The following is a 230,686-nucleotide window of genomic DNA, read 5'->3' on the forward strand; positions in this document are numbered from 1 at the left end:
AAAGTATCTTCATGCAGTATTATTTCTTATCTATGGCTCATCAATGACATTACTATATACAATGAGTACTCTTTATCATATGTTTACAAGGGGAAGTAAAATAAAACAACTTTTTAGAAAATTTGATCATATCTCAATATTCATATTGATAGCAGGAACATACACTCCACCATGTCTAATTCTTATGCCGAATGTTTATGGAAAAATAATCCTTATAGCCGTTTGGGGATTTGCTATTCTAGGAATTATTTTTAAGTCAATATACATAAACAGTCCCGGATGGATTAACGGATGCATATTCATACTTATGGGATGGAGTATTATATTTGGAATTAAACTCATTTATGAAATCCTTCCTATAAAAGGATTTGTATGGCTAGGCCTAGGGGGTATTCTTTATACACTAGGAGGAATAGTATACTCAACAAGTAAAAAACTTAATCCAATAGCAAACATGAGAATGCATGATCTTTTTCACATTTTAATCTTACTTGCATCTTTTGCTCACTTTTGGTTTATGTTAAAATATGTGCTTCCTATTAATTAAAGAGCAAACGGCTTCTGCTTGAACAAACTAAATCTTGAACAAACTAAATAATTAGATTAAATTACGTAAGTCATTTAAAAACCCTAATACAAAAAGACTTAACATCAACAAAATACCAATAATATAAAAATAATAAATGTATTTTGCATGAAATCGCTTTCCACGCAAGAGCTCAATCAAACTAATAAGAATTTGACCTCCATCAAGCATCGGAATTACAACAAAAAATAAATTCATGCCAGCAATAAGTAAACTAAAAATAGCAATAGTATTAAGCCAATATAAGATTCCAAAAGAAAAAGAACCAATAACAATGCTCATCATACCAACAGGCCCTACAATATTTTTAGAATTATTCTTAAAATTAGTAAATAACGAAATAATAGACTTAAGAATATTCCCTAAAATATTTAAGACTTTATTAAAAGAATTTTTCAAAGCAATTCCCAAATTATCTGCTTTAACCACCCGATCTAAACCGGGCAATAAATGAATTCCTAGACTTTTATTAGTATCTTGAAACACCAACTTTGAAGTTAAAATTTCTCCATTCCTCTCATACCTAATGTCTACTACATTAACATCAAGCTTAGCCGTTAAATTATTTAAATCCTCATTATTATTCAAAGCCACATCATTAATACCAATTATCTTATCATTAGGCTTAAGACCGGCAACTTCAGCTGAAGAATTTGTTTTAACTTTAGCAATAATCAGATCTACCCAAGGGCCAATTTCTTTTATAAGCTTATCCAAACTTGTATGCTCTTCAAAGCTAATACGATCACCATTTCTTAAAACCGTGAACGTCATTCTGGAATCTTTTAAGGAAACAAATTTATTTAAATCAGAATAATATTTTATATTATTATTATTAACGCTTAAAATAACATCCCCATCTTTAAATTTACTTGAAGCGCTATTATTAATAACGACTATTTTACTAGGATAATCAGGATAAACTATACCTATCATTTCTATTGCGACAAAAATAATGAATGCAAAAATTAAATTAAAAAGAGGGCCTGCAAAATATATTAATATTTTTTTAAAATGAGAAATACCAAAAATAGAATCTTTATCAGCTTCAAGCTGTCTATTTAATTTAAGCTCGTTTTCTAAGTGCTCAGATCCTTTAAGCTTACAATATCCCCCCAAAAAAATAGGAGAAAATCTATACTCCGTTTCTTTTATTTTAATTTTAAAAAGACTAGGTCCTATCCCTATAGAAAAAACTTCAACCTTAACTTTAAAAAGTTTTGCAAATAACAAATGACCTAATTCATGAATGAATATTATAAAAGTAAAAGCCAAAATACTAAGAAAAATATACATTAATTACTCCCAAAAATTAAGACAAATATAAATAAAATATAGGACCTGTTAAAAGATATGAATCAATTGAATCAAGAGCACCACCTCTACCAGGAATAATATTGCCGGAATCTTTAACTCCTGCGCTACGCTTAAGTCCAGATTCAAATAAATCACCAATAATAGTAAAGAATCCTATTAAAATGCCAAAAATCATAGCTTCTCCATAAGTTAAATTGATCAACCCTAAAAATACTACAACCATTGCAACAATAACAGAGAATAATATACCACCTAAGAATCCCATTATCGTTTTATTGGGGCTAATAATTGTAGGCCTATAACTATTTTTCCCCAAGAAATATCCAACAAGATAGGCAAAAGTATCATTACCACTTACCATAGAGAAAAGTATTAATAAAAGAATAGGTGCTCTTGGCAAAGTAGTAATAGCAACAACAAATGACATTAAAAATCCCGGATATACAAGTATAAAAATTATTGAAGTTGCTTGTGATAAAAAATTAACAATTTCATTTTCTTTAATGAAAACTAAATTAACAATCCAATTACTAAAAACTAAAGTTATACCCAAATAAAATATTATATTTATACCCAAATCAAAAATATTGTAATGTAGATATGTTAAGATTGGGGGAGATACTCCTAAAAAGAAAGATAAAATACTAGAAATAGAAGAAGACTTAACCTTAAGTAAATCATTAACTTCCTTTGCAGCAATTCCACTAAACATAAAAATTAAAATATTAATTAATAAATAATTCTCATACTCTAAAAATATTAAAAATAAAACTAAAGGAACAAAAAATAAAAATGTCCCAAGTCGTGCAATAAATGTTAATTTTCTAGACTTAAGATTAAATAAACTTTTATCTCCCAAAATTTCTCTTCCTATTCTTAAAACATTCCAAGTCTCTATCATAATGAGAAATGGAATATTCTGGCCACAAGGCACTTGAAAAAACAAATTCACAATAAGCAATTTTCCATAAAAGAAAATTACTTATTCTCATATCTCCACCAGTACGGATTAAAAGCTCAAGATCACAAAGTTCCGGATTATCCAAAAACTTAGAAAATACAACCTCATCTAAAGTCCCAAACTGTAAACCACTTCCCAAAATTTTCTTAGTAGCTCTAACTATTTCATTTCGACCGCCATAATTAATTGCTAAATTCAACATAAGTCCATCAAAATTTCTCGTAAACTCAATAGCATCAATGATTGACTTTCTTACTTTCTCGCTTAAAGCTTCAATATCTCCTGATACTAGTATTTTTATATTGTTTGCACTATAAAACTCAAACTCAGAACTTAGATAATCGGCAATCAAAAACATCAAATATTCTATTTCTGATTTTGTCCTATTCCAATTTTCTGTAGAGAAAACATAGAGAGATAAATATTTTATGCCTAATTTAAGAGAATGTTTAACTATCTCCTTGGCTCTCTTTAAACCTTCTTTGTGTCCTTCAAAAAATGACAAACCTTTTTTTAAAGCCCATCTTCTATTTCCATCCATGATGATCCCAACATGCATTGGAAGAGAATTACTACTCATAAACTTAAAATTCCATTATCTCTTTTGTTTTTAAATCAAAAATCTCATCTATTTTCTTGATATAAGAATTGGTATCTCTTTGAATATCATCTAAAATCCGTCGCAAATCATCTTCAGTAATCTGAGAATCTTTCTCTTGCTTCTTGGCCTTATTATTTAACTCCTGCCTTACATTTCTAGCCGCAACCTTATATTCCTCGGCGATCTTTTTTGCCTGTTTTACTATTTCCTTACGTCTCTCAACAGTCAATACAGGAACTTTAATCCTAAGGACTGACCCATCACTTGAAGGATTCATAGACAGATCTGAACTTAGTATAGCTTGCTCTATTTTAGATAACAAACTTTTATCCCAAGGTTGAATTACAATAAGTCTTGCCTCGGGAATACTAATATTGGCAACCCTAGTTAAGGGAGTTTTTTCTCCATAATAATCAACTAATACCTTATCAAAAAGAGCACTACTTATCCTACCCGTTCTTAAAGATTTATATTCACTATCAAGAGATAAAAGAACTCTATCCATCTTTTCGTCCAATAAAGCCTTATATTCCTCCATTCAAGCCTCCTTAAAAATTAAAAGGAATAAATTATTATCCAACACTAAAATATTTAAAATCTATTATTTCTATCTTGGTTAAAATTGATTTGGAAACCTCTTCAATCTTTTCTTTAACAGTAAGTTTATCATCCTTTACAAATCCTTGTTCTAAGAGGGTAATCTCTCCCAAATGTTTTTTAAGTTTTCCAGATACTATCCCTTTAATTACATTCTCAGGCTTTCCACTAGCTTCCATCTGCTTCATAAACACTTCTTCTTGCTCTTTAATATAATTAGGACAAACATCACCAACACTTAAATAGAGAGGAGCAAAAGCTGCTACATGCAAAGCCAGATCCATTGTAAGACTATTTAAACTCCCATCTTCAATTTTTAAAACATCATCTACCCTTAATTTAATAAACACGCCTATCTTAGATTGCTCTCCATGAAGATAATTTTTTACAAGTTCATTAGATGCAATATTTGAAATATAAATCTTGCTTACATGAATATTTTCTTTGATTGTAGCTGCTAAATTTTTAATTTCAAGTTCTTGCTGCTCGTCTAAAGAATCTTTGCCACTCTCAACTAACTGTTTTATCAAAGAATTCCCAAAAGTCACAAAATCACCATTCATAGCAACAAAATCTGTCTCACATGAAATAAGCAAAAGGCCTACTCTCTCTTTATTTACATAAGAGAATACTCGCCCTTCCTTAGCATCTCTACCACTCCTTTTATCAGCGGATGCAATACCCATCTCTCTAAGTTTTTTCTTAGCTAATTCAAAATCACCACCAACGGCATCTAATGCCTTCTTACAATCACCAAATCCAGCTCCAGTTGCGTCTCTGAGCTTTTTTACCTCTTGAGGACTAATACTCACATTACTCTCCTTATATCCTATAATTCTTTTTTCTCGTTCTTAACTTCAATTTCACTCATTAAGTCTTCTTCATTCAAATTTTCAACTATTTGAATTCCAACTTCTTTATCGCTCTCCAAGATAGCATCAGATATTATCTTAGTAAATAAAGCAACAGAACGAATTGCATCATCATTACCAGGAATTGGACAGTCAATTACATCTGGATTGCAATTTGTATCAACGACTGAAATAATAGGAATACCAAGCTTTCTAGCCTCATTAATCACTATTTGCTCTCTTTTAGGATCAATAATGAAAACGGCACCTGGAAGTTCTTCCATGTCCTTAATTCCCGTCAAATTTTTTGATAATTTCAACTTCTCACGGTTGAGTTGAGAAACTTCCTTTTTGCTAATCATTTCAAAAGTTCCATCAATTTCCATTTTTTCTAATTTTTTTAATTTTTGAACTGATTTCTTAATAGTATTAAAGTTTGAAAGCATTCCACCAAGCCACCTATTGTTAACATAAGGCATATCACTTCTTTTAGCTTCCTGTTCAATTATTTCGCTTGCCTGCTTTTTAGTGCCAACAAATAAGACTTTCTTACCACTCTTTATAACGCTTTGAACAAGCTCATAAGAATCTTTAATACCTTGCAAAGTTTTTTGCAAATCCAAAATATGTATTTCATTTCTCTCTGAAAAGATAAACCTTTTCATTCTTGGATCAAGCCTTTTTACCTGATGTCCAAAATGAACTCCAGCCTCTAAAAGGCTTTTCATAGTAATAACTGCCAAAATAACCTCCTAAATCCCTCGCTTTTACTCACTAATTACATAGCGGAAATTACATTTTCTCTAATAAGGATATCATAAAATAAACCGATTGGTAAGCCTATTATATTTGAATAACTACCATTAATATATTCAATCAAGATATCTGCAACACCATTTTTAAGACTTATACCCCCAGCCTTATTTTTCCAATGTCCAAGTTCAATATAATGATAAACAATATCTGGAGTTAATTCTCGAAATTTAATAAATGATATTTCACAAGCTTTAACTATTTTTTCTTTTGTTGGAATAAATATACAAAAACTAGTCTCAACTTCAATAAGCTTATTACTATATCCCATTATCTTGCTAAAAGCTTCCTTTTCATCTCTTATTTTGCCAACATAAACCGAATCATTCTTTAACAGAGTATCAACAGTAATTAAACATTTATCCTTACCATATTTCTCAATAGCACTAGTAAGTTTAAGAACCGCTATCCTCTCCGTAACACCAGTCTCACCTGTTTTCATTATTAAGTTCTCATCAATATCAACACTAAGAGATAAAAAATTAATTTTTAAAGCCTCTAAAAACTCAGCCCTAACAAGAGAACTTGATACGAGTGCAATCTCAAAATTCTCCTTATAAATCATTCTTACTCCTCTCAGAAAATCTTAATAAAGATATTAAAACTATTGAACCAATAACTGGAAACAAATAAAATAAAATATCTACTTGTCTATTATAATAATCGGAATAAAAAAGAGGTATAAAAAATAAAAATAAAACACTTCCTAAAAAACTTATAAAATAAACTAGCAAAAACCCAAATCTTAATATACCAAAAAAGACAATAATAAAACTTATCACAAAAGAGACAATAATATTAGTTAAAATTAAATGAAAAAAAAATGTTACCATGCCTCACCTTCAATTAATTCGACAACTCAAAACTATTTAAACTCCCTATATTCACAATAACACTATACAACTCATCTTCAATAGCATTACCTGCTGCCATAACAAAAATCACCAAATTATACTTAGGGGAAACATCTTTTGTAAAAAAATTATCACTAATGTGCTTGAGATCAAATGGTCTCTTATCACTATCTGCGACTTTAGATTTTTTAAGAGCTTCAGAAAATTCACTATACAAACCATTAACAACATAGGATCTATATATAGTTTTAATATGTTTAATCAGAGGCGCTGAAGAATCACTACCATTCCTTATACTAATAAAAACTGATCCAGGAGTACTCTTCCTCAAGTTTTCAAAATTAAATTCAATATATAAAGGAAATTTTCCTTGAATCCAACTTTTGTCCAATTTCAAAGTCGGTCTCCCTGAAGAACGATCACCGTCCAAATTAATTTTATAAAATCCTCTCCTATTAAACTCATTAACATTATTAAAAACACTCTTTAAAGCATCAAAATCTCTTTGAACACTCTTTGTAAAACTCCCAAAATGGTAATTTGAACCCTCTGGGTAGAATTTATAATATATATCAAAACCCCTAATTTTAGAATTATTGTGATTATTAAAATAACCTGAAGGCAATTTAAAAGCAAGAGTATCTCTGGAAGCTCTACTATCAACTACCAAAGGAGAATCGATTATAGCGATATCTTCAATACCACAACCAAATATTAATAAAGAAATAACTACAAATGTAGTATTAGAAAACTTTTTCATACCAAAACAAAAAATAAACCAAATTACCTAAGCTGCAAAAGCTTATTTTTGGCAACATTAACATATAAGTTATTTTCATAAGAAAAATTAGCAATTTTAGAGTATATTTCAATAGCCAATTTTTTATCTTTAGCTTCAATTAATACCGCTTTACCAAGCAAGGCTCTAATTTTAATAAAATCTAATTTGGTCTGCTTAATCACATTATCATATATCAATAAAGCATCCTCAACTTGTCCCATTTTTTCGTAAACCACAGCTTTATTAATATAGGCAAGTTCCCTTTCAATCCACTTTGAACCAATAACAATATCTAAATCCTTAAGAGCTTCTTTATATAAACCCTTAATTTGGAAATAAGTAGACCTTGCAAGATAAAACCGTGGGAGAAATTCATGTGCAACATCGTCTCTCTTATTTACAGCTTCCTCTATTTTAGGCTCTAATTTAAGTTTTTCTTCAGCATTCTTTGCTCTTAAATAAAGATTTAAATCTCTCTCAAGATTTTCTACTACTTCCCCCCCTGCCTTAACATGATCTATATCCATAGAATCATAAAAACAAAGGATAATTCCTACAAAAACAATAACTGCAAGAATACCTACAAAAAATTTATTTTTAAACATCAGCATTCCTCTTTAACAGATTCGCAAAGGGCTTATAAGACTCTTCATCATCCTCCTTAAACAAATAAGAAGAAATTTCTTCGCTTGATTTTTGTTCCTTATACGCCCTATAAGAAAGCAAAACCAACTTATTTTTAAAATCAATATTGGTAATCATAACTTTAAGTTTGTCCCCAACATTCAAATTTTCAAAAGTATCCAAGCTGGATTCTTTTGTATCTCCAAGTTGAATTTTACTAATAAATCCCATTATTTTACCATAAACTCTTACCTGAACTCCCTTTGATTTCTTCTCTAAAACTTCAACTTCAAGGGTATCACCTTTCTTATAGCTCTTAGAGAAATCATCCCAAGGATTTTCTTCCAACTGTTTAATTCCCAACCTAATGTTTTGCTTCTTTGCATCAAATTCAATTACTTTTCCACTAATTGAACTTCCCAATTTAAAGTATTCCTCAGGATTAATCTCATCAACCCAAGAAATATCAAATTTACTAATATATGCATCTATGCCTTCTTCAATGCTCACAAAGGCACCTGTCTTTGTGATATTCTTAACAACACCCTGAACAACCTTACCAACATCACACCTTTGAGATAAACTATTCCATGGATTCTCATTAACTTGCTTAATACCTAGAGATATTTTTTGATTTTCCTTGTCTATCTCCAAAATCTTAACTTCTACGATTTGCCCAACCTTAACTAATTCTTGGGGACTTTTTATCACCCTTACCCAAGAAAAATTGCTTATATGAAGAAATCCTGATATCTCACTATCAAGTTCAACCACAGCACCAAAGGGTAATATTTTCACAACTTTGCCCTTTACAATACTTTCAATCTTATACCTAGATTCAACAGAATCCCAAGGATTTGCCTTTAAAGCTTTAAGGGATAATTCCATCTTTCCTGTATTTACACTTAATTTGATGATTTGCAATCTTAATTTATCACCAACACGAATAAAATCTTCAATATTTTCAACACGACTAAATGCAATATTTCTTTTATGCAATACTCCCAAAACAAGATTCTTAACCTTTATAATAGCACCATAATCTGTAATTCTCTCAACAACACCATCAACTATATCTCCCTCGCTATAAGAATTAACAAGCTCTTTTCTTTTCAAAAGCTCTCGCTCTCTCTCCAAAGTCCGTCTATCAAGAATAAGCCTAAGACCATCAGTTTTATCTGCCTGAATAACATAAAACTCAACTACCAAGCCTCTTTTTAATTTTTCATCTCTAATTTTAGAACTCAAATAAGATGGCATAAATCCGGTAACATTTTCATTAATTTGGACTTTATAGCCACTTGAAAGTTCAACTAAAATCTTGCCTTTAAGCACCTTTCTATTTGCAATATACTCATCAATCTTATCTTGCAAATTAAGAGAATCAAGCTTTGCAACACTAAGAACTAATCCCAATTCTCCCCCTACCCTCGTAACTATTGCATCAAGTTTATCTCCAACATTTGGAATGGTTTCAAATTCATCGATTTTAATAAAACCTTCAGACTTATACCCAATATCTACAAGCACATAATCTTTCATGATATTTATAACAACACCAGAAACGCTACTACCAAGTTCTACTTTTTCAAGAACCTTCAGATAATTTTCTTGTAAATCTTCTTGCTTTTCCATCCTCACCTCTCTATCACTTTTTTTTCAAATTAAACGTCTTTATGATAATATCACATACATCATCTAGGCATTTATAGCTTGTATCAATATAAAAAACTTCTTTAGCCAATTTCAATTTACCATACTCTTTATTTTGATCAATTTCATCTCGCCTCTCTAGTGCTTGCTCTAACTCATTTAAAGTGATATCATCATCCCTTTGATTATACCGTCTTAAAGCTCGCACTTTAACAGAAGCATCAAGATATATCTTAACCTTAGCTTCTGGAAATACTACGGTAGTAATATCTCTACCCTCTATTATATAATTATCATCCTTTAATTTAACTATTTCTCTTAATTTTTTATTTACAATATTCCTAACACCTATATAAGAAGAATAAAGAGAAACTTGAAGATCTATTCTTTCATTTAAAATATGACTCGTAACATTTACACCATTAAGCAAAAAATCAACACCATTAAATTTGATATCATTTTGTAATACAAGTTCTAAAATTTTACTCTCACTAAGCAGATCATATTCGTTTAGAGTAAACTTTTGAGCAATCAAAGTTATTATTCTATAAAAATAACCAGAACTAATAAACTTAAAACCTAATCTGCTCCCTAGCGCTTTCGCAATCGAGCTTTTCCCCGAAGCTGAAGGACCATCAATTGCTATTATCATTTAATATTCCCCCCAAAAGCTGTGTCTTGAATCTATTAATCTTAGCTAAAGACAAAACTTTAATTTGTCCTTCTTTTAAATTATCCAACTTAATATTACCTATTCTAATTCTGTGAACTTTCTTTAAAAAGATATTCTTACTTAAAAAGACTTTTCGAATCTCCCTATTTTTACCTTCCGTTAAAACCAACTTAACAGAATTATTGCCAAGCATTTCATAAGATTTTAACTTAAATATTTCTCTTTCAATCTTTATTCCATGTTTAAAATTAATAAGCAAATCCTCATTAACATCCTTTTTTGACTCAACAATATACTCCTTTTCAACCTCACTCCTTGGATGAACAATACTATTTGCAAACTGACCATCATTAGTAAAAAGCAAAAGTCCAGAACTTTTAAAATCAAGTCTACCAATTGAGAACAAACGTTCTTTAAACAAAGGCTGAACTAAAGATATTGCCAATTTTCTCCCCTCTGGGTCAAAATTGGAACATAAATAATTTTTAGGTTTATGAAGGGCTATATAAATCTTACTTTCAATTTTCAAGTCTCTCAAGACAAATACTTGTCTTCTATACTCCACTCTATCACCTAAGAACACTTTATCTCCAAGCTTTGCAAGAGTACCATTTATTTTGACAAGATTTTTTCTTATAAGCTCTTCACAAAATCTCCTAGATCCCATACCTTTCTCTGCCAAAAAAACATGGGCTCTAAGCCCTCTGCTGTTTATATTCGTCAATACTTTTTCCTTTTCTTAAAACCAGCTTATCATTTGTATAAACTAAATCTATAATATTTGACATTTTATATTCAAGAGCGATTAAAAAATAACAAAATCTCTCAAAAAAGTAAAATTTATCATCAAAATCCAATAAAAATTCAAAAATTAAATTATCTTCCTTAGTTAAAAGGGCAATAATTCTTGTTTTTTTATCCAAAAACTTAGCATCATATGTGCCTAAAATAACATTAGACCTTAATTTAATATTACGAGGAATATCATCATGCTTTCTCTCTACCCTTGCCACCCTGACTGTGCTCTTAACCTTATTAATCTCGATCTTGCAATCCTGAATATTATCCACACTTTCTAAAAAGGTACCATTTTCTCTAAAAAAAGAAGATTTAAATACATTTAGGCATACACCGTCTTTTAAATTATGAGTTGCGCTCCTGATCTCTGCAGATTTTTCACTGTAATTTATTAATTTCTGCACTATCTCCCTTTCAACTAATTTTTTATCCTTTAATTTTACTGGATAAAGAATTTGTGTCTTTAAATAAAGCAAACTGGTTGAAAAAGAATAAAACTTAATTAAGTCTTTAACATCTATTTCAATGCTCTCAGAAAATGTCAAAAAATCTTCTATTATTTTATTTAAATTAAAAGTCTTTAAAATCTCTCTTTTATTTCTTACGTAATCAAAAAAAATTTCTATTCCACCTTTAAAATCATTACAAACAATCAAATAATCATCTAAACCTACCATTTTATTTTTTATCTTTCTTAGCATCAGGTGGTACCAACTTCAAGAAAATCTTGATTGGGATCCTCAAAAATTATTTTTCTAAGCTTACTCTCAAGTTCATCAGTCACCTCTTTTTCTTTAACTAAATAACTAACAGCATGCTCTCTGCCTTGTCCTAACTTATCGTCTCCCATAGAATACCAAGAACCTGTTTTTTGTATCAAATTATACTTAACTGAAGCATCTAGTATACTAGCTTCACGCGAAATGCCTTTTCCAAAATAAATCACAAGTTCTACTTTACGAAAAGGAGGTGCTACTTTATTTTTTACAACCTTAATTCTTATTTTATTACCAACAATATCATCCGCAGAACTCCCCGTTACCTGATCAATCTTCCTAACTTCAAGACGAAGAGAAGAATAAAATTTTAAAGCATTTCCTCCAGTAGTAGTCTCTGGATTGCCAAACATTACACCGATTTTCATTCTTAGTTGATTAATAAACATAATACAAGTATTAGATTTTGAGAGTATGCCTGTAATCTTTCTTAAAGCCTTACTCATTAATCTTGCTTGAAGCCCAATCTGAGAATCGCCCATCTCTCCATCAATCTCTGCCTGTGGTGTCAAAGCTGCAACAGAATCAACAACAATTAAATCAACTCCACCACTTCTAATTAAATATTCAGCAATCTCAAGAGCTTGTTCTCCTGTGTCAGGCTGACTAATCCAAAGTTCATCAATATTAACACCCAAAGCTTTTGCATAAGCAGGATCAAGAGCATGTTCAGCATCAATAAAAGCTGCTATTCCACCATTTTTTTGAACCTCAGCAATTGCTTGAAGAGTCAAAGTAGTCTTACCGGAAGATTCAGGACCAAAAATTTCTATTATTCTTCCCCTTGGATATCCCCCAACACCAATTGCCTCATCAAGCAAAATAGAACCACTAGATATGCTCTCTATGCCTTTACCAACAGGAGACTCTCCCATCTTAATAAGACTGCCTTTACCAAAATCTTTCTCTATTTGAACTCTAGCAAGCTCAATGGCCTTTTCTCTATTTAATCTGTCATTTAAAGAATTATCTGGGTTATCTTTTAATTTTGACATCTTACCTCTTTAATTAATTCTGGCAGGTTCTATCTTTTTAACATAATATTGGAAACGAGTATCATTTATTACAAAATCAAGATTGTCGCCTTCTTTTGCATCTAACAAATTTTCTCCAAAAGGAGATTTATAAGATATAATGCCTTCATCAGGATTTGACTCCCAAGGTCCAAATATCAAATAAAACTCTTCCCTTCCTGTATCTTTATTAATCATAGTAACTTTTGTTCCAAACCCAACAACAGAGCTTTGAAGTTCTTTAGTATCAACAACTTTTGCAACATCTATTTCTAACATAAGAGAATTTAATCTCTTTGTTAAAAACTGCTGCCTTTCCTTTGCAGAATGATATTCTGCATTTTCTTTTAAATCACCAAGCTCACGGGCCTTACCAATTTCTTTAGAATTCTCCGGTATCTCTACATCTTTTAAGTACTGTAATTCCTTCTGCTTCTTGCTAAGAGAACTTAAAATAGTTAAAAATCCTATTTCGACCTTATCACCTGAGAATTGCAGTTTTTCATCTTCAAATTCAATAGCACTAAATACAGTTCTTATTGCGGTTTTAATATGTAAGAGATCCTTTGGGGGAAAATCTCTTATATAAAAACAAGTCATATATATCCTTTTGGCAAGCTCCTCATCCATGACCTTATTTAAAACAATACTTAGATATTTATCTTTAATTAAAAGATTAATTACCATTTTATAAATTCTCTTGTTAGCAACAGAATTATTTTTATTATTAATCTTAACAACACTGTCTGTTAAAATCTTGATCAAATTTACCAATAACTCTGAATCGGAATAATCCAAATTAAGCGAATAAGAAACATAATGCTTTAAAATCCAAATATAAGCATCTTTATAAACTTTATAATTCTTTATGACATAATTAAAAAGCTGTGATGTTTCTTTTATATCTTCCTTATAAAGAGAATCTATCAATTTCTTATTAACATAATAAGGAAAAAGCTGCTTATAATAAGCAACCCAATCAACTAACTCTTCCTTGATTAAGGATACCAACTCCTTTTTAATCTCTGCATTCAAGATTGAATCAAAAAGATCAACTATATTCTTGGAATATTCCCTCAAGAGAACTTCTAAATTAATATCTTTTTCAATATTAATCTTAAAAGCAACCCCACTCTCAGAGTTTTTTAAAGATTTAAGTATTACATAAGAACTTATAACATAATGATCAACCTTTGTAAAATTATTAACATAAATCAAAAAATAATTAAGCATTTCCTCTTCAACATGTAAATCCTTTACAACGCCACCAGAAGTACCACAATAGTGCATAAAAATTTCATATCTTTTATAAAAATCCTTTTCTATTTTAAATTTATCATAAACTTTTTCATTAAAGTTAGAAGCCCTCTCATTATATATATAACAATCGGCTTTTCCAGAGGCCATAACAAAATGGGGATTATCTTTTAGAATTTGCTTAGCTTTTACACTCCACGCATTCCACGCACTCTGAGTCATTAAACTTGGAACAAGTTCCCTTTTTATCCCCTTAAGATCAATTGACTTATAGCTTTTAATAATGATCCTCAAGGCCCATTCAATATCTCTCTTCAGATTCTCTACAAGCTCCTCTTTTGGCTTAATTGCCTTCAAAACTCGAATATCTTCTTTCTCAAGAGGAGATAGAGCAGATATAGCCATATCAAAACTAATAAAATGTCCTCGTTTAGAGACAAAATCAACTACAATGCCTTGTTCATTTACATCCTTAACTATTCCTACAAACCAGGTTTGATGATATACAAAATTACCCTTAGCAAAAAATAAATATTTTTCAAAATCAGAATAAACATCAACAAAATTTTTATCCAAGTTTTCAATATCAGACTTCTCAAGATATTCTTCAATATTTTTAATATCCTTATATTTTTCCCTTAAAAAGATAACCAAATTCTCTCTTGCTTTCTGATTTTTATTGTCAAGCTTTAAAATTCCCTTCAAAATTTCTATTGTCTCATCAATATTTCCACTTACAGAATAATGCCCATATAGATCTTCATAAAGAACCACAACTTTTTTAAACCCAAGTTCTTTCTCAACTTTTTGAAGTATAAGAAGAAAAGAATCAAAATCATCAGATACATACTTAATCAACTTAGACCATATTTCTCTAATGCCTGACATTTGTTTTTTATCGATAAAACGGTAAATGGCTTTTCTAAAAAAATATATTGATTTTTGCAAATCAATATTCTCATAATGAGTAGCAAGCTGTCTTACAAATACAGTATCATCAACATCAGATTCAACAATGCGCATCCAAATATCTGGTAATTTATCATTCTCATTATTCTGTGCATATATCTTTGCAAGTGTATAGAGCGCATGCTTATTTTCAGAGGTTAAAAGCATCTTGTTGCATATATGTTCAACAAGAGACCACTTCAAATTTTGGGAAAATAAGTCTACAACTGTAAGCAAGCTCATATCATTAAGCGGCCTTCTACTATATATAAGCATGCCTGAAATATAAAGACCAGCAATACTCTTCTTGACGTCCTTTAAATGCTTACCACAAATATCTAAAGCTTCTTCTGTTAAATTTTCAGAAATTATACTATCTATTAACTCATCCAATTCCTTTATCTTGGCAAGAGAATAATTATTAACAACTATCCTTGTCCATTTATCCTCTTGCAAGATATTATCTAATCTTTCTATAGTAATATTAGACATTCAACTCTCCTAATATCAATTTTATTAAAACCAACCTAATTGACATATTGCTGATATATTCCTATATCTATTTCTTTAATATAAGATAAAATTTCATCAATTCGCACACGATCTTCTTTTATCCTTACATAATGATCAATAAGCCAAAAATATTTATTAATAAGCCTTGGAAGCAATATGCTTTCATTTATTGATCTATAAGACTTTTCCTTAAGCTCATTACGCAAACTATAAACAGACTGCTTTAAATGACCAAGCTCAATAGGTCTTAATTCTCTTTTAATATTAAAAACACCGTTTAGCGCCCCATAAACAGGTATCCATTCTTTAATAAGAGTATCGGAAATATTCCTATCACTCTTAATAGCTTCTATTAATTTAAGTATCATCTCAGATTCAAGCGCATCTATATCTATCTTTTGGGGATTAATAAAGAAAGCCTCCCTAAATAATACCTTAGCCTCCTTGATTTCATCAATAAGGGCATAAGAATCAGCAAGTTCAGCAACTACATCTGCATTGTCTTTCGCATCTCCTAATATCTGCAAAAAAACAGCTATGGCTCTCTCATAATTACCCATTCCCTTGTAAGACTTAGCAATCTTTATTAAAAGATCTAAATTTTCTGGTTGTAATTTATATATATTTTTATATATGTCTAAGCATAACTGAAATATAAAATACTTAATTGAGTTACGACCTTGAATAAAATCAGAATTCATCTTTTTTAAATATCTTCTAGCAAAATTATTCCATTCTCTTATTAAAAATTCAGCCTTCTCATAGTCTTTATCTATCCGATCAAGACTTTCGACCTGACCATTCCAATATACAGAACTTTTTAAAGCCGTTAAAATCTCAATATTGTCAAAATCAAGAGAATGTGCTTCTTCTGATTTCATCAAAGCTGTCTTAAAATCACCTTTTCTGAAGCTTAAGTAAATATCCTTGATTAATTCCGCGATTTTTTCTGATGACACATTCCTACCACTTTAAAATATGTATAAATCCCAAACGAGCTTATATAATTATAACATTAATAAATTTTTAGTCAAACCAACTTTTTTAAAACAAAAAACGATATTCTATTTATTATTTTTTTAAGATAAAATTTATATATCAAACATTAAAACTAATATCATGAGGGTAACTTCAACTTATGAAAATGGAACCTAATAAACTTATTAATAAATCTATTCGCTATTATAACTCTCACAAATATTCAGATGTAATAAAACTTTTAGAAAAAGAAATTTTCTTTTATAAAAATTATTATTTTTATCATTATATCCTAGGAATGTCTTATCTTAGAATGGGAAATCTAGGAAATGCTCAAACATATCTAAAGAAAGCTTACACTTTAAATCCAACAGAACCAGATGTCAAGCAATCAATCGCAATACTATTAGCAGCTCAAGGCAAAGAGGACAAGGCCATACAGATATGGCTTAAAATGATAGAAGAAAATCAAGAAATCAAACGATCAGAACTTTCTTTAGAAACTATTCGAAAAAATCCTATTCAAGGAACACTATTTATGAATAAAAACAAAATATATGCCAAACTATTTCCAGAAATCAAAATAGAAACAGGACAAAATTTATCTAAGTTAATAAGAATATTATTAACAGTAGCAGGCCTTGTATTCTCATTGATATCAATATTTTTATTTATACGTTCCAAAGAAACAACTACACTGACATCAAATGATTCTAAGGTAAAAGAAAAAAAAGCTATTAATAATATTGCAGCATACATTGACGATATTAAAATAAATGAGAAAGAAAAAATTGAAAACCATGAGGGGCAATTTGTATTCATACTCACTGAAACTGAAATCAAAAATTCATTTCAAAAAATAAAAACTCATCTAAAAAAAGGCAAAAATAATTTTGCAAGAATCGAAATAAATAAGATATTAAATTCAAACGCATCGGAATCAATTAAACTTAAAGCTAAAAATCTTGCAAGTTTTATCTCAAGACCAGATTTTATTACATTTGACGATTATTTAGTTTTAAAAGAAATTAAAAAAAACCCATTAATTTACTCAAATATATATGTCAAATGGGAAGGAATTGCAAACAATATCGAAAAGAAAGATAATATAACTTACTTTGACTTTTATGTAGGATATAACAAGAACGCTCTTGAAGGCATAATAACAACAAAAACAACTTTTGATATTGATATCAATTTTAAAGATTGTGTTGAAATACTTGGACAAATAAACTATGACTACAACACAAACACATTGACTCTAAATGCAATCACAATCCGCAAAATAGAAAAACAAAAGGGTTAATATGCCTACTAATGCTTTTAAGAACGCAAAATCACTAAAACTTAAATACCTTCAAATTAAAAATATCTTTTTAAAATTATCATTTAATTAAAAAGGCGTACATAAAAATTTGTCATTGCCCTTAATAAATTTTATAGCCTCATCAAAAGACAATAACAACTCTTCCTTTTTAGTCAAGTCTCTCACCTTCAACTTATTTTCTCTATATTCCTCTTGCCCTACAAAAATTAAAAATCTTATAGCCTTACCAAGAGCATATTCTATTTGCACCTTAATATTTTTACCATCTTTACTCTTTGGATATACCTCACAAGCAATATTATTTATCTTGGAATAATCATGCCTTCTAAACTTATCTGCAAGCTTATAATAATAATCTTGTAAACTATCATCTATATTAACAATTAATACTCTCGAGCTGGCTTTAACCACAAATAACTTAATATAATTAAATTTTTCAATTTCAATTATATCTTGAATCCTATCGATACCAAAAGATCCTCCAACTCCTGAAACCTTTTGCAAAGAGTTAGAAAATAAGGACAATAAATTATCATATCTCCCACCACTACAAATACTTCCCATATTAATACCCATCATCTCAGCCTCAAATACAAGCCCGGTATAATAATCAAGTCCACGGACTATCTTAAGATTAAAATTAAAAGCATCTTGAATCCCTAATGCACTCAGATGTACAAAAATATCTTCAACTCTCTTAACAGCATCATTATCTTCTAAAATACTTTTTAAAACCTTAAGTTTATCCCAAAAAGTTCCTTCTAAACTTATAAACCCCAATATTAAATCAACATGTTCTTCGCTTAGTTGTGAAAGCAAATTTTCTCTCACACTCTCAATCCCCATTTTATCTAATTTATCTATATTCCTTAAAATAAAAGTAGCTTTATTTTCTAATCCCAACTTATCAATATAAGCATTAAGTATCCCAATATGAGAGAAATGAATAACAAACTTTCTATTAATACCTTCTATGAAATTTAAAAAAATCTCTTCAAGACCACAATAAACAATAGATAAAATTTCAGCATCACTACGAAAAGTATCCTCACCAACTATATCAAAATCAAATTGGATAAATTCTCTATATCTACCTCTCTGTGTGTTCTCACCCCTAAATACCTTTCCTATCTGAGATCTCCTAAAAGGAAATTGAATCTTAGATCTATTAGTAGCCATAAATCTTGCAAAAGGAACCGTTAAATCAAAACGCATAGAAACATCTCTATCTCCGTTATCCTTAAACCGATAAATTTGTTTTTCTACCTCATGCCCACCTTTTCTTAAAAGAAATTCAGAATACTCAAGAATAGGAGTATCTATTAAATCAAAATTATATGAAACAAGAACACTATATATTTGTTTTATAATATGAGTACGAATTAACGCTTCCTTTGGCAAATAATCTCTAAAACCTTTTAAAGTTCTAATATCCACTATATTTAAACCCCTATTAATTTCAAATTTAATCTTTTCATAATATAATATTATAAATATGAGAAAAAATTAATCAAACATTAATACTAAAATCCTTAACTGTTAAATACTAATTATAATATAAGGAGCATCTAAAATACTTAATGCATAAAAATTTTGCTAGCAGCTTAAGACTAAATATTGTTCTCATAATTTTCCTCACAATAACACTACTAACCATTTATAAATATTTTATGCTAATGTCCTCAAAAGACATACAATATTTTTCTCAAAATATAAATCACATTTCAAAAAGAGGCAACATTTATGATAGAAATGGTAAAATAATAGCCTTCTCATCAAAATCACATTCTATAGGAACGGATCCAAATAAAATAAAAAATATTGTAAATACATCAGAAACTCTTGGTGCAATACTGAAAATTGAGCCTCAAATACTTAAAAAAAAACTGTCTTCAAAAAAAGGATTCATATATATAAAAAGAAAAGTAACAAGAGAAGAATCTGAACTAATTAAAAGAATTCAATCAGAAGGAAGATTAAAAGACATCATACTTTATCCAGACTACACAAGGATCTATCCATTTAAAGAACTGACAAGCAATATTACGGGATTTGTAGGAACTGACAACATTGGGCTTGCAGGGATTGAACTTTCGCTAAACACCATATTAAATGAAGATCTTACAAAACAAAAATCTATAAATGAAAAATTAAGTACAAACAACATATACTTAACAATAGACATAGATCTTCAAAAAAGCATAAATCAAATAGCTAAAAAATACTTTAACGAAAATAAGCCTGAAAACATGCTAGCTATAGTAATGGATGCTAAGAATGGAGAAATTTTATCAATGCTTCAACTCCCACAATATGATGCCAATTACTATTCAAAATATCCTAAAGAAATATGGAACAATTTTGCAACTTCCCTAACATATGAACCTGGAAGTATTAATAAAATTTTTACAGTAGCTATTCTATTAGACAGTGGATTATTAAAATTAAATGAAAAATTTTTAGATAATGGTATATACCAAAAAAAATTCAAATCGGGTGAAGTAGTTACAATTAAAACCTTAAATCCTCCTTATGACTATATCGATCCTAGTGGGATTCTAATCTATTCATCAAATGTAGGAATAGCTCACATTACAGACAAAGTAAGTAATGAATATTTCTACAATAAACTAATAGCCTTTGGGTTTGGAAAAAGAGTCGGATTTCCTTTCCCCGGAGAGACAAAAGGGATACTAACCCACCATTCAAAATGGTCGGGACGGAGTAAAGCCACAATCGGATTTGGACAAGAAATAGGAGTATCTGCCATTCAAATATTACAGGCTGCTAGCGTCTTAAGTAATGATGGGGTTATGTTAAAACCCAAAATCATAAAAAGAATAAGCAATGAAATGGAAAATACAATTCAAGAATTTCAAAAAGAAGAAATTAAAAAAGTAATATCTAAGCATACAGCAAAAGAGGTTTTAAAAATGATGCGAGAAGTTGTAAATAAAGGAGGAATACCAAAACTTAAAATGAAAAATTTAAACATTTCAGCAAAAAGTGGAACTTCCCAAGTGATTGATAAAAACACAGGCAAATATTCAGACGAAGATTACACGTCCTCAATACTAGTAATATATCCCACAGAAAATCCAAAATACATTATATATGTTATATACAGATATCCTAAAAAGATAATATATGGAACAAGAATTGCTGCACCAATGGCAAAAGAAATAATAGAATTGATTGAAAGTCAAAATAACAAAGATGAATACAATGAAATTAAAATTTCCTCAAAAATTAGCATACCAAAACCCACAATAAAATACGACACAACAGAAACTCTACCAAACCTTACAGGGCTTTCAAAAAGGGATTTAATGAAAATTTTAAACAAATATACAAACACAAAAATAAAGATAAAAGGAAATGGTTTTGTATATAAACAATCCCAACCACCCAATACAAAATTAAAAGATATAAACGAACTTGAAATAACCTTAAAATAATTTAGGAAAATAAATTCTTTATCTCATTTTTATAAAGATTTAAAATATAATTACGCTTAACATCCATCTTAATAGACATCTCCTTGCCTACTTCAAATGGTTTTTCTAAAAGAACAAATCTTAATATCTGTTCAAAAGGCTTAAATCCATTGGCTTTATTAATAAGCTTTCTTATCTCATCATTAATAGCTTTAAGAACAATATTATTTGCAATAATCTGCTGCCTATTGTGAGCATCAAAAATTTTTTGCCCCATGCTTTCTAAATATTTATTTATCTCTTCAAAATTAGGAAGAATCAATGCACCCAAAAACTTTTGATCCTGACCCACAACAACAGCTTTTTCAATTAATAAAGATTCTTCAAGCTTAATTTCAATTGGAGCAGGCTCAATATTCTCCCCATTATTTAAAACAATAGTATCTTTTTCACGTCCTATGATCCGAACAACATTATCCTTTGACAACTTAACAATATCACCCGTATTCAAAAACCCATCATCTCCAATAACTTGCCTTGTAGCATCTTCATCTTGATAATATCCAAGCATAACTTGAGGACCTTTAATAAATAAAACTCCCTTGCCTGGTTTTTTAAGCTTATTGCCATTCTCATCCCTAATCTCAGCAACAGTTCCAGGCAATATTTTACCGCAAGTACCAAGCATTATCTTCCCATGCTCATCAGACGCAACACCAGGGGATGCTTCTGTTAATCCATAAGCATTAGCAAGCTCAATTCCAATTGAATTGAAAAACCTAACAACAAATAAAGACATGCTACCCCCACCAGTAATTCCAACAACAAAATTATCACCTAAAACCTTCTTTATCTTTTTAAAAACAATTAAATCTCCCAAAATTTTAAGGGGAAATAAAATCACTAAACCTAAAATGCCTAAAATTTTCTTCATAGGCATTAATAAATCAAATCCATTATCAGGATACAATCCTGAAATTATCCTATAGCAAATATCATTAAGACATGCTGCTTTAACGAAAACCTTAAATAGCAATCTTGCTAAGAACGGTTTCTTGGCAACTTCTTTAAAAATATTTTGCTTTATTGCAATCCAAAGCCTAGGAACGGCTGCAATATAATGAGGATTAATATTTTTAATATCATCAAGCATGTTTCTTGGAACAATACTTGAAAATAAACAAGTCATACCTTTAAGAAAAATATTATAAGAAAATGATCTCTGAAATGAATGCCAAATTGGCAAAATACACATAAATATTTGCCCCTCACTAGTACTAATCATGCGACTAAAACTAGACACCTGGTAAAGAAAATTAGCATGAGAAAGCATCACTCCTTTAGGATTCCCTGTAGTACCAGAAGTATATATTATTGTTGCCATATCATCAGGATTAATATTATTGAAAGTTTCAATAATCTCCTCGTCTCGTCTTGACTTATCCCCAATTGAAATACACTCTTTATAAGTATAAACTTGAAAATTACTAAACCGTATTTTATCCCTTTCATCTAAATCATCAATAATAACAACTACAGGCTTAATTTCAAAGTTAACTTGAACGACTAAATCAAGAAGATTTAAATTTTCCACTATTATTATATTAGGAAAAATATTATTAATAATTACTTCAGCTTCAAAAAGAGTAACATCAGATCCCTTTGGAACATCTACAGCACCTAAAGCCAAAATAGCAAAATCTATAACACTCCATTCAATTCTATTTTCAGAACAAATAAACACCTTATCCTGATATCCCAAGCCCATCTTTTTTAAAAATGCTGCAAATTTTAAAACATTATTCTTTAAATCTTCATAAGTAACCCTAATATAATCCTTATTGCCCCCACTATATATTTGTGCAACCCCATCACCACGCTTTTCAGCAATCTCAAAAAAGGTTTTTACTATTGACATATGATCCTACTATACACTTATAAAATAACGATACTCCACATAAAGTATAACATTTTAAAGAATAAAATCATAATTCAATTTTAACTAACCTTCAATTAGTCAATGGGTAATACCTGAATTTGTACCTAATGCCATGAACCTAAGGATTCTCTAACTATTTAGATTGACAATAATCATCACTTATAAAGATAAAGTTTTATAAAAGCAAAATACAAATCACTAAAAATCAATAAAGATCTAGTTCCCTATAACAAAAAATCTAATTCCTTCAGTAGGATATTCTTGTTCTAAAATCTCAACAACATTTCTTAACTTTTCTATAACAACTAACTTATTAGTATAAACCACAAGAATAAAATTCTCTTCAGGCCAAACTTCATTACCTTGCTTCTCACCCTTTCTTCCTTTTCCTTTAACATTATGTATCTTAGAGTAATATATATATTCACCCAAATCTTCCTCTATTCTACTTATATGTTCATGAAGATCAAACTCCAAGGATATATTAGAAATTATTTCTGCTCTATACATATATCCTCCTCATTAACCTTAATCCTCATCAATAAAAACATCATCCGAATTAGCATCAGCTTTAGAATTCCCCTTAGCATTACTCTTAAGAATATCGGTATTATTTGCATTTCTATTTGCAAAACCTTCACTTCCTCCCTTAACATCAATCTTATCAACAGAACCCCATGACTTAAAAAGTATAAAATCTTTTATAGAAAGCTTATAAAAAATTTCAAAAATTATAGGAATAAAAAGCAAAGTCAGAAATGTGCTAGCAACCATTCCACCAATAAAGGTAAAAGCAATTGGCTTTATAAGACTATTGCCACTTGAACCTGAGAATGCAAGGGGAAAGAGCCCAATTATTGATGTTAAAGCAGACATTAAAATTGGCCTAAACCTAGAGCGACCTGCCTCAAGTACTGCATCTTCAAGATTAAATCCCCTCTTAAGCAATAAATTAATATAATCTACTAGTACAATACCCGTATTAACAACAACACCAACAAGCATAAGCATGCCAATGGCAGTAAAAACAGAAATCTTTTCTCCCGATATAAAATAAAATGGCACAACGCCTATTAAGGTTAATGGTATTGTAAAGAGAATAATAAATGGCTTTAAGAGAGATTCAAATTGTGCTGCCATTACTCCAAATACAAGCAAGATAGCCATACAAATTATCACCATAAATTGCTGCATACTGCTTGTAAATTCACTGTATTCTCCTTCAAACTTAACCAATACGCCATCCTTCCGGGGAACCTTATTAGTTACAAAATCCACTACATTTGCTGTAACTAAAGCTAAATTTTCACCCGGAGCAATACCTGCTGTAAGCTTAACTACTAAGGACTGATCTTCTCTGGAAATCTCGCTAATCCCTTTTGTTTTTTTAAGCTTAGCTATTACAGAGAGGGGAATTTTCACACCAAATGCATTTACAATAAATATTTTATCTAAATCTTTAAGGCTAGCAATATTACTTCTATTAATCCTAAGCAAGATATCATAACTTACCCCATTTTCAATGTATTTTCCTGCCGAAATTCCATCAATATTAGCCCTAATCTCTCTTGAGAGAGTTTCCATATTAATCCCATAAGAATAGGCCTTTTCCCTATCTATCTCTATATCAATTTGCAGCTCCTCTTGTATATTAAGTCTAGGACTAACAAGATTGGGAAATTTTTTCTTTAAAAGACTAATTAACAATTCTCCATATTCTCTTGCATACTCAAAATCAGAAGCAGTAATTTTAATCTCAATAGGAGCACCAAAAGAATTTCCTTCTGAGAAAGCATTAGAATTAAAATTAGGATAAAGACTCTCAACACGCTTATAAACTCTATACCGAATATCTTCTTCATCCCCGACAAATTCTCCACTAGCTTCCTCCTTGAAAGGCAATGTAACTTCAAACGCAAAACCACTTGAATTTATTTTAGAAACAATACTCTTATAAACCTTAATTTCACTTTTTAAAATTTCTAAAATTTTATCTGAGTAGAACTTTGAATTCTCCAAACTTGTTTTATGGGGAAAATTAAAATCAAAATGCATTAAGGAAGAATGATCATAGGGAAATAAAGATACATTTAAAAAAGGAAATAAAATTAAACTTAAAATAAAACTAAACATAACAACAAGCAAAAAAGCTAGCTTACGAATTAAAACATAATTTAGCAATTTAACATAAAAATGCTCTCCAACAGAATAAATTCCATATAAAAAATTATCAATTCTTTTAATGAGTTTATTTTTGATGGGTTTTTGAAAAGTAGTATAAAGCCCAACATAATAACTTGAAAGCACAGGCACTAAAAAAACTGCAACAAACAAAGAAGCTGTTAAAGATATAACAATAGTAAAAGCAAAATCTCTAACATAATCACCAATAATGTCTAATTCAGCCTTAAAAATAAGCATAGGAGCAAATACACAAATCGATGTCAATGTCGCAGCCATAATTGGCATCAGCATTTCCTGTGTTCCAAGAATGGCAGATGATATAAGTTTGGCACCCTTTTGCCTATACTTATATATATTCTCTATTACAACAATAGAACAATCCACAAGCATACCAACGCTCAAAGCAAGTCCTGAGAGACTCATAATATTTAGCGAAATATCTGCAAAATACATTAAACAGAAGGTAAGAACTATAGCTAATGGTATTGTAATGCCAATAATAACTGTAGCTCTAAAACTTCTTAAAAAGAATAGAATAATACATAATGCAAGAATTGCTCCAGAATAAGCTGAATCAGCAACAGAAGAAATAGCCTTTTTAATATGTTTAGCATTATCATAAGCAATATCTAAAGATATATCTTTTGGAAGGGCAAGCTTAATTTTTTCAATCTCTGCACTTACTGCATCTGCAACAATAACGGAATTTGCACCACTCTGTTTTTGCACAGATATCACAATGGAAGGCTTATCATTATAATATGCATAATCTTGTAAATCTTGAAAAGCACTCCTAACGCTTGCAATATCTCTCAGTCTGACCTGAACCATCGAATTATTACCTAAAGAATAAGTACTTGGTTTCTTGTAAGCAATAACCACATCTTCTAAATCTTTAATTGAATGAAATTCTCCTGATACTTGTATCTGGTATTCCAAATCGCTATCTAACATGTTGCCAACCGAAAATTCAACATTTTGAGAAGAAATAAATGGTACTATCTCTGACAGAGTAAGCCCATATGCCTCCAACCTATTTTGAGATACTTCAATTAAAATATGCTTATCTCCACCCCCAATGACCTGCACACGTCCAACCCCATTAAGTCTTTCTAACTTGGGCTTAAGAATATTATCTGCATACCTCTTAAGTTCTAAAACAGGTCTATCTGCATACATAACAAACGATAATACTGACGCATTGCCTGACCTTCCTCTATAAATCCTATACAAGCTTACTTCTTGTGGTAAAAGGTTTTTTGAAAGCTCAAGTGCATCTCTTATTTCATTTAAAGCCAAATCTAAATTAGTTCCATGATAAAACCGAAGATCAACAATGCTATTCCCCTTAAAAGACTTACTAGTTATTGTCTTTATGTTCTTTACTAAGGATAAACTGCCTTCTAGAATACTTGTTACTTTTTCTTCCACTTCTTTTGCGGAACGTCCTGCATACTGCGTAGAAACAGTAATATCATTCTCTTCAATTCTGGGCATCAACTCTATCTTCAATCTTGAAAAAGTATAAATACTAAGCATAATCAATAGTGAAAACAATATTAACATTGTTATTGGTTTGCCAATAATCTTTTTTACTAACATATTTAACCTCAAAAATTAAACATTGTTTTCAACATCAAGCCCATCCCGAATATCCACTATATCTACATAAGCTCCATCAGAAAGAGAAGAAATACCTTCAATCACAATTAAATCACCTTCATTAATACCATCTCGAATAGACATAATATTATCTATCTCAAAATCTATTAAAGGAAAAACCCTTTCAACTGTTTTTGTATCTGCATTTAATCTAAATACGCAAAGCTTGCCTTCTCTTTCAATAAAAGCATGACTCGGGATTTTGACCACATTTTCTAAATGCTTAGTAATAAGTTTGATCTTAGCAAACATGCCAACAACCATTTTTCTTGAGTTATCCCCTACAGGTTCAAGATATACTGCAACGGCACGGCTCTTAAAATCTAAAACGGGTGATACTTCTGAAATCTTAGCTTTAAACCTTTCATTAGGATAAGACTCAAGCTCGATAATTGCATCATTGCCAGCCTTAACATCTAAGATATATTTCTCAGAAACATAAGTTTTAATCTGCATTACATCCATTTTGCCGATTAAAGCAATACTTGTTTGAGGTCCAACTGTGTCTCCAATTTTGCAACTAACAGCTAAAACATATCCAGAAATTGGAGCTCTTACTGGACTTTTTAAATAAGTAAAACCTGGTTTTGAAGGATCAAGTGTTGCAATGATTTGTCCCTTTTTTACATAAGTTCCAAGCTTTATATTAAGAGATATTATTTTACCTGCGATATCTGGAAATACTTCGGCTTTTATTTTGATATCTATATCACCATTTAAAGGAATGTAATTACTCAAAGCTCCCTTTTGAACTTTCATAGCAATAACTGGAAATCTATAAGGCTCATTAATAGTATCATTGGAAATATCATTAGTATTAATATCTCCCTGAACTTCACTATCAGTCTCTTCATTACATGAGAAGGCAAATAATAAAACTATAAGCAATAAATAATATTTAAAATTACCTCTCACATTAAGAATCAAATTCATAAAATATCCTTATTAATCCAACTCATTTATTAAATCTTTATATTCAAGTATTACATTAGCATAATTTAGTTTATCTTTTATAAATTGCAAATCACTCTGCTTATAGGAAACTTCAATGTCATTTAATTTTACAAGATCTATGGTACCTGCATTAAAGGCATCGAAAGCCACCTGATAATTCCTCTTAGACATCTCCAAATTCATCTTGGAATTATCTAAAATGGATTTATATAGTCTTACACCTTTACGTTTCTGAATAATATTAGATTTAAATTCACGAATCTTATTTTCAATTTGATGTTTTAACATTTTTAATTGATAATCTTGATCCCATATCCCTGTAAAACTTTTTGAAAATGGTAAAATCTCAGTCAAACTATAAGTTAATCCCAAAGAAACCCCCAACCCTTGCTTAAATGAACCACCTGGACCATTACTAAAAGCAATACTTCCAGGGTTATAAGAAACTGAAAACGAAAATTTTGGCAAGAAAGCATCTAGCCAAAGACTATCAAGAGTAGCTTGCATAACTTTAGCAGCATTATTTAACCCTTTTACCTCTAGATGTTCGTTAATATCTATGACTTCATCAAACAATGAAACATCTAATATTTCATCTGACAATTCCCCTATAGTCTCAAAATCTTGCAAGACATCCAGTCCTAATAACAATTTAAATCTTTCTTCTGTCTCTTCAAACTTAATGATTTGTTCATCTAAATCAGGTTGAAGTTTACTATACCTAAGTTTAGCATCAATATAATCTATTTCAGAAATAAGACCATTGCGATAAGCAACACTCACTTGCTCAAATTTAAGTTTGCTATTCTCAAGCTGACTTCTCAAAACTTCTAAAATACTTTTAAAAGCTAAAAGCTCGTTATACATTTTAAGAACATTTAACCTAATACTTTTAATGGTCTTTTCTCTGGCTATTTTAGCATCCTCATAATTAAAAACAGTAAGTCTAATTTTATTAACAACAGATGGGGATATTGAGAAATCAGCAGAAACTCCAAAATCTAAGTTCCAATGCTCCCTTCCTTCTACACTAGACATAAAAAAGTTTTGCCTTGAAAAATTTGAAGCAAACCCTACATTTGGCATAAAAACATTCCAAGAATTATCTTTATATAATTTTTTTATCTTTTCTCTATACTCTGCATTCTTAGCATCCAAACTGTTTTTTAAAGCCATGCAAACAGCATCCTCAGCGGATATCTTAATAATTTCTGCATAAGAAGAAAACGATAAAAGAAAAATTAATACTAAGCGTTTGATATTCACTCCTATGAATAATAGTATAACTATTATTCATATATAATAACTTAACAACAATGATAATAACATAATATTATTGTATACATGTGGATCTTAAAAAAGCTTTTTATAATGTTCAATTTGATATTTATCTTACTCACCAAAATATACCAAAAAACTTTTTCTAAAATCATTGGGTTCAGCTGCATATATGAACCTAGCTGTTCAAATTACGCACTAAAATGTCTAAGAAAATATAATATCATAACAGCTCTTATTTTAATTGCGTTAAGACTACTCAGATGCAATGCACTATTTAAAGGAGGTTCTGAATCACTGCCAACCAAAAAGCCTATACTAAACTCATTAAAAGAATTTAGACAAAGATTAATTAAATAAATCTTTGTATCTATCTGGAACCCAATTTTTGACATACTCTTTATGAGTATCAACAAATTCAACAGCATTTCTATATTCCTGTCCCGGCTCCTTATAATTTTTTTCTATTAAAGGTAATAACAAGTCATCACCCCAATAAAAATTATCAAATAAATAATAAGCATCAGGATCAGCCTCTTTAAGCCCAATCCTAACAAGAGAATGAATATTCTCAGGCCCTCCCATTGACAACAAGGGATCATCTAAAAATTTAATATCATATTTGGTAAATGCCCAATGGGGCTTCCATAAAGGAACTAAGATCCACTCATGCCTCTTAATGGCAGATTCTAAACTTGCAAGCATTACGCTCTCACTTGAAGATATGAGTTCATATTCTTTATCTAATCCATAATGCTTTAGGGTTTCTTCTACAGAAAGTTGCGTACCCGCTCCAGCATCTATTCCTACCATTCTATTTTTAAACTTAGCTCCTCTACCCTTAAGTTCAGCAATGCTTGAAATTTTAACATAACTTGGCACCACAAATCCTTGTAATGTTCCCTCATAATTAGCACCAAGATCAACAAACTTATCTTTAAATTTTTCATAATAAAATTTATCAGCCGTAGGAATCCATGCAGATACCATACCATCTACCTGTCCTGATGCCAAATACTGATACATTATAGATGCTGTTACAGGCAATATTTCTACATTATATCCTATTCTCTCAAAAACAACTTTCATAATATTAGTAGCAACCGTTTCTCCTATCCAATTAACATATGCAATCTTGACTGATCTTAGTCTTTGTAAGTCACCACTATCTTTAAAATTATCATCCTTATCACAAGAAAACAAAGTTAAAATAAAACTTATAAAAACAGATATCAATAAACCTTTCATAAATCAATTCTCCTACTACCACACAAAAATAAAATATTATTTATTATACATTTCCAAAAATCTTTTGAACTTATTTTCTTTTTTCCCTCCATAATTATCAGTATTTAAATAGCTAAATTTAATAAAAATAGCTTGCATGATTCTATCTAAAATAATAGCTATTACCACAACAGCTAACCCAGATATTAAACCCTCGCCAAAATGTAATCTTTCAACAGAATATATTACAGTCCTGCCAAGCCCTGACGAGCCAACCATTGCCGCTATCACTATCATAGATATTGCCATCATTATTGACTGATTAATTCCCTCTATTATGCTTTGAAGAGCTAATGGCAACTGGATCTGGAAAAGAATACGAATATTACTACTTCCAAAAGACTTAGCAGCCTCAATTACCTCACCTGGAACTTGAATAATTCCGAGTCTTGTATATCTAATAACCGGAGGCATCGCAAAAATTATTGTAGCAAAAATAGCTGAAGATGTGCCCATACCAAAAAAAGGTATAGCTGGTATTAAATAAATAAAAGGGGGCATTGCTTGCATCAAATCAAGCAATGGTTTTAAAAATACATAAAATTTTAAATAATATCCACCTAGAATACCTATTAAAATTCCCCAAATTACCGAAAAGAATACAGACACAAAAATAATTGATATCGTATCCATTGAAACTTCCCAAAGATTAAAATACAAAATAAAGCAAAATCCTAACATAATCAAAAGTGCCAATCTTTTCTTTAAAAATAAAAAGCTTAAAACACAAATTATGATAATAAAAAGAACAGGATTAATTAAAAGAAACAATTTTTTCAAATTATCGTAAAAAAAAATTACAATTTTTGCAAACCCTATACCATTAGAATTTGAAAAATTATCAACTAAAAAATCAAAAGCCTTATCTATATTAGCAACTATAAAATCTCTACTCATAAATCACTATCTCGCCAATAAGCCAGCAATCTCTCCTAAATCAATGTATCCAATAACATTGCCTTGTTCTCCTTTCACAAGCAAATAATCCAATTTATTTAAATACTTAACAACACTTTTAATCTCATCATCTAAACCTAAATTTAAAGAAACAAGATTACTATACCTTTTATTAATAGATACATCATACAAACTAAAACTATCATTCTCTTTTTCAATAATAACATTAAATTTATCAGCAGCAGCACCAAGAGCAAAATCCATTTTAACAATATCCTTAATTTTTAAAATATTTAAAACAGGAAGATTCTTAATAAAATTAGCTATAAAATCTGTTCTAGGATCCCTTAATATTTCTAAGGGCCTACCCACCTGCACAATCTCACCATCTTTCATAAAAGCAATTCTATTGCCCAATTTAAAAGCTTCAATTAAATCATGAGTAATAAATACAACTGTCTTTTTTAATTTATCTACCAACCTTAAAAGCTCACCTTGCATTTCTCCTCTAATTAAAGGATCAAGAGCTGAAAAAGCCTCATCCATTAAAAGGATATCGGGATTCACTACCAAAGCTCGCGCTATACCTACTCTCTGTTTCATTCCACCTGAAAGCTCATTTATATATTTATATTTATAATCTTCAAGACCCACAAGTTTTAAAATATCAATAGCTTTTTGAATCCTAATTTTTTTAGGGACATTCTTAACCTCAAGTCCATAAGTCACATTCCTTAAAACATTCATATGTGGGAAAAGTCCAAAATTCTGAAAAACCATGGCAAATTTATCTTTCCTTAAAGCAGAGAGATCCTTTTGATTAATATCATTCATTTCAATATTATCCACCAAAATAGACCCAGAATCGATTTTGTGTATACCATTCAAACATCTAACAAAAGTAGATTTGCCACAACCTGACATACCCATAATAACTAAAATTTCATTTTCATAAACATCAAGACTGATATTTGCATTTGCAATAAAAACAGAAGATTCCTTGTAAATGTCAGCCCTATCTTTACCATTCTCATAACTCTTTATAGCCTTAACTATTTGTTTTTTATTTTTATTATAAGAAAATGTTTTATAAAGGTTCCTGACTTTAACACTAACCTTGTACAAAGTAAACTCCAATGCGAAAACATTACAATCCTACATAGACCAATATTAATTATACTAAAATATCAGAATTTTGATTGACACAAATAAAAATAAGGGTCTATTAAAAGACCCTTATTGAAAAATTCAATTTATCTAAGCAATGATAATACATATTGAGGTACTTGATTTGCTTGTGCAATCATAGCCATTGCAGATTGTGTCAAAATACTGTGAGTTGTTGATGCTACAACTTCATCTGTCATTGTTGCATCTTTAATTTGAGCATATGATGCTTTCAAGTTTTCAATAGCATATTCTGTACTATCCTTAATAGACTCAAGTCTGTTTTGGAAAGCACCAAGATTTGCTCTTTGATCACTTACCATCCTAATAGCACCCTCTATCTTTGCAAGTGACATATTAGCATCAACAGCGGTTGTAACATTAATTGGGGAATTAACTCCACCTTGAGCTGGAGCTGCTGCTGGAGCTGGAGCTGCTTGACCTTCCTCTTGCTGTCCTATCTCTTGCACTGGAGCAGCCTGAGCGCCTTCACCTGCAAAAAGATTTGCAACATTAGATGCATAAATATTAACAGCAATTGCCTCATCCTGATTTGCGCCCACATGTACTCTCAATGTCCATGAAGCTTGTGATCCAGCTAGTGATGCTGGTGTGTTAATTTTTGCGGGTTGCATTCCAAGCTCTTCAGCTGTTTTTACATTTTGAGCAGCTGACTTGTTGGACAACATATGCATTTGGTTGTATTGAGCCTGATCAGCAATTCTGTTGATTTCATCTGTAAGTTGCTCAATTTCAATTTGAATAGAACCTCTGTCTGCATCTGAATATGTACCATTACCAGATTGAACAGCAAGTTCTTTCATTCTTACTAATACTCTCTCTACTTCATTTAAATTTCCTTCTGTTGTTTGAATAAAATTTATAGCCTTTGAAGTATTTCTAGAAGCCTGAGACAACCCTCTAATTTGAGCATTAATTTTTCCAGCAACGCCCATACCAGCAGCATCATCAGATGCACGATTAATTCTATGCCCACTAGAAAGTTTTTCTTGAGTTTTGCTAAGATTAGTAGCATTAATGCTATTATTTCTTGAAGCATTTATAGCTGACGTATTATGATTTATGATCATATATCATTTCCTCCGTGATAAATTAATATAATTTTAATATTTAGACAAATCCATTTGTCTTTTTAAAAGGATATCACAAAAACAAGAAAAAAATAAATACAATATTAATTTAAATTAAATTTGTTACCTGTTTTGTCGCTGTAAATTCAAAGATTTAAGGATTTCCTCTTGTTCCTTCATCCGCTTTACAGTGAAATCCAAAGTATTAAGTTCTCCTTCAACCTTATTCTCCCTTTCCTCATACTTCTTTCTATAATCTTCAACCACATTTTTCTGATTAGGAATTCTTAGATCATAACTTCTAATCTTATTATAAACAAATCCTCCAGCACTTATCAAAAGAGATAGATAATCGCCAATCATCTTAGCAAGTCCATCATCATAAATCCGGTCATCATTAAAATCAACTGCAAAAAGTTCCTTAACTGAACTAATATTGCTTTGTATTATTTCATTAAATTTCTTCTCATCAAGCTTCAAATAACGCGAAAGCCCTCCTGATGACGAGATAGAATTAGTAAATACCCCTATTTGATTAATAATTGAAAAATTAGGATCATTCGTCCTATAAGAATTAAACATGATTGATTCTAATCTTGATTTAAGATTTTGTAATGCAAGCTCAGATCTAAGGATTCCTAAATTTTTATAAGCTTCTTCTTTTTCTTCCTCACTTAAATAGGACCATTCTTCCAGGAGATCTGATTTTTGACCTTCCAAACTACTCTCATTTAAACTTACAATATTAATCTCAGCAAGAACCTCATTATAAGCTATCAAAAAATCTAATAAAAGTTTTTTAATCCCCTCATAATCAGGCTCAACTCGAACAACAACAGTATCATCTGATGCTTGTTTTAAATTCAATGTAACATTAGGAATTAAATCATTAATAATATTCGAATCACGCTCAACATCAACTCCATCAAACTTCACCTTTGCATTTTCTGCAAAGCTCTTGGCATTTATTGGCAAGTAACCATCTCTATTCTTTGGATCAAAAATCTCAATATTGCGAACAACAAAAACTTTATTATTAACTTTATTTTCGATATTGATCTCTTTTAAATCCAAAAGTGAACCAATTTCAACCTCAACTTTCTCAAAATCACTCGTAACATTTATTGGTGGCAATTCCAAGGAATCCGTACCACTCTGAATTTTAATCATATTCATCTGAATATACTTCTTTTCTTTCAAAGGAAGCTTATGATCAGGCTCAAGATTAATTATGCTATCCTCACCTTCAACCTTAGCACCCTCAAATGTAGCCTCTCCAGGATTAAAAACAATTTCGTTTAAAATACCCTTATCATCCGTATCATAATATTTAATTTCAAATTTAATTTTACTTCTATTACTAATCTCAATATTATCTGGAATACTTATTGCAATCTCTGAGAGAGGTTCTAACACAAGATCATTCTTATCAAGAGAAATCCTATTACCACTATTTTGCTGACTATCAATAATTTCTGTTAAATTCGGACTAAAATTTGTTGTAAGTTCACTTAAAATACCTATCTGTTTAGCAAGCTTTAAAGCATTATCTTTCATAATAAGTTTATTATCCGCTCCCTCCTTTAAAGACCTCAAAATCAATCTACTATTTCCTGCACTATCACTCTTTACAATTTTAGCAGACAAAAACCCCTTGCCTCTATTATTAATATCCTTTACAAGAGACTCAATATCTCCATTATTCCTAATCTTAATTTCTTTATTCCCAACTAAAAATACATAATCGCCTGTAGGAATATTAATTTCCTTTTGTTTAAAATTCGCAGACAAAAAAACATCGGAACCCGCTACTTGATTAATATCAATTTTATAAGTTTCATTTTTAGCTCCATAACGAGCAGATACAGAGATAACATCATCATTGCTAGAATTACCTGACATATGATTAAAAGGACTATTAATAGATGTAATTTGCCTTGCAAGTGAATTTAGAGTAGAGATTTTTTTATTAATCATTTGCCAAGCACGTTTCTCTTGCTCTAAGCCTTCAAGCTTTTTGACAGATGAATCTATTTTGGCCTTATCAGGCTTTAGCATCGACTCACGGATTTCTTTAGTATTATATTTACTATCCACACCTGGAACAAAAAATCCAGAAGACATTACAACACCTCTTAACTAAAAAGTTTAACATAAAAACATAAAAATATATAAATTATTACACACAAAACCATACCTACTACAAAATTAACAACAAAAATCCCATTAAAATACATAAAAAACAAGCTTTTTTAAAAAAAGATATTTACTTATAGTAAAATTTAAATTTATAGGAGAGTAAATATGCCAAATTTTTGCTTGTTTAATGCAAAATCTGTACTGACAGGAAATGATAAAATAGATAATTCAGCTGTCCTTATTAAGGATAGTAAAATTTTTGATATCGTAACAGCCGATAGGCTTGAAAAAATTGACTTACAAAACTATGAAATGATTGATGTTAAGGGCAACTATATAACACCTGGTCTTTATGATAATCACATACATGGATTTCACGGCTATGGAACTGATCAATGCTCAACAAACTCAATAATTAAAATGTCACAACATTTAGCAGAGTACGGAGTAGTAGGTTTTCTACCAACACTTTACCCACGTCCAACCGAAGAAATGATCGCAACAATCAAAGCATGCACCGAAGCAATAGGCAAAGAAAAGGGCGCAAAAATTTTAGGACTTCATCTTGAAGGCCCATTTTTCTCTCCTGAAAAAAAAGGTGCACATCCTATCTCTTATCTTCAAAAACCAAGCATTGAAATCATGAAAAAATTCATAGATGCAGCAGGGGGTACTTTTACAGATTCTTTTGGAAGAAAAAGAACAAACATTGCAACAATGACAGTTGCACCTGAGCTTAAAGGTATGAGAGAGCTTGCAATGTTTTGCATGGAAAATAATATCACACTTCAAGCAGGTCATACCAATGCAAAATATGAAAATATGATTGAAGGTTTCCAAGTAGGCATACTTCACACAACTCATTTTTTCAATGCAATGTCAAAACTTGATCACAGAAATCCAAATGCAATAGGAGCGGTTTTAATTCATGGGGATGTATCTTGTGAACTTATTGCTGATGGGCATCATATTCATCCAAAACTTGTCTTAATGCTTAGAAAACTTAAAGACATAAGCAAATTAGTGCTTGTAACTGATGGATTAACCCCAACACTACAACCCTCTGGAAAATTAATAGCTAACGGAGAAGAGGTATATCTTAAAAATGACGGATTATTTCACATTGTAGAAAACGATACAATAGCAGGCTCAGCTAGCACAATGATACAAGGCATTAAAAATCTAGTAGAATTTGGATATAGTTTAAGCGATGCCATTCAAGCAAGTTCGTACAATCCAGTAAGAATAATTAATCTTGAAAAAAAAGGATCCATATGTCATGGTTATGATGCAAATATAAATGTCCTTGATAAGGATTTAAATTTAAAATTAACAATGATAGAATCAAAAATAATTTTTAACAGACTTTGATTTTATTTATAAATATAAGGAGAGAATAAATGAGATTAATCATTAGAACTAACTATAATGACATTTCAAAATGGGCTGCTAATCATGTTGCCATGAGAATAAAAGAATTCTCACCAACAAAAGAAAAACCATTTATCTTAGGACTTCCAACAGGTAGCTCACCAATTGGGATGTATAAAAATTTAATCGAAATGAATAAAATTGGAAAAATCTCATTTGAAAATGTAGTCACATTTAATATGGATGAATACGTAGGATTAGATAAAAATCATCCTGAAAGCTATAACTCATTTATGTGGAACAATTTTTTCTCACATATAGATATCAAAAAAGAAAATGTACATATGTTAAATGGCAATGCTATTAATCTTACAAATGAATGCACAGAATACGAGAATAAAATTAAATCTTACGGTGGCATCATGCTCTTTGTGGGGGGAATTGGACCTGATGGTCATATTGCCTTTAATGAACCTGGGTCATCACTGAAATCAAGAACAAGACTTAAAACTCTAACTCAAGATACAATTATTGCAAATTCAAGATTTTTTGAAAATGATATTAATAAAGTTCCCAAAAGTGCCCTAACAGTAGGAGTAGGAACAATTATGGATTCAAAAGAAGTGATGATTATAGTAAATGGACACAATAAAGCAAGAGCACTAAGACACGCTATTGAAAAAGGAGTGAATCATATGTGGACAATTAGCACGCTGCAGTTACATAAAAATGCAATTATAGTATCAGATGAAGCTGCAACATATGAACTAAAAGTCGGAACAGTAAAGTATTTCAATGATATTGAAAAAGATAATTTTAATAACGATATATAAACATATATTATAATTTCCTAAGGCAGTAAATACAATATAAACTAAACACAAGAAAAATATCTTTAAGTTTAGTTCATGCAATGATTAAAAATAATATTATTCTATGATTTCATTATAAACTCTCGAAACCTCTTCCCAATTTAAAGCCTTAAAGAACGCATCAATATATTCAGTCCTTCTATTTTGATATTTAAGATAATAAGCATGTTCCCAAACATCAATACCCAAAATGGGTTTATAGTCCTCCATTAAAGGACTGTCCTGATTTGGCCTTGATATTACTTGCAATTCTCTATTTGCATGAAGAACTAGCCAAGCCCAACCACTTCCAAAAATACTCATAGCTGAATCCTTTAATACCATCTTAAGATTACCAAGACTACCAAAAGTAGAATTCACATGCTCTTCAAAATTTTCTAAAATATTATCTTTATTCCCGGGCTTTAAAATCCTAAAATACAAAATATGATTAGAATATCCGCCAGCATTATTTCTAATAGCTGTCTGAAACTCCTTGGGAAACCTTTGAATATTTTTTAATATACTCTCAATATCTTTAGAATAATTTATTTCTGTCTTCTCAAGAACAGAATTTAAATTCACAGTATATGCATTATGATGTTTATTATGGTGAATTTCCATTGTCTTAGCATCAATATACGGCTCTAAAGCATCATAAGCATAACCAAGTTCTGGCAACTTAAACACAAACTCCTCCTATCTAAATTTTTCCATGACAATTTTTATATTTCTTTTCACTGCCACAATAACAAGGCTCATTCCTCCCAATCTTGGGAATACTTCTAACTATTTGAATTCCTGATGCATTCCCTCTCTCCCCAGAAGCAATTCCTGAAAACTCCTTATGCGTAGCGCGAACATTTTTAGGCTTTTTATCTTTATAACCACTAGAATCAATACCTACCCTCATCTGCAAAGTTCGCCTTAAAGTTTCAACTTTAATATCTTTAACAAGCTCACTAAAAATTGCAAAACCTTCTTCCTTATATTCAGTAATTGGATTTTTATTAGCATAAGATCTGAGATAAACTGATTCTCTTAAAGAATCAAGATTTGCAAGATGGTCTTGAAACTTAAAGTCAATATTTCTTAAATACTCATGTTTTAAAAATTCATTTAAAAGTTCAGCTCCAATTAATTCTTCCTTTGCATCAAGATTAGACTTTGCAATTTCCATTAACTTATCTTTCAAATCCAAAATACTCATGGTCTCAACAGAACCAATATTATCCATCATATAAGCAAAAACTGAATTTATCTCACTTAGTATAGAACTTGTAACTACTTCTCCCTTAGTTTGGTCAAATAAAAAATCAAGATATTCTCTTAAAGAAAGAAGAATACGTTCCTTAATATTACTATCAGCAAGAATTGAATTCCTTTGGGAATAAATAAACTCCCTATGCTTTGTTATAACATCATCATATTCTAGGAGATGCTTCCTAATCTCAAAATTTCTATCCTCAACACGCTTTTGTGCATTAACTAAGGATTTTGTTAATAAAGAATGCACAATGGGCTCACCTGTTGCCATCCCAAGCTTTCCCATCAAAGCTCTCAAGTTATCACTTGCAAAAAGACGCATTAAATCATCTTCAAGAGATACATAAAACCTTGATCGGCCAGGATCTCCCTGTCTTCCGCCCCGCCCTCTAAGTTGATTATCTATTCTTCTTGACTCATGACGTTCACTGCCAATAACATAAAGTCCCCCAAGAGCCTTTACTTCCTCATAATCTTTAAGATACTGTTCTCTCTCAGTTTGCATAGCTTTTTGAAAATCTTCAAGACTCATACCCGTTCCAAACTTTTTACGAACCCGGTGCTCAAGATTACCCCCAAGTTTAATGTCAGTACCACGTCCAGCCATATTAGTTGCAATTGTAACAGAATGTTTTGCTCCTGCTTCAGCAATAATTAACGCTTCACGAAAATGATTCTTTGCATTTAGAACTTCATGTCTAATACCTTTATTTCTAAACATATTTGACAATACTTCAGATTTTTCAATAGAAACAGTCCCAACAAGAACAGGTTGTCCTCTCTTATAGGCCTCATAAACCTCATCTGTAATTGCTTTAAACTTAAATTCTTCGGTGTAATAAATAATATCATCCTCATCTACTCGTGCTACCAATTTATTAGTCGGAACAACTACAACATCAAGATTATATATCCTATGAAATTCTTTTGCTTCTGTATCAGCCGTACCAGTCATGCCGGAAATTTTCTTAAACATTCTAAATAAATTCTGAAATGTAATTGTTGCCATAGTTTTATTCTCACTTGCAACTCTAACACCTTCCTTAGCCTCAATAGCCTGATGCAATCCATCAGAATATCTGCGTCCTTTTAAAATACGCCCTGTAAACTCATCAACAATTTCAACCCCAGAATCCCCAACAATATATTCTCTGTCCTTTAAAAAAAGTAAATGCGCTTTCAATGCTTGAGTCATATAATGAACATAATTAAAATTAGTATCAACATACATAGAACCCTTAATTATGCCTTTTGCAACCAAAATTTGCTCAAGATTATTTAAACCATTTGCCGTAAAAGATACTCTCTTGCTCTTCTCATCAATCGTATAATCCCCATCAAGCTCATCAATCTCTAAAGGATAATCTCCGGTTTTTGGGTCCTTAGAACATTCCTTTAAAAGTGAAACAAGGGAATTAACTTCAAGATAAGCACTAGTATCTCCTTCGGTAGAACCTGAAATAATTAAAGGGGTTCTAGCCTCATCAATCAAAATCGAATCAATCTCATCGATAATACAATAATTAAAATTACTCAAAGATTTTTGAGATAAATCAAAACACATGTTATCTCTTAAATAATCAAATCCAAGCTCATTATTTGTAACATAAGTAATATCCTTATCGTATTCCATCTTCCTTTTAGCAGAATCCATATTAGATAGTACAACACCAACACTAACTCCTAAAAGCTCAAAAACCGGCTTCATCCAATTTGAATCACGCTCTGCAAGATAATCATTAACCGTAACGATAATAACACCATCGCCTGTTAAACTATTAAGGTAAGCAGCCTGCACTGAAGATAAAGTTTTACCTTCCCCGGTCTTCATCTCTATTATTTTACCCTGATGGAGCGCAAGCCCAGCAATAAGTTGAACATCATAAGGTCGCTCTTTAAGTCGTCTTCTAGCAGCTTCTCGTGAGAGTGCAAATGCTCTCTCTAAAATATCTTCTAAAGTTTTACCTTCCTTAAGTTCATCTTTAAACTTTTCTGTTTCCCTAGCAAAATCTTCGTCTGACAAAGACAATGCCCAAGATTCAAGCTTATTAATATTCCTCAGAATAGGAAGATAATTTTTTAGATCCCTCTTACTTTTTGAACCAATAGTTGCTTCAAATATCGATCTTAACATATCAGGTCTCAATTCTCCTAAAATAATTGACTTTCAACCATTTAAAATAATAACATCTAAAACATGAAAAAGTTTTATAAAATTCATTTAACTTTATTTTTTATGATTATATCATGTAATATCAAAACTTTAAATGAAATTGGGGAGCAACAATTCAAAATACCATTTGGAACGTTACCTGGAGAAATAACACCACTTATAAACAAATTTACCAATTCAAGCTTTGACATTAAAACATACAACGGACTTGTATATATTGTAGAGGCAAAAGCAAATAAGCTAATGATTTTTAATTCTTATGGAAAATTAATTCAAACTTACCAAAATGGCATATTCAAAACAAATTTTGACCTTAAAATTAAAAAAATAGATTTTGAAAATATTCAGGCAATTTATCCATCAAAAGACTTTATTGTAGTATCAGATAAGATAGATAATAAGAAATCTAAATTCGATGAGAAAGAAAACATAGCATACTCTACACGAATACTTATTTTAAATAAAGATTCATCTGTAGAAGTACTAGGTCAAGAAGGACAAAATGGAACGCCATTCCCACAAGTTTACGATATCAATATTGACGACGGAAATAACATAGCAATAATAACTATATATCATGAAGGATACATAATATATTCTTACGATAAAGATCTCTCACCCCTCTATAAGATATATGTTAATACAAACATATTACAAATACCAGAAGAAGAGAGAAAAAAATATAACATATCAATAGACAAAGTATTTTTTGAAGTAAACAAAAAAATCATCTATGCAAAGACAACCTACTATGAAAACATCAGAACCAATGAAAACATTAATGACCTTGGGGTCAAGATCAAAAATCAATATTTCTATACAATGAGCTTAAACAAAAATAAAGAATTTGAAATAAAAAATAAAATTACACTACCTCAAAATCTATTAGATGATCAACAAGAAAGTTTTATCAATATCATTGGAATTCAAAAAGATAAAATAATAGCATCTACTAACATGAAAAACCTGTCTAATACTTTAATATGGAAACTGGATAATAAGGGCAAGATAAAAGAACAAATGGTTTTAATTGAACCACCAAACCTTAAATTTCTTGCTGAAAGCCTATCTAAGGATGGAATACTTAGCATACTTTATGGAGAAAAAAGTGGGGTCAGCGTTTATTGGTGGAATTTAAATAATTTACTTAAATTATGAAATAGCTCAAAAGTTAGCATTTATGAAAAATAAGAATTGCAAAGAAAAAATACAAAATAAGCATAAACAACGACTCAAAAAAAATCTAATCCTTGGAATAATCTTTGTCATAATTCTAATTATTATTAAAGTTATATTAATTCCCAAATTACAAGAATTAGAAAGCAAATACAATCCTACCATCACAATAGAACATAAAATAAAGAATGAAAACTTATATATCAAAATCAATATTAAAAGTCATGACATAAAAGACTTAGGAAAAGCCAATATAGAAGTATACTTAGATAATAAACTTATTGAAAATAATATGATTTACATAGACAAGATTCACTATACATTATATACTAATGTTGCATATAGGAATGAGGGTTTATTAAATATAATGCTAATAAATCAGAAAGGCGATAAGGCATATTTTAGTAAAAGATTAAATTTTGGAGGGTAAAAAATGTTACAAATATATTTTATGTCTGTTTTACTTAATATCTTGGGGGGGATAGTACTAGCGTTTCCAATTTTGGGAGAACGATTTAAATGCTTAATCATCTTTGAAGAATTTGTAAATCTAGTTAACAATAACAAAAATGCAAGGAGCATTTTCGGCACAATATTTTTAGTAACTAGTATCTTTGAAATAATCATGCCTTATGATCTGCCAATAATTGGGAATTTGCTTCCTACTATCAGTTTATTTTTTATTGGTTTTATCTTTTTCTTAAGCCAAAAAATGCCCATAAACCTTCAAAACAACAAAGAATATGGGAAATTTAAATCTTTCATTGAAAGCAATAAAAAATTAATAGGAATTTTAGCATTAATTATTGGAACAATTCATTTTCTCGTGCCAAAGGTACCTTTTCTTTAAAATCTAACTTACAGCATGCAATTCCAACTACAGTTCCAAAATTGAACAGAACAAAAATTTTTTAATGTCAATCTCACTAATGCATAATATACTATAATATACAAAATGACCAAACATAAAGAAATCATCATAAACCTTCAAAATCTAAACCATAATTTAACCTCAATAAAAAACCATATTCAAAAAAGAGAATTAGTAGCCACACTCAAAAGCGATGCTTATGGACACGGACTTATTCAAACATTCAAATTCTTAAAAGAAAAAGGGGTAAATTATTTTGGCCTCTTTTGGATAGATGATGCTTTAAAGCTTAAAAAAATAGATAAAAATGTAAACATACTGCTCTACATTAACACAGACAAAAATGCAATAAAAAATTTAGTTAAGTTCAATATCACACCTTTTGTTGCTGACTCTCAATACTTATCACTAATAGAACAAGAATGTAGGAAACAAAATAAAAAAATTAAGGCTCACTTAAAAGTTGATGTCGGAATGAACAGATATGGCATTAAAATAGAAGATGCTCTTAATCTAGCAATTCAAATTCAAAATTCAAAATCAATAGAATTTGAAGGAATTTGTACACATTTACCAACAACAGAAAATACAAAAATTACCCAAACACAAATCGAAAAATTTGTTTATTTCATAAATAAACTTAAAAGCAAAAATATAAATCCAAAATTTATTCATGCTTCCAACTCAGAACATATAGCAAACTACAAAATAAGCGAAAAATTTAACATGGTAAGACCAGGACTTATTTTATATGGATATCATCCAAATCCAAACATCTCAAACAACAATTTACAACTTAAACCTGTACTAAACTTATATTCAAAAATCATATTTCTTAAAAATATAAAAAAGGGAGAACAAATATCATACTCGGGGCTTTTTACCGCAAAAGAAGATATGCAAATCGGACTTATACCAGTTGGATATTTTGACGGAATTCCACAAAATACATCTAACAATTTTTATTGCATAATAAGAGATAGAAAATGCTTCATTAAAGGAAAAATCTGTATGAATATTTCAATCATAGAAATACCCAAAGATCTAAAAATCAACATAGGAGAAAAGGTAGAAATCATTTCTGAAAGATTAAGCTTAGATATACTTAGCAAGGAATCTGGCATAAGCAAATACGAAATACTTTGTTCCATTGGAAAACACGAGAAGAAAAAATATTTATATTAAATTACCTAAAGAATTAAATTTTTGAAAATCAACTAAATTACCTTTACTATCATAAATCCATTTATAAACCGAAATACCCCCAATATTATCCCTCAGTCTTAAATCTGGACCATGATGTGTCTTTTTTGAAATCTTGCCAAACTTATTATACTCATATTTATACATACTAACGCCATGAATATCATCTTGTAACTGTCCTAGACTACCAAAATTTTTCTGACTAATAAGTCTATTTTGTTTATCATATTCATAAGCATACTCAAAAATAGCACTCCGATCTGCAACCAAAACCCCACTCTTAGAATAATTACTCTTTAAGATCACATTGCCATTAACATCATATGCAAACTTATATCTAAAAACACCCGCAGCATCATCTATAGGATTATCAAAATCTCCATAATGCTCTTGGGACTTAAGAAGGCCATCTTCATTATAAGTATATTTATAAATCATCACTCCATTAGAATCACTAATTAAATTAAAATTTTTATCAAAGAAAAGACTTTCAATTAAATAAAATTTATTATCATACTTATAACTATAAACCGCAATACCTTTAAAATCATCCATTATTTCACATTTTTCTTCATAACTAGCAGGAATATCACTATTATATTTTTGATTTATTTTGTTACTATAGTTTATTACCCTTTTCTCATTATTTTGCAGATAAAAAATGGCTTTTCTCATGGCATAACCATTCTGACTAACAGTTAAATTATTATTAGTATCATAATTATACTCCTTATAAAAATAATCCTTTTCTTTTAAATTATACTCATATCTATATATTGCTACATTATTCTCATCGGGGGTCAAGTTATTTTTAATATCATAATTTAAAACTTCAATGAGCTTGCCATCAAAATCATAACGATATGTCTTTGTTGCAACAGAAAAAGGGTTTGCATACAAATAAGATACCTGATCTAAATACTCTTCTTTTACAATATTATGTGCACTATCGTAAGTCAACCTAAAACCATATATTCCATTTTTAGCCTTTATATTATAATTGTTATCATCGTAATATAAAACTGTTTTTGTACGATCAGAATCATTATAAATAACTTTAGTATAATAAACATCATTTAAATCCTTAATTTGAAAACCAACCTCACTAAACCTATAAACATAAAAACTCCTATCATCATTATAAATAAAATGGTAATAAGCAACTCCATACTTATCCCTTATAATCTCATTAGATTTATTATAATTAAAAATACTCTTAGGACTGCCATTTGGAAAGTATTCTATTTGTTCAACATAAACATCTTTTGAATTCTTAGCAGAAAAACCTCCATTTAAAAATAATCTTCTCTCTATATCCTCAGAATGTTTTATTTTGATCTGACTTACACCGAAAAAAGAAGGCATTAAAATACTAAGTTTGCCAATATAATCAACAAATACAAGCTTACCACCATCATAAGTAAATTTATATCCACATTCTTCCTCCGCATCTTCCTTACTGATCTCATATTTCCCAATTATTCTATAATTAATATCATAATCAACAAACCTGTAGTAAATTTCTTCTGAAAAAAGAGAATAAGCCACAAAAAACATCACCAAAAACATAATCATTCCTTGATCAATCAACCTTATTTTGATAAATTTATTATACAATAAATTAGTACAGGAGTTTAAGATGGCAAAAATCTCGAAAAATGCTCAAAGAAGTGGTTCTAAAGAGTTACTAAGCAAGTGGGGCGGAAAAATTATAATGAAATCTAAATTTGAAAATGGCAAAATAAAACACTATGCTGAATGCCAAGCCTCAAAAAATACAGCAAGAAGACCTAAAGATTTATTTTAAAATTTATTTTTTATTGAGTTTATCTTCAAATTTCATCCAAGCCTCATCTTGCTCGCTTTTAGTATAGGTTCGGCTTAAGGCCTGTCCCTTAGAGGCTCCCTTGCCCTTTTTAGCATAGGAATTCCTAATTTGTTCTCTTAACTCTTCCCTTTGCTTTCGTCTTTTATCCAGCTGTCTTTTCACTCTCTCACCTGGATCAAAAAGCCCAGCATGATCTTTAGCCATAGGCTTAGAATTCAACCTAGATAAAGCCTCTTTATAGCTCTGCTGCTTCCCTGTTAAGAATAACAAAAGCCTCTTTAACAAAGGCAGATCCCTATAAGCAGAATTTAAAATCTTAGACAAGTCCACTTTATAAATCCTATAAAGTGGTAAAAATGTATTACTATTCTTAAAATACTTTGCAGCTTCAGTTTTTATTATATCCTTAAGATGAGTCTGAATATTTTGTGTCTTAGAAACTCGTCTATAATGCGAAACAATAAAATCAAGAAATACAGCCTTATTTTTTAAGCAATAATTATTTATATCATAATTAGCAATGAATTCAATCAACGTTTTCTCAAGACCTTCCTCCGTCAGAATAGTAGAAGAATTCTTTCCGTTACTCAGCATTCTTGTAAATTCATTTTTCAACCTATCCCTAATATCAACTAAAATTTGATCGAATTCTTTTAAAAACATAGAATAAGCACAAGGCTTATATAAATACATACCATGTTTAATGCTAAATATTTTGGGTAATGAAGTATTAATATTGGATTCAAAAAAATATTCATTAGCTATCTTTAAAAAATGCTCAGGATCAGATAATCCTCCAGAATGCTCTTGAAGAATATTTTTAAATTCTTCTATGTTAATAAATCCCGGTTTAAACTCTATTGCTTTTTCAATTGATTTCAAAGTTTCATCAATTTTAATACTTTCTAAATTTCTAGATTCTTCTAAGCTCTTCTCATTAACAATATAAATATTTAATATTTCTAGAAAAGTAAAATAATGTTTAGAAATATTAACGCCCTTCTTATTTAAGATCTCGTCTTTATTTTCTAAAATCCCTAAAAGAAGATTATAAGCAACTCCAACACCATTGATACCCTCATCCAAAATTCGATCATACTCACTAAGCTTTAAATTTTTAGCTCTCATAAAAACATCTTTAACTATTCTATTAGAAGCAATTCCAAATAAAATTCTCTTCATAAATTCAACAAAATATAAGGCTTGTCCTGAAGGAATTATTAAAGAATTTAGCACAAATATCTTCTTCAATGAAGCATTATCTTGAAAATATTTAAGATTAACATCTGAATTTGAAAGAATGACGAATTCTTTCTCAAAAGCCAATAAATTCTTATCTATATTTCTAACTGTAAGCAAAGTACTAAACAGCTCTATTCCCGCATAATGCTTTAAAAACAAATCCTCGATAGCATAATAATAAAAATCATAACTATTCTCATCTGTTATTATGATCTTATAAGGCATCAATTCTCCATTCGATGTCGCCTGATTAACAATAATCCCTCTCTTAACCTCATAAAGCTTGCGAAATAAAAAATCTAGTTCTCCTTTAAGAGCACGAATTTTAACAGAATAATCTTCGATAAAATTAGCATAATTTATGACATTTTGATTATGCTCCAAAATAATTCTTAAAATCATTTTCTGAGCATCTGAAGAAATCCCTATCTGAGAAATCAAAATATCCAATTCCTTATCGTTTAGATAGAAAATTTCGGGTAACTTTTTCATCTTATACTTCTAATCTCCTCATATGCAAAACAATGATAACATAACATAATAATAGCATATTGACAAATTTAATGAAATTAAAAAACACCAAACAAAAATGAATTATATAAAATATACAAAAATAAAAAAAGAATAGAAGGCCCTCTGCTAAAAACTCCTCTAAACCTCACTATTAACAACAAGATTAAAGATACAGCAAACATAATACTAAAGTCAGCAAAATAAATATCACTCATAAGTACTGGATTTACAAAACTATTACTAGACAAAATAAATCCAATATTAAATATATTGCTTCCAATGATATTACCAAGAGCGATTTCTGACTCCTTTTTAATTACTGCGAAAAGAGAAACAACAATCTCTGGAATGCTGGTTCCAAAGGCTACAAAAACAATTCCAATAACTTTTTCACTAATATTAAAAATATTGTGTGCAATGTATATTGAACTATCTATTAATAACTTTGAGCCTAAATATAAAAAACATATACTTAACAATAAAAGTAAGGTATTTAAAAATAAAAACTTAAACCCATAATCACAATTAAGATTCTCTAAATCTTTTGCAATAGAATTATATTTTTTCTCTTCTCTGTAAAATAAAAATAAATAAGATAAAAATACAATTAAAATCAGCAATGCACTGGTTCTATAATAAGGCACCTTAAAAAAAGACAAAGTACCAAAATCAAAAGAAAGCAATAAAAGAAGAAACATCAATAAAAATAAAATTATAAAAGAAAATTTGAGTCTCTTAAAATCAGTTTCAATCTTTAAAAAAAGCCCTGTTAAAGGAAGTGCAAGTAACATATTAATGATATTACTACCAATGATATTAGAAACAATAATTTCATTCTTACCCTTAAGAGATGCTATTAAACTTGTAAAAAGATCTGGGGCACTTGTTGATAAGGATACTATTACAACACCGATTAAAAGATTAGGAACTTGAAAATAAGCAGCAATGTTAACAGAACTCTTTAAAAGATAATTCCCACCAAGATACAATAAAAATATGCCTAGTATTACATAAAAAAATTGGATATATTCCAAAAAAATCTCCTTTCATAAAAATTAAGAAAAACCTAAAAACTCGCTTAAATTACCCTTAACCATATAGTAAATATTAGATGCATTCCACAAACTAAAGCCATTGCCTAAAGACTCCTTAACCCCTCTTAATTGATGGGAAAAATATTCTAAATAAACTTTTTCACTTACACGACGTTCCGACCCAAGCAAAAAAGCTTGAACATAGGGTCTAATTATAACATTACCTGAAGAAAATACAGAAGCTCTGTTACTCCCTTCCCGATAAATTTTATAAGCCCTGGTAGTATAGTATAACTCATGCTTCAAAAAATCATTAGTATAATGAGAAGGATAAAACATTGGAGAGATAACATCAACATAATCTGCAATCATAGAAATATTTTGACCAATACTATTTGTAATAAACCATCCATTATTTCCGTAAATATCAATAGAAATAGGAATAGAAATACTTTTCCTAGCCATAATTAAAAAAGATTCAAGAGCATCAATTGCTCGCATATTATATTTATTAAATCTTGAGGTTATAAGAGATACAGGCCCATCCGTTGGAAATCTAATATAATCAAACTGAATCTCATTAACTCCAAGAGATTGAATTTCCTTTGCAATAGATAAATTATAATCCCACGTGTCTTGAGAAAAGAGATCTACCCAATGTTCCTTTTGAAGGGATTTAAAAAAATCGCCATGCTTAACTTTCACAATGTTTGCCCAAGGCTGATTGGTCTTTTTATTCCAAAGAGCATATTCACAATTATTATAAAAATAAAGCTTCGAATCTTTAAACACAACAACCCTAGCAATAACATATATTCCAAGTTCCTTTGCTTTATTTAAGATATAAGGCACATCTATCAAATTTTTAACAGCCTTCATCTTGTTAGGCAAAGCCAATTTACTTAAATAGGTTAAAATACCGCTATCATCTTTAAAATCAATAATAACAGCATTCATGCCTAATCTCTTTATAAACTCAAATCTCTCATCAATAGCTGTTTTGTTCCGAAGAGTGTAAGCCGTTAAATAAATTGAACCCTTATTAGAAGCAAGATTCATCCTTTTTAACTTTTCAAGAGTATCTTCCCCATAAACAGAAAAATGACCATCAAAAGTCCATTTACCATTAACATAGGAATAAAAATGATTATCATAAGTTCTAACTAAAAGTTTTTCCATCTTTGCATCCGACAAATCAATAATACGCACTATCTGTTTTTTAAAGGGAAAAGTTAACTGCTTCACAACCCCTAAAGCTGTATTAATTAAAATAATATCTCCATAAATTCCATAGGAACAATACAACTCATTTGTATTGTTCCTTGAAAACTCTATTGCACTAATCATATCATAATAACCAGCACCCAGATATATTTTAGCAATTAAAGAATTTAGACTTTTAAAAGTTAAATTATCATTAACGCTTAAATAAAGTCCACTATTAGAAGTACCAATAGCAATATGCTTATATTCTCCTCGAGATAATGCGCTTGATGTAATGTAAGAATTTTTATTAAATTTTTCATTGCTAACTAATTTTATGAAACTTTTAAAATAATTATGAGAAACATAAACAGAATCACCAGTCGTTAAAAGGGAATTTGGGGAATAAAACTCCTCATAAACAGAAGTTATTCTCTTAGGCACAGGCTTTACAAAAGGATATACCCACCTAGTCTCTAACCCCTTAGGTTCAACCTTAAATATCGTATTATTATGCTTCTTATATAAAGCACCTTTATGGATAAAAAATAAATCACCCTTTTTAAAATACCTAGTCTCGTCTAATGAATACAAATGAAAACACAAAAAAAAATAAGAAAATAACAAGCAAATTATATACAAAAACATTATACATGCATTAAGCTTCATATAAATAACATCCAACCTTTTTAAAATAAATTAAAACCAAATATTATTTTAACAAATTATTGAAGTTACTATTAAGTTCTTCCATAAAGTTTTGTAATGTTACTTATCTTTTTGCTTAAATCAACACTCAAATCACTACTCAGTATCCTAAAATTGTCAAGCATTGTATCAGGCATATTCATCCTAAAATCAGCTATCAAATCAAGATAATCTTTCATTGGAATTATTACACTATTTGCAACACTAGCCATTGCACCTCTTATCATATCCCAAACAACAGCATCCTCACTAGTATTGAAATAATCAAAAATATATTTTTTATGCTTATTATCAATAGAACTAACAAATTCACGAATAGTATTATTCTCATGACTACCTGTATAGACAACACAATTTCTTATATAATTATGGGGAAGATATAGATTATTAGAATCAAAATCAAATGCAAATTGCATTACCCTAGTTCCAGGAAAACTAAAATAATCTCTTAACCTAAATGTATCTCCACGATCTTTTACAAGGTCTTCGACCCAAATTTCTAAATTATTAATCTCATTTAGAACATGTTTAAAAAAATCTTTCCCGGGACATTTCACCCATCGTCCACTCAATGCCGGAGATTCTTCTACAGCAACCTCCCAAGTTGATACAAATCCTCTAAAATAGTCGATTCTAATAATATCTACATATTTACGTAGAAAATCAATACGATTAACCCACCATACATAATCATCTTTTCTTAAAGCCTTCCAATTATAAGCTGCATTGTCCCAAAGATATTCTTTCCTAGACAAGCAACCAGGAGGTACGCCCGTTACCTTATCTTTACTTGCATCAAACTTTAACTTAAAATATTTTTGATGTGCCCAAACATCAGCAGAATCATAAGACACAAAAATGGGAATATCGCTTATTATTTTAATCCCAGCACTATTAGCATATCTTTTTAAAGCTTTAAATTGTGAAAAAAAGAAATATTGTAAAACTTGTTGAATCTCTATCTCAACCTCAAGAGTTTCTCTAAGCTTAGTTAAAGCCTTAGCATCTCTTTTTAAGATTTCTTTACTAAATAAAAGATTAAAAGTTTGTGGAAATTGAAGCTTAGAGTAATACTCTTTAAAAGCAATAAAACTTGCAAAATCTAAAAGCCAGTAAGCAGCGGATTTTTTAAATTTCTCAAATGCATGCATCTCATCAACTGTTGCTCTATGCAAAAAATTCAAAGCAGCATTTCTTAAAACAACTTCCTTAGCTTTTAACTTATCATAATCAATAGATCTATCTTCCAAGCACTCAAGAGTGCTTAAGCTTACATCAATAAACCTATCAATAGCACTTAAATCAATATAATTGATATTACCAGCAAATGCAGAATAACTTGAATAAGGAAATTCTATAAAATTAGAAGGTGAATAAGGCAATATTTGCCAATAACTTTGTGATGAAGCTACAAGAAAATCTATAAATTTATATGCCCCCTTTCCTAAATCACCAATACCATACTTAGATGGCAGGGAACTAATATTTAGCAAAATTCCACTTTTTCTTTTCATTTTTTATACCTCAAAACAATTGACTATTTAATTAATTTCGTAAAATAACTATACATATACAATCATTATAACTAAAATGTAAAACTCACAAAGCATTATTAAAAAGATTTAACGAAATATTTCATAAAAAATATTATCTCAATTATGATATAATTCGTTAAATGAATGTTAAAGCTGTCATATTATTATTTTTAACAAACACTCTAGCATTTTCAGCTGAAATATTAGAATTTAAATACACTAAAGGATCTAAATTCAGAATAGAAACTACAGATAATCAAGAAATCTATCTCAATGGAATACTTAATTCAAAAACCAAGACTAATATCCAAGTCTCAAGCGAAGTAAAAGATGTCAAATATGACTTTGCAGATATTAAATCTTACTTTAGAGTGTTAAAAAGAGATAATGAGAGCGACGTTTACTTACTTAAAGAAGAATTTGAAGGGAATTTCAGTATAAATAAACAAGGCGAATATAAGATTAATAATGATCAAAAAAGACCTTCTGTTAGAGGCATTCCAAGATTCCCAAAAACACCCATAAAAGTAAACGAAACTTGGACATATCCAGCCGAAGAATATATCCAAGCATCTGAGATTTCAAAAGAAATAAAAGATTTTGTTACAAAATTTGATGTAAATTATGTGTATAAAGGCAAAGAAAAAATAGACGATAAATATTACGACATAATTCACTCAAATTATGAGTCTAAATATAGTGTAAAAAACATATTATTCTCTCAAAAGGTCAATCAAATAATCTATTTTGATTCAAAATCAGGAAACACATATAAATATAACGATACATATGTATTTCAAATGAAAAACGGCAACAATAATATCAAAATGATTGGAAACTCATCTGGAAAAATAATCTCTATTGAGCTGCCAAATGACAACACAATAGAGAATGAAGTGAAAGAATATATTAGCACAAAACAAATAGACTCTATTAAAATAGAGAAAAATGAAAATGGCATCAAATTAAGCTTAGATATTGAATTCTACCCTGATTCTTTTCAAATCATTCAAAAAGAATATAGCAAGCTAAAACACATAGCCAATTTATTAGAAAAGTTTAAAAATAACAATATTCTAATAGAAGGACATACAGCAAAGTTTGAAACAGAACAAGCAATGCAAGAACTATCTGAAAAAAGAGCTCATTCAATTGGAAACTACTTATTAAAAATGAAAGTAAAGAACAAAAACCAAATATTTTTTAAAGGATGGGGTGCTAAAAAACCTAAGTATGCAAGCTCATCTCCTCTAGCATCAAAAAATCGAAGAGTAGAAATTACAATTCTAAACAATTAAATATTAAACTGATCGTCTGCTCTTCTTTTCCTTTTTGGTTTGACAACTTATACACAAAAACGCATAAGGAATAGCTTCAAGTCTCTCTCTTGCAATATTCTTATCACAAGCCAAACAATTACCATAAGTATTTTGGGAAATTCGATAAAGTGCCTGATTTATTAAATGAAGCTTCTTTTTCTCGACTGAACTTAAAGCTTCAAGATTATTGCCATCCATATTGTCAAATGCAATATCAATTATATCCTTTAGATGCATATCATTATTAATGATCTCTCTTTTACTATCCTCAACAGATCTTATAGAATTTAGAATTTCTTTTTTTGATTCTAAAAGAAAATTGTGCATCTTTTCAATAAATTCATGCTCAAAATTACTTTTCTGCATGATATTACCTCCTATAATAAATTACAATTTTTAAAAAACTCCGTGTAATTATATAAACAATCCCATGCAATGTAAACTAGTACATTAATTTTTGGCAAAAAATAATTGCAATGATGGTCTTAATTGTGTACAATTTATTCTGTTACACAATTAACAAGGAGGCATTTTGAACACTAAAGAAGAAGCCATTGAAACTGAAGGTATTGTTAAAGAATCTCTTCCTAACACAATGTTTAGGGTAGAACTTAAAAATGGGCATGTAGTTCTAGCACACCTATCTGGAAAAATGAGAAAACATTTTATAAAAATAGTTCCTGGAGATAAAGTGAAAGTTGAGTTATCGCCTTATGATCTTACAAAAGGAAGAATAGTATATAGAGAGAAATAAATACTTATATAAAGATAATTTAAATAAATTAAGAGATTAACTCTGCCTTATATCAAATTATCTTTAACAGAAACAATAAAGTTTTTATGAACCCATCCCTGAAGTCCATGATTTGTTTGAATAAGAACAAAGTCATCTTTTCTATTAAGTACGTAAACACTTATATTTCCTTTTAAAAATCGCCAGCTTCTTGAAAAATTATCAGGAACTTTATAAAGAGAAACTAGATCCCCTCTAATAATTCCAATTTCAGATTGCTGATCAACATAAAAGTAATATGTTTGAAACAATGTAAAACACGTTACAGATAAAAGCAAGAATAAAATAATTTTCTTTAAGTTTTTTGCATAAAATTTATAAGAAATAATCACTACTAAAACATTTATTAAAATTAAACTAATAATAAAGAAAATATTAGACAAAGTGAAACTATTGTTTCGAATATTCTCATTAATTCCATTCTTAGTCTCAATAAAATCAATCACCTTGTAAAAGGTATCATTACTTGGTGATGCAAAAAACGATTTATAAGCCGAATAAATTGCATCAAAATATCTATCCATTTTACTTAAAATAAGAGCTCTATTTAACCACAGTCCTGAGTAACTTGGATTCTTTTTAAGAATATTATCAACTTTATTAAGAGCATCATCATAATTTTTTGATTTATAATCCTCAATCAAATCATTTATATTGTCCTCTGACAAAGAACCATCGTTTATAGCATTAAGACTAACAGCAAGGGTTAATATTAAAATAACAAGCCCACAACCTGATGCAATAAAGAATTTTTTATATTTAATAAAAATAGCTAAAGAGAATAAAATTCCTGGTATCAAAATTAAGTAATAAGCAGGCACAAAGAATAAAAAAGTTTTATTCTTATACTTTAAAATATCATGGTACGAAAGCAAACTCAAATCTGAGAATAACTCTTGACGAGAATCATTACTCTTTTTAAATTCTCCAGAATATTCATATTTAAGTCGTTTACCCTCAAGTTTATAAACCTTTCCATCATCAGGATCTAAATAAGTAAAATCACCAATATTTAAGAATAAACTACCCTTATGATCTGGCTTAAGAGTATATATCTTAGATATGCTACCCTTATACCCATATTTTGAAGGTTCAAAATTATAATTTTTTTTATTATAAATAACTTTAGAGTTATAAGTCTCAATTTCTGGGAAACGGATATGTGGCAGATTTCCTTGTCCTGTAATTTTTATTAAAATAGTAAAAGTATCTTGATTAATTAAAGTTGAATTGGGAAATTCATAGTCAATTTTAAAAGTCCCAACGGCTAAAGACTTAACCTCATCAGGTATTGGTTTAACTTTCAAAGAAATACCAGGACTCATACGGGCAATATTTTCACCTATATTAAAAGAAACACTGGGAATAACAACTCCTTTTGAGCCTCTAAGAGGAGTTAAAATAAAATTATAAAGAGGTACATCCAAGATCTCTTTACTATTAAAAGTCCTATACTTAATATTTTCAAATATAGGGGTCCTATCAATCATTGCATCTTTAACAGCGCTAAAAGAACTAGCAATAGACTTCAAACTGTTATTCACAAGCCAATTGGAACGCAAAACAAATCCAACACTCTGATACTCATAAATTTCTTCTCTATCAAAATCCCAATATAATTTGACTGGCAAACCAAAGGACTGAAACTCATCTTTTCTTAAAATAACCACTTCAAACTCTGAACTTAAATAAACTTCATCATGATAAGTCACTTTTAATGGAGGAATCTTAACAAATCCCGGTTTATCAAAATCATATTCAATCTTTATTTCTGTAACTAAATTATCTCCATCTGGCACCTTAGATATTGAGGCAATCTCAGTGTTTTCATTTATATCTTTACTTATTTTAAACTTTAATGACTCTTCATCAATATCTTGAGGTAGATTTAATCTAATAACGTGAACAACCTTAGAACCTTGAAGCACCTTAGTTGATACCAAATAATCGGTACCAGACAAAGAATAAATTTTAAAATTTATAAAAAACAAAACTAAAAATATTACCAATCTTCTCGTGAAGATACAGTTTTTTCTTCTACGCTCGTTACCCATAAAACCCTCTCAAGACCTTCAATATACCTTAAAAAATTTTCATTATTCTCAATAAAATTTTGACTTCTATTAACACTTAAATTATTTAAATCATCTGGAATCGTTCTTTTCTTAATTATTGCAAGTTCAAGATTATATTTAGCATTATAACTTGCAGGATTGATCCTTAAAGCTTCTTTAAATGCCATTTCTGCTTTCCGATAAAGTCCTTGATTATAGTATATTATTCCCTCATTATAGTTTATATTAAAATTCAAAAAAAAATCATTATCTCTTTTTGCATACGAAAACATCCGAAGAGAACTTTCATACTCTCCTAAAGAATAATACACAATTCCAAGATTATAATAACCCCACGCAGCACCATGCTTATCATCTACAAGATTATAATAAGTAGAAATCGCGCCCTGATAATCACCTCTAATGTACTCATAATTGCCAATGGCCATAAGAGACATAGCCCTAATATTAGAACAAGATAAAAAAAACGTAAACATCAAACTCATTAACAAACAAATTAAAAAGTTTCGTCCCATTTGATAACCTTAACAAATACATACAATACTATAAATAAAAAAGAAATGGCTAAGAAAATCTTATATCTTAGAATACCAATAAGCAAGATATCACTTGAACTTTTTTTCATCATATCATTCCTTATCTCATTAATAACATAATTAGTTCCTTTCAAATATAAATTATAATAAGAACCCTTAAGAGAAGACGTTAGAAGATACAAATTATCCTCATTAAGCATGGATTTTACTATATTGCCGTCTTTATCTTTAACGCTTAAATTATTATCAATCAAAGGAGATGGCTTATTACTTCCAATCCCAACTACAAAGCTTGTAACATTAAATGCATCAACTAAATTAGGAAAACTATAATAATTATTCTCGCCCCATTCATCTCCATCTGTCAAAATTATCAAAAAATTATAATAAGAATTATCTTTTATCCCCCGTATGGCACTAAAAACTCCCTCACCTAAAAAGCTGCCAGGAGAACTTATTAACCCAGGCTCAATATAATTTAATATCTTATGCAAGCTAGCTTTATCCTTAGAAAATGGCAACACTAACAAAGACTTACCTTTAAAAATAGTAAGCGAACACTCAGCATTCTCAAAATTATTTAAAACCAAACTAATAAAATTCTTAGCACTCTCAAGTCTGTTAATCGATTTGCCCTCATCAAAGGTTAACATACTACGAGAAATATCAAAAACAAAAGATATCCTTAGATTTGCTCTCTCATCCTCAGTAGCTTTTTGCCCCCAAGAAATATCCAAGATAGAAACAATTAAAGAAACTAAACTCAATATAAAAAAGAAAATCATAAGAATTTTCTTTATATAATAATTTTTAATATAAGCATTATTAACATACATAAGACTTAAAGTTTTAAAAAATGGAAGTGATTTTCTAAAATTATAAACATATACAAAAAGAACTAAAAATAAAATTATAAACAAGTAAAAAGCATAATAATTGCCTATGCTCATAACACCTCTTTTAAAAAGACTTTAGAAAAAATAAAATAAAGAATTAATAAACAAAATATTATCAATAGAAATTCATTATAAACATCATCATTATCTACCGTAATTCTAACCTTTCTCTCCACATTTTCCTTTTTCGAAAAATCCTGGATTGCAAGTTTAAATGAAAAATCATCACTTACAGAATAAAAAAGCCCTCCTGTCTTACTTGCAATCTCAAGAAGCATACTAGGATCATAAACCTCTCTTAAGGTACCTTGATAAAACTTGCCAGATCTCAATTTAAACCCAACACTAAGCTCTTCACCGCTACCAATTCCAATAGAATAAATTTTAACATTTAATCCTTGAGCAAGATTTATTACCTGATCCTTATAAACTTCATCTGAATTCACTACACCATCTGTTAAAACAATCACTGATCTCTTAGGTGCTTCAGAATGCTTTAAATGAGAGAGAGCAATGGAAACCCCAAGTCCCAAAGCAGAACCATTTCCAAGATCCATAATATAAATATCATCTAACTTCCTAGAAAAAAAATCTCTATCAATTGTAAGTGGAACTATTAAGGAAGCCTCTTTTGCAAAAGCTACTAAACCAATATTGTCATTTTCTCTTTGATAAGCAAAATATTTAATCAATTCTTTTGCAAATTCAAATCTATTTTTAGATGAAAATTCAATAGCGCCCATGCTGGGAGATATATCCAGCACAATAACAATATCAGCTCCATTACTAAGATAAGTCATTTTTTTCTTCGAAATAGAAGGGCCTGCTAAGGTTAAGATCATAACTACTATCGCCAAATAAAAGAAAGTGTAAGTTAGGAAATATAACAAATTCAATCCATAATCCCTTAATTTTATAGAACCAAAATTTCCATAAACAGATATTGGAAATTTAACTTTTCCTCCTCTACGCTTAAAAAAATGGCTAAAATAAATTATTACTGGAAGAATTACAAGTAAAAATAAATATAAAGGCTCATTGAATGTTAACATTATCACCTCTATTAAATTCTTCAAAATTAAAAGCCGCTTCCCTTAAATCATCTAAAACAAACGACAGATTTCCACCTGATAAATTAATCCCACTAAACTTGCTAAAATCAGAGAGTCTAAGCATATTAACAAAAGTTGAACGAATTTCATAAGGAACATTAAGATTTTGCAAAATTTCAGAAATTTCTGTCGTAGTAATTGCATTAAAATCAAAACCTGTTTTTTTAGATAAATAAACTCTTAAAGACGAATTTAATAAATTATAAAAGACAACCTGTTCTTCATCACTCTTAATATAATTAGATAAAATAATCAATTGTTTCTGAAAAATTCTATAAGGCTTTCTCAAATTATGCTTCATTATTAAAAACACTAATAATTGCTTTATAAGCCTTAAAAATTTAATAAAAAAATAAGGAACTAATATAAGAGCTAAAATAAAAATAACAAAATACGTACTTGTTCCTGGAAGAAAAAGCACCCCCTCTATATCTTGAATCTTAAGAGAATCATCATCTGCAATTAACTTGCTAGTATTTATTCTTATGTTATTAAGAATTAATTTAAAAGATTTATCATTACTTATAATATCTCCAACATAAATGTGTGGAAGAGTATTGCTTCCAACATAAAATGAAACAAAATATATTATTATCTCCCCACTCTCAGGTCTGTAGAGAAGTGAATTAACCTCAACAAACTCATTCTTAATTTCCTCAAACTTGACAGGAACAAATTTTTCATCTTCACCAAGAATTAACAAAAATTTAAGCTCAACAGTATCTCCCACGTAATAACGAGTTGGAATAAAGATCTCATTTTTTATCTCATAAGAGAATAAATCAAAAGACAAAAAAAGCGCAACAAAGACAATTGTATTCTTCAAATACTATTCTCCTTTTTTAAAAGAGCTTTTAATTTCCTAAAAACATCATCTTTCGTACTAATTTCTATAAAATTAATACCTCTCTTTATGCATTCTTTTCTCCATTTGATTTTATCTAGTGTCCAATAATTTTTATAACTATTCAATATCGTTTTACTAAATCCTGAAGCCAAAAAATCCTCACAAGTTTCAATATCTTCATAGGTTAAAACTCCATATTGAGGAAGATTTTCATCAAAAAAATCTGTAAGTCTTATTGCAATAATATTATGACGTTTACTAAGAACGGTTAAAGATTTAAAATAATCATTGGCCTTAAAATCCGAAATAATAATAATTAAAGATCTTTTCTTATAATATTCGGCTGTATTTTTAAACACATAAGTTAAATTACTCCCCCTTTTAAGCTGCCTATTTATTGTCTCATTTAAAATTCGTCCTAAATGCGAATGTCCCTTTCTAGATGAAATAAACTTATCCGTCTCACTTGAAAAAAAAGTTATACCTATCTTATCATTATTAAAAAATGCCATATGAGCAAAAATAGAAACTAACAAATCCTGAATTTCTTTTTTATTAACCAAGCTTCCCAGACTCATTGAAAGAGAATTATCAACGAGCAGATGAAGATTCATTCCCTTATCTTCCTTAAAAACCTTTGAAAATATGCTATCCGTCTTTGAGCTAACGTTCCAATCAATTAATCTAGCATCATCCGTCTCCTCATACGGTCTAAACTCATGAAATTCAAGGCCAAGCCCCTTAAAAATAGAACGATATCCACCAAAATTAAGCTCCAAGAGCATTTTTCTGGAGAAAAATTTTAAAGCTTTTATTTTAGTTTTAGTGCTAGCATTTGATTCATTACTATATTGCATATTAAATTTAAACCCTTAAGGAAGTGCGACAGCTGAGAGAAGTATCTTAATAATATCATCGGTATTCATCTCTTCAACCTCTGCCTCATAAGATGGAGTAATTCTATGCCTTAACACATTATAAGCCACAGCCTTAACATCTTCAGGAAGAACAAACAACCGTCCCTCATAAAGAGCATTAACACGAGCACATTTAAGCAAACTAAGTGATGCCCTAGGAGATGCGCCAAATTCAATATATTTAGCAAATGGATAAGTTTTTTTGTCATTTTCACGAGAAGCTGCTATTAAAGTAACAATATAAAGCATTATCTTATCATCTACCTTAACCTTACCAACTATACGCTTGAGATCTGCTAAAGAATAAGCATTCATTACCTTTGCAACCTTAATATTCTCAAGCCCGCCATCAACTGAAAATATTTTAAGAAGCTTAATTTCATCTTGAATAGAAGGATATTTCACATTCACTTTCAACAAAAACCTATCAAGTTGAGCTTCTGGCAAATTATAAGTTCCCTCTTGTTCAATTGGATTTTGTGTTGCAAGAACAAAGAATGGATCGGGCAGCTTATGTGTTTCATCACCAAGAGTTACCTGACGCTCACTCATTGCCTCAAGAAGTGCTGATTGAACCTTTGCAGGCGCTCTATTAATTTCATCTGCTAAAATAATATTTGAAAATACAGGCCCCTTCCTAACCTTAAAAGTTCCTGTCGTACTCTTATATACCATGTTACCCGTAAGATCAGAAGGCAAAAGATCTGGGGTAAATTGCACTCTCTTAAATCCAAGATCAAGAACATCTGAAACTGTTTGAATCGTCAATGTTTTGGCAAGTCCTGGTACACCTTCAAGCAAGACATGTCCTTCAGTTAAAATTCCCATCAAAATAGCATCTATCATTTCTCTTTGACCAAGAATCCTACTTGCAACTTCTCTTCTAAACTTATTTATTAAACTTAATGCATTCTCTACTTCAGAATCTATTTGAAAACTACTTTTCATACCACTCCTATCGTACTAAATTTTTCATCAAAAATATAATATAAAAGATAAAACGCAAAAATAAAATCACTATTTATAAAGCAAAAGAAAATTCCTCTCTTTAGCGTCACTAATTGCTGATTCTTTTATTTCTATTTTGCTAAACAAGCTTTCAATATGACTAATTTCAAACTTAATCTTATCAAATCTTCCCTTATAAGCCATAATCAAACCCCCATTCTTTAAAATCAATCTCAAAATACTTGCATATTCTCTTATATCCCTAAAAGCCCTGATTGTAATAAATTCATATTTATCTTTCTCATCAGCAACATCACGTTCTAAAACCTTTACATTATCTAACCCAAGTTCTAAACTCATCATCCTTAAAAAAGTAACCTTTTTATTGCTACGTTCCAGAAGAACATATTTCCTAGAATTATCAAAAATAGCCAAGATAATCCCTGGAAATCCTGCTCCACTACCCACATCAAGTACTTGATGTGGATTATTATCTTTAATAATAGGAAATCCAACCACAGAATCTAGAGCATGTAAAAGTACTGCATCAAAGCGCAAATCATTCTTTGATACCAAATTAAACCTACTACCAAATAATAAAACCCTCTTTATATAAAATTTTAACTTATCAATACTTTCTGAAGTAAAGGACACTCCCAAATTTTTCAAAGAAAGTTCAAAATAATTTATCATAAAGCCAAATCAAGCACTACCTTATTTTTAGGATTTGAAAAATGTATAAGTAAAACTTGAATATCCGTATTTCTAACACCAGAAATCCTACTTGCCTGAGCAAGATTAGCTGGCTGAATTCTAGCAAATTTTTCCTTAGCCTCTCTAGATAAACCTTCAATTTCATAATTGAAATCAAGGGGCAATTTAATAAGCTCAAGATTATTCATTTTCCTAATCAAATCTCTTTGTCTATTAATATAACCTTCATACTTAATATCTAACTCAACCTGTTCAAGAATCACTTTTGAAGCATTCAACTTAGGATCTATATTAAGAAGATCACTTAAATTAACATACGGATCCTTTATAATATGATAAAAATCTTTATTTATATGTTTCTTTAACTGCAAAGTGCTAGCTTCCTTTTCCTTAAGACGCCTCTGCCGTAAAAGTTCCTTAATTTCTTCTACTTGCTTCTCCTTGCAAAAATATCTAGAATATTTTTCCTCACTAACAAGTCCAACCTCATATCCCCACCTAATCAACCTCTTATCACTAGTATCGTGTCGCAAATTAAGCCTATGTTCAGCCCTTGAGGTAAACATTCTATAAGGCTCCTTAGTTCCCTTAGTAACAAGGTCGTCAATTAGAACTCCAATATAAGAGCTAGTTCTTGGAAGTATCATTGGATCTTTCCCCTGTAGCCTAAGTGCTGCATTAATTCCAGCCATTATCCCTTGAGCTGCGGCTTCCTCATATCCTGATGATCCATTAGTTTGTCCTGCAACAAAAAGTCCCTTAATCCTTTTAGTTTCAAGACTTGCATATAACTCAATAGGATTAATATAATCATACTCAACAGCATATCCAGGTCTTGTAATAACTGCATTCTCAAGTCCATCAATACTATTGATCAATCTTTTTTGAATATCCTCAGGTAAAGATGAACTTAGCCCATTAAGATACATCTCTTCAGTACTTAATCCTTCAGGTTCAATAAATATTTGATGTTTATCTTTATCTTTGAATTTCACTATCTTATCTTCAATTGAAGGGCAATATCTTGGGCCATTTCCAACAATTTCACCAGAATAAAGCGGAGAGAGATGCATATTATCACTAATTATCTCATGGGTTTTTTTATTAGTATACGTGATATAACAAGAGAGTTGGGCTTTATCTATCTTAGTATTTGAAAAGGAAAAAGGAATAATATCAGAATCTCCAAATTGAATTTCTGTTTTTGCAAAATTTATACTCTTCCTGTGAACCCTCGCAGGAGTACCTGTCTTAAGTCTGCCCATATCAAATCCAAGCTCAAGCAAAATCTTTTCAAGACCACAAGCAGCAGGCTCAGAAATTCTCCCCATACAAGCTCTATATTCACCAATAAATATTTTACCTCTAAGAAAAGTTCCAGTTGTAAGAACTACAACACGAGACGTAAATTTATTACCTCTCTCCGTAATAACACCTTCGATTTTATTTCTCATAGAATTAAGCAAAAAGTCACTAACGGTATCTTGAAAAAGATCAAGATTATCCTGTCTCTCCAATGTTTCTTTTGCCTTAACTTGATATACTAACTTATCAGCCTGCGCACGCGGTGCCTGAACAGCAGGTCCTCGGCTTTTATTTAAAATCCTAAATTGAATCATACTAAAGTCAATAAGGCATCCCATTTCTCCCCCAAGAGCATCAATTTCACGCACCATATTTCCCTTAGCAAGTCCACCAATAGCAGGATTACAAGAAAGTTTACCAATTGTATCTAAATTCTGAGTAATCAAAAGCGTCTTAAAATTTAATCTTGCAAGAGCTAGAGAAGCCTCAATACCAGCATGTCCTCCTCCAATCACAATAGCATCAAAATCCATATCTATTTTCCTAAACAAAAATTCTTAAACATATTGTTAAGTACATCCTCACTAGTAACCTCACCTGTTATTTCTCCTAAAAGATTAATCACCTCATAAACGTCAAATGCCAACATATCATAGCTTATATCTTGTTCTATTTTATTTAACAACTCAATAATTAAAGTATAAGCCTTCTTTAAAAGTTCTACCTGACGACTTGATGATACGATAACATCATAAGCATTAATATCAATATAATCAAAACATGTCAATGACCTTATCTTATCATAAAGAGAATCTATGCCAAATAAAGTCTTGGTACTAATCTTAACTAAATTTGATGAATTGATATTACCTGAATTAAAAAAATCAACTGTCTGGCTATCTTGTTCTAAATCCATCTTATTTAAAACAAAAAGCACTTTAGAATGTCCCATATAAGAATCAATAAATTTTAAATCGTCATTTGTTAATCTTGCACTTAAGTCAATAACATAAAGAACTAAAGATGCTTCCTTGATTAAAGAATTACTCCTAACTATACCCAACTGCTCAACAAAATCACTAGTCTCCCTAAGTCCTGCTGTATCAAAAACGTTAAATAAAATACCATCAAGTTCAAAACTTGCTTGAATGTAATCTCTTGTAGTACCAGCATAAGAAGAAACTATAGCCCTATCTTCTTTCAGTAACAAATTAAAAAGAGAAGATTTCCCAACATTAACAGAACCTGCCAACACCAATGTAATTCCGTGATCTAACTTCCTTGCAGTATCATAAGAATCAATCAACCTCTTAAGTTCATCTCTGCTTTTTGAAATAACATCAAAAGGAATAACAACCTCATATTCATCGGTTTCATAATCAAGATGAACACTAAGTGCTGAGAGAAAATTTAAAATATCTTTTTTGATCAAATCAATCTTAGTAAACAAAGAACCTGAAAGGTTATTAACAGCAAGAGCATGAGTTTTATTGGTTTTAGCAGAAATTAACTCATTTACTGCCTCTGCTTTAGTTAGATCAAGTTTTCCAGCCAAAAAAGAACGAAGAGTAAACTCACCAGGCTCAGCCATTCTAAATCCCACTTTTAAAAAGAAATCTATAATCCTCTTTATACCAATAAGAGAGCCATGAGCCATAACCTCTATTGAATCTTGACCTGTAAAACTTTTGGGGGCTCTATAAAGGCAAACAACAACTTCATCTAATTTTTCACAAGTTTCTTTATCTATTATATATCCATAATGAATCGTATGACCAGGTGCCTCAAGCAGTCGCTTAGGATCTGAGAATATCTTAGAAAATTTATCAATTGAAGAAACTCCACTACTACGAATCACACACAAAGCACTACTAAGAAAAGGTGTAGCAAGTGCAACAATATCATCTTCTCTTTGAAAAAGCTTGCTCATAGACTATAAAAATTATAACATAGCATAAATGGCAAAGACTAACAATAAAAGGAAAAATTCAAAAACACAATACACAACACAATATATAAGATAAACAACTAATTTGTAAATATTATAAATTTCACTTATAATTTGTTCTATAAAGATGAAAATTAAATTAGAAACTGAATTGAAAAATACGCTACAAGAAGAAGTTTTTTTAGTAGAAAAAATATATGATATGTACCTCAATATAAAAAAATATCTTGATGAAAAAAATGAAATGATGTTTAAAGAAACAATAAATAAAACGAACATCTATCTTCACAAATTTAAAGATATAGAGAAAAAGAGAGATGAAATTTGGAAAGAATTTACAGATCATGAAAAATTTAAATCAACTTACATGGCTATAGAAAAACTGTGTTCGGTCTATAAAAAAGAAATATATAATTATTTTCATCGATTAAGAATAGGGGTATTGAATATTCAAAACCTAAATTACTTAATATCAAGCTACGCAGAAACATCACTTGACATTTTAGATCTAATTTTTAAAGATGCTCAAGAAAGTGTAGAAAATATCACCTATAAAAACCCTTATGGGCCAAAAAGCGGAAACTTAAATGAAGCATCCGTTTTAATAAACAAAAAACTTTAATTACTCAAGGAGTTTAAAATGGATTCAACATTCTCAGGAATAGAAATTGGAAAGAAAAGTTTATTTGCACACAAAGATGCTATGAACACAATTGGTCACAACCTAACTAACACCTCAAAACCCGGGTATTCAAGACAGAGAGTTATAATGAAAACTGAAATGCCAATTTATGCTCCTCAATTAAATAGAGCAAACAAAGCCGGTCAACTGGGTCAAGGAATGATGGTGCAATCCATAGAGCGAATAAGAGATGATTTACTTGACATAAGAATAGCTGAAGAATCGCATCGTCTTGGCTATTGGAATTCGAAAGATAAATTTATTTCTCTGCTTGAAAACATATATAATGAACCTGAAGACCAATCAATCAGAAAAAGATTAAATGATTTCTGGGATAGCTGGCAAGATTTATCAAGACAGCCTCAAGGATTGGCTGAAAGAAATATTACCTTAGAACGCGGACAAGCTTTCGCAGAAATAGTAAGAAGTAGATTCCACTCTCTTAATCGAATATACACAATGGCAAATGATGAGGTAAAAATTACAATTGAAGAGATAAATAACTATCTTAGAAATATCAGTGATCTCAATAGGCAAATTGCAAAAGCAATCGCCATGAAAGATCAGCCAAATGATTTAATGGATGAACGAGATTTAATAGTTGATAAACTAAGCAATTTAATTAGTATCTCCATAGAAAATAAGCGCGATCCCAATGAATTTTTAATTCACACAGAAGGTAAACATCTCATTCAAGGTGCAATCGCAAATGAATTCATATTGGAAGCAGCCAATGGGCCCACAAGAACCAAATGGAATATTTTATGGAATAATAGAGAACCTGCCAATATTAATACGGGAAAACTAGGAGCTCTTATTAATGTAAGAGATAACGAAATTAAAAACGAGATTAATGAAATAGATAACATGGCAATTAATATCACAGAGCTTGTAAATGAAGTTCATATCTCAGGACACGGTCTTGATCAAAAAAGTGGGAGAATTTTCTTCGATCAAGAATACAAGCTAACCGATGAGAGTGGACGATATGACAGCAATGGAGATGGTAAGTTTGATTCTGTTCATATATTCAAAATAAACAGTACAAATGAAATTTTCCCAGAAGAAAAGCTAGGATTTTCAGGAATACTAAGATTTCAAGCAATCAATAAAAATGATTTCATAGAAATACCCTACCTTACAACAGACACAGTTCAAGATATAATAAATAAAATAAATAACTCCAACTCACAAGTCACTGCAAGAATCAATGCAGAAGGAAAACTTGAAATTAAGGCAATTAAAGAAGAAGAGAGAGATAGTGCTATCTTTAGAATTAGATACATTGAAGATTCTGGACTATTTTTAACAACTTACACAGGCATTTTAAATGCATCGGGAGCTGAGGGTGCTTATAACTATCAAGACGTTAATACTACTAACCAACTAATAAACACAGCTAGCTACTCAATATCTCCTCTAAAAAATCCAGCCGCATGGCTTAAAGTATCTAAAGAAATTTCAGAAGATCCATCAAAGATTGCATCAGGAATTAGAACTCCAACAAACAATATGCCTATTGGAAACAATGAAACAGCATTACGTATTGCATCTTTTGTAAACTCACAAATCATGATTGGAAAGAACGTAACACTAAACGACTACTTCGCAAACACAACTTCCAATATTGCAATAAAAGGACAAATCGCAGAAATTACAAAAAATAGCCAAGAACAAATACTTAGAAGTCTAACTGATTTAAGATTATCAATATCTGGTGTAAATAAAGATGAAGAACTAGCAAACATGATAGAATTTCAACAATCATTTATTGCCGCAAGTAAATTCATCACCGTTTCTGCAGAATTAATAGATACAATCATAAATAAAATGGGAGTATAATATATGATAAACAGAGTAAGTCATCCTTTGACATATGATAATTTAAAAGCATCTTCAACAGATAAGGAAGTAAAAATAACAAGGCTTTTGGAAAGTCTATACCAAGGTGGCAAAAGAATTACAAGCTTGCGAGATGACCCAACAGGTGTCACTCATGCAATAAGATTAGACAGTGATATATTTAAGCTTAACACCTATGTTAAGAATATCAACAGTGCAAAAGGAAAATTAAGATATATGGAAGGATATTTGCAATCCCTGGCAAATATTTTAACTCGCGCAAAAGAAATAACTGTCCAAGGTGCAAACGGTACATACGAAGCTGATAATAAAAAAATGATAGCAAAAGAAATAAATGCAATACTTGAAGATGTCCTTGCAATAGCAAATGTAAAAGGGGCAGACGGATACAGCATATTTGCAGGAACTAAAATCAATGCTGAAGCATTCAAAATAACTAGAGCAAACAGAATAAACAGACTAACTCAAGATAGATCAGAAACTCAAATAATAAGAGTAGACTACAATGGAAATCAAGCAGAACGAACAACTGAAATATATAATGGAATTTATATCCCAACCAACTATCCTGGAAGCGAAATATTTTTTTCACAAAATCACTACATAACATCATCAAAAAATGTTAATGAATTTATTGTCAAAGAAAACACAAAAATCTATATTGATAACATTGAAATAACATTAACAGCAGGAGATACCGCCGCTGACATTATTGCTAAGATCAATGAATCAGATGCTCCTGTTGAAGCTACTCTTGATCGTGTTTTAAATTCAATAGCCATAAAAACAACGACACCTCATCAAATATGGATAACAGAAGAGGGTTCAACAGTACTACAAGATCTAGGCATTCTTACTCAAAATAATGATACCAAAGAACCTCCTTACAATATTGCAAACAATACTGAAGTTAGAAGTAGAACAATTTTTGATAGTTTAATTGATCTAAGAGATAATCTAGAGGAAAATAGAGAAGAGCTTATTGGGAGCAGAAGTTTAGCAGAAATTGATGAAAGTTTAAATAAAATTTTTGCAACATTAGCTGATCTTGGCACTAAAGAGAACAGACTTGATCTAAGTTATGAGAGGATTAGTAAAGAAATAATGGATATGAAAGATGATATGGTTAAATATACCAATCTTGATGTAACAAAAGCAATAACGGATCTTAACATGACAAGTTTAGCTTATCAGGTATCTTTAGGGGTTTCTGCAAGAATAATGCAAACAACATTATTAGATTTTCTAAAATAAAATGAAAAATGAATTTAGTATAAAATTTAATTTTCCTGATGGAATACTGGGATTTGAAGAGATTAAAGAATTTATAATTAAAGACTCTGAATACAAACCCTTCTCTATCATGCAATCAATAAACGGAGAAATAAATTTTTTAGTAACATCACCCTTTAACTTTTTAGAAAAATATTTGCCAAATATAGAGGAAAAAGATTGGTTAGATGTTCAAGCAGAAAATGAAGATGAAAAAGTCATACTATGTATAATCAACATGCATGTAAAAACCTATAAAGAAATAACGGCCAATTTAAAAGCTCCAATCATATTAAACAAAAAGAAACTAATTGGGAAACAAGCCATATCTACAAATGAAGAGCATTACCTTAGATATAGGGTCTTTAAGGAATAAATATGCTAGTATTATCAAGAAAAGCAAACGAAAGCATCAAAATAGACTCTAACATTGAAATTTCAATATTAGAAATAAAAAAAGACAGTGTTAAAATAGCTATAAAAGCTCCTGAAAATATTAAAATACTTAGATCTGAAATTTATGATATCATCAAAGAAGAAAATAAAAAATCAATCTTACAAGACAAAAATAACATACATAAAATTAAAAATTTATTTGATTATTTTAATAAATAAGAATTAATCTCGGCATCACTAAGTCTTACATAAAAGGGTCCTGATAAAATATCATCGCCCTGCCTGCTTTTTAAATACTTAAACTTACCAAGCTCTGTTAAAACAGTACCAAAAGAACCCATATCGCTGATAATCTTGAATTTATTTTTAAGTTTTTCATAAATAAATTCAATACCATTACCCACAATAACAAATTTTAAGTCAAGGTTATCTAAATACTTAAATAATTCGGACTTGGAAAAACAAAAAATTTTACTGCATAATTTATAATCCCTATAACATCCAAGAAAATACTTACCCGCTGTAAAGCCTAAAGTTAATGCATTTGATCTTGGATTCACTAGTCTTGCAAAAACATCAAAAGTAGGTATATTGACAAAAGGAACTGAAAGGCCTAAAGAGAGTCCCTTAATAAAACTTAAACTAATTCTCAAACCTGTAAAAGAACCAGGACCAGAAGAATTAATAAGTAAATCAAGATTATTAAGATCAATGCCACTTTCTAATACGAAATCATTAAATAATTTTGGAACACTAAGAGCGTAATTAATTTCATCTTTACTCTTAACTATAGAAAAAACCTCACCATTAATTTCGAAATGAATCAACAAAGTTTTATATGAATATTCAATTGCAAGAGTATTCATCGCTAAATTCTAAAATCCTACTAGTATCTTTTATTTTAAATTTTAAAAACATCAATCTATTCTTTGGCAAAACATCAATAATAATCTCTGGCCACTCAATAGCTATTACGGATGACATATCTAAAAGCAGCTCCATTCCACCAATAAGTTCAAATTCATCTAAAATATTTAAACGATACAAATCAATATGATAAAATTTAAAATCCACAAACTCATAGACATTAATAATGTTATAAGTTGGACTTGTAAAATAAGAAATGCCAAGATTTAAAGCCAAACCTTTTAAAAAAGTTGTTTTCCCAGCACCCATATCACCACAAAGACTAAATATCTTACCAATAGGCAAAGGATTAAAAAAAGATTTAGAAAAATCGATCATTTCATCTTCTGTTTTAAAAGATAATATCAAGGAAGCTCACCTTTTATATCAAGATCAATGACATGTCTCTTGATTGCAATCATTAAACTAAGAACAGGATAATTTAGAGAGTCTAAAAAATCAATAGTAATATGTTTTTCACCCAAAGGAGTTGCTTCTATCGTAAATTTCACTTGCTTAGTCTCGCTAGAACCCTCATACTCATAAAAAGCATCAGCAAAATATACGCTCCTATAATATATATGACTATCTTGCTTTCTAATATTATTAAGAGAAATAAATTTCACAACAGTATTCCTTTAAATAAATCCCAAGAAGCCAACATAGGAATATTTTCATTTAGCGCTATTTTCAAAGATGGGACTTTCATTCTTAACTTCTAGTTCGCCTATGCAACTATCCGTTAAAAAAATATTTAAATCCCCAAATTTAATGAGATGTCGCAAAAAATAACTCTAATCCCTATAATTAAACCTCTCAGGAAGTTTTTAATTTTTTATTTCATAAACAATTTTTTTAAAAGTTTCAATATCTTCAATTGCTAAATTAGATAAAATTTTTCTATTAAGTTTAATATTAGACTTTTTCAAACCTTCAAAAAATCTTGAATAAGTAATTCCCATACCCGTTAAAGCAGCAGAAATCCTTACAATCCATAAACTTCTAAAATCTCTCTTACGAGCCTTTCTATCTCTTGTAGCATACATCATGCCTTTACGAAGAGTATCTTTAGCTTTTTTATAGTTACTTTTCTTAGTACCCCAAAAACCCTTAGTTTTCTTTAAGAGCCTCTTTCGCCTTGCAACGTGAACTATCCCGTTCTTAACTCTAGCCATATAATCTCCTTAAATCAAATTTAAGCATAAGGCAATAAGGTCTTGATTCTCTTAGTTTCAGAACTTGAAACCAAACCTGACTTACCCAACTTCCTTCTTCTTTTTGAAGACTTTTTTGTTAAAATATGTCTCAAATTTTGCTTCTTATATTTAACTTTACCTTTTGAAGTAAAAGCATATCTTTTTCTTGCACTTTTACATGTTTTCATTTTTGACATTCACATCTCCTTATTACTTACTTCTTAGACTTAGGTGCAATAACTAAAAACATTGTCTTGCCTTCCATCTTAGCTGGCGACTCTAAAATATAATTAGCATCACCTATCCTTTCAAGAATACCCTCTAAAATTCCATAGCCCAAATGAGTATGAGCAAGTTCACGTCCCCTAAATCTTATAGTAACTTTTACCTTATTGCCTTCTTTAAGGAACCCTAAAATATTTCTATACTTAAAATCAAGATCATGAGTATCTATTTTGGGCTGCATCCTAACTTCTTTAAGTTTAATTATTTTTTGATTTTTTCGTTGCTCTTTTTGACGCTTCCCCTGATGAAATTTATATTTTCCATAATCAATTATCTTGCAAACAGGGGGCAATACATTTGGAGAAACTTCAACCAAATCAAGCTCAGCATCCCTAGCGCATCTCATAGCATCTTCAATTGGCAAAACAGATTGAGTCCCATCATCAAAAATAACCCTCACCTCACGAGCCTTAATCTTATGATTAATTCGCAACTCTTTATCGCCTGATCTTGACCTATCCCTATCCTTACCGGCACTTCTATTTATCATCTAAAAATACTCACTCCTCAAACAGCATTAATCAATAACTAATTTTAATATACCTTCTCTAAAAAGTAAATTCAAAGACATATCTCTTAAACACAATAAGAAAAAGAATTCTTCAAAACTCTAAAAAGTAAAAATTTCATTGATTAATGAATAATTTAAAAGTAAAATTTATTTATTATGAATATATTTTTACTAACAAGCCTACCTTTAGTTTTTAAAATATACATGCTAATAAAACATCCTCAACTAAAGCCAATCAGACAAAGTTATATCAATTCAACATCAATATTACTTGCAATGACCATTTTTTCCTTACTATATCTAACAGAAGAATTCATATTATATAAGAACCTGCTCATAAACTATCAAACAAAATTCAGTCTAGCATATTCAATATTCGTTAAAGAACAAATCTATTACTATGTCTTCCCATTATTTATATTCACATTTTTTTTTACATTCAATCCAAACTCATTGCTTAAAAAAAATCCAATATTTTTAATATACTTTGCATTTGGATTACTACTTTCTAAAAATTTAGCACTCATCATAACAAATAGTAAAGTTTTTGGCACATATGAATATATCAAAATACCGCTTCTACATATATTAGAATTAATATTTACAGCAATGATATGCGAAAAAGGAATACGCCTTCATATAACACAAAACATAAATGGGTATCAATTGATTTTTGTTCCTATCTTAATCTTAGAAGCAATCATCACACTTTTAAAAGTATTAATTTTAATTAACGCACAAATCTATGCTCTAATGATATCAATAATATTGCTAGGAATCATAATCTTGAATAAGAAAACCATTGGAAATGTAAAATAATGCCACATACAATAAAGACTTTTATTATTGCAATGATTTTTACCTTATGTTTCAGTTGTAAAAACAGTAAAATCACAGATAAAAATTTTAGTTATATCATAATTTTTTCCGACGTAACGGAATATTTTTTCAAAATTGAAAATACTCCATTCATACAAGAGGAAACACTCTTTATCAATGAAAAAGATATTGAAATTATTAAAGACAAACTAAATAATGTAAAAAAAATACTCTTAACACATAAATCAAGTAATGACATATTTAATGACATAATTAATGTCAATACAATTAAAAAAAAAACCTTCTATCTCTCTGAAGTAAAGTTTTCATTAAAAAAAGCAATAGATTTTATATTCAATGACCCCTCAATAGACTTAACAACCTCATTAATAATGAAAGACAACACACTAAATCAAGAAGATTCAGAACACTTGGAAAAAAGTGCAAAAGAGCAGAATATAAACATTACCATAATAGATGACAAAAACATTCAGTACTTAAAAAATTTGATTACTCCCAAGATAACAAGTGTACTTCTATTTTCAATGAAGAATAATCGCGTATTTTTAAAAAAATTAGCAGAATCAGCCTTTTTCAAAAAAATAGAATTTATATTGATTGGAAATACTAAAAAAGATTTCAAAGAAGTTAATGCAAAATACATAATCAGCATTAATGAACTTGATTTAATCGAAATAACACAAAACATTAATAAAAATTTTCAATACGAATTCAACATTTATAACAAAACAACATAAATCTGATCATAAACCAACATATACTTACGTAAATTAACAAGTAACAATTGATAAAAAACATTAATTACTGATAAAAAATTATCAAATCAAATCTTTAAATAAATCCTTAAAGTTATCATAAAGCGCAGTTACAACACTATCTACATCACAATTTTTAATTTTTGCTATCTCAAGACATGTATATCCTAAAAAAAGTGGAGCATTAATCTTACCCCTCAAAGGAACTGGAGCTAAAAATGGACTGTCTGTTTCAATTAAGATATCTTTAATATTTAATTTTTTTAAAACTTCCCTTAAAGGCTCTGAATTTTTAAAAGTTAAATTACCTGCAAAAGATATCTTAAATCCAAAATCAATAAATTTTTTAGCATACTCATAAGTACCAGAATAACAATGTAATATTCCCCTACTTATGAAATTGGAAGATTTAATAATATTGTAAATATCATCATAAGCTTCTCTGACATGCAAAATGACAGGTTTTTTATATTTACTAGCCAAATCTAATTGAATACTTAAAGCTTCAATCTGACATCTCTTATTTCCTGCCTTAAGGTAATCAAGACCAATCTCACCAACAGCAACAACGTCTTCCTTTGCTAAAATCCTCTCAATCAATTCAAAATCATCGCTTAAAGCCTTATTTAAAGGATGAATTCCAACTGTTAGTGAAATATTAGGATAAGTATCTAAGAGATGCTTTCTCTCATAAAAATCACTAGGATGCAATCCAACATCAAGAAAATAAGAAAATCCATTTCTAAAACATTCATTAATCAGATAATGAATATCGATAGAATTCTTATTAAGTTCATTAAAATGAACATGAGTGTCTATTAACTTTTTCAAAAAAATAGATCTTTCAAAATCAAGCTTCATGTATCCAGCTTCTTTTTAAGGTTATTAATATAGTCAATAATGGTAACATTCTTCATTCCAAGTTGCAAGAAACTTGACAAAATATCTACAGCATCTCCAATCTGCCCTAATGCCTCATAACACTCAGCAGCATTTACATACAGTATTGAGTTTTTGGGATTGGTTTTTATCAGATTTTTAATAGCTGATAATGCCTCTTCATACTGCCCCTGTTCTTTTTGAAGGAGTGCAAGGCCAAGTATAGCAAACATATCGAAATCAACATCAAGAGCTTTTTTATAATAAATTTGTGCATTATCATACTCTTTCAAGTACCGATACGTATCCCCTACTCTTGTTAAAACTAAATTATTCTTTGAATCCCGCTCTATTATCGTAAGCCAATATTTTAAGGCTTCATGATACTCTTTATTTCCTCTATAGCAATCAGCAAGTCCAAAAATAGCATAAAAATTATTAGGTGAGATTTCCAAAGCTCTTTTAAAAAAATAAATTCCCTTACTAAATTCCTTTAATTTTCTATAACAATTCCCAATCGAAGTTAAAACACGAACATCGATCTTAACCTGATTTATTTCATACATCTTAAGCCAATATTTCAACGCCTCTTTATATTCCTTAAAGTCATAATACAAATGTCCAATACCAACAAGAGCATAATCATTATCAGGCACAAGCTCTAATACTCTTAAGTACGATTGCCTAGATTTTTGAAAATTTTTTAATTTTCTATAAGAAGAAGCAACTCTTGTAAGAACCGTAATATTTTCAGAATCATATTTTAAATATTCTTCCCATACATCTGTAGCCTTCTTATAATCACCTAAACTCCTATAACAATCTCCCAAACCAAAAAGCGCATAATTATTATTTGAATGTTTAGCAAGGCATCTTTGATAATAAATTATAGCTTTATCAAAATTTCTCTTCTTCCTTTCAATGTCTCCAAGTCCAACAAGAGCATAATTATTATCATCATCCTTTTGTAAGATATCATCAAACAATTCTTCTGCTTCAGAAAGTCTCTCTTCTTTTATTAACTGATATCCCCTTTTGGATTTTTCAGTAACATCAAGAAGCTCATTATCAGAAATTTGCGAGATATCCCCAAAATCACATAAAAGTTTCTTGTCTAACATAAATACCCCTTCTTAACTGGTTTATTAAAGACATAACATTCACTTCATATATGCTATTTAAAAAAAACATATAAGTCATATTCATATATAAACATATCAAGATATTAATAAATCTTTAACATCCAATCTCAATAAACATATTATATAAAAAATTAAAAAAATATACTTAATTTTGCATACTTAAACTTATTTATTTGTATTGCAAATAAAGCCTAGTAGATAAAATTCATGGGCAATTATAACAAAAAAAATCAAAAGTAGGATAAAATATTACTACTTTACTAGGAGAAAATTAAGATGTTTTTAGAAAAATTAAGTCCCATTGAAAGCAAAATAAAAATACTTGAAGAAAAATTACAAGACATAAATTTAGTGAAAAACCAAAAAGAATATGCAAAAACAGTAAAAGAATATAACTATCTAGAAAAAATTAAAGCAAAAAAAGATGAATATGAAAACATATTAAGCCAAATCAATGAGAATCAAAAAATTTTGTCCGAAGAAGAAAACTTAGAAATGAAAGAACTCGTAAAACAGGAATTAGCACATTTAAACCTCAAAAAAGATGAAGTTGAACATATGATCAAAATATTACTCTTACACCAAGATGAAAATGACAGTAAAAATATCATTATTGAAATTAGAGCTGGAACAGGAGGAGAAGAAGCTGCACTTTTTGCACATAATCTTTATGAAATGTATACAAAATATTCTGAGAAAAAAAAATGGAAAACAGAGCTTATTAACTTTAATGAAACGGAACTTGGTGGATTTAAAGAAGTAAGTTTTGAAATAAAGGGTAAAGATGTATTTAAAAAATTAAAACATGAAAGCGGGGTACATAGAGTCCAAAGAGTTCCTATAACAGAATCCAATGGAAGACTTCAAACCTCAGCAGCAACTGTTGCTGTGCTGCCTGAAGTTGAAGATACTGACATTGAAATTAATGAAAAAGATTTAAGAATAGATGTTTACAGATCCTCTGGTGCTGGGGGCCAACATGTAAACACAACAGACTCTGCTGTTAGAATTACACATCTACCCACAGGAATCGTGGTACAATGTCAAAATGAAAGAAGTCAGCACAAAAATAAAGATCAGGCTATGAAAATATTAAGAGCCAGACTTTATGAATTTGAAAACCTCAAAAAACAAGAACAACGCTCAAATGACAGAAAGCAACAAGTAGGTTCAGGTGATAGGTCTGAAAGAATTAGAACATACAATTTCCCACAAAATAGAGTAACAGACCATAGGGCAAATATTAGTCTTTATAAACTAGAAGAAATTATGCAAGGAGAACTTGATTTTCTTCTCGACACACTAGCTCTAAAATTTCAAGAACAATCACTAAAAGATAATTCAATTTAATTTCTTCTAATGACAATAAACGAAGCAATAAAGAGTTCAAAACAACATAACTTAAATACTCTTGAGATTTTATTACTACTTGAAAAAATCTTAAAGAATCGAAAAGAATTAATTCTGGCAAATACAAATAAGACTTTAACAAAACAAGAAGAACATAAATTACTGAGTCAAATAAAAAACATAAAATCAGGCACACCCATAAACTACATACTTGGAACAAAGGAATTCATGGGAATCAAGTTTTACATAAACAAACATGTGCTAATTCCTAGAGCAGATACAGAATGCCTAGTAGAAGAAGCTTTAATTCAAATTAAAAAGCACAACTTAAATAGAATCTTAGATTTATGTTGCGGGAGTGGGTGCATTGGATTAACAATTGCATATTATCTTAAGCGCAAAGTAACACTATCAGATATTTCGACTAAAGCCTTAAGGGTATCATTAAGAAACACACAAAGACTAAAATTAGAAAATTATATAGAAATACAACATTCGGATCTGTTAAAATACATAGATAAAGAGTTTGAGCTAATAATCACTAATCCTCCTTATTTAAATAAAGATGAACTAAAAATAAAGGAAAAATTAGCAAAAGAACCAAGAATAGCTCTTTTAGGATTTGGAAGAGATGGGCTTAAGATTCCAAAAAAAATAATAATACAGGCAAAACATAAGCTCACCAAAAATGGCCTCTTAATAGTAGAAATGGCTCCATGGCAAACAAACTCTCTAAAAAAATTTGCAATCCAGGAAGGTTTTGAATATTTGAAAACCATATATGACATTGAAAACAGAGAAAGGGCATTGGTCCTAAGGATAAAGCATGATACAAGTCTATGAAATTGCATACCTACTTAAAATAAATGATATTGATAAACTAAAAAACATTTTTAGAAAAATTGTCAATAATACTTATCAAGATGAGATTCAAAAAAAATTAATATTTAAAGCTCTTGAAATATCAGAACAATTACATTACGGACAATATAGAGAAAGTAAAGAGCCCTACATAATCCATCCAATAATGGTTGCATTATTTCTCATAAAATTTCAACTAGACTTTAAAACAATAATAGCTGGCCTATTGCACGACGTTCTTGAAGATACGAGTGTGAAAAAGGAAGAAATAATTAAAGAATTTGATCAAGAAGTTTTAAGTCTAATTGATGGTGTAACCAAAATTCATGACTTACACAATAAAACAAGAGCAATCAAAGAAGCAAATACCATTTCAAAAATGTTTTTTGCAATGACCCATGATATTAGAATAATAATCATAAAACTTGCAGATAAATTACATAATATGGCAACCCTTTCGCACTTACCTAAAAACAGAAGGGAAAGAATTGCAAGAGACTGTCTTGCCACTTACGTACCAATTGCAGAAAGACTTGGTATTTCATCTCTTAAAATATATCTTGAAGATTTATCATTAAAATATCTTTATCCAAAAGAATATAAAGAAATCAAAAATTTTCTATCCGCAACAAAAATAGAGAGAGAAAAAAAATTATATAAGGGAAAATTGATCATAGAGAAAGAACTTAAAAAAATTGGAATCGATGTCGTAATCACAGTACGCTCTAAACATTTCTACTCAATATTTAGAAAAATGAAAACAAGAAATAATAATATTGCTCAAATATTTGATACCCTGGGAATAAGAATAATTTGTAAAAAACAAAAAGAATGCTACGAAATACTAGAAATCGTACATAAGGTTTGGAAACCAATACCTGGTAGATTAAAAGACTACATAGCAATCCCTAAAGAGAATAAATATCAATCCCTACATACTACCGTCAGAATACCTGAAGACAACCAATTAATTGAAATACAAATTAGAACAGAAGAAATGGACAGAATTGCTAAATATGGTGTTGCTGCTCACTGGCTTTACAAAGAACAAGTTGAATTAAAAGCAGATGATATATCATTTATCAACCGAATCAAAAAATGGCAACAAGAATCAGTTAACAAAAATCAATATTCAATGTACGACATACACAAAGAACTCTTAAACACATTTATATATGTATATACACCGGAAGGAGAAATAGTAGAACTCCCATTTGGCTCAAACTCAATTGACTTTGCGTACACAATACATACAGATATTGGGGATCAAGCACTTTACGCAAAAATCAATGGCAAAATTAGCTCACTAACTAAACCATTGAAAAATGAACAAATTGTTGAAATATTTACCTCTCCAGAAGCAAAACCTGATGTAATTTGGCTAAATAGCGTTAGAACAAAAAAAGCACGCTCAAAAATTCGATCTTGGCTTAATAAAAATGATAATACAATATTTGTAGATAATAATATAATTGCATACCTTATTGGGGAGAATAAGGAACAAAAAAGACTCTTCAGTCTGTTTAAATCTTTAACAAAAGACAAACTAAAAAGTATTACAATAGCCTCTGACTGTAATCCATTAACAGATGAAGACATCATCGGAATAATACAAAAAGACACAATAGTAGTTCACAAAGAACATTGTAAAGAAATAATACATCAGAAAAAAAGCCATCTTGTAGAAGTAGAATGGGAAGCAACACCAACAAGGAAAGTATATCATATTATAATATTTTTAAAGAATTTAAAAGGTCTTTTTAATTATTTAGATAACCTTTTTACAATCTTTGACGTAAGACTTATTAGTGAAAAAATAGAAGATTGCGGGAATGGACATGGAATAATCAACATAATCATATCATCAAATGCCAAAAACGTATCAATGATTCTTACTTCCCTTAAAGAAAATCCCAATGTACTCCAAATAATGCAAGTAGAAGAAGATATAAAAAATTATGATAATTAAGATATTACTCTTAATCTTAATACACGCATTAATTCCACATAAAATAATAAAAGCTGACGAGAGAGAACAATGTAGCAAACAAATAAGAAAACATATTACAAAAATCAATGAATTAAATGGTTCCTTAGAACAAACAAAACGAATAGGCAACATTTATAATTACATAAAGCAATACTTTCTAGAAAATAATATTCAATACAAAGAACACTCACTTCAAGAAATTGGATTTATTGGATACTCACAAAAAACAATTCACGCAAAGATAAAAGGCATAGCAAAAACTAATTATAATATTATTATCCCAATCGAAATACAATACAACTTAAAAAATAACCTAGCAATTGCCATTGCAATCACACTAATAGATAACTTCAAGAATAAAAAGCTCAAAAACAGCCTAAACATTTATTTTATAGAAGACGATTCGCATAAACAAATATCAACAATAAGCAGTAGGTTATTATTAAATAATAATGCTCTCGAGAAAAATACAAATACAATATATTTAATGTTAAATGAAGAGAAAGAAAATAATTTAATAGACTTTAAAAATCAATCAAACATAATAAACTCAAAAACAAATCTAAGCTTTTTAGAAAATTTTATCAAAGCATTTGAAAACAATAAAGTAAACTTTAATGTATCAAAAATAAATGATAAAAATATCAATGAAATATATAACTTGTATTTAAAGGAAGAAATTCCAATTTTAATAATAAGCAACAATAAAGAACAACCATTCTTAACATATGTAAATCATAATAATCTTTGTGGCATTTACAAATCAATTGAAGAGGCAATCAAAGCTCAAAAAAATATCCAAAACGAAAATGCACTGCACTATATTATTATAAATACTCTATTTAAAAAGTGGATAATAAATGAAAATACACTTATAATAATAATATATGCTATTTACAATTTCACTATCTTAATATTCATCACAAGGTTTAAAAAAACTAGTATTATATTTAGAAAAACGAAAGAAAACTACCATAAAATCATAAAACTATTTTTCATATTATTCCTAAGTACATATATTTCTACTCTACTTACAAATAAAATGCTAAAAGCATATGAAAATTTCATAGACTATAACATTATAAATCCAATATATCTAGTAAATTTTTTTCTAACATTATTTAACTTCAATCTTATATCTTACTTCACATATAACTTTAAAATACATTTAACCCTTAAAGAACTCAAATATTTAGCAATATCAATCTCCATAATTGAACTTATTATAGTGTTATATATCAAAATAGAATTTATTTTAACCATAATCTTAAAAAACATATTAATATTCATTATTCCTAATAAAGGAAAAATTTTAAAAAAGATAGTAATAATGTTTATGTGGATAACAAATCTCATGCTAATAACGTCAATACAAACAACCTTAATGATGTCAAAACCGATCGCACTAAGTTATTTCATATCAATCTCACTCTTCTCAGCAATACTTACCAACATTGTAGAACATTTAAAACACAAAACTGCAACAATAAGACAAGAACTTAACAAATCTGAAAAGATTGAATCTATCATTCTTTTTTTAATAATTGCCATTACCATAATATCACACGACATAGAAAAAATTTCAACAATAAAAATAGATCAAATAATAAGCTTTCCAGAAAAAACTAACAAAATTAGCGTAGAATACCTACAAGACAATAGAAATACAATTGAAATCTCAACAAAAGATTTCAATTTAAACTTAGATAAAAATAAAAAACATGCAAAAAAGGAAATTAAAATACAAAAAGACTTAATAGATTTATCTTTTCAAAAAATAGATGTTGCTGAGAGAACTATCTATGAAGTTAAAATTGCCACGAATAAGATTGCAAAGCAAATTCATCTATTCCTAAAAAATGCATCCGAACTTATCATATATCAAAGCAACACACCATACAAAATAGCATCCAACAATATAATATTTACAGTAAATAATATTAAATCAAATACAATAAACATAACTTTTACGATTAAATCTCAAGAAAAAATTCAATATGATGCTTTTGCTTACTTTCATATTGATGAACACCACGTAAAAATATATGATCAGAAAACCAAAAAAGAAGTTAAGAATATTAACATAGATTATTCATACGCAATAAAGTATTCCGGAATACTTCCAAAATCTGCAAAATATGATCAAGATCCCTTTTTTAAACTCCAAAATGATAAGGAAATTGAAAATTTAAAAAATTTTAAGCTAAATTAGTTCTCCAGCCGTTTAAAATCAATTCTCTCCTTTCTCTTTGCATAACTTTGAAAAGCTAAACTTACCAAGTTATCAACCAAAGACTCATAATCAAGTCCATCATGTTCACACATCTTAGAAAACATAGAAATATCTGTAAATCCTGGGATTGTATTTATTTCATTAACATAAATCAAATTAGTATCTTTTTCGATCAAAAAATCAATCCTTGCCATGCCCCTAAGCTCCAAACATTTATAAGTTAAGAATGCATATTCTTTAATGTCTAATAAATGCTTCATGTCAAGACGAGCAGGAATATTAAAGACAACTGAATTTCCAGGAATAGTAGAATACTTAGCATCATAGTCATAAAATACAAAATCCTGTACAACAATTTCACCAGGAGTAAATATTTTAATCTGCTCATTTCCAATAACAGAACATTCAATCTCCCTTACCTTCATAAACTTCTCTACAACAACTGTTAAATCATACTCAAAAGCCTCTTCAATACATTTTTCAATCTGAGTATCATTATATGCAATACTTATCCCAATTGAAGAACCCAGCATAGCCGGCTTAACAATTACAGGATAATTTAAACTTTGTTTTATATCTTTTTTGATTCCTTCTTTATCTAAAAAATAATCATATTTTCTAAACCCAATAAAGGGCACTAATGGAATATTAAAACTCTTAAGCAAAAGCTTACAGAAGTACTTATTAATAGAAATAGCACTCCCCAAAATGCCAGCACCAACACAAGGAATATCCATCATTTTTAAAAATCCCTGAATAGCACCATCCTCACCTGTTCTCCCATGAACAATGGGAAACACAACATCAATTTCAAGATCCTCATCATTTACAAATATCCCACAACCAGGAATTAAACTAATAATGGCAGAACTATCTCTTTTAATTAATTCAGGAGCATCAGGAACGGAATCTAATAAATACCAAATCCCAGTAATTTTATCAATAAAACTTGGATACAAATTATATTTATCAAGCTTCATAAGAGCTGAATAAATCCCATAAGCAGACCTAAGAGAAATTTCATGCTCAAAAGAAACTCCTCCAAATATTAACATAAGATTTTTTTTCATCAAATCAACCCCTATCTCTCAGATTTAAAATAATATCTTTAATGACAGCTTGCTCATCCCAAAAAATACTTCGATCCTCATATATTATTGAGCTTTCATGACCCTTTCCAAGAGTAACTACCAAATCACCAGCATATGCAATATCTACTGCCTTTTCAATTGCGCTTCTCCGATCAGGAATGAAAAATAAATCTTTATTTAAAGTTTTTCCTGAAATTCCTTCTGCAATGTCTCTAATTATTTGCATACTATCCTCACTTCTTGGATCTTCATCACAAAGTATTATTATATCTGAATACCTATCAGCAATTTCTCCTTGCAACTTTCTCTTAAAAGTATCCCTCTCCCCAGCAGAACCAAAAACCGAAATTAATCTATTCTTTGCAAGTCTCTTAAACATAGGAAAAATTTTAAGAAAAGCTCCGGGTGTGTGTGCATAATCAATGATTAAAGAAAAATCCTGCCCAAAATCAACACCTTGCATTCGTCCGCAAAGACCCTCAACATTTACAAGCTTCTCAATAAGTTCTGAAATATGAATATTCATAACTTGACTAACAACAATTAAAGCTGCCATAACATTTTCGACATTGAAACTACCAGTCAAATTAACTCTAGCATCATATTTAACATCTTTATGATAAAATTCAAACTCAATAAAACCCATTTGTTCGTTAATCTTACTTACAAAAAAATCAGCATTTTTGTTCTCTAAACTATACGTATAAACCCTATTAATAGCATTTAAAAAGACAGAAAAATTATTATCATCCATATTGACAATACCAAAACCACCATTAGCATCTGCAGAAGAGAAAAGATTAAGTTTAGCATTCAAATAATGCTGCATCGTACCATGAAATTCAAGATGTTCATGGCTAATATTAGTTAAAACAGCAACAGAGTACGAAATATCAATAAGTCTTGATGTCCTAGCATCAAGACCATGCGAAGTCGATTCAACAATAGCATATTCAACATTATTCTCTACCATTTTACTTAAAACTAAATGAATTTCTGTTGACTCTGGGGTTGACTGTCTATAAGGATTTTTAACTAGAGTTCCACTTCCATCTTCAAAGAATACCGTTGAGATAAAACCAACCTTAACGCCCATAGATTTTAATAGAGTATAGATATAAAAACAAACAGAACTCTTGCCATCAGTTCCTGTAACGCCAATAATTTTCAGCTTTTTTGAAGGCTCATCATAAAAAATATGAGAGAAATTCGACATAAATCTTTTTATATTACAAGCATCAATTTTAATGTATGTTACATTGGGATCATAGGAATCAATATCATTAGTATGAACAATAACATTGCTACCCTGTTGAATTGCTGACTCAATAAATTTTTGACCATCAAAATGAAGTCCTGGAAGAGCAAAAAATACAAAACGAGATAAAACACATCTTGAATCATATGTAAGCCCCAATATTTCTACCTCACAAGACCCTCTAACTTCTTTTATCATATTCTTATCTAACTTAGATAAAATATTATTAAGCATTTTTCTATTCATACTCATAAATTCTACAAAAAACAAACTTATTTTTATAGAAAAATAAAAAAAGAGAATACCTAAACCACAAAAGATTAAAAGAGACTGTTTACAATTTAAATATTTTTTAATAAACTAACTAATGTTTAACGTGGCGCTGTACCCAAGTGGCTAAGGGAAAAGTCTGCAAAACTTTGATTCGCCGGTTCGATTCCGGTCGGCGCCTTGTAAGCCTTAAGTAAAAGCCAGCATAATTTTTTTTCCAAAGACAAACAAAATTAAAGAAAATGATTTAAAGATAAACTAAAATAATAATTATGTTAGAATTAATAATCATATTAACATTTATAATACTATCGGCAATTTTTTCAGCATCAGAAACAGCCTACACATCATTAAGCCTAATCCAACTTCAAGACATAAAGAAAAAAGGCAAGCTAGGAACAGTAGTATACAACTTAGCCCAAGATCCATCAAAACTCGTAACAACAATTCTCATTGGGAATAATATTGCAAATATAGCAGCAAGTGCCCTTACAACAAAATTTGTTCTAGATAAATATGGAAACAATGCACTAGCATTATCAACTGGAATCATAACAATAATAGTGCTTATATTCTCAGAAATATTTCCTAAACAGGTTGCGATTTTAAATAACGAGAGCATAGTTTTATCAACCTCGATCTTACTCAAGATATTAACAATCATATTCACACCAGCAATATACGTAATTAATGGAATAGTCAAAATTTTACTAAGCCTATGCAAAATAAAATCAAGTCAAAAAATGACTAAAGATAGCATAAAAAACATGTTATTTTTAGCCGAAAAATTAGGAATATTAGAAAATGACGACAGAATATTCATGCAAAAAATGTTAAACATAGGAGAAGTCAGAGCCTCTGAAGTTATGACACACCGAACAGAAGTATTCTCACTATCAAGCGCATCAAAATTAAAAGATAAAATTAAATTAATTAAAAAAGAAGGATATTCCAGAATTCCCGTATACAAAGGTCAAAATAGAGAACAAATAATAGGAATTTTAATAACCAAAGACCTAATTGAAATAAGTAAAAAAAAACTTGAAAAAAACATTATTAAATTTGTAAAACCTGCTGTTTTTGTACAGCAAAACAAGAGGATAAAAGATATACTAGATATCATGAGACAAAAACAAAAAATAATGGCAATTGTTATTGACGAATATGGAGGATTTTCAGGAATACTTACAATAGAAGATATAGTAGAGAAGATCTTTGGTGCAATATTTGATGAATATGATTTCGAAGAAAAAAAACAACTTATTACTAAAAAAGATGAAAACATTTACCTAATATCAGGCGAGACCACATTTGATGAGATTGAGGAAACAGTTGGAATAAAAATTCAACATAAAGATTACATAAACACAATTGGAGGATACATCATGGATTTACTTGATAAAATACCCACGAGCGGAGAACAGGTTAATACAGAACATGGGGAATATTTAATAGAGGAAATACAGAACCACAAAATCAAAAAAATAACATTTAAAAAATTTGAAAAGGAATAAAAATGAATAAAAATACTTGGGACATGATCTTGTATTACTTAAAGTCCAACTTAAACACAAAATACGCCCTAAGAAAAATTAAAACATAAAGGACTTAAAAATAAAAATATATGATTTTTTGGAAATAAATAATAAAAAGGAGGAAAAATGTTAAATAACATCTTAAAATTTTTCAATAAAACATATGAATACATGATAATTTTAATTATACTAGTAATTATATTAATAATAACAATTGCAAATATTTTTGTGGTTGGTCCATCTGAGGAAGCCATTGTCCTGCGTCTTGGCAAGTTAAATAGAATACTTGAACCGGGAATACATATAAAAATTCCATTAATTGAAGAAAAAGCAATTGTACCGGTAAAGATCGTACAAGAAGTTAAATTTGGTTTTAATGCAAACAATAATATAGAAGCTAATTTGGATGAAAATGAAGGAATAATTATTACTGGTGACTTGAATATAATTAAAGTTGAATGGCTAGTACAATATAAAATCAGCGATCCATATGCTTTCATGTTTAAAGTAGAAGATCCAGAAAAAACCATAATAGATATTGCAAAATCATCAATGAACAGATTAATTGGGGACAATACTATTTTTGAGATAATTAATGATAATAGGGTTGGTGTTACAGAAGGAGTAAAAGCCTCTATGAATGAAATTATAAAAACATATGATTTAGGAATTGATATTGTGCAAGTACAAATCAGAAATGCTATGCCGCCAAAGGGAAAAGTTTATGAGGCATTTGAAGATGTTAATATTGCAATCCAAGATAAAAATAAATTTGTTAATGAGGGAAGGAAAGAATTTAATCAAATTATCCCAAAAATTAGAGGAGAAGCACTTAAAGTGCTAGAAGAAGCTAAGGGATATAAAGAAAGCAGAATAAATAATGCACTAGCTGATACTGCTATCTTTAATGCAATTCTAAATGCATACATCCAAGATCCAGAAATTACAATAGAGAGAATCTATAACGAAACAATGAGGGAAATTCTTGAAAGCAGAGACAACATTGAAATAATTGACAAAAACTTAAATAATTTCCTTCCATTTAAGGAGGTTAAGTAAGATGAAATACATACTAAGATTTTTATTCTCTATAGCTAAGATTTTAGCTTTTACATTAACATTTGGATTAGTATCGTTAGCCATAATGCAACCACTCTATATTTTAAGAGAAAATGAAATTTCAATTACTACAAGACTTGGTAAAATTGAAAGAACTGAAAACACGGCAGGACTTAAATATAAAATCCCATTTATTGAAAATGTACAAATATTTCCCAAAAATATACTTAGATGGGATGGAGAACCTCAAAGAATTCCAACAGGAGGAGAAGAAAAACAATTAATCTGGATAGATACAACTGCTAGGTGGAAAATTGTAGATGTTAATCAATTCTATACAGCAATCAAAACAATGAACCGAGCTTCCACAATAATCAATGCAGCTATTGAGCCTGCGGTTAGAGGTGTTATTGCCAAGTATCCTTTACTTGAAATTATTAGAAGTTCAAATGATCCAATTCAACGTCTATCTGATGGAATTTTAACACCACAAGACGCTACAGATAATACAACTTACAAGATCACAAAGGGTCGTAAAATAATTGAAAATGAAATAATCGAAGTTTCCAATCAAAATACAAAAGACAATGGAATTGAAATTGTCGATGTTCTGATTAGAAAAATAGGTTATGATCCAAGTTTAATTGACTCTGTACATAATAGAATGATTTCAGAAAGGCAACAAGTTGCAGAAGAACAAAGAAGTACAGGAATTGCCGAGAAAACAGAAATTCTTGGTAGCATTGAGAAAGAAAAGTTAAAGTTATTAAGTGAAGCAAAAGCTGAAGCAGCCAAAATTAAAGCTGAAGGAGACCATGAGGCTGCAAAAATTTATGCAAATGCCTATAGCAAAAATGTTGAATTTTACAAATTTTGGCAAGCACTAGAGAGTTACAAAGCAACTCTTAAAGACAAACGAAAAATATTCTCAACAGATATGGATTTCTTTAAATACTTACATAATAAAAAATAAAAAAATTAATATGAAAAATTCATTTAAAACAGAATCTTAAATGAATAAATATTTAAAGAACAACGCATTAAAATGAGCAAAAAGTAAATTACAAAGAATGGGCCAATATTTAATTATATTGTTGAGCCCATTCTAATAAATACTTAAAATAATGATAATTTCATCAATACTAAACTCTAGTGAAAAATTGTAAAAGATTGAAATAATTATTACTATAAAAAATCATTCTTTATGCACTTCATTATAATATTCTAAAAACTAAAAACAATAGTCACTATGCTTAATAAAAGAAAAAACCAATAAAAAATGATTAATGCAAAAAATTACAAATAATTTTTATTGACAAAAAACCTTGTTTATGAAAGAATTACTTTTGTTAATAAAAATTACGATCTTAAAAAGAAAACCTAGCCACTGTAGCTCAGTTGGTAGAGCATAGGACTGAAAATCCTTGTGTCAGGAGTTCGATTCTCCTCGGTGGCAATATAAGTTAAAAAATTTTGTCTATAACAATGCAGCCAAAATTAAAAAGAGAAAAGATAAACTTTAAGTCTCAACTGTTAAGAGGCTATATAAAAATTATATAATAAGTATAGCTGCATCTCAATTGGTAAAGCATGGGATAAAATCTTTGTCTCACAAATCCAATTATCTTAGACAACAATACTTAAAGCGTTAAGAGGACTCCTAATGATTCTCAAAGAAATAAAAAAAGTAGAAGATTTAACAGAAAAGGATATCATTTTTTCAAAGATTGGAAATTTAGCTAAGCTCAGTACAAGAGTAAATGAAAAAATAATCGAGCTCTTAAATAAAGGCAATGTTTCACATATCCCAGTAATAAATAATCACGAAAATATTCCACATGAAAAGCTAATAAATACAGTTAATGAAGAGCTTCTAAACAATGAAATAAATTTTTTAAAAGAAGAACTAATAGAAGCTTTAAAAGATATCTATAAACCATTTTCAGAAAAAGATAAAATGTTTATAATAGCTGGAAGGAAAACATTAATTAATTTAAATACGCTAATGGAAAGAGAACCTGATCTTATTTACTTCAAGGAAATAATTGAGGGCAGTTTCAAGATTTTACCAAAACATAAAATAATATCTATTCAAAAAATATTACTCAAAATATATGATTATTTTAATTTCCAAAAAATTATAGACAAAGACAATATTAATAACATAAAAACAATACAAAAACTATATCTACACTCAATCAGAAGAGATTATGAATTTTTCAGGGAGCAAGTCAAAACAGAAGGCGACTCTATATTACTACATGCAATTGATACTACGATTTACTTTTTAATAACTATTGCCCAGTTAAATAAAGAAAGGGCAGCAAAAGATGCTCCACGATCAACATTAAAATTTTTCATTGACAAATCGAACTACACAGAATTCACAGAATTCTTCTACGATAATGACATAATACTACAAGCTGCACTTGGAGTATTATTACACCCAATTGGACTCATGCATACCACAATATTACAAAAATTAAGAGAAAAGATTAGTCTTAAAAACAAAGACACAAAAGAACAATATATGTCTAAAATAGAGATTTTAGAGAAAAGTATTAATGTTTCTAAAAATCTATTCAGATTAAGAGAGGATATTTCTGCTATTACAAAAATGATAATAAATGGACAAAAAAGCTATCTTAACATCAAAAATCGTGCAGAGACAACAACAAAAAAATTTACCCATGAACTCATTAGGATTTTTTGCATAATAGATATTTATGATGAAATGGTTAATCCAATAATAATCAAAGAACCCGTTAATCCCCTAGAGGCCATTGAATTTTTAATTAAAAACAGTGAAAAATACTATTGGGCAAAAGACAAACCAGAAGAATATTTAAAAAACAAAAAATTTGACATAGAAATGCTAAAAAATTTTTTAAAAATACTTGCACCATTTGATTGTGGAACAATAGTAGATGCATATACAAAGGATTACGAGGGACCTCTATTTAAAGCAGTCGTTATGAAGTACACAACAGGTATTTTGCCTATTGTGTCCATCATAAAACAAAAGGACAGATCCTATAAAATTGGAGATATACTACTAAACCTTGAATCTAGAGAAATCATCATAAAGGGGCAAAATGGAGACATTAAGAAGAGTCCATTTAAAAACACTGATAAATTTGAATTAAGACACAACATTGAAGAACTTAAAAGTGATGAATTTCAACTCTTAACTTCTATGCAAGATTAATAATCCTACACATAGGGACTAACTTTAAAAAAATCAAGCCTTGAGCCTCCATATTTTCTAGAATCATATTTAGAAAGTCTTAAAATATTGCTGTCCAGATTTTCCCTTGAAGGATAATGAATAATAATTTTTGCATCTTTATTTAAACTTTCATTTTCTGAGATTATCTTAAGCAAATTTTCTTTAAAAGAATAACCAAAAGGCGGATCAAGATAAATAAGGTCATAATACAGATCCCTTTTTTTAAGAAACAATTCAGCCTTTTTGAAACAAAACTTATAAGGTTCACTTACCACCTCAAAATTCTTAATCAAAACACTTTTAGAAGACTTATTATAATCAACAAGATGGGCAAGACTAGCTCCCCTACTTAGAGCCTCAAGGGACATTATTCCCGTACCTGCAAACACATCTAGAAAACTTGATCCTACAATCTGATTAAAAATAATAGAAAAGAATGCTTCCCTAACAATAGCCATCACAGGACGCACACCACCTATTTTAGGAAAAGCAACCTTCCATCCCTTATACTTACCTGCACTTACATGCATAAGGACAAATTCTAAATCATTTTTCAAAAAAATTAAATATTTATGATTTAAATTTTGATATAATTTTATTTAAGAGAGACAAAAAATGAAAGGTATTATCTTAGCAGCAGGGTATGGAACAAGATTCTTACCCATTACAAAAACTATTCCAAAGGAAATGCTACCAATTTTAAACAAACCGTCAATCGATTACATTATTGAAGAATTTACTAGTTCTGGAATCAAAGAAATACTAATAATAACCTCAAGAAGAAAGGGAGCTTTGGATAATTATTTTGATAGAGAAATTGAACTTGAGACTGAATTTGCTAAAAAATATAGAGAAGATTTGCTAAAAAAAATTAAACTTAAAGACATTAATATTAGCTTTATAAGGCAAAATGAAATGATGGGCACAGGTCATGCTTTACTGCAGGTAAAACCCTGGATAGGAACTGAAAGTGTAATAGTTGCATACCCTGATGATTTACATGTTGGATCCCCACCCTTAACAGCACAACTAATAGAATTGCATAAAAAAACTGGAAAAAACATATTATCTGTCATTGAAAATCCCAAAGATATCAACAGATACGGAGTAATAGAATTAAATAAAGACAATATTCATGTCAAAGACATAGTAGAAAAACCAGAAATTGGAAAAGAACCAAGCAATAAAGCATCTATTGGAAGATTCTTATATACCCATGAATTTTTCAAATTTTTAGAAGAAGGGTTTAAACTTCATCAAAAAGGAGAATATCATCATATTTATGCTTTAAAAAAACTCATGTCTGAGAACAAAGTATTATACAAAGAAATAGAAGGAGAAAGACTTGATATAGGTGATATTGGGGGTTATTTAGAAGCAATAATCAAAATTGCAAAACGCAATGATCAATTGCTACAAATCATCAAAGACTCACTAAGGACTAAATGAATATATCAACAAAATGCCAAGAGTTTTATGATGCTCTTAGCATATTAAAAAAATACATACATATAAACATAGAAGAAAAAATTTTAAGATACAGCATTTTATCAAAACTATACAAACTCAACGAAGAAGCAATTAAAGATCTTATCAAAATAAGTCAAGATTATGAACTTAAAAAAAATAAAATAAATATCACACTTGAAGAATATTATTATGAGGAAACACAGGATCAAAAAATAAAGAACTGGATCCTAGCAATAATTAGGGAAAAAAATTTATTACAAATAAAGAAAGAAACAAATCTTATTAGCAAAAGACCTGGAATAACATATAAATTAAACTCTACCAACTTTCTAAAAATAATTGAAATGCAAAATAACAGCAAATACACACAAGAAAAAAAAGAATTATATAAACAATTAATATTAAATTTCTCTAGTAACTTAAAAATAGCAAATCTAGAACCAACAATAGATATACTAATAGCCGTAAAACATAGGAACAAGGAAAAAATTAGATACATAATAAAATACAATCAATCATTTCAAAGATTATTTAAATCAAGCTTAAGAAAAAAACAAAGTAGAGTAATCAAGCTAAAAAAATTACTTATTTTAATCTACTGGCCAGTAGGGTGTCTATCCAAATCACTTTTCAATAAAATTTTAACAAAAAACTATAGATACATAATAGACGAAGTTTTAACCTTAAAGTACGACGAGATTTTAAAATACTTACAAACAATCAAAACTTTAAGTCTTAATGAAATCTTTTACAAAGGATCAAATAAAAATTCTAATTTTAATTACTTTTTCAGTGAATTTACAAAATATACCCCAAACGATTTTCAAAATACTTTAAAAACTTATTTATTTTCACTTGAAAAAACCGCAATAAAACAATACCTAGAATGGTTTTTTAAAGACAAAGTACCAAATAAATGGAAAGATTTTATATTTGCAATTGAATATATTAAAACACATAAACTGCTAAACCTAAATGCAAATATAGAAAATATGATCATAGCAAAATTTAAAGCAGAAGATTTCTTTGTATCTTTTGAAAAGATGAATTTCAACCCATATGAAAGTTCAAAAATATTTCAAAATAAATACATAAAAAAAATATTTCTACAAAATGTAATAAATTACATAAAAAACAATACGACAAAAATAGATACATACGGATGGATTGCATTTTACATCTATGCGGACAAAGATACTAAAACAAAATTCTCAAAAGATATAAAAAACTTTTTTAAGAGCAAAAATTTTGAAATTCAAAATCAAATATTTGTATATTTCCTATCCTTTTATCCAAATATTGATAAAAAACATTTTGAATTCATATCAGAAATAATGATACACCTTGATGAAGATAAAATCACAATACCTCAAGAAATAATAAAAATGCAAAAAACAAGTTCTAACAGGTTAAATTATCGTAAATCATACATTTTCATCCAATCATTAATTTTAAGAACAAGGGTATTTAAGATATTACATAAAAATATTAAACTAGAACTGCTATTTAAATTAGAAGAATTTAAAACTGAAAAACTACTACCTGCCATATGTTATATTATTTGTTATTACAAACCAGATGCACTCAAAGAAGAACAAACAATCTCACCCAAACAAAAAGAAGAAATAATAAAATTCATTACACTTTTCACTAAAGAACAAAATAAATTTGATTTTAAAACACTATGAAATATAGAAATATTTGCTTGAAAGTAATAAAATAGTACTTATAAAAGATATGAAGAAATGTTTATTATCGCTTAAAAATTTGATCATCTTGCTTATTTTACTACTTAATGCAAATTTGGCATACTCTCAAAGATTAATTAAAATTGGACAAGAAGAGATAAAAAATAAAAATTATCTACAAGCAATAAAAATCCTCAGTGAAGCTATTCAAAAATACCCAAAAGTACAAAACGGATATTATTTTTTAGCAATAGCTTATAGAGAAAATAATCAACTAACAGAAGCAGAGGGGGCTCTGCTTGATGGAATTGCAATAGGAGGGGATATTGATTACAAGTTATATTTTGAACTGGGAAACATAATGTTTAAACGAGGTGAAGGTTATTATAATCTAGCAATCAAATATTATTCCAATTCAGTTAAAAATATGCCCAATTATGACAAAGCACTTCTTAACAGAGCAAATTCTTATGTTGAACAAGGAAAAATTAATTTTAAGGAAAAAGATTATAAAAATGCATGGGATTCATACAGTATGGCAATCCATGATTATTCGCAATTTATTACACTAAGATATGAAAGTGAAAAAAAAAATTCTATTCTCCACATGATTGATCTTTTAAGAAATAAAAAAGCCGCTCTTGAAAAACTTGACAAAAGTCTCAAAAACAGAAGTGAACACATTGCCATAGGACAGCAACAAGATCATGGAAACAAAGAACCGCAAATAAATAAAAAAGAGCCTACGGGTAAAGACAAGCCTGCAGATAAAGAACCGCAAATAAATAAAAAAGAGCCTACGGGTAAAGACAAGCCTGCAGATAAAGAACCGCAAATAAATAAAAAAGAGCCTACGGGTAAAGACAAGCCTGCAGATAAAGAACCGCAAATAAATAAAAAAGAGCCTACGGGTAAAGACAAGCCTGCAGATAAAGAACCGCAAATAAATAAAAAAGAGTCTACGGGTAAAGACAAGCCTGCAGATAAAGAACCGCAAATAAATAAAAAAAGAGCCTACGGGTAAAGACAAGCCTGCAGATAAAGAACCGCAAATAAATAAAAAAGAGCCTACGGGTAAAGACAAGCCTGCAGATAAAGAACCGCAAATAAATAAAAAAGAGCCTACGGGTAAAGACAAGCCTGCAGATAAAGAACCGCAAATAAATAAAAAAGAGCCTACGGGTAAAGACAAGCCTGCAGATAAAGAACCGCAAATAAATAAAAAAGAGTCTACGGGTAAAGACAAGCCTGCAGATAAAGAACCGCAAATAAATAAAAAAAGAGCCTACGGGTAAAGACAAGCCTGCAGATAAAGAACCGCAAATAAATAAAAAAGAGCCTACGGGTAAAGACAAGCCTGCAGATAAAGAACCGCAAATAAATAAAAAAGAGTCTACGGGTAAAGACAAGCCTGCAGATAAAGAACCGCAAATAAATAAAAAAGAGCCTACGGGTAAAGACAAGCCTGCAGATAAAGAACCGCAAATAAATAAAAAAGAGCCTACGGGTAAAGACAAGCCTGCAGATAAAGAACCGCAAATAAATAAAAAAGAGCCTACGGGTAAAGACAAGCCTGCAGATAAAGAACCGCAAATAAATAAAAAAGAGCCTACGGGTAAAGACAAGCCTGCAGATAAAGAATCACAAATAAATAAAAAAGAGCCTACGGGTAAAGACAAGCCCGCAGATAAAGAACCGCAAATAAATAAAAAAGAGCCTACGGGTAAAAACAAGCCTGCAGATAAAGAACCGCAAATAAATAAAAAAGAGCCTACGGGTAAAAACAAGCCCGCAGATAAAGAACCGCAAATAAATAAAAAAGAGCCTACGGGTAAAAACAAGCCTGCAGATAAAGAACCGCAAATAAATAAAAAAGAGCCTACGGGTAAAGACAAGCCTGCAGATAAAGAACCGCAAATAAATAAAAAAGAGCCTACGGGTAAAAACAAGCCTGCAGATAAAGAACCGCAAATAAATAAAAAAGAGCCTACGGGTAAAAACAAGCCTGCAGATAAAGAACCGCAAATAAATAAAAAAGAGCCTACGGGTAAAGACAAGCCTGCAGATAAAGAACCGCAAATAAATAAAAAAGAGCCTACGGGTAAAGACAAGCCTGCAGATAAAGAACCGCAAATAAATAAAAAAGAGCCTACGGGTAAAGACAAGCCTGCAGATAAAGAACCGCAAATAAATAAAAAAGAGCCTACGGGTAAAGACAAGCCTGCAGATAAAGAACCGCAAATAAATAAAAAAGAGCCTACGGGTAAAAACAAGCCTGCAGATAAAGACAAATTTAAAGATAATTTAAAAACAGATTCTTTAATTGAATTAGACAAAATTAATTGGCAAGAGGAGTTAAATATAGATGAATAAAAGAAAAAATTTACCCATACTAATAATTTTGATCATATTACTTATTGCTTCATTTGGGGGCCTTGGTTATTACGTATATAAAGAACGACTCAATAAAAACAATCAAGAAATAATGCTAAACGAAGTAAAAAATAGTATTATGGATAGAAATTACAAAAAAGCACACTCAATAACAAAAATTCTAAAAGACAAATATCCACAAAACACAGATATTGCAATGCTTGAGAATACTCTCTCAGAACTTGCAAATAACAGTCCTTTTGAATCAAAAAATTTACAAAGAGATACTGCCAATCAAATACTAGACAAAATACAAGGAAAAGAACAATTAATACCTATTAACAATGAAAATTCCGAAATTGCTTTTAATAATCGATATATCAAAGACACTACAAAAATAGAAAATTATGCTGATAGAAAAGATGATATTGGAATTAAAAATGAAGACATTCTAGAATTCAACCAAAATACAGTACCTGAAAACCTAAGCAACAACACAAGTAAAATAGTAAAACAACAAGAATCAAACCTAAACAGCAATAAATCTATTGAAAATCAAAAAAATCTATTTAACTTAAAAAAACTAAAAGAAAATCTCAATAAAGAATTAAATCAAACCAAAACCATTCAGTTAAACACTCCGAACAAAATCATCAAAAAACACAAACAAAACGAAGATAAACTTATAGAAAAGAATACAGACTTTAAAGAAAATAAAACAAAACAAATTGACAAAGTTAACAAAATCCCTCCTACTTTAAAACCAAAAACTAAAATAGAAAGCACAAACACAAAAAATGCTACCAAAAATCAAATAATCGAAAAAATAGAGAGACCTTATAGCTATGTAATAAAAAAAGTACTCTACGAAATATTAGATAACATTAATACTGGCAATCCCTCTCTTGCGAAAGAAAGACTTAATGAGCTTATTAAAAAAGGGTTGAGTCATAAATTCAATAAAGTTAATGACTTAATTGACAAACTAAAAAACCAAGAAGCGGCCAATCTCTTAATTAAATTAATAAAACAAGATATCGAACCAAATTCAACTGGCACAGAAAAAGCTCCTTTCAACAAGGAGCTTTTAAAACAAGAACACCCCAAAGAAAAAATTTCTCCCATAAAAGACCAGTCAATAGATAATCAAATAAAGATGGAAGAAGAACCTAAAACATATGCAAACCATCTTAGGCAAGCCTCAACAGATTTACAATCTCTTAAAATGCTAGCATCAACAAATGAGGAACAGAAAGACTTCAAAAAGGCTGAAGAAATTTATGAAAAAATTGTAAGTATTACAAATAACGCAGAAGATCACTACAAAGTTGGAATAATAAAATTTAAACTTAAAAAATATGAAGAAGCAATAAAAGCATTTGGTAAAACAATATCACTAAATCCAAAGCACAAAAAAGCATATACAAATAAAGGAACAAGCTTAATATTATCAAATAAACCAAAACAAGCAATTGAGGCTTTCAAAAAGGCAATTACAATTGACAAAAATTATGATAATGCCTACTACAAAAAAGGAATAGCAGAAGAACAAAACGATGATAAACAAAACGCTTTCTTAAGTTTCAAAAAAGCTTATGGGATTACAAAAAATCCTCATTACGCTTTAAAAGCAGGAATTATTGCAAATCATATTGGGGATTTTAAAAACAGTGAGAAATACCTAGACAAGGCAAGAGCTTCAATAAAAGAAAAAAACGATATTATGCTTTATAATCTAGCAATAGCAAAATTTGAAAATAATAATCTTAATGAATCACTAAAAACCATCAATCAAGCTCTTGTCATAAATCCAAAAAAACCCGAATATTTATATTTAAAAGCATCCATTTACCTAACTAAAGAAAATTATAATGAAGCAATACCACTCTACAACGCTGTAATTTTAAAAAACCCTGATAATATTACGGCACATATCAATTTAGCAAGAGCATATGAAAAATCAGGCAATGAACTAAAAGCAATTGAAATCCTTGAAAAAATTAGCAATAAAAATCATTTACTAGCATTAAACAATCTTGGCATACTTTATAAAAACCAAAAAAACTATCAAAAAGCAATAAAAATTTTTCAAAAAGCAGAAGCTCTCTCAAGTCTTGAAGCAAAATATAATCTTGCAACTACCTTTCTTGCTCTTAAAGATAATAAAAGGGCCATGGAAAAATTAAAAGAATATATCAAAATAAATCCAAACAACCCAGAAGCTCTACATGCATTAGGTACAATAGAATATAATGATAATGGAAGTGACAAAATACTTAAAGAAGTGATTAACAAATTTCCTAATTACAAACAAAATAAAACAATAATGAAAATAATAGGCAAATGAACAAAATAAAATTTTTAGACAAAAGTCTAGTACAAAAAATAGCAGCAGGAGAAGCCATAGACAGGCCTTGTTCTATTTTAAGAGAATTACTTGACAATGCAATAGATTCTGGAGCGGATAAAATCGAAGTTTTTATTGAAGAAGGTGGTATTCGAAGAATACTAATAACAGATAATGGTAGCGGAATAAGCAGAGAAGACTTAAAAATATGTTACCTACCCCACACTACTTCAAAAATAAATGAAGAACAAGACCTTGAAAAAATCCAAACACTAGGATTTAGAGGAGAAGCTCTCTCAAGCATTGCCATTTGTTCAAATCTCACAATAACAAGTTCAACTACAGGAGAAGACAGCTACCAAATTGAAGTTGAAAATGGAACTGAAAAGTATTTTAAAAAACAATCCGCAATAAATGGAACAATAGTAGATGTTACAAATTTATTTCACAATTTTCCAGCAAGAAAAAGATTCTTAAAAAAAGACTCTATCGAGACAAAAATGTGTTTAAAAGTTTTTGAAGAAAAGGCTGTCACTCATCCTGGTATTGACTTTAAATTAAATATAAACAATGAATTGAGAAAAGTTTACTTTAAAGAAAGCTTAATAGATAGGGTTCAAAGTGTATATGGAGAAATAATAGATAACAATAAATTTGGAAAAATAGAAGCAGAATATGAAAATATACAAATGAAGATCTTTTTTGCTCCACCCAACTTCTCAAGGAAAGACAAACGAAACATAAAAATCTTCGTCAATAGAAGACCTGTTGAAGAGAAAAACCTATCTGAAGCAATAATTGATGGACATAGCAGAATACTAACTAATAGAAATTTTCCAGTATGTTACCTATTCTTAGAAATAGATCCCAGATACATCGATTTCAATATACACCCTCAAAAAAAAGAAGTAAGATTTTTTAACTTGCCATTTCTTCCTAAACAAATTGCAAGCAATATTAATGAATTCTTTGACAGAGGGCAAAAAGAAATTTTACAAGACTACCATAACATAATAATCAAAAGGCAACTAACAAATGATGATCATCTATTACACACTGAGGATGATCCAACAAACTCAGATTTTCAAGCTTATAAAATCACACAAAACGAAGCATTAACTTTAGACAAGCCTCAAAACAATAAAATAACAAACATAATAGAAGACAAGGTAAAATTTGAAAGTCAACCCCCAACTCAAAAAGATAAACCATCATTCAAAAACTACATACAAAATATTTTTCTAAAAACTTCCACAATGCTAAATGATTTACAAAAACCAATAGAAAAACATGAATTTAAATACATAGGACAACTATTTTCGGAATTTTTAATAGTAGAAAGCGATAATGAAGTTTACTTCATAGATCAACACGCACTTCATGAAAAAATTATATATCAAATCCTAATAAAATCAGAAAAAATTATTCAAAAACTTCTAGTACCAATTGAGTTTCAAGTAGACTGTGAAGATAAAGATAAAATACTAGCAAGCGAATTGGAAGAATATAAAAAAATAGATATTACAGTTAACAAAATAAAGGAGCAAACTTATCAACTCGAATCAATTCCCAATATCTGTAACAAGTATGAAAGTGTTATCATTCAATTTCTAAAGACAAGAAAAAGCAAAACAATTGATTCTCTAGAAGCCGACTTATATGCAACTATTGCATGTAGACAAGCCATTAAACGCAATGATACAATAAGTTCTGAATTTAGTCAATTTTTAATAAACGAATTTTTCAATCTCAAGCTAAAACATTGTCCACATGGAAGAAAAATTTACCATAAAATCTCTAAATTTGAGCTTGAAAAAAATGTTAACAGAAAATAAAATAAACATGGAAGCCGGTAATGATAAAAACTCTTAAATCGAAAATTAAAAAACTAATACCACAAAGAGATAAAAAATTAGTTGAACTTGGGAAGGCGCTTAAAAACAGCAACGTAATAGAGCTTAAAAAATTAGAATCTTATACATCTTTAAAGCTAATTGAAAAAGAAATATCTCAACTTAAAGCAAATTTAAACAAAGCAGAAGATGATGAGAGTAAACTAAAAGAACTATATAAAAAGGAAAAAGACTACAAAGAAAGCAAAAAACATATCCTAAAAGGATACGAAATAAAACTTAAAAAAATTACTGAAATAATAATAAACAAATATCCAAATAATCTCTCAGCAATTTTAGAATACAAAATGAATTTTGCCAAATCGGCACTTCAAAAACATAAATACAAAATTACAGAAATAACAAAATTCAATGAAAAAATCAATTTCTTCAAAAAGCTTATTATAAACACCAAACTAATACTAAAAAACATCATAAATAAAATAAACATAAAAAAAATAGCAAAAGAATTCGAGAAAAAAATATTAAAAGAACATTTATTCTCAGAAAATTTAGAAAATTTAGTTGATGAATTTGTAGGAAACAAAGAGTTAAGCAAAGAAATTATTGAAAAATACAAGTTAATGAATGAAATTCAATCAGAAATTGTAAAAATAAATAATGCAATAAAACATAAAAATATAAAAGACAACATTAATATTAGGAATAAAGTAGAACGCGCTATTAATGTTGCTCAAATAAATAAAGAATTGATTTTAAAAAAAATTGCCGAAGAATTTTTTGAAATGTCAAAGACAGAAAAGGGATTAAATAAAAACGGAACAATTAATTCATTATTAGAAACAATCAAAAATATAAATCAACAAATATCCAAATTGAACGACGCTCTAATAAAAGCAATAAAAATAGAGGAAATCGCAAAAGTGCGAACAAAAATGCAACAACTCATAAAAAATAAAGAATCAATTGAGACCAAATTAAACGAACTAAATTCAAAAATAGAAACCATACAAAACGAAATCGATGAACTTGACAATCAATAAAAAATCAATATAATGATTTAAGGTATTTCAAGCTTTAATTGGCATAAAAGGTATTTAATCACTCTTAAAGACCTTTTAAGCTTGTCTTTACTTATGGGGCCTATAGCTCAGTTGGTTAGAGCACCCGACTCATAATCGGGCGGTCCCAGGTTCAAGTCCTGGTGGGCCCAAACTATTTTAATTTAAAAAATAAATTAGAATTTTTGCCCATATAATAGAATCCTATATAAACATCCAAATTATCATCATCCAGATCAATATTCGTTAAGTCATCAATCTTAACAATTGAATATAAAAAACCAATTTCATCTTTAGGGGTTTTAATTAAATAAAAATTATTACCACCAATCTCATTTAACTTAACCATGTCTTTAGACTTATACATATAATCATGAATTAAGGTCAATTCCTCTTCTGACAAACTTAAATTTATGACAATATCCTTACTATATACCCTCATTCCAGAATCAACAAGATGAACTTGTGCCACAAAATCGTTAAAAGTCTTATCAGCAATATTAAACCTTAAATCCTTACAATAAAGAACATCTCCCCCAAGCACAGAACCTATGAAAGAAGAAGTATGTTTATCCCTAACTACTTCAATAAACTCCTTACTATCCATATTCTCAATAACAAATTTGATCACATCACTAGGATTTAAAACTTTAACTGCAAAATCAAAAGTCATAAAATAATCAAGCTTATTCTTAGTAAAATAATAATTAATTACATAATCAATTTCCCTTATATCAGGATAGTTCATCTCACAAGAACAGAAAACAATAAAAAATAATAACAATATGTTATTCTTTAACTCTCTCAGCATATTCTTTAGTTTCAGAATTAACTAAAATTTTATCTCCAACATTAATAAAAAGAGGTGCTTTTACGACCAAGCCCGTATGAAGTGTAACATTCTTCATCGCATTAGTTACAGTATCACCTTTAACAGCAGCCTCAGCAGCTACAACTTCAAATGCGACTTTTGGGGGCAATTTAAGGTCAATAACTTCATTATCCCATTTAACAAGGGAATAAACCTCAGCTTCTTGAAAAAATAGAACCTTATCCTCAATGTTTGGGACCTCTCTTAAGTTAACATTAAATTGATCATAAGTTTCTAAATCCATAAAAATAAGATTCTCACTATCTCTATAAAGATACTGAGAACTAACTTCTAACACTTCAATTTCCTCTACTGTATCAGCACCCTTTAAAGTCTCCTTAACAACAGACTTATTTTTAAGATTTTTAAGCTTTAATCTTACAATGGCACCTCCTCTACCCATTTTTGAAAATTCCCGCTCAAGAACAATATGCGGCATGCCTTTAAAAAGCAAAAAAGAACCTTTTTCAATCTCTCCCGATTTAATTGTACCCATCTAATACCTCAAATTTTTAATGTGCATAATAACTTATATCAAAAAATCAAAATATTTACTATTCATTGACTTATCTAGGATTAATGATATTATATATAGTTGTAAAAGGAGTTAATTTAATGCAAGCTATCAAAATACTCTTTGCTATTTCACTAGCTTTTCTATTTATCAACTGTACAAACAAAGGCAAAGAAAATGTCATTGCAATTGGCGGATCTACTTCAACAACCTCTATTATGGACGAGATGATCCTACGATATCAAAAAATAAATGATCAAATTAAAGTAACTTATGATGCCCAAGGCAGCAGTGTTGGTATTAAAGGATTATTTGATGGTATTTATAAAATGGCAATTTCTTCAAGAAACGCAACTGAGGAAGAAATAGCTCAGGGAGCAAAAATCACGGTCATTGCTTATGACGCTTTAATATTCATTACAAGTCCTGACGTCAAGATCACAAATATTGCAGAAGAAGATTTAGTAAAAATACTTAACGGAAGTATTAGAAATTGGAAACAAGTCGGTGGACCTGATGCTAAAATTAACTTCATAAACCGAGATTCATCATCAGGCTCTTACTCATCTATTACAGAACTAGTTCTTGAAAAAATATTAAAAAATCCCGAAGAAGCTCAATTTAGAAAGGATAGTATTGTGGTAAAATCCAATGGTGAATCAATTGAAAAGATAAGCCTCACGCCCCACTCGATTGGTTACATTAGTTTTGGATATGCAAGAGGTGCAATAGAAAAAGGTCTACATACACTCTCAATAAACAGCATATATCCTACAAAAGAAACAATAATAAAGGATAAATATAATATAAAGAGAAGACTAATAGCAATCACAAGCAGTATTTCTGAGAATCAGAACACACTTGATTTTATCAACTTTATGCTAAGTCCAAATGGACAAGACATTGTTGAAGAACAAGGGTTCATAAAAGTTCATACAACTGAAAATAACTAAAATTGTGACAAACTTGACTAATAAGTTAATTTAAATATAAACTTAGCAAAGTTCGATTTCTATAGGGGAACTCTTTTAAAGAATGAAATTAACTTTAAATACAAAAAGAAATACTGTTAGATTGGCTTTCAACTGTTTTATTTTTATATCCACAACAATTAGTACTTTGACAATATTATTATTAATCTTATTTATAATTAAAAATGGACTAGCACCTTTTCTTCATAATAGAATTAAAATTTTAAATTTCCTATTTAGTACAAACTGGGATCCTACTAGTAAGTTACAAAAATCTTACGGAATTTTATCTTTCATTATCAATTCAGCTTTAACCACATTTTTCTCTGTCCTCATTGCATTACCAATTGGACTTGGATTTGCAATCTACCTGTCTGAGAGAACCAAAGGAATTTACCAAAAAACATTACAAACCATAATAGAACTCCTAGCAGGAATCCCAAGCGTAGTATATGGATTTTTTGGAAGTACATTTATAGCCACACTTGTAAAGAACACTTTTAGAAGAGAAGATAATTTAGGACATAATCTAATAACCTCAGTCATAGTTTTAAGCATAATGATACTTCCAACAATAATTAGTGTCTCATACACATCTCTTAAAGCTGTTCCAAAATCATATAAACTAGCATCTCTTGCACTAGCTGCAACAGACTGGCAAACAATATATAAAGTAATGATTCCTTCAGCTGGGAAAGGTATTTTAGCAGGAGTAATACTAGCAATTGGAAGAGCTATTGGCGAGACAATAGCGGTTTTAATGGTTGGTGGGGGTTCACCTCTATTTATAAAGAATATATTCTCACCTATTAGAACACTAACAGTAAACATCGCAATAGACATGGGATACGCATCTGGAACCCACAAAGAAGCTTTATTCTCTACAGCCTTGGTCTTGCTATTATTAGTAATAATAATAAATTCAATTAAACATTTCATTTTATCCTCATCTAAAAGGCTAAAAATCAAGTGAATACAATTCAAATAAATAAATTGTTCAATAAAATTTCATTCTGCATAATCAAGTTCATTGCTTATTCTTTAATAACATTATTATTTTTTCTAATATCTTACATAGTATACAATTCACTATTCTTTACCAGTAAAAAACAAACACTATTTTTAGATGAAACAAAACATTTCCTACCATTCACATTAAAGAATAAAATAATTAAGATTGCCTTTATTATTAATAAGAGCATAAAAGCAGAAGAAATTACTACTCAAGATATCTATAATATATACAACAACAAAATTTCACATTGGGGAAGCATATCAGATCAAAGTATTGACATAATCCCACTTGCAAATTCACAATCAAATCTGGCAAGTAAAGTCATATTGCAAACTTTTACTAATGACAATAAATTTAACAACAGGTATATAAAGATTATAGAATCTAATGAAGAGACGATAGAAACTGTCAACAAAACAACAGGTGCTATTGGTTACTTAACAAAAGAAGATCTTGAAAAATTAGATTTTAAAAAATATCCAAACATTAAATCCCTAAAAATTAAATCCATGTCTATTTTAATAGGGAAAAAAACACTACAAAAAAGTGAAAATGAAATTATTAACATACTAAGCCTTAATCAGATTCAAAAGTTACTCATAGGAAAGATGGATTGGAATGACTTAATATATAAAAATATTAAACCAAATATCATAAAATACTCAAGTTATGATCAAAATGCAATAAAAGCAGTAGAAGAAAATGAAGGCACAATTGCAGTCGTACCTTGGCATTCTTTCTATAAAAGTGATGCACCCTTTCTCAAATTATATTATATGAAAAAAAGCATGCCTTTAAACTTAAACTTCATATTATCTACTCCAAGAAATTCTGGCAAATATGGAGGTATTTCTTATTTAATCTTAAACACATTCTATGTCATACTATTAACAGCAATAATCTCAATTTCAACAGGAATTGGTACAGGAATAATGCTTGCAGAATACACTTCAAATAAAGTACTCTATAAAACAGTATCTATGAGTGTTGATATCTTATCATCAATTCCTGCTATTATTTTTGGACTCTTTGGACTTATCTTTTTTGTTCCAATTTTTGGCATGGGAATACTCTCAGGAGCAATAACAAGTTCTTTAATGATATTACCAATGATTGTTAAAACAACCGAAGAATCACTAAAGTCAATTCCTAAATCATACAAATACGCTTCATTTGCTCTTGGTGCCAATAAAACAGAAACTATAATTAAAATCCTACTACCCGCTTCTAGCCCAGGTATATTGACAGGAATAGTGCTTGCAATAGGACGTGCCCTTGGAGAAACCGCAGTACTCCTTTTTACAATGGGAACAAATTTAGGTCTTGCAAGTGCTTTAAATGAGCCTTCAAGAAGTTTAACTGTACATCTACTATTATTATTTCAAGAAGGATATTTAGACAAAGGTTTTGCAACAGCATCAATACTTATAATGATGATACTTTTAATAAATTTAACATCAAAATTTCTAATCAACAGACTATATAGGATCAAGTAAATGAGTCAAGACAAAGCAATTATTAAAACAGAAAATCTAAACTTATTTTATACAGATTTTAAAGCATTAAATAATATTAATATATCAATACTAAGAAATAGCATCACAGCTTTAATAGGTCCATCAGGTTGTGGAAAATCAACATTCCTTAGAACACTTAACAGAATGAATGATCTTGTTGAAGGCGTTAAAATAGAAGGAAAAGTTATATATGAAGGCAAAAGCATTTACTCAAATAACTTTGATGTTCTGGAACTTAGAAGAAAAATTGGAATGGTTTTTCAAACTCCTAACCCATTCTTAATGTCAGTTTATGACAATATAAGTTACGGACCTAAAATCCACGGAATTAAAGATAAAAAAAAGCTTGATGAGATAGTTGAAAAATCCCTAATAAAATCTGCACTATGGAATGAAGTAAAAGATAAACTTAACAGAAATGCCTTAAGTCTTTCAGGGGGACAACAACAAAGACTTTGTATTGCAAGAACTCTTGCGATTGAACCAAATGTAATATTAATGGATGAACCTACTTCTGCTCTTGATCCAATCTCAACAGGCAAAATTGAAGAATTAATAATAAATTTAAAAGAAAGTTATACAATCATAATTGTAACTCATAATATGCAACAAGCCGGCCGAATATCTGACAGGACTGCATTCTTTCTAAACGGCCAAATTGAAGAAGAAAGCCAAACAGATGAGTTATTCTTCAATCCTAAGAACACTAAGACCGAAGAATACATCACTGGTAAATTTGGATAATTAACCCAAAGAAACATCAAGGAACATCATTAAAGCAAACCCAATAACTCCAAATATGGTTGGGATCTTATTGTCAATATCTTTCCTTTTAGCTTCAGGTATTAATTGCTCAATTGAAACATAAATCATTGCTCCTGCAGAAAAAGATAAAGCAAAGGGTAAAATTCTAGTAAAAGTATAAACTGCATAAGCTCCTAACAATCCTCCAACAATTTCTACTAAACCTGACATCTGACCATAATTAAAACACTTCCATAAAGGAACATTACCTCGTCTTAAAGGCAAAGAAATAGCTGCACCTTCTGGCATATTTTGAATACCAATTCCTAATGTAAGAATCATAGCTCCAACTAAAGTATGAAGGTCAGGAGAAGAAGCCATAGCACCAAAAGCAACACCAACAGCAAGTCCTTCCGGAAAATTATGCAACGTAACAGCTGTAAAAAGCAAAAAGTCCTTCTTTCCATGCCTTGTTAAATCTTCATCAATAAATGCTAGTTTATCAAGATCTGGCACAAAGACATCTACTATATATATAAAAAATGCTCCTACAAGAAAACCAAAAACTGCCGGTATCCATGCAATATAACCAAGTCCTTCTGCCATCTCTATTGCTGGTTTAATAAGTGAAAAAAAACTAGCAGCAATCATAATTCCTGCTGAAAATCCAAGCATAGCATCCATTATTTTATTGTTTACCCTTCTGAAACAAAAAACGGCAGCCGCCCCAAAGGCTGTAGTAAACCAAGTAAAAGTAGAACCTAAAAATCCTAAAAAAATAGGATGTAGAGTCAATAAATAATCGCATAAATGTTTAAACATAAAGTATCCTCCAATACTCTTAAAAATATCCTTAAGTATTAATCAATCAAAATGGCCCTTATTCTTCTTACACCTGAGGATGAGGCTTGTTCCTTTTGTATCTTAAAAGTACCAAGCTCACCAGTATTCTTAACATGAGGACCACCACAAACTTCAATTGAAAAACCATCTATTTCATACACACTTACAATATCTTCATATTTCTCGCCAAATAAAGCCATTGCACCCTTAGCCAAAGCATCATCCAGATTCATTACAGATCGTTTTACAGATAACTTATTTTTTATCTGTAAATTAACCATATCTTCAACTTGTTTGATCTCATCATCCGTCATTTTATAAGGATGATTAAAATCAAATCTTAGTCTCTCAGCAGTAATATTGCTACCCTTCTGTCTTACATGCTCACCTAGGACTAATTGAAGTGCCTTATGAAGCAAATGAGTGGCTGTATGCAACTTAGTAGTCTCATACGTACAATCTGCAAGACCTCCTTTAAAGACCTTATCACCTCCCTTCTTAGAAACCTCTTGATGCTTTTTAAAATGCTCCTCAAAGCCGGCTTTATCTATGCTAAATCCATATTCAGTTGCAAGTTCTTCTGTTATCTCATAAGGAAAACCATAAGTATCATAAAGCTTAAAAGAAATATCACCAGGAATTGATTTTGATGATAATTGCTGAATTAATTTAATAAATTCTTGCTCACCATGCCGCAAAGTTTTAAAAAATTTCTCTTCCTCTACATTTAACTCGGCCTTAATAAAATCTTTCTTTTCTGTTAATTCCTTATAAAAGGATTTATAAATCTCTTCAACAGAATCAACAAGATCTGCTAAAACATAAGATTCCATCCCAAGTTTTTTGGCATATCTAATAGCTCTCCTAATTATTCTTCTTAAAACATATCCTTGCCCTATATTAGAAGGAAGGACTGCAAAATTATCAGCTAAAATAAAACAACTGGCTTTAATATGGTCAGCAATTATTCGAATAGATCTATCATCCTCTAAATTCTGTCCATAAATCTTGCCAGAAATTTTTTCGATCTTATCAATTATTGGTTTAAATGCATCCGTGTCATAAACTGAAGATTTTCCTTGCAAAAATGTAATTGTTCTCTCAATCCCCATGCCTGTATCCACACATTTTCGCTTTAGTTCTTCATAATTTCCATTCTCATCCCTTTTATATTGCATAAAAACATTATTCCAAATCTCAAAATATTTACCACAAGAACAGGTAATATCACATCTAACTGAACATTTCTCCTTACCTGTATCTACAAATATTTCAGTATCTGGCCCACAAGGGCCTGTATTCCCAACAGGCCCCCAAAAATTATGCTCTCTTGAGAGATAAAATATTCTATCTTTAGGAATTCCAAGACTTTCCCAAACATTAGCAGTCTCTGTATCCCTCGGAATACTCTCATCACCTTCAAAAACACTAACATAAAGTTTATCTTTCGAAATATTTAAGTAATTAGGTGAAGTTAAAAACTCAAAACTATACTTTACAGAAAGTTCTTTAAAATAAGCACCAAGGGACCAATTTCCAAGCATCTCAAAAAAAGTTAAATGACTAAGATCCCCCACTTCATCAATATCTCCTGTTCTTAAACATTTCTGAACATCAACTAACATATCTCCAGATGGATGCATTTCTCCAAGAAGATAAGGTACAAGAGGTTGCATGCCAGCTGTATTAAAAAGGACTGTAGAATCATTATCAGGAATTAAAGATTTGCCTGCAATTTCACAGTGTCCCTTACTTTTAAAAAAGTCTATATACTTTTTACGTAGTTCATCAAGTTTCACTAAACAAACTCCTCATTCTTTCTATATATCACTAACTCACCCTTTAGAGTCAACTCCTTAATATAATTAACAAAAGATGTAGTTATTGCCTTTATATCTCTCTTTCTTAACTTTTTCAAAAAAGATTCTTCTTCCAAGATAAGTTCTTTACGTCTTCTTGAAACATTGAAAAGAATCTTATCTCTAATTTCATCATTTTTATCTTTAATAATACTCGCAATATCTTTATCTGTAAATTCTCTTAAAATATTATGCATGTCATTATCTGTAATCCTAAGTATTACATTAATATCAAATATTTTTTCTTTAATCTCACTATCTTTAACGGGATTTAAAGCTTTCATGTCAATATTACTCAAAAGATTTTTTTCATCCTCAGAATCCATGTAGCTTAAAATATCAACCAGTATTTTAGAACCATCAAGTTTTTCTGTCTTAAGTTTACCCTGCATTTCAAATCTGCTCTTAAGTCTATCAGAAATAACCTCAACCATATCCATATTTATCTGTCTTGGCTTAGCAAGCTCTTTAATAAACTGCTTCTTAATATCCTTTTCAAACATAGAAAAAACATATTTTTTCTGGATTTTTGTTAAATAATTATATATTACCAAAAGTGTTTGAACATTTTCATCTCGAATTAAAGCCCAAAGTTGTTCATTCTCAATACCAGACAAATAATCAAAAGGCAAAAATGGATCATTTCCTGTAACTTTTTTATAAATCTCTTTCGCCTTTGCCTTACTTAAAGATTTATTCAATAACTCATAAGCAAACTTATCATCAATTTTTAAATATTTTTTTTCATTTCTTACTAATTCTTCAAATTCTTGAATAATTCGTTTTTTATCATCAGGAGTAATATACTTAATATTAGTAATTTCTCTAGTAATCGCAATTATATCAGCATCATCAAGCTCAGCCATAATTTCTGCTGATTTTTCAAGACCAATAGCTAAGAAATACTTTGCTATCTTTGATACCTTACTCTCTTTACGAATAAATCCTGGCTTCTCAACTCCTCTGTTAGTAGAACTTGATTTACTAGAAATCTCCCTACCCCCCCTCTTAACCAGATTGACCCAAGACTTAAGCAGAGAACCTTGTATCTCAGAATCTGACAACTCATCATGTAACTTGTCTTTTTCAATACTTTTAAAGGTCTTTACTCCCAAATTTTTTGCACTCTGATACTTGGAAAGCCTAGGATCCTGCATAAACCCCCTCAATATTTGTAAGAACTAATAAACGCGAGTGATCTTTAAAAATTTTAGCTGGACATTCCCTTAAAGAAATTCCTGAATTTAAAAAATTTTCTAAAGCACCTTTTTTTTCATCACCAATAAAGAGCAAAACAGCAGCCTTAGAAGCAAGTAAAGATTTAGGGGTTAAGCTAATTCGCTTACTTGGTAGCTTTGGTGAATCATACTCATATTGATATCCTTCCATTTCAGAAAACAAAAGTTTTTTCGAAGGAAAAAGAGAAGCAACATGCCCATCCTCACCAACAGACAAAATAATTAGATCTAATCTTGTGAACCTAGAATTGAATTCAACATTATAATTATAAATAGACGATGCCTCATCAAACTCACTGTAAATAAATGGATGCAAATTAGAACCACAAATTAAATTCTTTTCCACCATTTTAGAAAAAAATCCTTCACTTAAAAATCTAAAATTACTATAACTAGTATTTAGCTCAACACAACGCTCATCTACCAAAAAAAAATGAGACTTCTTAAGAGAATAATTTTGCTCATCAAAAACATTGAGAAAAGAAATAATATTGCGGCCACCGCAAACTCCAATACTAGTAAAATCATCTTGACTAATATTGTTTAAAAAAAAATCAAAAAACTTTTCCTTCAAATCACTCTCTTTATTAGAACACAAAAATTCCATCACTATTCCTTTCAATAAATTTAATCTAAATAATAAGAAACTGTTGTAACTACCCTTAATATCTTCTTTGAATAACGCTCATGTCTTGCTGAACTTCTATCAGATGGAAGAAACTCAAAGTATCCTTGATTTGCAGTCTTAATTTTTCCCAAAACAGCACCTGAATTTTGTGCAAACTCCAAAGCTGCCCACAATGCATTTTTAACAGAATCTGCTAGCATTTCAGGTTTAACCTCATTGATCTTGTCAAAATAATAACTTGGTCCATCATTACCACTAAAGAGTACCCCTTTATTGTAAAGTTCAATAATGTTTTTGCTTGCCTGCTCCATTTTATCAACATCTTTAGTATAAACACCTAAGGATACATACGCATTATACTTATAAAGAGCATTACGATGATTTGAAATATTAAAATCCATACCTCTCATAGTTATATCATCTTCATGAAACCCATAGCTAACAAAAAAATTCTTTATCGTCAAAAAATTTGCATTATTTAACTTATTAATCTCATCTACAGTATTCCCACCCAACTCATACTGCAAATTCCAACTTGCAGAAGTTGAGAGCACCTCTTTTTCACTCAAGCCCTTAACAGTAACATAATTTCCATTTTTAATTCCAATATTCTTTATGCCACTAGATATGATAACTGATGCTACCACAAAAACTAAAGACGATAATAAAATTAATAACCTTTTTACCAAAATAAATCCTTACCTCCCGGTTTTTATAAATTTTTTTTAAAAAATTATAATATTGTCAAATTAAACAATTTATTTTAGCATATTATGCTATGTTAATAAACCGAAAAATATCGGTAGCACCAATGGTAGCAATTACCGATGAACACTTTAGATATATGATAAGATTATTATCAAAAAAAGTCACTTTATACACTCCAATGATTTCTGCAAAATCAATTATCATGGGCAATTTAAATAAAGTTGTAAAACAAACTCCCACTGATTCTCCAATTGCAATTCAAATAGCAACAAGCTGTGAGAATGATGCTGCAAAAGCTATAGAAATTCTTGAAAATAAATTTAATTTTGATGAATATAATCTTAACGTTGGCTGCCCATCATCTAAGGTCCAAAACGCAAACTATGGGGCCTGTCTAATGCAAACCCCAACCCAAGTAGGCAAAATCTTGAAAGCCATGAAAAAAAATACAAATAAACCTGTCTCAATCAAACACAGAATAGGTATAAGAAATAATAAAAGAGAATATCATGAAGAAAACTACACAGAACTGCAACAATTCGTAGAAAAAATTATGGAATATGAAATAAAAAATTTTACTGTTCATGCACGAATAGCCATATTAAATGGATACTCTCCTAAAGATAATCAAAATATCCCAAAACTTAGACATGACTTTGTATATCGATTGAAACAAGAACATAAAAATATATTTATTGAAGTAAATGGAGGAATTAAGAGTAGCGATCACATAAAAACACATCTATCTTATGTAGATTCCGTCATGATTGGAAGAGCTGTAGCAAAGGATCCATATTTAATTGCAAAAATTTCAAGAGAATTCCTAGAAGAAAAGGAAAAAATTCCAACAAGAGAAGAAATATTATTAAAAATGGTAGAATATATCAAAGAGTACGATGAATGCCTTTCAATTAGCACTATACTAAAACACATAATGAGCATAGTATTTGCCAAAGAAAATGCTTGTAAATTTAGACAAACTTTAAGTGCACCTTTTCCTAAAAATCTTAAAAATCACGAAATACTCTTAAGTGCAATTGAACACTTAAGAGAAGATACTTTAAAATCTAATTCTTAGGGGATATATAATCAAAACCTGTATATTTAACCAAATTCTTAGGTATTCTAACTCCGCCTCTTTCATCCTGAAAGTTCTCAAGTATAGCAATAATAGTTCTTGTTGAAGCTATTGCTGTTCCATTTATCATATGTACAAATTTACTCTGGCCATCATCCTTATATCTAATCTTAAGGCGCCTTGACTGATAATCTGTACAATTTGAGGTTGAAGTAACCTCCCCATACTCGCCATTATCTCCCCTACCCGGCATCCAAGCTTCAATATCATATTTCTTATAAGCTGGTGCTCCAAGATCAAAAGAGCACACATTTAAAACTCTATATGGAATCTCAAGTTCGGTAAAAATCTCTTCCTCTAATGCTAAAAACTCATTGTGAATACGATCAGAGTCTTCACTTTTGCAAAGACAAAACATTTCAACCTTACTAAACTGATGCACTCTATAAAGTCCCTTAGAAAATTGCCCAGCTGCTCCAGCCTCTTTGCGGAAGCAATGAGAAAGTCCTGCCATTCTTAGCGGGGACTTAAGATCCAATATAGTATTATAATAATATCCGCCAAGAGTAATCTCAGCTGTACCAACAAGATATTTATCTGTATCTTCAATTTTATAAATATTACTCTCAGTGCCACGGGGATTAAATCCAATCCCATCAACTATAAATTCCCTTGCAACATCAGGTGTGATAAATAAATCAAAACCCTTGAGTTTAAGTTTATTTAAAGCAAAATTAATCAATGCAAGCTCTAAGAAAACGGCTTCATTTTTAAGATAATAAAACTTATTACCGCTAACCTCACCTGCCCTTTCAAAATCAAAAAGATCCAAATCAATTCCAATGGCTAAGTGATCCTTTGGTTTAAAATCAAATTTTGGAATATTTCCTGATAACTTTAACACAACATTCCCATCTTCACCCTCACCAACAGGAACATCAGGAGCAGCAATATTTGGAATTTGCTTATGCTCAATTAAAAGTCTAGATGCTATATAATTCAATTTCTCTTCCAAAACTGCTATTTCGGACTTTAAAGCCTTGCCAGTCTCTATTAAATAATTCCTACGAGAATCATCCATTTTTTCTTTCATAGCATTAGCGTTTTCATTCCTTGCCGCATTCAACTCGCCTATCTTAGTAACAAGTTTTCTGCGCTCATCATCAAAAGAAATTAACAGATCAAGATTTAACTTTAACCCTCTATCTTTAATATTTTTCTGAATAAGCTCTAAATTATCTCTTATAAACTTCAAATCAAGCATCACAGAACTCCCAAAAATCGATTTAACTAAAAATAAATTAAAGTCAAACAAAATGAAAAATAAATTATATTAATTAGTATAAGAAATATTATATAATATTTGATACTAATAATAGTATAAACTTAATATACGGAGAAAAATTGTCTTTATGGTAAAATCATCAACGGCTCAAAAAATATTTATTTTAATATCATTACTGGTAATCTTTATAGGATGTACAAAAAAAACAAAAAAGATAAGCTTTAATGACATTGACACACTATATAACGAAAAAGATGAAATAATAATTCAATCAATTTTAGCAGAAGAAGAAAACGAATTCTTCAAATACAAAATTAGAATACCTAAAGTAACAGATGGTAGAACAGAAAACAATAGCATAAAAACATTCAATGATGAAATTGAAAGTTATGCAAATGAAATAGTCACAAACCTAGAAAGTGCAACTCAAAACACTAAACAAGATTCTAAAAAACCAACTTTAAACATAGACTATGAAATCTACCATGGATATGATATTTATACAATCATAGTAAGTGCCACTCAAGTAATCAATGATACATCTATCACAAACCATAGAAGCTATTATATTAGCAATCATGGGGATTATATTTACAACATAGACGAAATCATTAACACAGAAGAAGCATTTCCATACTTTACTCAAAGAATCAAAGAACAAATTGAAAAAACATATCCAAATAAATTATTATTTGATTTGCAGCAAGCAGTGATTTATTTCGAAAATAAAAAAATCATAATAAAATTCCCACTTTATGTATTTAATTTAGACGATACAAAGAATACCGAAAACATGTTTGAATTTAATGAAGAGGAAGTAAAAAAATACATAAAACAAGGATAAAATAAAGCATAAATGAAGAAAAAAAAATTTTTCAGTTTAATTTCAAAAACTTACTTAGAAGAATATGATGCTGAAGGATGCTATTTTCAACATGAGAGCGGATTAGAAATATTTGAATTAAAAAGCAGCTCATTTAAAGAAAATGCCTTTGGAATAGCATTCAAGACTATTCCCCTAAATAATACTGGAGTCGCTCATATTTTAGAGCACACGATTTTTTGCGGTTCAAACAAATACAGAATAAAAGATCCTTTTCTTTATTTGATGAAAGGAAGCCTAAACACCTTTTTAAATGCAATGACATTTCCAGATAAAACTCTCTATCCAGCAGCATCTACAATCCAAAAAGATTATTTTAACTTATTCAAAATATATGCCGATGCTGTTTTTAATCCATTGCTTAAAAAAGAAGCTTTCATGCAGGAAGGTTATAATATAAACCCAAATAACTTTAAACTATCTGGCATTGTTCTAAATGAAATGAAGGGTAATTATTCCAACAAAAATTCTTTAATTAATGAAATTGCCACCAATTCTCTCTTTTGTGAGGGCACTTATAAGTACGACTCCGGGGGCAATCCTATCAATATCATTGACCTTACATACGAAGAATTTATTGAATTTTATAACAAACACTATACACTAGAAAACTGTAAAATATTTTTATTTGGCAATATTGAAACTAATAAAAATCTCAATTTTATTGAAAAATATATAATTAGACCTTACACAAAGGAAAAATTAAATATTAATTATAACATAGATAAAACTGCAAGATGGAAGCAGGGTAAGACATTAAGTTTTGATATCCCAAAAGAAACTGAAAATACACTCGGAGTATACGTAATAAATTGGTTATGTACTGATATTGAAAATATTAAAGAAAATATCGGACTCGAAATTTTATCAGAAATTCTCCTAGACAGCTCATGTCAATTCACTATAAACATGCTAAAGAGTGAAATTGGTGATGTAATAGCTGATGTTAGTGGTATCAACACTGACATAAAAGAATGCGTATTTTCATTCGGATTGCAAAACGTACTTCCAGGAAAAATAGAAAAATTTAAAAATATGGTTTTTAATGAACTTAAAAATCTTGTTAAAGTAAAAATTCCAAAAGAACTCATACAAGGTATTCTCTTTGGTTATGAATTTGCATTAAGAGAAGAAAAAGGACAAGGTTGGCCTATTTCCTTAATGATCAAAAGTTTTAAAGGTTGGATACATGGCATGCATCCAACTGAAACTTTAAAAATTAATTATCATCTGGATGAGATTAAAAATAAACTAGAAAGAGGGGAACCTTACTTTGAAAATCTAATAGAAAAATATCTACTCAATAATAATCATTATACCCTAATCCATTTCAATCCATCAGATAAAATCCTTAAGGAGATGGAAGAAAAAATAGAAAAAAAATTAATGGATAGAGAAATTGATATTAAGAAAAATCCAAAAAAACTTGCCGAATTTACTAAAGATTATAATCAATTTAAAGACTATCAAAAAAAGAGCGATCTCAAATCCGGCATTGCTAAACTTCCCATGCTAAAAATAGAGGATTTGCCAAAAGAAGTTGAAAAAAGTTTAAATCTTAATGAAACTCCTGAACTTAAAGCACATACATTCGAACTTAAGAAAAATAATAACATCTTCAGTGTGCATTTATTTTTTAAATTAGATTTGTTGCAAAAAGAAGATTTTATGCATCTCTCTTTGTTAAAAAGAGCGATTCAAGATCTCTCTAGCCAAAATTACTCCTATGTAGACTTAAATAATAAAATCCAAAATATTTTGGGGCAACTAAACATATATGAAAGTTATGAAGAAGATATTCAAGGAAACATGATAAATTTGTTTAACATAACTTTTAAATCATTTAACAATAAAATTCAAGAATCATTTATATTAATTAAAGAAATTTTAACCAACATAAATTTTCATGATTACGACAGATTAAAAGAGGTAGTCTTAAGTCTAAAAAATGATTTCAAATCAATATTAATTCCCAAAGGACATATCTTCGCAACAACAAGATCAGAATCAAAATTAAGTCAAAGCAAATATCTACGGGAACTTCAATTTGGCATTACAGGAAGAGAATACTGGCAGAAAATCAAAATAGACATAGAATCTTTAAAAGAACTTGCATGTAATTTAGAAAATCTAAAAAACAAAATAATTTTTAAAGATAATCTCTCATCACTGCTCATAGGTAATACCAACGATGTCATTAAAAGATTAGAAAGCGAATTATTTACATTAAGAGAAAGTTTAAGTGAAAAGACTGACATAAATAACCCGCTTACAATACAACCATCAAGTAATACCTTAAAAGAAATAATCATTATCCCATCAAAAATATCTTTTAACTCAATGAGCTTTGTAAGCTATGCAATAACAGATGAAAATTATCCAAAAATAAATTTCCTAACACATATATTAAAAAGTGGAATCTTGTGGGAAAAAATAAGAGTCTTGGGTGGAGCATATGGCGCATTTGCATCCATTACAAACGGAATATTTTCTTTTACATCATATAGAGATCCGAACTTTGTAAAGACATATCAAGCTTTTGAAGCATCATTAGAAGAATTGGCTAATAATGAAATCAAAAATGAAGAGCTTTATACATACTTAGTAGGAGTCATTGGTCTTAGTACAAATGTGAAAACCAAATCCATAGAAATATTAGAAAGTTATAAGAGAAAAATGCTAAACATTAGTGATCAGCTAAGACAAGACATAAGAAATGCTTACTTTAAAATAACAAGCACAGATATTAAAAATATATCCGAACAAGTATTACACCAATTAAAACAAAAGAGTAGCCTCACATCTCTTGTAAGCAATGCAACTTACGAAGATGAGAAAGAAAAATTAGAAGCATTAATTGGAAAAAAATACAGACTAAAAAAAATATATTAACAATATAAGAAAACAAAGCATAAAAAAACTATTTAAGTTTTTTATACTTTTTGTTAAATTTATCAATTCTACCTGCTGCATCCACAAATTTTTGTTGGCCTGTATAGAAGGGATGTGATTTACTTGTAATCTCAACAGTGATTAATGGATACTCTTTATTATCACTATACTTAATTGTCTCTCTTGAAGTTAAAGTAGATCTAGTTAAAAACATCGTGCCATTAGCACCATCTTTAAATACCACTAAATTACTAACAGGATGTATATCTTTTTTCATAAAGCCTCTCTTAATTTAATCAAAGTTTAGTCTAAATTTTACACAAAGTCAATTTCACTAATCCCCATTACTCATGGTCTTTAGGAAGATTTCATTGTTTTTACTCTTTTTCATCTTTTCAACCAAAGCTTCAACGCCCTCATAATCATCAACACTGCTTAAAATTTTCCTAATAAGCAAAATTTTAGAACGTTCCTCTTCACTCAAGAGTAATTCTTCTTTTCTTGTTCCTGATTTTTTAATATTAATAGCAGGGAAAAGTCTTCTATCTGCCAAACTTCTATCAAGAATTAACTCCATGTTACCAGTACTCTTAAATTCCTCAAATATAACTTCATCCATCTTGCTCCCAGTATCAACTAAAGCTGTAGCTATAATAGTAAGACTTCCGCCTTCCTCGATATTTCTAGCAGAACCAAAAAATCTTTTTGGTTTATGTAAAGCATTAGAATCAACTCCTCCTGAGAGTATCTTGCCAGAAGTTGGCATAGTCTGATTATAAGCTCTTGCAAGTCTTGTAATAGAATCTAAAAGAATAACGACATCTTTTTTATTCTCAACAAGTCTTTTTGCCTTTTCAATAACCATCTCTGCAACCTGAACGTGTCTACTAGCTTGCTCATCAAAATTTGATGCAATTACTTCACCCTTAACACCCCGAATCATATCAGTAACCTCTTCAGGTCTCTCATCAATGAGCAAAATCATTAAAACGATGTCTGGATAATTAGTAGTAATTGCATTGGCTATCTTTTGAAGTAAAGTAGTCTTCCCGGCTTTTGGAGGTGATACTATTAATGCTCTTTGTCCTTTTCCAATAGGCGAGAAAAGATTAATAAGCCTCGTAGAAATATTACAATTTTCATATTCAAGATTCAACTTTGAACTAGGATATAAAGGTGTTAAATTATCAAAAGGTATTCTATTTTGTGCAAATGTAGGATCCTGGTCATTAATACTTTTAATCTTAATCATTGCAAAAAATCTCTCGCCATCTCTTGGAGACCTAATCTGCCCATATAAAATATCTCCTGTCCTTAAATTAAAAAGTCTAATCTGAGACGGCGAAACATAAACATCATTACCTCCTGAAAGATAAGAATTAGATGCTGTACGTAAAAAGCCATATCCATCACTTAAAACATCAAGAACACCAGTAAATAAAACATTAATATTATGCTCAGTTAATATCTTAACAAGCAAAAATATTAATTCTGTCTTCTTCATTGTTACCGCAATAGTGTGATTAGTGCCAAGCCCCTCAACAACTTTTCTGATCTCGGTAATTGGTTTATCATAAAGACTATCAATAACTATAAAGTCCTTACCACCTAAAAAATTAATAATGTTGCTCTGCTCAAGAGTCTTAATGCTGCTCTCTAAATCTGGATCAGATATATCATAATCAAAATCTGATGAGGCTCCATTAGATTCCCTTGATCTATCAATATCAGGGTTTTTAAATCCACTAGAAACAGATTCTTTTTTAGTTACAACTTTAACTATTTTTTTCTTAGCATTATCATCAATTTTTAATTCCTTAGAAGAATTTAAACGCTTCATTTCATCCTCTAAATCAAATTCCTCATATTTTTTATCCATAATCTCCTCTATGAGATAAATTTTTAAGAAGGGCATTTTATTAAAAACAATATTTAACCATTAAATAATAAATAAACATATACACTAATTCATTGAAAAGTATCTTTTAGTTGTGAAACTGTAAAAGAAAATAAATCTATGCTTTCATTAGATTTAATCATTTCACACTTACCATCAAAGACTATATTATCATTAATAAATATCTTTTTTGTCTTAACATCGCCATATATCTTACAACCACTATTTAAATAAACCTTATTGCTAGCATTAACATTTCCCTTTAAAATCCCCTCAATTACTAAAGTATCACAAATTACCACATCTGTAATAACTTTACTATTTTTACCTATAAAAAGTATTCCACTTTTTGAAAAAATATCACCCTCAAAAGAAGAATCAAGATATAAAGCACCCTCAAACCTTAACTTTCCTCTGAAAATTAAGCTTGCATCCAACTTACAATCCCATTTGTAAGAATCTTTAACATTAACAGGCATTAACTATCCCTTAATGCTCCATACTCGTTCTTTTAAATCTTTTCCTGGACGAAAATAAGCAACATGATGATCATCAACGTTAACATACTCGCCTGTTTGAGGATTACGAGCATTTTGGCGACCTTTTCTTTTCCTAAGTTCAAATGTGCCAAAAGATCTAAACTCTATAATATTATTAAGACAAAGACTATTCTTAAGTTCTTCAAAAAAAGCATCAACTACAAGTCTTATATATTTTTTCTCTAATCTTTCATTACTATTTTTAATATTTAAAGATATTTGGTCAACAATATCTGATTTAGTAACTTTGGGTCTTCTTGAAAAAGACATAAACTAGTTCCTTATCGTAATAACAAAATACTCAAATTTGATTTTTTACGCGCAGCTTTATTCCTATGAATTATTCTTTTCCTAGCAGCGGTATCTAACTTTTTTGAAACAAATTTAAAAAATTCCAAAGCTTCCTCTTTCTTCCCTTCTCTTATAAGACTCATACAACGCTTTTCTATTGTTTTTAATTCACTCTTAACGCTTACATTTCTCAGATTTCGCTTCAAATTTTGTCGAGCCCGCTTTAATGCTGATGGATTATTGCCCAAATTAAACTCCTTAATGCAGCAAACATGATAAGTAAATATACCAACTAATTACAATATAGTCAATCATACATCAAGCACACTTATTATAATATTTATCAATATAAGAAAACACTTTTTGCATCGAATAAGACATTCCCTCATTATTAATATATACCTTTTTAAGAGCCTCTTCATGTTTATAAAAAAAAGACAAATAATCATCCCTACCAAGCTCAGAATAATGAACAAATACATTATCAAAGAATTTATAAAAGTATTCTTTATGCGAAAAGATTTTTCTCTCATAAACAGAATCCTTTCTAAATTCATAAAAAATAACTAAATCTTTAATCACTAAAATATCATCTATTAAAACCTTAACACCTATAAGTAAAATAAGCAAAAATATTACTATACTACTAAATGAAATATAAAAAACAAAAATACTAATCAAGACTCGAAATAAAAACATCAACAAATAAACACCTGAAATATAATACCTTATTGGAAACTCCTGGGTCTTTGCAATAAATAAATCACTCCTAATGCTTTTAAGTTTCCTAAAGAAATCACTTAAATATTTTTTTCTTAAATAACAAATTTTTATTTTAACTCCACTATTTAAACTTAAAATTAACATACTATCTAACAATCTCTTTTCAATCCATACGATATCATTGAAATCAAAATTAATCCCGGAATAAAATTTTTTATAAAAAATTTTATTCTCTTTGCAATCAATCTCATAAAAATATCTTAAACAAGAAACCATTACAAAAAGACTTACCAACATTAAAAAAAGAATAAAAGTCCCAAAGATATTTCTATATAACAACACATACAATATAGAAAAGCTTATATTAAGAAAAAAAATAAAAATTAATCTGATTTTATAAAAAAATAACCCATTCATATTAATGTTGTATTTAAACATTAAATTTAAAGAAAATTATATCACCATCTCTTACCAAGTAATCTCTCCCCTCAAGCCTAAGGCGCCCTTTCTCCTTTACGCCCTGAACGCCCTGAAATTCAACCAAGTCATCAAATGAATACACTTCCGCCTTAATAAAACCTCTCTGAAAATCACTGTGAATAATACCTGCGGCTTCTGGGGCTTTCATTCCATCAATAAAAGTCCAAGCTCTAACTTCCTGCTCTCCCGCTGTAAAATAGGTTCTCAAGCCCAAAGCATAATAAGTTGTTCGTATTAAATTACTAAGACCGCTATCCTTTATTCCCATAGACTCAAGCAACTCTTTTCGATCATTCAAGTCCTTAATCTCAGCAAGTTCTGCTTCAAGCTTAGCACACAAAATTAAATAATTATTACCCTCACTTAAAGCTATATCCCTTACAGTATCTGTATATTTATTACCACAAAGAGAACTCTCATCAACATTACAAACATATATAACCTTTTTAATAGTCAAAAGATTTAAAGATTTGATAAAATTATGCCCAAATTCATCGAACTCAAATTCAATTGCCGGCCTAACATTCATCAAATGCTTCTCAAGTCTCTTAAGCATTGAAACAATTATTTTTGCATTCTCACTAACCTTTTTATCAACGCTCTTTACATTTTTTTCATTCTTTAAAATGCTTTTTTGTACAGTATCAAGATCTGCAAGACATAACTCTGTATTAATTGTGCTTATATCTCTTTGCGGATTTACATCTCCATCAACATGGATAACTTCTCTATCTTCAAAACATCTAATAACATGCACAATAATAGAAACCTCACGAATATTGGCCAAAAATTTATTACCAAGTCCCTCTCCCCTAGAAGCTCCCTTCACAAGCCCTGCAATATCGACAAATTCCATTACAGCAGGAACAGTTTTTTTTGACATAACCAAACTAGCAATTTCTGAAAGCCTAAAATCAGGTATTTCTACTATACCTATATTTGGATCAATAGTACAAAAAGGATAATTAGCAATCTCTGATTTTGATGCTGTCAAGGACGAAAACAAAGTAGATTTACCAACATTAGGTAGCCCCACTATTCCCACATTAAGTGACATAAATAAAACTCCATAAATTAAAATCTAATTAACCAAATATGCAAATTCACCCCTACCTATCTGCTGATTAAAATTTACCTCAACAGACAGATTGTAATATCCATTAGGTTCTTGGAGACCTGGATAATCATACTCAAGCAAATAAGTTCCTGTTTTTTGTCTCATCATTAAATCATAAACCCTAGATACTCCCTCATAAGATGAAAAAGGAATAATTGCACCACCAGTTTCATTTACTAAATACTGTAATTTAGTCTCAACAGGATTATTGCCAAATAATATTAAATAAAATCTAATATCATTATTCTTATAATAACTTAAAATAGTATCTATAGAATATCTATTAAAAGCAGAACGACTTAAATCTCCGTTACTAAAATAAAGTACAGCCCTTCTTGCACTCTTTGACATAAGCTCAGAACCTGCAAGTTTAAGACTAACATCAGTCTTTACATAATTTAAATCATAAGTTCCAAGAGAATTTGTCTTATGAATAGTACTTACCAAGCTCTCAATATTATCTACTAAAGGCACGCTTGTTGCATTTATAAAACTAAACTTCTTGTTCGCTCTAGACTTTATAAGAGTATTTACACTCATAATCTGTTCTGACTCATAATTTTTCATAGCAAAAGATTTATCAAAAACAATTGCAATATTCATATCATTAGAAGTATTAATATCATAAGCAATTTTAGGATTAACAATGTAATACTCTTCATTGGCAATTGCAAAATTTTCACTCTTTAGGCCTATAACTGGCAAGCCATTCCTACTACTAACATTAAGTTCAACATAAATCTTAGGACCCCCAGCCTTAATTACTCGACGCACATCAACATTTAGGCTATCATAAACACTAACATCACTTTTATAAATCGAAATCTGAGCATTATCAAAGTCTGAAACAATTATTTGATTATTAACATCAATAATTGAAGACGAAATTTTAGAATCAATCTTATCTGCTTTTAAAAGCTTAACAAACGTTTTTCTTAACACGCTGTACTTATAAACACCATACTTTGAAGATATAATAATACTATTACCCGTAACATCACTACTAAGGCCTTCTATTCCCTCAAGAGAAGTTGGAATAGAATACAAATGATTACCACTAGTATCAAAAACCTCAATGGAATTCCTAGGAGCATCAGCAACATAAATATTCCCATTTAAATATGTAACACCTGTTGGACCTAAAAGCCCCATATATCCAACTGTTTTAATACCAAAATGCAAAATAAAATTGCCTTTAGCATCAAATTTACTTATTCGCTTATTGCCCCATTCGCTAACATAAATATAATCTCTCTCATCAACTGTCATATACTGAGGGGCGAGCAATTTACCAGCCTCAGTACCCTTCTTCCCAATTGAGCCCCTTTTAATACCAAAAGTTTTATCATATATGCCAATCTCATCATTTGCATAAAGTGTCACATATAATAGTTCACCAAGTTCAATAACATCATAAGGTGACTTTAGAGAAGTAATTCCATCCTTAATCAAAACATTAACATTATTATTAGCATCAAAATGTAATATTTCATTTCCTACAAAATTAACAGCATAATATCCGCCATATTGATCAGCTTTCAAAGACGTAATCTGATATCCATTTGGCCGTTTGTAAATAGAATTATTAAGAGAAGCGACTTGGACCAATCTTTCAACATCAAGTTCATTATGCAATGATATACCTCTTCTTTGTTCAATTATGGATATTAACTGTCTAAAATAAGCTGCCTTGTATCCTTGGGATTGCAAATTTCGCCATTCCATCAAAGCTTCCTCAACATATCCCAACCTATAATAAACATTACCTATCCAAAAATGATAATCGAGATTGCTTGGATCAAAACTTAAAACTCTCTTAAAAGATAATAAAGCATCATCATAAAGCCCATTATTATAAGAATTAAGTGCCCATTTGAATTCTTCTTGAGCATCTTTGTTGGTCACTATACCTTGAGAATTTAAAACAAATGCGCTTCCAAAAAATAAAGCAACTACATTCAATATTAAAACCATTTTCTTTATACTTAAGCAAATACTATACAAATTTGGTATTGTTATACAAAACATATTATATATATTATACTATGCAATATCGCATATTAATATCTGTACCATTTAATATGCAATATATTTTTATGAATAAATATTAATAAAAAAGAGGAAAAATGAAAATAAGATATTTCTGCCTAGCCGCATTTTCAGGCATGCTTACAACTCTGGCAATCCCAAATGAAATCAAAAACATAGGATATTCAAGCATTGGTCTAGTTGCATACATACCACTTTTCATCGCATTAATTCAAATAAAGAATAAAAAAACTCTCATCAGTTTAACAATCTTTTACTTTTTAATAGCTAATAGCCTACAAAATTTTTGGCTTGCATTTTTTCATTCATTTGGACTAATCACATTCCTAGGAGCAGTATGTGGATATATTCCTTACGCTTTAGTTTTAGGATACTTGCTATACTATTCACTCAAAACTTTTAAGAATAAAACATTGACCTTAGCCATACTCTTCACATTTTATGATTACTCAAAATCAATTGGATTTGCAGCATATCCTTGGGGATTTTCAGCCTTTATGGTAAATAACTTTAATGATCTCATACAGGTAGCTGACATTTTTGGGGTCTTTTTTGTATGCTTCATCGTTTACTTTTTTAATGCAGGAATTGCAAATTTTTTCATAAAACAAAGCAAAACAAACACATTAAGCCTATTATTCTCCATTCTATTAGTAAGTACATCTTTCACTTACGGTATCATGAAAAAACAAGCATTAAATCCAATCTTAAGCAAAGAAATAGATACTCTAAAAATTGCAGCAATCCAACTTAATATCGATCCTTGGCTACCTGGAAATCATAAAGAAGGAATTAAAACATCTATTAAACTTACAAAACAAGCATTAAGAAAACACCCAGATACAGAACTTGTACTCTGGAGCGAAGGAGTATTAACTTTACCATTTAATTCTTACAAAGATTATATTTACTATGATGAAGAATTGATTGGGCTATATGATTCAATAAATGAACTAATAATAAACAGCAAAGCCTACTTTGTCATTGGTTCACCTTCAAGAACAGATAAAAGCTCATTCACATATCAAAATTCAGTCTATGCAATAAACCCTAATCTTAAGATAGAAAATATATATTCTAAAATATTCTTAGTTCCATTTTCAGAAAAAGTACCATTTTATGAATATAAATTTGTAAGAGATTTTTTCCGTCAAAACTTTAAACTTATAGGACAAATTAACGGAAATAAGCTTGAAATCTTTAAGCTCAAAAAATTCAATTTGGGCTTCCTAATATGCTATGACGATGCATTTCCAGATCTTGCAAGAAGCTATAAAAAACAAAACGCAAACCTATTATTAAACTTTTCAAATGATTCTTGGTCACATACAGACTCATCAGAGTGGCAACACTTCGTAGTAGCAAAATTTAGAAGCATAGAAAATGGAATTAAAACTGTTAGAGCTACAAATTCCGGAATAACTGCTGTAATAAATGAATATGGAGAAAATGTTCAAAGTCTAGAAACCTTTAAAAAAGGATATCTAATATCAAAAATAAAATTGCCTCCAAGATTCACAACAATCTATGAACACATTGGAGACTTATTTATATATGCTCTGGCAATAGCAGTTGTAATTATGACACTAAGATTCTATTTTATTGAAAAGAGTACCCATTTATCATCCTGATTTGCAAAACATAAAGTCTGAACATCTCTCCAAAATGGAATATTTTTAGTAAAATCATTTTTCTTAGTCTTAACTTTAATGCTATAAGAAACATCCGTATTTTTTATAACATTTAAAGATTTGAGATCATAAAAATCATCAGCTGCAAGATAACTCATATCGTCCTTATCAACATCATTTGAAACAATCTCTAACTTTGAAATAAAATCAGCTCTAGGTTCAACTTTTCCCAAAACTTTAACCTCATTAGCCATAACAGAATTAAGTAAACTTAAATCCTGGAAAAGAAGAGCTCTTACAAATTTGCTAAATTGAAATTTCACTGCTTGTTCTTTATGCTTCTCTCTTTCCCTATCTGCAATATATTCTATCTTAGGAGAATTTGTCATCTCACTAATTTCAATTTTATCGTGAGTTATCCCTGGAATATCATCAAGTTTAACATCATCAAATGCAAGAAAGTTAACCTCACCCTCCAATCTAATCTTAGAATCAATTTCCTCTACAGCAGCTTTAAGATTAACTTCTTCCTTCAATTTTGGATAAATTTCTAAAGCCTTCTTTTGAAAAATTTTTCCCTTCTTAATTTTTCCAACATCAATGTATCTCTGTCCAACTTCATAATAAAAAATAGCAAGTTCTTTTTGTCTATCATCAACTAAAGAACTATTTTCTGCAAATAAACTTATAAAAGCAAACGGCAAAAACAATAACACCAATTTTCTCATGCTAACCTCCACTAAAAATCTAGTCATTATTAAAAAACAAAAATCAAACTATAAATAATTCATAAGTAATTATATTACAAGTTTCTCTTTAATAAAAGCAATAAGCTTGCTTTTGTGTTCATCATCAAAAATATCCATGCTATCATAATCAAATTTCAATTTAGGCGATAAATTATAACTATCATACCAACTTAAATATTTCTCATTAAGGCCTTCAAGATACTCTCTAGGAATACCCGTTTCAAAGCTTCTATTTCTATTCTTAATGCGACGCTCAGCCTCATCAACGCTACAATCAAGATAAATCATCAATACGGGTCTTTGAGAATGCTCCAGCATATTATCAAGCAAATCAAAATATATCCTACATTCAGCATTGGAAATATATCCACTCTCATTTAAAAGAGAAGCAAAGACACGATCACCATAAATAGATCTGTCAAGTATCCCTCCCTTAGTCTTAAATATAGCCTTTATAAGCTTAAACCTTTCATTTAAAAAATTAATCTGAACTGAAAAAGCCCATCTGGACTTATCCTTATAAAACTTATCTAACATAAACAATGTAAATTCATTATTTAATTCACTGTAAAAAGGAATATTAAACTCTTTAGACAAAACATGCCCAAGCGTAGTTTTCCCTGCCCCAATTAAACCCTCAATTACAATCACCAAAATTGCCTCCAAAATCTCTAACTAATATTTAATAGTAGCTAAAAACAACATCATTTAAACACATAAAAACATAAATTATTAAGAAATATCAAGTAACAAAAAAGTTTAAAAAACTAAACTCAATATTATTGAATTCAGAATTTTTAAATCATTGACATTAATTGAAATAAAAAATAAAATCTCTAATATAAGAGACAATTCCATCTACTTTAATGCTCAGTTTAGGGGAATATTGAATGAATGAGAAATTTGAATTAATCGATTTAAATACCAGAATAACATTGTCTAACAGAATAATTAAAAAATTCATAAAAAAAACAATCAATAAATTTATAAAGGCAAGTCGTAAAAAGTTTTTCATCCTAAAAAGATTTATCAATGAAATTAAAGCATTAATCAAAAGGTTTAATTTATATAACATAAGTCATAAAATCCTAAACAACCAAAGAGGCTACGATTATAATTGGCCAAAACTTATATGCCATCATCTTAACCTCTTGACAGCAAAAGATGTATTAATGGATAAAACCTATGCTACGAAAAAAATATAAAGAGTATATCAATGCTTTTATATCAAATTCTATAAATTTTAAATAATGGATATTAAAATATCAAATGAAAAAGTAGCATCTAGTCAGCATGAAAAGACTTAAATGAAGTGCTTGTATTTGGCAATAATTTAACGAATTGAACATATGAGGGAAAATGAAAAATTATAAAAACACTGTATAAGACTGAAAACATCGTTTCTGTAATGAACAGATAGCTTATTACAGAAACATAATATTTTTAAAGGACGATAAATATTTTAGAAAGTTAATTTCAAATTAGATCTTATGTAATATTAAGGAGGTTAAAGAATGATTTATATACGATTTAAAGAATTTATTGCAGAATTTTTAGGCACATTTATTTTGCTAGCACTTGGAACAGGTTCTATAGCAATGACAACCCTATTCCCATCAAATCCTGCTGTAGCTGGAGAAATAATAAAGGGGGGCTATACAAATATAGTACTTGGTTGGGGCCTAGGTGTAACATTTGGGGTTTATACAGCTGCAAAAATTAGTGGTGCACATTTAAATCCTGCCCTTAGCATTGGACTTGCTAGTATTGGCAAATTTCCAACGTCAAAGCTTTTCCACTACATTTTAGCACAAATACTTGGGGCATTTTCTGGAGCTCTAATGACACTAATTGTATTCTACCCTAAATGGATAGAAATAGATCCTACATTTGAAATTACCCAAGGCATCATGTCAACTTTTCCCGCTGTCTCTGGTTTTTGGCCTGGATTTATTGACCAAATATTTGGAACATTTTTATTGATGTTTTTAGTTCTAGTTGTTGGAAAGTTTGTCAAGGAAGAGACTCAAAACCCATTTTTCCCCTTCATTATTGGAGCAATAGTTCTAGCCATTGGAATAAGCTTTGGAGGAATGAATGGTTATGCTATTAACCCAGCAAGGGATTTGGGGCCAAGAATATTACTACTACTGGCTGGTTTTAAAAATCACGGTTTTGATGACATGACTGTATTCATCATTCCTATATTAGGCCCAATAATTGGCGCTATTTTAGGTGCTATAGTTTATGAATTTACCTTAGAAGACAAAAATAATCTTAAAGAATTTTAATATAATCCAAATAACATTGATTATTTGGTTATTGAAATAATGCTAAGGAAGGGCAACTACTATGAAATATATTCTATCTCTTGACCAAGGCACAACTAGTTCAAGAGCGGTAATATTCGATAAGAATGCAAACATAAAAGGATTTGCAAAAAAGGAATTTAAACAAATTTATCCACATCCAAGTTGGGTTGAGCACGATCCAAACGAAATATGGGGCTCTCTACTAGGAGTTATGGCAGAAGCTTTAGCAAACGCAAGAACTTTTCCCAATAATATTGAAGCAATTGGAATCACAAATCAAAGAGAAACGACCATTATTTGGGATAGGAACACAGGACATCCAATTTATAACGCAATAGTCTGGCAAGACAGAAGAACCGCACAACTTTGTGATGAATTAAAATCAAAAGGAAAAGATAAAATTTTTTTACAAAAAACAGGTCTTGTATTAGATGCTTACTTTAGCGGCACAAAAATAAAATGGATACTGGACAATGTTGCAGGAGCAAGAAAACGAGCAGAAAAAGGGGAACTATGTTTCGGAACAATAGATACTTGGATAGTATGGAACCTTACTAAAGGAAAAATACATATTACAGATTATTCTAACGCATCAAGAACTCTACTTTTAAACATTAAATCACTTAAATGGGACTGTGATCTATTACAAATATTAGACATCCCAAAATCACTTTTACCTGAACTTAAACAAAGTTCCGAGGTGTATGGCAAAACCGACGCTTCCGCACTGGGAACAGAAATCATTATTTCAGGAATTGCAGGGGATCAATTTGCAGCAACATTTGGACAAGCATGTCTTCAAAAAGGAATGGCTAAAAATACCTATGGAACTGGCTGCTTTGTCACTGTCAACATAGGAAAAAAACCCATCATAAATGAACAAAAAATTTTAACGTCAATTGCATGGGGAAGAAAAAATTCAATAACTTATGTTTTTGAGGGAAGTGTTTTCATTGGGGGAGCTGTAATTCAATGGTTAAGAGACAATCTAGAACTATTTAGAAAAAGCGGTGATGCAGAGGCAGTAGCAGCCTCAGTAGATAATAATGGGGGCATTTATTTCGTGCCAGCATTTGTAGGACTTGGAACACCTCATTGGGATCCTTATGCCAGAGGAATGATTATTGGACTTACAAGAAGCTCAACAAAAGAACATATTACAAGAGCGGCTCTTGAAAGCATTGCATTGCAAAGCTTTGATGTACTAACCGAAATGCAAAACTCTATTCAAGAATTTGAAATAAAGGAATTAAGAGTTGATGGGGGAGCTAGTAAAAATAATCTACTTATGCAATTCCAAGCTGATATTTTACAGTGCAATGTTGTAAGGCCCAAAATCACAGAAACGACCGCTCTTGGTTCTGCCTATCTAGCAGGACTTGCTGTTGGATATTGGGAAAGTGCTGAAGAGATTACAAGTCTTTGGAAATCAGATAAAATATTTGAACCTTCAATGGAAAAAAGTAAAAGAGAAGATTTAATCTATAATTGGAATAAAGCTATTAAGAGGGCAAAAGCTTGGATTTAATAACTTCCATTACTAATATTTCAAATATCCAAAGACTAATATTTCTTAAGCTATACACTTAATATATAAAATTAAAATTTGGTAAATACATGGAGTATTCAATTATGAAAAAATTATTCAATTTTCTAAAACCAGCACCTCATATAAAGAGAGTACACAAAGAATTAGAAGAATCATTATATAAAAAATATAGATTTCAAATATTTATGTCAATATTTATAGGATATGCTGGATTTTATTTAACGAGAAAAATCTTTGCATTTGCTATGCCAGCTCTTGAAAAAGACGGTTTTAGCAAAGGGCAATTAGGAACAATTTTATCTGGGGTTTCAATTGCATATGGATTTTCTAAATTTATTATGGGAAACGTCTCAGATCGAAGTAATCCCAGGTATTTCTTAGCGCTAGGGCTATTTCTAACAGCAATAATTACCATTATATTTGGATTATTCCCGTGGAAATCAATTGAAAGCACCATAATTGCAGCAATATTAATGTTCATTCTAATGTTTGTAAATGGATGGGTTCAAGGCATGGGATGGCCTGCGTGTGGACGAACTATGGTTCACTGGTGGTCAAGAAAAGAAAGAGGACTAACTGTTGCCACATGGAATTTATCTCACAATATAGGAGGGGGAGCAGCTGGAATAATATCCTCTTGGGCTCTGTTTTATTTTAAGGAATGGCAAGCTATACTTTATGTACCAACAGGACTAGTAATAGGAATTGCAATATTTGTTTTGCTTGCACTAAGGGATACACCTCAATCTGTAGGATTACCACCAATTGAAGAATATAAAAATGATTATCCTGATAACTATACAGAAAAGGCAGAAGAAGAACTTAATACAAAAGATATATTTGTAAAATATGTCCTTAACAATAATCTGCTATGGTATATAGCTATTGCTAATGCATTTATATATTTTGTAAGATACGGGGTCCTAGATTGGGCACCATCATACCTCTTGCAAGTAAAACACTTTTCCATAAAAAACTCAGGATGGGCATATTCACTTTATGAATTTTCAGCTATTCCTGGAACAATAGCTTGCGGATGGATATCTGATAAAATTTTTAAAGGAAGAAGATCGGAGACTGGAATAATTTTCATAACCGCCACTCTTATTGCAATAATTATATATTGGCAATTACCAGAAAATAATCCAACACTCACAACTGTTATCTTGGCAATAATAGGATTCCTAATCTACGGCCCTGTTATGCTTATTGGTCTTCATGCTCTTGATCTTGCACCAAAAAAAGCTGCAGGAACTGCTGCAGGGTTTACAGGATTATTTGGATACATAGGGGGTTCTGTTACTGCTAGTGCCATTACAGGAATTGTATTGCAACACTTTAATTGGGACGTCTACTTCTATCTATTAATAACTGCATGCATATTTGCAATAATATTTATGAGTTTAACATTAAAGAAAGAGAAAAAAATTAATGACACTAATAAACTACAATAGTAATTATTACAATAGGCATTATATAAAAATAAAAGGTTAATAAATTATGTTATATAATATAATAATCATAAGTATGAGAGGTTAAATAATGAAATCAATTAAAGCAAAATCATTAATATTTATAATTAACATTTTTCTCACAATTTCCTGTCAGGGCGAAAAAATGAGTCAAAACCAAAAATCACCATTAGTTATAGCTCACAGAGGTGCCAGCGGATATCTTCCAGAACATACCTTAGAAGCTAAAGCATACGCTTATGCCTTAGGAGCTGACTACCTAGAACAAGACATTGTTTTAACAAAGGATAATATTCCTGTTATAATGCACGATCCAGAACTTGATACAACAACAAACGTTGCAAAACTATTTCCCGAAAGAGCTAGAGAAAACGGAAGGTATTATTCTGTTGATTTCACACTAGATGAACTTAAATCATTAAGCCTTAGTGAAAGATTTGATCCGGCAAGCAGAAACCCAATATATCCTAACCGTTTCCCCCTAAATGAACATGATTTTAAAATTCCAACTTTAGAAGAAGAAATACAATTTATACAAGGATTAAATAAAAGCACAGGTAGGAATGTTGGAATTTATCCTGAGATTAAAAAACCATTATGGCATAAACAACAAGGTAAAGACATATCTAAAATTGTAATAGAAATTTTAAATAAATACGGATATAAATCAAAAGAAGACAAAATTTATCTTCAAACATTCGATTTTGACGAATTAAAGAGAATAAGGGAAGAACTTGGATATCAAGGAAAATTAATAATGCTTGTTGGTGAGAATGACTGGGATGAAGCACCAACAGACTATGAATATATCAAATCAGAAGAAGGTATGGCAGAAGTTGCAAAATATTCTGATGGAATTGGACCTTGGATACCCCAAATTATAATTGAAGGCAAAATAACAGATCTTACAAGTTTAGCACATAAACATAATATGGAGGTTCATCCTTACACATTTAGAATTGACGCATTGCCTTCATATGTAAAAGATGCAGATGAACTATTAGATTTATTATTCAACAAAGCAAAAGTAGATGGTATATTTACAGACTTTACTGATACAGTAGTGAATTTCATCACAAAAATAAAACCATAGCCTTAATAAGGAGAATATTTAACTCTTATGAGTAAAAATGGAAAAGAAGAATTAAAAAACATTGATAATCAAGCTTTTGATTTAATCATAGTTGGCGGAGGAGCAACTGGTCTTAGTATTGGAATAGATTCAATTACAAGAGGATACAAAACTTTACTCATTGACAAATTTGACTATGCAAAAGGCACCTCCTCTAGATCAACTAAGTTAATACATGGAGGAGTAAGATATTTAGCCCAATTTAATTTATCTTTAGTAAAAGAGGCCCTACATGAGAAAGCGTTATTTGAAAAAAATGCACCTCACCTAGTTAGTAAACGTGCATTTATTACCCCCATATACAACCTCTTAAGCATACCCTACTACTATTTTGGACTAAGTTGGTACCATAACCTTCTTGGAAAGTACAAAAAGTCTAAATATAAAACAAAGCTACTATCAAAATCCAAAACAATAGAGAAAATGCCAAATATCAAAACCAAAGGCCTTAAATGTTCTGTTTTATACTATGACAATTCATTTGATGATGCTAGGATGGCGATAAGCATGCTTAGAACTTTTACTGAAAAAGGGGGGATTGCGTTTAATTATACGGAACTTACAGGTTTTACTAAAAGAAACGGCAAAATATCTGGTGCTATTATTAAAGATACTATTAATGGTGAACAAGTCATTATTAATAGTAAATGCATAATAAATGCAACAGGAATATTCGCAGACGAGCTCAGAAAATTAGATGATACTAATGCAACTAATATTATAAAACCTTCCCAAGGAACACATTTAATAATTAAAAAAGACAAACTACGTACCAAGTACGCAATGCTTATGCCTACGACAAGCGATAAGAGAGTCTTATTTTCTATACCTTGGTATGATGGTATTATTTGCGGAAGTACAGATATTTCAATAGATAAAATTGAGGAAGAACCCAAAAGACTAGAGAGCGAAATTGAATTCATAATAAAAAATATGAATAATTACTTAGATATTAAAATAACAAAAAATGATATTCTAAGTGTTTACACAGGAATTAGACCCTTAATAATAGATCCCAAGAAAGAACAAAATACCTCAAAAATATCAAGAAACGAGAAAATATTTGTATCAGACTCAAATCTCATTACAATTGCTGGAGGGAAATATACTACTTGCAGAAAGATGGCTGAAAAAGTTATACAAAAAGCAATAGACGCAAAATTAATACCTGATTCAATTCCCAAAACAGAAAATTTAAAGCTGCACGGGTATATAGAAAGGGAAGAAGCACTTAAAATCCCTGAACACTTTAGAGTTTATGGGAGTGATTTTAAATATCTAAGTCAAATGAAAGACTTTAATAACAAGATTCACACCGATTTGCCATTAACTGAAGCTCAAATAACTTTTGCCATTGAATTTGAACAAGCAAAAACTATTGAAGACATTTTATCAAGAAGAACAAGATCTCTACTTCTCAATGCAAAAGCCACAATTGAAGCTACACCAAAGGTAGCTGAGATTATGATGCACAAACTTGGCAAATCTGAAAAATGGAAGAACGAACAAATAAAAAGCTTTAAAGAAGTAGCAACAAAATATTTAGCTTAATAAATGGGGGGTAATAAATCCTCCTTATTTTTATAGTATTAAGTGGATTAAATCTATTATTGCATAGAAAGATAAACACAAACTTGGTCTCACCTAAGCAAATTTACAAGCAATCCTTGAATTTCCTCAAGGCTACTTAAAAGCTTAATCTGAGAAACTTGATTCTGCAAAACAGAATAAGCAAGTTTATCAAGCTTTTCATTAATAATTCTAATAATGCGATATTTAGGTCTCCTTAGCTCTCCATTATTACCTCCCTTTTGTTCTTTAAGAGAGATAGAAAATGATAAAATAATAGATAAAAATTCTCCTATAGTTTTTTTATAAAAAATTACATTCTGACGAGAGGGTTCACTTAATAATTTTTCACCGACATCATTAATCTTATCTAACATATCTTTAACTAAGTCAATATTAAATTCACCATTTTCAAGAACAATAAAATGTTTATCTTCCCTTACAAGTTCAGATTTAAATATCGCAGAAAAAATATTTGTTCTATTGGCATTAGTCTTTTTCTTGGCAGCCTTATAGTCCTTTGAATCAAGATTTAAAGCTCCTGCAACTAAATTATTAATCTTCATCTATCTTGCTCATATCATTAAATAAGTACTTATTATTCTCATCTATGCGATCATCCTTCACTGCTTCGTCGCATTTCATTCCCTTATTCACTTCAATTAAAATATCTTCATCAACCTTATAAGAATCTGTATAAATCAACACATCTTTTTTAGAAAAACTAAGACTTCCAATACCAATATTCATATACCCATCAATAATTGCGCCTTCTTCAACTTCAATTGACTTACATGAAATATTGCCAATAATGCATCCTGACTGAAAAACCTTAATTTTATTGCTAGCATGCACATTTCCAAGAACTATTCCAGAAACAACAACCTCATTTGCATTAATATTTGACTTAATTCGTCCCGTCTCACCAATTATAACCCTTTTGGTAGAATTAATAGTACCTAAAAAATCACCATCAATCCGAATAAAATTATTTGAAATTAGTTCTCCTTTAAAAAAATCACCTTTCCCAACAATTGTTTTTACCTCAGCAAAAAGTAAAGATGATGAAATTTTCTTATCCCTTTTAATACTCAATAGATTTAACATTTACCTTGAAGCCCCCGTTGCCAAATTTAAATACATATCAGGATTTACAACTTGAGATCCTATGCGAACCTCATAGTGAAGATGTGGACCTGTTGAATATCCTGTTTGACCAAGAAACCCAATCACTTGCCCCTTTCTAACATAAGAACCCTTGGAGATGTTTAAGCGAGACATATGCGCATAAAGAGTCGAAAGGCCATATTTATGCTTAATTTGCACAAAGTTGCCATAACCTGTTACCTGATAACTAGCTCTAACGACTTCACCATCAGCAGCTGCCACAATAGCCGTTCCAATTCTCACTCCTGCAAGATCTATACCTTTATGAATATACCATTGTCTGGTAAAAGGCTCAACAGCTGGACCAAAATGCAAAGAAACAACACCGTCTCCTTTAATAACAGGCCAAAGCGAAGGGATATCATTTAATAATTTATTTTGAGAATGAATTAATTTAACTATACTCTTAAGGGGAGAAATTGATCCTTCTATTGTATTCTTAACATTTTTAAGATCATTTAATTCTTTAAGTGAATTGGCTTCCAACATCTGCAAATCAAGAAAATCCGCAAGATCTCCATCCAATTTATCCCGATTTAAATTAATATTACTCTCCTTTATTTTTAAGGAGGTGCTAAGTTCATTTAAAACCTTAGAAAAATTACTAGCAACAGAATTAATTTCTACAACCGTATTCCTAAAATCCTCAATCTCAGATTCAGCAAGTGCATAACTTTTTTCAGTAGATTTAACAATAGATTTAAGAGTAACATAATTAACAGCAAGCAAAACAAATCCTATGAAAATCAAAATAAAAAATACAAAAAATAAAAATAGAGTTAAGAAAGAAATCTTTATATTCCTAACATTCCCTTTAACATGAGGAATAATCATAAAGCTAACATTTTGCCTGAAAAAAGAGTAAATATTACTTAAAAATTTAAGAAAGGAACTAAAAATCGCAAAAAAGATCTTATCTACTTTTTTTAAAAGCGATAGTATTTTAAATCCTCTTCTGTCTCTCATCATAAACCCCTCACCACACATTAACTAATCAACAGAGGTATTAAATATTAAAACCTATTTAAAAGCAGCCATAAGTGTTGATTTAATGATTTTACTATTTAATACCAAATAAAACCAAATTTTAACATCTATTTTCTATATAATCATTATCTACATTAAGTCATAATTAATCTCTACAAATGCAATAGAAATATCAAAAATACACATAAATGATTTATTATTATATACAATGAAAACATTATTCTTTGCAACTACTAATATAAATAAAATAAACGAAGTAAAACAAATTTTAGATATACCCAACATAAAAATAGAAATTCCTAAAAATTTTGATGTAAAAGAGACGGGTAAAACTTTTAAAGAAAATTCCTTAATAAAAGCAAAAGCTTTATTTGAATCTTTAGGTAGAAAACACCCTGTTTTTAGTGAAGATTCTGGATTATGCATAGAGGCTTTAAATCTGGAACCTGGAATTTATTCTAAAAGATATGATCAATATAAATTAGGAAAGAAACTAGGCACTAAGGAAAAAAATCATTTTATTATAGACTTAATGAAAGATAAGGAAAATAGGGCGGCCTATTTCATATGTATAGTTAGTCATATCGCCAAAGATGGGACAATAACAAATTTCGAAGGCATATTCAACGGAACAATTGCTTTGGACATTGATTGTTGTAAAAAAAATGGATTTGGATATGACCCAATATTTTTAACTACAAACAATAAAAGACTAAGTGAATTAAATCTCGAAGAAAAAAATAAAATATCCCATAGAGGCATAGCATTTACTAAATTTAAAAAATTTTTAATGCAATCTTTAGATTAATACTAGAAAACCGAATTTAAAGAGACATCATAAATCAAGTTTTCAATTCAATTGTAAAATTGCACGTAAAGATTTAAAATAATTATTATTCATAATAATAATAATTAGTGTCATATTAAATTCAAGGAGAAAGTTTAGTGATAGAGAGAAGCAAAATCAATGAAAATGACAAGTGGGACTTATCTTCTCTGTTTAAAAACAATGAAGAATATAGAGAAACGGTCAAAAAAATAAAATTAAAACTTCAAGACTTCAAAAAATATGAAAAACTAGAATTTGATCTAAACATTTTTAAGCAAGCATTAAATGATTACTATGAAATTGAAGAAGAGCTTGAGAGAACAGTATATTACACACACATTCAACTAGAAACAGATGTAAGCAATCAAACCTCAAACGAACTTCGCACAATTAATGTTAATTTAGAAACAGAAGCATCAAATGCCACTTCATTTTTTATTCCAAAAATTTTAAAAACAGATACAAAACAAGTAAGAGAATGGCTTAAGGACATAGAACTTAAAGATAAAAAAATAGCTATTGAAAAAATCTTAAGAGAAAAAGAACATATCTTAAGCGAAGATGAAGAGAAAATACTAGCAAACTATACATCTCTTTATTCATCTTATAATGATATATTCTCTGTATTAACAAATGCTGACATGGATTTTGGAGAAATTGATGGTAAGTCATTAAGTAACGCCACTTACAATCTATTTCTTCAAAATGAAAATCAAGAAATACGAAGAAAAGCTTTCTTAAAATTTTATCAAGAATATAAAAAACATGAAAATACATTAGCCAACACCTTAATTGCCGATATGAATAAAAATAAATTTTTGGCAAAAACAAGAAAATTTGAAGATACTATTTCAATGAAACTTTTCCAAAACAATATTGATAAGAAGGTTTACACAAACTTAATTGAAACGGTTAACGAAAATTTATCTGTACTTCATGAATATTACGAATTTAGGAAAAGCATACTTAACCAAGAATATCTTAATCACTATGATGTTTATGTTCCTTTAACAAAAGACATTAAATTCAAAAATTCTTTTAAAGAAGCTTGTGATCAAATTTTAAAATCACTAGAAATACTAGGAAATGAATATACTGAAGTACTCAGAAAAGGACTCTTAGAAGAACGTTGGGTTGACAAATATGAAAATAAAGGCAAAAGAGCAGGGGCTTTTAGTGCAGGATCATACAATGGAAAACCTTATATACTAATGAATTACAAAGATGAATCAATAAGAGATATGTTCACCCTGGCTCATGAGGCAGGACACTCCATGCATTCCTACTTTAGTATCAAGAATAATCCATTTCCGCAATATCAATATTCTATTTTTGAAGCAGAAATAGCATCCACAGTAAATGAGCAAATACTTGCAGAATATTTACTAAAGAATGAAAATGATATCGAAAAAATAAAATACATTAAACTAAACCAAATCGATGACTTACTTGCGACATTTTTCAGGCAAACAATGTTTGCCGAATTTGAATATATCATTCATGGCATGATCAATAAAGATCAGCCAGTGGTAAAAGAAACAATCAAGACAACCTATTTAAATTTACTCAAAAAATATTTTGGCCCAAGTCTTAAGTTTGATGAAAACAGTTCACTAGAATGTCTTAGAGTTCCTCATTTCTACTCGCCATTTTACGTATATCAATACGCAACAGGAATCACAGCTGCTCTTTTAATATATAAAAACATAAAAGATAATAAAAAAGATGCCACTAAAGATTACATAGAATTTTTAAAAACAGGGGGCTCAAAATATCCCTTGGAATCTTTAAAAGTTACTGGTGTCGACTTAAGTTTAAAATCAACAATAAAAAATACAATTAACATCTTTAAAGAACGTCTTGAGGATGTAAAAAAACTATTTTAATAAAGGAGTAAACCTTGGGGAAATTAAATCTTATTTTAGCCTGGTCAGTGCATATTTTAACAGCTTCCGGACTAATAATTGGTCTTTACTCAATAATCTCCATAATGAACACAGATTATAATCTCTTATTAAAGCTCACAATCCTTGGACTTTTAATTGATGGAATTGATGGCACACTGGCAAGAAAATTAAAGATAAAAGAAGTAATACCAACAATAAATGGAGAACTCCTTGATAATATTGTAGACTATATAAACTATACATTTATTCCCACAATATTTTTTTATTGTGGGAATTTCATAAAAGATGAATATAAAACAATAACTTGTATTGGAATTTTATTGGCATCAGCATATCAATTTTCAAGATTAGATGCAAAAACTAGTGATGATTACTTTAGAGGTTTTCCATCTTTATGGAATTTTCTAATAATCTTTAACATAATATTTAAATTAAACCAAACCACAAATCTTAGCATAATATTATTATGTATCGCATTCAGTTTTGCACCAATTAAATTCATCTATCCTTCAAAAACAAAAGAACTTAAATATATAACACTTCCTGCAACAGTAATAACCGCCCTATCAGTAATACTTATAACATTTGCAAGACTGCCAGAGACCTATTTAAAGATAGGCAAAACACTAATAATTCTTTACTGTTTATACCTAATTCTAATGAGCACATATTTAACTTACAAGACAAGAAAAAAATAACGAGGCATTATGCATATCATACTAGAATTTATAGATCTCAATATAAACTATTCGCCAATTGTATTTTTTGGACTACTTATCCTTGCAGGTTTTAACATTCCAATTTCTGAAGATGCAATAGTGATAATGGGAGGCATACTTTCTAGTCGAAAAAATGAGTATACAATCTTAATATTCCTAGGAATTTTCTGGGGCGCCTATATTGGAGATGTAATTTCATTTTATATAGGTAGATTCTTAGCTAATAAATTACTTAAACAAAAAACACAAACAAATAAACTAATCGATAAGATGAATTACTACTATAAACGCTATGGAAATTTAACTTTATTATTTGGAAGATTTATCCCATTTGGAGTTAGAAACGCAATATTTATATCAGCAGGAATGGGAAACATGCGTATTAGCAACTTTCTTATAACTGACTTTTTTGCAGCCATGATATCAATTACAACTTACTTCACATTAAGTTTTAAAATAGGTGAATCGTTTAAAATAATATTTCCCAAAATCAGGCTAATATTACTAATAACACTTATCATAATCACAATACTAATTTTAATAAGTTACATTATAAGAAAGAAAAAAATTCAAAAAGTTGACAAACTTTTTGAATAGCAAATATAATGTATATGCGCTGTGGTGGTGGAAGTGGTATACACGCTAGCTTGAGGGGCTAGTGGGCGGTAAGCCCATGCTGGTTCAAGTCCAGTCCACAGCATACTTTAAGGTAAAATTTAACATTACAAAATGTTAAGTTAATAACAATATAAATATTAATTTACTTTTCAATGAAGTAACTATGAATATAAAAATGCTATTATAAACCTTAAACAATTATTTGCTGAGGGACAGATGTCTGAATATAATTTCACTAAGATAGAAAAAAAATGGCAGGATTATTGGGATAAACACAAAACATACAAAGTTAATGAAGATCCAAATATTCCTAAAGAAAAACGAATTTACATTCTTGATATGTTTCCCTACCCTTCAGCTAATGGACTCCATGTTGGGCATCCTGAAGGTTATACAGCAACTGACATATTAACAAGATATAAACTCTTAAATGGATTTAATGTACTTCACCCAATAGGATTTGATAGTTTTGGATTGCCTGCAGAAAATTACGCAATACAAACAGGAGAGCATCCAAAAAAAATAACAGAAAAAAATATTAAAAAATTTAAAGAACAAATTAAAGCATTAGGATTTGCCTATGATTGGGATAGAGAAATCAGAACCCACGATGAAAATTACTACAAATGGACACAATGGATTTTCCTAAAATTATATAAAAAAGGTTTAGCTTACACAAAAGAAATGCCCGTATGGTACTGCCCTGACCTTGGAACAGTACTCTCAAATGAAGAAGTGATACAAACACCTGATGGACCTAGATCTGAGCGGGGATTTCACAAAGTAAAAAGAAAACCTTTAAGACAATGGATACTCAAAATCACAGAATATGCAGAAAGACTAATTAAAGATCTCGAAGAGATAGATTGGCCTGAATCTGTTAAAGAAATGCAAAAAAATTGGATTGGAAAGTCAACAGGCGCCGAGATCGAATTTTCAGTAAAGGCAAGTAAAGAAAAGATAAAAGTGTTTACAACAAGACCAGACACAATTTTTGGAGTAACATATTTAGTGCTTGCACCAGAGCATAGCATAGTAGATAAAATTACAAAAGATGAATTTAAACCTATGATCGTAGAGTATAGAGAAAGAGAAACTCTTAAAAGCGATCTTGAAAGAACTTCTCTTGAAAAAGATAAAACGGGAGTATTTACAGGCGCATATGCTATTAATCCAATAACTGGAGAAGAAATACCAATCTGGATAGGCAGCTATATACTTGGAACCTACGGCACTGGAGCTGTAATGAGTGTCCCAGCACATGATGCTAGAGATTTTGAATTTGCAAAAAAATATAATCTACCAATCAAACAAGTAGTCTCTCAAACAGGAAACAATGAAATACTAACACAACCATTTACTGAAAATGGCATTTCAATTAATACCCCTGAAGAATTTAATAATCTTAAAACTGATGAAATCAAAGAAAGAGTAATTAAATGGCTTACTGAAAACAAGAAGGGTCAAAAAAAGGTTAATTATAAACTTAGAGATTGGATTTTTTCAAGACAAAGATATTGGGGAGAACCCATTCCTATTATACTTGATGATGATTTAAATGAAATACCACTAGAAGAAGATGAATTACCTCTAAGGCTTCCAGAAATAGAAAATTATAAACCATCAGGTACAGGCGAATCTCCTCTATCAAGAATCCAAGATTGGGTCAATATTAAACGTAATGGAAAAACATATAAAAGAGAAACGAACACAATGCCTCAATGGGCAGGTTCCTGCTGGTATTACATACGTTACCTTGATCCAAATAATGACAATGAATTTGCAAGTAAAGAAAAAATTAATTACTGGATGCCAGTTGATCTTTATATTGGAGGTGCTGAGCACTCGGTATTACACTTACTATATGCAAGATTTTGGCATAAAGTTCTTTATGATTTAGGATATGTCAATACAAAAGAACCCTTTAAAAAACTAATAAATCAGGGAATGATAACATCATTTGCATATCAAGACGAAAATGGTATTTTAATTCCCAATGACGAGGTTGAAAAGAAAGATAATAAGTTTTTTTCCAAAAAAAATAATAAGGAACTCAAACAAATAGTTGCAAAAATGTCAAAATCACTCAAAAATATAATAAATCCAGACGATATTATTAAAGAATACGGTGCAGATTCAATGAGAATCTACGAAATGTTCATGGGCCCTTTAACTGATTCAAAACCTTGGAATACACAAGGACTAATTGGAATTTTTAGATTCTTAAACAAAATATGGACTATTAAGAACAAAGAACTAACAAAAGAATCAGCATCAAAAGAAATAATATCTGAACTTCACAAAACAATCAAAAAAGTAACAGAAGACATAGAAAATTTAAATTTTAATACTGCAATTTCATCATTGATGATATTTATAAATGAACTTTTAAAACATGATAAAAATTACTTAGAAATCTTCAAGCCTCTAACCATTATCCTTTCACCATTTGCGCCTCATCTAGGAGAAGAATTATGGGAATATATGGGAGAAACCCCCAGCATATTCAAAAGTGCAAAGTGGCCAGAATACGATCCAAATCTAATTATTGATAATACAAGAGAGATTGTACTGCAAATTAATGGCAAAATAAAAGATAAAATTATCTTAAACAAAGGCACAAATGAGGAAGCTCTTAAAAGTATTGCACTTAAAAATCACAAAATCATGCAAAATATACAAAATAAACAAATAATAAAGATCATTACGGTCAAAGATAAGCTTATAAATATAGTAACAAGATAACGAGGCAAAAATGGATTTGGAAACCTTAAGCATTAAATACAGAGTTTTTATATTAATAATATTCACATTAATAACAATTTTTTTAGGATTTTTCTTAAAAAACATAGAATTCGATTCAAACATTTTAAAACTTCTCCCAAAGAGCGAAAAAAATGAAGAAACAATAGACATAGACAACAACAATTCGCTCTTATCAACAATAGTAATGTTTAAAGATAAAAAAAATATTTTTAATAAAGAAACTTTTGGAAAAATTAATAAAGTAGCAAATGATATAGCCAAGATACTAAAAGTAAAACCCAACTCTGTTACAAGTATATTCACTTACTTTCCACAATTCAAAAAAGATGTATACACAGATGAAGATATGATTGAAATAAGAAATAAAGTCAATTCAACATCATTTATAAAAAAAATATTCATCAATGATGATGAAACCTTAATATACTTTATAGTAATATCAACAGCAGATGACAAAGCAAACTTTAGCCGAAATTTAAAGAGTGAACTTGAAGCAATGGAAGCTACAATTAAAAGTTATGAAACTGATGATCTTAAACTTTACTTAACAGGAGATCTTGTAATAAGGGAAAAAATACTTAATTACATGGCTGATGACTTTAAATTATTAGGTCCGTTTGCTACTCTTGTAGTAATCCTATCACTCTATCTTATTGTAAAAAATATACTAGGAGCAATAATCCCTGTACTAATTGCAATATTTGCACTAACTTGGACTTTTGGAATTAAAAGCCTTGTTATGTCTCCAATTACTGTTCCAGAAACCACAATGATAGTTCTCCTTATTTCGATTGGATGTGCTAATGGTGTACATATAATAAATGGAATATTAAAGAGAATAAAAAATGAACCTTACACTGAAAAAACAATAATAACTACAATTAAAACCCTCAGAACACCAATAATTTTAACTTCTCTTACAACAGCTTTCGGGTTTTTATCATTAATAACCTCATCAATTCAAGCATACAGAACAATGGGAATTTTTATGTCAATAGGAGTCATTATTGCAATGCTTATGTCCCTATTAGTACTGCCTGGAATACTAGTTAAAATACCATTTAAACATAAAAATAACGATAATAAAAACGCAAAAAATGCTTTCCTTGAAAAACTTTCTCTAATAAACCAAACAGTTACAAAATGGATATTAAATAACAAATATCTCTCATCTACTATGACTCTAATTATTTTATTAAGCTCAATTGTAGGTCTTTTCAACATAGAAATTAACTTTGACGAAAAAGATTATTTTAAAGAAAATACAAGCGTCAAGCAAACACTTAATTTAATGCAAAGAGAAATAGGGGGAACGTCTATTATCAAAATTGAAATTAATGGTACTCCTGGTGAATTCAAAAATGAAAAAAATATGAAAAATTTGGATTTAATTACAGATGAGCTTGACAAATTTACTGATAAAACACAATCCAGTTCAATAAACGGCGTCATAAGACTTATGAATTTTAAATTCAAAAAAGAAAATCCAAAAGAATATAGACTGCCTGAGAATCAAGCCGTCTTAAACAAACTAATACTCTTAATCAGTAGAAGCAATTCTATTAAGAACATGACCAAGATGTATATTAATGATGATTGGTCTCAGATATCAATAATCATAAGAACTGATCAAAATTCAACTGAAGAAATTAAAAATTTTGCCAACTATGCAAGTAATTTGATTGAAAAATATATGCCAGGACATAAATATCAATTTTCAGGGGCTCATGACAAAATATTAATAGCTAAAACCATGGTGACAGAACAAATTACAAATATTATTACAACACTAAGTGCAATAACAATATTGCTAATGTTATTCTTCAAATCCATGAAAATAGGAATAATAATTGTGATTCCAGTGGCATGGTCAGTATTTTTAAATTTTGCAGTAATGAAGCTTTTCGGAATAACACTAAATCCCGCAACAGCAACAATTGCATCAGTTAGTATGGGTATAGGAGTAGACTACTCCATTCATTTCTTTAATGCATTCATATTAAATTATCAAACAACTAAGGATTACAAAAAGGCTTTAATTGAATCAATTCCTGATGTGTTTAATGGAATATTTGCAAATTCAATATCAGTAGGGATAGGATTCTTAACATTAATATTTTCTACTTATAAAATAATTGCAACACTTGGCGCAATCATAGCCTTTACAATGTTAACAACATCTCTTGCATCATTAACACTGCTTCCATTACTAATTTACCTATTTAAACCCACAATTAAAATACGAAAGATAATAAAGGCAAAAATTACAGAATGAAATATGAAATAATAATATGATCAAAAAATAGTCAAACCTAAGATAAAATCTAAAAACCTTTAGATTTTAAAATAATAATTTAATAACTTCTCTCATATTATCTACAAGATGAAAATTTATGCCACTCTTGATGTTAATAGGAATGTCATCAAGATCCACTTTATTTGATTTAGGAATAATAATATGCCCAACCCCACTTCGTTTAGCAGCAATTATTTTTGCTCTCAATCCCCCAATAGCCATTACATTGCCTGTTAATGATAACTCTCCAGTCATAGCCAAATGAGGTCTTACCGTTTTATTAAGAGCTAGAGATATAAAAGCACTAGCAATAGTAATCCCAGCTGAAGGTCCATCTTTTGGTGTAGCTCCTTCTGGAATATGCAAATGAATCATATATTTTTCAAAAAAAGACTTGTTTACCTTAAGCTCATTACTAATACTGTTCACATAAGTAAACGCGATATTTGCAGATTCCTTCATAACATCTCCAAGTCTACCTGTCAACTTAATACCAGGGGACTTAGACTCAGTTTTTACAGTTTCAATTACCAAAGTCGACCCACCATAATTAGTCCACGCAAGACCCATTACCATACCTGGTGACATGACTTTATGCAAAAATTCTTCTTTTCTAAATACAGGAATACCAATATATTCTTCCAAATTTTCCTTAGAAATTTGATATGCCTTAACAGACTTATCTTCAATAAGTTTTCTTGCAATTTTGCGAACAATTTGCTTTAAATACTTCTCAAAATTCCTAAGTCCATTATCTCTGGCATATTCCCTAGCGATTTGAACAAGAGCTGAGCCTTGAAATTTTAAAGAATCCTTATTAACACCATTTTCCTTTAAGACCTTTGGTATTAAATATTTTCTTGCTATCTCTATTTTCTCATCATCAACATATCCTGAAAGCTGAATTACTTCCATTCTATTTAATAAAGGTGTAGGTATTGTCTCAAGAGAATTAGCTGTCAAAATAAAAAACACATTAGAAATATCAAAAGGCAAATCAAGATAATGATCTCTAAAATTAATATTCTGCTCGGGATCTAAAACCTCAAGGAGAGCTGAGAATGGATCTCCATAATTAGATGCTGAAACCTTATCAATTTCGTCTATTAAAAAAACGGGAGAGTTTGTCTTTGTAATTCTTAGTCCTTGAATAATTTTTCCAGGCAATGCTCCAACATAAGTTCTTCTATGTCCCTTAATTTCTGATTCATCCCTCATGCCACCCACAGAAAACCTAAAAAATTTAGTTTTAAGAACCTCAGCAACAGCTGTTCCTATTGAAGTTTTACCAACCCCAGGAGGTCCAACTAAAAGCATAATAGCTCCTTTTTGAGATTTTCTTAATTTAAGAACAGAAATATATTCAATAATTCTATCTTTAACTTCTCTCATGCCATAATGCGTTTTATCTAAAATCTTTTCTGCCCTTTGCAAATTAAACCCATCAAAATTAACTTTTGATTCTCCCCAAGGAAGGTTTGTAATAAGTTCAAGGTAATTTCTAACCACAATATATTCAGATGAATGTTTTTCAAGAAATGAAAATTTTTCAAGTTCCCTCTCCACTGCTTCTAAAGCCTCTCCCTTTAATGCTAAAGCATTAATTTTGCCTTTAAGTTTTAAAAATTCACTACTCTTTTCATCACCAACACCAAGTTCAGCCTTAATAGCTTTAAGTTGTTCCTTTAAAAAGAATTCTTTTTGTTGTTTTTCTAACTTTTCCTGAATACCTTTAGCAATTTTATTTTGAATCTCAATTAAATTTAATTCTTCATAAATCAACTCCAAGACCTTTTTAAGCCTATCCTTAACGCTTAAAGTCTCAAGCACTTCCTGATGAGCATCTTTTGAAGATGCGATCATTCCTGCAACAACATCACACAATCTACCCTTATCTTCAATGTTCACCATGTTTAACTGAAATTCGGGCATCTTTCTATGTGAGAATATTTCTTTGGTTCTAAGCAAAATGCTGCTATAAATTGCCTTTGACTGAACATCATCCTTTTTAATCGGAATCTGCTTTAAATAATCAACTTCAATTATCGGAAAATCTTCATTAAGAACAACCTTAACAAACCTAACTCTATCAATAGTTGAAACAAAAATATTATATCCACCATCAGGAAGATTAATTTTTTTCACTATTTTAGCAGTAATACCAACGGAATAAATATCCTTCTTATGATTGATAATCAATTTATCATTCTTACTGCCTGCCTTTTCTAAAAATTTATCACGCAATACAAATAAGGAGATAATACCATTGCCTTTAATCACATAATCAACAGCCTTCATATCAATATCAGAGACTATAACAATTGGAATAAACATACCTGGAAATACAGGATGCGATGGCACTGCAATTAAAGGCACTCTCACGGGTTTGTCAAAATGCGGTAAAATGCCTCCAGATTTTTTCGAACGCTTCTTTCCCTTAGAAACAGTATCTTTTACTTCCTCCATAGAATATTCAATCTCCTTACGCTTCATTATAACAAAAGAAAATTTTTATGAGAATTCATTTAATAATGAATTTTTTTATTATACAATAATGTATAATGCGGTTTAATAAAGTCAATGCAATCATAACAAATCTATATCACAAAAAAAATTATTCCCTATTAAACCTATTTCATCCAAAAGGAATCATTCACACAATAATTTATAATTCTACTATAAAAAAATTTAAATCCAACATCAATAACTTAGTAAGAGCCAACTTCGAAATAGTAAAAGAAAATAATTTATGCAAAATCATAGAAGTCAATGATGAAAAATTTATTATTCAAGATTTAATCCACGAAAAATTAACAATCATTCATCTTTGGGTCAAGCTTATTAATTTAAGCTTTGATGATGGGGAATGCTTTAAGCTATTTACCGAAGCTACAGAGGCACTAAACATATCAAGCTTAGAAAAAGCACATTTAATTGACTTGCAATACAAGATAAGATTTCTAATAATAAAAGGATTTTTATACTTATCAAAGTTATGTTTTAAATGTAATAAACAAATAGATAAGTATTATTACTATGATATCCATATTAACGGATTTAATTGTATAAACTGCACCAATAATAAAAATAACTACATTAACACAGGAAGTTTTAAATACTTAGAATATACAACTCAAAAGAACATAAATGCAACATTAAATATAAATTTAACTAGTAAGTCAAAAGAACTTATTAAAGTTATGATCAAAAATAAGATCAATACAGAATTTGAACAAACATTACTCTAAATAAAGCAAACTGGAATAAAACATGAAAATTTGGAAAAAAAAAGAAATTGATATCCCAAAAGAAAATGTAGTCAATATCGCAAAAAAATATAACATTAGCCTTCTTGAAGCAACACTACTACTTAGAAGAGAAATTAAAGAAGAAGATTTTCTATTTTTTATTGAAAGTAGTGTAAATTTAATGCACAATCCATTTTTATTAAAAAACATAGACAAATTCACTTATAGAATGAATGAAGCTATTGCGGAGAAGGAAAATGTATTAATATTTGGAGATAAGGATGCTGACGGTATCACAGCTACAATCATAATGTATGAAACTCTTAAAGATTTTGGAATAAATGTAACCTATAAGATACCCTCCAATGGGGAATTTTACGGTCTTACAAAAGAGATCATTGATAAGGCATTTGAAGATAAAATCTCAATAATAATTACTGTTGATTGTGGAATTTCCAATATTGAAGAAGCAAACTATGCAAGATCAAAAAACATAGAAGTAATAATTACAGATCATCATCTTCCAAACAAAGAAATTGACATAGAAAATATCATTATTGATCCTCATTTAAAAGGAGATCCCTCTCCATTTAAAGAAATAGCTGGATGTTACGTAAGTTTTAAAGCATGTCTTGCATTATACCTATCCACTACCAATCTTTATAATAAAAACATGGTATTTTTATTTCTAGAAAGATTAAATAATAACATTACACTTCATGCAATAGAAATAAACAACTACATGTTTAAAAAGTACATCGCCCTCGAAAGCAATAATGACTTGCAAATCAATATTAATAAGCTAGAAGAATTCTCAAAAAGTAAATACGTAATTGTATTTAATAAAAATGAACAAAATCAACTCCTAAATGAGTTCTTTAATTATAAAATAGATATCGAAACAATTGATATTAGTGAAAATTTTGTAAAAAAATATCCTAAATTTGCCAAAAAAACACTAAAAGAACTAATGCAAATTACCAAATATTGTAAATATAGAAAAACTGATACTAAAGAAAAACTATATTACGTATTTTACAACATAATATTTGAAGTAAATAAAGATTTACTAAAAAACTGTCTTAAAAGACTTAAATTTGTCGCAATAGGAACCATTGCTGATAATATGCCAATTATTAATGAAAATCGAATAGTTGTAAAAGAAGGACTTAAAGAAATCGCACTAAGAGAAAACATATCCATTAATTACCTATTAAAAGAAGTTAATATACTAACAAAACCAATCATCACTTCAACAGATATTGCATTTAAAGTCGCTCCAATATTAAATTCAACAGGCAGACTTGAGAAAGCAGATATTACAATTCAATTTTTATTAGCCGAAGATACTAATCAGATAGAAAATAAGTTTAAAGAAATCAAAAACATAAATACTTTAAGAAAACGCAAGGAAGAAGCATCTTGGATTGCACATGATGAGAATACCATTTTCAAAAATGATAAATTCATAGTATGTTACGACAAACAAACTCCAAAAGGAATTAGTTCTCGAATGGCAACAAGACTTTCCGCTTATTATCAAAAAGTTGCCGTTTTCCTAACAAAACAAGAAAATATCATTAAAGGCTCCATAAGATCAAACAATAAAGTAAATTCAAAAGAATTAATTTCAATGATACCAAGTCATTTAATAATAAATTCTGGGGGACACAAAGCTGCTGCTGGATTTACACTCTATGAGGCTGTATTAAATGAATTCATAAAAGAACTTGAAAACGCTCTTGACAAAATAGAATACAAAGAAATACATGAAGATTCAATACTAATCGATGCAATTATACCTAAAGACTTCAATAAGAGAGAACTTTTAAAAATAATAGACTTATTTGAACCTTACGGACATGGTTTTAGAGAATTTATTCTAATGATGGAAGATATATACATTCAAGATCTAAGAACAATTGACAAAAATGGAACTTCAAAACATATAAGCATGAAAATCAAAAATAATAAAGATTATTATAGGGCTATTTACTTTAATGGCACTCAAAAAATCCAAGAACTTGGTATTAAAGATGGCCAAAATATAGACATAATATTCACAGTTGGTGAAGACCTTTACAATCAAAACGACAAAATTTTAAAAATTATTGATATCAAAAAGAGAAAAAATTAGTGCTTAATATTAAAAGCCTTTTATTTATATTGATAACAGGATTATTTAAGATAAATGCAGTAAATAATGATATCATAAAAATTTACTATAAAAAAGAAGCTTTTCAGGGAGAAAATATCTACTTTGCAAGCACCAAAAATTTCAAAAAATTGTCTCTTTTAGGTACAAATCAAAAACCTATTTTAAGTGCTTCCCCTTTCAAATTCAACGTAGGAAAAAGAGAATATCATATAGCCATAATAGGAGTCACACCAATGATCAAAGAAGGAAAAAAGAAAATCAAAATAGAATTTGCAAATAAAGAATACATAAAGGAAATAGAGATAAAAAAATTTGCATTTAAAAAAACAACAGTCAAACTTAACAAAACAAAATCCAAACTTATTAAAAGTCAACAATCACCTAAAGCAAAAGAACAAGCTCTCACGTTATGGAACATAATTGGCAATATAGGAGATACAACAATTTACCACTACGATACATTGGTTCATCCAATAAAAGATCAATATAAAATAACTAGTCCTTATGGGGACCAAAGAATTTATATGCAAGACAATAAAAAAATATCAAACCATAAAATGCATAATGGAAAAGATTATGCTCCACTTAAAAGAGAAAAAACACCTATTTTCGCAGCTGGTAGAGGGAAAGTAGTATTTGCAAGAAATAGAGAAATTACTGGTAAGACCGTAATTATCCAACATTTACCAGGGGTATTTACAATTTATTTACATCTCTCAAAATTTGGAGTTAAAGAGCACAAAATAGTAAATACAGGAGAATATATTGGTCATGTTGGCAACACAGGAATTTCAACAGGACCCCACCTACATTTCGAAGTCAGAATCAATGGCGTTGCAGTAAATCCAGATTTTTTCTTAGAACAAATGCTTATTGACAAAAATCAAATAATCAATAACACTAAAAGGATAGAGTAAAAATAAGGAGGTGATTTTTTGGTAACTGTCAATGTTGACAAAAATGAAGGACTAGAAAAAGCATTAAAACGTTTCAAACGAATGATTGAAAAAGAAGCAATAATTAGAGAATGGAAAAGAAGAGAATATTACGAAAAACCATCCACCATTCGCGTCAAAAAAGAAAAAGCATTCAAAAGAAAACAAGCAAAAAAAGTAAGAAAGCTAAAACAAAAAATCGGAAAATAATAAAATAGGGATATTCATATTGAATGTCCTTTTTAATATTAAATAAAAACATCTCGGGGTTTTGAACCATTTACAGGACCTATATATCCCATTTCTTCCATTAGCTCAATAATCCGTGCAGCCCTATTATATCCTATCTTTAATCGTCTTTGCAGATAAGACGCAGATGCTTTTTTAGTAGAGCGAACAATTTCAATAGCTTCCTCAAACATGGGCTCATCTGAAGGATTTAAAACCACAGTATCAGCTGCAACAGCACTATCAATAAATATCTCATCATCAATATAATTCGGGGTACCAAATTTTTTGACTTCCCCAACTAATCTGTAAACTTCTTTTTCATTCAAAAATCCACCTTGAATTCTTTGGGGAAAAGGTGTAGTAGGGCTAACATAAAGCATATCTCCTTTTCCTAAAAGTTTCTCAGCACCTGATGCCCCAAGAATTATCCTTGAATCCATAGAACTAGCAACCATAAAAGAAATCCTTGAGGGAAAATTAGCCTTTATTACTCCCGTAATAACATCAACTGATGGCCTTTGAGTAGCAAGAACTAAATGCATTCCAACGGCTCTAGCCATAGCCGCAAGCCTAGAAATCAAATTTTCTAAATCTTTTCTTGCAGAAAGGATCAAATCTGCGAATTCATCAATAATGATTACCAAATAAGGTAATGGCGCTTCATTTAACCCCTCTTCCAGTATTTTTTTATTATAAGCATTAATATCTCTAACAAGAAAATTATCAAGAAGAACATATCTTCTCTCCATCTCATCAAGACACCAACGAAGGGCTTCCAAGGCTCTATTTACATCAGTAATAACTGGGGTTAACAAATGTGGAATATCATTAAAAAGCTTAAGCTCAACCACTTTGGGATCTATTAATACAAGTTTGACATCATCTGGTGATTTTGAAAAAATAATTGAAGCAATTAGTGAATTCACACAAACCGACTTCCCAGCACCAGTAGCACCTGCTATTAAAAGATGGGGAGCGGTAATAAGGTCAAAAACAACATTACTGCCATTAATTTCTTTACCAAGCGCAAAAGGTACCTTAAAATCATTTTGAAATTCTTTACTATTTATTATTTCTGAGATCAAAATAAATTTTCGTCTTTTATTAGGAATTTCAATCCCAACAGCTTCTTTACCAGGTATTGGCGCAATAATCCTAACCCGAACTGCTGCAAGTCTTAAGGCTATATTATCAGATATAGAAGTTATTCTTGAAAGCTTAATACCTTTATCAGGACGAACAGCATACATTGTAACAACAGGTCCTTTAATAACATCAATAAGCTTGGCATTAATATTAAATTCTCTAAAAGTTTCTTGTAAAATCATCGATTGCCTTTGAATTTCTTTCTCATATTCAATATCTTCAGCTTCACTTGTAGGTTCTCTTTGATCAAAAACAGAAATATCTATTAAATACTTACCAATATCCTTATCTACTAATAAGTCTCCACCATTACTCTTGGCAATATTATTTATTATTCCTTTATGTCTTATATCACTAGCCTTAATTTTCCCACCAGATACTAACTTATTATCCTCAAATTCTGTTAACACTTTATACTTAGAATCATCTTCAATATTTAAATCACACTGAGACTCTTTAAAAGATTGCTCTTCTGATAATTTTTCATCTCTCACCTTTGACTTACCAAAAATAGTTTTATCTAAATCAACATCTAAAGGCTTATTGGGCTTTCTCAAAAAGGCTTTAAAAGACCATAAAGCCTGATACTCTTCATCATTAATAATATTATCTTCCCGATCAGAAGTCTTATTTGTATCTAAATTACCATCACAATCTTTATAAACTTTAATATTTTTTTTAATTTTTAGAGTACTTAAAAACGGAAAACAGGCAAACACACTTTCAAACAAGATTTTAAATTTAAATACTATAAAATGGAAAGTATTTAAAATAAAGCTAGTATCTTTAAAAAAGACATAGTTTAAGTAAATCCAAACAATAAGTTCCAAAACTAAGATAAGAAAAACAAAAAAATTACCAAGCATAATCCCAAAATTACTTAAAAACCAATTAATAAAATTAGAACCCTCAAGCTTAGAATTAATTTTTAACCAAAATGTTAAAGTAAAAAATAAAATAACCGTATAATTCCAATTAAATATAAATCTCTTGCTAAGCATATTGGTGCGATAAACATACCAATTTACAAGCGGATAAAGTATCAGATAAAATGACAAAAAAGAAAAAGTATTTAGAAGCATATGACCTATGAGATTAAAAACAAAAAATATGAATATATTTCCTACAGGAGTTAATGCCACAAAAAGCGAGAATGATATAACACCCAACATAAAAAAAAATAAAAACTGAAAATAATGATAAAAATTTTTCATACTCTATTAAAATCAAAAAAGGAAATAAACTAAGCTTACAAGTATAATTAAATAAACCGAAAAATAATAAAGTTTACTATCTTGAAGCATTTTAACAAATAAACTAATTGAAAATAATCCAACCAGAAAAGCAATAATTGCCCCCAGATTTATCTCAAAAATACTAAAAAGCATATCTGATTCAAATAACTCCTTATACTTTAAAAGTAAACTTCCAAAAACAATAGGAATCAAAGATAAAAATGAAATCTCAAATGACTCTGACCTGCTAAACCCAAGCAAAACTGAAGCAAAAATTGTAATTCCTGAACGAGAAATACCCGGCATAGCTCCAATTCCCTGCATAGTCCCAATCAAACACCCCGCAAGCAAGATATTCCTTTTCAAATCAAAAATTACAATCCTAGATTCAAGTAAAAACAATAAAATACTTGTCACAATAAAATTAATTAAAACCAAATTAAGAGTAAATAATCCCTTAAACATTTCTATAAAAATTCCAATAAATGCTGTAATAATAGTGATTATTAATATGAGTAATATTAATCTTAATTTGGCAAAATCACATTCAGTAGTTTTTCCTAAAACAAATTTTACTAAGACTGCCACAAGTTCTAATATACGCCTGCAATAATAAATCATTACAACTAAAACAGTTGCAAGGTGCAAATAAATATCAAATACTATTGGGAGATCAATATGCATAAACTTTTTTAAAAGCAATAAATGCCCTGAACTAGATATGGGCAAAAATTCAGCAATTCCTTGAATAAAGCCTAAAATCACAACTCTTAAAACATTTTCCATCTAGTTATCAACAACCTAAAAACTCTTGGGAAATTTACCCATAATATACTCTATGATAAAATCCATTCCCCTATTCTCATATAAAGCATCATACAACACGCAGTAAACCAATATTTTCTTAATATAATTCCTAGTTTGCCCAAAAGGAATTGCTTCAATAAAAAGCTCCTTGGGTAAATGTCCATAATCCTTCTCCCATTTTCGCACATTTCCAATTCCACCATTATAAGATGCAAGAGCTTTATATACCTCTCCTAGCATTTTTATCCTTTTATTTAAATAATAAGTTCCTATAATAACATTATCTTTTGGTTGTTTCAAATCATAATCATAATATTTAATCTCTCTAGAAACATCAATTGATGTTAAAGGCATAATTTGCATAAGTCCAATAGCACCAGGTTTAGATACAGCATCTCTTTTAAAACTACTCTCAGCCTTTATTAAAGAAAACACAAGACTAGACTCAAGTCCTCTCCTCTTTGACCAATACTTAATTAAAGCACTATACAAATACGGATAGATACGCTTATAATCATCTCTACTTAAAGCCGAATTCTCCTGTCTTACAAGATAATTAATAGCAAGTGTAGATTCATAATAATACTCATGCTTCACAAGTTCATCATAAAGATTACGATAAAAATTAGGAGAAAATCTATAACCATTCTTAAAATCATTAGCAACAAAAGCACTAACATAAGAATGCAAATTAAATTTCAAAAACCCCTCTAAAAAACTTTCATAATCAGAATGATCATACTGAATATCTAAAGCATTTTCAAAATAATCATTAATATTTTGATCCAATAAATATTTGCTCATAAATGAGGAATAAGAGGTCCGATTATACTTAATAGAAGAATATAAAAGTTCACTGTACTCATCTCTTGATTTAGGAGAAATCAATTTATGATATATAAGCCTTGCATTAATAAAGGAAAGTCTAGATAAAACAGAACCATCAATTACATCTTTACCATTACGATAGAGTGCATATAAATTATCATAATCCTCAAGTTGCACAGCTTCTAAGATATACCGATCTAATGCCCTAATAAAACCAAGATCGCTCTTATCTTTGCTTGTATAAAATCTAGCTATGTTTTCTGAAAAATAATTTCTTGTATTTTCAAGAAATACTAAATTGCTAAAAATTTCATTAAGCATTTCTAATCTATAAGGTTCATTTTCAAGAGAAGTATTTTCTAAATATTTAACTATGGTAAGAAAACCTACGTCCTTTTTTAATCTTAAATTTATAAGCCCTAAATAATAATCCTTATAAATACTATTTAAATTACTAAAAAAAGATAATGCCTTGCTAATATAACCTGAATCCAGAAAAGCCTTATAAACATCATTTAAAAATACAAAGTTATCATAATATTTCTTAAAATCATCATTTAATATATTGATTGCACCTTTTAAATCTCCATTAGCTACCAAAGCTTTAAATTTAATAAGATTTAAAAAACTTGGATTTAAAAGACTGGATCTCTCTTCAAGAACAAGATAATCATGAGCCCTTACATGTAAATATTCTGCTGGAAGCTCTTCAAATAATTTCCTGAAATACACCAATGATGAATTAATATCAGAAGCGTTAAAATAAAGAACCGCCTTAAATAAAAGGTTTTCATTCTCTTGAGACTGTACAAAATCCATCTTTTCCAGTTTATTTAAAACTAAAAGAGCCTCATCATTCTTTTTTTGCCAATAAAGACTTTTAAAATATCCTAATATAATAAATTTATTATTATCATATCTTTTGTAAAGCTTACGCCCAATAAGTTCAGCCTCAGGGTATTCCCTTCTAGCATTATAATATTCAAGAAGCTTAACACCAGCAAATTGAGATGCAATATCATTACTACTCTTTATTGCCTTATGCATATATTCTCTAAACTTTTCATCATATCCTATTTTTTTAAAAAGATAGGCAACATACACATAAGAATTTGAATCTATGCCAAAATAGTCATCGAAACTTTGTCCCAAATAGTCAAAATTCCATAACCAACTCAGATGATTTAAATCAAAATCATTCACATTCCTTTTAACTATATTGTTACTTAAAGATTCTTTTCCAAAAGAACAAGAAAATAAACTTAACAAGAACAAACAAACAATTTGCTTAAACATAATTATTTTTTTCACATTTAGTAATTTTTTCTTCCTTATAAAAAGAATAATAAGAAATTGCAAAATTTCTAGGATTTAATACTTTAGAAAAAATCAAAAATAATGAAAAGAATATCAAAAGAAATAAAGAAATAAGACTTAAATAAAGCATAGAAGTTTGAATAAGGCCTTCTTCTGAATCCACATCTAATCGACTCTCTTCAAAATCTGTAGCAAAATTTTCATCACTCAAATCCAAAACAACATCACTAAATTCGCTCTCATTCAATTCCTTATCAATATCTGTAATAATATCGTCAATATTCCAATCATCAGAATAAGACTCTTGCGAAGCATTAACATTAATATCACCAAAATTAGTGTTATCATCTTCAACTAATTTCACATTATTAGTATCAAAACTATCAGAAACAACACTCGCATCACTAATATCAACAGGAATATTATTTAAATCGGAAACATCTTGACTAACAGTATCCTTATCACTAAGGACATGCTCAATTCCATTCCCTTCGTCAATATTATTCTCAAACTTATCCTTTGTAAGCTCAAAATCAAAATTCTCTAAATTAAGATTAGACTCAGAATTTAAATTTTCACTTACCAATATATCATTATCTAAACTTAAAGAATCTGATAACAAATTTAAATTATTCTCATTACTGGAAAGCTTCTCGTTTGTAAACAAAGACTGGGGATCAAATAAACTATCAACATTATCTAAGCCAACATCTAGAGAGCCATCTTGTTCAACAACACTTCCAAATTCTTCGGCGAATCCCTCTTCATGCTTTGCCTCACTAAACCTAATGGGCAAATCATTCGACTTAGCATCCTCCAAACTAATTTCTCCTGAGCCTACAGCAAGATTAATCAAGCTTAAATCAAACTTAGATTTATTTGTAATGCCATCACACTCACCATAAACATAAAGCATCATAGAATCTATTTTAAAATAAACATTTATATTAGAACTCTCTTTTCTAAGATTATCTAAGAAAAAAGACCCAATAATAACAGGATTAGAAAAATCTTCATACTTACTAATATAAAGATCCAATTTCACATTAGTTTCATCTGCAAGCTTACCCAATACTACTCTCTTAACAGTAGTATCATCCAAACTTAAAATCGAAAAATATTCATCATTAGAAAGCCTTATGGCTAAAAAACCTTTCAAGAATTCCAACCTTTTTGTTCTTTTGCAAAAACAAATTCATATATTCATATATAATTAACTATAACAATAATATAATATAATTAATATTATATTCAACTTGTAAGTAAGCTTTTAGGTAAAAGAAAAAATACCCAAAGGCTATGCATTACTTGTTTTATATGATATTACTAAATATGATTTTTTAGGAGAAGTTAGGGTGTTACCATTATTTATAATACTGTCCTCAATTGCAATATCTGCTGTGGTATTTTTATTCTTTAAAATTGCAATATCAAATAGCAAAACAAGAAAAAAAGGTAGACATAACAAAACATTAAACAAAACAAAAAAAATAACAGAACAAGCTGCAAATATGTTAAAAACAAACCCAAATGACATAAGTGCTTTGCAAACTCTAAACGATTATTATTATTCCAATAAAGACTTTGAAAACGGAATTAAATATGCAAGAAAATTATGCCAACTTGCAGAAGAAAATCCTATAAATCAAGAAATAGACTCTTTTAAGGCTTTCTTAAGTTATGGTTTTTATAATCTTGAGAGAAATTTTAATGCAGAAGCATTAGAATTTCTTAAAAAAGCATATGTCATAAAAAAAAATGATATGGATGTGAATTACTATCTTGGAATAGCTTTCCTACGAAATGCACATTACAAAGAAGCACTCCATTATCTTACAAAGATATATAAATGTGATAAAAATAATAAAGATGCTTTAAAATACATAGGAATAACTCTCTTTTATACAGGCAACTATACTAAAGCTGTTGGAATATTTAGTGGTATAAGCAAATATATACAAAATGATATAAATGCTCTATTAGCATATGCCCAATCCCTATCTCAATTAAATCAAGACCATCTTGCACTTGATATTGCAAACAAAATCAAAAATAAAGATGGAATGATATATGAAGCTCTCCTAATTGAATCTGATATTAATTCAAAAAATAACAACTTAGCAAAACTAGAAGATAACGTTAGAGAAATGATGAAAGTCAAACCTGATTTACCTACAAAAATATTTCTTAAACTCTTTTACAAACTAGGAGAACTATACATAGAATGTGAGAACTACAAAAAAGCAACCGAGGCGTTTACTCAAGTTGAAAGAATTGACCCACACTATCAAAAAATAGCTGAAAAACTAGAATTTAGTAAAAGACTAAATGAAAACTTAGCATTAAGAATATATCTTAAAAGTCCAAAAGAAAAGTTTGATAATCTAGCCAGTGCAATTATCCTTAAAATCTATAAAAATAAGTTCCAAGTAAGAGATAAAAAGATAAATGAAATAACCTCACAATTTATAGACATGAATTTCCAACTATCAAATAATCAATGGGAAGAAAATCTAATAGTCCGATTTGTCAGAACAGAACAAAAAAATTTTGGTGAATTATTTTTAAAAGACTTTATTTCAAAAACTAAAGAGAGCAAATTAAAAGGACTCTGTATTGCACCAGCCATATTTTCTGAGAAAGCCAAACAAATCATTGAAGGTAGGTTAATTGACCTTGTAGAAGGAAAAAAATTAATACAAATACTTAAAACATTGGATATATCAAAGTATATATAGCCACTATCTGAGGTATTTCATAGGATTCCCTGTTTTTCCATCTTTAAAAATGGTGAAATGTAAATGATTGCCCGTACTATACCCTGTACTTCCCATACGTCCTATTATTTGTCCTCTTGAAACCCTTTGTCCAACTTTAACTGCAAAAGAACCTAAATGGGCATAAAGGGTTTGAAAACCATTATTATGAGAGATAACAATATACTTCCCATATCCTCCAACACTAAATCCAACTGTTACCACAATACCCTCTTTTGTTGCAAAAATAGGTGTATTAGCTGCATTTGCAATATCGATCCCATTGTGAAAACTAATAGTCTTAGTAAAAGGATCAGGACGGTAACCATAACCTGATGTAATAATTCCTTGGGTTGGAAATAAGAAAGTCTCTCCTAAAGCATTTCTAAGTAACTCCTTAGACATTTTTCCCCCTGGAATAAATAACTTTTGCCCTAAATAAAGAACTTCATTATCAAGATTATTAGCATCAAGGATGTCTACTTTGGGAATCTTATATTTGTTTGCAATTGATGAGAGGGAATCATTTTTCTCAACAGTATAAAGAACTCCTTTCATATTAGGCACATTAATAACAAAATTGGGCCTAATGCTCCTCACATCTTTAATATTATTATAAGAAATTAAAGTCTCACTCGTTATGCTATACCTGGCTGCGATATGAGAGAGTGTCTCTCCCGGCTTAATCTTATGCTCAACTACCTTTAAAACAAAAGGTTTCCTTACAGTTGCCTCATAATTATTTGTATCTACTCCAAATAAATGATTATTGATCTGAGTCAAATCTTGATCGCTATAGTATAAAAAAGTATCAATAAAATAATCTTTGGGAAAACTTAACTTACTTAGAAAAATATACGAACCATAATACGAAAAAATATTCAAATAAAAAATTAATACTAAAACAAAAATTATCGCATTAAACTTAAAAATAAAACTATAAGTTAGCTTGACATCATAAGCATTAATCATTGAAAGTCGAATCTTCTTATAAGAAGATCGGTACTTAGAATCATCAATTCCTACCATCCTACTAACTAAAGTTAAAAATAATAATTTAATTACATCAAAAAGCTTCTTTGGAATATTTATAAAACGAAAAAAATTATTCCGTTTCCGTCTACGGAAATTACGATTATTACCAAAATCTCTCAATTCAAAATCACCTTTAATTGCCCTATCAAATAAAAAATTTCTGTTTCTTTTTAATATATTCTGGTCCTTTTTTGGTATAATCATGATATGCCTTATTATACAATATACACTAGAAATTTCAATTTCTTAAAAAGTCTCAAGTGGATATTTTTTAAGAAATGATCAAATTCCATAAACAAGTATTAATACCCATTTTACTAGCTTCAATAGTAATGATAGCAATCATTAAAATATCTCTGTCTTTTCATTTAGTCAAAGGTTCTTCAATGTTACCAATAATTTTAGAAAAACATTGGATCATAAATAATAAACTAGCTTATGGACTTAGACTAAAGAATAGGGAAACATACATCATATTATGGGGCACACCCAAAAAAAACGAAATGGTACTTATTAAAGACCCTATAACAAAAAAAACATCTGTTAAAAAAATTTTTGCCATTCCAGGAGAAAAATTTACAAAGTTAAACAAAAATGTAATATCCATACATAATTTAACCTTTAATATAAATAAAGAACATCTAAAAAAATTAGAAAGTATATATATCCCAAAGGGTTATTACCTAGTAATAGGAGAGAATAGACAAGTCTCCCTTGATTCAAGAGAATACGGGTTTATCAATATCAATGACATTATTGGAAAAATAATATACTGCCTGTAAACCCTCAAATAATAAAAATTAATATTTCTCAATATTAATCTAAATAAATGCTTAAAGCAATTCCATTTTCTCTTCTAACTCATCACTCGAGCTAATATCTTCTAACAAAGCAAGAACACCTTCTCTTTGAAGATTACTATCAAAAGAAGCACTTGTCATTCTTATTTCAACTGACTTAGACGCATTAGTATCTAAATCTTTTGCAGAAATGCTTAAAATACCACTCTCATCCAAATTAAAAAGTATTTCTATCTTCGGAACACCCTTTAAAGCCTTTTGTATATTGCTAAAGAAAAATCTACCTATGGAATAATTTAAAGATGCCTTCTTATACTCACCTTGAAGCACATGTACCTCAATCTCTTCCTGATAATCATTAGTTGTTGTAAATATTTTTCGCTCACTAACAGGCAATAAAGTATTTCTCTTAATTAACGTAAAAAATCCATCATTATAAGTCTCAATACCAAGAGAATAAGGCGTTACATCTTTAAAATCAATAAGAGCACTATTATTTGAAAGACTAAAAGCCTGAATAGCCGCTCCATTTGCAACAACCTCATCTTGATTTAAAGAATCTAAAACCTCAATTTCAGGAAAAACTTCTCTCAATCCCTCTTTAACTAAAGGAATTCTAGTTGAACCTCCTGAGAGTATTATTTTTGAAATACTCTCAAGCTCAACACCTGCATCGGCAATACATTCATTTGTAAGATTAATAGTTTTCTCTATAAATTCCTTAATCATAGAATTAAAATCATCTCTTTTAAGTTTATAATTCAAATGCTTGCCATCAAGAAAAGGCAATACAATACCAACTTCATCCACAATAGATAAATTCTTTTTAGCCTCTTCAATTCTGTCTCTTATTTGCTCAAGAAGAACAATATCACCTAAATTAATATCAGGATATTCTTCTTTAAAATGCATTAAAACATGCTTTTCTATGATTTCATTAAAATTATTGCCACCAAGCTTCTTCTCACCCTTAACTGCAAGAACAGTATAAGTATCATTTTGTTTTTCTAAAAGAGTAACATCAAAAGTTCCACCACCAAGGTCATAGACAAGAAATAATCCATCTATTTGTTTTTCAAAAGCATAAGACAAAGCGGCTGCTGTTGGTTCATTAAGTATTGCCCGACATTTCAATCCTGCAAGACTTGCAGCTTCTACCACACCTCTTCTTTGAATTTCAGAAAAATAGGCAGGAACAGTTATTACAACATCATTCACTTCTGTCCCTAAAAACTTTTCAGCATTCATCTTCACATTTAAGAGTAAATAAGACGCAATATCCTCAGCTCTATATGTATTGTCACCCACTTCATAAGTAACTTCAGTGCCTATATCAACTTTAAAATTATAAAAAGTCTTATCTGGATTTACTAATATCTGATGTCTAGCAATACTACCAACAACAACACCAGAATCTGTAAAAGATACAATAGAAGGTGTCATTCGCTCACCCCTATCATTTAATATCACCCTAGAATTAGAATCAAAATAAGACGCTACAGTATTTGTAGTTCCAAGATCTATGCCTATCCATTTTTCCATCAACTACCCCTATGAATTGAAACAATTAATTCAATTTCACCCAAATCCAATTTCAATTTTTTAGCAATAACTTCTAAAGACATTCCTTGCTCATAAAGCGAAATAACTTGCTGGCGAATATTATATCCTTCCTTGATTATATTCTTCTCAATAGTAGGTATTGAATAATCTAAATTACTCTTATAAGCACTACTATCACCTTTCATGCCAAAATTATTATTTCCCATTGAAATTGAATGGGCATTAAATCCTAATAGCCTTTGATCAAGTATTTCTATCCTCTCATCAACTTCCTTAATAATCCTATTTAAGCTCTCAATCTTTATCTCAATGATATTTATATTCCTATCAGTGGCTTGATTAATCTCAATAATAGTTTTATCCACCTCGCTCCTAAATTTCCTAAGTATGCTATTAGATTTCATTTGTAAACTAATATAAACATGAAAATATATAAAAATAAATATAATTAAAATAAAACAAAAAACAACAAACATACAGAATGTCCTATACTAAAACTATCGCTCAATATCAACTTTTCTTCCAATTTTTGGATCGTGCAAATCAATATCATCTATACCAGATAAATCTCTCTTGGCAGTCTCAACCTTTGATATTGTAATAAAATTGAGCTTACTATCTGTGCTCTCATCAGTCGGATATATGCTATTTATTTCAGAATCAACATGATAACTCTTATTTTGATTTGAACTTAAATTTTTATTTTCTCTTATTCGTCTCTTCCTTAAATCTTCATTTAAAATTTCACTAACCTTAAAAGCACCTTGAGTGATTATCTTCACAATCTCAGATGAATTATTAATATCCATAAAGCTACTCCTATAATTTGTAACCTATTTAGATTCAAAAGGAACATAAGCTACCATTTTAATAATATTGTCATCCTCTACAAAGGTGATATTATGATAATCTCTTGGAAGCTCATAATAAGCATCTTTAATATGCAACTTAACCCCAGCATAAGTTATATACTCAACAAAAATCTTACCATCAGTCTTACTATCTTCAAGCGCCCTCTGTAAACTTTCCTGCTTATCTTTTACCATCTTTATTTCCAAAATTAAGATATCTCTCTCATTAATAAGCTCATTACAACTATCAATCTTCAAAGATTTCTCAGCTTTATCAACAGTAAGTTGAATGTTCTTCTTTAAGGCAGAAATATCTTTTGTTAAAACTTCCAACCGTTTCTCAATCTTTACAAGATATTCAGCAAATCCAGATAGCAAAGCTTTTATTTCAGGATCATACCCAACCCAAATAAAAGTCTCAGCATTACCCTCAGATCCAATAGAATATGCTCGAATCTCTTCTCTTGCATGAACATCAGAACCAACTATCTTAGATTTCTTTCCAATGCATAGCACTTTCTTCGTACAAGAAACAAAAGAATTGACAATTCCCCTTATAACTTCAATATTACCTTCACATCGTACATTAACATTTTCTAAAAACTTGGACTTAATAAACTGCTTTGCATAAATCTCTGAACCACCCTTTCCATTAACTCCACTGCGAAGAACCATAGATCCATCTGTGCTTAAATTACATCTACCAACAAGTCCATTAACTTCTATTCCACCCTTAGCCATAATATTATATCCATCTAAAACACTTCCCCTAACAAGCACCATACCATTATTTACTATATTCCCAGTACCAGGTCCAACATCACCCTCAACAATATAAACATCATGCACAGAAACAACACCATTTGAAATAGATATATATCCATCACATCCTGCAATAATCTTATTCCCTTCCATTAAAGTATTCTCTCCCAAAATCAAATCCAAATCTCGACCATTCTCTGCTTTTAATATTTTCCCAAAAACAGTATATCCATCAATACCTTCTGATAAGGGAATAATTTCTGCAAGTTCATCTCCTTGATTAACATTTCTAAGCTCATTATCTACATCACCATACTCGCATGAATACCTACTCTTAGCAATAAAATTAATATAAGCATCTTTTCCCTTAACAGGATTTGCTCCCTTTGCCATCTCAACTGGTTCACCATAAAACGGATAATCTACAAAATCTCTTATCTTATCCTTAAGAACTGCTCGATCTGATACTCCATATTTTTTAAGAATATTATAAATATCTTTTTCTAAAACTTCAGCACCAAAAGGCCCAGGGACAGTAAATTCAATAGTTACTGACATTGAATCTTCTGATATATGAACCATCATAGTTACACTCTCAGCAAGATCGGCCTTAAAAGCAGATACTTGTTCATACTTACCATCAGCATTCTCAACTACCGATCTAATAAAATCTTTATCTAAATCCTTGATGTTACTATAGGATGCAAATTTATCCATTACATCTTTAAGCTTAACAACACTCCCATCTCCCTGAGCAGGAGTAACTTTTAAGAATACTCCCTTGGCAGTTCTCCTTATAAAAAATCTCCCATCAAGAGACGTAACTTCTTCAGATCCATCTTGTGAAGTTAAAGCATCAGTAACACCAAACTTTGAATAAGAATTCCTATAAGCAACTATTTTCCATTTTCTCTTACCATATCCAAATAGTCCATTATTTCCGCGTACCAAAACCTCATAAGCCAAGTCTTTATAAGGAACTGAGAGTTCTAAAGAAGCATCATTTAAAGCCTCTTCAAGGGTATCTGCTTCCACCTCTATCAAACTAACACTATTCTCTTTTTCTAGATAATGCTTAATTTTATTCCTCAAATCGGTAAAATCGCTAATGTCAGCCATAATTATTCCTTTTTATTAATCAAAGTTTTAATAGCCTCAGCAACAATTTTTGGATCAGTCCTCTCAACATATGAAATCTGATCTAATAATTTTTTATTAAATTCAATATCAAATTTACTCTCTCTAGCATCTTCATCATATTCACTAAATTTTTCCATACGATCATAATTATCATTATCAATATTCTTATTCTCATTAAGAGGAATATTTTTAGGAGCAAGGTTCATGTTATCTGATTCGGGCTTACAGTGTCTATTCTCATTAACCTCATCAGTATCATCACTCAAGATATCATCTTTAAATAGATCATACAAATACTTTTTATATACAAACTCAAGCAAAAGCCCAACACAGAAAAAAAATATAAACTGAAAAAACGCTCTAAATAATACTGTAATAAAAGGCACACGAGCAAAAATGCCAAGCATCACCGCAAGAATAAATGCAAATACACCAAATAATAAAACATACTTATTGATCTTATTAAACAACATATCACCTATTCCATGCCAAAAAATTTAGATATAAAACCTATTACACCTCTTCTTCTTTTATTATCAAGAGTAATCTCTTCAAGAGCAGCTACAATAGAATCAAGACAATAACTAGCCTTACTATTAGGATTTAATAAAATAAAAGGCCTTTGTTTAAAAACAGAATTCCTAATATTCTGGTCTTCATAAACATAGCCCAAATAATCAATATTTAAATTTAAAAACTGACTTGATATATCAATGACCTTTTTAGCCACTACTTTTCCCTCACTTACATTAGCCACCCTATTGACAACCAGTCTTAAATTTTTTAAATTTTCCATTTTATGAGATAAAACCTTGATTATGCCATAAGCATCGGTTATAGAAGTAGGTTCTGGCGTTGTAATAATAACTACGTCATCACTAGAAAACAAAAAAGAAATAACCTGTCTTGAGATTCCAGCACTGGTATCTATTATAACTATATCATATTCATAAACTTTTAATAACTCCTTTATAAACTGATTCATCTCGGCCTCTGATAAATCTAAAAGTTCTGTCGTCCCAGAAGCACCAGCTAAGAGATCAATATTATATTCCGTTTTTGTTATTACATCCTTAATACCTCGGCCTTGCATAATCATATGATAAATACTGTACTTTGGAATGACTCCAAGCAAAATATTGATGTTAGCCATACCAATATCTGCATCAAAAACCAAAACTTTCTTACCAAGGCTTGCATACTTAAGAGCAAGGCCCACGGCAATATTACTTTTGCCAACTCCACCTTTGCCACTAGTAACGGCAATAAATCTTGTCCTATTATTTTGAATTTTATCATCAATAACAAAACTAGCCCTATTATTCAATCTCATAATATCACGTAAACTTTGAGCCTGATCTTCCATCATACATTATCCTTAATAATAAGATTTGCTTTTTAGCCTTCGAATAAATTCAACATCATCACTTATCCTATATCCATTTATTTTCTTGATAAAGGTAAGCGGTTCTGCAATACTAATATTATGAGGAACAATTTGCCCATCAGTAATATAAGAAACTTCCTTTCTCATTTCATGAATTAAACTTATTAAATTGCCAACACATGTTGTTTCATCCAGTTTCGTAAAAATCACGGTCTTATAGCTAAAGGGAGAAAATTGATGAAATATTTCTTTAATATCTGCCGTCTTTGTAGTAGAGCTCACGGCCAAGTGAAATTCAGCATCTCGACCACAAGCATTAAGAAGTTCCTTCATCTCAGCAAGTTTCATAAAATCCTTAGGACTCTTACCAATTGTATCAATCAGGACAAGATCAAAATCCTTTGACTGCGTAATTTCTTCTTTTAAATCCTTAAAAGATTCAATTGCCTTAACAGGAATCCCCATAATATCACCATATGTTTGAATTTGTTTCTTAGCTCCTATACGATAGTTATCAATGGTAATAATCTTAATATTTAAACTCTTATCATCACTATTAATTCCATAAATTGCTGCTAATTTTGCAATAGTGGTAGTTTTTCCAACACCTGTTGGTCCAACTAAAATAAAAATTCTTTTTTTAAGATTATCAATAAGAGGTCCTGAACATTTAATAGTCTTAGCAATGTATATTATAACACTATCTTTAATTTTATCATAATCATCAAGATCTGATAAACTAAACTCTTTTTTAATAAAATTATTAATATCTTTAATGTAACTCTCAGAAAAATCATTACTACGTAAAATGTCTTCTATTTTTAAAATTGTTGGATGATTAACTTCTTCCTTTTTATGTGCAAGCTCGTTCTTAAGAGATTTAACCTCCTTAATTACATCCTCAATTGAAGAGCTTTCTTCTTTTTTAATGCTTTGAAGAATTTTACGCTTCTCCTCTTCAATATTTATTTGCTGCTGTCCAATGTCATATCTAACATAACCTGACACTTCAATCCAATCCCTACTAAATAAGCCAAATATTCCCCCATGAGCTATTGTCTTATAAGTCATAACTCTAGCATTCTTTCCATATTTCCTCTTAACGGTTTCTATGACTTCATTATAGGTCGGACCTCTTTCTGTAAAATACTGTACCATAATACTACTCTTCAACCTCTACTATTTTAAGCACATTAACTTTAACATTTTTAGGAACCTCTAGAACAGATATAACAACAATATCTGGAAGCTCTCTACTGGTTAAGACCCTTATTACAGGCCGTGCGGATTCACTAGATAGTATAACAGGATAATATCCTTGTGATTGAACCTCATTTACAAGCCTAAAAAGTTCATAAATAAATTTAGTCTTCAAACTTGGCTCAAGAGAACTTACAAGATCATTATTAGCTTCAAATCGTGAATCAATTATTTTCTGCTCAAATTCTGGATTTATTGTGATCACATTAAGTTCTAAATTAGAATCTAAATATCCACTAACTATTTGCCTTCCAATTGCCTGCCTACACTTTTCAATTAAAAAGAATATATCTTTAGTGATACTTGTAAAGTCTGCTATCGTTTCAAAAATTGTAACTAAATTACGTATTGAAACCTGCTCTCTTAAGAGACCTTGTAACACCCTTTGAATCTCTCCTACTGAAAAATCCTTTAAAACTTCTTCAACAATAGCCCCATAATCTTTTTTAAAAATATCAAGAATATTTTGAACATCTTGACGCGTCAAAATCTCACAAGCATGCCTCTTAATAAGTTCAGTCATATGAGTAGCAATAATTGAAGGAGGATCAACTACAGTATAACCCAATTTTTCAGCAACTTCCCTCCCATCATCATTTACCCAAAGAGATGGAAGTCCAAATGAAGGATCTTTTGTAAGATCTCCTTCAATACCAGAATCAGCACCCACATTGATAACTAAAAACTTACCCAACTTAATCTCTCCATGTCCAATCTCTACTCCCCTAAGCTTAAATGAATACTCATTTGGTTCAAGTCGCATGTTATCCACTATTCTAATCTTAGGCACAACTATTCCAAATTCAAGAGCAACCTCACGGCGTATTTTTACAATACGATCAAGAAGCTCTGAGGTCTTTGAATCATCAACTATTGGCACAAGATTATACCCAATCTCTAAAGACAATGGATCTAGCGGAACTACAGGAGCGATTTCCTTATCTGCATAACTTAATATTTGCTCTTCTGCTTTTTGTTTCTCAGCAAGTTCCCTGCTTCTAATTAAGTTAGAAAGTGAATAAGCCAAAAATGCTATCAACAAACTCAAAAGAATGAGTATTAATGTAGGGAATCCTGGAAGAAATGCCAAAAATAACAAAAATCCAGATACAATCCAATAAATTCCTGAATAGGAAGTAAATTGTTCAATAATCTCTCCTCCAAAACTATTCTTTGATATAGATCTAGTAACAATAAGCCCTGTTGCTGTTGAGATTAATAGTGATGGAAGCTGGGAGACAAGTCCATCTCCAACAGTTAAAGACACATAATTATTAACAGCATCGCTAAAAGTAAGCCCTTGAAGAGTAACCCCTATTATAAGTCCCCCAAGAATATTTATAAGCGTTATTAAAAAGCCAACCTTTACATTGCCTGAAACAAATTTAGAAGCACCATCCATAGCGCCATAAAAATTTACTTCAGCTTGCAGGTCATTTTTCTGCCTTGTGGCTTCCTCTTCTGTTAAATTTCCAGAACTATAGGCAGAATCAATAGCCATCTGCTTTCCAGGAAGAGCATCAAGAGCAAAACGAGCAGCCACCTCAGCAACTCTTGTAGCACCCTTAGTGATAACAATAAATTGAACTGCAATTATAATAAGAAATATTATAAACCCAACAAAAAGACCTTGAGTTCCAGAACCTCCAACAACAAATGTTCCAAAGGCCCTTATCATTTGACCATCGAAACTTATTCCTTTTATCAAAATTAATCTAGTCGAAGAAATATTTAAAACAAGACCAAAAATAGTCATAACAAGTAAAAGTGTTGGGAAAACTGAAAAATCAAGTGAACGCTTGGAATAAAGAACAATAAGAATAATTAAAAGACTTACTACCAAATTAACCGCAATCAAAGCATCCAAAATAAACGCAGGAAGTGGTAAAATAAAACTAGCAACAACAAGTATTAAGCCAACCGAAACTATCAAATCCGCTTTATTATTAAGTCCAAAATATCCTAATACAGAATTTTTTCTTGCATCCAACAACTTAACCTCTAATTAAATTTTTTAGCAATAGAATATACTTTCACAAGAATCTTAGAAACAATTTCCCAATATTCCCTTGGAATTTCCTCATTAACATCAACATTAGCATAAAGCTCCCTTGCAAGCGGTTTATTTTCCATCACAGGAATATTATTTTCTCTTGCAATTTGTTTAATTACAAATGCAATTTCATCTTGCCCCTTTGCAAGTACCTTCGGTGCTAACATAGTATTACTATCCCACTTAATAGCAACAGCAAAATGTTCTGGATTCGTAATTACCACATCCGCTTGAGGAACTGTTACCCTTAAATTAGTATTTAAAATCTCTCGCATTCGCTCCCGCATTCTAGAACGAAGCAGCGGATCTCCTTCCATTTCCTTTCGCTCTTGTTTTACCTCTTCTTTAGTCATTTTCAAATTTTCAATGTAACGGGTTCTTTGAAAGAGATAATCCAGTATACTAATACCCATCAATACTATTATTGAAAAAAAACATATTCTGTAAGCAAGACTTAATATAACAGAAATACCATCTTCAAGACTATACTCAGACATTCTTGAGATTTTACCTATATTACTTTTTAGCATAATATAATATATAAGAGATATTATAGCAATTTTTGATAAACTTTTAAACAAATTGAAAAAAGCATCAAATGAACCAAAAGAGTTTTTAATCCATTTTGAAAAATTTGGATTTACCCTATCCCACCTGGGAACTACAGGTTTAAAGGTTATCAAAAAACCAACTTGAATAACATTAATTAAAAAACTAACTATAAATGATATTAAAAGAAATACAATCATATATCCAAACATCGGCTTAATATATGAAAAACTCAATGCATAAATACTAACTGACATTATTTCTGGAAGCTTGCCAGCTTGCCATCTAAAAACATTCATTAATTCTTGAGCAAAATAAGATAACATAAAAAAAAATACAGCAAATAATATGAAAAGAGTAACTGCTGAATTAATTTCAGTTGATTTTAATACTTGTCCATCTTCTCTTGCTTTCTGTTTCTTCTGTTCAGTAGGAAGCTCAGTTCTCCCCTCATCTTCTGAGGCAAAAAAATTAAGAGGTATATACCAATTTTTACTTAAAAATTCATTTCTAGCATTCATTCTAGGGTCTCAGAAAATAAATTTAAAGCATTCCTCATAGATTCTAAGGCAAGTTCAATTACTCTCTTAATAGACATTACCAAACTTGGAAAACAAATATATAAAACAATTAATCCTAATCCCAATGAAACTGCAAAACTAATCATTAATAAATTAATCTGAGGAGAAGTCTTTGAAAGTATACCTAAAATCAGATATAAAAGTAAAAGTACTCCCAAGATTGGAAGAGACATTACTAAAGCCTTTTCAAAAAGAACAGCAAAAGAATAAAATATCAACTTAATAAATTCATAATTTCTTATATTAACCATATTTTCGACTCTAACATTCAAAACAGAATCATGCACTCCAATCATAAAAAAACGCAATAAAAAATTATTTGATAAAAACAAAAGCAAAAAAAGATAAGTAAATATTTGAGATATTACTAAATTATCCTCTTCTGCAAAAACATCAAAAATATTTGCATAAGCAAGTCCCATCTGATTTGAGAAAAAAAACCCAAGTAAATGAAACACACTAAAAATTATGCTTACAAAAAAAGCCTGAATAAGGCCTAAAACAGCTTCTCCTGCTAATATCAATGCAAATGCAATTAAATTATCTAAAGGATAAACAACATTTATTTTATCTACAACAATAATAGACAAAATAAATGCAAAGAAAAAATTTAAATAACCCATCTTTATAGTTGCAAAAAAAGGTGAAAATCTTAAAAAAAGAAAAATCCTAACAAATACAGGCAAGACCACAAAAGATTTTAAAACCAAATCATTCATATTCATACTTTAATCCATACATTACATATTTTGGATTTGACTAAAAACAATAAAAGCAAATTGCATAAGCTTTTTTAAAATCCAAGGACCAAATATAACAAGAGTTAAAAGTATTATAATAATCTTGGGAATAAAACTAAGTGTTTGATCCTGGATCGACGTAACAGCTTGGAAAATCGAAACTAAAAGGCCAACAATAAGAGCCATAATCAACATTGGTGCTGAGAGAATAATAATATTCTCAACAGCAATCCTAATGAGATAAATAATTTGTCCCGTTGTCACTTAAATCCTCACATAAAACTTTTCACAAGCCCACTAGTAATCAAAGTCCAACCATCTACCATTACAAAAAGAATAAGTTTAAATGGTAAGGATATCATTACAGGTGGCAACATTATCATTCCCATTGCCATTAAAACTGCAGCTACAATAATATCTATCACTATGAACGGTAAAAATATCAAAATACCCATTTTAAAAGCAACTTTCAGCTCGTGCAAAACAAAAGATGCAATAAGAACATGGGTCGGAACTTCACTAAAATTTTTAGGCCTGGAATAATTACTAATACTCATAAATAATTTAATCTCTTCATGTTTACTATTAGACATCTGCTTATACATAAAATTTCTAAGTGGAGCAATGCCTCTATCATAAAATTCATTAAAACTTATTTTCGAATCCTTAAGGGGCAGATATGCATCTTTGTATATTATGTTAAAAGTTGGCCACATAGTAAAAAGAGTTAAAAACAAAGCTAATCCCATTATTACCTGATTGGGTGGCGATTGTTGAAGTGATAATGCCCTTCTAATAAAATCTAATACTATTGCTATCCTTAAAAAAGAAGTCATTAAGACCAAGAAAGCTGGAGAGAGAGTTATTACAGTTAATATGAGTAAAAGCTGCAGAGGAAAAACTATTCCACCGCCAACAGAATTTACAAGATCAACAAACGGAAAATTTAGACCAGTAGTAGGTTGCAAAGACTTAGTTTGAGCAAATGCCAAATTTATAACTCCAAGAAATAAGAAAAGACTCAATTTTTTACCCAAATTTAACCTCTAGAACTTTTTCAACCTATCCTGCTTACTTTTTAAAGAAGTCTCAATATCATTCTCTACCTCTGCAAACTCAGTCTCATCAAGGGATGGCTCATTTTTTTGATCCTTACGCAATATTTTATCAAAAATTGCCTTGAATGAACTTACATTACTATGACTCTTAGCCTTATCAAACTCAAATTCCCAATTATCTAGCTCTTCACCCCGTTTAATCTCTCTTAACAAAATAGAAGAATTACTTGATACTAAAAATACATAAATGTTACCTAGTATATTAATAACCCTTAAAGAATTTTTATTATCTATTTCATAAAAAGCAAGCTCTCTTATCAGCTCTGATTTATCATCATTTCTGATTTTCTTATGATTTAGGAGCATTTTCTTCAATAAAAAGATACAAACAAGAAAGGCAAGAAAAAACAAAAATATAGTAACTAAATCGGAAACATTGAGAAGAGATATATTTTGTATATCTTTATTATTTAAATCAGCTTTATTATCCTCAAATATCGGCAAATTAACTTCACTCTCTAAGCTAGAAGTAGATACATCTTCAACTTCATTTTTCTGTGCAAATAAACTTTTAGAAATCAATATAAAAAAAATTAAAAATACAAACTTAAATAAAGTTAACCTACTCATTTTTAATTTTAATTATTTCGGTAATTCTAACACCAAAATTCTCATCAATTACAACAACTTCTCCTTTAGCTACCACTTTACCATTTACCAAAATATCTACAGGTTCACCAGCAAGTTTATCAAGTGTAATAATCGTTCCCTCAGACATTCCAAGTATATCTTTTATTTTGCGCTCAGTCCTACCAAGTTCAACAGTAACTTGCATAGAAACATCCATCAAAAGACCTAAATTACTAGGATCAACACCTTCAGGTAAGGTATCAATTAAATCAGGAAGCTTAACGCCTTTGATCTCAGGCTTTTCTTCACCAACATCATTCTTATCATCTGCAGCCATTAATTTACCTCTTCATTAAACTTATTAACATATTTAAAATTTTCAAACTACTATTCAATCTCTTCTGTAAGTTCCTTTAACAAATCAAAATCTTCTACCTCACCAACTTTTTCTGTAATCTGAACTGAAATCTTACTCCCAACAAGACCCATTCTACATTTAAATTTTTGTTTAGTTCCTACCTTTAAGATCAAATCTTTATCTATTGGAGAATCTTCAAGATTAATCACATCTCCTTTCTCTAAGGATAATATTTCTCTTACCTTTAATTTAACCTCTCCAATTTCAGCCACTAAAAGCATATCTGTATTCTCAAGCTTTTCCCTAAGTACATCAAGATTCTCACTAGTAGTGCCAACACCAATTAAAGAATGCCAATATCTTGTTGAAAGCTTAGACACAATAGGCTCTATTGTAATATAAGGCAAACAAAAATTCATAAGCCCTTCAACTTTACCTATCTTAACTTCAAGAGTTACTAAAATAACCATTTCTGTGGGGGGAACTATCTGAGCAAATTGCGGATTAACCTCTATATGCCCAAAACGAGGCCTAAGATCGACTACCTGAGACCATGCTTCTCTCATGTTAGAAAGTATACGGATAATAACACTTTCCATTACAGATTGCTCTATTTCTGTTAAATCTCTGCTCTTATCCTTAATAGTATCCCCATCTCCTCCAAAAAGTCTATCAACTATTGCAAACGCAATGGTTGGATCAACTTCAAATATAGCAGAACCTTTAAGAGGATCCATGTTAATTATTGCTAAAGTAGTAGGGTTTGGAATAGATCTAATAAACTCTTCATAAGTCAACTGATCAACTGAAGCTACATGTACATGAACCATCTTCCTTAAAAGTGCTGAGAGTGAAGTTGTAGTATACCTTGCAAATGCTTCATGAAAACTTGATACTGTTCTTACTTGTTCTTTTGAGAATTTATCTGGTCTTTTAAAATCATAAACTTTAACTTTCTGTTTCTTGCCCATAGAGCTAGATATGACATTAGAGAGTGAATCATCTGATGATAAATTATCAGATGAATTAATAGACTCTAAAAGACTGTCTATATCATCTTGTGACAATGATCCCGGATTACCTGCCATTCAAAATTCCTTTTAAAAATCACATATCAAAAATATCAATTTGCGTTAATGCTATTTCTTTAATCTCACCATTTCTAAGAATACTATTAATTCTAGCTTTAATCTCTGCTTTAATCTGACTTTCGTTCTTTATCTCTTGTCCTGTTCTTTGACTAAAATATTCTCTAATAATATCTTTTAACCGTACTTTCTGTCTTCCAAGCTCACTTAAAATATTTACATTATTCTCAGCATAACCTAACGCAAGTTTTATAACGAAAGTCTTTGGGGGAGTATCTTGAGTAGTACCCCTAATTTCATCTATACTTTCATACCATATAAGCATAGGGGGCTTCCCCAAATATTCATTAGAAAAAATTGGAAAATTATTAGGTGCTCCACTCTGACTTACTACCATCTTAGAAACAAAATAAGAAACTATTATCATGATCACAACAGTAAATAATCCTATTGCTAATATTTGCAAAATTTTTATTATAACATCAGGTAGCAGTCCAATTCTTTTATCATCAGCACCGCCTACATCAATACTACCATCATCTTTCTCAGACATATTTACCTCCTATAAATTTCTTCTTTCATTGCTAAAACATTATTACTCATTAATACCTTTAGCAGAACTCAAAGAAGCATCACTAGTAATCAAAATATCTATTCTTCTATTATAAGCTCTGCCTTCAGGAGTATCATCTGTAGCAACTGGCTTACTTCCTGCAAATCCAGATACTTCAAATTTACTCTCAATACTTTGTATTTTAGACTGATCGGTGTAATTCAAAATCTGCTCTAACATGTTTACTGCTCTTGCAGATGAAAGCTCCCAATTACTTTTCCAAATTCCATTTATATTAACATCAACATTATCTGTATGTCCTTCAATTTTAAAATTATAGCTTTGATTATCCAAAAACCCAATAAAAGAAGCTATCTTTTGTATAGTTTCCCTATTATCATCAAGCTTAACCTCAGCACTAGCTGAATCAAAAAAAGCATCTGCTAAGAGAGATACAACAACACCCCGTTCATGCTCTCTCACAATAACCTTATTAGACTGAATCTTTTCAACAAACTCAATAATAGACTTATTTTTAGACACCTGAGAAGCTTGCTTATTCTTCTCAGTAGAGGGCAAAGACATAAAACTATTACTCAAATAAGAAAGCTTATTAACATCTAAGGTCTTCCCGCCCTTAAAAAATCCTGAACCTGTAAATGAAGCTGACATTATCTTTAATACATTCTCTTTGAGAATAATATCATTTAATGAAAACATAGTAACAAAAAAAACAAGTAACAAAGTTACCATGTCTCCATAGGTCAACATATAATCAGGAGCACCTTCTTCACACTTTGAACGCTTCTTCCTAACTCTCAATGCCATCATTCACCCCCAAGAATACCGCTTCCAAGCTGACTCCTATCTTTAGGAGTTAAAAATGTTACCAATTTTTGTTCTAAAATTCTAGGATTATCCCCTGCCTGAATTGATAAAATTCCCTCAACTATCATCGTCCTAACTGACGCTTCCTCAAGATCTATAGACTCTAATTTAATTTGAATAGGAAACAACATTAAATTAGCCATTATTGTACCATAAAGAGTTGTAATAAGAGCAACAGCCATAGAAGAACCAAGTGCTGATCTGTCTTCTAAATTCCCAAGAAGAGCTATAAGCCCAATAAGTGTACCTGTCATTCCAAAAGCGGGCGCAAGCTTTGCCCAAGTTCCAAAAAGATCAGCACCAATCTTATGTCTCTCTTGCATTTGATCAAGTTCAAGATAAAGCATAGTTCTAATTATCTCAGGATCAGTACCATCAACGACAAGTCTCATTCCAGACTTAAAAAAGGGATCATTGATTTGTTCAAGTTCATCATCAAGAGATAAAAGTCCTTCTTTCCTAGCTTTCTCTGAAAGTTCCACTAAGGTCTTTATAATAGGAACCCTACCAAAAGAACTTTTTTTGAAGAAAAATCCTAGATATATAGGAATTTTCTTAACAGTGGGAATTTCTGAGGAAGCTACAAGTGCAGAAAAAGAACCAACAACCGTAATAAACACAGAACTTAAATCCCAAAAAACCCCTAATCCTGTAGGAGTAAATGCCATAGAAATTAAAATAGCACCAAATCCAACTCCCCAGCCAATTATACTAGCCAAATTCATAGCCCAACTCCCTTATTCTCTTGTGTAATTCTGTCTAACAAAGCAATATCTCTCCTATACATCTTGATTCTATCTACTACCTCTACTACACTTTCTCTTACAACTAACCTCTTACCATTAACAAGAAGAATTGTAGTATCAGGATTAGTCTCAATACTCTCAATATGACAAGGATTTAAATAATACCCATCGCCATTAAGTTTAGTTACATAAATCATAAACTAAAACAAAAAATCAACTCTTAAGCCTTACAAGCTCTTGCAATAACTGATCCGAAGTGGTTATAGTCTTAGCATTAGCCTGAAAACCTCTTTGAGTAACTATCATGTCTGTAAACTGTTCAGCAAGATCAACATTAGCCATTTCCAAAACTCCTGCTCTAATAGTACCAAGTCCTGCAAAACCGGTCTCACCTATCCTAGCCTGACCTGAATTACTTGTTTCGCTAAAATTAGTATCACCTGCTTTTGCAAGTCCCCCAGGATTAACAAATGAGGCAAGTGCAATCTTTCCTATATCTCGTCTAATGCCATTTGAATAAACTCCTGTTATTACACCATTTTGATCAATTTCATAATTTTCCATATATCCCATACCATATCCATCCTGAACAATAGCCTTTGTAGTACTGGCATCAGCAAATTGAGTAATTGAATCAGTATAACTACCAACATTTCCAAGTCTAAGATTAACAGTTTGCTGTTCACCAACTTCTCCAGCATTAGCATTAACAACATCAAAAGTTATAGGAAATTCAAGTAAATCACCTACCTGACCTGCCTGACCATTTAACGAAAGCAATGCTCCCTCATTATTAAAGCCCATTGTAAAATTGGAATTTGCCTCACCATTTACTAAAACGGTAGCATTCCATGTATTAGGAGTAGTTGCATCCTTTACAACCCTAAGTTCAACAACACTAGTATTTCCAAAACTATCGTAAATAGTCTTATTGACAACCCAAGTACCACGGGCAATATCCACTTCACTTGCACCTTCTTCAACTATAGGCAATCTCTTATCAAGATTACAGGCAAAAGTAATGTATTCAGTAGACTTAGCACCTTCTTTATCTCCAATAGGAATAACTAAATCCTCAACATCTGCAGATGTATTAATAACCTGTTCTCCCCCAATAGACTTTGCCATCCAGCCTTGGATTTTCATGCCATTTGCAGGATTTACAAGGCGACGATCAGAATCAACATCAAATGCACCAGCTCTTGTATAAAAAGAATTATTACCATCTCTTAAGATAAAAAAACCATTACCACTAATTCCAAGATCAGAAGCTTTCTGAGTGCTTTGAAATGATCCTTGAGTATGAATAGTATCAATAGTAGCAACGCTCATTCCAAGACCAACCTGCTTTGGATTAACACCGCCACGCCCATCAGTAGGACGAGATGCCCCAGAAATACTCTGAGAAATCATGTCCTGAAAATTAACTCTTCCTTTCTTAAACCCAATAGTATTAACATTTGCAATGTTATTACCAACAACATCCATTCTTGTTTGATGATTCTGAAGACCAGAAACACCAGAATATAAAGATCTCATCATATAGCTATTCCTCCAATCCTACTGACAAAATATTATTATAAACATAGTACTTTCCATCAATCATAATTTGTGGAACTACTCCGGTTTTAATATTCGTAACTTTACCTTTAATAATCTCTCCATCAGTATGCTCAAATTCAACTATTTTGCCCAATAAATCCAAATCCTTATTTGCGCCAAGGGCAGATGAAAGACTTTCAAAAGATTTACTCATATTTGTCATTTGTTCAAGTGCTGAAAATTGTGCCATTTGAGCAATAAATTCTTTATCTTTCATTGGATCTGTAGGATCTTGATATTTAAGTTGAGTAATAAGCAGTTTTAAAAAATCATCCCGACCAAGATTGCTTCCCTTAACACCTCTTTGTACCTTAGAGTTAGAAATATCCTTAACTCGGCCTATACTGACTAAATTGTCCATCTTATCAATTATGCTCATCCATCCTCCACTTTAAACAATAAAATTAATACTTTTTTCTAAATCACCAGAAATCTCAATATCATCCTCAACCTTAAAAATCTCGCTCTTATTTAAAGAAACTTCTTGTCTATTAACATCATCCTCAAAATTACCAGAAAAAAATCCAGAACCACTGCCCGCAAGAGAAAGATGTAAACTAGTATTAAAACCATTATCATCTAACATTTTACTGATTGAATACATATTTTGCTCAAAAAGAGTTCTAACATTATGATTGTCAACTATTATCTTCCCTAATAAATTATTATTAGAATCAAGATTTAAATTAATCCTTATACTACCAAGCCTTTTAGGTTTTAAAATCAACCTAATTTCTCCTGTATCATTCGATTTTAACACAATTTTGGCTTTATTCACAATGTTATGATTAACTTTTAAATTCCATTCTGACATTAAATTATCAGCAATTTGACTGACAAAAGATTCTTTAACATGCTTTGTATTAGAACTAGAGAGATCGTCTATAAATTCCGAAAATCCATTAAAAGTTTCTTTAAGGCCATATCTACCAACATAATTCTCACCAGCAATTAACCTGAACTTAGAACCTGAATTAAGGAATTCCTTAACACTATTATTTTTCTTAAAATTTTTAACATCAATATTAATAACATTTTTTTCCCTATCTCTCTTTACAAGATTTAAATCTCTATGACTAGAATCAACATCAATACCTAAAATATCGAAATTAAAAAGAGAAGTTACACTGCCAAACAAAATGTTAAGGTCAGATAAAACCTTCTCAATATTTTTAAATATTTTTGTCTTATCAATAAGCTCAGACTCAAAAGACAAACTTTCATTTAAAACTTTCAAACTTTGAAAATCAAATACATTATCCACCCTTTTTATTAAAGATTTTAAATCAGATATGAAACCATTATCACTAAGTTTTTCAAAAGCAAAAGGCTGTCTTAAAGAAAGATCCTTAAAGTTCTTGTTTATAAGGCCATTACTTTTTAAGAATTTTATAAATTCTAGTATTGACTCCCTAAACTTAGACAGATTTTGAATTTCTGAGGAAATCAAATTTGAAAAAACACCCTTCTTAGATTGACTTAAAACACCGCCTACATTTACAAAATTGAAATCCTTATTTAAGCTTGGCAAATTAGCAATAACCTTACTTAAATTACTCATACATCACTCCAATGAACTAACAGACATTTTTCTAATCAATACAGCGGCCTTCTTAGAATCCATAAGAGACAACCAATAAGGAACAATAGATGCCCGTCCCTCTTTTTTAGCAATATCTTCCACCTTACGCATATAAGATATTGCAATCTCATCATTAAGTTCTTCAAGCCTCTTAACAGCATCCTCTGGTGGCATATTAATCAAATATAGAGCAGCCTGTGCAAAATTTGCATCTTCATCTTTATATTTATTGACAATATCATTAACTACCTTCTGTTTCGAATCTAAATCTTTTTGCTTTTGATTAAGTTCGGCTTCCAATTTGTTTAAACTATCTTCTCGTTTTTTTAATTCTTCTCTCAATTTTTCAACTTGCTGACTCTTAATATAAATAGCCTCTTTTTCCTTTATCATTCTAATCTCATCAAGACTAATATGTGTATACTCAAGCGGCCGATCATCTTCCTTAAAAAGTAAAACCCTGATATACGCAGGCAAATAATCTCTAGTCTTATATATGCCAAATAAATCAATCAAAAAAAATGAAAGCCCTAAGAAAAAAATAACCAAAAATAGCCACAAAAAAAATCTAAGCAAAAATGACAAGCAACTATTCATTATTAGTTCCTAATTTTTTACAAATTTTATAATTAACATACTCATCCAAAACTAAGCTTTCGCTTTTTACGTTTTCTTTAATTATAGTATTATTTAAAGTTTTTATTAATATGTCAACCTTTTTTTCTACTACATATTTCTTTAAATAAATATCATGATATTTATTATACTCATGCTTAAGTTTTGCAAGCTTTTTCAATTCTTTCTCTTTCCTACAAGTCAAATAATCCAAATAATTTCCTTTTAAAAAAATATTTGTATTGTTTAATTTGTTTAAGGTTTTGGAATTTCCTTTTAAAAATTCTTCTATTTTTGAAATTTCATTATTTATATTCATTAAATCGTTTTCGCTAGACTTCCTATCATAAGTTCTAACGCTCATTATTTTTTCAAATTTTTTTTTCTTAAAAATTAAATCATTCAAGCTAATATCTCTCTCATTTCATTATCCAAATTTTCAAAATCAAATTCTTCTTGCATCCCTTGAGACAAAAAATCAATAATTTTTGGATATTTTGCAATTGCCAAATCAACTTCCTTATTAGAACCTTTCATATAAATTCCCGTCTTAATTAAATCTTCATAATTTTTATAAATTGATAACAAATTCCTAATTTTAGATATTAATTTCTGTTTTTCAAAATTTACTATTCTATGCAGAGATCTTGATGTTGAACTTAAAATATTTACCGAAGGATAAATACCTCTATCAGATAAATCTCTATCCAAAATAATATGTCCATCCAAAACAGCTTTCATATTATCAGCTATTGGTTCTGTAAAATCATCACTCTCAACAAGCACAGTATAAAACCCTGTAATACTGCCCTTACCATTAAGTCCCAAACGCTCAAGCAAAATAGGAATTTCTACAAAAACAGAAGGAGGATATCCTTTAGTAGCAGGCAGCTCTCCCATAGAAAGGCTAATTTCCCTTTTAGCATTTGCAAATCTCGTAATTGAATCAAATAGCAACATAACATCCATACCACGATCTCTAAAGTGTTCAGCTATTAATGTTGCAGTATAAGCACCTTTATATCTTGAAATAGGAGATTCATCAGAAGTCGACACAATCAAAACACTTTTCTTAAAGCATTCTTCTCCAAGATCATACTCGATAAACTCATTAAGCTCACGGCCTCTCTCGCCAATAAATGCAATAACATTAACATCTGCCTTAGAATTTTTAGCAATCATACCAAGCAAAGTAGATTTACCAACACCAGCTCCTGAGAAAATACCCACACGTTGCCCCTTTGCAACTGGTAAAAACCCATCAAGAACTCTAACCCCAGTAACTATTTGCTTAGAAAAAATACCTCTTTTTAAAGGATTAATACTACTAAAACTTAATTCCTTATAATGATTGCCAAGAAACTGACCCTTATTATCAATAGGCCTACCAAGAGAATCAATTACCCTTCCTAGCAATTCATCGCTAAGATTAATTTGAGGCTTTTTATTTAAGGAATAAACTTTATCGCCAACCTCAATTCCATCAAATCCTTCATAAGCCATAAGGCTAACAAAACATCCATTAAAACCTAAAACTTCAGCATATATTTTCTTACCACTTACCTGCTGGATGAAACATAAATCACCAATACCACATTTTGGACCCACACTCTCTATTAAAAGTCCCTTGATCTTTCTTACTCTGCCAACAAGAGATATAGTCTCAACACCATCCAATATTTTTGAATAACCCTCAAAAAAGTTGTCCATCAATATTCCTTAATCACTAGAATATAGAAGAAAAATTCTTAAATTTCTCCTCTATTCTATCAAGTTGAGATGAAATGCGTGCATCTATTTCCCCAAAATCAGTCTCAATAACACATCCGCCCTTTCCTATATTAACATCTTCAACAACTTCCAAATTTTCTATAAAATCAAATTTAGAAATGAACTCTTGCTTCTGATGACTCACAACATCCATATCATCAAGATTAACACGAATAATAATATTTGTCTTACTTTTTATCTTCTTTAAAGCCTCATTTACATTTTCTATGACAACGCCTTTTTGAGAATCTATAATCTTTTTAACCACCTTGACTGCAATCTGCATCACAAGATTCATTATGTGTTCTCCTGAAGACTCAAAGATTTCCTTTCTCTTTGCAACCAAAGCAGATATCATGCTATTTAACTTTCCTAATACTTTATCAAAATCTTCACATCCCTTTTTAAACCCTGCATCATACCCTTCATTTCTTCCCCTTGCAATTTCTGCCTCAAGTTCTCTTTTTAATCTCTCTTCATGTTCCTTCACGACTTTTTCAATTATTAACTTAGATTCAAGCTCAACTGCCCCTTTTTTGTCCTCAGCCTCTTTTTGCAAAGCCTCAGCTCTCTCATTAGCTAAACTTACTATCTTATTAGCTTGTTCTTTGGCTTCTTCAAGAAGCTTGGAAAATTCAGCATCCCTTTCTTTTTTAGCAAGCTCATGTCCATGTTCAATTTCCTCTTGAAGTTTTGCCTTTTGATTCATTAAGTCTTCAAGTTCATTGCGAAGCTTAATGCTACAATTATCTATATCGGAGATCTCATGTTCTTTTTTCTTAATTTCCAATGATTTTAAAATAGGATTTGTAATCTCAACAAGATCTAACTTTACTGCATTTACAACTTCTTTTGATTTATATAAAACCTTAGGCAAATACAACTCCTTTATTAGATAAGCACATCTTCTTCACCACCCCTAGAGATTACTATTTCACCCTGCTCTTCTAACTTCCTAATAAGAGAAACAATTTTTTGCTGAGCTTCCTCAACGTCCTTACGTCTAGTAGGTCCCAAAAATTCCATATCCTCTTTAAGCATGCCAGCAGCTCTCTTAGACATGTTTTTAAAAATCTTTTCTTGAACAGGTATATCAACTGACTTTAAAGCCTTTGCTAATTCCTGCCCATCTATTTCTCTTAAAATTCTCTGTATTGATTTATCATCAAGAAGAACAATATCTTCAAATACAAACATTTTCTTTTTAATTTCCTCTGCAAGCTCAGGATCTTCTTCTTCAAGAGATTCAATAATAAATTTCTCTGTCTTTCGATCGGCCATGTTAATTATTTCAACAACATTATCAACTCCTCCAGCTGAAGTATAATCCTCTGAAGATAGAGAAGCTAATTTTTTTTCAAGCACTCTCTCAACTTCTCTTACCACTTCAGGCGAAGTTCTATCCATCAATGCAATTCTTCTTGCAACATTAGTCTGAATTTCAGTAGGAAGACTAGAGAGAATAAATGAAGCCTTTTGAGGATCAAGATATGAGAGTATTAAAGCAATTGTTTGTGGATGTTCTTGTTGAATAAAATTTAAAATATTAGCAGGATCTGCTCTTCTAACGAATTCAAAAGGCCTTGATTGCAAAGCAGAACCTAAATTATTAATAATGTCTACTGCCTTCTGAGTACCAAGAGATTTCTCAAGAAGCTCCCTAGCATAATCTATGCCACCCTTTTGAATAAACTCTTGAGCCATCATCAACTCTTTAAACTCCAAGAGAACACTATCTTTAAGCTCAGAAGTAACAACATCAAGCCTTGCTATTTCAAAGGTTAAAGACTCTATCTCCTCTTGAGATAAATACTTAAATATTCTAGATGAAACGTCAGAACCTATTGAAACTAATAAAATAGCTGCCTTTTGTTTCCCCGTTAAAGCAGAAACACCGAATATCTCTTTTTCCTTTTGCTCTTCCATATAACTTATTACCCTTTATACATTCTTCACAATCCATGTTCTAATAAGCTTAGCAACATCTTCTGGTTTCTCCCTAGCCAAAAGTTCAGCATTACTTTGAAGCTCATCCTCTTCTCTAAGTCCACCAACAACATCATCAACACCAATATCATCGCTATCCATTAACGCCTGCTGGCGTCTTAAATGTGCTTGCCTTGCAAACTCTTCTTCTCTAAGACGTCTTTTCCTCTCAAGTTCTCTAGACACAATGAAAAATATTGTAAATATTAATATCAAAAATGCAAATATCAAACTTACTGCAAAAACAACAAAATTAAATTTCTCACTTGCGAAATAAGCTTCATCTATTTTTCTAAATTCATTTACTCGATCAAAGGCAATATTCCTAACGGTAATTGAATCGCCCCTCTCTGGCTTATACTCAAAAGAACTCTGCAAAACATCTGTAATGTTTTTTAAAGCTTCATCAGAAATAGGCTTATATTCCCTCTTACGCATACCATTTTCTATAACAAACTTCCCAGACTCATCATAAACAAAATCCCAAACACCATCTATAAAGATACCAAGAGAAATCCCTGCAACTCTAGCAGGTTCCTTCTCGCTTAAGGATTTCTTCTCATTAAGAGCAACATTCTTTATCTCTTTAAATTCATTTGACTTACCGATAATATCACTTAAATCTCGGTACTCAGGCGGAGTGTTACCCTCCTGACCAGGAGGTCCCCATGGACTATAGCCTTGTCCTTCATACTCTCTTTTATGTACTTGGGAAGAAATTAATGTAGAATCACTAACTTTTCTTGTATTATAAGAAACTTTTGGATCCTGTGGTTCAATCTCAATAGGAGCATACTCTTTAGATTCCGTGGTTTGACGAGAAGTATCAAGTGTCACATTAACTCTTGCAATCATAAATCTACCAACAGACAAAACCTTACTTAAAGCGGAATCGATTTCATCTTTAAGCATAGATTCATATTTTAATTTAAGTTTTCTTTCCTTTTCAGCTAAATCAATCCTATCAATGCCATCTACGTTAGAAAAATCATTCAAAATAGTCCCTTTATTATCAACAATAGCAATATTATCTGATTCAAGACCCTCAATAGCATATTGAATCAGCTTAACAAGCCCTTCCACCTTTTTACGATTAGTTACAATATCAGAACCGGGCTTAGGAGTAATTCTAACAGAAGCTTTAACTGCTTCTTGTGATTCTTTAAAAAGAGCCTTCTCGGGCATAACAAGATTAATACTAACAGCATCAACATCATCAAGAGCAACAATATGCTGCTCAACAGCTCTTGTAATTGATCTTCTAAGATTAACATTTCTCTCAAAATCTGTAATAGTCCACCTATCAATATCAAAAAGAGACCAAGGATCCATATGCACAGGAACAAGCTCTTCTCTTACAAGAATTGCTCTCATTTTTTTCGACGTATTTTCATCACTCAAATAAATTTTTCCATCAACAGTAATAGTATATCCAACATTTTCTCTATCAAGTCTTTGTACTATTTTATCTAACAAGTACTGGTCCTTAATGCCAACACCAAAAAGAGCAATACCTTGTTTTCTAGTAGAAAATCCTACTAAAAAAATAAGTGCTAGAATTATAAATAAAAAAATAACACCGAAAGCCACTCTTTGAACAATACTGGCTTTTTTAAAACTTTTATTTACTGATGCAAAAAACTTAGTAATAAAATTGTTCAAACTGTATAGCTCCTTAGCGAATATTAATTATATCTTGATAAGCCTTTATGCTTTTCTCAACAATAGCTTTTGTAATACTCAAATTCATATTAGCTTTAGACATTGATATTACAATATCATGCACATCGATATCATTTGGCTTTAAAATAGCTTGCTGAGACATTTTAGACACATCTAATTGGCTATTATTCACATCAGACATTAAATTAAAGAACAAGTCTTTAAAAGTTTTATCCTTTTCTTCACGCTTAACATCAAAACCAGAAGAACTCCTACCAAAATGCAAAGGATTTTTACGAATTAAATAAACATCATTATCTGTAAAAAAAGAATCTACTCTCATCTCCTACAAGCCCCCTTAATTCTGCAGTATTGATAATGCACTCCTAAACATTGATTTGCTACTATTAATGACAGTAGAATTTGCTTCATAAGCACGAGAAGCAGAAATCATATCCACCATCTCTTCAACTGCATTCACATTAGGAAATTCCACATAACCCTTTAACTCGCCAGACCTTATTGCATCAGGATGCGTTGGATCATACTTTAGCTTTAAAGGGGACTTGTCTTTCTCAATACTAGCAACCCTTACGCCCTGACCAACTCCATTATCAAGATCATCAGGAACAAAAGGCCCCTTCCAATATGGACTTACAACCCTTGGGGCAAAAATTACCCTTTGCCTTCTATAAGAGCCCCCTTCAGAAGTTCTAGTAGTCTCCACATTTGCAATATTATTTGCAATAACATCCAATCTTAATCTTTGAGCGGTTAAACCCGTTGAAGCAGTATTAATACTTGAAAACAATCCCATATATAATATTCCTTGAGGTTATAACTTATTTTATTACAATATTTACACTTTTAAAATGATGGGCTTGAATATTTGTAAACAAGCTATAAATCATTTGATTCTGAATCAGATTTTTCATCTCAGAATCAATATCAACATTATTACCATCATTCTTAAGAATAGAGAGATAATCAAGCATCCTACTAGGCTTAACATCTAAATACCCCAACTCTTTAAAGCCATTTAAATGCTTATCATTGCCCCTTATCAAAGATAAATTGCTTGCTCTTTCATTTAAAATTGCTCGTTCAAGCTCAGCCTCAAAAGTGACTTTGCTTCTCTTAAAATTTGGAGTATCTACATTTGCAATATTATCAGCTATCACACTTTGTCTCAAGCTAAGAACATCCAAATACCTATGTGCTAAATCGACTGACATCTCAAAAATATTCAAGTTAACACCCTCTATATCACAAATTGCTTTTTACTATATTATATAATAATTTAAATCTTTTTGTTCGTTAATTTTTACTTTTTCATTAACATAGTCCAAGTTTATTTCAATTTTCTTTAACTTACTACCGGGTGCTTCAAAAAAAAGATCGGCAAGAATCTTCTCCATAACTCCATGCAACCTTCTAGCGCCAAGATTCTCTCCCTCAAAATTCATATTAAAGGCAAGCTCAGCAATTCTATCAATTGCCTCTTCACTAAACGTTAAAGTCAAATTATAAACCTTAAACATCTCAATGTATTGTTTTATTAAAGAATTCTTAGTATGCTTTAAAATATTTTTGAAATCACCCACACTCAAACTCTTAAGCTCAACCTTAATTGGAAACCTACCCTGAAGCTCTGGTATTAAATCAGATGGCTTTGATAAATTAAAAGCACCTGCAGCAATGAATAAAATATGAGAAGTATCAATGATTCCATATCTTGTATTAACCTTAGACCCTTCAACAATTGGCAAAATATCTCTTTGAACACCTTCTCTAGATACATCATTTCCGGTTCTATTTTTAGTAACTATCTTATCGATCTCATCGATAAAAACAATTCCCATATTCTCAACTCTCAATTTAGCAATCTCTACAATATTTTCATGATCAACTAACTTTTCAAGTTCCTCAGATATAATTATCTCCCTTGCTTTTTTTATTTTTAATTCCTTTCTTTTCTTCCTATCAAATATATTATTAATCAATCCTCCAATACTCATATCAATCTCTTCAAAATTACTACCAGAAAATATTTCTATAGTAGAAACGGGCATTTTGCCTGAAACATAAACATCAATAAGACTGTCATCAATATCCCCATTTCTCAATTGCTTCCTAAATTTATCTCTTAATTTTTCACGAACTTTGTTCTCTTCATCACTTGCATTATTATTCTCAGAATTCTCAGAAGCTTTTAAAAGTTTGTCAATTATTCTCTCCTCAGCCCGCTTGCTTGCCTCTTCGCGAACAGAATCGTACATCTCTTCCCTTACCATATTAACTGCAATACTCATTAAATCACGAATCATAGATTCAACATCACGACCTACATAACCTACCTCGGTATATTTAGTAGCTTCAACTTTAATAAAAGGGGCCTTAATAAATTTTGAAAGCCTTCTTGCAATCTCAGTTTTACCAACCCCAGTTGAACCAACCATAATAATGTTTTTAGGCATAACATCATCTCTTATTTCCTTGGGAAGCTTAGATCTTATATATCTATTAACAAGAGCAATCGAAACCAACTTTTTAGCCTCAACTTGTCCTATTATATACTTATCTAATTCTGCAACAATCTCTTTAGGCACTATATTTTGATTTTCAATCTTACCCATCAACTAATCTCCTCAAGCACAATATTTGAATTTGTATATATACAAACTTTTGCTGCCACCTTTAAAGACTTAAAAGCAATATCAGCAGCACTTAATTTTTTATTTTCCATATAAGCAAGCGCCGCTGAATATGCATAATTTCCCCCACTACCAATTGAAATTACATCTTCTTCAGGTTCAACAACATCTCCAGTACCTGAAATTAATAAAATATTCTCAGAATCAGCCACAAGCATCATTGCCTCAAGTTTATGAAGTATCTTGTCAGATCTCCAATCTTTTGCAAGCTCCACAGCGGCTCTTTTAATATCAATAATTCCATCTTCTCTAGCTTTAACCTTTTCTTCAAACTTCTCAAAAAGAGTAATAGCATCAGAAGTTGAACCTGCAAATCCTGCTAAAATCCTTCCATTAACTAACTTTCTTATTTTCACAGCATTGGATTTTAAAACAGTATATCCAAAAGTTACCTGCCCATCTGCTGCTACTGCAGTTTTTCCTCCCCTTCTTATTGCAATAACTGTAGTTCCTTTAAAACTCATGATGTCCCCCTATTTAGATATTTCATTTAGCAACTCATTAATAAGCATACTCGATGTATCTTTGCCTACACAACAGGCTTCTAAGTCATCACTAATTTCAGGCTCATTATACTGAACATTTAATATCTTATAAAGATCTGATACCGATTTTATCTCTTGGGCTCCAGAATCATATAAAGTCCTAGAACCATCACCAGAATAATCAATATTATAAACATAAATATCAAGACCCAAATCAAGTCCAAGCTCAGCAGTAATTAAAGCTCCTGATTTTTTTGGCGCACAAGTGATAAAAACAACGTCTGAAAGACCAGCTACTATTCTATTCCTCTTTGCAAAAAAATAACTCTGTATATTCTCATAAGGCAAAGTCTCAGTAAGAACGCCTCCACCATTTTCTAAAAGACGAGTAACATATTTTCTATTTTGCTTTGGATAAATATTATCAATATCTGTTGCAATAACTGCATATGTTCTTTTTTTCTCATTAATTGCACCAAGATGTGCTGCAATATCAGCTCCTATTGCAAATCCAGATATTACTTCCACATGATTCTTAGCAAGATGCGATGATAACTCTTTAATCTTACCTATCAAAGGTATACTGATTTTTCTTGAACCAACAACAGCCCAAGACAAAGAATTAGAATCTGGAAGATTGCCCTTATAATAAATAGCAAACGGGGGATCATAGATCCTTTTAAGCTTTAAAGGATAATCCTTAGATCCAAGAAGCACAACCTTTGCACCTGTTCTATTAATAATTTCTTGTTGTAACTCTATTAATTTAATATCTGGAAGCTTATGAGTTTTCCTAAAATACCTAGATAAATAATTAGAAATATCTCTTAAACTTAACTTACAAAGCTCACTTAAATCAAAGTCATTAAAAATCCTAAGTTTTTCTTCACCTTTTAAAAACTTTAAATTATCAACATAAAGCAATTTGAACATAAAAACTACTTAAAATCATTCATTATTCTATCAACTCCCTCTATTTGCTCTTGAGTTGAAGCTTTATCCTTTGCCTTTTTATAAAACAACAAAGCATTATTAAAATCACCAAGAGAATAATAGTTTGCACCCCTCAACATAAAAAACTCAAAATAATTCTCTCCCATAGACTCAAGCCTACTTAAATATCCCTTAGCTTCTAACTGTTTATCAAGATCATAAACATACATAGTAGAGAGAGCAAAAATAGCTTCCTTAAAATCATCTTTAATGGAGATTGATTTTAAAAAAGAATTCTCAGCAAGAATGAAATATTCTTTGATTTTGTCTCTGGCTTTCATCCCCTTAGCTAAACTATAAGAAGAAACCCCTATATAAAAATGAGATAAATAATTATCTATGCCATGTTCTAAATTTTTATTAAAATACTCAATAGCAGGTCCATATTGACCAAGCTTAATAAATTCAAGTCCAATCAAACTAAAAAATCTAGCCTTTTTATCAATGGAATTTACTATTTTTAAAATATTTTGCTCTTCTTTATCAATAAATTCTTTATAAACTTCAATTTTTTCTAACGAACCACCACCTGCTAGCTCTATTTCTCTTATTCTAAGTCCAAGATTTACTTTTTCCTTAGATTCATCTCCACAAGATATAACCAAAAACAAAAATATTGACACCCATCTTTTCATTCAATTGTCGCTATTTTTTTTATTTAAATTTCTAAGAAATGTGGGAACATCAATATCATCTTCAAAATAATTAACGTTTTTTGACTTCGCTATAAAATTATCATTAGCCCCATAAACACCCCCCGAAGCATCCTGACTGCCTGACATCAAGCTATCAAATTCTTTTGAACTTAAAGTATTATTTTCAACAGCAACAGATAAATCTTTCTGCTTTTTAGAAGAAAAACCAGTAGCAACAACTGTAACATAAATCTCATCATCAAGGTTTGAGTTAATTGCATGCCCATATATTACGGTAGCTTCATCATCAACACTAGCAGTAATTATTCCCATAATCTCTTCAAGCTCAAGCAAAGAAAAGTCCTCACCCCCGGTTATATTAACAAGAAGACCTTTAGACCCTTCTATTCTAACCTCTTCAAGCAAAGGATTACTAATAGCAGAAGTAGCCGCATCAACAGCCCTATTCTCGCCCTTGCCATAACCAATACCCATTAAAGCATCGCCTTGTCCTTGCATAATACTCTTAACATCAGCAAAATCAATGTTAACTTCGCCGTGTTCAATAATAAGACCTGCGATTCCCTGCACACCCATCCTTAAAACATCATCAGCCCTCTTAAAGGCATCCTTAATTGTAGTTCGCTTATCAACAACAGTTAAAAGTTTTTGATTTGGAATAATGATTAAAGTATCAACAGATTTTCTTAAATTATTTATTCCCTGTTCAGCAAGTCGCATCTTTTTAGGACCTTCAAATTTAAAAGGCTTAGTAACAACTCCAACAGTTAAAATTCCAAGTTCTTTTGCCACTTGAGCAATAACAGGCGCAGCTCCTGTTCCAGTCCCTCCACCCATCCCAGCAGTAATAAACACCATATCAGCACCTGCTAGATGATTTTTAATAATATCAATATCTTCTTCTGCCGCAGCTTGCCCAATCTCAGGCCTCCCACCAGCTCCAAGACCCGCAGTAACCTTGGCGCCAAGAGCAATCTTTATTGGCGCAATAGAAGTTTGAAGAGCTTGAAGATCAGTATTTGCTACAATAAATTCAACATCTCTTACTCCATATTCAATCATACGATTAACAGCGTTGCTACCGCCACCGCCTGCACCAATTACTTTAAGAACCGTAGGATTTGTAGCAGAATCAAACCTTTTTGAATGACTATCAATAATATTATAATCTTTCATTAAACTTCCTCCATGACTGGTCAAAACCACTCCTTCAAAAACCAACCTTTCAATTTTGAAGATATTTTACTTTGTCTCTTAGATTTATTATTTCCTTTCTTTAATTTATTGAATTTTTGCTGTTCATGCTTATAAAGAACAAGACCAAGAGCTGAGGAAAATTTAGGATCAATATACTCCTCTCCAACCCCACTAATATTCATTGGAAATCCTATTCTTGATGGATATTTAAATATCTCTTCTGTTAAATTAGAAATACCGGGGAACAAAGCTCCTCCTCCAGTTAAAACAATTCCTCCATTAATCTTATTATAAAGCCCTCTTTTCATTACTTCAGCTTTTATTATCTCAAAGATCTCACTTAGCCTTGAATTAATTATTATAGCCAATTCTTTTCTACTTTTCTCTTGGGGCGGCCTGGTTCCAAGATTAGGAATAATAACACTCTCCATTTGACTCTCAAGGGCAGAAATATGAGCAACACCAGCTGTTACCTTAATATTCTCAGCAACATCCTCAGGCACCTTCCATACTTGCGCAATATCAAGAGTAACTCTATTTGCACCGATAGGAATGACTCCAGTATAATAAGGAGAACCATCAATATAAAGAATTATGTCAGTTGTACCTTTACCCATATCAACAAACAAAACCCCCATTTCCCTCTCTTCCTTAGATAAAGTAGCATAAGATGATGCCAAGCTTCCAAGCACAACTTCATCAACAGAAAAGCCAGCACGATTTACACATCTAACTAAATTCTGACTCGAAGAACTAGATCCCGTAATGATATGCACTTCGCCCTCAAGGCGAATTCCCATCATATCTATTGGATTCTTTATATGAGGAATTCCATCCACAATAAATTCTTGAGGAATTACATGTAAAATTTCCCTATCCATCGGGATCACAATTGCCTTAGCAGCTTCAATAACACGCTCAACATCTTCATTATCAATCTCCCTGGTTTTTGAATTTATTGCAACAACCCCACGAGAATTAGTACCCTCAATGCTACTACCCGACATAGAAACAGAAAGAGTGGCAATATCACACCCAGAAATAAGTTCAGCAGCCTCAATAGAATTAGAAATTGAATCAAGTGCCGCTTCAATATTTATAAGAACTCCTTTCCTCACACCTCTTGATACACTAGTGCCTATGCCTACTATTTCCAACTGATTATTCAAATTCACCTCAGCTACAACAGTACAAATTTTTGAAGTTCCAACATCCAGTCCTACTATCAAATCCCTAGACACTAATCTTCTCCTAACAAAATGATATCACCGCTTCTTAAATCAACGGTATCAGATCTTCCCTTAAGTAAATCAGATATCATGAATACTTTATGCATTGCGCTTATTAAATCCATATCCGTTGTTATTAATATCTTATTATATATATTTTTTATATACAAAAAAATCTTGTAATCATAAAAATTCAACTTCAAAAAACTAATTTCCGATATTAAATTATACAAAGTATCTTGATTTATTTTAACATAGTTAAGGTTCTTTATAATAGCCAGCATTCTATCCTCTAAACAATCACCAACTTCATTGCCATTTAAATTCAACCCACTAATTATAGGTAAATCATAAATTAAATCTTTACATTTCTCCAAAATTACACCGTCTGAAGCAATAAAATAGTAAATAAAACTACCATCAACATTCTCATAAGCAGTAACTATAGGAACTCTTTTCTCAATATTAATGCTAATCGTATTAGGAAATTTAAGTTCTACTCTCACATTCTGTACTCTTAAATCTCTCTTAATATTTCTTTCATAAATACTAACATCAGCATCATAATAATAAGTATTAGGCTTAATTCCTGAAATACTTAATATATCTTCCTTGGAAATATGAATATTATCATTAAAAGTAATGTACCTAATTAAAAAATAAGGGGAAATAAAAATAACAAAAATAATTTCAAGCAATATAAAAGAAATTATTATATAGATATATATAATCAAAAATTTTCTATAAATCAACATAAATTTAAGATTAAATTACCATTTTGATCAAATTTTAGACTATTTACCTTCAATATCTCTAGAAACATTTGCAATAAGCCCAGAAAGCGCCATCGTAACAACAATAGAAGAACCACCTGATGAAAAGAATGGTAAATTTATACCCGTAGGAGGCAAAAGTCCAATTGCAATTAAAATATTCATAATGCTTTGAAGGAAAATTGTAAGACTTGAAATAAATGCAATAAAAAACCTAAATCTGGTTTTAGCAAAAATGGCAACAAAATACCCAAAATAAAAAAATAAAAAAAATAACATAATAGCAAGACAAATCCCCAAAAATCCTAATTCTTCTCCAAGCACAGAAAAAATAAAATCTGAATTAGCCTCTGGAAGTCTACCAAGCTTTATCTCACCCATTCCAAGACCTCTCCCCCCAAGGCCACCACTCTTTAAGGCATTAAGTGATGCAATTATTTGATACCCTTTTCCTAAAGGATCATCATAAGGATTTAAAAATGCGAAAATTCTAGCAACCCTGTAAGGTTCAAATATTAAAAAAAGCATAGAAATTGGAATAAAAGTAAACAAAATAGCAAAAATATATCCCAATGATATTCCAGAAACAAATAAAACAATAAAAAAAAGAATAGCAAAATAAATAGCCGTTGAATAATCATTTTGTAAAATTATGAGCAACCAAAAAATACCAAAAATTAACATGGGCTTGAGCCAATAAGAAATATTATTATCTGACTTTAATTTAAACTTACTCAAATAACTTGCAAGATAAATCGTAAAAGATACCTTAAAAATCTCTGAAGGCTGAATACTAATGCCTTTAAAAAAAATCCACCTTTGTGCTCCAGAAACACTAGGAGAGAAAAAAGTTGCTAAAACTAATATAAACGTTACAAGTAATACAATAGAAACAATTTTTTTTAAAAAATCTAAAGAAATCCTCTCAAAAACAAAAAATACAATAAAACTTAAAAAAAGATACTTAAGACGCATCAAGAATAAAAAATTAGGATCTCCTGTAAGTTCTAGACTTAAAAAAAATGAAGATGTATAAAATACAATAAGACCATAAGCAATAAGTGAACATAAAATAAGTAAATAACATTTTCTAAGAGAGACTTTCTCCACAAACATAACGACCAATCTAAACTCATCTAATTTTAAGAGTACTTAAAGCTATTATAGCAAATATTAAACCTATTATCCAAAATCTAATAACAACCTGTGTCTCAGACCACCCAAGCTCCTCAAAATGATGATGAAGTGGCGCCATTTTAAACACCCTTTTCTTAGTCTTCTTATAAACTGCAACTTGAATAATTACAGATAAAGTCTCAAGCACAAAAACTCCTGCAAGAATTGCAAAAAGAATCTCACTTTTTAAGATTAAAGCTGTCATTCCAAGAACTGCTCCTATTGAAAGACTACCAGTATCACCCATCATTATTTTGGCAGGATACGCATTAAACCATAAAAATCCAAAACTACCCCCAAGTAAAGCTCCAAGAAATATTACAAGCTCTTCAGAACCTTTAATATTTGGAATATTTAAATAAGTTGCAAAATCCACTCTACTTGTAAGATATGCAATTATTACTAGCGCTCCTGTTACAACAATACTAAGTCCAATAGCAAGTCCATCAAGTCCATCTGTCAAATTAAAAGAATTAGACGCTGATATTAAAATAAACATCCCAAATGGAATATATAAAACCCCCAAATCTAATTTGAGAGACTTAAAAAATGGGAAATAAATTATACTAATATGCTCTCCGCCAAAATAATAAAGCATAGTAACTGAAATACAAGAAAACAATATCTGCCCATAAATCTTAAACCGAGGATTAAGCCCATCTGCATTTTTTCTCTTTATTTTAAGCAAATCATCCATAAATCCCAAGCATGCAAAACTAATCATGACAAAAAGCACAATTAAAAAATAAACATTCCAAAGATTAATCCAGAAAAATAAAGAAACTAAAACACAAAAAAAAATAAGAATGCCTCCCATAGTAGGAATTCCCATCTTTTCACTTAAATGGCGTTTTGGTCCATCTTCCCTTAAGATTTGATCTAGTTTTAATTTCTTAAGTCTTAAAATAATAAATGGGCCAAAAATTAAAGCAAGCAAAAATGCAAAAATAGTAGCATAAGCGGTTCTAAACGTAATATAGTGCAACAATCTAAGTCCTAAAAGATCAAACATATCTCCCCCATTAATCCTTAAAGATAGTCAAGCACCCTTTCAAGTCTATTTGATCTTGACCCTTTAATAGCAATAAAACATCCAGACTCCAAATTATTCACAAAACAATCAATAAAATCCTCAAAATTACTAAAATAACATAAATTGTTTAAAGATAAATTTTCACGTCTTTTTACTTCTTGAAATTCTTCACCAATTAAAAATACTTTATCAAAATTCATTAAGATAACTTCTCGCATAGCTGTTTTATGTGCTTCATACGCAAATTTTCCAAGTTCTTTAAAAGAACCAAGAATAATAAATTTTTTACCCTTAATCTCAAAATCTAAAATCATCTCCTTTAAAGCCATAAATGAACCTAAATTACCATTATAAGAATCATTTAAAACCAAATAATCCTTTACTCTTAAAAGCTCTGCTCTACCCTTTTGGAAATCAGCATTCAGCAAACCATTACGAATCTCATTTTCGCTCATTCCAAGCAATAAAGCCAGATTAATGCAAGATATTGCATTAAAAATGTTATGCTTACCGGGCAATAAAATAGAATAATCAAATCCTTTATAAGTAAAATCATAAGAAAATTTATCATTTAAAAATGCAAATGACTTAATTTGAAGACTATTGAAATCAAAATAAAAAATATTAATCTCTGGACTAATAGATTTAGCTATTTCTCTTAAACGCGAATGATAAGGACAACTCTCATTTAAGATTACCATCTGAGTACTCTTAGTAATTATTTCACTCTTCTCAGAAGCAATCATCTCTAGATCTTCAAAAGCCTGCATATGAGCATAACTTATATTTGTTACAATAACGATTTCAGGCTCTAATATTTCAGAAAGAAGATTCATCTCTCCAACATAGCTGATCCCAACCTCAAAAACAGCATACTCTTCATCCCCCTCAGTTCTTAAAATACTCAGAGGCAACCCAATATCCGAATTCAAATTTCCCCAAGTCTTGCAAGTTTTATATCTCTCTGACAATATGCTGTAAAGCATTTCTTTTGTTGTGGTCTTTCCATTACTACCAGTAATAGCTATTCTCTTAAAATTCGTTCTTTTAATAAAATGCGCTGCCAAATTTTGAAGACACATGACTACATTACTAGTGAGCAAAAAAACCAAGCTCTCATCCTTATTTAAATACTCAACACACAAATGCTCATAATCCTTAGAGCAAACAAAACATTTAACACCAATATCAATTAAATATTCAACAAAAGAAAATCCATCTACCCTATCACCTTTGTACGCAAAATAAAGACTAGCTCCACTATTCTCATCATTTATCTCACGACTGTCAAGCGAATAAAATGATACTACTCTTTGCATACTGCTTAAATAACCAACAAATTTAACATCGCCTAAAGAATCTAAAATGTCTTTAATTTTTATATGCACCAAACACCCTCATAACTCCTATCGTTTAATAATATTTATATCCTTATTATCCTTTTTTTCTAAATTCAAATAATTTTGACTAAGCTCTTCTATCCTATCAATACTTTGAAGTTCATATATTACGGTTAATAATCTAAGGTTTTCATCAATAATATTACTTTGCTCATCATTTAAATCATCAAATTCGCGCAGCTTTACAACATATCTAAAATTAAGATAAATATTTAAGCATATTACAATTGTTAATATCAAAATCAATAAACAGTACAATCTAACTTCAATTCTTCCTATCTTACTCATATAACTTTCTTATGGCTCTAAGCTTAGCACTTCTTGAGGCATTATTGCATCTCTTCTCTTCAAAGCTTGCAATTATAGGCTTTTTAGTAAGTATACAATATTGTTCTTTACTTAAACCTTTAAAAAACTCTTTTACAATTTTATCTTCCAGTGAATGAAATGTAATAATAGCCAAGATCCCATTCCTTGATAAGCTTCCTACCCATAACGGCAAGCTTCTCTTTAAACGAAAAAGCTCATCATTAACATAAATTCTTAACGCTTGAAAAGTTTTAGTTGCTGGATTTATCTTAAGCTTTATTCTAGGATACGCTTTACTAATTATACCCTGAAGCTCTCTTGAAGTTTTTATTTTCTTAATCTTTCTATATTCCAAGATAGAACTAACAATTCTCTTAGAATAATGTTCACCACCAAACTCATAAATTAAGTTTTCAAGTCTTACCTTATCAAAAGTATTGACAATATCATAAGCACTAAGACCCCCAGCACCAGGATTAAGTCTCATATCTAATCTTTCATCTTCAAAAAAAGAAAATCCCCTACCACTCATTTTGTAATGAAACATAGAAATGCCAAGATCAGCTAAAATAAAATTGGCTTTACTACTTAAAGAATATTCACTAAAGAAATCATCAAACCAAGCATTAAAATATGAAACCTTTCCCTTAAATTCTACAAGAAACTCTTTTGCCCTATTTAAAATAATATCATCCCTTTCAATCCCAATCACACTTATGTTTTGATATTTCCTCAAAACCGCACTTGAATGACCACCTTCCCCAAGAGTGCAATCAACAAAAATAAATCCATCATTTACATATACAATCTCTAAAAGATTAATAATTTCATCAAGAAGTACAGGGGTATGAAAAATATTACCCATTAAGTGTAAACCTATAAGTTAAACTATTCTCGGTATTATAAACATCTCCATATTTGATCTTAATTTCGTTATGACCGCTAGTAAACTCAAGATTATTTATCTCAATATTCCCACTATTTCTTTTTATATTAAAAATATCCAAATTATAATTCTTATCTCCAGAAACAACATATGAATTATCATCTAAAGATATGCTTTGAAAATCAGCACGAAAAATACTGTTATTATTTAGGAATACTTCAAAATAATAAATACCATTAAGGGCTTTGGAAGCATTAACATCCTTTTTTGAAAAATTTAAAACAAGGCCATAATTACCCAATTCCAGATCCACATCCCCTTTTAACTCAAACATTGTATCATCCTTGCCTTTTAAAAAGATATTACTTAAAAAAAAGGAAGAATTAATATTTAGATTATTTTTATTCTTTATCACAAATAAAGGATTAACTATCTGTCCACTATACCGATCAACAACTACTACATCAAAAACTTTATTATCATTTAAAAAAACTTTCTCATTCTTGTATACAAAATCACCAAAAAACTCCAAATTAAGACCTAAATCTTTATCAAAAAGAATCAAAATACTCCCATCATATTCATTCGTCTTATTCCTGGAATACAAAATTTTATAATTATTTGAAAAAATAGAAAAGTGTGTATCTAAGGCTCGTAATTTTATACCAATATTCAAAGTATCATCTTTTGATTCTCCAAAATCACTCACCAAATCAAACTTCTCATCCTTGCCAAATTCCAAAAACGCATACAAATTAGAAAAACTAAAGAAAAAAAGAAAAGCAATTATCATTATAACTACAGCCCCAAATACTTTAAATCACTATCATTATTAAAATATAAAATTCCTTCATCAAATTCAACATATGAATTTATCCTATCTTTAAAAAAGATATTATCAAATAACTTATAAGAATCTACAGAATAAGTCCTTATATTGATTATACTACCATTCAAATCATAAAAATATATTCTATATACTCTAGAAAAAGAATCATACGAGGCTTTTAAAACAGAATTTTTATTGTAAACTCTAAAAGTTTTACCACTTTCAATATTAAATATTAAAAATGAATCTACAGTTTCAACAAACAAATTATAAAACTTATCAATCTTAAAAAAAGGATTAAAATCTTTAATCTTTAAATTATTCAAATAGAAAACCTGATTATATCCATCCTCCAAGTTAATCACCTCCAGAGAATATTCCTCATTCTCTCTTAGAATACATAAATATTTATTATCTAAGCTTAACTTAACGCATATAACTGGCAAGCCAATACCCAACAAATCACCACTATAAACCATCTTCCCACGCTTATAAACATAAGTCTTGCCATCAGAGAGTCCTAAAGCCAAAATATCATCATTATAATCAATACTTAATATTGAAGCTATAAACTTGAGAGATAAAATCTTGCTTCCATCTGCCCCATAAACTTCTAAAGCCCTATATAAATTATTTAAAGCAAAAATAACATTATTCTTTGTAAAAACAAAATCTTTATATGCCAAAGAAAACAAAAATTTATTTGTCTCTTTAGAAAATACAGAATAATTATTTTTAAACCTGTTAAGCACATAATAATAGTCTGAAAAACTTACTAAACGATCACTTATAACATGATAATAATGTTTATTTTGATCTAAATTTAAAATTTGATCTTTAATAAAAACATTATTCCTTGGAATAATATCAACTAAACTATAAGACCTCTTGAAGTGACTAAACTTATAAAAGGTCGAAATATCAATCGTTGACCTCAAAAGAGAATCAACTAAAACTATGAACATCAATAAAAAAATTACTAACAAAAAAAATTTGATTTTTCTAAATTTAGTTAAATTTTCTTTATAAAAATCCACACTTATTAACGTCTCCCTCTCCCAAGCTCACTTATTCTTGCCTAAATCTGACTGAAATTTAACAGACCAAACTTCATGAAATTTTGCAAACTTCTCAGCTATTTCCTTTTGAGAAGTAACAGTAGCTAAAATTTTTCCGGCCTGAATGTAATTTAAAATCTGCTCCGAGAGTCCATAAGCTCCACTTGCTTCATATCTTGATCTTAACAGAAATGCGCCTTCTTCTAAGAGCTCTAAAGATTTAATCAAATGAGCTAATTGAACCTTATAAAAAGGACTCTCAATAACTAAATTTTTTGAAAAATTCTTAAAATCAATGAAATTTTTAGCCAAAACAATAAATTTAAGATAAATATCTTCTAAAAAATGAATTGATTTAGAATCACCCTTGCTAAAATACATTCCCAAATCAATAAGATATCCCAACTTCTTAATAATCAAAAATCGCTCTTCAGGGTTTAAATTAATCACAGACTTGGCAGCCATAAGTTCGCCAACAGAAATAAGTAAAACAGGACTTACAAATGATGAAAAGCTAGAAATAAAATTAAAAAGATTTGTTCGAAAATCATAGTTAACCTTTAATCTAGGCCTTGTATAAAAATAATTTAATGACACAATATAACTTAGAACATTTAAATTTAAATTAATAAAATTAACTGTTACACTTGAATCCCGTGCAAGTCTACCGGACTCCTTTATATTTTTTATGTCGTTTAAAGTTTGCAAAATAAGATTATCAATAAACAAAATTTTTTGATAATTTTCATTATGCACTAAATCCATAAATACCCACTTATCACCAAGTATTACCTTTTCAAAAGCTCTTCAGCATGTCTAAAGCTAATATCATTAATGCTCCCACTAAGCATTCGGGCAACTGCTAAAGCACGGTCATTGCCCAACAATAAAGAAGCCTGAACAAAAGTCTTATCTTTAATACATTCTTTCTTTACTAAAATATGATAATCTGAAAGACTTGCAATATTGGCAAGATGAGTAACAACAATTATCTGCATATTCTCTGACAGCTCCTTTAAATACTTGCCTAAATCCACCCCAAACTCACCACCTATTCCAGAATCAATCTCATCAAATATAATAAGCTTATCCTCACCTACATTCTGAACACTCTTAATAGCTAACATTATTCTTGAAAGCTCGCCCCCTGACGCAATTCTATAAATCGGTTGGACTTTTAAACCAATATTACTAGAAATTAAAAATTCTACTTCATCCATACCTGTTAATTTAATTTCCCCTTCAGAAACTGACACAAAAAACTTTGCATCACCCATATTAAGCTTATGCAAAATCTTAGTTACTTCAGATGCAAAACTCAAAGCAACAGTTTGCCTAATACCTGAGATATCAAATGCCAATTTTTTCACCCTCTCAAACAAATCTTTTAACTTTTGCTCTTTCCCTAGCCTTTCAGTCTCAAAATTAAGTGACGAATTAATAATCTCATCACATCTCTTCCTCAATGCCATGACATCCTCAAGGCTTGGTCCATATCTTTTCTTAAGACGAGAGAGATCATACAAGCGGCTTTCTAATGATTCAATTTCCTTCTCATCATAGATCTGGTCAAAAAGATACCTACTATAAGCTTGACCAATATCCTCAAGTTCATAGTAAGAATTTTTAAGACGATCTTCAAGTTCAAAATAACTATTATTCATTCTTGAGAGATACTCAGCATCACAAATCACCTTTTTTATCTCACTTAAAGCAGAACCACTATCATTCAAACTTAAAACATCCTTTAAACTTAAGAGTGCATTGCATAAAGATTCATGATACTTAAGTTCATCTAACTTGATCTTTAAAATCTCTTCCTCACCTATCTTAGGACTAAGAAAATCTATCTCATCAATTATTTTATCACATTCCTCCCTACTATCTTTATGCAATTTCTCTTTTGAAGCAAAATCATCAAAAATCTTTAAGCATTTAATGTATGCTTCATAAGCCAATTTATATTCTTCCAATTGAGTATTTAAATTAGCATAATTATCCAAAATTTTCAGATTATTTGAGGGGTTTTTCAAAATTAAATACTGTTGATTTTGAGAATGCACCTCAATCAACATACTAAAAATTGACTTTAATACGGCACTAGAGATTGGTTCATTATTAATGTAATAATTACTCACAAGAATGTCTGAAGACTTAAATATAATTATTCTCTTTATAACAATAAAACCTAAAGCCAATATACCTTTAAAAGACAAATAATCCCTAACATCGTCATTTACCCTAAACTTAGCAAGTAAAACACACTCCTGCTCTCCATCAACAATTATATCATTCTTAATCTTTCCACCAAATAAATAATAAATTGATGACAACAATAAGCTTTTTCCACTTCCAGATTCACCCGTAAGTGCTACCAAGCTTGCACTTAACTTAATGGACACCTCTTTAATTAAAACAAAATTTCTTATAAAAAGTTCAACTAACATATAAAATTTAAAAATAAGTTATTATAAAAGCCATACCTTATAATAACTTATTTTTAAGCCTTCTAACAAAAGTATCTGTACAAAATGATGCAAAACGCAAACTTTTATTATCAAGTCCCAACTCAAAAACAATATCAACCCCGAATGTACCAATATTAACACCATCAACGAAAATTGATGCTGAATTTAACGCATATCCTTTCTGAAATGAAAGCGACAACTTACTCCCGCTTGAAAAAATAAAAGAACGATTATAAACAGAATGTGGAGAAATAGGAGTTAAGATAAAAGCCCTAAGATCTGATTCTAAAATAGCGCCACCTGCTGAGAAAGAATATCCGGTTGAACCTGTTGGGGTTGCAAATATTATTCCATCACTCCTATATGATAGAAAATCTTCCGAATTAACCCTAAGACTTACATAAATCAATTTATTAAGAGCACTAGAACGAATAATTACATCATTTAAAGCATATTTAGTAAATATATTATTTCCATTCTCATAAGCACTAATACTAAGCAAATATTTTTTATGAATAAATAAAGAATTATTGAAAAATTTATCTATTACTTCTTTAAAATCTCTGGGTTTTATGTCTGCTAAAAATCCTACTTTGCCCAAATTTATTGAAATAATTGGAATATCAATATCATTTTTCAAAAGCAAGCCACTAGCCAATAAAACTGTCCCATCTCCACCCAAAGTTATTGCAAAAATCAAATCAGCCTCGGTTAATACTTCTGAAGATTTATTAATCCCTGCAAATAAGCTTAAAACACCATATTTATGTTCTAGATATTTTTGTATTTCACAAGCAAGCACTTCAGCATCTGAATTTGAATAATTTACGTAAATTAAAACTTTACTCTTCATTGCTCTCCTTATATGGAATCCTTTCAAATTCACTCTTGTCAAATATCCGTTCAATATCAATTAAAATTAAATATTCACTCTCAAAATTTTCCTCATTCTCAATTCTAATAACACCGGATATGTACTTTCTATCCAAAGTTTGCAAGGTCGCAGGAGGTTCCTGCACCCTCGATACATCAAAGCTAATAACTTTTAGAACTTTATCTACAAATATTCCTAAAAGCTTATCTTTAATATTCACTATTAAATAACCTGTTAAAAGCTTATCTTCTTCTGTTGCATAAACAGAAGGGATTTTAAATCTAATATTTAAATTTATTAAAGGAATAACATTTCCTCTAAGATTATAAATACCCGTAATATAATTAGGAACATTGGGTATTGCATATATACCTTCCAAAGGCACTTTAATTACTTCTCTAATATGCTCTATTGCAACCCCATAACTCTCCTTGCCTATTTTAAAACATGCAACTTGCAAATGAGACTTTTTTTCTATAGCTTTTTCTTTTATAAACATATCCCAACACCCTTAAAGTAGCTTAAATATTTGTATCCAATTTAATAAAATCTTTAGATAAAAAATAAATTTCAAAAGAATTTTTCCGAACAGCTTTAGGCCTTATTTTTTTAACAAGCTTAAAACACCTCTTAAGCTTATAAAAAAGCTGTTCTTCCTCGCCTCCTTGAAAAACCTTAAGTAATAAATTCCCACCTCTTATCAAGATCTGGGACGCCAATTCAACTATTCTCATATTTAAATTAAAAGAATTGCTTGTATCAACTAATCTATTACCAGTAGTCTTAAAAGCTGCATCACTTATAATTAAACTATAAGGTGCAAAAGTTTTGATCTTTTCAAAAACCTCATCAATATATATATTACCCTTGATAAAATAAAAATTATTAGTAAAATTAAGATTTATGTCATTAAGGTCAACTGCAACGAGCACTCCATTTTTAAGCTTATTATAAGCATATTGAGAAAAACTGCCAGGAGACGCCCCAATATCCAATATATTGCCAGAAGAGAACAAAGAAAATCTCTGATCAATCTCGATTAACTTATAAACAGATCTAGCAAGATATCCTTCTTTTTTAGCTTTTTGTGAATACTTATCAACAACATTATACATATTGATTCTCTTCAATACACTCAATCATTATACTTTTTATTATAATTATTATTATGCAAAATAAATCATTTTTGGATAAGATCGAAAAAAATATTAATTATATATTCTCAAAAGATCACTTTCTCAATTTATTTAAAGATAAAGATTTAAAGCTAAAACTTAATATACAAGAAAGCACAATAAAGACCATTAAAGCCCCAGCTATTGAAATAATAAATAGAGGGGGAAAGAGAATAAGACCAATGCTAATGATTTTACTAGCATATGCACTAGGATATAACAACAGCAATACCAAGAATCTATACAAACTAAGCATGCTACTTGAATTACCTCATTCTGGAAGTCTAATTATTGATGATATAGAAGATGGTGCCATTAAAAGAAGGGGCAAGCCTGCTATTCACTTGATTTACGGACTAGATAATAGTATTAATACAGCAAATTTAATTTACTTTCTGCCTGCAAAATTAATACAAACTGCAAATTTAAAAACAAGTCAACAACTATTAATTTATGAAAATTTCTTCACCACTCTCTCAAATCTTCACCTAGGACAAGGAATTGACATCGCATTTCATAATGGAACATATATTCCAAACGTCGAAGAATATATATCTTTAGTTGAACTTAAGACAAGTTCACTTTTTGGAATGGCTGGATTTTTAGCTGGAATACTTACAAACAATGAAAATAAAGCAAAAAATCTTTACAACACATTCATGAAGCTTGGAACCTGTTTTCAAATAATAGACGATATTAAAAATATTAAAGATGGAATTAATGGCAAAGAATTTGGAGATGACTTAATTGAAGGGAAAAAAAGTCTGCCCATAATATATTTTTTAAAAGAGAAACAATTTGATAGGCAAATCATTCAAGAGTTAAGCAAAATTAAAAATAAACCTATAGATGAATCAAGAGAAGAAATATTAAAATTTAGCAATATGATCAACTCATCAAGTGCCATACAAGCGGCCTCAACTCTTGCAATATCGTACCTTAATAAATTTATAGAAGAGTTTAACTCATACGCATTGATCAACAAATATAAAGATATGATAATGGACATTGTAGAGAAAATAAAAGAGGAAAATTTATGAAAAAATATGCAATAATTCTAGTCTGGATGAACATCATTGCTCCTATTTATGCAACAATTCCTACAGAAGATATAAATAGCAATAAAATAATAGATGAGCTTTATACAAAATCAATATTACTCAAAGAGCTAAAAAAATATAACCAATCTAAATCATTATTAATGCAAATTATAAATAAAGATCCAAAACAAGTTGATGCATATTTACTGATTGCAGAATTAGAATACTTGATGAATAACTGGTTGCAAGCAATAGAACAAACAAAAACTTATCTACAAATAATTGATTTTAAAGATACAAAAAATTACCTTGATATTTCATGGGCATATTTTCTCATTGGAGAGTCAAGAAACTCAATGGACTATATAATTCAATTTATTCAAGATAATAAAGAATTACTAAATACTAACATATACATATTAATTGACACTATCTTAAAAAAAGGATTTTACCACTTCATACAAGATGAAGATTTAATGTTTAATCTAATAATTACTACTATTTTTCAAATAGAAACATATGATGACACCATATTCACAATTTTTCTAAACAATTTAGCTATCATCAAACAAATTCCTTTTTATGAATTTAATAAAATTAAGATCAAAGACCTAGAATTACAAATTAAGACCTTAAAAAAGATTAAAAACTCAATAAATGGTATTACTAAAATAACTTAGTTTTTCTAAAAAGTGCAACAAATATATTAATTAATATAGCCATATAAAAGGGCAATGAAAGGGCAAAATAAGAATTAACATAATCTTGAAAATTGAAAAACTTGTATTCAATAAATATCATCAAAAATGCACTTGGAAAAATAAGCCAAGGATTTGCAAATGCAATATATAGTATACAAATAGCAAGCCAACCATTATTTAATCCCAAATCATAAGAATAAACATTAAAATTTATAGCAAGAAATGAACCTGCAATACTTGCAGATATTACGGAAATAAAAATAGCAAAAGACCTAAAGTAATTACTAGTTTGCTCACCTAATATATTCTCATAATCACTTGAACGAATAAACTCAAAGACCACTCTAACTCTTGAATAATTTATTGCATAAATACTAAAACTTAAGAAAACGAAAAAAAATATAATAAAAAAAGTAACAGCAAAATTATTGGAAATATTTAAACTAAATCCTGGAATAAAATTGAAATTAGCTTTCATCAAAAGCCTAACTAAAAAATAACACAATATGTTAATTCCTATACCTGTTATAAAAATATTATAGCCATTTCTTACAAGAAAAGATAAAAAAACCCCAAAGATCAAACTAATAAAAATCGTCATAACAACTGCAACAAATATCCCATATCCCAAATAAATAAAAAGAGATGTCAAAAAAACAGCTAAAAAAGAAATTCCTTCAATAGATATATTTAAAAGTCCTACTCTTTCGGTATAAAGAGCTCCAAGTGCCAAATATGCGAATATTATAGAATGCACAAAAATAGCAAACATTTATTTTCTACCTGAATTAATTAAAAACAATGAGATAAAAATCGAAAGAGCTTGATATAAACCAATAAATTCAAATTTAAACGAATAATTGATTTTAAGATAATTATTAAATTCATTCAGCATTGCAAAAAACAAACTAAACCACAACACATACACATAATTAAATCCTGAAACTACAGCAATAACAAATCCATTCCAACCAAGTCCAGAAGTTAAGCCTAGAAATAAATAATTCTTAAAAAAAATTAAAAATATTGAACCCACAAGACCATTTAAAAAAGCACTGGTAAATACTGTAAAAAACTTATACTTAAACTCATTAATACTAAAAAATTTGCTTAGCGGCTTTCTATCGCTCAATATCTCAAGTTTTAATCCTAAAATAGTTCTCTTATGAATAAATACATAACATCCCCAAACCAAAATACTAAATAAAAACAAATATGGGAAAGCAGTATCAAGAGCAAATATCTTATCAATACTCTTTGTCTGATTTAAAAGTCCATTTGAACCTAAAAGCTTTGATATAAATCCATCAACTAATCTCTGATTTCCATAAGACATCAAAAGACCTGTAAGCATTCCATTTACTCCACAAAAAAATGTTAATAAAAAAGGCATAATGCCTATTATACCAACTAAAAATGAGCTTAAAATCATTATTAATACAAAATTAAAGTATGTAAGCCCACAAAATTCACAAAATACATATGATAAAAATGCTCCAAAATAAACTTGCCCTTCATCACCAAGAGTCAAACTGTTACTCTTAGCACAAGTTGAAATTCCTGTTGCAATTAATAAGAGCAAGATAAAGTTCCACAACATCACTTTCATATAAGAAAAACTAAAAAACCCATCAAAAAAATAGCTAATACCCAACACACTCAGCGAAAATATTAACAAAATATATTCCCTTTTAAATGCCCTCATATAAATAACATTTCCTTTAAAATTGCTTTGTTGATATATTCCCTTTTTAATCTCAATACAACCTCACCGGCCTTTATTGCTAAAATATCATCAGATAAAAGAAGTAGTTCATCTAAATTAGGAGTAATTAATAGTACAGGTTTTTCATTAGAAAAATGACGAATAAAATTAGATATCTCACTATATGCCCTATAGTCTAGATTACTAAGGGGTGAAAAACAAATTAAAAAGCTCTTTGTAATATATTTTTCTCTAAAAAGAGCAAGTTTTTTTAAAGTTCCGCCAGAGAATGCTAAAGATTTAGAATAAAAAGTCTTTAGTATCTTACTCTCACAATATTCCATATCATTTTTAAAAAATTTTTTAAGCTTATTAATAGTAGATTGCTTAATCAAAACTTCATTTTCAAAACTCATTATCTTGGCTAAAAAACTATCCAATATAGTCGTATTATCAGAAAACAAATTGCCAATTCCTAAAGGTAAAAATCCGGCCTTAAGCTCATAAAAATTAATATATTCATATCTATGCCCATTCATTTTTATGCACCCTACAAATGGAATCTTACCTAAGAATAATTTTTCCCATGTTTTTATTGCTGCCTCTTCTGCAATAATTCCTAAAACTCCTCTCTTCTTCAGAGAAAAACTAATATCATACTTCCAAAAATCTTCAAAAAATAAATTAAATTTTATCAAATCTTCATTTGGCTCACCACGCCTAATACTTGTAGAAATAAACTTATCAACAGGGATTTCAAGCTTGCTAAGCATTACTTCTTTATTTGTTGTTCTAAAGCATTTCCCATCTTTTAAAATAATAAATTCATCACTAAACTTTATGGCATCCCCAAGCTCTCTATGTGTAATAAAAAGAGAAGTAATGCCTGCTATTTTAAGGTCTTGAAGCAATTTAATAAACTCTTGGGCCTCTTTTTGAGAAAAATAAGCAACACTCTCATCAAAAATAATGATCTTTGCATTTTTTTTAAGGGAAGAAATAATAAGCAAAAAATATATTTCTTTAATATTTAAATCTTGTATTCTAGTCTCTAGTTCAAAAGCAATATTATAAAATTGTCTAAGCCATTTATAATACCCATAAGTCTTAGATTTATTCATTGGCATAAAAAATTGAGAATCAAACCAATAAATACTAAGATATTCCCAAACTTTTAAGTTCATATTAAGTTTTGGAATCTGCGACACAATATAAATACCATTGCTCTTTGCCACATCCACATTCCAGTTTTTCTGCCTATTATTGTTTACAAATACATCACCACTATCAAAATGAATAAATCCAGCTATTATTTTTGATAAAGTACTCTTACCTTCTCCATTCCTTCCAATAACAGTCAAAATTTTAGCTTCTTCAATCCTTAAATTGACACTATCTAGAATGGGTCTCTCGACATCTGGGAAAGATTTTACTATGTTTTTAAACTCTACCATAAATCATTCTAAATCTATTTCGATCTCAGTATCATTCATCTCTCTCATCTTTTCCTCAAGCCTCTCTTTAAGCTTTAAATCGGTCTTCTCTACATAAAACTTATTTAACAAATTAAATAAAACCCCCCTTTCTTTAAAGCCAAGGACTTTATAAGTTCCATATCTAATCTCGCCTTTAAGAGCCTTATCCAAGACTTTTTCTAAATAAAATCTTTGATTTGTAATTCCTGAACCAATAACATTATCTTTATTATCCAAATAATCTTCATCATCAAAAAGAACAGCAAAAACACCATGCTCACGAACTGATGAGAGAACTCCTTTAATAGCTGTACCCACAATTGGAAGAATTACAGAAACCCCTGAATCTAAAATTAAAGAATCAGATAAAACTTTCACCCTATTGCTATCATGCCAATTTCCTAAAGTTCTAAAGAACACTTCTGAATCTAAAATCTCTCTAATGCCATTTTTGAAATAAGGAAAAATATAATTATTCATAACAGGATATTCTTGTCCAGCAATCAAAGCAACATTTTTATTTGACAAATTAGAACCCTTTAAAAATAAACCCACGTAATAACCCAATATGTAAGCTTCTTCTGCAACATTATAAGAGAGTGAATACACTTGGGGATTAGTATTCTTAACTAAAGAATCAAAAAGCAAAAATTTAGTATAAGGATAATTTTGGGAAACCTTATCAATAATTCCTTGCATTACATTATTTGCCGTTATCAAAAAATCATAATTTTTAGAATTTAATAATTTTTCAAGTAATTCTATCCATTCATGCTGATTAAATCCAGCTTCAAATAACTTAATCTCAATATCACTTCTATTTTTTTTAAATTCAATCAAAAAATCATACATTACTTTATAAGAAGGCGAACCACTAATGACCCCGGGAATAAACAATGCAATTTTTATATTAGATGAAGACTTAAGCTCTTTAATTTTAAAGAAATTAATATAAACAAATAAAAATAAACAAATTAGTGAAATAAAAATCCAAAAGATTCTAAAAAAAAGAACTCTACGCACAGCAATAAAACACCTTTTTCTCATAAATTGAAATCAATCTTGATACTATGAGAACAAAATGGCATAAAATCAAAAACCTAAAATTCACAACACACCAACTTTTTCAAAAAAGTTTCTTTGTAAAAAGATATCATAAAAGACTCTATCACGTCCAATTTTAATACGGTTTTGATTAAATTTGATTAAAAACATAAGCTCTAGGTCAATATAACAAAAAATTAATGCAAGAAATAGTCCAAATTAAATTAAAATTACTAACCTTTAATAATGAATTTTCAAAATTCAAATACTTAAAAACAAGCATTATCATAATCACCTAGAATTCGTGATAAAACACTTAATAATTAATAAACTGAGCATCTCTCCCAAAAAATTGCACACAATAATGTTAAAACCTAACAAGCATTTATATCTTTAATAAATTTTAGTAAATTTCACCTCTAATTTTTTGTTTTGAAAAAAATCATTCATCAAAATCAAAACTCTCTAGGCTTTAACAAATAAAATTCATTAACACGTAAATTACTAGGAATATCACCATTTGTGCGAACTAAATACATCTTAAAAGAATGAATGGTTTTAAAAAACTTCTTTATTAGGGCAGATCGATTTTTTTTATAATCTTCTAAAAATTTTAAAATAAAGCCATGGGAGCTCAATCTATCAAACACATCAGAAGAATGCTTAACAATATTTTCTATAAAAAAAAACACATTGGCCAAATAAATAAAATTATTAAAAAGAATACCTATTCTACCTCTTAGATAATTGACATAATTTATCATGTCAACTCTATTTCCTAAGGTATAATTTTTATCCTCTAAACTCCACTTTGAATATATGGCATTAAATTTAGGATCTCTTACCAGAGAATCATATACAAAATCAAATCTAAAACTATCTTCAACATATTTTGAGAATATGTAAGTTGAACGCCTATTATTTAGAGAAATAAAATTCTTACGAGACATCTCTCTCAGATTTTGAATTACATTTTGCGACACAGAATCACTGGTTTTATATAAAAAAGAATTATCATCCCAAAGTAAAATACTAGTACCTGCTGAAATCCAATATTCATCCTTGTTATAATGCTTAAGAACACCATCAAAAACACTAACAAAATAATTATTAAAATATTCACAATTTACATAAAATTTTGCTGGAGCAACAGTCATAAAAAAATAATTATTTACATCAACAGAAAATGAGGAACCTTGAACAACCTCATAAATAGCCACTTCTAAACTTCCCTTAAATAAATATATCTTCGCATCCTGCATATCCTTAAGAGAAGAATAACAAACAAGACTATGCGTGTTAGAATACAAGGTTAAATCTGATGTAATACCATTTATTCCATATAAACCTATTTTAAGCTTAGAATTATCTCCCACTTCAATAAAATCATATTCAAAAATTTCATCTCCCAAATTTAATTTGACAGGAACAGCATTTCTTACAACATTAATCTGCCCTTCTATTTCTTTAATAGACGCTACTTGAGAGAATAATGCCACTTGCAAGAATAAAAGCACAAGGATAATAATATATGATTTCAAAATCAAATTTTCCTTCTTTATAAAATCTTATAAGCTTAATTATATCTTTTTTAAAAAGATTTGCTAACTTCAATAAAAATGAAAAATAAGCTATACTTTTTAAAAAGTATAAAATAATATTTTATACTAATGCCTGTTCTTTTAAAGAATCTAAGGCATAATAAAAGCTACAGTTTATGTAGCCTGCTAATTTTATGTCAAAAGGATGTACTTATGATGAAAAAAAATAAATTATTATTTCTAATATTATCTATGTTTGCTTTTTCCCTAATTTCATGTGAAACCCCGCCAGAAGAGAGAACATGTGGAGATGCTAAGATTTTAAAATCACATAAAAGCAAGGGTTAGAGTATTGATACAGTAAAAATAAAACGCAATATAGCAGCAAAAAAATTGTATAATGTCAAATTGTGTAATAATATACTAATTATAGGCTTTATGCAAAGATAAAAGAATTGATGTCTAAAAAGCAAAGTTCTTAATTTTATGCAATCAATATCACATAAGAAGGATGTATTTATGATAAAAAAAAGCAAGTTATTATTTTTAATGTTATCCGTATTTGCTCTTTCCCTGATTTCATGTGAAACCCCGCCAGAAGATACAAAGAGTGCAAACTCTAAAATCTTAATTAAGGAAACTGGAGATATAAAAAAAGACATTGAAGAGATGAAAAACGGTGTCATAAGAGAGCGGGGCAATCTTTTCTACTCTAAAGAATTTAATGAAGCTGAAAAGATTGAAAGAGATATGAAAGCAAAATTTGCAAAGGGGATGATCAAACAAGGCAATGAAGTTGCACTAAAAGCATTAGAAAGGTACAGAAATATCGTAAGAGATGTAACGGAAAAAAAAGAAAAAATAAACTACTTGAAAGAAAATATTGAAAAATATTTGAATGATGCTGAAGTTAATGAAGCATACATATGGATCCCATTAGAAATCGATGAAGTAAATAACTTATATTTTGAAGCAACAAGAAAATACAAAATGTATGACATCGAAAGTTCTCTTGGAATGTACAGTAAAACATTTAATAAGGCACAACAAACTGCTAAGAAGGCAAAAGAAGCAAGGGCTCTTAAGGAAACGGAAGAGAGAATGTATAAACAATTAAAAGCACTGGAAGCTGCTTCCGAGCTCCCCATTTACAGCAACAATAGGCTCATTAAACCATCACCATGGAATGGAAGAGCTCTACTTAAGGATAAAGGCGAACGCATAAACCTTCTAGACTCACAAGGCAAGCCTTACTTACTTGGACAAATGGATGCATTAGTACTTGCTTATGAAGAGAAAGCTGAAAACGTAGAAAAATCAGACTCAAATAAATTTAAAACACTTCAGCTCATTGAAAAAGCCAGACAACTATGGGAACAAGGACTTGAGGCTAAGAGTCTTAATAATCTTAGACTTGCAAATGAATTATTTTTAGATTCTGCAAGATACCTAAAGGCTTATCAAAGTCACTCAAGCAAGGAACTATATATAGTTAAAATTGGAAATACCTTATGGGGCATTTCTAAGAAATTGTATAACGACCCTTACTTATGGCCAAAAATTTGGTTTGCCAACAGACAAAAAATTCAGAATCCAGATTTAATACATGCAAATTGGAAGATAATAATTCCTTCTAAATAAAACAAAAAAAGAAAACAAGCATAAGCTTGTTTTCTTTTTTTATATATAATAAAATCAATTTAAATAACTTTTTTACAAAATAAGAGCATAAAAAATGAAAAAATTAGTACTAACAAGCATCCTATTCTTTTCCTGCTATACAGCAGCACACTTAGACAAACAACTCACAAAAGAAACTCCTTACAGCATTTACTTAAGAAAAGCTCAACAAGCAACAAATGTTAACGATTATCAATCTGCTTTAAAGATATACGAAAAAATGATTGAAAATTACAAAGAAAATAAAAGTATCGTCGCCATTGGAAAGTATGAAATCGCATTCATATATTATATTAATAATAAAAAAGAAACGGCAAAAAAGCTATTTGAAGAACTAATACAATCTAATGTACAAACACCTAAGTGGATTATCCCCTTATCTCAAAGGATAATGGAAAAGATAGAAATTTAAAAATAAATCACAACTTGCAATTAATGAAAAAACACTACGCTAATTAAGTAATATTCCATAAATTATAATATCTTTTTCCTTAGCTGCTCTAATAACATCCTCATAAACTATAGGCCCTCGGGGATACTCATGGGGAGGTGCATTACCCAAAACGATAATAAACCTACTATCTGCTCTCCAATCAAATTGGGTAACAGCAGAATTAATTCCCTCAAATACTGCCTCGGGATAATCTCCTCCTCCACCCACATTAATACCTTCAAAAACATTACTTAAATACTCCCTACTATTAAAATCAAAAGATCTTGTCAAAAAATCTTCAAGATAATCTTTATAAAACACAAAACCTACTCTATAAGATCTAAATTGATTTAGCTGGGGTTCTATCATATCCAAAAGGTGTTCTCTTAAAATCTCAATATGATTCTTCATGCTATCAGTCACATCAATAACAAAAACAAGATCTAAATCAGCAAGTGGCTCTTCTGATTTTTTGAGAATATCTTTTATTTTATCAACAATATCAAGCCCCTTCTTTGCAACAATAACATCATCCGCAAACCTAGCAAATTCTTCTCTTAAGCCATTATTTTCAATTGGACCTGTGCCTTCTAGCTGAATGTCTCCAAAGAATAACTCATAAGCATTATCTTTATACTGACCTAAATAATCATTATATTTCCTCTCAAAAGTTCGAATTGAAAACCAAAAAGGCTCTTTCTGTCTCTTTAAAACCTCTAAATCAATATCACCACTTCTTGTTGAAAAATTAGGAAAACCGTATCTCAATTTCTTAGGTATTAATATATGAAAAGCTTGTCCAAATCTTCTATTTTGGATAGGCGTAGAAGATGTCAATGATAAAAGACGTCTATTTTGAATAACTCTACCATTCAAAATTCTAATCTCATCCCCATTAACACTATTATACTCTAATGTTCTAAATGAATAAGTAGAGACATCTTTGCTCCTATCTGGAACTTCAAAAGATTCAGTTAAAATCACCGATTTAATATCTGGCTTTTTTCTAATAAAAAGATGAAAACCATCCTCATGAGCCTCAACATACACATCATCAATATTAATACTTAAGTGATCATTCATTGAAGAAAATAAATTAAATACAATAAATAAGGAAATAATAAAGTAAACTTTTTTCATATAAATCCTTACAACCTTATATGCCTGTTAAGCTAATAAACTTTAAAAAATCTAAAGATTATCAGCCAAATTATCATAAAACAATACTTTAGAACCAATAAAATCATTCTTAAAAATACTTCTAAGGTTTAAACTAGCCAGATCTCTCTTAACATTCTTCACCATATCATCATCACGGTTCAATAGATCAAACATTCTAGAAGATTCAGTCAAATTTGCAATTCCTGAATCAAAAAGATCATTATCTCTAACAATACCAGATTCAACCCTATCACCAAAAGATGCTCTTATCTCAACAACGCCAAGATTATTGTAAATCTCAATTTTCTTTATCAATAAAGCTCTATGATGATCATTTCCTTTAGGCTTAAACCCTAAAATGCTAGATTTTTCTGATTCTAAATTCTGCAATACTCTTAAATAATAACTCCTAGCAGCCTCAAAATTACCCATTTTATAAAGAACAGATGCAATTGAATTTAAAACTTTATTACTATTTGCAAATCCAGACATATCTTCAACTTTAAAAAAATAAACTAATGCATCTTTATAATTATTCTCCTTATAATTAAGCAACGCTAATTTATAATAAACATTTGGAGAATTAACCCCTTCATTTATTGCCATCTTATAAGAAGATATAGCTGATTTAAAACCATTGAAAGTCCTAAGAATATCCCCCTGCTTTTCATAAATTAAAGCAAGCTCCCTGGAGCCTTTAACAAGACCATTTCTTTTATAAAAATCATACTCATTTAAAGCCAGACTAACAATATTACTTGCTTTAAGAGAATCATTTCCTTTCTCATAAATATCTGACAAAATTCTATAAGCAATAATCTTTTCAGAGGAGTTCTCAATTAAATCTTCCTGTCTAAAGCTATTTAATGCTGTTAATAAATATCCTTCGGCTTTTTTAAGATCGCCCATATAATAAAAATATCTACCACTCTCAAAAAGAGCCTTATTGTAGTCAGGATTTTTGAACAAAATTCTTCTAAGAATATACTCAATCTCTGAATTAAGATTAATATCATTTAAAGTATCAGAAACACTCCTCCCATTACCCGCCTTAAAACTGGAAAATTCTTTATTAAGTAAGTTCATTTGAGCACTTAAATATTTAAGATTTCTAGAGAGCGCGTTTATTCTTTGATTATAAACTGTAAATTCGATATATTTATCTATTAATCTCTTAGCATATTTAGTATAAACTACCTCGTCAATATCTAATCCCTCATTTGCCTTAATAAAAGCATTTACATTCTCAGCTTCTCTCTCAGCGCCAGCCTCAATGTAAGCATTAAAAAGCTTAAACAAAATTTCCTTTTTATGCCCATATTTTGAAAGCAAAATAGTATAATTATTAATGCTATCTTTGTAATATACAGGTTCTCTTTGGGCCCACTGAAAATAATTATCACCCTTAGCCATTAGTGCTTCATAATCATAAATATCATAAGATATAACCTCATCCAAAATTGAATCAGCGTCAGCATGCTCACCAAGCCTCATTTTCATAAAAGCATAAGATATATACCCATCCTTATCAAAATTTTTGCGTTTTCTCGTAGAAGCATCCACAGAAAATGGATCAATGGTAAATAATTCCTCGTATTTCTCCTCAGCACTATCAAAATCTCTCACATCTTCAAAAGCCTTAGCATAAACTAAAAACCACCCTTTGCTAGGTCGCATATAATATGCATCCCTAAAAGTAGCTTTAGCAAGTTCTCTTTTATTCTCATATATATAAGATATTCCCTCTTTATATTTTTTATCAGATGCAATATAAAAAAACATAACATCAACTAAAAAATAAAAAGATATAAAAGTCAAAACAACAAAAAGAGATGCGATTTTTAATATTGGGGTTAAAGCCTTAGAGAGTCTATAGCTAAATCTCTTTTCAAGCTTGCTAAATTCCTCTGCTTTATAATACATAACAGGCAATTTAACAGAACGACCAACAATATCTCCAACAAATTTAGCAATAAACTTAAGACCTTTCTTATTTTGCTCAACAAGATCAATTAATGCCTCAATCTTATATCTAGAGACATTATCTAGCATTAAAGCCTCAGCAATAGCAATTCTCAAATTTCTAGGATAAGAATCTAAATGTTTGAAAAATAAAGGATAATTAATTTTAAAATCATTTTTAGTAGAAAATTTTTTTGGCTCATCTTCCAAAAATTGAAAATCATCTGAAAGATTAGACCAATTATTCTCTTCATCATCACTAAGCTTTTCAGAATTTTCATTAGAAACAGATTCATTACTATAAGGAATTTCTAACCGATTACTTGTTCCATCTGATTTATTAAGACTAGTAATCATATTCTCAAAATCAAAATCATCATTATTATCATTTAGAGATTCCTGATTCAAATTATTAGCATCAATCTCATTATCAATAAACTTATCAGAATTTAATAAATCTGAATTCAAATCATTCTCTACATCTAGATTTTGCAAATTATCAGCATTATTTAAATCGAAATTAATAGCATCGTCTAAACTAATAGAATTATCATCAAGAACTGTTTCAATATTATCTTCAAGATTAGAACTTAAAATATCAAAATCATTATCTAAATCATTAAACTCAGGATCAATATCTACTTTTTTAGAATCTTTTAAAATTGCAATATCATCCTCACTAGATTCGTTCTTCTGCCCTTCCTCACTATCAAGTGCACCAAGAATAGCATCTAAATCAAGCTCGTCGTCATGTTCTTCTTCTAAATCAAAAACTTCTTCTTGATTTTCCCAAGGAACAATAAGCTCCCCATCCTTTGGAGGTTCAATATCCATTTTAATGCCAAGACTCTCTTTTTTAGTTCTCTCATCAGAAATATTATCTAGTATTTCTCTTTTAAACTTATTTATTTCTTCTATATCAGGCATATTAACAATTAAAACCCTAAATTAAACCATTATATATATTGGCTCCCTCTTCATGAAGAACCTCAAAACGTTTCTCCAAATCATCAGCAATTCTAGAACCTAAAATCTCTTTTGTTGGTTCTAAACCTTCTTGATTTAACTTCTCTAAAATTAAATTTTTGTATTCAAATATATCAAATATTTCTGTTGCATTATACACAAGAGTATCCTCTTTAAAAAGATCACAAGACATATCACCATTTGGTGAAACTTCAAGAATATTTCCATTAATACCAACCATTATAAAATAATCAAAAAGCTTAAAGTAACTTGCAATTTCTGAAATTATTTTTTTAGTCTCAGGTTTATCCTTCCTATATCTTGTGGCTGTTGGAAAAATAAGAATCATATATCCACTACTCTTTTTATCCACAACACATCTCATAGAATTAGCATTAAAAACCCGTCTCTCTCTAATCGTTTCATGATCAACACCAATAAATGCATGTGGGGGATAAATAAATATCACACTATAACCCAAAGATAAACTCTTAATCAACAAATCATCTTTAAAAAGCTTAACACCAGCTATAGGAATAATATGTTCCGCAACTTCCTTATAATTCATTTCATTAAGCAAAAACTGAAAACAAGGAAAATCAAAATTACTATAATGTTCCATTAATATAATTGAAGACTTGCCAGATTTAGTTTTTTCATAAAGTTTTAAAATATTTTGAATACCAACAATGGTAGAATTATCCTTAAGAAGTCTTTTGATCATTGTATCAACCAAACTCCTACTAACAGAATCTGCTTCATGGTAAGAATTACTTAAACAGTTTATCTTTTCAATAGATTTAAACCTACTAAGGAATTCATTCTCTATACCTTTAAAATATTTATTAAAACTCTCATTCTGTGTAAACATAAAACTTCATCCTTTAAAGTTCTCGAAAAACAATATACTAGCAAACCAAGAATATCTCATGTAGCATATTCATATGCAAATAATTTTTATATAATTATACTTTATTTATTTATCAAATTAAAGTAAAATCCATTCAAGTATATTAAACAACAATAATTCAAAAGCAAAATAAAAAATGTTTATAAGGGGAATAAATTATGAAATACAAAATATTAATTATTTTATCTTTTTTGATCGTGTGGCTAACTTCTTGTTCTGGCGATGAGCACAAAAATAAAATAACATTTAGGGTAACAAATGAAGTTGAACCAGATTCACTTGATCCTCAACTTGCTACTTCTGTTCAATCGTTCAACATAATTATGAACATATTTTCAGGCTTAACGACAAGAGAGACACAAACTGGTGGATATAAACCAGGACTAGCTAAATCTTGGGATATATCTGCAGATGGACTTGTATACACACTTCACTTGAGAGAAGATCTTGTTTGGAGTGATGGGGTACCTATTACTGCTGAAGGAATTCGAAAATCTTATCTTAGAGTTTTAAATAAAGAAACAGCTTCACAATATGTTGATATTGTTAAATCAGCAATCAAAAATGCACATGATTACTTTGAAGGTAAAATACCGGAATCTGAACTTGGCATTAAAGCTATAGATAATTCAACTTTAGAGATAACTTTAATTGCTCCAAAGCCTTATTTTCTTGATATGCTAGTACATCAAACATTTATACCAGTACCAGTTCATGTCATTGAAAAACATGGACGAAACTGGACAAATCCTGAAAATATAGTAACAAGTGGTGCATACAAATTAAAGACAAGAATCCCGAATGAAAAAATAGTGCTTGAAAAAAACGATAAGTATTATAATGCCTCAAATGTCGAAATAGATGAAGTGATATTTTATCAGGTACAAGGAAACACCGCTTATAACATGTACGTAAATGACGAGCTTGATTTTTTAATGAACGTAGCATCAGAATACTTAGATGAAGCTAGAATAAGGAATGATTACTATTCCCATCCTATAAATAGAGTAGTCTACACGGCATTTAATACCACTATCAAACCACTTGATAATGCAAAGGTTAGAGAAGCTTTAACTCTTGCCATTGATAGAGAAGCACTTAACAAAATTACTCTAAAGGGCCAATCAAAACCAACGAGAAACTTAACCCCACCATTTAAAAACTATTCTTACGACAAAAAATTAAAATTATTTGACCCACAAAGAGCAAAACAACTAATGGCTGAGGCTGGTTATCCTGATGGTGCTGGTTTTCCTACTCTTAAATTTAAAACCTCACAACGCAATGGAATGGCAATAAGTGCAGAATTCTTGCAAGAACAACTTAAAAAAATACTAAACATTAATATCGATATTGAAATTGAAGAATGGAATACATTCCTAAGTAGCAGAAGCACAGGCAATTATCAAATGTCATACATGGGATGGACAGGGGATTACTTAGACCCATTAACATTCCTTGAAAGTTTATTTACAACAGAAAATCAAGGATTTGGAGCATATGGATATTCAAACAAACAATATGACAATTTAATAAAACAATCAAATTTTGCAAAAGACCCACTACAAAGACAAGAAATCTTAAGACAAGCTGAGGCAATAATTACAGAAAAAGACTTCCCCGTTGCCCCACTCTCAATACTTCAATCATACTATCTCTTCAGACATGACAAATGGACTGGTTGGACTCCTAATGTTGCAGAAGCTTATCTTTATGAAGAAATAAAATACAAAAGAGAAAACACTAACAATAAAATATGAAAACAATTTCATAAGTTAATAGATTAACGCTAATAATCATAAAAGAACGACCACTTCTATACACCAAACTATAGAAGTGGTTTTTATCGCATAACCACATAGCTTTCGAAATTACCACAAATTTTACATTCGTATCTCTCTTATAATGAGTTCATTATTTTGCCTGATAGCATTTTTATCTAAAACATCACGTAACTATGCATAAAAACTTAAGCAAAGTACATAATCTTAGCTAGCATCTAATAATACTCTGCATATTCATATGCCGCTATTATTATTTATTTATACTCACACGTACTTTATGATATAATAAGCTTCTTCAACAAAGAAATTAAATGGTTCAACAAACAAATTTTATAGGAAGAATCTTTTAGAACTTTTAGTTGTTTTTGTTGCAGTAAAAATCAACTTTAATAAATAGGAGATAATAAGAATGAAAATAAAAAGACATACGTTTATGATATTTTTTTTCATAGCTATTCTATCCTGCGGCAAGGAAAGTAGCAAAGAAAATTTGGCATTTAAAATCAGCTTAGGAGGAGAACCTAAATCAATAGATCCTCAATTATCTGAAGATAAAATGGGTGCACATGTAATCTCGCAAATGTTTACTGGCATAGTAGATGGTGATTCACAAACTGGTGGATATAAACCAGGTCTAGCTCAATCTTGGGACATATCTGCAGATGGAACTATATATACATTTCACTTAAGAAAAGGTCTTGTTTGGAGTGATGGGGTTCCCATTACAGCTGAAGGTCTGCGAAAGTCTTATCTTAGAATATTAAACAAAGAAACAGCATCAAACTATGTAGGTACGATTAAGTCAACAATAAAAAATGCAGAAGATTACTTCGAGGGAAAAATACCGGAATCTGAACTTGGTATTAAAGCTATAGATGAATCAACACTGGAGATATCTATTATTACTCCAAAACCTTACTTTCTAGACATGCTAGTACACCAATCTTTCACACCAGTACCAGTGCATGTTATTGAAAAACATGGACAAGAATGGACAAAGCCTGAAAATATGGTAGTAAGTGGTGCATACAAGCTCAAGGAAAGACAACCCAACGAAAAAATATCACTTATAAAAAATGATAAATACTTTAATGCCAAAAACGTTGAATTACAAGAACTCATATTCTATACAATAAACGATGCCTCAACTGCCTATAGAATGTATGAAAATAATGAAATAGATATGCTGACATCTGCATCAATTCCACCTGATTTAATAAAAGAAATAAAATTAAGAAATGATTATTACTCATCCGCTATTAATGGTCTGTACTACTTTTCATTTAACACACACATCAAACCCCTTGATAATGTAAAGGTTAGAGAAGCTTTAACTATTGCTATTGATAGAGAAACATTAACAAAGAAAGTTATAGACAATGGTTCTATTCCTACAAGAAACATCAGTCCAAACTTTAATAATTATTCTTACGGAAAACCACTAAGCTTATTTGACCCACAAAGAGCACAACAACTAATGGCTGAAGCTGGTTATCCTGATGGTATAAATTTCCCTCAACTTAAAATTAAATATAATACAAGTGAAGGACACAAAAAAATTTCCGAATTTCTTCAAAATCAATGGTCAAAAATTTTACATATCAATGTTGAACTTGAAAATGAAGAATGGGCATCATTCTTAGCATCTAAACAAAAGGGAGACTATGAAATCTCAAGAGCTGGTTGGCTAGGAGATTACTCAGATCCATTAACATTCCTAAGTCTATTCCAAAAAGAGTTTTCACATTTTTCCTCATATAAATACTTTAATGAAGAATATGAAAATTTAATCACCCAATCTGATCTCGAGCAAGATCCAAGCAAAAGACAAGACATTTTAAGAAAAGCTGAATCAATAATTATAGAGAAAGATTTCCCAGTCGCTCCAATATACATATATGCAGGAAATTACCTATTTAGAAATGATAAATGGACTGGTTGGGCACCTAACGTTGCAGAAAGATTCCATCTATCTGAACTTAAAAGAATCAAATAACCAATAAACAGACATCTATCAAAATATTTTAACAGATGTCTGTTTATTAATAATCCTTCAAAATTGGGTTCCATGCATTAATGCATAAAGTAATTAGAAAGTTTAATCTTAAGCTCTTAAACAAAAATTATATACGCAGTTGGCATTACATAAATTCATAACATATATAAACACAACGGGATTTACCATATTCAGTAATATCTGCCTGATACTAGGTAGACAAAATCAAATTTTTAAAATTATTCTTAATATAAAAACAATGTTGTTTATTTTAATATTGAAACAAATATCCCCTCTTAAGATAACTCAAAAATTACAAAGAATGATTCTACTTATCATAAAAAGAATCAATTTTAATCTTAACAACTATTATCAGTCAAACCGCTTAAATTTGACCCACAAATCTCAAAACAATTAACAGATAAGGCTAATTACCCCAATCGTACGGATTTGCCTCGAAATCAATACCATACGTAAAAAAGACATAAAAACTGTTAAATTTACTTAAAATCAATTAAAGTAAATCATTAAAGACTAATTTTTATCTATGCAAATAGAAAATTGGTTTGCTTTGACAAATAGTAAAAATGCAAGTGATGAATACATGCATTAAAAAGAAATTTTAATTGCAAAGCAACTAAAATAAATTCAAAATTTTTGAATAATATTAAGTCCCATGTGTTAAAATCATTTATTATACAAATAAAATCTTTCTATGATGATAAGGAACAATTATGTTAAAGTTTACCATACAAAAATTACTAGAAACAATACCCACTTTAATAGCAATAACTTTTTTGTGTTTTTTAATAATGAGACTTGCTCCCGGAAATCCATTTGATTCTGAGAAACCTATTGATCCTCAAGTCAAAGAAAAACTGATGCAAAAATACCATCTTGATAAACCTTTTTATATGCAAGCTTACTATTACATTACAAACATTTTAAAAGGAGATTTTGGGCCATCATTAGTAAAGAAAGATTTAAATGTCAGCCAATACATAAAATTAGGATTTCCTAAGTCATTTACAATCGGAATAATAAGCTTAATAATATCTCTCACACTTGGAATTTTGCTGGGATCATTAGCAGCAATAAAAAAAAATACTCGAATCGACTATATAATAAGAGTAGCAGCAATATTTGGAATTTCCGTACCCACCTTTGTAACTGGTCCTATTTTACAATATTTCCTATCTGTAAAGTTAAAATTATTTTACACTTCTGGATGGATTTCAGAACGTGGAGGTCTTGCAAATTTAGTTATGCCAATATTAACAATGAGTTTGCCATGGATAGCTATTTTTACACGCATCATTAGAGGTTCTATGCTAGAAATACTAAAGAGTGATTTTGTAAGAACAGCAAAAGCTAAGGGGCTTAGCTTTAATGTCATAATAAGAAAACATGTATTAATAGGCTCTATGCTCCCTCTCATAAGCTATGTAGGTCCTGCATTTGCTGGTATCATTTCTGGTAGTATGGTCATTGAACAAATATTTAGAATTGCTGGAATGGGTATATTTACAGTAGAAGCATCTCTAAACAGGGACTACCCGCTACTCATGGGTTCACTATTAGTATATTCAACAATATTGCTTATCTCCATTTTAGCATCTGATATTGTTTATAAAAAACTTGATCCAAGAACATAGGTGAACAGAATGAATGAATATGAAAAACAAGACACTTGCGTTGAAATCCAAACAGCAAACAAAAGAGCTTGGTTAAGATTTAAGGAAAATAAACTCGCATTTATTAGTATATTTATCATCGGATTTTACATACTAATTGCAATACTAAGACCAATACTACCAACGTACAAATACTATACCCAAATAGTAGAACATGCTGATTTGCCCCCATCTCTTAAGTATGCCGGAGAACTCTGGTATGAAAAAGAACTTAACTTCATAAAAAGATTAGCAGCAAAAGAAAAACGAGAAATAAACGAAGAAGAAAAAGCGAAACTAGAAGAAATCAAAAGAAAAATAGAAACCGATGTTCAAAAAATTGATGGAAAAGAAATTAAAATACACAAAAGAATATACCTACTAGGAACAGATAGTCTTGGAAGAGACTTGCTTGCAAGAATCATACAAGGAAGTCAGATATCAATATCTGTGGGCTTTATTGGGGCATTTATATCAATGATCATAGGCACTATAATAGGTGCGGTAGCGGGATTCTTTGGCGGTATTATCGATAGGATAATAACTAAAATAATAGAAATCCTTTATGTCCTACCTACCTTACTTGTCATAATAACTTTAATGACTATTATGGAAAGGAATGTCATCGGATTATTTATTGCAATTAGCATCATCTCATGGCTAACAATTGCCAGAATCGTAAGAGGACAAGTAAAATCACTTGCAACATCTGAATTTATACAGGTAGCTAGAACATTAGGTGCAACAAATAGTAGAATGATATTCAAACATTTAATTCCTAATAGCTTTGGAATGATAGTAATAATTACAACAATGAATGTCCCATCATTCATTATGCTTGAATCATTTCTATCATTTCT

The 230,686-nt window shown here is 29.9% G+C and carries 208 protein-coding genes, 4 tRNA genes and 3 pseudogenes (2 of these 215 only partly in view); 73 read left to right on the forward strand and 142 right to left on the reverse strand.

What is annotated here, in order from left to right; all coding sequences use genetic code 11:
* Positions 1-547: the 3' portion of a PAQR family membrane homeostasis protein TrhA gene (gene trhA / locus bhDAH_RS00575; protein ID WP_012421895.1), read on the forward strand. Its footprint begins 143 nt before the window's first position; only the last 547 of its 690 coding nucleotides appear in the window; the start codon falls outside the window, past its left edge; it ends in the stop codon at positions 545-547.
* A 51-nt stretch (positions 548-598) separates the two neighbouring features.
* On the opposite strand, the gene rseP is transcribed toward trhA, so the two are convergent.
* Genes rseP through bhDAH_RS00660 form a run of 17 tightly spaced genes read right to left on the reverse strand, consistent with a single transcriptional unit; the run spans position 599 to position 16,575 of the window.
* Complete coding sequence (rseP, locus tag bhDAH_RS00580) at positions 599-1,882, reverse strand: RIP metalloprotease RseP (protein WP_012421896.1); 1,284 nt, start codon at positions 1,880-1,882, stop codon at positions 599-601.
* Positions 1,883-1,898: 16 nt separating this feature from the next.
* Complete coding sequence (locus bhDAH_RS00585; protein ID WP_012421897.1) at positions 1,899-2,804, reverse strand: phosphatidate cytidylyltransferase; 906 nt, start codon at positions 2,802-2,804, stop codon at positions 1,899-1,901.
* On the reverse strand, positions 2,752-3,444 hold the full coding sequence (gene uppS, locus bhDAH_RS00590; RefSeq protein WP_012421898.1) for a polyprenyl diphosphate synthase: 693 nt from the start codon (positions 3,442-3,444) through the stop codon (positions 2,752-2,754). Before uppS ends, bhDAH_RS00585 begins: the two co-directional genes overlap by 53 nt.
* A gap of 4 nt (positions 3,445-3,448) precedes the next feature.
* Positions 3,449-4,003, reverse strand: coding sequence for a ribosome recycling factor (frr, locus tag bhDAH_RS00595; protein WP_012421899.1), 555 nt, complete (start codon positions 4,001-4,003; stop codon positions 3,449-3,451).
* Between the two features lie 34 nt (positions 4,004-4,037).
* Positions 4,038-4,874: a translation elongation factor Ts gene (gene tsf, locus bhDAH_RS00600; RefSeq protein WP_012421900.1), complete on the reverse strand. Its 837-nt coding sequence runs from the start codon at positions 4,872-4,874 to the stop codon at positions 4,038-4,040.
* Between the two features lie 17 nt (positions 4,875-4,891).
* Positions 4,892-5,656 (reverse strand): 30S ribosomal protein S2, encoded by a 765-nt coding sequence (gene rpsB, locus bhDAH_RS00605; RefSeq protein WP_012421901.1) that lies wholly within the window; start codon positions 5,654-5,656, stop codon positions 4,892-4,894.
* 35 nt (positions 5,657-5,691) lie between these two features.
* Entirely contained in the window at positions 5,692-6,291 is a 600-nt protein-coding gene (locus tag bhDAH_RS00610; protein WP_012421902.1) for a Maf family protein, read from the reverse strand.
* Entirely contained in the window at positions 6,281-6,559 is a 279-nt protein-coding gene (locus bhDAH_RS00615; protein ID WP_012421903.1) for a hypothetical protein, read from the reverse strand. The genes bhDAH_RS00610 and bhDAH_RS00615 overlap by 11 nt, the downstream gene beginning before the upstream one ends.
* Positions 6,560-6,572: 13 nt before the next feature.
* On the reverse strand, positions 6,573-7,340 hold the full coding sequence (locus bhDAH_RS00620; protein WP_012421904.1) for a hypothetical protein: 768 nt from the start codon (positions 7,338-7,340) through the stop codon (positions 6,573-6,575).
* 23 nt (positions 7,341-7,363) lie between these two features.
* Positions 7,364-7,966, reverse strand: a complete 603-nt coding sequence (locus bhDAH_RS00625) for a tetratricopeptide repeat protein (protein ID WP_043924388.1) — start codon at positions 7,964-7,966, stop codon at positions 7,364-7,366.
* Positions 7,959-9,620: a 30S ribosomal protein S1 gene (locus bhDAH_RS00630; RefSeq protein WP_043924389.1), complete on the reverse strand. Its 1,662-nt coding sequence runs from the start codon at positions 9,618-9,620 to the stop codon at positions 7,959-7,961. The genes bhDAH_RS00625 and bhDAH_RS00630 overlap by 8 nt, the downstream gene beginning before the upstream one ends.
* Positions 9,621-9,633: 13 nt before the next feature.
* Complete coding sequence (gene cmk / locus bhDAH_RS00635; RefSeq protein WP_012421907.1) at positions 9,634-10,290, reverse strand: (d)CMP kinase; 657 nt, start codon at positions 10,288-10,290, stop codon at positions 9,634-9,636.
* The gene (locus bhDAH_RS00640; protein WP_257722526.1) at positions 10,274-11,026 is read right to left on the reverse strand and encodes a pseudouridine synthase; all 753 of its coding nucleotides are present in this window, start codon (positions 11,024-11,026) and stop codon (positions 10,274-10,276) included. The genes cmk and bhDAH_RS00640 overlap by 17 nt, the downstream gene beginning before the upstream one ends.
* A complete protein-coding gene (locus bhDAH_RS00645) occupies positions 11,007-11,810 on the reverse strand; it encodes a hypothetical protein (RefSeq protein WP_012421909.1) in 804 nt (267 codons plus the stop codon). Before bhDAH_RS00645 ends, bhDAH_RS00640 begins: the two co-directional genes overlap by 20 nt.
* On the reverse strand, positions 11,810-12,880 hold the full coding sequence (gene recA, locus bhDAH_RS00650; protein WP_012421910.1) for a recombinase RecA: 1,071 nt from the start codon (positions 12,878-12,880) through the stop codon (positions 11,810-11,812). Before recA ends, bhDAH_RS00645 begins: the two co-directional genes overlap by 1 nt.
* A gap of 9 nt (positions 12,881-12,889) precedes the next feature.
* On the reverse strand, positions 12,890-15,595 hold the full coding sequence (gene greA, locus bhDAH_RS00655; protein WP_012421911.1) for a transcription elongation factor GreA: 2,706 nt from the start codon (positions 15,593-15,595) through the stop codon (positions 12,890-12,892).
* A gap of 35 nt (positions 15,596-15,630) precedes the next feature.
* Positions 15,631-16,575 carry a tetratricopeptide repeat protein gene (locus bhDAH_RS00660; protein ID WP_012421912.1) on the reverse strand — a complete coding sequence of 315 codons (945 nt, stop codon included), beginning with the start codon at positions 16,573-16,575 and terminating at the stop codon, positions 15,631-15,633.
* A gap of 185 nt (positions 16,576-16,760) precedes the next feature.
* Between bhDAH_RS00660 and bhDAH_RS00665 the strand changes: the two genes are divergently transcribed.
* The gene (locus tag bhDAH_RS00665; RefSeq protein WP_043924516.1) at positions 16,761-17,900 is read left to right on the forward strand and encodes a tetratricopeptide repeat protein; all 1,140 of its coding nucleotides are present in this window, start codon (positions 16,761-16,763) and stop codon (positions 17,898-17,900) included.
* Between the two features lie 87 nt (positions 17,901-17,987).
* On the opposite strand, the gene hisS is transcribed toward bhDAH_RS00665, so the two are convergent.
* The gene (gene hisS / locus bhDAH_RS00670) at positions 17,988-19,358 is read right to left on the reverse strand and encodes a histidine--tRNA ligase (RefSeq protein WP_012421914.1); all 1,371 of its coding nucleotides are present in this window, start codon (positions 19,356-19,358) and stop codon (positions 17,988-17,990) included.
* Positions 19,359-19,501: 143 nt separating this feature from the next.
* On the opposite strand from hisS, the gene bhDAH_RS00675 reads away from it, so the two are divergent.
* A complete protein-coding gene (locus bhDAH_RS00675) occupies positions 19,502-21,379 on the forward strand; it encodes a penicillin-binding protein (RefSeq protein WP_012421915.1) in 1,878 nt (625 codons plus the stop codon).
* A gap of 1 nt (position 21,380) precedes the next feature.
* On the opposite strand, the gene bhDAH_RS00680 is transcribed toward bhDAH_RS00675, so the two are convergent.
* The 5 genes from bhDAH_RS00680 to bhDAH_RS00700 all read right to left on the reverse strand — a co-directional run bounded on the left by bhDAH_RS00680 (position 21,381) and on the right by bhDAH_RS00700 (position 29,363).
* On the reverse strand, positions 21,381-23,276 hold the full coding sequence (locus bhDAH_RS00680; RefSeq protein ID WP_012421916.1) for an AMP-binding protein: 1,896 nt from the start codon (positions 23,274-23,276) through the stop codon (positions 21,381-21,383).
* Between the two features lie 237 nt (positions 23,277-23,513).
* Positions 23,514-23,807 carry a PG0541 family transporter-associated protein gene (locus tag bhDAH_RS00685; protein ID WP_012421917.1) on the reverse strand — a complete coding sequence of 98 codons (294 nt, stop codon included), beginning with the start codon at positions 23,805-23,807 and terminating at the stop codon, positions 23,514-23,516.
* Positions 23,808-23,825: 18 nt separating this feature from the next.
* Complete coding sequence (locus tag bhDAH_RS00690) at positions 23,826-27,083, reverse strand: efflux RND transporter permease subunit (RefSeq protein WP_043924390.1); 3,258 nt, start codon at positions 27,081-27,083, stop codon at positions 23,826-23,828.
* Between the two features lie 15 nt (positions 27,084-27,098).
* Positions 27,099-28,076, reverse strand: coding sequence for an efflux RND transporter periplasmic adaptor subunit (locus bhDAH_RS00695; protein ID WP_012421919.1), 978 nt, complete (start codon positions 28,074-28,076; stop codon positions 27,099-27,101).
* A 12-nt stretch (positions 28,077-28,088) separates the two neighbouring features.
* On the reverse strand, positions 28,089-29,363 hold the full coding sequence (locus tag bhDAH_RS00700) for a TolC family protein (RefSeq protein ID WP_012421920.1): 1,275 nt from the start codon (positions 29,361-29,363) through the stop codon (positions 28,089-28,091).
* A gap of 105 nt (positions 29,364-29,468) precedes the next feature.
* On the opposite strand from bhDAH_RS00700, the gene yidD reads away from it, so the two are divergent.
* A complete protein-coding gene (gene yidD, locus bhDAH_RS00705; protein ID WP_012421921.1) occupies positions 29,469-29,735 on the forward strand; it encodes a membrane protein insertion efficiency factor YidD in 267 nt (88 codons plus the stop codon).
* Here the strand turns inward: yidD and bhDAH_RS00710 are convergent.
* The 5 genes from bhDAH_RS00710 to fliD form a co-directional block, all read right to left on the reverse strand.
* Complete coding sequence (locus bhDAH_RS00710; RefSeq protein WP_012421922.1) at positions 29,724-30,623, reverse strand: glycine betaine ABC transporter substrate-binding protein; 900 nt, start codon at positions 30,621-30,623, stop codon at positions 29,724-29,726. The two genes, yidD and bhDAH_RS00710, sit on opposite strands and share 12 nt — an antisense overlap.
* Positions 30,624-30,659: 36 nt before the next feature.
* Positions 30,660-31,559 (reverse strand): ABC transporter permease, encoded by a 900-nt coding sequence (locus bhDAH_RS00715; RefSeq protein ID WP_012421923.1) that lies wholly within the window; start codon positions 31,557-31,559, stop codon positions 30,660-30,662.
* A 6-nt stretch (positions 31,560-31,565) separates the two neighbouring features.
* Positions 31,566-32,684, reverse strand: a complete 1,119-nt coding sequence (locus bhDAH_RS00720; protein WP_043924392.1) for a quaternary amine ABC transporter ATP-binding protein — start codon at positions 32,682-32,684, stop codon at positions 31,566-31,568.
* A 128-nt stretch (positions 32,685-32,812) separates the two neighbouring features.
* Entirely contained in the window at positions 32,813-33,817 is a 1,005-nt protein-coding gene (locus bhDAH_RS00725; protein WP_012421925.1) for a flagellin N-terminal helical domain-containing protein, read from the reverse strand.
* 123 nt (positions 33,818-33,940) lie between these two features.
* Positions 33,941-35,941 carry a flagellar filament capping protein FliD gene (gene fliD, locus bhDAH_RS00730; protein WP_012421926.1) on the reverse strand — a complete coding sequence of 667 codons (2,001 nt, stop codon included), beginning with the start codon at positions 35,939-35,941 and terminating at the stop codon, positions 33,941-33,943.
* A gap of 180 nt (positions 35,942-36,121) precedes the next feature.
* On the opposite strand from fliD, the gene nagA reads away from it, so the two are divergent.
* Positions 36,122-37,327 carry an N-acetylglucosamine-6-phosphate deacetylase gene (nagA, locus tag bhDAH_RS00735; protein ID WP_012421927.1) on the forward strand — a complete coding sequence of 402 codons (1,206 nt, stop codon included), beginning with the start codon at positions 36,122-36,124 and terminating at the stop codon, positions 37,325-37,327.
* Between the two features lie 29 nt (positions 37,328-37,356).
* Positions 37,357-38,160 (forward strand): glucosamine-6-phosphate deaminase, encoded by an 804-nt coding sequence (gene nagB / locus bhDAH_RS00740; protein ID WP_012421928.1) that lies wholly within the window; start codon positions 37,357-37,359, stop codon positions 38,158-38,160.
* A 96-nt stretch (positions 38,161-38,256) separates the two neighbouring features.
* Here nagB and bhDAH_RS00745 read toward each other — a convergent pair whose 3' ends face one another.
* On the reverse strand, positions 38,257-38,868 hold the full coding sequence (locus tag bhDAH_RS00745; RefSeq protein WP_012421929.1) for a superoxide dismutase: 612 nt from the start codon (positions 38,866-38,868) through the stop codon (positions 38,257-38,259).
* A gap of 13 nt (positions 38,869-38,881) precedes the next feature.
* Entirely contained in the window at positions 38,882-41,578 is a 2,697-nt protein-coding gene (gene secA / locus bhDAH_RS00750; protein WP_043924393.1) for a preprotein translocase subunit SecA, read from the reverse strand.
* Between the two features lie 63 nt (positions 41,579-41,641).
* Between secA and bhDAH_RS00755 the strand changes: the two genes are divergently transcribed.
* The 4 genes from bhDAH_RS00755 to alr all read left to right on the forward strand — a co-directional run bounded on the left by bhDAH_RS00755 (position 41,642) and on the right by alr (position 44,849).
* Positions 41,642-42,775 carry an LIC_12708 family protein gene (locus bhDAH_RS00755; RefSeq protein ID WP_012421931.1) on the forward strand — a complete coding sequence of 378 codons (1,134 nt, stop codon included), beginning with the start codon at positions 41,642-41,644 and terminating at the stop codon, positions 42,773-42,775.
* 22 nt (positions 42,776-42,797) lie between these two features.
* A complete protein-coding gene (locus tag bhDAH_RS00760; RefSeq protein WP_012421932.1) occupies positions 42,798-43,223 on the forward strand; it encodes a hypothetical protein in 426 nt (141 codons plus the stop codon).
* A gap of 3 nt (positions 43,224-43,226) precedes the next feature.
* Positions 43,227-43,643 (forward strand): hypothetical protein, encoded by a 417-nt coding sequence (locus bhDAH_RS00765; RefSeq protein WP_012421933.1) that lies wholly within the window; start codon positions 43,227-43,229, stop codon positions 43,641-43,643.
* A gap of 105 nt (positions 43,644-43,748) precedes the next feature.
* A complete protein-coding gene (alr, locus tag bhDAH_RS00770; RefSeq protein WP_012421934.1) occupies positions 43,749-44,849 on the forward strand; it encodes an alanine racemase in 1,101 nt (366 codons plus the stop codon).
* Here alr and bhDAH_RS00775 read toward each other — a convergent pair.
* Positions 44,841-46,436, reverse strand: coding sequence for an RHS repeat domain-containing protein (locus tag bhDAH_RS00775; RefSeq protein ID WP_043924394.1), 1,596 nt, complete (start codon positions 46,434-46,436; stop codon positions 44,841-44,843). The genes alr and bhDAH_RS00775 overlap by 9 nt on opposite strands.
* 70 nt (positions 46,437-46,506) lie before the next feature.
* Between bhDAH_RS00775 and bhDAH_RS00780 the strand changes: the two genes are divergently transcribed.
* On the forward strand, positions 46,507-46,674 hold the full coding sequence (locus tag bhDAH_RS00780; RefSeq protein WP_086936058.1) for a hypothetical protein: 168 nt from the start codon (positions 46,507-46,509) through the stop codon (positions 46,672-46,674).
* Positions 46,675-46,677: 3 nt separating this feature from the next.
* Here bhDAH_RS00780 and bhDAH_RS00785 read toward each other — a convergent pair whose 3' ends face one another.
* The 4 genes from bhDAH_RS00785 to malQ all read right to left on the reverse strand — a co-directional run bounded on the left by bhDAH_RS00785 (position 46,678) and on the right by malQ (position 52,909).
* Positions 46,678-48,429, reverse strand: coding sequence for a hypothetical protein (locus tag bhDAH_RS00785; RefSeq protein ID WP_012421937.1), 1,752 nt, complete (start codon positions 48,427-48,429; stop codon positions 46,678-46,680).
* Positions 48,430-48,506: 77 nt separating this feature from the next.
* A complete protein-coding gene (locus bhDAH_RS00790) occupies positions 48,507-49,484 on the reverse strand; it encodes a calcium/sodium antiporter (RefSeq protein ID WP_247098857.1) in 978 nt (325 codons plus the stop codon).
* A 21-nt stretch (positions 49,485-49,505) separates the two neighbouring features.
* Positions 49,506-51,356, reverse strand: coding sequence for a putative glycoside hydrolase (locus bhDAH_RS00795; protein WP_043924395.1), 1,851 nt, complete (start codon positions 51,354-51,356; stop codon positions 49,506-49,508).
* Between the two features lie 71 nt (positions 51,357-51,427).
* The gene (gene malQ / locus bhDAH_RS00800) at positions 51,428-52,909 is read right to left on the reverse strand and encodes a 4-alpha-glucanotransferase (RefSeq protein ID WP_012421940.1); all 1,482 of its coding nucleotides are present in this window, start codon (positions 52,907-52,909) and stop codon (positions 51,428-51,430) included.
* A 161-nt stretch (positions 52,910-53,070) separates the two neighbouring features.
* On the opposite strand from malQ, the gene bhDAH_RS00805 reads away from it, so the two are divergent.
* A complete protein-coding gene (locus bhDAH_RS00805) occupies positions 53,071-54,228 on the forward strand; it encodes an OmpA family protein (RefSeq protein WP_012421941.1) in 1,158 nt (385 codons plus the stop codon).
* A 3-nt stretch (positions 54,229-54,231) separates the two neighbouring features.
* Here the strand turns inward: bhDAH_RS00805 and bhDAH_RS00810 are convergent, their stop codons facing one another.
* Positions 54,232-54,615: a TraR/DksA family transcriptional regulator gene (locus bhDAH_RS00810; protein ID WP_012421942.1), complete on the reverse strand. Its 384-nt coding sequence runs from the start codon at positions 54,613-54,615 to the stop codon at positions 54,232-54,234.
* 166 nt (positions 54,616-54,781) lie between these two features.
* Between bhDAH_RS00810 and infA the strand changes: the two genes are divergently transcribed.
* Entirely contained in the window at positions 54,782-55,003 is a 222-nt protein-coding gene (gene infA / locus bhDAH_RS00815) for a translation initiation factor IF-1 (protein WP_012421943.1), read from the forward strand.
* 47 nt (positions 55,004-55,050) lie between these two features.
* Here the strand turns inward: infA and bhDAH_RS00820 are convergent, their stop codons facing one another.
* The 10 genes from bhDAH_RS00820 to mnmE form a co-directional block, all read right to left on the reverse strand.
* Complete coding sequence (locus bhDAH_RS00820) at positions 55,051-57,096, reverse strand: SH3 domain-containing protein (RefSeq protein WP_012421944.1); 2,046 nt, start codon at positions 57,094-57,096, stop codon at positions 55,051-55,053.
* The gene (locus bhDAH_RS00825) at positions 57,045-57,632 is read right to left on the reverse strand and encodes a tetratricopeptide repeat protein (protein WP_012421945.1); all 588 of its coding nucleotides are present in this window, start codon (positions 57,630-57,632) and stop codon (positions 57,045-57,047) included. The genes bhDAH_RS00820 and bhDAH_RS00825 overlap by 52 nt, the downstream gene beginning before the upstream one ends.
* Positions 57,614-58,603 carry a VWA domain-containing protein gene (locus bhDAH_RS00830; RefSeq protein WP_012421946.1) on the reverse strand — a complete coding sequence of 330 codons (990 nt, stop codon included), beginning with the start codon at positions 58,601-58,603 and terminating at the stop codon, positions 57,614-57,616. The genes bhDAH_RS00825 and bhDAH_RS00830 overlap by 19 nt, the downstream gene beginning before the upstream one ends.
* Complete coding sequence (locus tag bhDAH_RS00835) at positions 58,600-59,601, reverse strand: vWA domain-containing protein (RefSeq protein WP_025406297.1); 1,002 nt, start codon at positions 59,599-59,601, stop codon at positions 58,600-58,602. The genes bhDAH_RS00830 and bhDAH_RS00835 overlap by 4 nt, the downstream gene beginning before the upstream one ends.
* Positions 59,585-60,487, reverse strand: a complete 903-nt coding sequence (locus bhDAH_RS00840) for a hypothetical protein (protein WP_012421948.1) — start codon at positions 60,485-60,487, stop codon at positions 59,585-59,587. The genes bhDAH_RS00835 and bhDAH_RS00840 overlap by 17 nt, the downstream gene beginning before the upstream one ends.
* Entirely contained in the window at positions 60,484-61,365 is an 882-nt protein-coding gene (locus bhDAH_RS00845) for a DUF58 domain-containing protein (RefSeq protein WP_012421949.1), read from the reverse strand. The genes bhDAH_RS00840 and bhDAH_RS00845 overlap by 4 nt, the downstream gene beginning before the upstream one ends.
* Before the next feature lie 15 nt (positions 61,366-61,380).
* The gene (locus tag bhDAH_RS00850; RefSeq protein WP_012421950.1) at positions 61,381-62,373 is read right to left on the reverse strand and encodes an AAA family ATPase; all 993 of its coding nucleotides are present in this window, start codon (positions 62,371-62,373) and stop codon (positions 61,381-61,383) included.
* Positions 62,374-62,442: 69 nt separating this feature from the next.
* A complete protein-coding gene (gene rsmG, locus bhDAH_RS00855; protein ID WP_012421951.1) occupies positions 62,443-63,066 on the reverse strand; it encodes a 16S rRNA (guanine(527)-N(7))-methyltransferase RsmG in 624 nt (207 codons plus the stop codon).
* A complete protein-coding gene (mnmG, locus tag bhDAH_RS00860) occupies positions 63,063-64,925 on the reverse strand; it encodes a tRNA uridine-5-carboxymethylaminomethyl(34) synthesis enzyme MnmG (RefSeq protein WP_043924397.1) in 1,863 nt (620 codons plus the stop codon). Before mnmG ends, rsmG begins: the two co-directional genes overlap by 4 nt.
* Positions 64,926-64,927: 2 nt before the next feature.
* Positions 64,928-66,322, reverse strand: a complete 1,395-nt coding sequence (gene mnmE / locus bhDAH_RS00865; protein WP_012421953.1) for a tRNA uridine-5-carboxymethylaminomethyl(34) synthesis GTPase MnmE — start codon at positions 66,320-66,322, stop codon at positions 64,928-64,930.
* Between the two features lie 145 nt (positions 66,323-66,467).
* Between mnmE and bhDAH_RS00870 the strand changes: the two genes are divergently transcribed.
* From bhDAH_RS00870 to csrA, 5 genes are read left to right on the forward strand one after another with little or no spacing between them, the layout of a single operon-like run.
* Positions 66,468-66,962: a hypothetical protein gene (locus bhDAH_RS00870; RefSeq protein WP_012421954.1), complete on the forward strand. Its 495-nt coding sequence runs from the start codon at positions 66,468-66,470 to the stop codon at positions 66,960-66,962.
* An 18-nt stretch (positions 66,963-66,980) separates the two neighbouring features.
* Complete coding sequence (flgK, locus tag bhDAH_RS00875; protein ID WP_012421955.1) at positions 66,981-68,864, forward strand: flagellar hook-associated protein FlgK; 1,884 nt, start codon at positions 66,981-66,983, stop codon at positions 68,862-68,864.
* A 3-nt stretch (positions 68,865-68,867) separates the two neighbouring features.
* Positions 68,868-70,139 (forward strand): flagellar hook-associated protein 3, encoded by a 1,272-nt coding sequence (locus bhDAH_RS00880; RefSeq protein ID WP_012421956.1) that lies wholly within the window; start codon positions 68,868-68,870, stop codon positions 70,137-70,139.
* Between the two features lies 1 nt (position 70,140).
* Positions 70,141-70,533 carry a flagellar assembly protein FliW gene (gene fliW / locus bhDAH_RS00885; protein WP_012421957.1) on the forward strand — a complete coding sequence of 131 codons (393 nt, stop codon included), beginning with the start codon at positions 70,141-70,143 and terminating at the stop codon, positions 70,531-70,533.
* 2 nt (positions 70,534-70,535) lie between these two features.
* Positions 70,536-70,772, forward strand: coding sequence for a carbon storage regulator CsrA (gene csrA, locus bhDAH_RS00890; RefSeq protein WP_012421958.1), 237 nt, complete (start codon positions 70,536-70,538; stop codon positions 70,770-70,772).
* Here csrA and tsaB read toward each other — a convergent pair.
* The 6 genes from tsaB to infC all read right to left on the reverse strand — a co-directional run bounded on the left by tsaB (position 70,757) and on the right by infC (position 73,430).
* Positions 70,757-71,419 (reverse strand): tRNA (adenosine(37)-N6)-threonylcarbamoyltransferase complex dimerization subunit type 1 TsaB, encoded by a 663-nt coding sequence (tsaB, locus tag bhDAH_RS00895; RefSeq protein ID WP_012421959.1) that lies wholly within the window; start codon positions 71,417-71,419, stop codon positions 70,757-70,759. The genes csrA and tsaB overlap by 16 nt on opposite strands.
* Positions 71,400-71,828: a tRNA (adenosine(37)-N6)-threonylcarbamoyltransferase complex ATPase subunit type 1 TsaE gene (tsaE, locus tag bhDAH_RS00900; protein ID WP_012421960.1), complete on the reverse strand. Its 429-nt coding sequence runs from the start codon at positions 71,826-71,828 to the stop codon at positions 71,400-71,402. Before tsaE ends, tsaB begins: the two co-directional genes overlap by 20 nt.
* Positions 71,825-72,085: a hypothetical protein gene (locus tag bhDAH_RS00905; RefSeq protein WP_012421961.1), complete on the reverse strand. Its 261-nt coding sequence runs from the start codon at positions 72,083-72,085 to the stop codon at positions 71,825-71,827. The genes tsaE and bhDAH_RS00905 overlap by 4 nt, the downstream gene beginning before the upstream one ends.
* Before the next feature lie 201 nt (positions 72,086-72,286).
* The gene (gene rplT / locus bhDAH_RS00910; RefSeq protein ID WP_012421962.1) at positions 72,287-72,634 is read right to left on the reverse strand and encodes a 50S ribosomal protein L20; all 348 of its coding nucleotides are present in this window, start codon (positions 72,632-72,634) and stop codon (positions 72,287-72,289) included.
* A gap of 20 nt (positions 72,635-72,654) precedes the next feature.
* A complete protein-coding gene (gene rpmI / locus bhDAH_RS00915) occupies positions 72,655-72,852 on the reverse strand; it encodes a 50S ribosomal protein L35 (protein ID WP_012421963.1) in 198 nt (65 codons plus the stop codon).
* 17 nt (positions 72,853-72,869) lie between these two features.
* On the reverse strand, positions 72,870-73,430 hold the full coding sequence (gene infC, locus bhDAH_RS00920) for a translation initiation factor IF-3 (RefSeq protein WP_012421964.1): 561 nt from the start codon (positions 73,428-73,430) through the stop codon (positions 72,870-72,872).
* Between the two features lie 177 nt (positions 73,431-73,607).
* On the opposite strand from infC, the gene bhDAH_RS00925 reads away from it, so the two are divergent.
* Together bhDAH_RS00925 and bhDAH_RS00930 are read left to right on the forward strand one after the other, a co-directional pair.
* A complete protein-coding gene (locus bhDAH_RS00925; RefSeq protein WP_012421965.1) occupies positions 73,608-74,270 on the forward strand; it encodes a hypothetical protein in 663 nt (220 codons plus the stop codon).
* Positions 74,270-75,028, forward strand: coding sequence for a hypothetical protein (locus bhDAH_RS00930; protein ID WP_012421966.1), 759 nt, complete (start codon positions 74,270-74,272; stop codon positions 75,026-75,028). Before bhDAH_RS00925 ends, bhDAH_RS00930 begins: the two co-directional genes overlap by 1 nt.
* Before the next feature lie 81 nt (positions 75,029-75,109).
* Here bhDAH_RS00930 and bhDAH_RS00935 read toward each other — a convergent pair whose 3' ends face one another.
* Both bhDAH_RS00935 and bhDAH_RS00940 read right to left on the reverse strand, forming a co-directional pair.
* On the reverse strand, positions 75,110-75,907 hold the full coding sequence (locus bhDAH_RS00935) for a TatD family hydrolase (RefSeq protein ID WP_012421967.1): 798 nt from the start codon (positions 75,905-75,907) through the stop codon (positions 75,110-75,112).
* Positions 75,904-77,046 (reverse strand): tetratricopeptide repeat protein, encoded by a 1,143-nt coding sequence (locus tag bhDAH_RS00940; RefSeq protein WP_012421968.1) that lies wholly within the window; start codon positions 77,044-77,046, stop codon positions 75,904-75,906. The genes bhDAH_RS00935 and bhDAH_RS00940 overlap by 4 nt, the downstream gene beginning before the upstream one ends.
* A 297-nt stretch (positions 77,047-77,343) precedes the next feature.
* On the opposite strand from bhDAH_RS00940, the gene prfA reads away from it, so the two are divergent.
* From prfA to bhDAH_RS00960, 4 genes are read left to right on the forward strand one after another with little or no spacing between them, the layout of a single operon-like run.
* A complete protein-coding gene (gene prfA, locus bhDAH_RS00945; RefSeq protein ID WP_012421969.1) occupies positions 77,344-78,417 on the forward strand; it encodes a peptide chain release factor 1 in 1,074 nt (357 codons plus the stop codon).
* 9 nt (positions 78,418-78,426) lie between these two features.
* On the forward strand, positions 78,427-79,260 hold the full coding sequence (prmC, locus tag bhDAH_RS00950) for a peptide chain release factor N(5)-glutamine methyltransferase (RefSeq protein WP_012421970.1): 834 nt from the start codon (positions 78,427-78,429) through the stop codon (positions 79,258-79,260).
* Positions 79,244-81,247: a RelA/SpoT family protein gene (locus tag bhDAH_RS00955; protein WP_012421971.1), complete on the forward strand. Its 2,004-nt coding sequence runs from the start codon at positions 79,244-79,246 to the stop codon at positions 81,245-81,247. Before prmC ends, bhDAH_RS00955 begins: the two co-directional genes overlap by 17 nt.
* The gene (locus tag bhDAH_RS00960; protein ID WP_012421972.1) at positions 81,237-83,480 is read left to right on the forward strand and encodes a ligand-binding sensor domain-containing protein; all 2,244 of its coding nucleotides are present in this window, start codon (positions 81,237-81,239) and stop codon (positions 83,478-83,480) included. Before bhDAH_RS00955 ends, bhDAH_RS00960 begins: the two co-directional genes overlap by 11 nt.
* Here the strand turns inward: bhDAH_RS00960 and bhDAH_RS00965 are convergent.
* A complete protein-coding gene (locus bhDAH_RS00965; RefSeq protein ID WP_012421973.1) occupies positions 83,477-84,574 on the reverse strand; it encodes a D-alanine--D-alanine ligase in 1,098 nt (365 codons plus the stop codon). The genes bhDAH_RS00960 and bhDAH_RS00965 overlap by 4 nt on opposite strands.
* Before the next feature lies 1 nt (position 84,575).
* Entirely contained in the window at positions 84,576-86,096 is a 1,521-nt protein-coding gene (locus tag bhDAH_RS00970) for a UDP-N-acetylmuramoyl-L-alanyl-D-glutamate--2,6-diaminopimelate ligase (protein ID WP_043924399.1), read from the reverse strand.
* A 132-nt stretch (positions 86,097-86,228) separates the two neighbouring features.
* On the opposite strand from bhDAH_RS00970, the gene bhDAH_RS00975 reads away from it, so the two are divergent.
* The 6 genes from bhDAH_RS00975 (at position 86,229) to bhDAH_RS01000 (ending at position 91,922) form a co-directional block, all read left to right on the forward strand.
* A tRNA-Cys gene (locus tag bhDAH_RS00975) sits at positions 86,229-86,301 on the forward strand.
* A gap of 91 nt (positions 86,302-86,392) precedes the next feature.
* Positions 86,393-87,634, forward strand: a complete 1,242-nt coding sequence (locus tag bhDAH_RS00980; protein WP_012421975.1) for a hemolysin family protein — start codon at positions 86,393-86,395, stop codon at positions 87,632-87,634.
* A 147-nt stretch (positions 87,635-87,781) separates the two neighbouring features.
* Positions 87,782-88,714 carry an FtsH protease activity modulator HflK gene (hflK, locus tag bhDAH_RS00985; protein ID WP_012421976.1) on the forward strand — a complete coding sequence of 311 codons (933 nt, stop codon included), beginning with the start codon at positions 87,782-87,784 and terminating at the stop codon, positions 88,712-88,714.
* 1 nt (position 88,715) lies between these two features.
* Positions 88,716-89,687 carry a protease modulator HflC gene (gene hflC / locus bhDAH_RS00990; RefSeq protein ID WP_012421977.1) on the forward strand — a complete coding sequence of 324 codons (972 nt, stop codon included), beginning with the start codon at positions 88,716-88,718 and terminating at the stop codon, positions 89,685-89,687.
* A gap of 410 nt (positions 89,688-90,097) precedes the next feature.
* Positions 90,098-90,170: transfer RNA gene (locus tag bhDAH_RS00995), tRNA-Phe, on the forward strand.
* 207 nt (positions 90,171-90,377) lie between these two features.
* Positions 90,378-91,922 (forward strand): HD-GYP domain-containing protein, encoded by a 1,545-nt coding sequence (locus bhDAH_RS01000; protein WP_012421978.1) that lies wholly within the window; start codon positions 90,378-90,380, stop codon positions 91,920-91,922.
* A gap of 5 nt (positions 91,923-91,927) precedes the next feature.
* Here the strand turns inward: bhDAH_RS01000 and rsmD are convergent, their stop codons facing one another.
* Positions 91,928-92,506, reverse strand: coding sequence for a 16S rRNA (guanine(966)-N(2))-methyltransferase RsmD (gene rsmD, locus bhDAH_RS01005; RefSeq protein ID WP_076982453.1), 579 nt, complete (start codon positions 92,504-92,506; stop codon positions 91,928-91,930).
* A 52-nt stretch (positions 92,507-92,558) separates the two neighbouring features.
* On the opposite strand from rsmD, the gene bhDAH_RS01010 reads away from it, so the two are divergent.
* From bhDAH_RS01010 to bhDAH_RS01045, 8 genes and pseudogenes are all read left to right on the forward strand, one after another.
* On the forward strand, positions 92,559-93,392 hold the full coding sequence (locus bhDAH_RS01010; RefSeq protein ID WP_012421980.1) for a UTP--glucose-1-phosphate uridylyltransferase: 834 nt from the start codon (positions 92,559-92,561) through the stop codon (positions 93,390-93,392).
* Entirely contained in the window at positions 93,389-95,101 is a 1,713-nt protein-coding gene (locus bhDAH_RS01015; protein ID WP_012421981.1) for a BB_0208 family protein, read from the forward strand. The genes bhDAH_RS01010 and bhDAH_RS01015 overlap by 4 nt, the downstream gene beginning before the upstream one ends.
* Positions 95,102-95,150: 49 nt before the next feature.
* Positions 95,151-95,801, forward strand: a pseudogene (locus bhDAH_RS01020) (tetratricopeptide repeat protein); the annotation flags it as partial.
* Positions 95,802-97,384: 1,583 nt separating this feature from the next.
* Positions 97,385-97,474: pseudogene (locus tag bhDAH_RS07710) on the forward strand (tetratricopeptide repeat protein); the annotation flags it as partial.
* Positions 97,467-99,821, forward strand: a complete 2,355-nt coding sequence (locus tag bhDAH_RS01030) for a tetratricopeptide repeat protein (protein ID WP_012421983.1) — start codon at positions 97,467-97,469, stop codon at positions 99,819-99,821. The pseudogene bhDAH_RS07710 and the gene bhDAH_RS01030, both read left to right, overlap by 8 nt.
* Positions 99,818-101,656 carry a DNA mismatch repair endonuclease MutL gene (mutL, locus tag bhDAH_RS01035; protein ID WP_012421984.1) on the forward strand — a complete coding sequence of 613 codons (1,839 nt, stop codon included), beginning with the start codon at positions 99,818-99,820 and terminating at the stop codon, positions 101,654-101,656. Before bhDAH_RS01030 ends, mutL begins: the two co-directional genes overlap by 4 nt.
* A gap of 20 nt (positions 101,657-101,676) precedes the next feature.
* Positions 101,677-102,717, forward strand: coding sequence for a hypothetical protein (locus bhDAH_RS01040; RefSeq protein ID WP_012421985.1), 1,041 nt, complete (start codon positions 101,677-101,679; stop codon positions 102,715-102,717).
* Positions 102,718-102,813: 96 nt separating this feature from the next.
* Positions 102,814-102,887, forward strand: a tRNA-Ile gene (locus bhDAH_RS01045).
* A 2-nt stretch (positions 102,888-102,889) separates the two neighbouring features.
* On the opposite strand, the gene bhDAH_RS01050 is transcribed toward bhDAH_RS01045, so the two are convergent.
* Positions 102,890-103,546, reverse strand: coding sequence for a hypothetical protein (locus bhDAH_RS01050; RefSeq protein WP_012421986.1), 657 nt, complete (start codon positions 103,544-103,546; stop codon positions 102,890-102,892).
* A complete protein-coding gene (gene efp / locus bhDAH_RS01055) occupies positions 103,524-104,102 on the reverse strand; it encodes an elongation factor P (RefSeq protein ID WP_012421987.1) in 579 nt (192 codons plus the stop codon). Before efp ends, bhDAH_RS01050 begins: the two co-directional genes overlap by 23 nt.
* A gap of 119 nt (positions 104,103-104,221) precedes the next feature.
* Between efp and bhDAH_RS01060 the strand changes: the two genes are divergently transcribed.
* The 4 genes from bhDAH_RS01060 to pstB all read left to right on the forward strand — a co-directional run bounded on the left by bhDAH_RS01060 (position 104,222) and on the right by pstB (position 108,367).
* Positions 104,222-105,073: a substrate-binding domain-containing protein gene (locus tag bhDAH_RS01060; RefSeq protein ID WP_172643765.1), complete on the forward strand. Its 852-nt coding sequence runs from the start codon at positions 104,222-104,224 to the stop codon at positions 105,071-105,073.
* A gap of 82 nt (positions 105,074-105,155) precedes the next feature.
* Positions 105,156-106,064, forward strand: a complete 909-nt coding sequence (gene pstC / locus bhDAH_RS01065; protein ID WP_012421989.1) for a phosphate ABC transporter permease subunit PstC — start codon at positions 105,156-105,158, stop codon at positions 106,062-106,064.
* Positions 106,061-107,602 carry a phosphate ABC transporter permease PstA gene (pstA, locus tag bhDAH_RS01070; protein ID WP_012421990.1) on the forward strand — a complete coding sequence of 514 codons (1,542 nt, stop codon included), beginning with the start codon at positions 106,061-106,063 and terminating at the stop codon, positions 107,600-107,602. Before pstC ends, pstA begins: the two co-directional genes overlap by 4 nt.
* The gene (gene pstB / locus bhDAH_RS01075; protein WP_012421991.1) at positions 107,603-108,367 is read left to right on the forward strand and encodes a phosphate ABC transporter ATP-binding protein PstB; all 765 of its coding nucleotides are present in this window, start codon (positions 107,603-107,605) and stop codon (positions 108,365-108,367) included.
* On the opposite strand, the gene bhDAH_RS01080 is transcribed toward pstB, so the two are convergent.
* Genes bhDAH_RS01080 through bhDAH_RS01100 form a run of 5 tightly spaced genes read right to left on the reverse strand, consistent with a single transcriptional unit; the run spans position 108,368 to position 113,627 of the window.
* On the reverse strand, positions 108,368-109,189 hold the full coding sequence (locus bhDAH_RS01080) for a ZIP family metal transporter (protein WP_012421992.1): 822 nt from the start codon (positions 109,187-109,189) through the stop codon (positions 108,368-108,370).
* A 38-nt stretch (positions 109,190-109,227) separates the two neighbouring features.
* A complete protein-coding gene (locus tag bhDAH_RS01085) occupies positions 109,228-111,009 on the reverse strand; it encodes an alanine--tRNA ligase (RefSeq protein ID WP_012421993.1) in 1,782 nt (593 codons plus the stop codon).
* The gene (locus tag bhDAH_RS01090; RefSeq protein ID WP_043924402.1) at positions 111,009-112,226 is read right to left on the reverse strand and encodes a flagellar motor switch protein FliG; all 1,218 of its coding nucleotides are present in this window, start codon (positions 112,224-112,226) and stop codon (positions 111,009-111,011) included. Before bhDAH_RS01090 ends, bhDAH_RS01085 begins: the two co-directional genes overlap by 1 nt.
* On the reverse strand, positions 112,213-112,914 hold the full coding sequence (locus tag bhDAH_RS01095) for a 6-phosphogluconolactonase (RefSeq protein ID WP_043924403.1): 702 nt from the start codon (positions 112,912-112,914) through the stop codon (positions 112,213-112,215). Before bhDAH_RS01095 ends, bhDAH_RS01090 begins: the two co-directional genes overlap by 14 nt.
* A gap of 20 nt (positions 112,915-112,934) precedes the next feature.
* Positions 112,935-113,627: an SIMPL domain-containing protein gene (locus tag bhDAH_RS01100; RefSeq protein WP_043924404.1), complete on the reverse strand. Its 693-nt coding sequence runs from the start codon at positions 113,625-113,627 to the stop codon at positions 112,935-112,937.
* An 86-nt stretch (positions 113,628-113,713) separates the two neighbouring features.
* Here bhDAH_RS01100 and dusA point away from each other — a divergent pair, with 86 nt between their 5' ends.
* The gene (gene dusA, locus bhDAH_RS01105) at positions 113,714-114,721 is read left to right on the forward strand and encodes a tRNA dihydrouridine(20/20a) synthase DusA (RefSeq protein WP_012421997.1); all 1,008 of its coding nucleotides are present in this window, start codon (positions 113,714-113,716) and stop codon (positions 114,719-114,721) included.
* On the opposite strand, the gene serS is transcribed toward dusA, so the two are convergent.
* Complete coding sequence (serS, locus tag bhDAH_RS01110; RefSeq protein ID WP_043924405.1) at positions 114,711-115,985, reverse strand: serine--tRNA ligase; 1,275 nt, start codon at positions 115,983-115,985, stop codon at positions 114,711-114,713. The genes dusA and serS overlap by 11 nt on opposite strands.
* Before the next feature lie 148 nt (positions 115,986-116,133).
* Between serS and bhDAH_RS01115 the strand changes: the two genes are divergently transcribed.
* Positions 116,134-116,850, forward strand: coding sequence for a hypothetical protein (locus bhDAH_RS01115; RefSeq protein WP_012421999.1), 717 nt, complete (start codon positions 116,134-116,136; stop codon positions 116,848-116,850).
* 12 nt (positions 116,851-116,862) lie between these two features.
* Positions 116,863-119,781: an insulinase family protein gene (locus bhDAH_RS01120; protein ID WP_012422000.1), complete on the forward strand. Its 2,919-nt coding sequence runs from the start codon at positions 116,863-116,865 to the stop codon at positions 119,779-119,781.
* Between the two features lie 28 nt (positions 119,782-119,809).
* Here the strand turns inward: bhDAH_RS01120 and bhDAH_RS01125 are convergent, their stop codons facing one another.
* The 8 genes from bhDAH_RS01125 to bhDAH_RS01160 form a co-directional block, all read right to left on the reverse strand.
* Positions 119,810-120,058 carry a type B 50S ribosomal protein L31 gene (locus bhDAH_RS01125; RefSeq protein WP_012422001.1) on the reverse strand — a complete coding sequence of 83 codons (249 nt, stop codon included), beginning with the start codon at positions 120,056-120,058 and terminating at the stop codon, positions 119,810-119,812.
* A 57-nt stretch (positions 120,059-120,115) separates the two neighbouring features.
* Positions 120,116-121,660 (reverse strand): transcription termination factor Rho, encoded by a 1,545-nt coding sequence (gene rho, locus bhDAH_RS01130; protein WP_043924406.1) that lies wholly within the window; start codon positions 121,658-121,660, stop codon positions 120,116-120,118.
* Between the two features lie 89 nt (positions 121,661-121,749).
* Complete coding sequence (locus bhDAH_RS01135; RefSeq protein ID WP_012422003.1) at positions 121,750-122,157, reverse strand: bactofilin family protein; 408 nt, start codon at positions 122,155-122,157, stop codon at positions 121,750-121,752.
* Between the two features lie 3 nt (positions 122,158-122,160).
* On the reverse strand, positions 122,161-122,487 hold the full coding sequence (locus bhDAH_RS01140; protein ID WP_012422004.1) for an HU family DNA-binding protein: 327 nt from the start codon (positions 122,485-122,487) through the stop codon (positions 122,161-122,163).
* A gap of 11 nt (positions 122,488-122,498) precedes the next feature.
* Positions 122,499-122,756: a 30S ribosomal protein S20 gene (gene rpsT, locus bhDAH_RS01145; RefSeq protein ID WP_012422005.1), complete on the reverse strand. Its 258-nt coding sequence runs from the start codon at positions 122,754-122,756 to the stop codon at positions 122,499-122,501.
* 70 nt (positions 122,757-122,826) lie between these two features.
* Positions 122,827-123,648, reverse strand: a complete 822-nt coding sequence (locus bhDAH_RS01150) for a hypothetical protein (protein WP_043924518.1) — start codon at positions 123,646-123,648, stop codon at positions 122,827-122,829.
* A 13-nt stretch (positions 123,649-123,661) separates the two neighbouring features.
* A complete protein-coding gene (ychF, locus tag bhDAH_RS01155) occupies positions 123,662-124,768 on the reverse strand; it encodes a redox-regulated ATPase YchF (protein ID WP_012422007.1) in 1,107 nt (368 codons plus the stop codon).
* Between the two features lie 24 nt (positions 124,769-124,792).
* The gene (locus bhDAH_RS01160) at positions 124,793-126,802 is read right to left on the reverse strand and encodes a tetratricopeptide repeat protein (protein WP_411431477.1); all 2,010 of its coding nucleotides are present in this window, start codon (positions 126,800-126,802) and stop codon (positions 124,793-124,795) included.
* A 152-nt stretch (positions 126,803-126,954) separates the two neighbouring features.
* Here bhDAH_RS01160 and lnt point away from each other — a divergent pair, with 152 nt between their 5' ends.
* Positions 126,955-128,508 (forward strand): apolipoprotein N-acyltransferase, encoded by a 1,554-nt coding sequence (lnt, locus tag bhDAH_RS01165; RefSeq protein WP_012422009.1) that lies wholly within the window; start codon positions 126,955-126,957, stop codon positions 128,506-128,508.
* Here lnt and bhDAH_RS01170 read toward each other — a convergent pair.
* Together bhDAH_RS01170 and bhDAH_RS01175 are read right to left on the reverse strand one after the other, a co-directional pair.
* Complete coding sequence (locus tag bhDAH_RS01170) at positions 128,472-129,236, reverse strand: hypothetical protein (RefSeq protein ID WP_043924407.1); 765 nt, start codon at positions 129,234-129,236, stop codon at positions 128,472-128,474. The two genes, lnt and bhDAH_RS01170, sit on opposite strands and share 37 nt — an antisense overlap.
* A gap of 69 nt (positions 129,237-129,305) precedes the next feature.
* A complete protein-coding gene (locus bhDAH_RS01175; RefSeq protein WP_038443602.1) occupies positions 129,306-129,908 on the reverse strand; it encodes a deoxynucleoside kinase in 603 nt (200 codons plus the stop codon).
* A 239-nt stretch (positions 129,909-130,147) separates the two neighbouring features.
* Here bhDAH_RS01175 and bhDAH_RS01180 point away from each other — a divergent pair, with 239 nt between their 5' ends.
* From bhDAH_RS01180 to bhDAH_RS01205, 6 genes are all read left to right on the forward strand, one after another.
* Positions 130,148-130,462 (forward strand): hypothetical protein, encoded by a 315-nt coding sequence (locus bhDAH_RS01180; RefSeq protein ID WP_043924408.1) that lies wholly within the window; start codon positions 130,148-130,150, stop codon positions 130,460-130,462.
* 309 nt (positions 130,463-130,771) lie between these two features.
* The gene (locus bhDAH_RS01185) at positions 130,772-131,548 is read left to right on the forward strand and encodes an MIP/aquaporin family protein (protein ID WP_012422012.1); all 777 of its coding nucleotides are present in this window, start codon (positions 130,772-130,774) and stop codon (positions 131,546-131,548) included.
* A gap of 61 nt (positions 131,549-131,609) precedes the next feature.
* The gene (gene glpK / locus bhDAH_RS01190; protein WP_012422013.1) at positions 131,610-133,097 is read left to right on the forward strand and encodes a glycerol kinase GlpK; all 1,488 of its coding nucleotides are present in this window, start codon (positions 131,610-131,612) and stop codon (positions 133,095-133,097) included.
* 104 nt (positions 133,098-133,201) lie between these two features.
* Positions 133,202-134,572: a glycerol-3-phosphate transporter gene (gene glpT / locus bhDAH_RS01195; protein WP_043924409.1), complete on the forward strand. Its 1,371-nt coding sequence runs from the start codon at positions 133,202-133,204 to the stop codon at positions 134,570-134,572.
* 88 nt (positions 134,573-134,660) lie between these two features.
* Positions 134,661-135,683 (forward strand): glycerophosphodiester phosphodiesterase, encoded by a 1,023-nt coding sequence (gene glpQ / locus bhDAH_RS01200; protein ID WP_012422015.1) that lies wholly within the window; start codon positions 134,661-134,663, stop codon positions 135,681-135,683.
* Between the two features lie 27 nt (positions 135,684-135,710).
* Entirely contained in the window at positions 135,711-137,273 is a 1,563-nt protein-coding gene (locus tag bhDAH_RS01205; protein WP_012422016.1) for a glycerol-3-phosphate dehydrogenase/oxidase, read from the forward strand.
* An 89-nt stretch (positions 137,274-137,362) separates the two neighbouring features.
* Here the strand turns inward: bhDAH_RS01205 and bhDAH_RS01210 are convergent, their stop codons facing one another.
* From bhDAH_RS01210 to bhDAH_RS01220, 3 genes are read right to left on the reverse strand one after another with little or no spacing between them, the layout of a single operon-like run.
* Positions 137,363-137,857 carry a YaaR family protein gene (locus bhDAH_RS01210; protein ID WP_012422017.1) on the reverse strand — a complete coding sequence of 165 codons (495 nt, stop codon included), beginning with the start codon at positions 137,855-137,857 and terminating at the stop codon, positions 137,363-137,365.
* On the reverse strand, positions 137,847-138,398 hold the full coding sequence (locus bhDAH_RS01215; RefSeq protein ID WP_012422018.1) for a bactofilin family protein: 552 nt from the start codon (positions 138,396-138,398) through the stop codon (positions 137,847-137,849). The genes bhDAH_RS01210 and bhDAH_RS01215 overlap by 11 nt, the downstream gene beginning before the upstream one ends.
* Complete coding sequence (locus tag bhDAH_RS01220; protein WP_043924410.1) at positions 138,399-139,424, reverse strand: M23 family metallopeptidase; 1,026 nt, start codon at positions 139,422-139,424, stop codon at positions 138,399-138,401. It abuts the gene before it with no gap.
* A 229-nt stretch (positions 139,425-139,653) separates the two neighbouring features.
* Here bhDAH_RS01220 and rdgB point away from each other — a divergent pair, with 229 nt between their 5' ends.
* The 7 genes from rdgB to bhDAH_RS01255 all read left to right on the forward strand — a co-directional run bounded on the left by rdgB (position 139,654) and on the right by bhDAH_RS01255 (position 148,559).
* Positions 139,654-140,253 (forward strand): RdgB/HAM1 family non-canonical purine NTP pyrophosphatase, encoded by a 600-nt coding sequence (gene rdgB, locus bhDAH_RS01225; RefSeq protein WP_012422020.1) that lies wholly within the window; start codon positions 139,654-139,656, stop codon positions 140,251-140,253.
* 137 nt (positions 140,254-140,390) lie between these two features.
* Positions 140,391-142,160: an oligoendopeptidase F gene (gene pepF, locus bhDAH_RS01230; RefSeq protein WP_012422021.1), complete on the forward strand. Its 1,770-nt coding sequence runs from the start codon at positions 140,391-140,393 to the stop codon at positions 142,158-142,160.
* Positions 142,161-142,174: 14 nt separating this feature from the next.
* The gene (gene pcsA / locus bhDAH_RS01235) at positions 142,175-142,879 is read left to right on the forward strand and encodes a phosphatidylcholine synthase (protein ID WP_012422022.1); all 705 of its coding nucleotides are present in this window, start codon (positions 142,175-142,177) and stop codon (positions 142,877-142,879) included.
* Between the two features lie 9 nt (positions 142,880-142,888).
* Entirely contained in the window at positions 142,889-143,497 is a 609-nt protein-coding gene (locus tag bhDAH_RS01240; RefSeq protein ID WP_012422023.1) for a DedA family protein, read from the forward strand.
* 18 nt (positions 143,498-143,515) lie between these two features.
* A tRNA-Leu gene (locus bhDAH_RS01245) sits at positions 143,516-143,600 on the forward strand.
* A gap of 134 nt (positions 143,601-143,734) precedes the next feature.
* The gene (gene leuS / locus bhDAH_RS01250; RefSeq protein WP_012422024.1) at positions 143,735-146,263 is read left to right on the forward strand and encodes a leucine--tRNA ligase; all 2,529 of its coding nucleotides are present in this window, start codon (positions 143,735-143,737) and stop codon (positions 146,261-146,263) included.
* Between the two features lie 10 nt (positions 146,264-146,273).
* On the forward strand, positions 146,274-148,559 hold the full coding sequence (locus bhDAH_RS01255) for an efflux RND transporter permease subunit (protein ID WP_012422025.1): 2,286 nt from the start codon (positions 146,274-146,276) through the stop codon (positions 148,557-148,559).
* Positions 148,560-148,625: 66 nt separating this feature from the next.
* Here the strand turns inward: bhDAH_RS01255 and lon are convergent, their stop codons facing one another.
* The gene (lon, locus tag bhDAH_RS01260) at positions 148,626-151,073 is read right to left on the reverse strand and encodes an endopeptidase La (RefSeq protein WP_012422026.1); all 2,448 of its coding nucleotides are present in this window, start codon (positions 151,071-151,073) and stop codon (positions 148,626-148,628) included.
* A gap of 68 nt (positions 151,074-151,141) precedes the next feature.
* Between lon and bhDAH_RS01265 the strand changes: the two genes are divergently transcribed.
* The 4 genes from bhDAH_RS01265 to rpsU are packed head-to-tail and all read left to right on the forward strand — an operon-like array spanning position 151,142 to position 155,131.
* On the forward strand, positions 151,142-151,828 hold the full coding sequence (locus bhDAH_RS01265) for a hypothetical protein (protein WP_012422027.1): 687 nt from the start codon (positions 151,142-151,144) through the stop codon (positions 151,826-151,828).
* A gap of 22 nt (positions 151,829-151,850) precedes the next feature.
* A complete protein-coding gene (recJ, locus tag bhDAH_RS01270) occupies positions 151,851-153,965 on the forward strand; it encodes a single-stranded-DNA-specific exonuclease RecJ (RefSeq protein WP_012422028.1) in 2,115 nt (704 codons plus the stop codon).
* The gene (locus bhDAH_RS01275) at positions 153,965-154,903 is read left to right on the forward strand and encodes a M23 family metallopeptidase (RefSeq protein ID WP_012422029.1); all 939 of its coding nucleotides are present in this window, start codon (positions 153,965-153,967) and stop codon (positions 154,901-154,903) included. Before recJ ends, bhDAH_RS01275 begins: the two co-directional genes overlap by 1 nt.
* Positions 154,904-154,921: 18 nt before the next feature.
* Complete coding sequence (gene rpsU / locus bhDAH_RS01280) at positions 154,922-155,131, forward strand: 30S ribosomal protein S21 (protein ID WP_012422030.1); 210 nt, start codon at positions 154,922-154,924, stop codon at positions 155,129-155,131.
* Positions 155,132-155,169: 38 nt separating this feature from the next.
* Here rpsU and bhDAH_RS01285 read toward each other — a convergent pair whose 3' ends face one another.
* From bhDAH_RS01285 to bhDAH_RS01300, 4 genes are read right to left on the reverse strand one after another with little or no spacing between them, the layout of a single operon-like run.
* Positions 155,170-157,512, reverse strand: a complete 2,343-nt coding sequence (locus bhDAH_RS01285) for a DNA translocase FtsK (protein ID WP_012422031.1) — start codon at positions 157,510-157,512, stop codon at positions 155,170-155,172.
* Positions 157,513-157,524: 12 nt separating this feature from the next.
* Positions 157,525-158,319, reverse strand: coding sequence for an undecaprenyl-diphosphate phosphatase (locus bhDAH_RS01290; RefSeq protein WP_012422032.1), 795 nt, complete (start codon positions 158,317-158,319; stop codon positions 157,525-157,527).
* A gap of 15 nt (positions 158,320-158,334) precedes the next feature.
* Positions 158,335-160,464 carry a flagellar assembly lytic transglycosylase gene (locus bhDAH_RS01295; RefSeq protein WP_172792908.1) on the reverse strand — a complete coding sequence of 710 codons (2,130 nt, stop codon included), beginning with the start codon at positions 160,462-160,464 and terminating at the stop codon, positions 158,335-158,337.
* Positions 160,457-161,644, reverse strand: a complete 1,188-nt coding sequence (locus tag bhDAH_RS01300; protein WP_226285580.1) for a hypothetical protein — start codon at positions 161,642-161,644, stop codon at positions 160,457-160,459. Before bhDAH_RS01300 ends, bhDAH_RS01295 begins: the two co-directional genes overlap by 8 nt.
* A gap of 352 nt (positions 161,645-161,996) precedes the next feature.
* Between bhDAH_RS01300 and bhDAH_RS01305 the strand changes: the two genes are divergently transcribed.
* Positions 161,997-163,223, forward strand: a complete 1,227-nt coding sequence (locus tag bhDAH_RS01305) for a tetratricopeptide repeat protein (protein ID WP_411431481.1) — start codon at positions 161,997-161,999, stop codon at positions 163,221-163,223.
* Between the two features lie 3 nt (positions 163,224-163,226).
* Here bhDAH_RS01305 and bhDAH_RS01310 read toward each other — a convergent pair whose 3' ends face one another.
* Complete coding sequence (locus bhDAH_RS01310; protein ID WP_012422036.1) at positions 163,227-164,480, reverse strand: peptidoglycan DD-metalloendopeptidase family protein; 1,254 nt, start codon at positions 164,478-164,480, stop codon at positions 163,227-163,229.
* Positions 164,481-164,554: 74 nt separating this feature from the next.
* Here bhDAH_RS01310 and lepB point away from each other — a divergent pair, with 74 nt between their 5' ends.
* Entirely contained in the window at positions 164,555-165,058 is a 504-nt protein-coding gene (lepB, locus tag bhDAH_RS01315) for a signal peptidase I (protein ID WP_012422037.1), read from the forward strand.
* 51 nt (positions 165,059-165,109) lie between these two features.
* Here the strand turns inward: lepB and bhDAH_RS01320 are convergent, their stop codons facing one another.
* The 50 genes and pseudogenes from bhDAH_RS01320 to bhDAH_RS01565 form a co-directional block, all read right to left on the reverse strand.
* Positions 165,110-166,618 carry an Hsp70 family protein gene (locus bhDAH_RS01320; RefSeq protein WP_043924412.1) on the reverse strand — a complete coding sequence of 503 codons (1,509 nt, stop codon included), beginning with the start codon at positions 166,616-166,618 and terminating at the stop codon, positions 165,110-165,112.
* Positions 166,560-167,115: pseudogene (locus bhDAH_RS01325) on the reverse strand (DUF6115 domain-containing protein). Before bhDAH_RS01325 ends, bhDAH_RS01320 begins: the two are co-directional and overlap by 59 nt.
* Before the next feature lie 21 nt (positions 167,116-167,136).
* On the reverse strand, positions 167,137-167,448 hold the full coding sequence (locus bhDAH_RS01330) for a hypothetical protein (protein WP_012422040.1): 312 nt from the start codon (positions 167,446-167,448) through the stop codon (positions 167,137-167,139).
* A gap of 24 nt (positions 167,449-167,472) precedes the next feature.
* The gene (locus bhDAH_RS01335) at positions 167,473-169,371 is read right to left on the reverse strand and encodes a FapA family protein (RefSeq protein WP_012422041.1); all 1,899 of its coding nucleotides are present in this window, start codon (positions 169,369-169,371) and stop codon (positions 167,473-167,475) included.
* Between the two features lie 2 nt (positions 169,372-169,373).
* Positions 169,374-169,865, reverse strand: a complete 492-nt coding sequence (locus bhDAH_RS01340) for a hypothetical protein (protein ID WP_012422042.1) — start codon at positions 169,863-169,865, stop codon at positions 169,374-169,376.
* A 5-nt stretch (positions 169,866-169,870) separates the two neighbouring features.
* A complete protein-coding gene (locus tag bhDAH_RS01345; protein WP_025406377.1) occupies positions 169,871-170,758 on the reverse strand; it encodes a MinD/ParA family protein in 888 nt (295 codons plus the stop codon).
* Between the two features lie 12 nt (positions 170,759-170,770).
* A complete protein-coding gene (gene flhF, locus bhDAH_RS01350) occupies positions 170,771-171,937 on the reverse strand; it encodes a flagellar biosynthesis GTPase FlhF (RefSeq protein WP_043924413.1) in 1,167 nt (388 codons plus the stop codon).
* Between the two features lie 4 nt (positions 171,938-171,941).
* Complete coding sequence (gene flhA / locus bhDAH_RS01355) at positions 171,942-174,032, reverse strand: flagellar biosynthesis protein FlhA (protein ID WP_012422045.1); 2,091 nt, start codon at positions 174,030-174,032, stop codon at positions 171,942-171,944.
* Between the two features lie 8 nt (positions 174,033-174,040).
* Positions 174,041-175,162 (reverse strand): flagellar biosynthesis protein FlhB, encoded by a 1,122-nt coding sequence (flhB, locus tag bhDAH_RS01360; RefSeq protein WP_012422046.1) that lies wholly within the window; start codon positions 175,160-175,162, stop codon positions 174,041-174,043.
* Positions 175,159-175,947: a flagellar biosynthetic protein FliR gene (gene fliR / locus bhDAH_RS01365; protein ID WP_012422047.1), complete on the reverse strand. Its 789-nt coding sequence runs from the start codon at positions 175,945-175,947 to the stop codon at positions 175,159-175,161. Before fliR ends, flhB begins: the two co-directional genes overlap by 4 nt.
* 15 nt (positions 175,948-175,962) lie before the next feature.
* Entirely contained in the window at positions 175,963-176,226 is a 264-nt protein-coding gene (gene fliQ, locus bhDAH_RS01370; protein ID WP_012422048.1) for a flagellar biosynthesis protein FliQ, read from the reverse strand.
* Between the two features lie 8 nt (positions 176,227-176,234).
* Complete coding sequence (gene fliP / locus bhDAH_RS01375; RefSeq protein ID WP_012422049.1) at positions 176,235-176,999, reverse strand: flagellar type III secretion system pore protein FliP; 765 nt, start codon at positions 176,997-176,999, stop codon at positions 176,235-176,237.
* Positions 177,000-177,008: 9 nt separating this feature from the next.
* Positions 177,009-177,650, reverse strand: coding sequence for a flagella biosynthesis regulatory protein FliZ (locus bhDAH_RS01380; RefSeq protein WP_012422050.1), 642 nt, complete (start codon positions 177,648-177,650; stop codon positions 177,009-177,011).
* On the reverse strand, positions 177,643-177,987 hold the full coding sequence (fliN, locus tag bhDAH_RS01385) for a flagellar motor switch protein FliN (protein ID WP_012422051.1): 345 nt from the start codon (positions 177,985-177,987) through the stop codon (positions 177,643-177,645). The genes bhDAH_RS01380 and fliN overlap by 8 nt, the downstream gene beginning before the upstream one ends.
* Positions 177,988-178,037: 50 nt before the next feature.
* The gene (gene fliM / locus bhDAH_RS01390; RefSeq protein WP_012422052.1) at positions 178,038-179,096 is read right to left on the reverse strand and encodes a flagellar motor switch protein FliM; all 1,059 of its coding nucleotides are present in this window, start codon (positions 179,094-179,096) and stop codon (positions 178,038-178,040) included.
* 19 nt (positions 179,097-179,115) lie between these two features.
* On the reverse strand, positions 179,116-179,649 hold the full coding sequence (gene fliL / locus bhDAH_RS01395; protein WP_012422053.1) for a flagellar basal body-associated protein FliL: 534 nt from the start codon (positions 179,647-179,649) through the stop codon (positions 179,116-179,118).
* Between the two features lie 42 nt (positions 179,650-179,691).
* Entirely contained in the window at positions 179,692-180,477 is a 786-nt protein-coding gene (gene motB, locus bhDAH_RS01400) for a flagellar motor protein MotB (protein ID WP_043924415.1), read from the reverse strand.
* Entirely contained in the window at positions 180,477-181,262 is a 786-nt protein-coding gene (locus tag bhDAH_RS01405; RefSeq protein WP_012422055.1) for a motility protein A, read from the reverse strand. The genes motB and bhDAH_RS01405 overlap by 1 nt, the downstream gene beginning before the upstream one ends.
* Positions 181,259-181,480, reverse strand: a complete 222-nt coding sequence (locus tag bhDAH_RS01410; RefSeq protein WP_012422056.1) for a flagellar FlbD family protein — start codon at positions 181,478-181,480, stop codon at positions 181,259-181,261. Before bhDAH_RS01410 ends, bhDAH_RS01405 begins: the two co-directional genes overlap by 4 nt.
* A 16-nt stretch (positions 181,481-181,496) precedes the next feature.
* Positions 181,497-182,825, reverse strand: coding sequence for a flagellar hook protein FlgE (gene flgE / locus bhDAH_RS01415; protein WP_012422057.1), 1,329 nt, complete (start codon positions 182,823-182,825; stop codon positions 181,497-181,499).
* Between the two features lie 4 nt (positions 182,826-182,829).
* Entirely contained in the window at positions 182,830-183,264 is a 435-nt protein-coding gene (gene flgD, locus bhDAH_RS01420; RefSeq protein WP_012422058.1) for a flagellar hook assembly protein FlgD, read from the reverse strand.
* Between the two features lie 12 nt (positions 183,265-183,276).
* On the reverse strand, positions 183,277-184,446 hold the full coding sequence (locus bhDAH_RS01425; protein WP_012422059.1) for a flagellar hook-length control protein FliK: 1,170 nt from the start codon (positions 184,444-184,446) through the stop codon (positions 183,277-183,279).
* 3 nt (positions 184,447-184,449) lie between these two features.
* On the reverse strand, positions 184,450-185,064 hold the full coding sequence (locus bhDAH_RS01430; protein WP_012422060.1) for a periplasmic-type flagellar collar protein FlbB: 615 nt from the start codon (positions 185,062-185,064) through the stop codon (positions 184,450-184,452).
* Positions 185,057-185,488: a flagellar protein FlbA gene (locus bhDAH_RS01435; RefSeq protein ID WP_012422061.1), complete on the reverse strand. Its 432-nt coding sequence runs from the start codon at positions 185,486-185,488 to the stop codon at positions 185,057-185,059. Before bhDAH_RS01435 ends, bhDAH_RS01430 begins: the two co-directional genes overlap by 8 nt.
* Positions 185,485-186,792, reverse strand: a complete 1,308-nt coding sequence (locus bhDAH_RS01440) for a FliI/YscN family ATPase (RefSeq protein WP_043924416.1) — start codon at positions 186,790-186,792, stop codon at positions 185,485-185,487. The genes bhDAH_RS01435 and bhDAH_RS01440 overlap by 4 nt, the downstream gene beginning before the upstream one ends.
* A gap of 16 nt (positions 186,793-186,808) precedes the next feature.
* Entirely contained in the window at positions 186,809-187,729 is a 921-nt protein-coding gene (fliH, locus tag bhDAH_RS01445; RefSeq protein WP_043924417.1) for a flagellar assembly protein FliH, read from the reverse strand.
* A 14-nt stretch (positions 187,730-187,743) separates the two neighbouring features.
* On the reverse strand, positions 187,744-188,778 hold the full coding sequence (fliG, locus tag bhDAH_RS01450; RefSeq protein WP_012422064.1) for a flagellar motor switch protein FliG: 1,035 nt from the start codon (positions 188,776-188,778) through the stop codon (positions 187,744-187,746).
* 15 nt (positions 188,779-188,793) lie between these two features.
* Positions 188,794-190,500 (reverse strand): flagellar basal-body MS-ring/collar protein FliF, encoded by a 1,707-nt coding sequence (fliF, locus tag bhDAH_RS01455; RefSeq protein WP_012422065.1) that lies wholly within the window; start codon positions 190,498-190,500, stop codon positions 188,794-188,796.
* A 13-nt stretch (positions 190,501-190,513) separates the two neighbouring features.
* Positions 190,514-190,843, reverse strand: coding sequence for a flagellar hook-basal body complex protein FliE (gene fliE, locus bhDAH_RS01460; RefSeq protein ID WP_012422066.1), 330 nt, complete (start codon positions 190,841-190,843; stop codon positions 190,514-190,516).
* 15 nt (positions 190,844-190,858) lie between these two features.
* Positions 190,859-191,317 (reverse strand): flagellar basal body rod protein FlgC, encoded by a 459-nt coding sequence (flgC, locus tag bhDAH_RS01465; protein ID WP_012422067.1) that lies wholly within the window; start codon positions 191,315-191,317, stop codon positions 190,859-190,861.
* Between the two features lie 25 nt (positions 191,318-191,342).
* A complete protein-coding gene (flgB, locus tag bhDAH_RS01470; RefSeq protein WP_012422068.1) occupies positions 191,343-191,750 on the reverse strand; it encodes a flagellar basal body rod protein FlgB in 408 nt (135 codons plus the stop codon).
* 33 nt (positions 191,751-191,783) lie between these two features.
* Positions 191,784-193,136: an HslU--HslV peptidase ATPase subunit gene (hslU, locus tag bhDAH_RS01475; RefSeq protein ID WP_043924418.1), complete on the reverse strand. Its 1,353-nt coding sequence runs from the start codon at positions 193,134-193,136 to the stop codon at positions 191,784-191,786.
* Positions 193,136-193,678, reverse strand: coding sequence for an ATP-dependent protease subunit HslV (gene hslV, locus bhDAH_RS01480; protein WP_012422070.1), 543 nt, complete (start codon positions 193,676-193,678; stop codon positions 193,136-193,138). Before hslV ends, hslU begins: the two co-directional genes overlap by 1 nt.
* 9 nt (positions 193,679-193,687) lie before the next feature.
* Positions 193,688-194,632 (reverse strand): DNA-processing protein DprA, encoded by a 945-nt coding sequence (gene dprA, locus bhDAH_RS01485; protein WP_012422071.1) that lies wholly within the window; start codon positions 194,630-194,632, stop codon positions 193,688-193,690.
* Positions 194,633-194,637: 5 nt separating this feature from the next.
* The gene (locus tag bhDAH_RS01490) at positions 194,638-195,327 is read right to left on the reverse strand and encodes a tetratricopeptide repeat protein (RefSeq protein ID WP_012422072.1); all 690 of its coding nucleotides are present in this window, start codon (positions 195,325-195,327) and stop codon (positions 194,638-194,640) included.
* Positions 195,328-196,524, reverse strand: coding sequence for a cell division protein FtsZ (gene ftsZ / locus bhDAH_RS01495; protein ID WP_043924419.1), 1,197 nt, complete (start codon positions 196,522-196,524; stop codon positions 195,328-195,330).
* Between the two features lie 20 nt (positions 196,525-196,544).
* On the reverse strand, positions 196,545-197,786 hold the full coding sequence (gene ftsA / locus bhDAH_RS01500; protein ID WP_012422074.1) for a cell division protein FtsA: 1,242 nt from the start codon (positions 197,784-197,786) through the stop codon (positions 196,545-196,547).
* A complete protein-coding gene (locus bhDAH_RS01505) occupies positions 197,786-198,529 on the reverse strand; it encodes a cell division protein FtsQ/DivIB (RefSeq protein WP_012422075.1) in 744 nt (247 codons plus the stop codon). The genes ftsA and bhDAH_RS01505 overlap by 1 nt, the downstream gene beginning before the upstream one ends.
* 39 nt (positions 198,530-198,568) lie before the next feature.
* On the reverse strand, positions 198,569-199,663 hold the full coding sequence (ftsW, locus tag bhDAH_RS01510; RefSeq protein WP_043924420.1) for a putative lipid II flippase FtsW: 1,095 nt from the start codon (positions 199,661-199,663) through the stop codon (positions 198,569-198,571).
* 16 nt (positions 199,664-199,679) lie between these two features.
* Entirely contained in the window at positions 199,680-200,735 is a 1,056-nt protein-coding gene (gene mraY / locus bhDAH_RS01515) for a phospho-N-acetylmuramoyl-pentapeptide-transferase (protein ID WP_012422077.1), read from the reverse strand.
* A gap of 17 nt (positions 200,736-200,752) precedes the next feature.
* A complete protein-coding gene (gene murF, locus bhDAH_RS01520; protein WP_043924421.1) occupies positions 200,753-202,144 on the reverse strand; it encodes a UDP-N-acetylmuramoyl-tripeptide--D-alanyl-D-alanine ligase in 1,392 nt (463 codons plus the stop codon).
* Between the two features lie 18 nt (positions 202,145-202,162).
* On the reverse strand, positions 202,163-202,444 hold the full coding sequence (locus bhDAH_RS01525; protein WP_012422079.1) for a hypothetical protein: 282 nt from the start codon (positions 202,442-202,444) through the stop codon (positions 202,163-202,165).
* Entirely contained in the window at positions 202,437-203,330 is an 894-nt protein-coding gene (gene rsmH, locus bhDAH_RS01530; RefSeq protein WP_012422080.1) for a 16S rRNA (cytosine(1402)-N(4))-methyltransferase RsmH, read from the reverse strand. The genes bhDAH_RS01525 and rsmH overlap by 8 nt, the downstream gene beginning before the upstream one ends.
* Complete coding sequence (locus bhDAH_RS01535; RefSeq protein ID WP_012422081.1) at positions 203,323-204,144, reverse strand: hypothetical protein; 822 nt, start codon at positions 204,142-204,144, stop codon at positions 203,323-203,325. The genes rsmH and bhDAH_RS01535 overlap by 8 nt, the downstream gene beginning before the upstream one ends.
* Positions 204,145-204,149: 5 nt before the next feature.
* Positions 204,150-205,145, reverse strand: coding sequence for a hypothetical protein (locus bhDAH_RS01540; protein WP_233417549.1), 996 nt, complete (start codon positions 205,143-205,145; stop codon positions 204,150-204,152).
* Between the two features lie 99 nt (positions 205,146-205,244).
* Positions 205,245-206,003 (reverse strand): hypothetical protein, encoded by a 759-nt coding sequence (locus bhDAH_RS01545; RefSeq protein WP_012422083.1) that lies wholly within the window; start codon positions 206,001-206,003, stop codon positions 205,245-205,247.
* A gap of 23 nt (positions 206,004-206,026) precedes the next feature.
* Positions 206,027-207,685: a DNA repair protein RecN gene (locus bhDAH_RS01550; protein ID WP_012422084.1), complete on the reverse strand. Its 1,659-nt coding sequence runs from the start codon at positions 207,683-207,685 to the stop codon at positions 206,027-206,029.
* 37 nt (positions 207,686-207,722) lie between these two features.
* On the reverse strand, positions 207,723-208,559 hold the full coding sequence (locus bhDAH_RS01555) for an NAD(+)/NADH kinase (RefSeq protein ID WP_043924423.1): 837 nt from the start codon (positions 208,557-208,559) through the stop codon (positions 207,723-207,725).
* Positions 208,549-209,079 carry a chemotaxis protein CheW gene (locus bhDAH_RS01560; protein ID WP_012422086.1) on the reverse strand — a complete coding sequence of 177 codons (531 nt, stop codon included), beginning with the start codon at positions 209,077-209,079 and terminating at the stop codon, positions 208,549-208,551. The genes bhDAH_RS01555 and bhDAH_RS01560 overlap by 11 nt, the downstream gene beginning before the upstream one ends.
* Before the next feature lie 22 nt (positions 209,080-209,101).
* A complete protein-coding gene (locus tag bhDAH_RS01565; RefSeq protein ID WP_043924424.1) occupies positions 209,102-209,695 on the reverse strand; it encodes an SAM-dependent methyltransferase in 594 nt (197 codons plus the stop codon).
* 53 nt (positions 209,696-209,748) lie between these two features.
* Here bhDAH_RS01565 and bhDAH_RS01570 point away from each other — a divergent pair, with 53 nt between their 5' ends.
* Positions 209,749-210,795 carry a polyprenyl synthetase family protein gene (locus tag bhDAH_RS01570; protein ID WP_012422088.1) on the forward strand — a complete coding sequence of 349 codons (1,047 nt, stop codon included), beginning with the start codon at positions 209,749-209,751 and terminating at the stop codon, positions 210,793-210,795.
* Positions 210,792-211,475, forward strand: a complete 684-nt coding sequence (locus bhDAH_RS01575) for a tetratricopeptide repeat protein (RefSeq protein WP_012422089.1) — start codon at positions 210,792-210,794, stop codon at positions 211,473-211,475. Before bhDAH_RS01570 ends, bhDAH_RS01575 begins: the two co-directional genes overlap by 4 nt.
* Here the strand turns inward: bhDAH_RS01575 and bhDAH_RS01580 are convergent.
* From bhDAH_RS01580 to bhDAH_RS01600, 5 genes are all read right to left on the reverse strand, one after another.
* Positions 211,462-212,268 carry a membrane protein gene (locus bhDAH_RS01580; RefSeq protein WP_012422090.1) on the reverse strand — a complete coding sequence of 269 codons (807 nt, stop codon included), beginning with the start codon at positions 212,266-212,268 and terminating at the stop codon, positions 211,462-211,464. The genes bhDAH_RS01575 and bhDAH_RS01580 overlap by 14 nt on opposite strands.
* Positions 212,269-213,201 (reverse strand): ABC transporter permease, encoded by a 933-nt coding sequence (locus bhDAH_RS01585; RefSeq protein WP_012422091.1) that lies wholly within the window; start codon positions 213,199-213,201, stop codon positions 212,269-212,271.
* Positions 213,198-214,655 carry an ATP-binding cassette domain-containing protein gene (locus bhDAH_RS01590; RefSeq protein ID WP_012422092.1) on the reverse strand — a complete coding sequence of 486 codons (1,458 nt, stop codon included), beginning with the start codon at positions 214,653-214,655 and terminating at the stop codon, positions 213,198-213,200. Before bhDAH_RS01590 ends, bhDAH_RS01585 begins: the two co-directional genes overlap by 4 nt.
* A gap of 3 nt (positions 214,656-214,658) precedes the next feature.
* The gene (locus bhDAH_RS01595) at positions 214,659-215,723 is read right to left on the reverse strand and encodes a BMP family ABC transporter substrate-binding protein (protein WP_012422093.1); all 1,065 of its coding nucleotides are present in this window, start codon (positions 215,721-215,723) and stop codon (positions 214,659-214,661) included.
* A 452-nt stretch (positions 215,724-216,175) separates the two neighbouring features.
* A complete protein-coding gene (locus tag bhDAH_RS01600) occupies positions 216,176-217,267 on the reverse strand; it encodes a hypothetical protein (protein WP_012422094.1) in 1,092 nt (363 codons plus the stop codon).
* A gap of 513 nt (positions 217,268-217,780) precedes the next feature.
* Here bhDAH_RS01600 and bhDAH_RS01605 point away from each other — a divergent pair.
* Positions 217,781-218,902, forward strand: a complete 1,122-nt coding sequence (locus bhDAH_RS01605; RefSeq protein ID WP_043924426.1) for a LysM peptidoglycan-binding domain-containing protein — start codon at positions 217,781-217,783, stop codon at positions 218,900-218,902.
* A gap of 94 nt (positions 218,903-218,996) precedes the next feature.
* Positions 218,997-219,353, forward strand: coding sequence for a tetratricopeptide repeat protein (locus bhDAH_RS01610; RefSeq protein ID WP_012422096.1), 357 nt, complete (start codon positions 218,997-218,999; stop codon positions 219,351-219,353).
* Between the two features lie 39 nt (positions 219,354-219,392).
* On the opposite strand, the gene bhDAH_RS01615 is transcribed toward bhDAH_RS01610, so the two are convergent.
* The 3 genes from bhDAH_RS01615 to bhDAH_RS01625 are packed head-to-tail and all read right to left on the reverse strand — an operon-like array spanning position 219,393 to position 224,334.
* Positions 219,393-220,514, reverse strand: a complete 1,122-nt coding sequence (locus tag bhDAH_RS01615; protein ID WP_012422097.1) for a VWA domain-containing protein — start codon at positions 220,512-220,514, stop codon at positions 219,393-219,395.
* A gap of 51 nt (positions 220,515-220,565) precedes the next feature.
* Positions 220,566-223,424, reverse strand: coding sequence for a periplasmic flagellar collar protein FlcA (gene flcA / locus bhDAH_RS01620; RefSeq protein WP_012422098.1), 2,859 nt, complete (start codon positions 223,422-223,424; stop codon positions 220,566-220,568).
* A gap of 16 nt (positions 223,425-223,440) precedes the next feature.
* Positions 223,441-224,334: a 1-acyl-sn-glycerol-3-phosphate acyltransferase gene (locus bhDAH_RS01625; RefSeq protein ID WP_012422099.1), complete on the reverse strand. Its 894-nt coding sequence runs from the start codon at positions 224,332-224,334 to the stop codon at positions 223,441-223,443.
* A 197-nt stretch (positions 224,335-224,531) separates the two neighbouring features.
* On the opposite strand from bhDAH_RS01625, the gene bhDAH_RS01630 reads away from it, so the two are divergent.
* The 4 genes from bhDAH_RS01630 to bhDAH_RS01645 form a co-directional block, all read left to right on the forward strand.
* Positions 224,532-226,133: a peptide ABC transporter substrate-binding protein gene (locus bhDAH_RS01630; RefSeq protein ID WP_012422100.1), complete on the forward strand. Its 1,602-nt coding sequence runs from the start codon at positions 224,532-224,534 to the stop codon at positions 226,131-226,133.
* A 433-nt stretch (positions 226,134-226,566) separates the two neighbouring features.
* Positions 226,567-228,153, forward strand: coding sequence for a peptide ABC transporter substrate-binding protein (locus bhDAH_RS01635; RefSeq protein WP_012422101.1), 1,587 nt, complete (start codon positions 226,567-226,569; stop codon positions 228,151-228,153).
* Positions 228,154-228,887: 734 nt separating this feature from the next.
* Positions 228,888-229,808 (forward strand): ABC transporter permease, encoded by a 921-nt coding sequence (locus tag bhDAH_RS01640; RefSeq protein WP_012422102.1) that lies wholly within the window; start codon positions 228,888-228,890, stop codon positions 229,806-229,808.
* A 9-nt stretch (positions 229,809-229,817) separates the two neighbouring features.
* A protein-coding gene (locus tag bhDAH_RS01645) for an ABC transporter permease (RefSeq protein WP_025406430.1) crosses the window boundary here: on the forward strand, positions 229,818-230,686 show its 5' portion. Its footprint extends 184 nt past the window's final position; only the first 869 of its 1,053 coding nucleotides appear in the window; its start codon is at positions 229,818-229,820; the stop codon falls past the right edge of the window.

The organism is Borrelia hermsii DAH, assembly GCF_023035675.1.
GTDB lineage: Bacteria > Spirochaetota > Spirochaetia > Borreliales > Borreliaceae > Borrelia > Borrelia hermsii.

Coding starts and splice junctions, on each gene's coding strand:
- rseP (WP_012421896.1), bottom strand. CDS start 1,882: ATGTATATTTTTCTTAGTATTTTGGCTTTTACTTTTATAATATTCATT.
- bhDAH_RS00585 (WP_012421897.1), bottom strand. CDS start 2,804: ATGATAGAGACTTGGAATGTTTTAAGAATAGGAAGAGAAATTTTGGGA.
- uppS (WP_012421898.1), bottom strand. CDS start 3,444: ATGAGTAGTAATTCTCTTCCAATGCATGTTGGGATCATCATGGATGGA.
- frr (WP_012421899.1), bottom strand. CDS start 4,003: ATGGAGGAATATAAGGCTTTATTGGACGAAAAGATGGATAGAGTTCTT.
- bhDAH_RS00610 (WP_012421902.1), bottom strand. CDS start 6,291: ATGATTTATAAGGAGAATTTTGAGATTGCACTCGTATCAAGTTCTCTT.
- bhDAH_RS00615 (WP_012421903.1), bottom strand. CDS start 6,559: ATGGTAACATTTTTTTTTCATTTAATTTTAACTAATATTATTGTCTCT.
- bhDAH_RS00620 (WP_012421904.1), bottom strand. CDS start 7,340: ATGAAAAAGTTTTCTAATACTACATTTGTAGTTATTTCTTTATTAATA.
- bhDAH_RS00625 (WP_043924388.1), bottom strand. CDS start 7,966: ATGTTTAAAAATAAATTTTTTGTAGGTATTCTTGCAGTTATTGTTTTT.
- bhDAH_RS00630 (WP_043924389.1), bottom strand. CDS start 9,620: ATGGAAAAGCAAGAAGATTTACAAGAAAATTATCTGAAGGTTCTTGAA.
- cmk (WP_012421907.1), bottom strand. CDS start 10,290: ATGATAATAGCAATTGATGGTCCTTCAGCTTCGGGGAAAAGCTCGATT.
- bhDAH_RS00645 (WP_012421909.1), bottom strand. CDS start 11,810: ATGCTAAGAAAGATAAAAAATAAAATGGTAGGTTTAGATGATTATTTG.
- recA (WP_012421910.1), bottom strand. CDS start 12,880: ATGTCAAAATTAAAAGATAACCCAGATAATTCTTTAAATGACAGATTA.
- greA (WP_012421911.1), bottom strand. CDS start 15,595: ATGTCTAATATTACTATAGAAAGATTAGATAATATCTTGCAAGAGGAT.
- bhDAH_RS00665 (WP_043924516.1), top strand. CDS start 16,761: ATGGAACCTAATAAACTTATTAATAAATCTATTCGCTATTATAACTCT.
- bhDAH_RS00675 (WP_012421915.1), top strand. CDS start 19,502: ATGCATAAAAATTTTGCTAGCAGCTTAAGACTAAATATTGTTCTCATA.
- bhDAH_RS00680 (WP_012421916.1), bottom strand. CDS start 23,276: ATGTCAATAGTAAAAACCTTTTTTGAGATTGCTGAAAAGCGTGGTGAT.
- bhDAH_RS00685 (WP_012421917.1), bottom strand. CDS start 23,807: ATGTATAGAGCAGAAATAATTTCTAATATATCCTTGGAGTTTGATCTT.
- bhDAH_RS00690 (WP_043924390.1), bottom strand. CDS start 27,083: ATGTTAGTAAAAAAGATTATTGGCAAACCAATAACAATGTTAATATTG.
- bhDAH_RS00695 (WP_012421919.1), bottom strand. CDS start 28,076: ATGAATTTGATTCTTAATGTGAGAGGTAATTTTAAATATTATTTATTG.
- yidD (WP_012421921.1), top strand. CDS start 29,469: ATGTTCAATTTGATATTTATCTTACTCACCAAAATATACCAAAAAACT.
- bhDAH_RS00710 (WP_012421922.1), bottom strand. CDS start 30,623: ATGAAAGGTTTATTGATATCTGTTTTTATAAGTTTTATTTTAACTTTG.
- bhDAH_RS00715 (WP_012421923.1), bottom strand. CDS start 31,559: ATGAGTAGAGATTTTATAGTTGCTAATATAGATAAGGCTTTTGATTTT.
- bhDAH_RS00725 (WP_012421925.1), bottom strand. CDS start 33,817: ATGATCATAAATCATAATACGTCAGCTATAAATGCTTCAAGAAATAAT.
- fliD (WP_012421926.1), bottom strand. CDS start 35,941: ATGTCTTCTGGATTTTTTGTTCCAGGTGTGGATAGTAAATATAATACT.
- nagA (WP_012421927.1), top strand. CDS start 36,122: ATGCCAAATTTTTGCTTGTTTAATGCAAAATCTGTACTGACAGGAAAT.
- nagB (WP_012421928.1), top strand. CDS start 37,357: ATGAGATTAATCATTAGAACTAACTATAATGACATTTCAAAATGGGCT.
- secA (WP_043924393.1), bottom strand. CDS start 41,578: ATGTTAAGATCGATATTTGAAGCAACTATTGGTTCAAAAAGTAAGAGG.
- bhDAH_RS00755 (WP_012421931.1), top strand. CDS start 41,642: ATGAAAAAGTTTTATAAAATTCATTTAACTTTATTTTTTATGATTATA.
- bhDAH_RS00760 (WP_012421932.1), top strand. CDS start 42,798: ATGAAAAATAAGAATTGCAAAGAAAAAATACAAAATAAGCATAAACAA.
- bhDAH_RS00765 (WP_012421933.1), top strand. CDS start 43,227: ATGTTACAAATATATTTTATGTCTGTTTTACTTAATATCTTGGGGGGG.
- alr (WP_012421934.1), top strand. CDS start 43,749: ATGACCAAACATAAAGAAATCATCATAAACCTTCAAAATCTAAACCAT.
- bhDAH_RS00775 (WP_043924394.1), bottom strand. CDS start 46,436: ATGTTTTTGGTGATGTTTTTTGTGGCTTATTCTCTTTTTTCAGAAGAA.
- bhDAH_RS00780 (WP_086936058.1), top strand. CDS start 46,507: ATGGCAAAAATCTCGAAAAATGCTCAAAGAAGTGGTTCTAAAGAGTTA.
- bhDAH_RS00785 (WP_012421937.1), bottom strand. CDS start 48,429: ATGAAAAAGTTACCCGAAATTTTCTATCTAAACGATAAGGAATTGGAT.
- bhDAH_RS00795 (WP_043924395.1), bottom strand. CDS start 51,356: ATGAAGCTTAATGCATGTATAATGTTTTTGTATATAATTTGCTTGTTA.
- malQ (WP_012421940.1), bottom strand. CDS start 52,909: ATGAAAAGAAAAAGTGGAATTTTGCTAAATATTAGTTCCCTGCCATCT.
- bhDAH_RS00805 (WP_012421941.1), top strand. CDS start 53,071: ATGAATGTTAAAGCTGTCATATTATTATTTTTAACAAACACTCTAGCA.
- bhDAH_RS00810 (WP_012421942.1), bottom strand. CDS start 54,615: ATGCAGAAAAGTAATTTTGAGCATGAATTTATTGAAAAGATGCACAAT.
- bhDAH_RS00820 (WP_012421944.1), bottom strand. CDS start 57,096: ATGGGTAACGAGCGTAGAAGAAAAAACTGTATCTTCACGAGAAGATTG.
- bhDAH_RS00825 (WP_012421945.1), bottom strand. CDS start 57,632: ATGGGACGAAACTTTTTAATTTGTTTGTTAATGAGTTTGATGTTTACG.
- bhDAH_RS00830 (WP_012421946.1), bottom strand. CDS start 58,603: ATGAGCATAGGCAATTATTATGCTTTTTACTTGTTTATAATTTTATTT.
- bhDAH_RS00835 (WP_025406297.1), bottom strand. CDS start 59,601: ATGTTAACATTCAATGAGCCTTTATATTTATTTTTACTTGTAATTCTT.
- bhDAH_RS00845 (WP_012421949.1), bottom strand. CDS start 61,365: ATGCAATATAGTAATGAATCAAATGCTAGCACTAAAACTAAAATAAAA.
- bhDAH_RS00850 (WP_012421950.1), bottom strand. CDS start 62,373: ATGAAAAGTAGTTTTCAAATAGATTCTGAAGTAGAGAATGCATTAAGT.
- rsmG (WP_012421951.1), bottom strand. CDS start 63,066: ATGATAAATTATTTTGAACTTTCTTTGAAAAATTTGGGAGTGTCCTTT.
- mnmG (WP_043924397.1), bottom strand. CDS start 64,925: ATGGATTTTGATGCTATTGTGATTGGAGGAGGACATGCTGGTATTGAG.
- mnmE (WP_012421953.1), bottom strand. CDS start 66,322: ATGAGCAAGCTTTTTCAAAGAGAAGATGATATTGTTGCACTTGCTACA.
- bhDAH_RS00870 (WP_012421954.1), top strand. CDS start 66,468: ATGAAAATTAAATTAGAAACTGAATTGAAAAATACGCTACAAGAAGAA.
- flgK (WP_012421955.1), top strand. CDS start 66,981: ATGGATTCAACATTCTCAGGAATAGAAATTGGAAAGAAAAGTTTATTT.
- bhDAH_RS00880 (WP_012421956.1), top strand. CDS start 68,868: ATGATAAACAGAGTAAGTCATCCTTTGACATATGATAATTTAAAAGCA.
- fliW (WP_012421957.1), top strand. CDS start 70,141: ATGAAAAATGAATTTAGTATAAAATTTAATTTTCCTGATGGAATACTG.
- csrA (WP_012421958.1), top strand. CDS start 70,536: ATGCTAGTATTATCAAGAAAAGCAAACGAAAGCATCAAAATAGACTCT.
- tsaB (WP_012421959.1), bottom strand. CDS start 71,419: ATGAATACTCTTGCAATTGAATATTCATATAAAACTTTGTTGATTCAT.
- rplT (WP_012421962.1), bottom strand. CDS start 72,634: ATGGCTAGAGTTAAGAACGGGATAGTTCACGTTGCAAGGCGAAAGAGG.
- rpmI (WP_012421963.1), bottom strand. CDS start 72,852: ATGTCAAAAATGAAAACATGTAAAAGTGCAAGAAAAAGATATGCTTTT.
- infC (WP_012421964.1), bottom strand. CDS start 73,430: ATGATAAATAGAAGTGCCGGTAAGGATAGGGATAGGTCAAGATCAGGC.
- bhDAH_RS00925 (WP_012421965.1), top strand. CDS start 73,608: ATGAATATATTTTTACTAACAAGCCTACCTTTAGTTTTTAAAATATAC.
- bhDAH_RS00930 (WP_012421966.1), top strand. CDS start 74,270: ATGCCACATACAATAAAGACTTTTATTATTGCAATGATTTTTACCTTA.
- bhDAH_RS00935 (WP_012421967.1), bottom strand. CDS start 75,907: ATGAAGCTTGATTTTGAAAGATCTATTTTTTTGAAAAAGTTAATAGAC.
- bhDAH_RS00940 (WP_012421968.1), bottom strand. CDS start 77,046: ATGTTAGACAAGAAACTTTTATGTGATTTTGGGGATATCTCGCAAATT.
- prfA (WP_012421969.1), top strand. CDS start 77,344: ATGTTTTTAGAAAAATTAAGTCCCATTGAAAGCAAAATAAAAATACTT.
- prmC (WP_012421970.1), top strand. CDS start 78,427: ATGACAATAAACGAAGCAATAAAGAGTTCAAAACAACATAACTTAAAT.
- bhDAH_RS00955 (WP_012421971.1), top strand. CDS start 79,244: ATGATACAAGTCTATGAAATTGCATACCTACTTAAAATAAATGATATT.
- bhDAH_RS00960 (WP_012421972.1), top strand. CDS start 81,237: ATGATAATTAAGATATTACTCTTAATCTTAATACACGCATTAATTCCA.
- bhDAH_RS00970 (WP_043924399.1), bottom strand. CDS start 86,096: ATGAATAGAAAAATGCTTAATAATATTTTATCTAAGTTAGATAAGAAT.
- bhDAH_RS00980 (WP_012421975.1), top strand. CDS start 86,393: ATGTTAGAATTAATAATCATATTAACATTTATAATACTATCGGCAATT.
- hflK (WP_012421976.1), top strand. CDS start 87,782: ATGTTAAATAACATCTTAAAATTTTTCAATAAAACATATGAATACATG.
- hflC (WP_012421977.1), top strand. CDS start 88,716: ATGAAATACATACTAAGATTTTTATTCTCTATAGCTAAGATTTTAGCT.
- bhDAH_RS01000 (WP_012421978.1), top strand. CDS start 90,378: ATGATTCTCAAAGAAATAAAAAAAGTAGAAGATTTAACAGAAAAGGAT.
- bhDAH_RS01010 (WP_012421980.1), top strand. CDS start 92,559: ATGAAAGGTATTATCTTAGCAGCAGGGTATGGAACAAGATTCTTACCC.
- bhDAH_RS01015 (WP_012421981.1), top strand. CDS start 93,389: ATGAATATATCAACAAAATGCCAAGAGTTTTATGATGCTCTTAGCATA.
- bhDAH_RS01030 (WP_012421983.1), top strand. CDS start 97,467: ATGAATAAAAGAAAAAATTTACCCATACTAATAATTTTGATCATATTA.
- mutL (WP_012421984.1), top strand. CDS start 99,818: ATGAACAAAATAAAATTTTTAGACAAAAGTCTAGTACAAAAAATAGCA.
- bhDAH_RS01040 (WP_012421985.1), top strand. CDS start 101,677: ATGATAAAAACTCTTAAATCGAAAATTAAAAAACTAATACCACAAAGA.
- bhDAH_RS01050 (WP_012421986.1), bottom strand. CDS start 103,546: ATGCTGAGAGAGTTAAAGAATAACATATTGTTATTATTTTTTATTGTT.
- efp (WP_012421987.1), bottom strand. CDS start 104,102: ATGGGTACAATTAAATCGGGAGAGATTGAAAAAGGTTCTTTTTTGCTT.
- bhDAH_RS01060 (WP_172643765.1), top strand. CDS start 104,222: ATGCAAGCTATCAAAATACTCTTTGCTATTTCACTAGCTTTTCTATTT.
- pstC (WP_012421989.1), top strand. CDS start 105,156: ATGAAATTAACTTTAAATACAAAAAGAAATACTGTTAGATTGGCTTTC.
- pstB (WP_012421991.1), top strand. CDS start 107,603: ATGAGTCAAGACAAAGCAATTATTAAAACAGAAAATCTAAACTTATTT.
- bhDAH_RS01080 (WP_012421992.1), bottom strand. CDS start 109,189: ATGTTTAAACATTTATGCGATTATTTATTGACTCTACATCCTATTTTT.
- bhDAH_RS01090 (WP_043924402.1), bottom strand. CDS start 112,226: ATGCAGGATCCTAGGCTTTCCAAGTATCAGAGTGCAAAAAATTTGGGA.
- bhDAH_RS01095 (WP_043924403.1), bottom strand. CDS start 112,914: ATGGAATTTTTGTGTTCTAATAAAGAGAGTGATTTGAAGGAAAAGTTT.
- dusA (WP_012421997.1), top strand. CDS start 113,714: ATGTTAATAAACCGAAAAATATCGGTAGCACCAATGGTAGCAATTACC.
- serS (WP_043924405.1), bottom strand. CDS start 115,985: ATGCTTGATTTGAAGTTTATAAGAGATAATTTAGAGCTTATTCAGAAA.
- bhDAH_RS01115 (WP_012421999.1), top strand. CDS start 116,134: ATGGTAAAATCATCAACGGCTCAAAAAATATTTATTTTAATATCATTA.
- bhDAH_RS01120 (WP_012422000.1), top strand. CDS start 116,863: ATGAAGAAAAAAAAATTTTTCAGTTTAATTTCAAAAACTTACTTAGAA.
- bhDAH_RS01125 (WP_012422001.1), bottom strand. CDS start 120,058: ATGAAAAAAGATATACATCCTGTTAGTAATTTAGTGGTATTTAAAGAT.
- rho (WP_043924406.1), bottom strand. CDS start 121,660: ATGGATAAAAAATATGAGGAATTTGATTTAGAGGATGAAATGAAGCGT.
- bhDAH_RS01135 (WP_012422003.1), bottom strand. CDS start 122,157: ATGCCTGTTAATGTTAAAGATTCTTACAAATGGGATTGTAAGTTGGAT.
- bhDAH_RS01140 (WP_012422004.1), bottom strand. CDS start 122,487: ATGTCTTTTTCAAGAAGACCCAAAGTTACTAAATCAGATATTGTTGAC.
- bhDAH_RS01150 (WP_043924518.1), bottom strand. CDS start 123,648: ATGAATGGGTTATTTTTTTATAAAATCAGATTAATTTTTATTTTTTTT.
- ychF (WP_012422007.1), bottom strand. CDS start 124,768: ATGTCACTTAATGTGGGAATAGTGGGGCTACCTAATGTTGGTAAATCT.
- bhDAH_RS01160 (WP_411431477.1), bottom strand. CDS start 126,802: ATGGTTTTAATATTGAATGTAGTTGCTTTATTTTTTGGAAGCGCATTT.
- lnt (WP_012422009.1), top strand. CDS start 126,955: ATGAAAATAAGATATTTCTGCCTAGCCGCATTTTCAGGCATGCTTACA.
- bhDAH_RS01170 (WP_043924407.1), bottom strand. CDS start 129,236: ATGAGAAAATTGGTGTTATTGTTTTTGCCGTTTGCTTTTATAAGTTTA.
- bhDAH_RS01180 (WP_043924408.1), top strand. CDS start 130,148: ATGAATGAGAAATTTGAATTAATCGATTTAAATACCAGAATAACATTG.
- bhDAH_RS01185 (WP_012422012.1), top strand. CDS start 130,772: ATGATTTATATACGATTTAAAGAATTTATTGCAGAATTTTTAGGCACA.
- glpK (WP_012422013.1), top strand. CDS start 131,610: ATGAAATATATTCTATCTCTTGACCAAGGCACAACTAGTTCAAGAGCG.
- glpT (WP_043924409.1), top strand. CDS start 133,202: ATGAAAAAATTATTCAATTTTCTAAAACCAGCACCTCATATAAAGAGA.
- glpQ (WP_012422015.1), top strand. CDS start 134,661: ATGAAATCAATTAAAGCAAAATCATTAATATTTATAATTAACATTTTT.
- bhDAH_RS01205 (WP_012422016.1), top strand. CDS start 135,711: ATGAGTAAAAATGGAAAAGAAGAATTAAAAAACATTGATAATCAAGCT.
- bhDAH_RS01210 (WP_012422017.1), bottom strand. CDS start 137,857: ATGAAGATTAATAATTTAGTTGCAGGAGCTTTAAATCTTGATTCAAAG.
- bhDAH_RS01215 (WP_012422018.1), bottom strand. CDS start 138,398: ATGTTAAATCTATTGAGTATTAAAAGGGATAAGAAAATTTCATCATCT.
- bhDAH_RS01220 (WP_043924410.1), bottom strand. CDS start 139,424: ATGAGAGACAGAAGAGGATTTAAAATACTATCGCTTTTAAAAAAAGTA.
- rdgB (WP_012422020.1), top strand. CDS start 139,654: ATGAAAACATTATTCTTTGCAACTACTAATATAAATAAAATAAACGAA.
- bhDAH_RS01240 (WP_012422023.1), top strand. CDS start 142,889: ATGCATATCATACTAGAATTTATAGATCTCAATATAAACTATTCGCCA.
- leuS (WP_012422024.1), top strand. CDS start 143,735: ATGTCTGAATATAATTTCACTAAGATAGAAAAAAAATGGCAGGATTAT.
- bhDAH_RS01255 (WP_012422025.1), top strand. CDS start 146,274: ATGGATTTGGAAACCTTAAGCATTAAATACAGAGTTTTTATATTAATA.
- lon (WP_012422026.1), bottom strand. CDS start 151,073: ATGAAGCGTAAGGAGATTGAATATTCTATGGAGGAAGTAAAAGATACT.
- bhDAH_RS01265 (WP_012422027.1), top strand. CDS start 151,142: ATGCGGTTTAATAAAGTCAATGCAATCATAACAAATCTATATCACAAA.
- recJ (WP_012422028.1), top strand. CDS start 151,851: ATGAAAATTTGGAAAAAAAAAGAAATTGATATCCCAAAAGAAAATGTA.
- bhDAH_RS01285 (WP_012422031.1), bottom strand. CDS start 157,512: ATGAAAAATTTTTATCATTATTTTCAGTTTTTATTTTTTTTTATGTTG.
- bhDAH_RS01290 (WP_012422032.1), bottom strand. CDS start 158,319: ATGGAAAATGTTTTAAGAGTTGTGATTTTAGGCTTTATTCAAGGAATT.
- bhDAH_RS01295 (WP_172792908.1), bottom strand. CDS start 160,464: ATGTTTAAGCAAATTGTTTGTTTGTTCTTGTTAAGTTTATTTTCTTGT.
- bhDAH_RS01305 (WP_411431481.1), top strand. CDS start 161,997: ATGTTAAAAACAAACCCAAATGACATAAGTGCTTTGCAAACTCTAAAC.
- bhDAH_RS01310 (WP_012422036.1), bottom strand. CDS start 164,480: ATGATTATACCAAAAAAGGACCAGAATATATTAAAAAGAAACAGAAAT.
- lepB (WP_012422037.1), top strand. CDS start 164,555: ATGATCAAATTCCATAAACAAGTATTAATACCCATTTTACTAGCTTCA.
- bhDAH_RS01320 (WP_043924412.1), bottom strand. CDS start 166,618: ATGGAAAAATGGATAGGCATAGATCTTGGAACTACAAATACTGTAGCG.
- bhDAH_RS01330 (WP_012422040.1), bottom strand. CDS start 167,448: ATGGATATTAATAATTCATCTGAGATTGTGAAGATAATCACTCAAGGT.
- bhDAH_RS01335 (WP_012422041.1), bottom strand. CDS start 169,371: ATGGCTGACATTAGCGATTTTACCGATTTGAGGAATAAAATTAAGCAT.
- bhDAH_RS01340 (WP_012422042.1), bottom strand. CDS start 169,865: ATGTTGTTTAATAAGATCAATAAGTATGTTTTATTATTTGGTGTATTT.
- bhDAH_RS01345 (WP_025406377.1), bottom strand. CDS start 170,758: ATGGAAGATCAGGCTCAAAGTTTACGTGATATTATGAGATTGAATAAT.
- flhF (WP_043924413.1), bottom strand. CDS start 171,937: ATGGTACAGTATTTTACAGAAAGAGGTCCGACCTATAATGAAGTCATA.
- flhB (WP_012422046.1), bottom strand. CDS start 175,162: ATGAATGCTAGAAATGAATTTTTAAGTAAAAATTGGTATATACCTCTT.
- fliR (WP_012422047.1), bottom strand. CDS start 175,947: ATGAATATGAATGATTTGGTTTTAAAATCTTTTGTGGTCTTGCCTGTA.
- bhDAH_RS01380 (WP_012422050.1), bottom strand. CDS start 177,650: ATGAGTAGGTTAACTTTATTTAAGTTTGTATTTTTAATTTTTTTTATA.
- fliN (WP_012422051.1), bottom strand. CDS start 177,987: ATGGCTGCAGATGATAAGAATGATGTTGGTGAAGAAAAGCCTGAGATC.
- fliM (WP_012422052.1), bottom strand. CDS start 179,096: ATGGCAGGTAATCCGGGATCATTGTCACAAGATGATATAGACAGTCTT.
- fliL (WP_012422053.1), bottom strand. CDS start 179,649: ATGTCTGAGAAAGATGATGGTAGTATTGATGTAGGCGGTGCTGATGAT.
- motB (WP_043924415.1), bottom strand. CDS start 180,477: ATGGCATTGAGAGTTAGGAAGAAGCGTTCAAAGTGTGAAGAAGGTGCT.
- bhDAH_RS01405 (WP_012422055.1), bottom strand. CDS start 181,262: ATGAATTTGGCTAGTATAATTGGCTGGGGAGTTGGATTTGGTGCTATT.
- bhDAH_RS01410 (WP_012422056.1), bottom strand. CDS start 181,480: ATGATTTATGTAACTAAACTTAATGGCGATGGGTATTATTTAAATCCT.
- flgE (WP_012422057.1), bottom strand. CDS start 182,825: ATGATGAGATCTTTATATTCTGGTGTTTCTGGTCTTCAGAATCATCAA.
- flgD (WP_012422058.1), bottom strand. CDS start 183,264: ATGAGCATAATTGATAAGATGGACAATTTAGTCAGTATAGGCCGAGTT.
- bhDAH_RS01425 (WP_012422059.1), bottom strand. CDS start 184,446: ATGAGTAATTTAAGTAAGGTTATTGCTAATTTGCCAAGCTTAAATAAG.
- bhDAH_RS01430 (WP_012422060.1), bottom strand. CDS start 185,064: ATGAATAGTTGCTTGTCATTTTTGCTTAGATTTTTTTTGTGGCTATTT.
- bhDAH_RS01440 (WP_043924416.1), bottom strand. CDS start 186,792: ATGGACAACTTTTTTGAGGGTTATTCAAAAATATTGGATGGTGTTGAG.
- fliG (WP_012422064.1), bottom strand. CDS start 188,778: ATGGAAGAGCAAAAGGAAAAAGAGATATTCGGTGTTTCTGCTTTAACG.
- fliE (WP_012422066.1), bottom strand. CDS start 190,843: ATGAGAGTAGATTCTTTTTTTACAGATAATGATGTTTATTTAATTCGT.
- flgC (WP_012422067.1), bottom strand. CDS start 191,317: ATGGGATTGTTTTCAAGTATTAATACTGCTTCAACGGGTTTAACCGCT.
- hslU (WP_043924418.1), bottom strand. CDS start 193,136: ATGGGTAAGATTGAAAATCAAAATATAGTGCCTAAAGAGATTGTTGCA.
- hslV (WP_012422070.1), bottom strand. CDS start 193,678: ATGAGTTTTAAAGGAACTACAGTTATTGCAATAAGAAGGGGAGGAAAA.
- dprA (WP_012422071.1), bottom strand. CDS start 194,632: ATGTTCAAATTGCTTTATGTTGATAATTTAAAGTTTTTAAAAGGTGAA.
- bhDAH_RS01490 (WP_012422072.1), bottom strand. CDS start 195,327: ATGAAAAGATGGGTGTCAATATTTTTGTTTTTGGTTATATCTTGTGGA.
- ftsZ (WP_043924419.1), bottom strand. CDS start 196,524: ATGAAAGATTATAATATTATTGATAGTCATTCAAAAAGGTTTGATTCT.
- bhDAH_RS01505 (WP_012422075.1), bottom strand. CDS start 198,529: ATGTTGATTTATAGAAAATTTTTGATTATATATATCTATATAATAATT.
- ftsW (WP_043924420.1), bottom strand. CDS start 199,663: ATGTTTGTGGAGAAAGTCTCTCTTAGAAAATGTTATTTACTTATTTTA.
- mraY (WP_012422077.1), bottom strand. CDS start 200,735: ATGTTTGATCTTTTAGGACTTAGATTGTTGCACTATATTACGTTTAGA.
- bhDAH_RS01525 (WP_012422079.1), bottom strand. CDS start 202,444: ATGAGTAAGATAGGAAGAATTGAAGTTAGATTGTACTGTTTATTGATT.
- rsmH (WP_012422080.1), bottom strand. CDS start 203,330: ATGGGTAATATTTTTCATACCCCTGTACTTCTTGATGAAATTATTAAT.
- bhDAH_RS01535 (WP_012422081.1), bottom strand. CDS start 204,144: ATGATAATTGCTTTTCTTTTTTTCTTTAGTTTTTCTAATTTGTATGCG.
- bhDAH_RS01540 (WP_233417549.1), bottom strand. CDS start 205,145: ATGTTCATAGTTTTAGTTGATTCTCTTTTGAGGTCAACGATTGATATT.
- bhDAH_RS01545 (WP_012422083.1), bottom strand. CDS start 206,003: ATGGATTTAGTGCATAATGAAAATTATCAAAAAATTTTGTTTATTGAT.
- bhDAH_RS01550 (WP_012422084.1), bottom strand. CDS start 207,685: ATGTTAGTTGAACTTTTTATAAGAAATTTTGTTTTAATTAAAGAGGTG.
- bhDAH_RS01555 (WP_043924423.1), bottom strand. CDS start 208,559: ATGAAGAGTAAAGTTTTAATTTACGTAAATTATTCAAATTCAGATGCT.
- bhDAH_RS01560 (WP_012422086.1), bottom strand. CDS start 209,079: ATGTTTATAAAAGAAAAAGCTATAGAAAAAAAGTCTCATTTGCAAGTT.
- bhDAH_RS01565 (WP_043924424.1), bottom strand. CDS start 209,695: ATGTATAATGTTGTTGATAAGTATTCACAAAAAGCTAAAAAAGAAGGA.
- bhDAH_RS01570 (WP_012422088.1), top strand. CDS start 209,749: ATGCAAAATAAATCATTTTTGGATAAGATCGAAAAAAATATTAATTAT.
- bhDAH_RS01575 (WP_012422089.1), top strand. CDS start 210,792: ATGAAAAAATATGCAATAATTCTAGTCTGGATGAACATCATTGCTCCT.
- bhDAH_RS01580 (WP_012422090.1), bottom strand. CDS start 212,268: ATGTTTGCTATTTTTGTGCATTCTATAATATTCGCATATTTGGCACTT.
- bhDAH_RS01585 (WP_012422091.1), bottom strand. CDS start 213,201: ATGAGGGCATTTAAAAGGGAATATATTTTGTTAATATTTTCGCTGAGT.
- bhDAH_RS01590 (WP_012422092.1), bottom strand. CDS start 214,655: ATGGTAGAGTTTAAAAACATAGTAAAATCTTTCCCAGATGTCGAGAGA.
- bhDAH_RS01595 (WP_012422093.1), bottom strand. CDS start 215,723: ATGAGAAAAAGGTGTTTTATTGCTGTGCGTAGAGTTCTTTTTTTTAGA.
- bhDAH_RS01605 (WP_043924426.1), top strand. CDS start 217,781: ATGATAAAAAAAAGCAAGTTATTATTTTTAATGTTATCCGTATTTGCT.
- bhDAH_RS01610 (WP_012422096.1), top strand. CDS start 218,997: ATGAAAAAATTAGTACTAACAAGCATCCTATTCTTTTCCTGCTATACA.
- bhDAH_RS01615 (WP_012422097.1), bottom strand. CDS start 220,514: ATGAAAAAAGTTTACTTTATTATTTCCTTATTTATTGTATTTAATTTA.
- flcA (WP_012422098.1), bottom strand. CDS start 223,424: ATGCCTGATATAGAAGAAATAAATAAGTTTAAAAGAGAAATACTAGAT.
- bhDAH_RS01625 (WP_012422099.1), bottom strand. CDS start 224,334: ATGTTTACACAGAATGAGAGTTTTAATAAATATTTTAAAGGTATAGAG.
- bhDAH_RS01630 (WP_012422100.1), top strand. CDS start 224,532: ATGAAATACAAAATATTAATTATTTTATCTTTTTTGATCGTGTGGCTA.
- bhDAH_RS01635 (WP_012422101.1), top strand. CDS start 226,567: ATGAAAATAAAAAGACATACGTTTATGATATTTTTTTTCATAGCTATT.
- bhDAH_RS01640 (WP_012422102.1), top strand. CDS start 228,888: ATGTTAAAGTTTACCATACAAAAATTACTAGAAACAATACCCACTTTA.